Raw genomic sequence first — 230,686 nt, 5'->3', positions numbered from 1 at the left:
GATGAAACATCACCAGCATCGCCGAATTTGCAAGCAGCTCCGGTTCCAGATATGGCAGCAAATGGGTCGTCCGTTGCGCGCTGCCTGCCGCGGCCGCATCGCCCAGCGTCAAATATTGCCCCTGCTCGTCGCCGATCACATATGTGCCTTCCGCCGTTTGGGCGGCAGAGGCAACATGCAGCAGCAGCACCGGACGTTTGTCTGCGAGCGGGTTTTTCAGCTGGTTTTTGACCAGCTTCACTACATCGGCATAGGAGCGGCGTGCTGCACTGGCAATTGCAGCATAATCCGCGTCCTGCAGCGGACGGCTGCTCAGCGACTCCCAGCGCACCCGGCGATTCAGATCACCGGGATAGCGGTACAGTTCCTTCACCGCGGCAACTTCAAAAAAGCTGTCCTCCTCGCGGATATGCTTGGCCGCCTTGTATGGACGGTAATGCAATGTTTTATGAATATCTCCAGCAGCAAGGTCCAGCCAAAAGCCCAAATCGACGAACTCCTGACGCCCGGCATCGTTATAGGATTGGAAGGAAAGCTGCACCAACTCGACATTTTCGCTCGTCAGCCCGCACTCCTTCAAATCGCTCAATTGCCATGCATGGCCCAGCCATTCCTCAATCGTCGTTTCGTGATCGGGCTTCATATCCGGTGTCTCCAGGCGGGCGGACAAGGTCGCTCTCCCTTTTTTGATCAATGCGTGCATGACAGTCAGCTGCTCCATCGCCTCTGTATAGACCGCCTCGCGGTCATCACCGGCTTCAGCCAGCATTAGCACCAAGCGTCGCAGCGCTGTCTGCGCTCCCGGCAAATAATAATTGCCCAGCTGCTTGACGTGGCCGTCGATTACTTTGACCGTCTTCTTATCAATTGTGCCGAGACCGCCGCGAACGAGTGAATCAACAACCTTTTCCAATAAATCAAGCCCTTCCAGTTGGGCGGTAATTTTCTTCTTCAGTGCAGACTTATTGACCTTCTTCGGTTTGGCCTCTGCGCCTTCAGCAGCTTTCTGCGCCTTTTGCTCCTCCCGTTTTTCCACCTTTTCACGCTTGGATAAAATATCTTCGGGTATTGGGGCAATCTCGAACGTCTCATTGCCCGCATAGGCGTACAAAAGTCCCAATCCGTGCTTGCACGGAAACTGCCGGCTCGGACATGAGCAACGAAATACCGGTTTATCCGGATCTATAAAATCTGCAGAGCATTGATAATTGGAGCTGCCGCTGCCTTTGCACTCGGCAAACAGAAGCGTCCCGTCCTCCGACTTGTTCAATTGGACAAAGCTGCGCTTTTTCACAAGCCCGCGCCCGTTTTTCACCGCTGAATCATTCGGAGCCAATGCATCTATGTATGACTCTGTCAGTGTAATCATTTGTCTCCCTCCTGGCTTCTCCTTGTTTTCCTCTCCTTACCATCATAACACGTCATATTCTGTCAGCTCCCCCGGCCAAAAGTCCTGTTTTGCGAACAAAAAGCGAACAAATTTTGAACAAATTATTCAAATGGGGGGACTTTTTGAGTTATGCCAACTTGCTGTATAGTCACAAAGTATGAAGGGGAGCTGCTGCAAAACCCTCCGGAAGGAGAACTTGCCTGGGTCAGCATGAATGAAGCGCTGGAGCTGCCGATGCAGCCCTGGTTCAAACGCCGCTTCCCGCTATTTTTCGAGCCGGGAACGTTTGAAATTTCAATCGTCTGGGATGAGGACTGCGGATGTGCAGTTGAGGAAGTTGAGGAGAAGATTACCCGCCTCGGATAGTGAAAAAGAAGGGGCTGAGGTACGATTGTTGCACAGAATATACGTCAGTAGAGTACATAGAGCTCAACCTTATAAGCTGATCTCGACTTCCTTTACCCCAATACTAACTGGATTTTATGTAGGTATATACGCCAGAACAGACGATTTGGCCGAACTAACTGGAAATCATCCAGCTAGTTCGGGCCAAATCGAGTCTATCCATCGCTAACTCCCATTCTAACTGTAGGTTTTCCATCTAGTCCGGCTATCTAACGAACAAAACAAAAAACGAACTGTAGGAAATCCATTTAGTCGGTACTCACCGGCCGCTCGCGCTGCCGCCATAACTGTACCATAACACTAAGATGATCGCGATGTGAGCCAGCAGCATAACCGGTATACCTACGGCAAACCGCGGGTGCTTCGTTTTATGATGGTAAATTCGCATCGCCAAATAAGCGCCTAAGGAGCCGCCGGCAAATGCCAGCAGCAGCAGCCTGCGTTCCGGTATTCTGCGATGCCGCTTGCGCTGGGCAAACGTTTTATCTTTGTGCATCATGGCAAAAGCCGCAATGTTCATCAAGAACAGGTAGACTGCCAGTACAATGGCCGTCATCTCCGTGCTCCATTCCATATTCGCATTCACTTGCCTTCCTCCTAATCCAATACCCAAGCCGCAGGCGGGTTATTGCCGCGGCTTGGCCCGCCTCGTAGCTACAGCTTCCAGCGGATTGTCCGGCCAGTAATGCTTCGGATAACGGCCTTTTAAATCTTTTTTCACTTCAAAATACGCATTTGCCCAGAAGCTTGCCAAATCGCTCGTCACCTGGACCGGACGCTGCGCCGGAGATAACAGGTGAAGTGTAATCGGCAGCTTGCCTCCGGCAATGCGCGGCGTTTCGCTCCAGCCAAACACTTCCTGCAGTCGTACAGCCAGCACCGGCAGTTCAGGATTGCTGTAGTCTACTGCAATCTTCGAGCCGCTTGGCACAACGATATGAGTCGGCACCTCCCGCTCTAACTGCTCCCGCTCCTGCCAAGAGAGCCTGTTTTCCAGTATCATGACAAGATTCAGCCTGTCAAGATCGGCCTGCGTGCGCATGCCGCCAATATATGGAGCGAGCCACTCCTCGGCCGCAGCCGCCAATGTAACGTCAGACACATCCGGCCATTCCGGATTGTAATGGTGCATGAGCATCATCCTTGCCTGCAGCTGCCGCGACGACTTCGTCCAAGGGAGCATACCTGCGCCGCGCGCCGAAATTGCCGCCAGCAGCGCCTGCGCAATCGCGTCCGGATCGGCATTGTGCAGCGGCCCTTCCTGCAGGACGATCGCCCCGATCCTTATCCGCTGACGCGCGCGCACAGCGCAGGCGCTATCATCCCATACGATCTCCGCCTCTTCGACGCATTGATCAGCACAATACTGCTTCAGCTCAGCCAGCGCAAGCGGCGCTGCCAGACGAATCCGGCTATCCGTGCCGGCATCCTCCAGCTCGGCTGCGACGATATAGGATACGGCTGACAATGGCTGCAGCTCGGCAATATGCGCTCCCCGGCCATTGCGCAGCAGGAACCGCCCATCGCTGCGCCGCTGAGCGATTCGGTCGGGATATGCAAGTGCCAGCAGCAGGCCGCAGCATTCGGCAGCTGCCTGTTTATCGCGCGCCCTCTTAACCCCGGCCGCACGCATCCATTCCTGCGCTTCCGCAGCTACCCGCCTCCATCCCGCGTCCTCCGCATCGGCTGCCCTGCTGCCGGATAGCTGCTGCAGCCGCTCCAGCCGCAGCCGCATATCGACATTGCGGGCTTCACTGCCGCGGAACAGATCGCGGTCACTAAGCAGAGCCGCCAGCTCGCAAGCTTCCGTACCATAGCCGAGCGGGATCGCCCGCAGCACCATATGAGCGAGGCGCGGGTGCATGCCGAGCGCAGCCATCGCTTTGCCATGCTCAGTCAGTTGTGCGGCCGGCCCCTTAATCGCCCCCAATTGCCGCAGTAGCTCCAACGCTTGTCCATAAGCGGCTTGCGGCGGCTGGTCGAGCCACTGCAGCTCGCCCGGATCTTGGACTCCCCATGCTGCTAACTCCAGCGCCAGCGGCGCAAGATCGGCTCCGGCAATTTCCGGCTCGCTATGCGCCTTCAGCCTGCGATGCTCCTGCTCGCTCCACAGCCGGTAGCAGACGCCGGGGGCTTCCCGGCCTGCGCGTCCGCGCCGCTGGTCGGCCGAAGCGAGCGATACCGGCTCCGTCTCCAGACGCGACATCCCTGTACGCGGCGAAAAACGCGACACCCGGCTTAGCCCGCAATCGATGACAATCCTTACTCCTTTAACCGTCACACTCGATTCAGCGATTGAGGTAGCCAGCACAACCTTGCGCGCTTCCCGCTCGCAGCCGGAGATCGCTTGGTCTTGCGCAGCCGGAGATAATTGCCCGTAGAGAGGCGCAATGCGAACGGCGGAAGGTAAATTTTTCGCAGCCAACAGCCTTTCCAGACGGCGGATCTCGCCGGCTCCCGGCAAAAACACCAGAATATCCCCTTCATGCTCCTTTAGCGCCGCTTCAATTGTCCGCGCCGCCAGTTCCTCAATCTCAGCATTGGCTGACTGTGCCGCATAATGCGTCACGACTGGAAATTGCCTCCCTTCGCTGACAACGACAGACGCCCCGCCGAGCAACTCAGCTACCGGGGCAGCATCCAGCGTCGCCGACATGACCAGCAGCCGCAAATCCTCCCGCAGCAGCAATTGCGACTGCAAAGCAAGGGCCAATCCGAGATCGGAATGCAAATGCCGCTCATGAAACTCGTCAAAGATGAGCAGTCCTACGCCTTCAAGCGCCGGATCGGCTTGCAGCAGGCGCGTCAGCACCCCCTCTGTTATCACTTCGATGCGTGTAGACGGGCCTACCTTCGTATCCATCCGTACACGGTAGCCGACCGTCTCGCCAGGCTGCTCCCCCAAAGAAGCAGCCATAAAACGGGCAGCCGACCGGGCAGCGATGCGCCGCGGCTCCAGCATCAAAATGCGCTGCCCCGCAAGCCAAGGCGCATCAAGCAAAGCCAGCGGCACTTTAGTCGTCTTGCCCGCTCCCGGCGCGGCTACCAGTACAATATTGTTATGTTCCGTCAGCCGCTCCTGCAGCTCCGGCAGCACGGATTCAATTGGCAATCGTTCCATCGTCTTCCCCTATCTGACTTACAATAAATTGATTAATTCGGGCGCGTGCTCCCGCAATACTTCCCGCTTAAAAGCGCGGCCGCTGCTTTTTTCCAGCTGCTGCATCGCCCCGATTACAGCCTGCCCGTCGCCATTAACCCTCCACATCGAGGATAAATATTTCGCTCCGCAATAATCATTCAAAATTGCTCCCCGCCCGAGCGACCGCTGAAAAAGCTTGGCACTGGCCCGGTAGCGGCCGACCTTGTTCAACGAGCAGCCCAAATTGTTGAGCGAGATGAGAAACGACTGCGAGGTCGCCCGCGATTGCTCGAAGTGCTTCAGGCTGCCGAGCAAATCTTCAGCCGGTTCACACTTCCCGGCAAAGGCTTGATATGTAGCCGGATCTTCCAGCAGCAGCTCTATTTTTTGAGTCATTGCATCGATAGCCGTCTCGTCATTGTGCAGACGGTGCCGCTCAAGCATCAAAGAATAAAACTCCATTTCGGCAAATTTGGCATTGCCCCATGACGGGTCCTCAGCGAGTAGCTGACGTATATTATTCAAAGCAATATCAAGCAGCGGCAAACGCTGGAGCATCAGACTGGATGCTGCCGCGGCGCGATGGCTTTCAAACCGCAGCCCCCGATTTTCGGCTTCAGCCGAGCTATGCTCACATGCATACAAATACCAGTCCGACCACGTATCAAAATGATTGCCGAGCGATAAAGTCAAGGCTTGCGTAGCATCCGACGCGAACCAGTGAAGATGCTGCGGATCAAGCGCCGCTTTTCCCCAAATTACAAACTCTTCATGATTGCTCCATAATGCCTCAACCTCCCGCATCATAGCATAGCTGTCCGACAAGTTCCAATACACCCAGCCTGTTTCGGCGGCAGTTAACGGATGACTACTTCTATAGTCGTGCAATAGATCAATAATTCCTTCATTGTTATCCTGCTGCAACAGCTCATGAAAACGTTGCTTGAACATCGTTCCACCTCTTTCACTGTAGCATTTTCATCACCTGGAGCCTATTATATCATTCCGGCTCGAATCCGGATCAAAATTATATTATGATGGAGAAATAGTTCTCATAGCTATCAGGTTGTATTTTGGAGGCGCATGAACATGAAAGAATTGCCGGTCAGAGGCCGTTTTGCCCCGACGCCCTCGGGACTTATGCATATTGGCAATGCCAGAACAGCACTGCTGTCTTGGCTGCAAATCCGCAGTCAGAACGGACAATTTGTGCTGCGGATGGAGGACATCGATAAGCCGCGCTCGCGTCCCGAGCTGGGTGCTCAGGCGCTTGCCGATCTCCGCTGGCTTGGTCTCGATTGGGATGAGGGGCCGGATACGGGCGGACCGTACTCTCCCTACGTACAGAGTGAGCGGCAGCGCCTTTATGATGAAGCACTGTGCAAGCTTGAACAAGCGGGCAAGCTTTACCCCTGCTATTGCAGCCGCGCGGAGTTGGCCGCGATCGCCAGCGCGCCTCACGGACTGCAAAGCGAAGGGCCAAGCTACCCAGGGACATGCCGCGCATTGTCTCGCGCCGAGCAGCAGGAGCGGCGCCGCCATAAAACGCCATCGCTTCGTTTTGCCGCCGCAGATGAACCGATCGCCTACTATGATCTTGCTGCCGGAGCGCAAACCTTCCCCGCCGGGGCTGGCGGCGACTTTATAGTAAAACGCGCAGATGGCATCATCAGTTATCAATTGGCCGTCGTGGTAGACGATGCTGCAATGGGCATTACGGATGTGTTGCGTGGCTATGATCTGCTTGATTCTACGCCAAGGCAATTAATGCTGTATGAAGCGCTTGGACTGCAGGCTCCCCGCTTCGCCCATATTCCGCTGCTCGTCGGCGAGGACGGACGAAGGCTTGCCAAGCGGCACGGCAGCATTGCCCTCTCCGCCTTGCGCGATCATGGAATCCCGCCCGAGAAAATCGTCGGCTTCCTCGCCGCCATTAGCGGGCTGCTTGAACGGCCAGAGCCTGTGCGTCCGTCAGAGCTGCTGTCCAACTTCGCGCTCAGCCGCATTCCGCGCCAACCAGTTGTCGTGACGGATGAGCTGATGCGCTCGCTTGTCGAGTAAACTTGTGTTTGGCCTCGTTGACGTCTGTTGCGATTCCTTACGGATCGAGGGTCACTAGCTTTGCATTAACATAATCGTAACGAATTTAACATCTGAAAACGACAAAACGAGAATCCTAACTGACAACACACATCTTCCCAGTCTTGGATACGTCAGTTTACCGGATTTCAACGCATTCGCCTTTGCCCAAACCATTGTTGGAGCTGCTCTTTGATTAACTTTGCGATTTTGCTGCCCGTTTGCTTGGCAATCTCTTTGGGCGAGGTCTAAGCTGCCGCTAACGAACCTGATAACTAAGCTTGACCCACATCGGTTCCATGAAATTCCAGCAGACTATTTGTGGAGTAGAACCTGCTATTTAGGCGCTTTTAGGCAAACCATATTCATTGAGTATTTCCAACGAAAAACTTAATGTGGAATAAAAATCCTTAAAAACTCCTTTTAAGGAACGTGTAGAAGAACCCTCTTCACTATAGAAATCAGCTTTTTCGAAACAAAACACCTGATGGTAATCGTTTTCATCACCTTATTGTTCCATTATTGGATCAATTATTTTATTTCCATTTAATTGGAAGCGTTGTGGGGCAAGCTTAGACCTGATAACCCTTATTCGGCTTAAAATGAGGACTTCTCAGAACTTAACCAGAGAATTGCTTCAGCAACCTCTTGTGGCGTACCAATCCTCCCAATTGGATGGGCATAATAACTCAAATCATTCCCACGTATATTTTCTCTTGCTTCTTCACCATATAGAAGAGCAGCGCCGCGGCGGCCATTTGTTTATGATGCCCGGCGCGGCGCCAACCTCTTCAATCCTTAGCTATCATGGGCAATAATACACATACCTCGGTTCCTTTGCCTTTCTCGCTGCTATATTTGATTGTCCCGCCAAATACTTTGATAATTTTAAAAGCGACCATCAGCCCCAAGCCCGTTCCATTGTTTTGAGTGGAATAAAATGGAGTGCCTAACTTGTTTAATTCGTCATCCGTCATGCCGCATCCACGATCGCAAATTTTTATGCAGACATCGGATGGGTCCGCTCGATATGCGTGGATTGAAACGACCCCTTGCTGAGACTTTGACGCTTCAAAAGAATTTTTAACAATGTTCGTCAGTGCCTGAATTAATTTCAACTTGTCCACCCGAACCCAAAGATGATCTTCCGAACTTATTTCTAACTGCACATTGTGGATTTGGGATAACGGATCGATCATGTCCATCATTTGACTGAATACATCCGCTACAGAGACAATTTCAATTTTTTCAAGCTGCGGTTTCGCATAGTTTAAAAAATCGTTAATAATATACTCGGCACGATTCATTTCAGCAATGGTCGCTTCCAAATAATCTTTAGTTCTCCCTTCGGCATTTTTCAGTGACAATTGAATGAAACCTTTAATAACGGTTAAGGGGGAACGAAGCTCATGCGCGACGGAAGACGCCAGGTGACCGGCTATGCTTAGTTTTTCCGAATGCAAAATTTGTTCCTGCATCGTATTCGTTTTAATCGTTACTTCCATTAAAAAAGAAGACATGCACATGGTAACCAATTGCAGCAGGGCTATTTGCAAAATTACAGACATTTCGACGATGTCATAGGTTTGATTTTGCAGGAAGGAAGAACAGATGGAAACCGCAAAACCAAACAATAATAAGCAGTTTACGACGAAAAAGCGATTGCGAGGCGTTCTTTTCATAAAACGGGGGACAAAAAAAGACGTAAGCGACATTACGATCCATGCAGAAATAAAAGCAACCACAAAACCGTCAACATGGATGAATAAACGGCACAGAGAAAAACAAGCCAATGAAATGGCTCCTCCCATAAATCCCCCGTATAACAACGAAATGATGAATGGAATATTTCTTAAATCGCCGTTAAAGTCATTCGTAATCGTACTAGGCAGTAGCATCGATAATATGATTGCAACGCCGCATAACAGACCGAGAACTACTTGATGTGTAGGTGACCGTCTTTTCAATATAGGTTTTGTCAGTACAATGTATTGGTACAGCAATATCGGGAATAAAATATCAAGAATATCAAGCAGCAGATCCTTTATCATTTTCCCTCCGCGACTTCACCTTGATCAATACAATATCACTCCTATTATATCATTTTTTTCCAAGATGTCTGTCAGGAATTTATGAAATCACTCCCCTAAGTTTTAAAAAAAGAAACGCCAGCACCTGTTAATCGATGCTGACGTTACTAAATATCTAAAGCCTACTTCATGCGGAACTAAAAGGACAATGGTTTGTTTAAACTGTTGCTGTTGTTCTTTGGTTAATCGAGTAGGCGCTCCGGACTTTCAATGAAATAAAGTAAACCAAATCTTTTATCCTTCAGTCAATAAATTTGCTAATTCGTTATATTCGGGAAACTCTCTAAAGCGATCGCTTGTCTTTTCTAACTTTTCCAAAATTGTCTTCTTTTCTAGTTCAGAGAGTGCAATCGATGTACTTCCGGTTTCTTCCCATTCTTCAGTCAATGTCTGATGTAAAGAAAGAAGACCTTGTTCGTAAACGCTGGATGCTTCATCATTTATGGCTTTCATCAAAATCTCTTTATTGACTGGCAATCTGCGAAAGCCTGCAAAATATGTAACAGCACTTTTCCAAGAAATCGAACGATCGTTCCACTCGCCCATAAGAATTTTCCATTCTTCCGGATCTAACATAAAAATATAATCAATACCCTCATCAGGATCTTCTGTTTCGTTGCAGACTTGCTCTTCATTTAGAAAGTAATTAAGCGCTTCTTTCATTTGTGTAACTCCTTTACTCGTCTATATACATATGTCTGTAAGACGATCACAGGTCGAATCGCTTTGGCCATTTTTTCGGTTTCTTCAATCGAAGATGCCTTTCCCAATATTCAATAGGCTTTAGGCTTAGAAAACTATTTTTTTACAGCATGAATATAATGTACTGTCTCGAATGCAGACAAATAATCCGTCCTATTCTTAAATAGGAGTTCGTTCATCATTTCAGGTGATAGATGCTCTTTAATTTGTAATCCTGACTTTTCCAAAATGCTTGTAAGTTCATTATATGTAAATCCTGATTTCATCGGTTCCCCGCTTGCTTCAGCAAATTTCACCAGGTTTTCCACCCGATTAGACATTCCTTTTTCTTCAAAAAGTTTTTCAGTTGCATAATCAAACACAATAGAACTACCTGATGGGACATTTGCAAAAAAATGTTGCATCAAGGAAGCGTTTTCTTCTTTTGATAAATAATATGTGACACCTAACAGACTAAAGAACGTTTTCTCGTTTTCAAATCCTTCCTTTACTAGGTTCTGATGAGAAAACTCAGTAGTGAAGTCCATTGGTACAAAATAAAGATTATCAGGGATGCAGAATTTAGCAGCCGCAAGCTTTTTTTTCTTTAACACTTGTGTATCCGGATGATCAATTTCAAAGATCTTTAAACTGCTTTGTAATTCCGGAAACCGGAATGCGAAAGTATCCAGGCCAGCGCCTAATATGACATACTGCTTTAGGCCAGACTTCACTTCATTAAGTAATACTTTTTCACAATAGGCAGAACGTGCTAGAGGTATTGAAGATACCTGAACCTGTGTAAGCCATTTTAAAATTTTATCTGGCTCATCTTTAAACCTTTCTCCAATATCTTTATTAAAAAATTGTATACCGTCAATCAAATTTTTACTGATAGCTGAAAATTCCTCTTTGGAAATCAACTTATTTACAATAAAATCATCTACCACTTTCGGTGAATCATACCTACTATGATACGCCCTACCAAAAGCTGATACTAAGGAAGTTAAACTAGACCCATTTTGTTCTGAATCTGTTTCCACAGAAGCGTCTAATTCTTCTGATACGCCGCTTTTACTATTGTATGTTCGGTCAAATGCTGAACCTAAAGCTGTTACGTTCGACTCAGTTGGTTTCAATACGTTTTCCTCCCCAAATAACGACAAAATTCTCCATGACTAAGAGTCAATCCTATTCTACCCAAAATAATTGAATTGTCAATAATAGCTGCTCCACACCCAGGGCAATCGCCGGCGACAGCCAGGGTACTCATGCCCTTCATCACCAGTATCGGCTTAGCTAGCGGAATGGCCAGTGCAGCGGCCACTTCATCCTCGATTACCTGCAACTGCTCCATAGCCAGATCATATTCAGCCAGTAGCTGTTGCAGATGAAGCTTGTACGCTTTCCAGACATGCTTGCGAATGGGTGAACGAAGTATTTTTAAGCGAGAAAGTGGAGACCACTCAAACGATTGTTGTGCGAGAACGATGAAAGCCTATTTATTCTATTGAGGTTGTCCGCTTCATTGCATATAATGAAGGTACCGCCCTTCGGGGAGATCGTTAAGGGAGGCCATGATGAACGAGACCGCATTTGACGAATCATTATTTGCAAGCTTGAAGCCGGGCTTAACCTCGTTCTGTTACCGAATGCTAGGCTCCATGGACGATGCGGATGATGCCGTTCAGGAGACGAGTATTCGGGTCTGGCAGAGCTGGAGCACGTTCAGACAGGATTCCTCGTTCAAAACTTGGGTCTATCGGATTGCCTCCAACCTGTGCTTGGACAAGCTGAGACAATCCAAACGCCGCGCGCTTCCCGTTGACCTGTTCGATCCGGCCGTCGCCATCGTCGAGCCGCGCGACACGCTGCCGGACTCTGCCTGGATCTGGCCGTCTCCCGACTTTGGGGGCAATCCGGAGGATCGGCTCGTCCGCAGAGATACCCTTCAACTGTGCTTCATCGCTCTCCTGCAGACCTTGCCTCCGCGGCAGCGCGCGGTACTCATTTTGAAGGATGTATTTGAATGGTCCTCCAAGCAGATCGCGGAAACGTTGGCGATGTCGCCGGCAGCGGTGAACAGCGCCTTGCAAAGAGCCCGAGAGACGATGGACCGGGCGCAGCTTCGCTCGGATGAGCTCAGCAGCATGGACGTTCAACCGGAGCAGCAGCTGCTGTCCCGGTATGTGGAGGCCTTCGAGCAATTCGATATTGCTGCGCTCGTCGCGTTGTTCCACGAGGAAGGCTGCATGTCGATGCCGCCCTTCGAGATGTGGATCCGCGGCAAGGAAGATTTGTCCGCCTTCTATTCGCTTACTCGCTGGCATTGCGAAGGTTCGCGATTTGTGCCCATTACGGTGAATGGCGGTTATCCGGCGTTGGCCCAGTATATGCCGGGCAAAGAGGGCTCTGGCCTGGTACCCTGGGGCATCCACGTCATCGAAACCAAAGAAAATCAAATCCTGCACGTTCAAAACTTCATTCATAAGCCATTATTTTCGCGATTTGGGCTGCCTGAGCGAATTGACCAATGAATTTCGTCATTGGCTTACGTCTATATCATTGAGAATAACCAAACGACGAATATCATGAGAGAGGTGTGTATTTAAATTGGAAACGAATCAACCGACGAAAGTAACCGTGCAAGCCGTCATTCAAGCCCCTGTCGAGAAGGTATGGCGCTATTGGACCGAGCCGGATCACATCACGAAGTGGAATCAAGCGTCCGAGGACTGGCATGCGCCGAGAGCCGAAAACGATCTGCGGGTCGGCGGCAAGTTTCTGACACGGATGGAAGCGAAGGATGGCAGCATGGGCTTTGATTTTGGCGGCGTCTACGATGTCGTGAATCGGCATGAGGCGATCGGCTACACCATGGAAGACGGAAGAAGAGTGGATATTGCTTTCGTCGATCAAGGGAATGAGACGAAGGTCATCGAAACGTTCGACGCGGAAAGCTCCAATCCCGTCGAGTTCCAGCAAGCAGGCTGGCAAGCGATCATGGACAATTTCAAAGCCTATACCGAACAAAACTAATCATCGCGAAGAAGACGCCGGGGAAGATGCCCGGCGTCTTTCTTTTTGAACCCTAGTACGAGCGTGCTCTCCGTTAGCCTTAACCTTGTGCCGCATCCATGTTCATGTAGTTAATGGCCCACAGATGGCCGTCCAAGTCCACGAAGCCCCAATGATACATGAACCCATGATCTTCAGGTTCAGCGTGCAATTTCCCGCCCAAGGAGACCGCGGTATTCACGATTTCATCGACCTTTTCCCGGCTCTCGAAGGCCAATGCGATCGTCATCTGCGCATACTTGCTCGTATCGACGGATTCCTTCTCCGTGAGCGTATTAAAAAATGCTTGATTGATCAGCATGACCTGCAGGTTGTCGCCGATCACGATGGCTACCGAATTCTCGTTCTCGGGGCATTGCGGGTTGAGCTCGAATCCGAGTCCGGTGAAGAACGCTTTCGATTGTTCTACGTTTTTTACAGGCAGGTTGAAGCTCGTGAATGCGGACGTTAATGCCATTTTCAAAACACCTCTTCGTCAAATTAGTTTGTGTTCATTTATGCCTTCGTTTATATAGACGACAGCCGATCCGGGAATTCATCGGTCTCATGGATTCGGAAGCGTAAATTTTGAAAAATAACTTGGTATTGAGTTCGGATACCCGCCATTCCCGTAAGGTTGCTTACAAACAAGGAGATTGTTTCGTTTACTGATAGGCTAATTGATTTGAAATGTTCTGGAACGTCTCAGAACTATAGAAACATTTCTATACATTATTTTTCCAATTCTGAAGCTGCAAAAAAATACAGCAGAAATCTAGATGAGGATGGATGGAAAGTTATCAACTCCACCCCTTCCCGATTTTCATCGTTGCCCGCTAAGAAATATTATAATCACTACTCTCCTTATAATCATCATTGTACGGCAGATTAAACACGTGGCTATAGATTTAATTAATCGACGTAAAATGGATTGCTGATAGCACAATTACGGCAGGCAAGAACCATAGGCACGCCTTTTTGACCATAATTTACCTCCCTTTTGTATGCCAGACCTCACTGGGATTGTTGTTCAAATTGCAATGACTCCGAACTCTTTCCACACACCAGGTGTTCCTTGTTCCACACAAACCGCACCAACATACCCTCCCGCCGCCGGTATATCATAATATACGATCTGTCCCACATCCCACTTGCCCAATGCAGGAATACCGGACGGATAACTCTTGCCACTTGATAAGTAATTTCCCTCCAATCGTACGGAAGACTTCTGTGTACTCCCTTCACTTCGTACAAATTTGCCGCTCCCCAGACAATTGTCTTTAACCTTGACATCCTCCCCCGCCTACGCTTTGCTTAGAGGCGGGGGATTCCCCTTATTCGCCTCATTAGCGAGAAGCAGGTTCAGTTACCGTTACCTTAGGAATTTGTTTCATGATCACAGAATAGGCTCGTACGCTCGCTTCTGTACCCGAACAAACTCCGGGTTCAGTTCCGTCCATGTTGAACGTCTTTGGTGTGACGGATAGAACTTCTCGGTTAGGTATCCAGCACAGTCAGGTGCCTTATGCAAGGTATCTAGCCCTGCACAACGGCTTTTTACGCCGTCGTTTTGTCTTATATGACAAGAGATGGTCTGCGGGATATGACGTAGGCGGCATTGACGTCCGCGTTATCGTGATAGCCGCAAGAGCATTGGAATTGATCTTTCCTGCGATGGTTCTTCCGAATGATTCCACATTGACTGCATTCCTGAGAGGTTTTATAGGGATTCACCTTTTCCACGTTTAGCTCGGCTAATGCGGCTTTATAGGTGATCTTTCGTTCCAAATCATAGAACGCCCAAGCATGAATATTGCGATCCGCACGCTTCCAATATTTCTTCATCGAACGAATGTGACTCAGGTCTTCCAGCTTGATGATGGACGCCCCGCTCGCACGCGCAAATTGCACGATACTTTTGGCCATGACATGGTTCCAATATTGCATCATGCGCCGTTCTTTATGTTCGAGTCGTTTGAGCGCTTTCATATTTTTCGCTTGCTGGATTTCCCTTCGCAAACGGGCATACCGCCTGCGGATATGGCCGATACGTTTGCCGTTAAAGGTCAGGTATCTCCCCGTATCGGCATCGGCAGCAACCGCAATGAGGCGTAATCCGCGATCTACGCCAATCGCTTTGTTCGTTTTCGGCGATTCCTGAAGTTGAAAAGAAAGGGTGAAAGCAAAATACCACTTTCCCTTACGCTCAAAAAGCTGCGCATTCCCTTTTTTCGGTTTCGAGATTCCTTTGTAAGAAGGTTTATAGTGTTTGCTGTTTGGATCCATTTCCCCAGTCAGAAGATAGTTCACCCAAAACAAAGCATAATCGTTTACGCTGGCAGGCACATATTTATCGATGGTTAAATGCCCTTCGATGGTGGGGATGCCAATTTTCAGGTGTCCTTGATCGAAACGGAGCCGCCAGTTCTGATTGTCAAACAGGATCGAGATATTCGCTCGAAAGGAAGGAAAACCCTTGGTGTTGGCATGCTTCCGCCAATCTTGATATCGGCTTACAGCCAGTTTTCTTGCTTCTTGAAGAAGCGTTGATGGTAGTGGTATGGAACGAAGTAGGCGATCCAGCTCTGTTGCCTTACGTACTGGGACTTCCTGTAGGTATAGAAGGGCTTGATTGCTAGCTTGTGAAAAGTGGGATCTCATGGTTTTATACATGTCTTGTTTTACCATTGTGGGCCGATACAAAGGAAGTTTGATCGTAATCGTATTCTGACTCATTTCCAATCCCCCCATATCTAACATTATACCAGAACACCAGTTCGATTTCAAATCGGGAAGGGACGGCTTGAAAATCATGTCGGACAATTGAGATAGCAAAGTTGCCACCCTTGTCCGAAGACGATTCATCTCCTACCTAAGCTTGCGCTTTGAGGAAGGAGTCTTCTCGTCTGTATCGATAAATAAATCAAAAAGCCCGCCTTACTGGCGAGTCTCTTAAACGATATGGGTCAGCGGACTAATTAGGTCTAGCTTAGATAAGCTGAAGGGCTTCAGAATGTGAAGTTCGGAGGGCGTTTTCTTTTGGCGGGCCTGATATTGGCAATCATGCCTCAACCTTTTCAGGTGCAATCGAATTTGCAAGCATTCTCGACTCTTCCGTCTTGGTACGTCCCTAGAACGAAGAGGTCCACCCCCATTTTTCCGTTCAATTCTCCAATGACAATATCGGATTTGTCGCTCAGGGATCTTGTAAAGACGACGTTCGTCAACCGCAGCTTTGTGCCTCACCCGATGCACTTGCATGGCCACAAAATGCTTGTGCTCAGTAGAAACGGCAAACCTGCCCTTGAAAAAAAGATATCATCGATTACGTAAGAACAAGGGGATCCTCTCCCCTTGTTCTTGTCTTGTTTGGATTTTACGGGCTATCGGTGTTCCCAGCCACCGGATCGCCGGTTGTATTGCCGTCATCCCCGGCTCCGCCATCTGCGCCGCTGTCTGGCGTCGTGCCCGGATCGCCGGTTGTACTGCCGTCGTCCCCGGCTCCGCCATCTGGGCCGCTATCCGGCGTCGCGCCGGAATCGGTCGAACCGTCCGTACCCTCGGGCGTATCCCCTTGCTGTATGTTATCCGTGCCCATATCGACATCTGAGGGCGTATCCCCGTTATTACATCCGGCAGCCACCAGCAGTACAACACCAAGCGCGAGCGCAAGCAAAATAGTACTAATTCGTTTCATTTGATTCAACCTCCATCTAAATGATTTGAAAAATGTTGATTGCGGACCATTCCCTCCTTTCTTAGGTCCCTAATTTACGCATCAACTCTGAATGTTCCCTTAAAACTACATTAAAGAACCCTTAAATGAGAGAATATTCATCATTAGGCCAAAACGCCTTCCGCATGCGATGTCTCTGACCGCCGCCGTGCGGATCAGTTGTCACCGCTCACTTTCTCTGTCGGGAAACGAGCGGCTTTTTTTTGCCAAGGTTGACGGTAATAGAAACGACTAGGGGTTAACAAACATCAGGTATCCCTCATTCGGCTAGTACGTTTCCTTAATTATGTACCATTGTCTTGCAAAGGTATCTCCGAATATAATGGTGGATTTGTGTCAATCTCCTAATCCGTGGGCAATATTGTGTCATAACTCGTTGACACAATATCCCCTCAATCGTTCATGTGGCCTTGTACTCCAAACAAATTATTTGAGGTGTTTTTGTGTCGTTGGACATTTCGAGATGTGTCACATTTCGTATCCTCTGTGTTTCTTAGTAAAAATTAAATTGATCGATTTACGAGATGTGTCACATTTCGCAAATCGTGATAATTACAAACAAAAGGAGCCTCACTGGCTCCTTTTGTTCTACGAACATTAAAAAATCCCCGTTTGGGGATTATAATAATTTTTTGCGGTCTTCAATACCTTGGTTATAAATGTTCAATATTGTAGCAAGATTACGGATTAACGTTCTCCAGCGTAAAGGAACGACAGTGGGGATCCGTATCCCCGCGACGAACGAAGGAGCAGCCCCGGACGAGTAGAGGCTGCTCCTTCATCGCTTAATACGCGAGCGCCCACATCACCGCGCGCTCGAATTCGCGGGAGGCTTCGGAATCGGAGCCTCCCGCGTTCGCGAGATTCACCATCAACACGGCGAAGAGGTCCTTGCGCGGATCGATCCAGAAGTGGGTGCCCCACGCCCCGCTCCACCCGTAGCTGCCCGTCGTCAGACATGACCCCGCCGATTCGCCATCCGTGACGACGCGCATGCCGAGTCCCCACGTCTGCCACTCGGGGAAACCCTTTATCGAGTCCGGAAGCTGCGGCGACGCCATCTGCCGCACCGTCTCCGCGCGTAATATCCGCGTCCCCCCGCACTCCCCTTCGCCGGCCAACATCCGGGCGAAACGGCAGTAATCTTCCATCGTTCCGAACAAGCCGGCTGCCCCGGAATAATAGGTCGGATGGAAGAACGGGTTTTGCTCCTCCGTTCTTCTTAATCCCCCGTCGACGCTTTCATACAGCGCGACGAGCCGGGTCCGCTGCTCGGCCGACGGGCCGAACGTCGTATCCCGCATGCCGAGAGGCTCGAACAACGCCCGCCCCAAATAAACATCCAACGGCAGCCCCGAGGCGGCCTCGACGATTCTTCCCAAAATATCGAACGCCGCGATCGGGCTGTACCCCGTCTGCGCACCCGGCTGAAAATCGAGCGGCACTCTCGCCCACGCCGGGATATGGCTGGCCAACGTCACGTCCTCGCCGGGCATCCGCATCTCGCGGAAGCCGACCGGACCTTGCCCCAAGCCGCAGCTATGCGTGAGCAAGTCCCGCACTGTCATCGGACGGATCGCGGGCTCCAGCGTATATGCGGGAACGGCTTCCGGAATCGAGCCGGCCGGAGCCTCCGGGTCCGGTTCATAAGAGGCAACGGACGCTTGAACGTCCGGAACCGCGACGTAGGAATCCCCGCCGAATTCCGGCACGTATTTTCCGATCGGATCCGTCAACCTGATTTTCCCCTGCTCGACCAATGTCATGACGGCGACCGCCGTGATAGGTTTCGTCATCGAAGCGAGCCGAAAAACCGCTTCCTGCCCGAGCGGCCGCCCGTTCTCCCTATCGGCGAAGCCCTGAACCGAGCAGTGCGCGATCCGGCCGCCCCGCGATACAAAGGAAGCGGCTCCCGCCAGCTTCCCCTCGCGGATGCGCCGTTCGATTTGTTCCGCGGCAATGCTTAACTTGCCACCGTCAAAGCCGCCTTCTTCCGGCGTTCTCCAAGTCTCCCATGTCTCGAATGCCATACCCATCATCTGCTCCTTAGCCATGTCAGGGCCAATTCGAACCACTTTTGGCAACCTGCGTGAATATGCGTATCGTCCGCCGCCGACGTTTCGTCGGCCAGCGACAGCCCATGAACGCCGCTCTCGAACACGTGAAGCTCGTACGGAATGCCCCGATCCCCGAGCGCCATCGCCCACAGTAACGAATTGCGGGCGTTGACGAGCTCGTCGTCGGCCGTATGCCACAGAAACGTCGGCGGCGTGCCGGCGTTCACGTATCGCAGCGGACTGTTGGCCTCCCTTTCTTCGGAGGAAGGATCCGGGCGTCCGAAGTGCGCCCGATAGACGAGCTTCTTGTAAGCCTCCTGCTCCTCCCGCTCGAGCGCGAACGCGTGGTCGACGAGAGGATAACCTAGAACGAGCGCGTCCGGACGCACGAGGTTCACCTCCACTCCGAACCTCTCCCGCAGCAGATCGCCTGACCAATGCGCACCCAGACTCGCGGCGAGATGCCCTCCCGCGGAGAAGCCGACGACGGCGATCCGGCCCCGATCCACGCGCCATTCCGCGGCGCTCCTTCGCACCGTCGCCAACGCTTCGGCCAATTCTAGCATCGGCAGCGGGAAAGCGGAGTTTGCGTTGCCCGGCGGACTTTCGTTCAAGTCGGGTACGTGTTCTCCGAACCACGTCGTGTATCGCAATACGAAGGCATGATACCCGTGCGCCGCGAACCGCAGCGCGACCGGCTCCGCTTCCCGGTCCGAGGTGCTCAGGTATCCCCCGCCGGGACAGACGACGACGGCCGGCCTAAGCCGCCCCGTCCGAAACTCCCGGGAATCGTGCAACAAGTATTTCTGCAGTAGGGCATTCCCTCCGCCGATCTGCAACGGAATCGTCTCCGCGATCATCCGTCCGCCCCCTCTCTTCCTTATATCGTCATCCTTTGACCGCTCCGGAAGTCAAACCTTGCACGAAATATTTTTGCAGGAAGACGAAGAGCAGGAACAGCGGAACGAGAATCATGCAGATAGCCGCCGTCATCAAGCCCCAGTCCGTCGCGTATTGGCCTTGGAAATTGATCAATCCGACGGTAAGGGGAAGTCCCTTCTCCGTCGTCAATGTCGAGATCTGCGCCCACAGCAGCTCCCCCCAGACGAAGCAAAAGTTCAGCACGGTGCAAGTCGCGATCGCGCCTCCCGTCAGCGGGAAGACGATCCGGAACATCGTGCTCATCTCCCCGCTCCCGTCCATTCTCGCGGACTCCAGCAGCTCCGAAGGAATCGAGAGGAAAAAGTTGCGCAGAATGACGATCGTGCCGGGAAGCAGCCACCCCACATAGGCGGAGGTGATGGGAACGTATGTGACGCCGAGCAGTTTAAGCTTCGACATCATCATATAGAGCGGGAGCACCATCGATTCCGTCGGCAAAATCTGAATGACCAAGAGCAAGCCGACGATCGCTCCGGCGAACGGAACATGAAGCCGGGCGAGCGCGTAGGCCGCGAAAGCGGCTACGACCGTTACCATCGCTAGCGTGACCAGGGCGATAACGACGCTATTGTAAAAATATTCGCCCATCCGGCCAATCTCGAAAGCTTGCTCGTAATTGTCGAGCATGAATGAGCGGGGAAACGCCCAGATGTTGGAGAAAAATTCATCCGACGTCTTGAGCGACGTCAGGAACGTGAACAGCAGCGGATACAGATTGACGGCCGTCAGGCAGACGAGAACCGTCCTCATCGCATACCCGCCCAGCGGTCTTCTAGTATTCATATACATTCCCTTTCGTCAGCTTCCTGGACAAAGCGATGATCAGCGACACGACGATCGTCAGCATGACGGAGATGGTGGCGGCATAGCCGAATTCGTTGTACCGGAAGGCGACGTCGAGCATTCTGACGGGCACCGTCCGCGAGAAATCGCCCGGCCCGCCCTTGGTCATCGCCCAGACGATATCGTACGTCTTGAACGAAAGAATCAGCATAAGCATCGTGACCAATCGGATCGTCGGCATGATCAGGGGCAGAATGACGACGCGGGCTTGCCGGACGTACCCGAGCCCCTCCAGCTTCGCGGCCTCGAACAGCGAACCGGGCAAAGAGACGATCGCGGTATACGCGAGCATCATGACGAACCCCGAGAACCGCCAGCCGCCGATGACGGCGATCGTCCATAGGACGACTCCCGGTTCCGCCAGCCACGCATGCTCCAGGCTTTGCAATCCGATCGCCCGCAGCGCGTGATTAAGCAGTCCCGTATCTGGACTGAGGATAAACGTGAATAGCAATCCGATGACGACCAGCGGCATCATGGCCGGAGCGAAAAACACGAACCGGTAGAAGGCCCCCTCCTTGCGTCCGGCCCGATGGATCGCCAAAGCGAGCAGCAGCCCGGACAGCACCGCGATCACGGAGGAAGCGACGGCGATGAAGATCGAATAGCCGAACCCTTTTAACGTCACCGAATCTTGGAAAAAAGCCGCGTAATTGCTCCATCCGGCCGCTTTCATCGCTCCCATGCCGTTCCAGGAGGCGAAGGACATCGCCGCGTTCCACCCGATAGGGACGATCATCGTCGCCCCGATGAACAGCAGGGCCGGAAGAAGGAACGCCGTGCCGAGCAATCTCGTTCTGAGCGTTAAAGACGAGTAACCGTTGATTGATTTCATTGGCCTAACCTCCCGTCGGGCGAAGCGGACGGACCAGGACGAACCGCTCCCAATTGCCCGCTTCGCCGCTTCTCGTTGCTTATTGGACTGCTTCCAGCCTCAGCTTCTCCAGTTCCTCCAGCGAGGCTTTGCCGTTAAAGATATAGTTCGCCGGCATCTTCGCGTTGAGAATATCGGTGATCTTCGTCGACAGGTGCATGACTTCCTCGGTTTGAATGTTAGCGATATCCTTCGCGTACAGCGCGAAGTTGGGATCGTCGGACCGCACTCCGCTTACGGTGACCGGAGCGCCCGTATCGACGCGTTTCTGCAGCACCTCCGCGCTGGTCAAGTACTTCACGATCTCCACGGAAGCTTCCGGATGGGGCACGTTGGCCGGGATCATGTACCCGTTCGAGCCGCCGAGAACATGATTCAGTCCCATGTTCGGCCAACTGACGATCTGAACGTTGGGCAGCCCCGATTCCTTGACCGACTGAGCGGCGAGAATGTTGACGTTCGCCTTGACCGCGATCTTGCCCGCCTTAAAGGCGACGTTCACTTGTTCCAGCGTCGTGGAAAGCGCGCCCTTGCCCGGGTACGCGTACTTGTCGTACAGCTCCTTGGAAGCTTCGAAAGCTTTGACCGCAAGCGGATCGGTGAACGGGATTTTGCCGGCGGCGAAGTCGCTCCGCGTCTGCTCGTCGGGCCATACGGTAATCAGGTTGTTGCGCGGCACCCAAGGCCCCCAGTCCTTGTACAGCCCGAATGGAACGATCCCCGTCTTCTCCTTGATCGTTCCCAGCGCCGCCATGAAATCGTCCCAGCTCAGGGGCCCGTCGTCGGGAAACGTAACCCCGGCTCGGTCGGCGATGTCCTTGTTCACTTCAAGCAGCGGATACACGGCCGCGTAAGGAACCGCGTACACCTTACCGCCGTACGTTCCCGCCGCGAGCGCGTTGCCGACGAACGCGTTCTTCCACGCCCCGTCGTCCGCCTCCAGATAGGGGGTCAGGTCCAGTGCCATATCGGAATCGACGAACGTCTCCATCGCTCCCGGCCAGTACATCGCGACGTCGATCGGCTCGCTGGCCGCGATCGTCGTTTTTAACGTTTTCTCGACGTTCGAATCCCACGGCTTAAACGTGATGTCGTATTTGTCCTTGAAATGCTCGGCGACCATTTCCTCTTCGATCTTGCTGCTCGGATCGTCCACGGGAGCGATCATCAGCGTCAGCTTGAGCTTCTCCCCGGGTTTGCCGCCGGACTCCGATGCCGTCGCCGAAGCGCCGGCGGATTCCGAAGCGGGAGGGGTTCCCCCCTCCTCGGACTTTCCGCAAGCCGCGATCGCAAGCGTCATGCCGAGCAATACCGATAGAAGCTTTGCCGCCTTTCTTCTGTTCCACATACCAAGACCTCCTCTATTTTTCGGAACGGGAAAAAGAAAAACCGTATCCCGGGTCATCCAACGAGCGCGCGTCGTTAGATCCCATTATACGGTTTGCCTGAGGCAGCCACTATTTCAAAAATCTACGAAAATGTTTGCTAATCTTCGATTTTTCGTTCGGCGGCCGTTAGGGCCGGTTTTTCCTGAACGCCGTCGGGGGGCGGCCTTCCAGCTTGCGGAAGACTTGCGTGAAATAGGCGTAATCCGAAAATCCGACCCGTTCGCCGATCTCGTAGATGCGGTCCGTCGTCCTTTCGATCAATTCCTTCGCCTTGGCGATTCTCAGCCGGTTGACGTATTCCCGGAACGGAACGCCCATTTCTTTCTTGAACAGGTGGCTAAAGTAGTTGGGCGTCTTTCCCACATGTTCAGCGACACGCTCGACCGTCAGCTCCCGCGCGTAGTTGCTCCGGATGAACGCATCGGCCAGTTGCATCAGCGCGCTTAAGCGGGAGGCGCCGACGCGGCCGTAGTAAGTCCCGATCGCTTCTTCGTAGGCGTTCCGGACGAACTCCGCGTATTCGCGGAGTTCGAAGAAGGATCCGCCGTCCAATTCCTCGCAACGCACCCGCGCGAATTCGGCGAGCTCGGCCGACGGCTCCCTCGCGTGGACCGCAAGCAGCCGAATCAAGGCCTGGCAATACGCCGTGAGACTTTTCCCGCCGTAGGCTCTTTCCTCGCGCAGCCTGGCGAACTCGGCATTGATTCGCCCGGTCAAGCGCTCGCTATTCGCTTCGCGGATAAGGGCTATGAAATCCTCTTCGTCGGCAAGCCCCTTGATCGTCCTCTCCCGGAGACTTTCCGCTTCGCCGAAATAATGAACCGAGCTTGGGCCAGCGTACAGTCTGAACGCGAGCGCATCCTTCGCCTGCAAGAGCAGGCCGTCGAGCTCAGAGATGTTGCCCGGGCCGCCGATTCCCGCCGACCACGTGCTTTCGCCCTCCGCCCGCGGCGCGCGCAGAATCTCCGTTAACCGGTTCTTCAGCGAGGCCGCGGCGTGGCGGGCGTACAAATACGAGGCCGTCTCCAACTTAAGCAACCCGATCAAAACCCCGTCCTTCGTCTCTAACCACAATTCGCCGGACTCCGAGTCCCGCCCCTCCCTCGCGCGTCGCCGCATCGCGTCGGCCGCGGGACGGGCTTCGTCCGGCCCCGCTCCGCTTCGGTCCGGCTCAAGGCGAACGCAGAGCAGCGTCCCGGTCGCGTCGAACTGGAAATACTGCGCTAATCCGTCCAACAGAATGAGCCGGTCGCGGATTCTCCCGCCCACGAGATCCTCGGCGAAGAGTTCTTTATGGGAGGCCAGGTACGTACGGAACGTCTCTTCCGATACCCGTTCCCGGACGATCTCCTCGCTGACCTTCTTGATGAGCCGGATCAAGCTTCGGGCGCGAACCGGCTTCATCTCATAATCGGCCGCGTCCCATTGGATCGCCTTCTTGAGATATTTGAAATCGTTGTAGCCGCTCAGGATGATGACCTTCGTCGCGGGCCGGACTTCCTTGATCCGCCTGAGCAGCTCCAATCCGTCCATTCCCGGCATCCGGACGTCCGTCAGAACCAGCTCAGGCAGCTCCGCGGAGAACGTCTCGAACGCTTCGGTGCCGCTCGACGCCGTTAGCACCTCTCCGATTCCCAGGGAAGCCCAATCGATCCCGTCCTTGATACCCTCCCGGATCTGCCTGTCGTCGTCCGCGATCAACAGCTTCATCACTCCAGCTCCTCGTTCTTGGTAACGGGGACGCGCAATTCGACGATCGTCCCCTCGTTTTTTTTGCTGCTGAACGTCAAGCCGAACTCCCGCCCGTACTGCAGCTTAATCCGCTCGTCGATGTTCCGCAGCGCGAAGCCGCCCTCCCGGTCGCCCTCGACGCCCAGCAGGCGGTTCATGCGCTCTTGGTCCGCCCCGAGTCCGTCGTCCGATACGACCATCCGGATGCGCTCGCCTTCCCGTTCGATGCGAACCTCGATCGTTCCGCCTTCCAGCTTTTCTTCCAAACCGTGCAGGATCGCGTTCTCGACGAGCGGTTGCAGGATAAGCTTCGGCACCGGGAGCGCGAGCAGATCGGGATCGGCCTCTACCCGCAGTTTGATCCTTTGACCGTATTTCGCCTGCTGGATGAACATGTAGTTCTCCAGAAATTCCAGCTCGCTGCCGATCGTCACGATTGGCCGGCCCTTGCTCAGCACGTGCTTGAAGATTTCCGACAGGGCTTCGATCTGCTCGCTGACGTCGTAATTTCTATGCTTCATGGCCAGCCAACGAATCGAATCGAGCGTATTGTACAAAAAATGAGGATTGATCTGCGCCTGCAGGGCGGTAAGCTCCGCTTCCCTGCGCCGGATGCGGCTGACGTAGACGTCGTCGATCGTCTGCTTGAGCTGTCCGGCCATGCGGATGAAGCCTTGATGAATTTCCCCGATCTCGTCCTTGGACGCTCCGGCCAGGGCGATATTGAAATTGCCCGTGCGCAGCTTGGCCATCTCGGCGCGCAGCCGGCCTAACGGCTTGATCCAATAACGGTGCTGCACGAGCGAGAACAGGAACCCGAACAGAACGCATAACCCGATCGCGACCAGAAGCATGATGTTCAGCGTCGTTTTCAACAACGTGAACGAGCTTTCCGGAATCGTCTGGACGAGCGTCCACTCCGGTCCGGCGACGCGATAGAACAGGACGACGTTATTCCCGCCGGTTAGCCGCTTCCCGAAGAATCCTTCGTCCCGTCCGGAAATCCCCGGTTTGATATCCTCGTAATAGGCGTAAGCGCGCCCGATCGCGCCTCTCTCCGTTGAGGACATCACCTTGCCGGAGGCGTCGATTAAGTCGATGCGGGAGCCGTCGTACGAATTGATATCTTCGTAGAAACGGCGCACCGCTTCCTCGGAGACGTTCACCTTTATGACGCCCAGCTCCCGGCCGAATTTGTTGAAATCCATAATCCTTCGATAGGCGTACAGGCGGTTATCGTCGGAGGCCCAATACAGCCGCCCCTTCAATTCCGAGGCTGCCCGCGTCCGCTCGGCGTCGACGGAAACGTCCAGCGTTCCCGTCTGGAACGCCAACCGGCCGCCGTCGATCAAACTGATCGTCTCGTAGTAGGCCTTAGAGCCTTTCAAGTCGTCGAGCCAGTCGTATATCTCCCGATAATATTGGTCGAAGTCAAGCTCTTTGTTGTAATCTTCCTTCAGGAATTTCTGAATTCGCGCGTTCGCCATCATCCGCAAAGTCAGATCGTTCGTATCCGCGATCAGGGAGTCGAAGTTCTGTCTCGTCTGCTTAAGCGTCTGAAGCGCGATGTCGCTCGATTTGCTAAGCGTTAGTCTCGCGAACTGATGGTTCAAGTAAAACCCGGCGAGCAGCAACGGCACGACGATCAGCAAGGCGATGCACAGAAACAGCTTTTGCTTGAGGGGCATATCCCCGAAACTAAACCGGATAAGCCATCCCTCCCTTCGGACATCCCACTTACCCATTTACTTTACACTATGAAACAGAGCTCCGACAATACCGGATCGTAGAAGCGGGCGAATCCATGGCGCGTAAAAAGGAAGGTAGCCGCCAGTGCCGCGGCCGTAAGGAGGAAGGGCAATTACTAAGATTGAACAGGACTTAATTACCAAACTACAAACAACGGAAAAAGCCTTGTACATCAGGCTTTTTGTGTTCTATGGGTTGAATCTATTAATTGCAAATTCTTTACATTCATATTACCACAGATTAGATTTCCATGATATACAAAATTCTTACAACAACCTCCAGGGTTCGTTTAAAGACGACCTCTTTTGGTTAATTTTTCTCTCAACCATCAACACAGAACTTGCTATATAAGTTCAACTAAAGAAACTCCGGGAGATGGTCATCATCCAGACTGAGGCAAAGGCGTCAGCCGCCGCGACGCACCGGGAGAATGATTCATTTGAAGTCCGTCGACACCACCGTCTTGAAACGCTCGAATGTACTTCGAAACCGTTTTTTCATTGCGACCAATGATCGCTACAATCTCTTTCCGTGTCTTGCCTTGCGTATAAAGATACACGGCCTGATAGCGCTCGAACATTCGGCGATCTTTTTCTTTCTTCATTCGGCGTTCTAATTCATTGATGTCTCGTTGGTGATCCATCCCCTTTCTCTCCCGTCGACTTTGGCTATCTAATATATATATGTATCAACAGCCGTGGGAGGTAATTCCTTCCTTTATTAATGCAGGGGATGTTCTTTTCTTGAACTTATATATTGCTTATGATTAAATGACCACAGCACAGACAGTACGTTTCGCAACCTTGGCATCTGCTTTAGACTGCGTAATAACGCGTCGTTTTTAAAACGCTGCAAGAAACGCATATTTCGAATCCGTGCCGAATACTATATTTTTGTGTACCGAGAAGAAACGGCTGACGCCGTACTTGGCGCGAGGCAAGTTTCTTCCCCAAAATTTTATAGAATTTATCAAGTGATACATATAAATTCTATAAAATAAAAAAAGGAGCCGGTGGCATCCGACTCCCGGTACAACAGCCTACTTTAAAGGGTATTGTCCGAATGGTAAGAAGTAGACCTTTTCTTTCACCGGAGGGTCTATTTCTTATGATGGAAACCAAGCATAGCAACGACCAAGGTGGCGAACGATATCATTAGGAACAACGCTTCATTCACGCTCATGCTCTCACCTCCCGTCCCGCCACCCCTATAAAGCAGGTCAGTTGTAATATATAATATGCTAAGTTCATACAATAAAAGAACTTTCTTTTGAAAACGATTACAAATAAAGTCAGCGAAGCATCATTTAAGATCTTTGTTACGTATGAGTTTTGCCTTCCCATCCTCCGCATGTATCCTTATGGACTACGCACTATGCGTCAGCTATATACTTCCGCCACTCGCGAAATAATGGAGATTTACACTCCTAAGTCGGTTGCGTTGCCAAGCGCACAAGAAGACTGTGACAGCTGCCTAACGACAACCTGTCACAGTCCCTAACCCGCGTCTCGCGAGCTTCAATCGCTCTACTTGCCGGGAAACCGGACAACTTCGGAAAGTTGCTTGGTGCCGTTCACGCCATTGCTGACGTAAAGCTCGACATACAGCTTTTTCACATTGGCCGGAAGCTGAAAGCCGCCGCCGATTTGTTGGCCGGAATTTGCTGCTAGCTTCTGATCGAAGAACATCAACTGGAGTACGCGATGGTTCTCGTCTTTCAAAGCCAGAACGACGGTTCCCGTACGGTCGATCGGAGAAATGTTGGTCAGCCTGGCGCTCGCCTGGACAAATCCTTTCTTCGGCAATTCAGCAAGCTCATGACCGTCCGAGTCGGTAAAATGAAGCTGTTCGAATCGGAATACCGGTTTTTCTTTCGCGGCCGTTACCGCAACCGACGGGCCGTTCGCGGTCCATGCGCCGGCCGCGTCCCCGGCTTCCACTTTGAAGATGTATCGAGCCTCCGGCGTCAGGCCCGTCACCTGAAAGCTGGTGGACGATCGGTTTATCGCAGCCAGTTCGACGCCGTCGCGATAAATCTTGTAGTACGAAGCGTTCGGTGTGGCGGTCCAGTTCAACGTTGCGCTGGATTCCGTAATATCCGCCGCTGTCAGCTCGCTGGACGCAGGCCAGGCCGCCTCTTGCATCAGCGCATCGAACAATGTATTAAAATTCGCTGTCGGGTAACCCCGATTCACCCATTCCGGCGAGGTTGTGTAATCATAAGATCCGAATGAACCCTTAGGGAGTTGAAAGAAATACCAACTCGGTTCGAATTGAACGAAAGACGCTCCCTGATTTAATCCGCTCAATGCCCAATCGAGGATATACGAAACAGGGCAAGTAACTTCGCTGGAGCCGCATTCCCACGACTGGTCGGATAAGCCATACCCCGCTGCCCCCTTATCGACAAACCCTTGGACTGCACTCGCCCAATTGTCGATTCTGTTCGCTGGCCTGCCCCCTTCGTTGTTGGCGTAGGAGACAATCACCCGACCCGGATATTTGCTGAGCAACTCCGACAGCTGCTGCTCGTTCTCCACTTGCGGAGCATCCCATGTCCTAAGCGTATACCAGTGCGAGTCGGACCATTGGACGAACATGTTGTGCTGATCGGCGAACGCCAAATACGGTTCGGCCAAATCCGGCTGGAAGAAATCGTCTTCCGGTATTTTCCAGCATGGTAAAGCCCAATCCGGATCCGTCGTTTTTACCGCCCGAATCGTCCAATCGAGGCCAAACAGCTCGAAGATGCGCAGCCCGGCAAAATGATCTCCGTAGCGACTTTTGTATCCGGCCAATTCGTCTACCGAAGCGGTAACCCCGTGATAAGGATCCGCAGGATTGTTGAAGGTATCCATTGTACAGCTCCCTAACGTTTCGGCGTCGGAAGACACCGCTTCCAAGATGAACGACATGTCATTGGCCGCCAACGTGTCCAATACAGCCCGGAGATTTTCCTTGTTTTTGACCATCGGGTTCAATAATAAATACACATTATAGCGGGCTTTCAACGGCCTCACAGCGTCAATCATGCGCTGCAACGCCACCTGGTCGTTATGAACGACAATGCCGTTGCCGAAGCTTTGATCGATGTTGAACACCAACGTTCGTTTAGACGAATCGGGCAGCCCGGCACCGACGGTTTCGCCGTAAGCCGTCGGACCGCTGTAGAAAATCAATGCGAGCAATAAGAACAGTGCGACGGGTACATGAACGAATCTGTATTTTCTCATTTCCACCATCCTCCTCAAATAAACGTTATCACTGCATTAAAGGCAGCCGTATATGATATTTTTCATACGCGGATGCACACGGTTTGAAGTCCATGATTCATCCTCCCTCCCCTCGCTATTCTTTCACCGACCCGAGAACGATCCCGTGCACGAAATATTTTTGGAGAAACGGGTAAATGAGCAAAATGGGAACCATCGCGACGACCAATTTGGCGGCGTTTAACGTCTTGTTCGACACCTTCATCAGCTGGATCAATTCATCTGTCGACAAGCCTTGCAAACGCTCCGGATCGACGACCACGATCAATTGCTGAATGTACGTCTGCAGCGGATAATACTCGGGTTTGCTCATATAGATCAAACCGTCGAAGAACGAATTCCAGTGGCCGACGATACTGAACAACGTCACCGTCGCAAGCACCGGCAGCGATAACGGAATATTGATCCGAAGCAGCGTGTACCAGGGGCCCGCACCATCGACAACAGCGGCCTCATGCAATTCTTTTGGCAGATTACGAAAAAAATTCATCACCAAAATCACATTAAAGATCGGTACCGCACCCGGAACGATCAACGCCCAAATGCTGTTTTGCAATCCAAGCGAAGTAACGACGATGTAAGCAGGGATAAGACCGCCGGAAAATAGCATGCAGAACACCATATACCACATATACGCGTTTCTGCCGGGAAACACTTTGGATAAAGGAAAAGCCATCAACACTGTAAGCATCATATTAATGGCCCCGCCGAGCAGCACTCTTTGCACCGAAACGCCGAATGCCCGGAAAAATTGAGCGTCTTCCAAAATGATGCGATATGACGACCAGTTAAAACCAACAGGCCAAAAACGAACCAAGCCGGCATTAGCGGCCGCTTTGTCACTAAGGGAAAGCATGATCGTGTACCATAGCGGATACAAGCATATCAGGACAATAACGGTCAAGGACACCACGATGATGGTATCTGCTATTCGGGTGCCAAGACTATGCGACCTTACCACAATGGATCCCCCTTCCAACCTAAAAGATTCGATAATTCGCAAATTTGTATGCCAACCTGTAGGAGATCACGATCAAAATAATAGCGATAACGGATTTGAGCAGTCCGATCGCTGTTGCTAATCCGTATTGCATCTGGATCAAGCCGAGGCGGTACACATAGGTGTCGATGATATCGCCCGTAGAGTAAACTAACGGATTATACATCGTAAAGATTTGGTCAAACCCTGCATTTAAAATATTGCCAAGGCTTAAGGTCGACAGCAGAACGATCGTCGTTGTAATGCCGGGCAAAGTAATGTAACGCAGCTTTTGCAAGCGGCTTGCGCCGTCGATTTCGGCCGCTTCGTAGAGCGCCGGATTAATCCCCGTCAATGCGGCCAAATAAATGATCGTGCCGAAGCCAAACTCTTTCCATATATCGCTCGCAACGATAATGGGTCTGAACCATGTATTGCTGGCCATAAACATGATCGGTTCCGCACCGAATAAAGCAACGATTTGATTGATGATCCCGTCCAGCGAAAAAAGCGTTAGGATAATGCCTGACAAAATAACCCAGGACATGAAATGGGGCAAATAGACGATCGTCTGCACCCAGCGTTTGAACCAGCGCGAACGCACCTCATGAAGCAACAAGGCGAAAGCGACTGGGACCGCAATGCCAAGGACAATCTTCATTGAAGCAATGATCACGGTGTTTAAAAAAACTTGCCGGCTGTCCGGAATTTGCAGCATAAACAGAAAGTTGTCCAAACCTGTCCAATTCTGCTTCCAGATCAGCTTTCCCGGGATAAAGTTCTGGAAAGCGATGACGATGCCGAACATCGGAATGATGTTGAATATAAATAACAGTATCGTCCCCGGCAGCAGCATGAGATGATAGTTCATCCACACACCCTTGTTTTTCATGAACGCTCACCTTCAATCTTAATAAAATAGACAAGGCGCCGGTACTCTCACCGAGCGCCCGTCTTATAGGAAGCGGCTATTTCTGGATAGCATCTGCCACTTCTTGCGTAATTTGATCACCGCCGAGGCGCTTCCAATCTTTCACGAAGTCATCGAACTTATCGGCCGGCTCCTCGCCGAGAATGATTTTCAGGAACGTCTCGCTTTCCAGCTTCTGCAAAGTCGCCCATTTCAACTCCATCGATTTTGTTTGGCCGAAAAACACGTTGCGAACGATATCGATTTTGTCCGATTTGGTTTCCGGGGCGGCGAATGTTCTTGCGGTCGCTTCGGCCCAGGCAGCTACGTCCTTTTTCGGATTTTGATTGTTTTTCATCACCGCTTCGTACCATGGTTTGTACTGTTCGTTTAGCGAGGAAGGATCCTTGGCGTCCAACGCCTTCTTCAGCTCCAGGTAGGAATCGTAAACGATGTTTTCAAAATCGAGCTGTAGGTTAAACGGCCAATTCGTCCAACTGACGTTCATGCCTTTATAAATATCTCTGGACTCCGGATCCCGCCCGCGCATTCCCTCATACTCCACGTTCAATACTTTGGCGATCGCTTCCGGGTGGGCGTATCCTTTTTTTACAACCAAGAACTTGGCGGTCGGATTTTGATCGTAAATGTTAAACTTCCCATCAGCGTCGAGAGGAGCGGAGTGCGGTATCCATTCCGCTTTCGGATCGTTCTTGATCGTATCCGCAAACGCGGCATAAGGAATCCACCAAGGCGCGAATACAATGCCTACTTTGCCGCTGGCGACCAATTCATTCTGATCGCCGCGAATCGCAAACTCCTTGTCCAATATGCCGTCGCGATAGAATTCATGAAGCTTGGCCAATGCTATCTTCATTTCCGGAAGAATCGAGCTGTAGGAGACATTCCCCGATGCATCGCGCAGCCATTGGCCTCTATAAGCGTGCATCGCCCCAAAAATCGGATCGAACCCGAAGAACGTACCCCATCCCGATAGCGCGGAGGAACCTACAAAACCATACGTATCCTTGCGATTATTCCCATCCGGATCGTTTTCGACGAACGCCTTGGCGACTGCCGCCAGTTCATCGAGTGTTTCGGGCGTCTTTAGTTTCAAGTTATCGAGCCAGTCCTGCCTGATCCATGTTAGAATATGTTGGCCCGCGATTTGTGTATCCGGAAAAGCCATCAGCTTTCCGTCGAATGTAGCCCTGCTTAATACCCGATCTCCGTACGATTCGTAGTAACTCTTGACCAAGGGGCTGGCCGTAGTTGCGTACACTTGGGTAAGATCCTCGATCAAATCGGCTTCAACCAATTGATGAAGCTGTTTCTCGTCCACAATGAAAGCGTCCGGGAGCTGCCTGCTGGCAATCGAAACCGAAAGCTTTTGCGCGTACGCATCCGGCGTTTCCACCTGCCAATCGTGCGTGACTTTGACATTAAGCTTCTTCTCGATATAGCGGTAATATTCGTTTTTATCGACCGTATCTCCGCTTGGCAAGTTCGTATTTTGCGTGCTTACCATCTTTCCTAAAGTCAGAGTTACCGGCTGATCATACCGGTCGAACGGTCCAGATTGCACGGCGTCGCTCGCACCGCTTACGGATGGACCGGTTTTCGATGCCGTATCTGTCGTCCCTTCATTGCTGCTGCATGCCGTAACAAACGCCATGACTGCCGCGAGAGTAAACGCCAACCTTTTTGCCTTCATTTGCTCTCCCCCATTTTAGTTTTGGTTACACTAACATCATACTTTTGAGACCGCTTGAAACGAGAGGGAAAAGCGTCGATGGTGGTAGGAAAAAGATACTGAACTTGTCATTCCAACGGCATTGGGAGGAATTGTGACCGTATTCATACCTCGAATGACGGTTTTCCGCCGCCATTCGCGTGCTGCAGAGGAATACGCAACGTAATGACGGTTCCTTGTCCAATTCGGGTGTCGATATGAAATTGGCTCTCCTCCCCGTAATGAGCCTTGATCATGCGATACACATAATTCAACCCGATACCGATACCGGTTTTTCTATGTTCGTTTCGCTCATCGGAAAACAATCGGACAACTTCCGCTTCCGACATGCCGGCGCCATTATCCTTGACCTGAATAATCAGATAGCCCTCTTGCTCGTCAATGCTCAAGTCGATGGAACCGTCTTGATCGCCCAAACCGTGATATAGGGCGTTCTCGATCAGCGGCTGCAGAATAAATCTCGGAATGCAGACGTTCATCAGCCGGTCTTCGACGTGGAAACGAACTTCGAATAGATGGTCATACCGAATTTGCTGTAAAGTCACATAGTCCTCCAAGGCCTGAATTTCTTCCCGCAGCGGCACGATTCCCCCTTCTTTGGCGAGATTGTAATGAATAATCCGGGTAAAGATAGAAACCAGGCGATCGATTTCACGCTGTCCGTTCATCCGCGCGATCCATTGGATCGTATTCAACGTATTGTGAATGAAATGGGGATTGATTTGATGCATGAGCTTCTCCAGTTGCAGCTGCGCCTTCTCCCGTTCTTTCTGCTGGATTTCCCCAAACAGCCTGTAAATTCTTTTTCTCGTTTGATCGAACTCGTTAAGTACATGGTCAAATTCCTTGATATGGGTCCACTTTAACGTTCTGCTGAATTCGCTGGTCGCCATAAAATGAATTTCCTTTCGGATTTGTTTTAATGGCCAGTATACAGAGCGCCAAACCAACAAGGCCAGCAGGATGCTGATGAATAAGCAAAGGAAGCTTACCCCTCCGAAGGTGAGCAACCATTTGTAGAACCCGCTATAGAAATCCCGTTTGACGATCGCCACGGCTATGCTCCATCCTTGCTCGCTTCGATCCTTAAATAAGTAATAATCGTCCAGATTCATCTTGCCGCTTGTTTCGAGAGAAAGTGCTTTTCCGCTGCCGGGAGGAAATTGCCGCTGGTCGTCGCTGTAATAAACTTCGCCTTGCTCATTTAACAACAGGTGCGTCGCTTTCATCCCGTATACGTTCGGATTGAGCAGATCTTCGAACAACTTAAAATTCGTTTCAATATACACGTAAACGGCATCTTGATCGTAACCTTTTATTTTGATAGGTCTCGCTAATGAAAACACCATATTGTTGCCGTATCTGTACGTCGTCCGGTGCGGTCCATAAAAAAATTCGCCCTTAACGCTCGACAATAAGGGCAGTTTTTGCAGATTGAAATGGGGATCAACCATCATGCTTTGAAACTTTACCTCTTCGTCCCGGGAGAAGTAATACAGGAGGATTCCAAGATTGGGATTGGAAAAATTGACGACATTGATATATTTCATGATCTCTTCCGTAATTTGCATTTGCTCGAAGGCGCTCGTCGATGTCAACAGTCTCTCCAGCCTTTCGCCGACGCTGCCTTCGCTCGAAAGCTGAAGGGAGGCGTACTCCATATTGTTGAACGCATTCTCGAGCCCAATCTTGGTTTGCCTTAACATATCGCGTATCCCGCCTTCGATTTTTTTCTCGAAGATCGATTGAATGAACGAATAGGAGACTGTCCCGAGGAGAATAAGCGGAATAAGCGTATTCAACAGCAGAACGACGATCAATCTCGTTTTGAGTGAAGAAAAGAGGGATTTGAAGACTGCCTCCTTCACGGTTCGCTTCCCCTCCCGTCCATTGTTTTCCGATATTCCATGGGATTAAAACCAATAAAGGCCCGGAACATTTTGCTGAAATATTTCTCGTCTTTAAAGCCTGTTAGCTCGGCGATCGCATAAATGGGAAGATTTGTGCGGACAAGCAATTCCTTTGCTTTGTCCATTTTTCTTTCCCGTAAATATTCTCCGAACGATTTGCCGACAATTTCCTTGAAGCATTGACTGAAATAACCTTGGCTCAAGTTGAATTTCGCTGCCGCATCGTCGCGGCTTAGATCGAAATTTTCCGTCTGGTTTATATAGTGGAGCGCGTTGATCATAACGACAATAATATCAGGCAGGTACGGCACTTTCTGCATTTTTTGTTGAATGAACTTGCGAATATCTTTTAACCCGTTCACATAGCTGAACCAATCCGGCAGAGAAGGGAGTGGAAATATTAGGCAATTCATTTCCTCTTCGCTGGCCAAAATGCTGCACTTGCGTATAGCGAGGAGGATTTCCCGCCTGAGTTGATCCGCTTCCGGCTTCAAGCGGGCCGTGGAGCTGCAGAGTGTCGCGAACAAGGCATCGTCATACAACCATTTCAAGGACTGCCATTCTTCAAAGAGAGCCATCTGTTCTTGTTCTATTTTTCCTATATCGAGCCTTGCAATAGAGGATAAGGAAAGAGTGTAATTTTTCCCGCCAGGTTCATATTCGAAAAAAAGATAAGCAGGGATTTGCTTTTGCAAGGTGCGAACAATTATCGCAGCCGGAAATCCTTTTGTTTCGTGGACCTTGATCAGGATCCACCCATTTTCGAACGATGCAAACGGGAGAAGCTGCTCTTGCCCCCCGTTGACAACGCTCCACGGCATGAACCAGGCCCCTTGACCGGCTTCAATCCATGCGCTGCCATACAAGCTTTGCAACATGGCGAACGACTCCGCGTCCGGTTTTCCCGATCTATGTACGAACAACCATCCGCCTTCAATGGTGTATTCCTGTTTTGCGGGAACGGTTGCGGGTTTGGTCTTTAATTCGTAGTTAATTCTCCCGACAATTCGCGACAGCACCTCTTCCATGCTATCCACTTCCAGTTGTGTTTTGACAATATAGTCGATCGCGCCAATACGCAGCGCTTCCTGGACATAGCCAAAATCTTGATGGCAGGTCAGCACGACGATCCAAGTATCGGGAAAAAGCGTTCGCACCCGGTTCATTAATTCGAACCCGCTCATGACAGGCATCGTGAGGTCAGCGAACAGCAGGTCGACTTGCTGCCGCTGCATAAAGTCCAGTGCCGCCTTCCCATTGTTGGCTTCGCCAACAACGCGAATATCGAATTTCTCCCAAGGCATCATGGAAATGAAACCCATCCTCACCAACTTCTCATCATCCGCAATAAGCGCTTTTATCATAGTAACCACCTCCGTCTTCTTTCAACTCGTGTTATCAATCATCGTTCGTGCACATGAGCCGCGGAATGCGCTTTCATGCCATTCCGGACACAAACGAAAAATAGGGCCCGCACCATTATAATAAAAAAAACTATACAGTTCGTAAATAAGCATAAAAAAGAGCCGCTGCAGCATCAACTGCAGCAAGCCCCTCCTTTTACAACTCGTCCCGCGTTATCACTGCCCCGTACACCGTATCGTACACAAGCCGGCCGATCGCATTGCCGATCGTCGTCGCCGTGCCGGCATAGTCATGCCTGACGCCATAGCGGCCGGACTGGCTTACAGCCACTGTTACCGCATCGGTCGTCGTGCCCGTGGCAGGCAAGCCGTTCAGCGTATCCGTAACGTCCAAGTCCTGCAGCGCGGCGCTTTTCGCTTCCGTCGCGGTAATAACGGCGTTCACCATCGCAGATGGCGTCATGTCGCCGTCAATCAGGACAAAAGTGTTGATCGTGCCCGGCTTGTACGCGGCGAAGGACGGACGCGCCACTCCTGAACGGGCCGCATTGCCGATGCCCGCTGTCGACATGCATACGATCGCAAACCGGTCTCCACTCTCCTCGCGGAAAGCAGCGTGAGTCAGCTTCGCCGCCGTAAGAAAGCCGACGGCCGAATCGGGTTCATATCCGCAATCTGCCAGCATAGCGCGAAAATCGCCGATCGGATCGCTGCAGTCATAATGCAGCGGCACCTTCCAATTAATAATGCGCTTTACCGATTGAAAACCGCCGCCATAGACCGCGCTGCTTAACGAATGCAGCGGCTTCCCCCCGCATTCCGCCACAATCCGTTCCTCATCATAGACGATCGACAGCTCCGGCCATACATTGGACTCGTAGTGCGACTGCCGCCGAAACGGCTGGCTAAATTGACGCATCGCCATTACATTCTGCCTCCAATCCGATCATTCGCTTGATGCGGGCAATATCGGCATGCTGCCGGACATGCTCCGCGAGCCGGACGAATGCCAGCTCCCGCCGTTCGTGCACCCGGACCTCACCTGCCGCCGGCTGCCAGCCTTTCGCTTGACGCAGCGCATTTATCCAGGCGCGGCGAAAATGATCGTTGTCCATAATGCCGTGCACAAACGTTCCCCATACTTTGCCATCCGCTGCCGCGCAGCCTTCAGGCACTCCTTCTGCTGCTTGCCCGGAGAAAAGCGTAATCGGCTGCACAATGCCATCGCTGCTGCCGGCAAGCCAGTGCACCGTCCCCGTATGAATCTCATAACCTTCGATCGCATAATGCCCTGCGATTTGCGGCAGCGCAACCGTTCCGGCAACACGCACTGTTCGCTTCTCCGCAGCGAACGCCACATCAAACGGAAACCACCCGAGCGCCTCGGCCTCATCGCGATCGGATTCCGAATGCTGCGGGTCAAGCAGCCTGCGCCCCATCATTTCATAACCGCCGCACAAGCCGACGATTCGTCCGCCGCGCTTCCTGTACTGCTGCAGCCGTTCGGCCAGCCCGCTCCGGCGCAAGAAGAGCAGGTCGTCAACTGTATTTTTGCTGCCAGGCAGGATGACAGCATCCGGCTCGCCCCACTCTTCCGCACTTGTTATAAAACGCACATGCACATCGGCTTCATGCGCGAACGGATCAATATCAGTAAAATTGGAAATATGCGGCAGGCGGATTATGGCGAGATCGACCTGCTCCCGGCCGGTAAGAATGGAGCCTCGGTCCCCGCGCATGCGGAGCTTCGTATCGAGCGAGAGCGAATCTTCATCCTCCAGGCCCAGATCGGGCAAAAAGGGAATGACGCCGAGAACAGGCTTGCCCGTCTTTTGCTCCAGCCAATTGAGGCCCGGCTGCAGCAAGGAAACGTCGCCGCGGAATTTGTTTACGATAAAGCCGCATACCCGCTCGCGCTCCTCCGGCTCCAGCAATTCCAGCGTGCCGACAATCGAAGCAAACATCCCGCCGCGATCGATATCGGCGACCAATATGACCGGCGCGTCCGCCCAGGCAGCTGCCCGCATATTGACAATATCGCGATCCTTCAAGTTTATTTCCGCTGGACTTCCCGCCCCTTCGAGCACGACCACATCATGCCCGGCGCGCAGCCTGCCAAGCGCTTCCTTGACGATCGGGCCCGCCTCGGCCAAAATCTGCTCGCGGTATACTTTGGCTGCAAAGTCGCCCAGCGGCTTGCCATGCACAATAACTTGCGAGACCATATCCTGCTTAGGCTTAAGCAGGATCGGATTCATGTCGGTCGTCGCCAGTATGCGGCAGGCGTCGGCCTGCATGCCCTGCGCGCGCCCGATTTCCTTCCCGTCCCAGGTGACATAAGAATTCAGCGACATATTTTGCGATTTGAACGGGGCGACCCGATAGCCATCGTCAGTCAGTATTTTGCAGAGCGCGGCTGTCAGCACACTTTTGCCCACGTCGGATGCCGTACCCTGCAGCATGATCGTTTTTGCCTGCTTCATCGCCGCTCCTCCAGCACATCCGCCAGCGCGGTGATCAAAAGCGCATTCTCCGCCTCGCTGCGTACCGCAACCCGGCAATACGTTTGATCCAGCCCGTCGAACAAGGAAGCGTCGCGGATCAGAATTCCGCGTCTGCCAAGCGCCTGCTGCAGCTGTGTGGCTGTCAGATTCATTTCCAGTGGAATCGACAATAAAATATAGTTGGCTTTTCCTTGGTATACCTGCAAGCCAAGCGCCTGAAGTTGGCCCGCCAGCTGCGGGCGCTTCTGCGCCAACCACGCGATTGTCCGCGCTTCATAGTCGCGCTCGTTCAGTACAGCAGCGCCGATCTGCTGGGCGAGTGAATTGACGCTCCACGGTATTTGCAAATCCCAGAGCTCCTTGATCAAGTCAGGGTGAGCGGCCATATAGCCCAAGCGAATACCGGGAATCGCATAAAACTTCGTCAGCGAGCGAATGACGATCAATTGCCTGCTTCCGGCAGCCTCTGCCAGCAAGCTGCAGCTTGCGGCCTCCGGAATAAATTCCATAAACGCCTCATCCAGCACAACCCGTTCGCCCGCTTGCAGCAAATCACGGATCAGCTCAGGAGCGACAAGCTGCCCGGTCGGATTGTTCGGCGATCCGAAAAACCAGAGCGCATCGCCAGCGGCAAAGCCGTCCTCTTTAAGCGCCGCCAGCATTTGTTTGAGCTGCTCCGGCCGCAGCTGAAAGTGATTGTCCGGCGTCAGCGCGATCGTGCGCAGCTGACTGCCGCTTTTCAGCGCCGCATCGGCATATTCATTAAAGCAAGGTACAGCAAGCACAGTTACGCTCGGTCTTAACACCCGAAAAGTAAGGTCAATCAGCTCCGCCGCGCCATTGCCGACCAGCAGCGCATCCGGATCAACCCGATGCATGCGTCCGAGCTCAGCCCGCAATTGGCGGACAGCCGGATCCGGGTAACGCTGAATATGTTCCGCATATTGCCGCAGCACAGCCGCTATAGATGGCGGCGGGCCGAAGGGATTCATATTGGCGCTAAAGTCAAGAAATTGTCCTGCATCTCTTCCATATACTTCTGAAGCAGTCGTCAAATCTCCGCCATGACCGTACCGTTCCAGCAGTTGTTGTTGTCCTTTCGTCACTTAAGCCACTCCTTTACCAAACGATATAATCACAGTGAAGCCAGCCTAGGGCCGCAGCCAGCAGCACACATTCGACCATTTCATTCATCGCTCCATATGTATCGCCAGTCAAGCCCCCAAGCTTGCGGTTTAGCTGCCAGGCAATGCCGCCTCCTGCGATCCCCGCCGCGCACATACTGCAGAACAAAAAGAGCAGTGAACTTCCAGGCGGAAAATCGGACAAGTACAGCAGAGCGAAGGTCAGCAAGGCCGCAATGCATACGGCGGCCGACAGATGCTTTTTCCCCGTACCGGCCAGCAGCGCACCCATGCCTTCATTGCCGCGGGCGGAAGGCCAGATGGCAATTGCCGCAACCATCCAGGTGCGGCTCCAAATACAAGCGGCCACCAGCCAAATATAAACCGTGCCCCGGGCATACTCGCCCAGCAGCTCATACAAAAGCACAAACTTAAGCAAAAGCAGCAAAACAGCCGCGATTACGCCCATTGCGCCTACACGGCTGTCCTTCATAATTTCCAGCATCCGCTCGCGCGAACGGTGGCTAAGCACACCATCCGCCGTGTCCATCAAGCCGTCGAGATGCAGCGCTCCGCTTAGCGCCACCCAGATGATTAAGGCGAAAACGGCGGCAACAAGCGGCGGGAACAGATGCATAAGCAGCATCCCGGCAGCAGCGGAGATGAGGCCGATCATGAGGCCCACTACAGGATAATAGACTGTGCTGCGAGCAAGCACCTGCGATGTAAACGGAATCGCCGCCGGTATCGGAATACGTGTAAGCAGCTGCAGAGCTGCGCCAAACGCTTGCAATTCTCTCACCAGTATACGAGCAGCCATCCGGCCGTCACCCCCATGAAAAATAGCGCACTAACCGTATACAGCATCATTACGGCTGATATAATATCCCGGACTGCGAGCGGCCGCAAAGGCCAGCCAAGCCGCGCGCGTTCGCTTACCCTGCCAAAATAAACATTTCGTCCGCCCAGCTCGATGCCAAGCGCCCCGGCTACAGCCGATTCGGGTATCCCGCTGTTCGGGCTCGGATGCAGGCGGGCAAATTTGAGTATGGAGAGCAGCGAACGTTTGGCGGACAGCGCCGGGTACAGCAGCCCGGTCACTACAAGTAGAAGGCCGCTTAAGCGTGCCGGAATATAGTTCAGCAGATCGTCAAAGCGTGCCGATGCCCAGCCGAAATGAAGATAGCGGTCATTTTTATAGCCGACCATCGAATCGAGCGTATTTGCCGAACGATAAAGCATCGCAAGCGGCGCCCCGCCAAGCAGGGCGTACAGAATCGGCGATACAAAAGCATCGACGATATTTTCGGCAACGGTTTCCACCGTGGCGCGCGTGACGTCGCGTTCGTCCATTGCGGCTGTATCTCTACCGACGATATAGCCGACATATTTGCGTGCTTCCAGCAAATCGCCGGCGACAAGCGGCTGATAGACCAGCAGCGCGGCGTCCTTGAGCCCTTTGACCGCAATGGTCGTCGATATAAACCAGGCCGAAAGCCCGTAGCCGAGCCAAGGATGAATCCACTGCGCGGCAGCGACAATCGCCCACATGAGGGTGCCGCTGCACACCGTTACAGCAGCAGTCAGCAGCACGCCGCGGCTGCGCAGCGCTTTGCCGGTCATAGCCGGCGATCCGCCTTCCGCCGCCGGGAAGAGCAGCCCTTCAACAAAGCGGATCAGCCGGCCGATATAAATGACCGGATGCGTCGGCCATTTCGGATCGCCGACCAGCCAATCGATAACGATGGCCGCGGCTGTAAGCAGCAAAATTTCTTGCAAGGAATAAAAAATCATCGTTCCTCCAATTGAAACGCCAGCTTTTTCAAATCAAGCGGTATGCCGGCCACGACAAGATAAGCTTCTGTGCATACGGCCGCCAGCCGGCGATTCAGTCTGCCTGCCGCGTCGCGAAACTTTCGGCCGAGCGGATAGGCCGGGACAATCCCGCTGCCAACTTCATTGGTCACGAGCAGCAGCGGCCCTTCGTAAGCGGCGACTGCGGCGACAAGCTCATCCGTCACGCCAGCCAGCTGATTAGCGCCATCAGCCTCCTGCTCGAGACGCAGCAGCCAATTGCTCAGCCATAAAGTGAGGCAATCCACAAGCACAGACGGATAATTGCCCTCCTGCCTGCCCCGCTCCTGCAAACTGCGCAGCGCAGCCGCCAGCTCGTAAGGCTCCTCGAGCGTTTCCCATGCATAACCGGAAGCGGCACGCGCCTTGCGGTGCAGCGCAACACGATCCTTCATTTCTTCATCCCAAATTTGCGAAGTTGCAATATAGATGCCCTTGCCAGTCAACTGCATCGCATACTGTTCGGCAAAATCGCTCTTGCCGCTGCGTGCGCCGCCAGTAATCAAAATCGCCATGTCGCCGTCCCCCGCTCGCCTTATTGATTAGATACGCCGGCACTTTCAAAGGTTGCCATCTCGCGCATAATAAGCAGCGCCGCATCGATAAAATGAAAGCACAGCACTGCCCCCGTTCCCTCTCCGAGCCGCATGTCCAAATGGATCATCGGCGACAGGCCGATCGCCGCCAGCAGCTTGCGGTGACCCTGCTCATGCGACAAATGCGAGGCTAGCATATAAGGGATCGCGGCAGGCGCCAGTTTGCCGGCAACGAGCGCTGCGGCGCTCGCTATGAAGCCGTCGATGACAACGGGACAGCCGCGCGAAGCAGCACCGATGATGACGCCGGCAAGACCGGCAATTTCCAGCCCGCCCAGCTTGGCCAGCGTTCCGAGCACGTCCGCGACATCCGGCTCATTGACGGCAATGGCTCGCTGCACCACTTCGATCTTATGTTTTCTGGCCGCCTCCGAAATGCCTGTCCCCAGCCCGACTGCATCTTCAGCCGTGATATTCGCCAGTACGGTGCATAAAGCCGCGCTCGCCGTCGTATTGCCGATGCCCATCTCTCCTGTCGCGAACAGCCGGTAGCCTTTGTCAGCCAGTTCGTCCACGATCGCAATGCCGGCGGCAATCGCCTGCAGCGCTTCCGTCCGCTCCATCGCCGCGCCGCGCGCCATATTGGCCGTTCCCGGCCGCACCTTGCAGCGGCGCAAGGAAGGATGATCAGCCAGCTCCGCGTTGACGCCGACGTCGACGCAATAGACGTCTGCTCCTGCTTGGCGAGCCAGCACATTGACTGCCGCGCCGCCGGCCAAAAAATTAGCTACCATCTGCGGCGTTACTTCAGCGGGAAAGGCGCTGACGCCTTCCTCGCATACGCCGTGATCACCCGCCATTACAATAACGGCGCGCCGCGACCAGTCCGGCGCCAATTCGCCGGTTATTCCAGCGGCCTGCCGGGCAATCGCCTCCAGCTTGCCAAGGCTCCCGGGCGGCTTTGTCAGCGTATTCGAATATTGTTCCGAAGCTTCCATCGCCATGACATTCATTGGGGCGATGCGCGCAATGATTTCATACAATTGTTGTTCCTTCATCTAAGCCCTTCCCTTCCAGCATGACGCTTCTTAACCCGGACCGGACGGCTGCAGCAGCAATTGCGGTACGCCGGTCACCGGATGCCGCACGACAACACCTTTGGCGCCATACACTTGCGCGATCAGCTCCGGCTCAATAATTTGCTCCGGCCTGCCAAACGCTTCGATCCGGCCCTGGTTCAGCACCAGCAAAAAATCGCAGTAATGCGCGGCCAAATTGAGGTCATGCAGGACAGCCACTACTGTAAGCTTCTTTTCTTGCTGCCACTGCTTTACCGTATCAAGCAAAGAGACCTGATAACCAATGTCCAAAAAAGTCGTCGGCTCATCAAGCAGCAGCAATTGCGGCTCCTGCACCATCACTTTGGCCAGCGCAACCCGCTGCCTTTCCCCGCCGCTCAGCTGGTCGAGCTTGCGCTCTGCAAGCGCGGTCAGGCCCATCAGCCGCAGCGCGTCCGCTATAATCGGCTCCGCATCCTTTTTCTCCTCGCCGAGCCAATTTTGGAACGGATAGCGGCCCATAGCCAGCACTTCCTTCACCGTGAAGCCCGCCGGATCGAGCCCGCCCTGCTGCAGCACGGCCAGCCATCTTGCCAGCTCCTTGCGCCCGTATGACGAAGCAGCCTTCCCATGCAAAGTCAGCGAGCCCTCAGTCGGAGCGTCCACGCCCGACATTAGCCGCAGCAGCGTTGACTTGCCCGCGCCGTTAGGCCCGATGATGCCGTACATCGCGCCCTCCGGCATTTGAAAGCTGATGCCGGACAACACCGGTCTGCCGTCGATAAGCTTTGTCACTGCCTTCGCTTCGATCATGCCGCTCCTCCTTGCTTCATTTTACGCCGATACAGCAAATAAGCAAAAAACGGCGCGCCAATCAATGCCGTTACGACGCCAAGTGGAATTTCCTTCGGGCTCAGCGCCGTCCGCGCCAGCGTATCGGCCCACAATAAATAAATACTGCCGCCAATTGCCGACAGCGGGATAATCAGCCGATAATCCGGCCCGACCAGCAAGCGGATCAGATGCGGCACGACCAGTCCGACAAAGCCGACAACGCCGGTGACGGAAACGGCGACAGCCGTCAGTAAGGTCGAGGTGAGCAGCACGATCAGCTTCGTCCGTTCGACGTGAATGCCCATATGCGCGGCATGGCGCTCGCCGAAAATAAATAAGTTAAGCGGCTGCGCATAACGGATAAGGATCGGCAGGCCCACGATTAAAAACGGCAGCACAATTTGCACATGCTCCCAGCCGCGGCTGCTCAGGCTGCCCATCAGCCAAAACATAATCTCATTGACGACGCCGGCCGAGAGCGATACCATGAACGAGACGAATGCGCCGAGAAAAGCTTGCACGATGACGCCGGACAGAATAAGCGTCTCTACATTCATCGCGCCTCTGGCCCTCGCGAGCGTAAACACGATAACCAAAGTAACCATTCCCGTGACAAAGGCAACGATCGGAATCGTCCAGATGCCGACAACGCTCTGGTAGCCAAACAAAATTAAAAATGCGGCGCCGACCGAACAACCCGAGGCGACGCCAAGCGTAAACGGATCGGCAAGCGGGTTGCGAAGCACGCCCTGAAAGCCCGCTCCGGCAAGCGACAAACAAGCGCCGACAAGCACAGCCAGCAATACACGCGACAGCCGGACCTGCGTGACGATTGCGACCGAGCTGGCGTCCCATTCGCCGGCAGCCGCGTCCCGCCAAGGCAGCATGCCCAGCAGGATGCCCCATACTTCGCCCAGCGGCAAAGACGCCGAGCCGATCGACAGGCTGATGACGACAGAAGCGCCAAGGAGGAGCATCGCTGCTCCTCCAAAAAAGTACAATTTGAACCGCATCTACTTCACAAGTTCCGGGTGCAGCTTTTTAGCCACTTCAAGCAAGCCTTCTGCAAGACGCGGGCCTACACGCACCAACGGATCCTGATCCACTTCAAACAGCTTTTTATCCTTCATCGCCTGAATTGTATCCCAGCCCGGTCGCTTTTGAATGGCATCCAGAATCGGATTTGTTTCCCCTTCGGCTACTGTCATTGACGCATAAATAATAACATCCGGGTTTTGCTTGATCACTTGCTCCGGATCGATCTCATACCAGCTTGTTTCTTCGGCAATGTTTGTGCCGCCGGCGATTGTAATCAGCTCGTCAAGAAATTCGCCCTTGCCGACAGTCCAGCCCGGAGAAAATTCTAGATATACCTTTGGTCTCGCTGCATCCTTTACCGCATCCTCAACCTGCTTTTTGGCATCCTTCATATGCTCCTGCACTTCAGCGGCTTTGGCCGCTTTGTCCATAATTTGGCCGATTGTGCCGATTTTCTCGACTACGGCGTCATAGGTTTTCGGATCGCTGGCATAGACCTTGACATTCAGCTCGCGCAGCTTGTCAATGACCGGCTTGTTCATCGAAGAGCTGGCAAGCACGAGATCGGGCTTCATCCCGACTATCGCTTCAATATTCGCTTCCATGCCGCCAACTTTCGTTTTTGTTGCCGTATCCTCCGGATAGTTGGAAAAATCATCTACGCCAACCAGCTCGGCGCCGGCATCGATGGCATACATAATTTCCGTCTCACTCGGCAGCAGCGTCACGACTTTTTGCGGAGCAGCCTCAAAGACCAGCTCTGTATCCGTCGCGTCCTTGATCGATAGCGGGTATGCCGTCGACGCAGCAGCAGGTTCCCCGGACGGCTCATCGGCTTTTTCTGCGTTGTCAGTCTCTTTGTTGCCGGAAGCGCCCGCTTGTGTCTGCTGGTTACCAGCGTTCCCGCTGTTATTGGCCGGCTGCTCCAATTTCGCGCCGCAAGCTGCCAGCACCAAAATCATCGCCGTCAGCATAACAACGAGGCCCGTTTTTACCCAGGAAAAAGTATAATTCCGTTTCATTTCTTTCATCGACTCCCTTAATTTGTGTAAACGTGAGGCAAAGCGGCCCTTAGAAGACCATGAGCGGACCGCGGCTTCTGTTTCTGGCCAATAACTGCAGCAATTATCCCCGTTTAAGTCAAATTCATAATTGAGCAGGGGAAGTGGCTGACCGTGACTTGTACGTGGCACAATTGTTGCACAAAATGCATTCGGGCGCTTCTTTTCCGCCCTTAGATCAAGCAGCGGCTCCACACTCCAGATGCTTCAAAGCAGTTTCATCTAATGGAAGCTGCAGACGTTATTTCGTCAATAACACTCTTTTTTAAAATCTAACGGAAGCGAGCGCTCTTAATGGGACGTTTTCTTACGAAATCGTGCTCCTAATCATCAAATAGCGGCGCACAGTTCCGTTACAATTTCAAATCGGTCGAATTTTCGAAAATAGCGTCCGTGACATCCGTTAGAGTAGTGTTCCGTTCAGAAATGTGAGAAAAACTTCTATCGAAGTCCTTCGAGGGTGAGCGACCTAAAGGTTTCCCTAACAAACCCGCTTCGTAAATTCTTATTTAGTGAGAAAAAACGGCTGACGTCGTCTTTGGCGCGAAGCAAGTTTCTTTCCCTAAAAATTTTATAGAACTTATCGAGCGAAGCTTACCAATTCTATAAAATCAAAAAAGGCACCCTTCGGGTGCCGGAAATGCAATATGTTCCGCAGAACATCGGCCGCTCGCCAAAAAGCCCGCCCGCGCCCATGCGAGTCAGCTCAGGCCAAATGACAGCCAGTCTCCAACACCTCCTAAATCCGCGTAGGTAGCGTTTTATGAGTACAGGCAGGTCTCCTGACTTGGAGCAATTGCGGGCAACATCTTCCCAAAGCCGGTCACAAGCTTCAGTGATTTGGCGTTGCCGCTTTCGTCCGCCGCAAGCTCAAGCTGCATCAGCTGCGCCTCGCGTCAGACACTCCTTACAGTGGCGGGTCCGTGCCGGCTTTGCACCGGTCTTCCCTATTAAGCTGAACGGTTGCTCCGATCCCGGATGACAACCTTGCAGCACCTGTAATCGTATGAAATTAGAGCCATAAACATAGGCAAAACAAATCATTTTGACCTATATACTATGAAATTGATTCATATGCATCTGTTACTATATCATTCCCGAGTCGGGTTGTCTAGATTATCCTTGCGAACCGGCCTATCTCAACTTAATTGCCTAAAAACATCCGCTTTGCTTCTTCTGTCAAACGTTGCTTATCTCCGCCAGTTATGAAGTAAACTTCATCGCAATGCGCAGGCCAATTAAGCCTCGGAATCGATTGAACAGGTAAAATCAAGAAAGCACTCCGTTCGCTATTGCGATCCGGAGTGCCTGGTGCGGCTCACCTCGAGCGAGGCTTGCCCTCGACTTCCGATGTCGTGTCTGACGATGGAGAAAGAAGCTCAAGTAATTGCTGCTGGTCTTGCGGCGAATCATCGCGTTCATGCTCGACATCATGGTCCACTACTTCCGCCGTATATTCGTCATGCTCGTGAACCGAACGGCAGATTTTAAACAGTAATCCCATCGGTACTAGCCCTCCATTTACGTTGATCCGTAAATTCCAAGCCGATCAGAAAGATCTGAGAACTGGCGAATCACTTCGAGCAGCATACCATATTCTTCCTTGTCCTGGAAATAGGTTAGTGTTCTGTGGCATGTATTTCAATGCGCCCGTTATTTCCACGTGCAAACTCGCATTCCAAGCTGAGAGGCGATTACATTTTTATATTAATTGATAGCCGCGGCCAGCTTCCTTATAAACTGCTCTTGCAAGCTGTTACCAGCCGGACAAAGGAATCTTTCCGATCAGGATGACAGGCGATCAAATAAGGTTCATTACTGGTACCGGTGAAATCCACGCCTTGAAAATCGACAATACATGCGCCTGCTTCTCTCGCCAGAAGCAGGCCTGCGTACAAATCCTCGCCTTCTGAGTTGTAGAGTACAATGCCCTGAATATCGCCTCTTGCCAGCATGCACCATAATAGAGACGGCGCCCAGAGGCTGATGACTCTCTTCACCTCAGCTTCCAGCCGATGCTTGATTGCCGCGGCTTCAGCATTTTTCTGCACCACATGGCCCTGTATCCAGCCCACAGTCAGTTTATGAAACAGCGGTGGAGATTTAATCGTAAGCAGCTTCCCGTTTTGCAGGGCTCCCCGCCCTTCCTCTGCCACGTACAACTGATCCAGATGCGAATCATAGATTACGCCAAGGACCGTATTCTGCTTATGCATCAATGTGATCGATACCCCGTACATCGGGATGCCTAGTGCATAGTTGTTCGTACCGTCGAGCGGGTCAACCAGCCACAGCCAATCGCTCACGCCGTCTGCTCCCGACAAGCCAAATTCTTCACCCCTGATTGAATGATCGGGAAAATCCGCTCTTATTAGCTCAATAATACGCTTCTCCGCGAGTTGATCGATTACCGTGACAAGATCTCCAGTATCCCCTTTTTCAGTAATGCTCATTTCCTGTAAAAAACGATCCTTGGCGAGTTTGCCCGCATCCCTTGCCGCCATAATGGCTACTTTTCTCGCTTTTTCCATTTAATCTCCTTTGCAGATCAAGAGTAATGAAGCTAACAGACAGAAAATTGCTAATACTATATAGAAAAAGAATACAAGTTTGGACGTCCCCTATCAAGCACAAAAAAGCGTCCGTACAGATTTGAATGTGTACGAACGCTTTCCACTGAGTATAGAGCTAAAATTATTTCATCGGCAGCAATGCCGGACGTGCGCAGCTGCTTTGCACTTCGTAATGCTTGCCTTGTTCAGAGGCGATATGGAAGCCGTGCATAAGCTCCAGCACATGGTACGCCATCTCACCGCTCGCCCGGTGCTGTCCGCCGCAAGCGATCGCCTCCGCCATATCGGCGGCGCCGAGTCCGCGGCTATTGCCCGCAAAACCGTGCGAAAGCGGCATTTCCGTCCATTCCTCCGCTCCGAGCCGGCGCAGCAGCACCGGACCGCCGAATGTGTTCGGATCAGGCACTTTCAGCGTTCCTTCGGAGCCGTAAATCTCAATATACGGCAAGCTTGTAGCCCCGACATCGAAGCTGGTGATCATCGTGCCGATCGCCCCGTTATCGAAATCCAGCACGCCGGCGATATGGGTCGGCGTATTCACCTTGATGCGCTGGCCGGCCCGCGGCTCGCTTGTAATGATCCGTTCCGGAAAGGTGATCCGGGCGGAGCCGGTTACCCGGCGGACCGGACCGATCAGATTCACGAGCGCGGTCAAATAATACGGCCCCATGTCAAACATTGGCCCGGCGCCCGGCTGATAGAGGAAATCGGGATCGGGATGAAAGCTTTCCGGACCGCGGGAAGCCATAAATGCCGTCGCGGCCACCGGCGTTCCGATCCAGCCGTCGTCGATCAGCTTGCGGCACGTCTGAATTCCGCCTCCAAGGAAGGTGTCCGGAGCCGCGCCGACCAGCAATCCTTTCGCCTTCGCCAGCTCAAGTATGCTCCTGCCGTCCTCCATACTGACAGCCAGAGGCTTCTCCACATACACATGCTTGCCTGCCTCAAGCGCGCTTAAACAAACTTTTGCATGGACTTGCGGCACCGTCAAATTAATGACAAGCTCGATGTCCGGATCGGCCAGCAGCTCCTCGGCTGTACAAGCCCGGGGAACGCCGTATTCTGCCGCCTTTGCCCGCGCACGCTCCATGTCGAGGTCGGCTACGGCGCAAACCTCTAGCGAATCGAACATCCGGGTCGTATTTTCCAAGTAGATGCTGCTTATATTTCCGCAGCCAATGATGCCCGTTTTTACTTTTCTCATTCGTCCTCTCTCCTTTCCGACCTCTATTATAATCGGGCCCTGTCAAGCATTCAACAGCCGGGTTATATTGTTGAAGCTGATTTCGACGGATTCCAGCTGGTTGCGGCTCGTTAAATCCTGCTCGACGAATATATATTTTGCCGCGCCAATTTCTCTCACCGTGCGAATGATCGCCGGGATGTCCAGCACGCCTTCGCCGACTTCGGCGAAATGCTCTGGCACCGGCAAAGTAACAAACCGTTCGAACGTAATTTCTTCTTCGCCCACGACTTCGAACAAGTTGACGGGTTGCGCGCTGGCCGGCAAATCTTTTTGATGGACGAGATCGCACCGGTCGCCAAGCTGCTGCAAATAAGCGATCGGGTCTACGCCGCCGCGTACGGCCCAATACGTGTCAAACTCGATTTTCACGAGATCCTTATCCGTATTTTCGAGGATGATATCCAAAATGTACTGCCCGTCGAATTTTTGAAACTCTTGAAAATGATTATGGAAATAAAAGTTCAGGCCGCCTTTTTTATACACTTCGCCATAACGGTTCAACTGCTGGCAAAAATCGAGCACATCCCGCTTGTTTTTAAAAAAGGCGATCGAGCAGGCGACAGCCGTGCTTCCAAGCTCCCGGTTGTAGGCGATAATTTCTTCATGCCGGTCGAGCGGGGATATATGGCTGGAGACGACCCGCATGCCTAGCTTGTCCAGACGTTTGCGCAGCTCGGAGGCGTCGGGTTCAAGCCCCGCGTCGGCATTATGGTTGGCAATTTCCAAATTTTTATAGCCGATCGCAGCCAATTTTTCTAAAGTTCCCCAGTAATCCTTTTGCAATTCGTCTCTTACGGAATACAGCTGCAAACCTAACGATAATGTAGTCATCCGATAAAACCTCCTATAATTAATATGAGCCTTACTTCGCTTTCATCTTGTCCCAGGCAGCCTGGAATTCGCCTAATAGCTGATCGCGATTGATTTTTCCGGCGACATACTTCTGCATCGAAGCGCCGCTTTCTTGAGCAAAGCCGTCCGGGTATTTCGCCCAGTGCCAGCCCAGCACTTTGCCCTGCTCGATATACTTCGTAATCTCTGCGCCGATACTGCCGACTCCCGTCGGATCCGCTTTAATCGATTTGAAGGCCGGGATAAACTTGAATTCTTTCGTTAAATACGTTTTTCCGGTATCGGACGTCGCCAGCCAATTCAAAAACTCTTTCGCTTCTTTTTTGACCGGAGAGTCTTTATAGATCACCCAGTTGTTCGCCACACCGACAAACACGTTATCGTTCAATGCCGCATCATCGTTAATCGGCATCGAGAATACGCCGACATTCAAATTGGGATTTATTTTGTCGAAGACCGGCTGAATCCAGTTTCCGCTCTGGGTGATGGCCGCCTGACCGGTGGCAAATTGCGTCGACGCGTTGTTGTAATCGGTCGTAAGCGCATTTTTATTGCCGTATTTGATCATCAGATCGAACAGCTTCGTCCAATCCTCATAAATGGCGTTGCCCGTAAATGTCGCCGTTCCGTCATTTAAGCCCTTAATAAATGCGTTCGGATCGGGCTGTTTGGCCATCGGATTGTTGAGCGCGTGGAACCCGAGCCCGAACCAGTTGTCAAAGGTGTTGATAAAAGGTGTGATTCCTGCCGCCTCCAGCTTTTTGGCCGCCTCTTCCAGCTCGCTCAATGTGGTTGGCAGCTTGGCGATGCCGGCTTTTGCAAACAAATCCTTGTTATACAGAAAAGCCAATCCTTCCAGATTCATCGGCATGCCGTACACTTTGCCGTCCCGGGCCGTCGGTTCTTTGGCAATATCGATGACATCGCTTACCCAAGGCTGATCGGACAAGTCCTCCAAATGCTCCACCCACGGATCCATTTGCGAATAGCCTTCGTTATTGAAAATGTCCGGCATTTCGTCCGAAGCGAATCTCGCCTTTAACTGGGTATTGTAGTCGTCTCCTCCCAGCATCGTATCGACCTGCAGTTTGATGCCAGGATGGCTTTTTTCATATTCTTCTTTTAATTTAGTAAACTCCTGGGCAATTTCCACTTTGAAATTCATAATTTTTATGGTGACTTCTTTGCCGGCTGCCGCTTCTCCGTTTTCTTTCGGCTCCGTTCCTGCATTCCCCCCGCCACCACCGCAGCCTGCCAGCATCGCGCTGGTCAGCAGTAACATCCCTGTAATTTTACTAATCCGTTTCATGTTGCCAACCTCCCGTCAGTATTGTAGAAACGTTTACACGATGATTATAGAATAATCGTTTTTACGCGAACACTCATGGCATTGACCGTTTAGGTGGACAAATTTGTGCTTGGGCACATCCCTGCCTCCCTCTGCCCCCCTACCCTTTTACCGCTCCCGCCGTAATCCCTTGAATGATGTGGCGCTGCAGAGACAGGAAAAACGCGAGAATCGGGACAATCCCCATGACCAGCGCCGCAAGCGCAAGATCCCACTGTTTTGTATATTGCCCGAATAATGCGTTGATAGACAGTTGAATCGTCCGCAGATCGGGTTTTTGCAAAACAAGCAGCGGGAGTAGGAAGTCGTTCCAGATCCATAAGCTTTGCAGCACGATGACCGTGACCGTCATCGGCTTCAGCAGCGGAAATACGATCCGCCAAAATACGCCGTAAGGGGAGCAGCCGTCCACCACCGCCGATTCCTCAACCTCAAGCGGTATCGATTTGATAAAACCGTGGTACAGAAACATCGAGAAAGAGACGCCCAGCCCTGTATAACAAAATACAATGCCGTAAATGCTATTCAAAAATCCGAACCAAGTGCCTACCTTCACTAGCGGAATCATTACCGCCTGAAACGGGATGACCATGGCAGCGACGAAAAAAGAAAACAACAGCCGGTTTCCTCTGCTCGGACGGCGCACCAGGCGGTAAGCGGCCATGGACGAGAACGCTACAATGCAAATATCGCTGAGCGCTGTAATGAGCAGCGAGTTGGTGAAGACCCGCGGAAATTTCAATGCCTCCCAGGCGCGGGCGTAATTGTCCCAGTTCCAGTGCTGCGGCAGGCTGGCCGTATCGATCAGCAGCTCGGCGAAGCTTTTGAACGAATTGGCAAAAACGAAATAGAACGGTACCAGGAATAGTAGAGCCAGCAGCAGACTGACGAATTCCATCATAAACAGCTTGGGCGAATAGATTTTGCCTTGCATTACATTTCCACCTCCCGCTTTTTCGTAACGGAAACTTGAATCATCGTAATGACCGTAACGGCGACGAAGAAAATAATGGCTTTTGCCGTGCCAAGTCCGTACCGGTTGTTTTTAAACGCTTCATAATAAATGTTCATGGCCACCGATTCGGTCGATTTGTATGGCCCTCCTTGGGTTAGCGAGAAATTGAGATCGAAAGATTTGAAGGCCCAGGATATGCTCAAAAAGAGGCAAATCGTCACGGCAGGCATGATGAGCGGAAGAACGATGTGACGCAAAATTTGCCAGCCCTTGGCGCCGTCAATCGCCGCTGCCTCCAAAAGATCGCCAGGCACATTTGTTAATCCGGCTATATAAATGACCATCAAATAACCGGCTCCCTGCCATACACTCACAATGACAAGCCCCCAAAATGCAGTTGACTCCGTTCCCAGCCACGGCAAATTAAACAGGCCAATATTCGTCGCTTCGCCAATTTTCGGAAAGCTCTGGACAAAAATAAACTGCCAAATGAACCCGAGCAGCAAACCGCCAAGCACGTTGGGCATAAAAAAGATCGTGCGGAGCCAGTTGCGCGTCTTGAGCGGCTTGGACAAAATGAAGGCGAGCGCGAAGCCGAGCAAATTGCTGAGCAGTACGACCGCTGCGGTGAAACGGGCGGTAAACCAGAATGAGCTGCCGAAATCCGGATCGGCGGTTAAAATCGATTTGAAATTTTGCCAACCGACCCACTGGACGCTGCTTGAAATGCCGTTCCAGCTTGTAAAGGAATAATACAGGCCCAGCATAATAGGCAGCGCCATAACAATTGTGTAGGCCAGCACGGCGGGACCGACAAATACCGTTTGCTGCATCCATTGCGCCGTCAACCATTTTTTCATGAAGGGTTCCTCCCTCGGTCTAGGATGTAAAGTGTAGCTTTATTGTAATCGCTTGCTTCTCGCTTTCCCACTGAGGAAATTGCGTACATAGGTGGACGATTTTGACCTCCCGTGATAAAATGAGAGCGCTATCACAATTCGACAAAATCCGAGGGTGAGGACTGTGCGCTTCTTAAAAACAAGCATCAGGAACAAATTGATCGCGTTGCTGCTCATTTCAACTGTCGTTCCGGTCGTCACCTCTACAGTCATCACTTATGTGTACACAAAAAATTCGTTCAAACAGCTGACCATCGAGGAAAATACAAGGCTGATGGCGGAAGGAAAAACGAATATCGTCAATTATTTGGATAGCATCAACAGCGCTTCGCTGGCCATCTACTCCACCCCTTTGCTCAACAGCATCCTGTGGAAAGGGTTGGACGATTACTTGACGGAGCCGTATATTTTCACTACCATGCAAGCTCTCTCACGGGCAGCGAAGGAAATCTACCAAATCAATCTGTCGATCGATCAGTTTAACCGGTCGTTCCTGCTTTACCGGGACGCGTTAACCCGCGGGCCGCTCTATCCTGCTGACAAGGCCGACACGTTGAAGCCGTATTCCGTATTTATGGAGGCGACGCACGCAAGCCACAGCTACGGCGCGCAGCCCATTTCACCGCAAAAGCCCGATCTTGTCTTTACCATTCATCGCCCGTTATACCGGGTGCCCACAACGGAGCGGATCGGCATGCTGTCCATCGACGTTAAGGTCGAGGCGCTGCGTAAATTAAGCGCACAATTGTACGAGCAGGGCAAGGAGCAATTTTACATCGCCGACAAAAACGGCACGATCGTCTACGCTTCCGACGAGGCGCAGATCGGTGAGCCGCTAAACGAGCCGTGGTTCAGCAAAATTTCCGCGCTGGCGAATCCGTCCGGCAGTATGGAATGGAACAAGCCCGATTTTTCCGGCATCATCATCTACTCGAAAATGAGTTCGTCCTTGACGGACTGGATCGTGGTAAAGCGCATTCCTTACAAGCTGCTGCTAACCCATACGCACCGGCTTACGCTAATCAATTCGGCTGTGGCCGGCATTTTCCTGATCGTGGCGATTACAGGCGTCCTTGTCATTTCCGTCCGGTTCACCAAACCGATCAAGGAGCTAATCCGGCGGATGAATAAAATTCAGACAGGGAAGCTGGACGAACCAATCGTGATTGACCGCGAGGATGAAATCGGCATTTTGGCCGGCCGCTTCCGCACGATGATGCATACGATCAACAATTTGATTTTACGGGAATACAAGCTTGATTTAGCCAATAAAACGAATCAATTGAAAATGCTGCAGGCGCAAATTAACCCGCATTTTATCAATAATGCCCTGCAGTCGATCGGCAGCGCAGCGCTGGAAAGCAATGCCCCGGAGGTCTATTCGCTCGTCTCTTCCCTCGGCCAGATGATGCATTACAGCATGAATACAAAAGAAACGATCGTGCCGCTCGCCAAGGAGATCGAATACGTTAATTTTTATTTGGTGCTGCAGCAGCAGCGGTTCGGCAATAAACTTGTAGTAGAATACGACATTGACGAACAAACGGGCTCGTTCCCGATTCCGAAAATGATCGTGCAGCCTATCGTCGAAAACTTTTTCAAACACGGCTTCAGCTCTTCCAGAAAAGATTTTATACTGCGCATCCGGACATGCTCGCAAAACAATATGCTATGTATTGTCGTGGAAGATAACGGCTCAGGCATTGCCGAGGAACGGCTGCGGGTGCTCCAGTCGGACTTGTCCGGGACCGGCCATCACTTGCGCGAAGTCGGCGAGCGGATCGGTCTCCTGAATGTACTATTCCGGCTGCGGCTGTACTTCGGCGAGCAGGCTGATCTGGGGCTGTCCAACTGCCAGCCGCACGGCCTGCAGGTAAAGCTGACGATTCCACAAACGATAATCGGGGAGGAATTCGCATGAAAGCGCTCATTGTCGATGATGAAAAGCATGTCCGCAACGCCATTCGCCTGCTCGTCGATTGGGATGGGCTTGGCATCGAAGCGGTGCTGGAAGCCGAAGACGGCGCAGCAGCGATCTTGTTGATCGAATCCGAACAGCCGCAGCTTGTCATTACGGATATTATGATGCCCGAGAAGAGCGGAATTGAATTGATGGACTGGATGGAAACGCATGCTCCCGGCTGCAAAAAAATCGTGATAAGCGGGCATAACGATTTTGAATATGTTCGTCATACGATGAAGCATGGGGGCACCGATTACTTGCTCAAGCCGGTAGACAGAAACCAGCTGCAGGATGCGGTTCGCAAAGCGGTAAACGATTGGCGCGAAACGAAGCGAGAGCGGCTTGAATATACGCTGCGCAATATGGAAGTGAACGAGCTGAAGCCCGTCTACCGGGACAAGCTGCTGTCGGGGCTGCTGGCGGAGCCGGGCGGATTTTCGAGCCTGCGCGAGCCGATTTACCGGCATTTTCCCGAGCTGCAGACGGTAAACGGCATGCGCGCCGCTGTGCTTTGCTTCGATCCGCACAGGAGCGGCATGCGCGATAAGCCGGCGTTGGAAATGGACCTGCTGGCGTTCTCGATCATCAACATCTGTCGCGACTTTCTGGAAAATGGCAGCAAAGGCGTCGCCTTCCGCAACTGGAACCGTCATGCGGAAATTGTCGTGCTGCTTCGGGACGATGTCCCCGCCGCAGAGCTGCTGGAGAAAATCAATGAGGGCTTTAGCCGGACGCTCCGGCTTCGTTTCGATATCGGCGTCAGCTCCGGACACTTCCCTTTCCCGGGCGGGCTGCCGACAGCTTACAAGCAAGCGCTAAAAGCATTATGCCAGCGCAATCTGCTCGATCGTTCCCTGCGAATTCACGCCTACCAGGGCGACGGGCCGCTGCGGACGGGCAGCTTGCGGTTCGCCGAATTCGAGGAGCAGATCCGGCTGGCGGTCAAAAGCGGAAGACCGGAGCAAATCCAGGCCGCAATCGGGCGCTGGTGCGATACGGTGACGAACATGGCCTATATTTCACTCGACCAGCTTGAAATGTGGTGGCAGGAATACCAGATCATGCAGGCTCGCTGGCATGAAGATTTGTTCCGGGAAGCGGATGACCATAAGGCCTCGCCCGAGACCGCCCCGTTCATCATCCCGCTGGATCAGGATGGGAAGTTTTCCTTATCCGTCCTGCAGCAAGAACTGACCGGAAGCCTGATCGAATTATCGCGGGCAGTATCGCTGCACAAGCAGCAGAGCGGGAGCATCATGCATGAGATTGCCCGCTTCATCGAAGCTAATTATGCCCGTGATATTACGCTCAAGGAAATATCCGAACGGTTTCATTTGAACCGGGAGTACATCTCGCGCAAGTTCAGCCAGGAGTTTCGCGAGACGATCATCGACTTTTTAAGCCGAATCCGGATTGAAAAAGCGAAGCTGCTGCTCATGAATCCGCATTTCAAAAATGCCGAAGTCGCCCAGATGATCGGCTACAAGGACGAGAAATATTTTAGCCGCGTCTTCAAAAAACTGGAAGGAAAGTCGCCGAAAGATTTCCGCAAACAGTTGGACAGGGCGGCAGCCGAATGAGTCCAGTTGGCGGAAATGGCTGCGGCTGAGGCGAGCTGTTGAGTGATCCGCTCGTGTTTGAACCGCTGGTTGACACACAACGCGAACACACATCCTGTCCGCTTGCATAAGTTGGCGGCGACGGTTAATCATCGTCGCCTCCAACTATCTGATTTCTCCTCAAGATCATTTCCAAATTATTCCACACCATCCCTTGACTTGAGGTATATACATCGCAAGTTATTTTTCCTTTAGAAAAACCAACTTTCTCATAACAACGAATCGCGGCTCTATTAAAGTCGAATACGTTTAGTCTTATCTTTCTAAGCTTGAACTGCCCGAATCCGGTTTCGACAGCTTGCTTCAAAGCGATTGATCCTATACCAGCCCCTCTATACTTGGGATCGCCGATTAAAAATCGGCCAATCACCGCTTCTTTCTTGGTCGAATCGAAACGGCACAATTGCAATGAACCGATCATTTCATCACTAGCTGTTTCAACAATTTTATAAATAAACACATCCGATTCAATAGAGTTAATTCCTCTATGATAATGGCTAAGCATCTGTTCAATGGAGAGAGGAAATGTATAGGTTAATCCAGCCCATTGAACCATAAAATCTTCATCGTGATTATTGATCCAACTTACAATTGTTTCAAAGTCCGACTCGTTTAACAACTCCAATTTAATATTCATGGTTCCCCTCCTTCGGCAAACATTCAACTCTAGTATCAAACCGAATTTCCACTAAATCTCCCCATATTTATGGTACATATCCCCAAAATTGTTTCAAAACGCATACTCCGAATTCCGTTTTATGCGAGAATCTTTGCAAATCAGTCCCTTCACATCTTGAAAACCCGACTAACCGCTCTTGAACAACCGCAACCAAAAACAAATTCCTTGAGCGCTCTGTATCTGTTATGATCATTCGTTCAAACCCCGGCACGTCGATGAACGCTTCCCCTTGTCCCCGGTCCAGATTTTCGGTCTCGCCATCAATACGCAATCTTAATTCGGACAACTCTTTGGCATCTGCTTCGGTTGCAGACCTGATCGTATAGTTCAGCCCGTTGACATTAAATTGTTGGTTATTAATGATCATAATATCCTCCATCCGTTAAAAAGTTGAAAATGCCGCTCACCATCGATCTTTTCTATTATTATAGAATCTTTCGCTTCATGCAATGATCAAAACAGCAGCCCCGGAGAACCTCCCCGGGGCTGCTTTGCTTTTACCTGTCGTCCATATGTTTTTAAAACTTGATCCGCGGAACGGACTTCTCCGCTTCGTCGATATGAAAGAACGGTTCCTCGCGGAAGCCGAACATGCCGGCTACGAGATTGTTCGGAAAGCTCATGATCGCCGTATTCAGCGCTTCTACGGTGTCGTTATAGAACTGTCTCGCGAAGCGGATTTTATCCTCGATCGCCGTCAATTGCTGCTTGAGATAAAGAAAGTTCTCGTTCGCTTTCAAATCGGGGTAGCTCTCCGCCACCACCATCAGTCTGCCCAGCAACCCGGCAATTTCGCCGTTTGCCTCCGCTTTTTCTTGTATCGACCCGGCGGATGCGTATTTCGTTCTCATCTCGGTGACGCGGCTGAGCGTTTCTTTCTCATGCGCCGCATATCCCGCAACGGTTTCCACCAAATTGGGAATCAGATCAAACCGATTTTTCAACACTACATCCACCTGCGACCAATTGTTGCGAACCCGGTTTTTTAGCATGACCAATCGGTTGTAAATGATAATGAGCCACAATACCAGCAAAACAATAATCGCAATTCCAATATAAACGCCCATCATAGACACCTCCCTTAGAATGCCCCGCGGCCACCTCCGCCACCTCCGCCTCCGCCTCCGGAAGAGAACCCGCCTCCGGAACCTCTTGAAGACGGCGCATGGCTCCTTGCGGTCGATATCGTCTTGTCGAACGAATCGGCCAAATGGTCGTAATGCTGTTGGAATCCGCCGCTCGTAACGGCCGAATGCACCGGATAATGCTCGTGATCCGACTGCGGAAGATTCATGCGGGAAATGGCGATCATCTTCTTCGCCTCGCCGAGCGATATTGCGTAGACGAAATAGTGCTCCCACAGATGAACGGCCATCGGTTCCCTCGACGCGATCTGGCTGTAATCATGTAAGAAACGTTTGAACGCCTTCCATTTGGAGCGCTCGGTCGCCCCGAATTTCGTTCGTCTTTTTAATTTCATTCCGATGAAAAAGAGCGGGACCGCAAAAATAAACAGCCACTTAAAAGCATCAGGCACGAGGAACAATATAGCAGCGATTTGTGCGACGGCGGCGATCAAGGCGATATGTTTACCGGTTTTGGACGCATCGAAGTATCCCAATTGTTGCGCTTCTTGAACGACCAGAGCTTTCCATTCGGCCCACCGTGCAAGAAAGGCTCTGGCATTAGCTTTATGGGCGGCGAACTGGCGGATTTCGGACAGATGCACTTCGTCGTTATGACCCAACTGCCTGAAAAACCAGTTGATCGCCATGACCTCATGAGGTTTCAACCCGTCTGTCCGATCGTCGATCAACCTAAACCAGTAATCGGTTATATCTCTATGGAACAAACCACCGTCCTTCTTGATCACTTGCATGTCGACTCTTTTTTTGCGAACCAGATCAATCAACGTTGCCATCAGATCCCTGGGCTGCAGGTCGTAATCGACCAGATAGCTAGCTACGGCAGGCGTCACGTCGCCGGGAAGTTCGCGATAATATTTTCCTCTCCAGTCCGGTTTGAATTCCATACCGAATTTGATATAAAGAATGACCGCGGCGGCCATATTGGTGATGAATAGGGCAATAGAATAATAAAGACTGCTTCCCCACGGACTCGGTTCGGTATTCCGCGATTTATCCGCTTCATCCGCCCACTTGAGCTCCTCTTGCTTGATTTTGTCCAGCATCGGAGAAGGATCGATTTTCGAACTGTTCGGGACGTAGGAAGCGGGAAACAACACTCTGACTTCCAGATTGTGTTCGGGCGGCAGCGGGTTAACGTTGTACCGAACGATGCCGTCGCCGACATCCACCGTTCCCGACAACGGTCCGTGTCCGAACGCCAGAATGTCCTCCTTCTTTACCCCACCTGGCAGTTCGACGTCGATTTGCACCACGCCAAGCCTGCTTGGGTTCGTTTGATCGAAAAACTTCCAGTATAACTCGGCGGTATCGGCGTATACTTGCACAACATTTCTGAATTCGTAAGTGAATTTAAACTTTTTTGTCTCATTGTTGGCTTGATCGTAAACTTTGTACTGGATTTGCTTGCCATGGCCGGACTCTTCTATTTTAAGCGGAATTTCCTCCTGTGGGGTTACTTCGAAGGCTTGAAAATGATCGATCCCGTCCGATCCGGAAGTATTCAGTTGTACAACAATGCCGTTATAAGCCCCGTCGAAACGATACGCATCCTGCTCGGTCACCTTCATGCTGCCGTCCGCATCGATACGGGCATGAATCTCCACTTCATCGATTTCAAACGAACGATCCTTCGCAAGAACGGGATGGGCGTACAAGAGCAGACATAACAAGCAAGCGAGCCCCGCGGCAAGTTTGGAGAAAAGGACCAAAGCTTTTTTATTCGGATTGACACTGCTCGCCTCATCTTTCACGAATGGCTCCTCCCTGCTTAGCTTAACTTTTTCTTATCCGATCGGTCGTCAGCGATGAATCCAGCAAATTTGCCATAAATATTATAGTAGCCTCATCCATTGTAAAGGATGAGGCGCTTCAAAAACGCTTCGATGCAGAAAAACCTCCGAAAAAGCTCACAGACCCCGGAGAATCTCCCCCGGGGCTGTGAGCTTTACCTGTCGTCCATAGTTTTAAGCATCCGCAGCAAGAACACTGCCGCCTCCGCCCGAGTTGCCGTCTCATTCGGAGCAAAGCGGTTGCCGCTCCTTCCGCTTGTGATCCCCAGTTTGCCGAGCGCCGCCGCCGAGCCTTTAGCCCACTGCGGAATAGCGGCATCGTCGGCAAAGCCGGTGCCGGCTTTTGGATCTGCAGGCAGATGGAGTGCCCGGGCAACAATAGCCGCCATTTCCGCGCGGGTTACGGCAGCCTCCGGCCGGAAACTGCCATCTGCATAGCCGCGGATCAGTCCCGCCTGCGCCGCTTGGGCAACCGCCCGGGATGCCCAGGCTCCTATCTTCTCCCGATCCGTGAATGCATCCGGCTTCCCCTCGCCTTCCAGCTGCAAGGCGCCTGCCAGCATGACGGTGAACTCGGCCCGCGTAATATTCCGGTTCGGCTTAAAGGTGCCATCCGGATAGCCGCGGACAACACCGATCGCTACGGCCTGCTTGATGGCAGCTTCCGCCCAATGCCCGGCGATATCGCTCAGCGTCACTGCCGGCTTGACCGGCCCGGCCGGCTCCCTGGACTGACCCGATCCCGGTTCCGGCTGCGGAGTTTCCGGTTTCTCCGGCTTTCCTTCCGGCTCCTGCTTCTCAGGCAGCGTCGGCATGTATGGGTAACCTCCTCCGCCTCCGGATACCTCTGCCAGGGTTGATGCGTTCTGACTCAAGCTCTCGCTTTCATTCCCTGCCGCATCATAAGCCTTCACAGCGAATGTATAGCTCGTATCCGGCTGCAGGCCTGTGACTGATAGTGCAATATCCTTCGGTTACATTCGCGTACTCCTTGCCGTCAACGTAAACCCGGTAGCCTGCTACAAGTTCTTGCGGACCGTCATTCCGCTAATTGCCTCCAATCACTCCGAAAATCAGGTAAAAACCGCAAATAACGGATCCTCTGTTGTTACAATGTCCACGAAATCTCCACTTTTCCTGTGTTTGAGCCAAATAAGGGATCCGCTTATACATTCTTAGATGATCTCGACGGTAAGTTGCGTTTTGTTCGTATCCCTTAGCCGCGGAACATATCCCATTAGTTATTGATGGGTTGGAACGTACCCGACCACAACGAGAATAAGGAGCACCACCACCATATCGTATGCCCGGCAAAATTACATCGCTTTGTGGTCAATTTATTTATTTGTTATAATTTCATAAATGAAATATCCCGTGAGGAAGCACCTCTGAAAATTGTGTATTGGGAGAGTTAGTTCATGCGAATCAGAGAGATAGAAGAAAAAGATAATAAGCAAGTAGAGAATCTTATTAGAACTTGTTTAGTAGAATTTGGGGCGAATAAGCCAGGAACTGCATGGACTGATCCGAATTTAGGAGATTTCTATCATCTGTACAGATCCGAGGGCTCTAAATATTGGGTTGTTGAGGAAAATACAAAAATAGTAGCTGGTTGTGGTATCGGACCGATTAAAGGCGTTCCGGATATTTGTGAATTGCAAAAGATGTACGCATTAAAAGAAACGCGTGGCACAGGAATTGCAAATGATTTACTCGGGATAGCCCTAGATTTTGCAAAAGAACATTATAAAAAATGTTATCTTGAAACGTTTAACAATATGGTAGCAGCCAACAAGTTCTATAAAAAGAACGGATTCATACCATTGGCAAAGCCTTTAATTGAAACGGAACATTTTGCATGCGATGCATGGTATATTAAAACACTGGTCTAGCACTTTATTTTTTCAGTTATTACCCGCCAATCAAGAGAACAACAAGAGGAGCAGTTGCCGCGGCTTGCTGCTCCTCTCCTTCTCCGTAAAAGTTTAACGATGAACTTTTTTCTCTTACTCTAATCCCATACCTTCGTCAAATCCAAGCATAATGTTCATATTTTGAATGGCTGCCCCCGAGGCGCCTTTTCCCAAATTATCAAATCTAGCAACAAGTAATATTTGATCTGTATGACCAAAAACAAATAGATCCAAATAATTTGTATTATTGCATTGCATGAGATTAAAGAAACCGTCTTCAAGATATGCCTCAGAGTCGTATGGGATAACTCGAATAAAACGTTCCTCTTTATAATATGAGGCAAGAAGTTCTTGAATATCTCTTGCCGTTACATTTTTTATAAACATTTTAGGAAAGAGAGGAATAGTAACTGCATCACCCTGATAATAGTTTCCGACTATTGGAGTGAAAAGCGGCGCTGAGTTTAACCCGGAATATAGTTGCATTTCCGGAAGATGCTTGTGTTTAAGGTTGAGTGCATATTGTCTTGGCGCAAAAAGCTGTTCTTTGTTTGTGTTCTGATATTCAGCTATTAGTCTCTTACCTCCACCACTATATCCTGTAACCGAATAACAAGACGCAGGGTAATCCCTCGGTATAATTCCTTCAGCTATCAAGGGGTGCATAGCTAAAATAAAACCTGTCGCGTGACATCCTGGGACAGATACCCTAGATGAATTTTGGATTTTACTTCTTTGATTTTTATGTAGTTCCGGTAATCCGTAGGTCCACTCCGGGTTCGTTCTAAACGCTGTACTAGCGTCAATGATTTTGGTCTTATGATTACTGATCATAGATACGGAATCCCTCGAAGCGGAATCCGGAAGACAAAGGAACACGATATCGGCTTCATTTAATAACGCCCTACGGGCTTCATCATCTTTTCGCTTTTCCGACTCAATCTTGATGATTTCTATGTTAGAAATCTTAGATAAGTAATCGTGTATTTTTAAACCTGTTGTACCTTCTTGACCATCTACAAATATTTTATATTTCACCTTTCCACCCCTTACCATTTATAACGTATGTATAATTATATATTGAAACGAATATTTATTCAATTGTGAAAGCAAATAATACAGCCAAGTTCTTTCCCTAGCCTCTTAGCTTCTGTCAACATGATTTTTCCATACCCTTTGTTTATGTATTCATCAGCTACTCCAGCGATGTATTGGCTTAAATGTGGTTCTGCGGACTGCAGACCTTACTGTACGAACCAGTGAGAGAAGCTCCCTGCATGGAGTAATACAAAAGAGAAACTTAGCATAAAAAAGACGCTTCCGACAGAAGCGTCTTTATCACCCAAGAACAAATGTTCGTTTTTTGAAGCGATTAAATTAAATCAGGACATATTTGACTTTCATATTATTAGTATAAATCATCCGTAATTATAAGTCTATATTTTTTCAGGATAATGTTCTATAGTTTGTATACCCGGCCGGGAAGCGATGTTGTGGGAAGAGGAAGGTATTATGCAAATAAGTTTATGGAATATCAATTTGAAAGTCCGGTTAATCGGAGAAGCACTGTTTAACATGCTATTTTGGATGTACTTTCCGTTTATAACCGTATATTTCGGTGCGGCATTAGGCAATCATATTGCAGGCATTTTGATGACACTTCCTCCGATATTCAGCATAATAGGAGGTCTGCTTGGAGGAGCTTTAGCAGACCGGTTAGGGCGTCGTCCCGTGATGCTACTGGGTGCTTCAATTCAGACGGTGATGTTTGCATTGTTTGCGGTATCACCATCCCATTGGATTGATTATATCGCATTTATCGGCATAGGACTTGGGGGAGCTCTATACAGTCCTGCAAGCTCCGCAATGGTTGCCGACCTGGTTCCCGCTTGTAATCGTCGCCAGATCTTCGCAACGTTTACAACGGCCAATAATATTGGCGCCGTAATTGGGCCTGCACTTGGAGCCATCTTCTTTTTCCATTACCGACAAGTGCTGTTGTGGACTTGCGCATTGGTCATGCTCACGTATGTTATAGCTATCTATTTCATTGTTCATGAAACACGGCCACAAATGGCGAAACAACCTGAAGCTTCAACGTCTATTACCCAAGTATTCATGGAACAGTGGAAGGGATACGGCATTATTTTTCGCGATAAAGTGTTCCTCATTTATATTTTGGCAGGCATCTTTGCCCTAATGGCCATTATGCAATTGGATCTTTATTGGGCTGTTTACGTGATCAACGAGGTACCTGCCCAAGCTCTATTCACATGGATACGAGATTCCCTTATTCTGTCCAGTACGGAGATCTTCGGATGGTTACTGGGATTGAACGGTTTATTGTTTGTTCTGCTTATCCTTCCTGTTACGAAATGGTTCTTACATTGGAAAGATCGCAATGTATTCATTCTATCATCGCTCCTTTCAGGAGTAGGTACATTCTCTCTTGGACTGGGCACCAATATATGGTATTTGTTTTTCGTCACAGTAAGCTTCACATTCGGTGAGATTGTACGCTCTCCAGTGACACAGAGCTTTATTAGCCGTTATGCTCCGGATCATGCAAGAGGACAGTACATGGGAGCCAACAGCCTGCAGAATGCCATCGCGAGATTTTTTGCCCCGGTGACGGTTTTCCTATCCAACTGGGTAGCGCCTGTGGGAATATTCAGCATCATTTTGGTGTTTGCTTTCATCAGTATAGTGTTATACAATCAGTTATTTAAAATCTATGTGGAGAAGCCGGAGGCAGCGAATTGATGGAATCGTAAATACTGTCTGATTTCTGCTTCCGATTTAAATAACCGCTACCACTCCCGGTACGCCAAAAGTGCTACAAAAAACACGCTCCCTAGTGCGACATTGAGCCATCCAAGAAAACGGGCTACACTTTTTTCCTTGCCCATCTTTGCCAACTCATACCTCCTTACATCCAACCGTAACATCAACAACCCGGTCATCAAAAATAAGGATATAATGTAACCTAAGTGCCCCGCGAACTGAGCGTAAGTCATGATTGTAACCTCCTCAAGTTTTCCAAATCGTCCTGTATGTTATTTTGCTTTCATACCAACCCGGCGAATACGTGAATCTACTTTAATATCGAATGAAATGTCTTTGTACATTTCCTGCCATCGCTTTTTTGTTTTGATATACCGGTTCCAATATTGCGGTTGTTTCGCTCGTACATACTCGCCGAAACCGAAAATATCGGATTGTTTCCTCTGTGTTTGTTTAATTAAATCTTCGTATACTTTCATAATCGATTTCTCATCTTCCTTTTCGATTTTTTTAAGGATGTTGGAATTATCTACTAGAAATTTCTCGTTTATTTTTTCTTCCACGTTGATATCCATCCGGACGAAAACAGTAATATGTGGAATCCCATTTTTGATCCGAGCCTCAATTTTTGATTTGCGATGGGTTGCATACACAGTAACCGTTCTCTCGCCGCCCACATTGACCATCCCCCGGTACCCTGCAGGATTGATCCCTTTAATCCCCATGTACCCTGCGATTTCAAACGGTTTCGTTACGCCGACCAATTTGTCGCCTTTAAAATAAGCTAACCCTTTGATCTCCATATTTTTTTCTTTTATCAATTGCACATAAGGAAGAAATCCTTCCTGCCCTTTCTTTGAAGAATTGCTCCAGAACATCCCTACATAATCGGTTGGAAGTTTGCCTATCTTGATGGCGTCATCCAACGTCGACATTAGATACAGTGTCGGCACACGTTCCAATTTCGGCGAAGCCTTCATTAATTCTATAGCAGGTCCTTTCGAAATCATCATCCAAGCCATTCTGCGTACTTCCGGATTGCGGCGAAGGTAATCGTTCAAATTTTGCAATCCTTTCTTAGCCACCGCTTCGGATACAACGATGACGCGCAAATGCCCGAAGAAGAGTCTGCCTGAGATCTGCTGATCCAAATTCATAAGCGCATCATCGATCGTGTGACCAAATACCTCGATAACCCAAACGGTTTGTTGCGCCCCCTTATCCCCTCCTCCTCCGCTTTCACCGGGTCCGAGCGGAATTCTCCCAGGAAGGGCGATCTGCACGGCGATGCGAATCATGTCTTTCTGCGGTATAGGGAATTTCCCGCGAAGGTAAGTAATTTCGTCCTCTTGTTTTTTAGCTCCCGGGCCCGCCTCGTCTATCGAAACCCCCAAAACGACAGCGCGATCTTCAATTTCGAGACGATCCCAGCATCCTGTCAGCAGTGGAAAAGCGAGGAGAATAACGCTTAGAAGCTTCAACTGTTTAGTCCATCTGTTTACGCCCAACACGATCCCCTCTTTTCCTGCGAAGAATAGCTATCAATAACAGCATGCCCGGATAAGCAATCGTAATAACGAGCCCGATGCGGCCCACATTTTGAATGATTTCGTACATATGTATGATGTTTTGAGGGAACATGGCGACTATAAAAACAACCGGCAGGATGAAAAAAGAAAATATCCTATGGTCGCGTAAGCGAAACAATCTGCTCGCTAAGTGAATCGTAAGAAAATAACTGGAGAGGAGAGTGGTAAACACGGCCGTCACCCATACCGCAAGAAAGGCTGCATCAAGACGTTCCAGAACATTCGCAGGCAAGGAGGTCGCTTTCGCTAACTCCAATGTCGGCCAGAGCAAGAACTTGATCTCTTCAGCCCCGAACACGCTGACAGTCGCCGCGACAATCGTAACATACAGCCCTCCTGCGATCACCATTCCCCAAACACTAGCCTTCATCGCCTTCTCGGGTCGACGCATGGCCGGAATTACTGCAGTCACAATGAAGGACCCTTGAAACAAGGCGGTTATAGTAATGGCCCCCATCAAAATACCCCCAGTCTCGTTTCCCCAAATCGGCTGTAGATTTATCACCTCGGCATTTTTCAATGAAAGCGCGACGATCAACAAGCCGGGCACCAGGAGTAAGGGAGTATAGAAATAATGAATGTAAGCGAATGTCGTGATGTCATTCCGCGTCGAGATGGCTGCCAAAAGCAGCATGACAATAACGGTGACTTCCACAGGGGTTCTTGTCAGAACCGATGTAACGACCACTTCGCCAAACTCACGTGCGGCAAGAGCTGTCAACAAGGCAAAGAAGGCAACGATGAACGCACTGCCGATCCAGGCAAACCATTTTCCTATAATCTCCTCGCTGTATTGGATGATTGATTGATTCGGAAAACGCATGCCGAGCATCGTAATCAACGCTAGTCCTATAAAGGCAATCAGGACACCAATCAGCGTAACGAGAGGAGCACCCGAATCGGCTGCTCGAACAGCAAATAAAGGGAGAGGAAGTACGCCGACCCCTATAATCGTACTGACAAGAATGGCAATCGCTTGAAACACGGTTATCTGGCGTTGATGCTCCATTGGTTAACACTACTCCTTCCGCTCATTGAATTTTAACGGATCCAGCACATTACCCGGCGGTTCCTTAAGTTGTTCCACCATGCTGTCGTCTAATCTGGTCTTATCGAGAATATTTAGGAACATAGGCCGCTTTTTCATCCACCAAAAAGGGCTGCGTATGATCAAATCTTTCATTCCTTCGTAATTTCCAGGAACAAGGGGGCTTAAGTAGGGGACTCCAAACGATTTTAACGAGAGAAGATGATTCACGATGAGGATCAATCCGATCATTATACCGTAAAGGCCAAAAATTCCAGCCAAAATAATGAGCGGAAATCGCAATAGCCGCAGTGCCAAGGCTGCATTGTAGGCCGGAGTAGCGAATGACCCGATCGTTGTCAAGGCGATAATGACAATGGTGATAGGGCTTGCGAATCCCGCAGCCACCGCGGCCTGTCCGATAACGAGCACGCCGACGATGGAAAGAGCGCCGCCAACTTGTTGGGGTAATCGGATCGTCGCTTCCCGCAATACTTCCATGGATATTTCAATCAGTAGCACTTCGATGATCGCTGGGAAAGGGACGCCAGCCCGCCCGCCGGCTACAGCTACGGCAAATTCGGTCGGAATCAACTCCGGGTTGAAGGAAATAATTGCAACGTAAAGGGCCGGAAAGATTAGCGAGAAGATTAAGGCTACCAACCTTGCCAGGCGAATTGCGCTCATCAGTAGAAATCTTTCCGTATAGTCCTCAACCGTTTGATAAAACTGGTTAAAAATCGTCGGTACGACCAAGGCTAACGGCGAACCGTCGACTAATATAGCGACCCTTCCTTCCAACAAGTTGGCGACGACTTTATCCGGCCGCTCCGTATACTGAACTTGCGGAAATGGGGATAGATGGTTATCCTCGATAAATTGTTCCAAATAACCCGAATCAAGCACCGCTTCGATATCGATATTGCTAAGACGTTTATTTACTTCCTCTACAAGATCAGGGCTTGTAATGTCTTCCATATAACATATCGCGACTTTGGATTTGGTTCTGCGGCCGAGTTGCATCGTCTGGACACGAAATTCCGTCGCCTGTAATCGATAACGGAGCAGGGCGATATTCGTCCCCAACAGTTCGATGAAACCATCACGCGGCCCCCGAATCAACTGTTCGGTTGCCGGCTGGTCAATCGCCCTCTTCTCTATATTGCGCGTACCGATCAGGAAAGCTTCCTCTAACCCTTCGACCGCTACGACAGTCTCCCCGCGCAGCAATCCCTCGATGAGTTTCGTAAACTGGCTTTCCAATTTTCCTTCACTGTGATACAGCGAATCGTAGAGAAGGACATCCTTTAATTGACTGTATTCAATGGTCTTCCCTTCTAAATGGTGGGGCAAATACATGAACGGTTTTAATATATCGAGGTTAATTAAAGCTTGGTCGATCATATTGGAATAGTAAAACATGACTGCCGGGAACTTTCCGAAAACGTTGAAGCGGCGCATCACAAAGTCGTCATTCATGCCTAATAAGCTCTTGATCAAATCGATCGTACGTTCCAAATTCCCATCTATTCTCGCGCTCTGGTGTTGATCCAATACTTGATCCGACACATGGATAGACATCTGTTTCTTTGATTTTTTGAACCTCTTTAAAAAAAACATTTAGCACCTTCCAATCCCAATTTCTACCATTTATCAGTTGAAATATTGGTTTGTTAGTTGTTTATTCTATACTTTTCACATGCTCGTTATACAAAATTAGCAAACTTATAATGGGATTACGTATCATATGAGGCTGAGTCATGGTCAGAAAAGTAGCATTTTTTATCGTTTCAGAAAAAAACAAGCGGCTAACTTGAGCCGCTTGTTTTTCAAGGGGATCTCCGTACTTCGGGTCATCCCATGTCTTGTTCAAGTCATCGATTTGCTTATTTTTTGAATGAACCATCTGCTTATTTCCGCCCAAAGCCAGCTATACAATAGCGAGAAAACATAAACGATTACGATCGCACTCAGGTTAAATGTAGAAGAAACTGCAGGTCCCATCACAGGAAAACGAAAGACGTAAAGCAATAACATGATGCCCGCCCATAAAAAAATAGATCCAATCATAACAACCGCTAGACGTGACTTCGAATATAAAAGTGAACCGCCAACCCCGAGCGCCAAGAGACCTGTCGTGAAAGGGAAAACGATCAGTTCGCTTGGTTGAATAAAGAAGAGCAGCAACATTGTAAGAAGGTAAGCGGTTAGTCCCGAACCAAGAGAGAGGACGGTGCTTAACATAATGGGGGCTGTAGCGAGAGGACTCATTAAGAAGCCTATCCCCGGCAGCAATCCTCCCATAGATTGGAAAATAGCAGATACAGCGGCAAGAAAAGCGACGAAAATGATTTTTCTTGTGGCGGAATCGGTTGTAGAAAAGCGTTTGTGAATCACGGAGATTTCTGTGCAGACAGGTTTTAACCAGTAATTTTTCATAGCACTCACCATTCAACAGCAGTATCATTCAACCAGAAACAGAGAAGGAGAAGAACCAACGTGAAGCTGACAATAACCCAATCGCGCCAGCCAAAGCGTAAACGGCTTGCTCGGATTCCATTGTCCGGTAAGTAACATCGGGCATCCATAGCAAGCGCCAATTGGTCCGCACGGCGAAAAGCTGATACGATCAAAGCAAACAGAAGCTGGGGCAATGATCGGATTTTTATCCAATAGCCGCCTTTAAAATGTGCGTTTCTCACTTTTTGCGATTTCAAGATCGATTCCGTTTCGTCGATAAAGAGCGGAATAAATCGGATAGCTACCGTGAACATAAACACAAAATGCTGGACAGGAAACCGAACAAAACGAAGAGGGCTCAAAATGGCCTCCAAACCGGCTGCGAGCTCTACTGGAGTCGTTGTTATACTGAGCGATGAAGCCGTTAAAATAAATAACATCAGCTTGCAAGGGACGAGTGTGGCATTTTTAAAATCATTCAACATCAGGTGATAAAGAGCCAGCGCGAGGAGAAGAGGAATCACCCCTTTTAGGCCATTCCACAAATAATTAAACGGCCAACGGGAGACAAAGATCAAAAGGAATGCAGCGATCCCATAACAAAACATGCTTAATAAATCGTTTGAGCTGGTCACCAAGGATAAATAAGTAGCTGCAAAAATAAGTTTTGATCGAGGATCAGCGTCATGCAAAAAAGAGCGTTTATTCAAATACAGTCCGAAAGGTAGAAGTCTAAACCATTGCATGCCATCAGTCCCCCCAATTGAGACTGGCGAGGAAAGAGACCAAGTCCGCTTCTTTATAAATGTTGTCTGGAACGTTTAGGGCGAAACGTCTTTCGAGCATATCAATATAACGAAGCAGCGGTGTTTTCGCAAAACCGATTTGTTCCAGCTGTTGCCAGCGGGTCCGAATTTCGCAAGGAAGGAAATCCGCGAACAATTCGCCATGAGCTAAGACAAGAATCCGATCTGAATATTCAAGCGCCTCTTCAAGCCGGTGCGTGATATAGAGAACGGTCATTTTTTTCTTTTCATGAGTCCGCTTTAAGAGCGATAAGATTCTATTACGTTCACAGCCGTCAAGGCCGGAAGTCGGTTCGTCCAGTATGAGAATTTCCGGTTCCGCAACCAATACTCCTGCCAGTGCAATTCGCCGCAATTCCCCCCAACTGACTTGAATTGGCGATAATTCTTTGAATTTGGCATCATCTAGCCCTACGGCTTCCATGCTTTGTTTGACACGCTCCGCAATCCATTCGGGCTTCATGTCCAACCGGTTCAATCCTGCACTTATGTGCTGGAAAACCGTATCTTCGAGCACCTGGTGCTCTGGGAACTGAAACAAACAGCCCAGGCCTTTCCAAAGACGACGGCGGTCAGCCTTTTTCGTCAATTGGTAAGGTCCGACCCTCAATTCACCTGAGTGAGGAGGGATCAGGCCGCCGATCATTTGCACGAATGTGGTTTTCCCGCTCCCCGATGGTCCCATAATCGCCACGAACTGACCGGCTGGAATATGCGCTGTAAGCCCCTCAATTGCCTTTATTTCATAAGGGGCTCCGGCTGCAAGCAAACAGCTTGCATTCTCTAAATAGATATCCATCATCAATCGGCCCATTCCATTTCACTAGCATTAAGCCAATGCAGCCCACGTTGCGCGGCGATGTCATGCATTCGTACCGAAAAAGGAGGAAGAAGCCCGGAATCTGTAAAAACAGCCAAACGGCCTGCCGCTTCCAAGGGCGTTCCATCAAACCGGATCATCCCTTCCCGCATAACCACAAGACGATCGGCCGTAACAATCTCCTCCACCTCATGGGTGATCTGGATAATCGTGCATCCCTTGTGATGCAGTTCGGACATGATCTCATAAATCTGTTTGGCACTTTGGGGATCGAGCATCGAAGCAGACTCGTCAAAAATGATGATTTTGGGCTCCATGACGAGAATACCGGCAATCGCCAACTTCTGCTTCTCCCCGCCGGAAAGTAAATGGGGAGGGTGGTCTTTCTTTTCAGACAGCCCCAGCAACTGCAAAACAGCGCGGCACCGGCATTCTGCTTGTTCCAGGGCCACGCCGATATTATGCAAGCCGAACGCTGTGTCTTCCTGAACAGTCACCCCGACAATTTGATTATCCGCATTTTGGAAAACCATCCCAACTGCTTGTCGGATGTCCAGTAGGTTCCGAGAGTCACATAACGTCTTTCCGCAAACGGCGACTTCACCCGACGTAGGACGGACAAGGCCATTCATCAACCGAACCAACGTTGATTTGCCGGATCCATTTGTGCCTAAAAACGTAACCCACTCGCCTCTACGAACGGTTAAATCGATTTCCCGAAGTGCCCAATCCTGCCGCGAATCGTAGCGAAGCCAAACATCCTTCATCGATATAACGATTTCCATGCTACCTCCCAATTACCTTACAATAACCGTAAATTATATTCAAATAGAGGGATCATTAGAACAAATCGAAATGTAGCTGGTCCGCAGCATCCGGCTTGTTGAATAACACGTAAATAGTCACCCTGATTGCTGGTCAATGCTTCTTTTATCACTACTTTTGCTTGATCCGTAATGTTAATCGTGGATTCCTCCTGTTAAGTATTTAAAATGAGTTGTTTGAGCTGCGTATAACCCGTAATTTCGTTCGCGTGCCAAGGAATGACCGCGAAGTGATGATCAGAAATCTCACGCACACGTTCAATCCAGGGCAACTCACCAGCAGTGCGAACTTGTAATATCGGGTCTTTTGTAGCCGTCATTGCCATGCTTTGGTTAATCACCCACCATTTCGGCATAATACCGGCTCGCCTTAAATCCTGCATCAGCCGTTCGGCTTCATAGACTGGCGTTGTTTCCGCCAGAGTGACCATAATTATGGCGGTCTCTGCCGGATTCCGCAAGCGCGGCAGCAGGTTTTTTACCGATAATGGAATTTCTCCGGATGAATGGGCAATCTCCTTGTGGTACGCTTCGGTCGCATCCAGCAAAAGCAGCGTATGCCCCGAAGGTGCTGTATCAATAACAACGATCTCTTCGTTGGCCCGTTCCACAAGATCAGCGAATGCGCGAAAGACGGCGATTTCTTCGGTACATGGGGAATTTAGCTCTTCCTCGGCATACGCAACGCCTTGTTCATCCATCGTTTCTCGCGCTTTGGCCAGCACTTCATCCCGATATTTTTTCACTTCCACTTTTGGATCAATCTTGCTCATAGAAATGCGTGCTTTAATGGTCTCGCCTATGACATGATCGACGTGCGCGGCCGGATCGGTGGTCGTCAGATGCACCTGGTGCCCCCGTTCCGCCAGACCAACCGCAATCGCGCTGGCGATCGTTGTCTTACCGACGCCGCCTTTGCCCATTGTAAAAATGACACGCTGCCCGTTTCTTTCAATATCATCGAGCAGGGTCCCAAGCTGCGGGTAGCTCTTGCTTGTCGTTTCGCCTGCGGCTTGAGGCACAACTTTATCGCGGACAAATAACTGGCGAACGTTCTCTGCCCCAGTCACATTAAAGGCAGCCAGCGCAACGGCATAAGTGGGAAGCTTCTGCAGGGCGGTCGGTTTTTTCGCAAGTGCGGACTTCTGTCGCCCAGCGAAGGCTTGCGCCGTCGGATCGCCGGCAAGGGGGCTGTGCAAATATCCATTTACAATCAGGAGTTGATTGTGAATGCCGATATCGGCCAGTTCTTGAGATGCGCGGGCCGCTTCTTTCAATGGCGCGTCATCCGGCCGTGTCACCAGTACCAGCGACGTGAACGCTGGATTGCCCAATACCTCGACCGTGTGCTTGTATATCTCTTTTCGCTGGTCCAATCCGGCCAATAAACCGCCGCTTGTTGTTCCCTCTTTGGTGTTATGCAAAAATTCATTCCAGGCACTCGGCAATTGTAACAAACGCAGCGTGTGGCCGGTCGGTGCGGTATCAAAAATAATGTGATCGAATGAACGGATTAGTTGTTCGTCCGTCAGCAGATGAGAAAATTCATTGAAAGACGCAATTTCAACAGTGCAGGAACCGGAAAGCTGCTCTTCCATTTGAGTCACCACCACGTCTGGCAGCTTTCCCCGATACGGCCCCACTACATCCTCCCGATAGCGAGCTGCCGCCTCTTCCGGATCCAGATTGGTCACAAAGAGCCGCGGCACTTCGGGAATCGGCTTATGATTCATATCCAATTCGGTTTGGAACACGTCCTGCAAGTTAGAAGCCGGGTCTGTACTGACGAGCAACACCTTCTTGCCCTGATCGGCCAGCACAATGGCTGTTGCACAAGCAGTGGAGGTTTTCCCAACGCCCCCTTTGCCCGTGAAAAAAAGGTACGGGGTTTTCGGGATGTGATTGACATCAAAGAGTGGCAAATTCAACATGTTCATCCCTCCTGTTTCTTGATTTCCAATTGAATCCGTTGTTTTCCTTCAAGCTCCCCTGGGTCTACCTCGGTCCATGCTGCCAATTCTTCATTGAAGGGCAATCGGTGTGTTTGGACGACCTCTCCATTGATCAAGGTAATCGGCAAACAGTTGGGATCATGGGACAGCCTTTCATTTACGGCCGAGTTTTCCTCGAATTTGGCGGTATCGCTTAAAATGTTGTATCGATACACGTCAAACCCTTGTGCGGCCAATTGGGTGATCGCGACCGCAAACCGAATCGAATTACGCTTTTCTTCCGGATTCGTTACGCCGGTTGAGCAACAAGCGCCTGCCTCAAAGATTTCAATTTTTTTCATCGCTGTATCTTCCTCGATTCATAGATATTTGCAATTTGCAAGTATATGCGAAAAGAAATTACCCCAAAGGGGTCGTACAACATTGGCTGGATTTCGCCATGGCATCATTTAAAAGCTTAATGGAGCGAATGACCGTTTCTTTTTCAAACTCATTCATGTGAGAGAAGACTTCACCTAAATAAGCGTTTATTTGCTGATCAATCGTCGTCGCCACATATTTACCTTCTGTCGTCAATGAAAGAATATACACTCTGCGGTCGTCCGGATCGGGTGCTTTTTTCACTAGATTCATTTTGATTAACGATTGAACTTGGCGGCTAAAAGTCGTGATATCGGTACCTAATGCCTCGGCTACCTGTTGAATGGAAGGTTTATGCTGATGGTCAATCTCATAAAGAATGTGACTTTGGACTAAGGAAATATCGCAGCCACCGGCCGAACAGCAATTTTTATTAAGAAACCCGAAACGACGTGTCATGATTTGAAATAGTTCGCGAATGTTTTCCACTGTGTTTCACCTCATTGTCTTAGTTATACACGATATATTTGTAATTTGCAAATATTTTTTCGTTTATCCCATTATACGATAATCCACCACCAATAAAGCCAGCTACCATTTAACAAGACATTCATCTCTGGTAGTACAAGAAAACCACTCTAAACAGTGGTTTCCTGCGTGCTTAGATAGTTTTTTTCAGACGACATAGACTAAACCCCTTTTTTAAATGAGCCAAATTCAATCGGAACCGGGGCCGTTGGCGGCGCGCAGCACAAAGACAAATCCCTGGCTTCTCCGGCTGATTCGAATTCGGAATCTTCTTTTGTATAGAAAATCTCCCAAGCGTTTCCGTCTGGATCGTACACCCAAACTTTATCTTGAACCGCATAGCAGCAGGTCGTATTCATCTCATCTATCAGCAGCAGACCGCTTTGACGGAGCCTTTCCCCCATAGCTAACACTTCTTCCGTATTATTCACTTGGAATCCTAAGTGATTCAGCACACCCTTTTGTTCAAAGGGGCGGACATTGAGCGAAAAATGAAGCGCCGGTGCTTCTAACTCAAATTTGGCGTAATTCTCTTTGATTTTACTTGGTTCTGCCCCGAAAAAAGCGCGATAAAAGTCAAGAGCCTTGTTCAGATCGGTACAATTTAAAGCGACATGCATTCGTTTGATCATAGCAACCACCTCATTTCCCTTCTTTGACGAACTGTTCAATGCGGCTCTTAATCGAGTCGCGAACGCTGCGGAACTGGCTCATGATTTCTTCTTCCGTTCCGGTCGCTTTGGCCGGATCATCAAAACCCCAATGCCATTTGGTGACGTTCTTGTTAGAAATCACAGGACAATGCTCGTCGGCATGGCCGCACAGGGTAATCACATAATCAACCCGGTTCAGCAGCTCTGGATCAATCACATCCGACGAATGACCGCTAATATCCACGCCTGCTTCCTTCATCACTTGAACCGCACGCGAGTTGAGCCCGTGCGCTTCAAGCCCGGCACTTTTCACCTCATATTTGTCGCCGCCTAACGATTTGAGGAAACCGTCCGCAATCTGGCTTCTGCAGGAATTCCCCGTGCATAAAAAGTAGACTACAGGCTTCTTTTCCATGGTCATGTCTCTCCTTTTATAAAATCAAAATGGGTCAAGCGCCTTGTTGCCCTTTTTTGGTTTGTTTGCTTTTGAGTAAGCTAACCGCAATCACTCCAAGTATCAGTGCGATAATCGCAATACTGAGCCATACGTTCACGTTCCAGGATTGAATAAAGAAGAGCCATGCATACAGACCTGTCAGAGTGATAAACAAGGTCGGAATCGTTAATAAAATCCCAATTTTAAAATAGTACCCCCAGCCGATTTTTACGTTTTTCGTGGACAGTACATGCAGCCAAAGCAATGTAGCCAGCGAGCCGATCGGCGTAATTTTCGGCCCTAAGTCGGAACCGATCACGTTGGCATAGACTAATGCTTCGCGTATGAATCCTTCGGTTTCTGTCCCTTGGATAGCCAATGCATCAATCATGACCGTCGGCATGTTATTCATAATCGACGAAAGGATTGCCGCAATAAAGCCCATACCTACGGTAGCTACATAAAGTCCTTGATCGGCAACAACTTGAATGACATTGCCCAGCGCATCGGTAAGCCCTGCATTACGCAACCCGTACACGACTACATACATACCGATAGAGAAAATAACGACTGCCCACGGTGCTCCTTTGACGAGCTTCCATGTATGAATGGCCGGGCTTTTTCTCGCCGCGAAAAGAAATGCGATGGCAGCAATTCCCGCAACAATGGAAACCGGGATCGAAAAAAATTCACTTGCAAAATACGCGATAAGCAAAGCAGCCAGAATGACCCAAGATAGCATAAAGAGTCTCTTATCCTTAATGGCCTCATTTGGTTGTTTTAATTGGGTAAGATTGTAGCTTTTCGGAATGCGCTTACGGAAAAACAAGAACAATACAAGAAGACTCGCGATAATGGAAAAGAAATTAGGCACGATCATACGGCTTGCATATTCCGCAAAACCGATGTCAAAATAATCGGCTGAGACAATGTTCACCAGGTTACTGACGATAAGGGGCAGTGATGCCGTATCGGCAATAAACCCACTGGCCATAATAAACGGCAGCACCATTTTTTCATCAAACTTGAGTGCCCGAACCATCGCGAGCACAATCGGCGTGATGATCAAAGCGGCGCCATCATTGGCAAACAGGGCTGCGACCGCAGAACCGAGCAGAATAATAAAGACGAACATGAGCACTCCACTTCCCCTTGCGAGACGTGCCATGTGCAGTGCCGCCCATTCAAAAAATCCAATCTCATCTAGCACCAAAGAGATTAAAATGATAGCGACAAACGCAAGAGTAGCATTCCATACGATACCAGTTACCGTCCCGACATCCGCGAAACTGACGACACCGAACAATAATGCAACTATGGCTCCAGCGCTTGCCGACCAGCCTATGTTCAACCCTTTCGGCTGCCAAATGACAAACGTGAGTGTCACTAAAAAAATTAGAAAAGCAACGTAACCCATGGCCCCCTCCTAACTCGATCAATTACAACACTCGTTCTCTTCACAAACGGAGGAATGAATCCTATCCTTTTGCGAAGGGATCTGTTGCAATATTTCAGTGATATAGGGTTTGTCTTGGATATGTAAGGAATAATAGACCCATTGCCCCTTTTTCGTTTCTTTGACAAGACCTCCGTCTTTCAATTTGCGCATATGCTGACTAATGTTGGGCTGACTCGTTTGTAAGATGTCCACGATTTCGCATACGCATAATTCCTTTTCATTGAGCAAGGCAACAATCGTAAGCCTATTTTTGTCGCCGAGCAGCTTCAAAACATCGGCTACCTGTTCAATTTCATTCATGCAGCAACACTCCTTTAATCAACTTCTGATATCCATGCTCATTTTCTCACACTCCATTATATTTGTAAATGGTTATATAATTACTTGATTATTAATAAAAATTGAGAATGATCGCTCCGAACAAAAAACCAGTCAAAACACGAAAATAAAGTGTTAGACTGGCTTTGTATTTCGAACTATCGTATCCGATATTTCAATCCACTATTGGTATTAACACTTCAGCTTCGTCAGGCCATGCAGGATTTTCAAAATGGTAGATCTCTAATGCGAGGGCTCTTTTATTGCTTTGTTTGTTATTAACCTCCAAATAGTCATGGATGTCTTGATAAGGGTCACCTTTTGATTTTACTTTCGCATAACGATGCGGAGGTAGCGTAAACCCTATCATTCCTTCTGGTACGTCTGAGAGGTTAGCTACTTCCATACAAATTAAGTAAGTAAACAGAACCTCCGAAGAAAAGCTTGGACTCACGTACCTCACAGGATGGATAACATTTCGTATTTCATCTTTGCGTAGATAAAATTCTTGTTTCATATTTTCCACTCTTTCAGGAAGATGACCCTTGAAAGGTGACGTAATATACAAACCAACAAGATTAATTTCAGGTAAATCAAGCACCAGCACCTGGTTATTTGAGGACATTTAACGATCTCTCCTTATAGATTAAATACTTTCTAAATTATTCTAGGAAAATTTTCATCATCCTGCCCATTAGCTTGATTTAGAGGTAGTTTTTATCACCAAAAATAATTTGTTTTCCGCACAGTCTAATAACTTATCACTCAATTTTCGCAGCACGAAAAAGACAGGTATTCCCTGATGAAGCTAGGTAAACCCGAGAACCATTGTTGGAGTTGCTACTTTATAAAGCTTGGCAGCATCATCAATCTGATAAGATGTGAAAGGCCGCTAACGAACCTGACAATCCTTATTCAGCTTAAAATGGGGCCTTGTGAGCTGTAACGAATCTACCGATCGTTATTTACCGAAAATCGGCCGCTTCCCCGTCTTTTTTCCACCAATAGCGTGTCTCAGGTTCGTTACACTCAGGGCAAGCCGATTTTTCGGCCAATAGCGTGTATGAAGTTCGTTAGCTCTAATCGTCAGCATAGAGAGGATGAAATGGAAGGCATCCAGACCACTATCCCCCCTTGTGATGATGCCAGGCAGTGAATGGGCTAGCAGCTAACTGCGTTTTATGTAGTTAGTTGCTACCGGGTAGCCGATTTCAGCTGCATTTCACGATTTTGCCGCAAACTAAAGGGAGAAAATGCATATTTTTTGAACATGCGGAGGTCTTTCTTTGTTGTCCAGCGGTCTAAAAGCAACGCGCAAAACATACGAGTGATAAAAAGCCGTGTATGAAGGAGCGTGGGCAGATCGTGAAAAAGCGTAAACGACTGAGTATGGCAATCTGGAGCCTGCTAATTGTTTGCACGGCCACCTTTATATCTATACAGCTCAGCCGCCCATCTATGCAGACGCCGCCTACAGTGAACCAAACTGTAGACGGTATAACAGCTAAAATGACCTTCCCTGCGTATCCGGCCAAACGGCTGCAGCCGAACGTGCTGACAATCGAGTTAGTCGATGAGGCAGGATCCCCGGCAAGCGGTTATACACTTTCCGGCTCCTTATCGATGCCCGACATGGCTTGCGGCACTGTTCCATTCACTTTGCAGGAAGTTTCGCCAGGGCACTATGAAGGCAGCGCCATGCCGCTCATGCTTGGCGTCTGGGAAGCCTCGATAAGCGCAAAAGGAAGTGCAGCAGCCACTGCCCCGCCGCTCTCCTTCAGCCGCAGGCTCGATGTTGACAGTTAAGCCGAACTAGGCCATAAGTCTCTTCCCCATAATCATGGCCGCTGGGAAGCCTTTTTGCAATGTTCAATGGAGCTGCATGGCTTTGACAATCAATAGAAAATCTGCCCGGCTGATCTCAAAATGTCCATAGCGGAATGTATATCCCCAATTGCGGTTCCCTTTCGTAAAGCTAAGCTTGTGCAGCAGATCGGCTATTTTCGCCTCCCGGCACGGGAAATACCGGATATTCCGGCGGTAGGGCACAAAAGAATCGGACATTCGGTATTCATAAACCCGCTCGTCCACTACCTGACCGATTGCGGTGAATGCCTGAAGAACCTGTCCTTGTTTTATTTCCGTTCGAGGAGAGTAATAGATCAGCCAGTCTCCTTGGCGCATCCGCTGTAAAGGCGCTGATTTTCCGTGACAAAGCTGGGCGAATCCCCCTTCCACTCCCCGCATCACATGAGATTTGGATACGACGCCAATCCAATAACAAGCCTGTTCATCCTTGATTTCCATTTCTGCATTGGCCTTGATCATCCAAGCTCCACTCCGATAAACTGTTTCAAACGCTGCAACTGCCTCAGATGATGACGGTAATGCATTTCAATAAGCAAGAACCATTCTGTTGCATTAAGCATCCCGAATCTCGGGTGGGGAGCTGCACTTTCAGCAGAAGCTTTTTCTAGTGTCGGTTCGATTTCTTTCATTCTGCGGATCACAAAGGCTAATCCTTGGAATAATTGCTCTTTGGTTTCCGGCTGCTCTGGTGTATATTGAGGGGATGGCGGAACATGAATGCGTATAGGCGGAAAACTCCCTTGTTCAAATATGGCTGCACCCGCGTCAGTTTTGCCCGTCATGACTGCCGTAGAATCGCTGCTTTGCGCCAGGCACTGCTCAATATTCCGTAAATGCATAAACAGCGCCGATTGAATCAAATGCTGGTACATCTGCCCGATTGACCACTCGCCCTCTGCCGGCTGTCGTCTCAACTGTTCCATACTAAAACCATCCAATTCATGAAGATAATAAGCCGCCGTTTCCTGAAATTGCTGCAAAGCTTCCGTTGTATTCATATCGTCGTAACAACTCCTTAACTATCATTTAAAACTATCATACAAAAACGCTACTGACAGCGTCATGTCAGTAGCGTTTTAACATTTTTTCCGCTTCGTTTCGGATCTGTTCCCGGAAGGATTCAGGCTCCAGCACAACGACACCTGCTCCCCAACTGAGTACCCAATGCAGCACTTCCTCAGTACGGCGTACGCGCAGAATCACATGCAGGCCATCATCCTGTTTCTCTACAGCCTCCATATAATAGTTATTCGATTCCAATACCTTATCTGCAATGTCAGGAGGAACAACAATCCGAACGGTCAGATGACGGTCATCTGCAGGCTTGTAATCTGCCAGGTTAAACTCCGCAGGTGCTTCGAAGCTTTCTTCAAGCACCGTAAGCTCCGTCATGCGCGATAAGCGGAAATGGCGAATTTCCTTCCGCAGTTCACACCATGCAAGTAATGTCCATGCGCTTTTAACAAACACTAGGCCGTATGGCGCGGCGGTTCTTATGCTTTGCCTGCTGCCGCTGTCAGCAATGCTTTTCAAATAATGAAATTTCAGCTTTTGCCTTTGAAGGATAGCGCGGCGGATCGCCTCCAAATATTCTTTCTCTTTTCCTGACACGCTTCCTTTACCGGGAATCAGCCGCATTGTGTGTCGTATTCTCGTTGCTTCCTGCAGAATATTTTCCGGCAAAATGGCCTCAATTTTTTTGCGGGAGGACAATGCTTTAACGCCATAAACCGCATCAAATCTTTGTTCAATAAAATCCGTTCCGATAAGCAGTGCCACTGCCTCTTCCGCCGTAAAACAGACTGGGGGCAGAAAATATCCCTCCATTAGCGAATATCCTTGCCCCGGGGCACCGACTACAGGAACACCCGTCTCGCTGATCGCCTGAATATCCCGGTAAATGGTCCTGATACTTGTCTCGAATGCGGCGGCCAAATCTTCAGCCCGCACAAGCTTTTTTCGCTGGAGCTCAAGAACGATTGCCAGCATACGCTCCGTTTTATTCAATGATGTACCTCCCCAGTGAATCCTATTTCAGATAGATCCTGCGGGCCTCCTCGTCAAAGAATTCGATTACATGCTTATATTCAGCAATATCGATCTGGTTTTGCTTCATAATCTTCTGAATAAAGATGGCATCCGTAAAGATTTTATTAATGATCATTTTGCACCATAACGGAGTGCTTTTAAAGTAATCCACCAGATCATAAATTTCATCAAACTTAAAATAAAGGATATAAGAGACATAATTCTGAAGCAGAGTACTGAAACAATGATCACGATAAGAGTTAGAGCGATTGTCAGAAAGAAAGTCTCTTATGATACCAAATAACGTTGTTTTATTTTCGGAGTAAATATGCAGCAAATAATCAACGTCATTGATCAGCTGTAATACAACCTCTAACCCTTCTTCCGGAGGCATTGACAGCTTGGGCGCTTTACCTTCTATTGACCTTAACAGCTCCATGGTGAGATTTCTGCAGGCATCTATTTCATGTGGAGCTATAAATAATTTATCTCTATATTTGTCAAGATTCTCACTGTAGTAGTCGTGGTATATAGAAAAATAATGCTCCATATTGATATTGGTTTTCGTATGAACCAAATCTTGTCCGCTGAATGAAAAGGAGTAAAGGGTCTCCTCATTAACCGGGTGAGTATAAAGGTAGAAAAAGAAGAAAAAGTCTCTTAATTGATGTCTCTGTTCATCGGTCAATCTGGCGGCATCGGTCAATTGAGCTAACTGAAAAAAACAATAGTTCTTCATAAAATCGTTCATTGCATTAAATGGATTGATCTTGACAATGGACATCGTTTTGTTGATGGTAAATAACAAATAATACAATATCAGTTCATCATAGACATCTAGATGTTCAAAAAAAGCCAAGAGCTCCGGCTCCCAGTCCGGATTCATGGTGTAATTAGCATCTCTCGGTTGTAATTCATACATCCACTCAATAAACGACTCATTGTTACGATTGACAAAGAATAATTCTGCACTATCGTCTTCAAGGAGGCTGTATTCAAAGCAGTCCGTTTGAACGGACTGTAATCCTCTCTTGAATTTTATATTTATATATTCGTTGTATAGTAATTGAAGTTTCATCAGTCATATCCTCAGTTCATATATGATTGAGCTCGTCAATAACAGATTGGCCGGAAGAACTCTTTATTCCTTCCTAAGAGATATTCGAGATTTAGCTGGGCATTGATCGACGAGCACGCCAGGCGAAATCGGAATTTTCGCCGATAGCTCCGTTAAGCTGAGCCTTACCACAACCATGGCGAAATAGACACTACAGCACCCGCGGCTACAAGGCCGCGCATGATCGCTAACACGCCTACAAGCGCAGCGGTAATGGCACCAGCCTGGCGCAGCCCCTTTCTCCACTTTTTCCCAATCTTTCCTGCCAGAAGCCCGACAATGGCCAACGCCGGAAAAGTAGATAAACCGAACAAGGCCATCACGATCGCCCCTGCCGCCAAGCTTCCCGACGACGCCGCCTTCATTTGCATCGCGTAGGTAAGTCCGCAGGGCAAAAAACCGAAAGCAAAGCCTGTAGCGATAATATGGAGCGCCTCGCCGCCAGCCCGCTGTTCCTGCTTTTCTTTCAATATACGATTATGGAGGAAGGATGTCCACTTCCGCATAAACGGCAATTGAAATTTGCGCCATAGCCACAGCAGAATAAATAGCCCGCCTATAATCGAGGCTATCCCTTGCACGCCGGCCAGCCGCCCCGCCAAATCGACAAAAGAGCCTACGGCCCCCATTGCCGCCCCAAGCGCTGTATAAGAAACAATTCTGCCTGCATTATAGAGCAGCACTGCCTTGAGTGGCGTCGCCTGCGTCTGCAGCGATACAGCCGACACAATTCCCCCGCACATCCCCATGCAATGCGGCGCGCTCAGCAGGCCTGTCAGTACAATTAAGCTCACTTCCGGCCATATAGCTGTCATGGTCCCGTCACTCCATACGTTCCAGCGCGCGCCGCATCTGGCCGTTCAGCCGCAGCGCATTGCCGACGACCGATACCGAGCTGAAGGCCATTGCCGTACCGGCCATCCATGGTTCGAGCCAGCCAAGAGCTGCGAACGGGATGACAATTGCATTGTATAAAAAGGCAAAGGTCAAGTTCTGGCGAATATTGCGCACGGTCAGCTTGCTAATGGCCAGCGCATCCGTAATTGCCGTCAGCCGCGGACGCATTAGCGCCAGATGCCCGGCCGCCAGAGCCGCATCCGTGCCGCTCCCCATGGCAATGCCGACATCTGCTGCCGCCAGCGCAGGCGCATCATTCCAGCCGTCGCCAACCATCCCGACGCGATACCCTTTACCCTGCAGCCGGCGCACCAGCTCCGCTTTCTCCTCCGGCATCATCTCAGCTTCTACATGAGCAATTCCCGCGACTCGCGCCGCTCCGGCCGCAGTCTGTGCATGATCGCCTGTCGCCAGAAGTAGACGCAGACCGGCCGCCTGCAATTGCTTGACAGCTTCGCCGGACGTCCGCTTCACCGGATCAATCAGCGCAAGCGCGCCGCGGCAATCGCCCTCCACAAACAAATACAATACCGTGGCGCCTGCCTGCTCCTGCCGCAAGGCGAAATCGGCCGCCACCCGGTCGATAATCCAGCTGTGATCGGCGGCATGCCTCGCGTTGCCGACAGCAATTCGTTTCCCTTCTACGATCGCCTCGATTCCTTTGCCGGGCAAAGTACGGCTTTGCTGCGCCGGCGGAATGACAAGCCCCCTGCTTCTTGCCTGCGCAATAATCGCCATACCGTACGGATGGGCTGTGCCCGCTTCGGCAGCGGCCGCCCACCGCAAAATCGTATTCGCCATCGTAGTGCCGGCCGCATAAATATCGGCGACAACCGGCTTGCCTTCCGTCAATGTCCCCGTCTTATCCAGTACGATATAGTTCAGCTCGGCCAGCCGTTCGAGCGTGCCCGCCTCCTTCATGACAATTCCGCGTCTTGCCAGTCTGGCGGAAGCCAGAACAATCGAGATCGGCGCAGCAAGTCCAAGCGCGCAAGGGCATGCCGCCAGCAGCACGGCAAGTGCGCGCACCGCCGCTTTGCCGGCATTGCCGGGCTCAAGTACGAACAGCCAGACGATGAAGGTGAGGAGCGACATGGCAATCATTAAGGGCACAAACACTGCAGCCAGCCGGTCTACTTTGCGGCCGATCGACGATTTGGCCGATTGTGCCTGTCTCGTCACTAAAGCGATTTTATAGAGCATTGTCTCATTCGCTAATGCTTGGGTTCTTATGGCCAATGTCCCGTCGGCCGGCATGGTGCCGGCATATACCTTGTCTCCAGGACCCTTGGAGACCGGCATACTCTCGCCGGTGAGCAAAGATTCATCCACCGCGGCGTAGCCTTGCGCAATAATGCCGTCAACCGCAATTGGCTCTCCCGCCTCGGCGATAACCGTATCTCCGAGTCTTATTTGTTGAACGGGTACCGTCTCCCTTAATCCGGCCCGCTCCACGACAGCTTCATTCGCCACTAAAGAGGCAAAGCCGTCGCTGGCCCGCTTAATGCGGTCCGAGGCGGCCGATTCCATCCATTTTCCGAGAAGAACAGCCGTGATGACAACAGCTGAGGTTTCAAAATATAGCGCCTGCGATGTCAGCATCGCCACATAGCTATAGCCAAAGGCAGCCGTCGTGCCAATGACAATCAGCACATCCATATTGGCCGTCCGCTCCCGCAAAGCGTAATAAGCGTTAAAATAAAAAGGCATGCCCAACCCAAACTGTACGACGGCAGCCAGTACAAATTGCAGCAGCGGATCACGCAGCAGCAGCGGCACAGGGACATCGCGCAGCCAATCATAATGATGGAGCATCGACCAGAGCAGCGGCACCGTCAGGATAAATGCGAGAATGAAGCGGATGCGCAATGCGCCGCTCTCACTGCGCAGATCGTCCGCACTCTCTTGGGGCACGGCCCGAAATCCCAAGCCCGCAATGCGCTCGATAATATGATTAGGGGTAATCGCATCTGCCATATACTCGACGCTTCCCGCCTTTCCGGCGTAATGAACCGAAATGCCGCGTACCCCTTCCATTCGCCCGATTACCTTTTCGATCCGGGACGCGCATGCCGTACAGCTCATGCCCTGGATCGATAAATCAAGAATGACACTGCCGTTGTGATTGCTCACGACCGTCCCTCCCTTTTGCTCATAGATCATGTTAGTTCACTATATGAGCTCTGGTAGCAAGACATGTCTATCCCTTTGCAGGTCACTTCCTTTAAATTGGCCGATATCGGTGCAATTTTCATCCTTATGATAGTTCTATGAGAGCGGGATGGTCATCTAAGTGGATTTTAGGCATGTAAAAAAACATAATAGTCTCATTCTAATGTGTTAGAGTTCTTGTCGAAGGAAACACTTACTGCTGTACCGGTAACGTTGCATATTAGCAAGTTATGCATTGTATCAATATCAAATCGAATCCCGACGATTCCATTTGCTCCCTTTCTATAAGCCATTACTTGCATCTCTCTTAATGCAACTCCTCTCGCTTTCGCCAAAAGGTTTTGATACGACTCACTTCTCCCACCAACAAGATCTCTAACTGAAGCAATAACATCTCTAACAATATTGGCCCCCATGACGGCATCACCATAAACGATACCATAGTACTTGCTGATTTCTGCCCCTATAAATTCATCAGTTGAGGTTACAACAATAGTAGATGCTAAACCTTCTTCATTATAATCATCGTCTTCGACAAAATCTCCCATGATTTCTTCAGAATCATCCTCTTCAAAATCCTGATACCCTTCCAAGAATAAAACCTCATTGCCACAATACTTACAGTTTGAACTACTCTCTTCAATTTGTTTATGACACCAAGGACAATCTACCATATATATCCCCCCTAAATTTGATCTACTAAAAAAAGCCGCGCAAGCCCCTCCGGCTCACACCGGCAGCTTTCGCGGCAAAATACAACAATAGCTTCAGCTCACGCTCAAGCTCTAATCACCTGTGACAACATCGCCTGTCCAGCTCATCATGCCGCCAAGCACATTTATGACGTCATAGCCTTGAGCCGTCAAATAGCCGCAAGCTTTGCTGCTGCGGTTACCGCTGCGGCAAATGATATAAATCGGGGAATGGCTTTCATCCAGTTCGGATACCCGCTCTGTGAGCTCGGACAAAGCAATATGCTTCGCTTCAGCGATATGTCCGTCCTCCCATTCATCCAGCTCCCGGACATCAATCAGCTGCAAGCCGTCGCCGGCATTCAGTTTAGCGGCCAGCTGGTCTGTTGTAATTTCTTTATTCATCGTCTACTCGTCCCCTTCCAGTTTATTGCGGATCTGCTGCTCATACTGCGCAAATGCTGCCGTCCCGCTGATGCCCTGCGATTCCAGCAGCAAGCGGTAGCGAAGCTGCTTTTCATTCAACTGCTGGCGCAGAGGCAGCTGCTCCTCTTCACTTGCGCACAGCGAGATCAATTCCTGCAAAGAAACGATTTCCTTGGTCAATTGCAGCTCAGGCGGAATATATCCCGCATTTTTCAGCAGTTTGTACCCGGCGCGCAGCACCTCAGGAATATGCGATAAATCCTCAAGCTCGAGCGGCTTGCCTTTTCCCGGAAAATGATCAAACGTGCCATCTGCAATCGCTTCGCGAATCCGCTCTTCAGCAATTAAGGCGAATATATCCACAGACATGCCGCCTCCTTCCGGTTTCCTATCGTCATTTTACCTGTGACAGCATCTCATTGGCAAGCTGCAGCTATTTGCCTGTCCGCTTTTTCGCCGCCAGCAGCCTGTTGATGCGATCCTCCGCCTCATGCCGCATCTGCTTCTGCGTTTGCGGCGGCGCTTGCTGCTCTGCCGGCTTGGGGGAACCGCCAGACGGCGGACGGACACCGGGCTTTGCCCGCTCCCGTTCCCGCTCCTGCTCCCGCTCCGTCACCGCCGGCGATTTCCGCGGCTCTGCTTCCTTGCTGTAAAAGGCCCTCGTCTGCTCCTTTCGCTGCCGCAAGCGGGACATTTGCCCATGCCCGGCTGCCGCCGGACTAGCAGCAGACGGCGTCTGCGATTGCTTGCTGCGCCTTCCGCCCGCCAGCTGCGCCAGCCTCGCCCAAGGAATGGAAATACGGCGGACGGCAATATCGACGAGCCAGACCAATAGCGCCGCGATAAGCAATTCTCTCGTCCAATCCGCATAGCGGCGGCTGTCCGTTTTGGCAAATTGATAGACGTCACCGGGATTTTCCAACGACAGCACCCGCCCTCCGGTCAATTCCGCCAATTTGCGCAGCTTCTCGCCGCCCTCGCCGGCGCTAATCCGGTATTCAGGCGCATACGGGATGACAAAGCCTGCCGTAACGCCATCCTTTTCCCCCGCTTTCCCGGCTGAGATCTTCGCCATATAAACGCCCGGCTGTGCCGCCGGCATTGTCAACTCATATTCTCCCGGACGCACAGGCAGCGCCGGCAGCTCCAACCGCTCTCCGTTGTCGTCGGTAATAGCGACATTGATCCCTGTAGATCCGCCATCGGTCGCTGTAATGCCCAGCTTCGTTTCCCCGCCTTCCAGCGAAGCGGCAATCTCGTACGGGGCGGCATTGAATTGCGGGAAAGTCCATTTCACCCATGCAGAAAATAAGGACGGGAATTTCCCCCATAACGTCCAATCCGCCGACCAGTTACCCGTCAAATCGCTCGTCCACGCTACCGTTCTTCCCGAACCATACTGCCAGCGGGCAAGCAGCGGATCGCCGTCAGGGGTCAAAAGTACAGCATCTGCCGTTTCCTTGGCTGTTGTCGCGATATAAGCATCGATCGCCGGCATGCCTTCGCCAAAAAGCGTGGACCAGTTGCCAGCTTGCCCAATGAGCGGCACAAAACGTTTATTCACAATATACGTGCGCGACATCATAACAGCTTCCCGGCTGAAAATGGCTGGCAGCGTACTTTGATCATTCGTGAAATAATACCGGCCTTTGGCGGCATCCGCCAACTGCTTAAGCAGCCCGGTATCTGCTCCGTCGCCGACAGCTACAGTCGACAGTGTCATCTTGTCTTCCACGATCGAAGCCGTCAGCTTGCCGTATCCGGCATTCGGATCAGCCTGGCCGTCGGTCAATAAAATAATATGCTTCCGCTCCGCTTTCACATCGCGCAATGCTTGATAGGCCGTCGCCAGCGAGGAATAGATTTCCGTTCCGCCATCGGCCTGAATGCCTTGAATGCTGCTTATGACATCATCGCGCTCTGTCAGCTTGGTCGGCTTGATGACCCACCACGGCTCGGAATCGAAGGCGACGACGCCGACGGTATCTTCATCGCGCATCAGCTCTACTGTCCGGATTGCCGCTTCCTTGGCCAGCTCTATTTTCCCGTCCGCCATGCTGCCTGATTTATCAATGACCAGCACGAGACCAAGCGACGGTATTTTCCGCTTTCCCTTCAAATCCATATAAACCGGAAGCGCCCGTTCAACCGGCGTTTTGAAATATCCGCCGAGACCGTAGCTTTCCTCGCCGCCAGCCATGACAAGCCCGACGCCAAAGTCGGAAACGGCCTTGCCCAGCCACTCCATCGGTCCGGCAGCAATCCGGGTAGCCGGCACATTGTTCAAAATGATGCTATCATATTGGGCATAGCTTGCCAATTGCTGCGGAAGCTGCTCCGGCTGTATCGTCGCCGTGCGTATTAGCGATGCGGCAAGCGCTTTTTCGATATTGGCCGAGCTGCCCGACTTTCCTTCAACAATAAGCACAGATGGAGGTCCCTCCACCCGGCTGAAGGCATAGGCCGCATTATTTTCTGCCCGCTCGTCGCCGGCGGCGTACAGCTCGGCGCGATAGCGGTGAAAGCCGGGTGACGTCGCGACGCTTTGCAGGGCAAAACGGTTTTCTCCCCGCTCCAGCTGTACGCTCTGCTTGGCAATTTCCCGATTATCCTCGTACAGCCGCAGCTCGCCATCGCCGGCATAGGTACTTTTAATCGTCACCTGAAAGACAAACTTCTCTGCCTGCCGCAAGCTTTTCGGCAGCTCAAGACGTTCGACGGCCGCATCGCGCCGTTCCCGGGGGGCAATCGGCAGCACATCGACGGCTATGCCCAGATCGCGCAGCAGCCGGCCTTGGCGCAGCAAGTCGCCCATATTTTCTTCGCCGTCAGAGAGCAGCACGACTCTGCCGCCCTCAGCCGGCAGCAAGCTGGAGCCCAGCTGCAGCCCTTGCGCCAAATGGCTGAAGGACGGCTCCGTCTGCGCACGGAAGGAGAATTGCTCCTTATTCTCCTCCGGAATGGCAGCGGTAAGCGGCAGCTCCACCACCGCATTCCGCCCCACGGCGACAACAGCTGCGCGATCCCCTTGCTCCTTGCTCATAGCGGCGCTCGCAATCCACTGTCCCAGCAAGCCGTCTGCGTCCAGACTTGCCGAGCGGTCGGCAACAAATATGACGTCCCGCTGGGAAACGGTAACAAAGGGCTGGAAGCCTGCAATCACAGCAATAATCAGCAGCATCGCTAGCGCCCGCAGGCTGATGGCCGCGTATTTGCGCCCGCCGGACAGCCGTATCGTGGAGCGGAGCATCCACCATAACAAGGCTGCCCAAGGAAGCAGCAGAAGCAGCATCCAGGGATGGTCAAACTGCACGCCCACGCCGATACACCCCCCATTCCAATACGATCACCAGCAGTGCAAGCAATGCCAGCCAGCGTATGAATTCATCGGACAGCTGCAGCTCGAGGCTGCTGTCAGCTTCAGCGGCACCGCCAGTCTCCGCCGGTTTTTGCTGCAGCTGCAGCTCCCGGCTTATGCCTTGCTCGCGCGGATCGGCCGTTACCGCCAGCAGCCGCTCGGCAATTACTTCACCCTGCTGCCCCTTCTCTACCAATTGATAAAGTCCGGGGATTTCCGGCGCTGTCTGTTCCGCATTCAGCAGCCCGTCCTTAGCCTCGAGCGCAATTTCCGTTCTGTTTTGTGCATATGCTTCAAGGCCAGGAAGCGGCTCAAGCAATTTCCATTCCGCCGCTGCCGTTTGTGAAGCAAAATCAAGCTCCACTGCGGCACCGGCCACCGCCTCACCCAATTGCCCGCCGGCGCCCCCGCTCATCCAATCTGCCGCTTGCGCCATCAAAACCGGAAACTCCGGGCGCAGCGGCAAATCGGATTGATGCAGGTCGAATGTGAAGAGCAGTCTTGGCCGCCCATTTACTGTACCGGCATATAAAGCCGGAATGCCGCGATATTCAATGATCGGCTCTCCCCAGGACACGGCGGGATCGGCCAATTGCGCAATATGAACATCCTCAAAGGATAAAAACCGGGTGACTGGATGGTCACGCACGACAATACCGGCATCGTTGCCTCCAGCTGCAGCCGTTCCCCCCGTTCCCCCCGTTCCCCCCGCCTTGCCGGCAGCTGCAAACTGCAGAACCGGCTTTTCTGCCAGCAGCCTTTGCCAGGCTTTGGACTGCAACTGCTCATCCGCTGCGCCGTCGATGACGATCCAGTCTGTCGCCGCTATCGTTTTCTCATCCGGCTCGAACGAAGACGGGTCAGCCTTCACGATGGCCGCGCCTGCCAGCTGCAGCGCTTTTTCGAGGAACAGGTTTCCGGCGGTTACAAGCAGCACCTGCTGCCTGCCGGCAGGCGCAGCAAATTGATAGCGGACATCATCCGCCATGTAGCCGTCGCCGCCGCCGAGCAATTGCGCTTTATACAACTTCGCAGCTGGAAGGTCGTGCACAGCAACGCTCTCCCATTCGCCAGCCGCCACGATCGCCTTGATTTCGGCGATGGCCGTCTTGCTGCCGTCGGCATAAATCCCTGCCCGCAGCTCGGCTTTCGCGCTGCTGTCATTGCGGATCGTCACCACTCCAGCATATCGTCCCGGCGTGGCGGCCTCCGCCTTCACGCCAAAGGCGGCAATCGCCCCGCTGGCAGCTCCCTTCCCTCCATCGATGTTCACGATCGTGACAGGGGCTTGCAAGCTAAGCTGCTCCGCCGCGGCGGCATCCGGCCATTGTCCGTCCGTTACAACGACAATCTCCCGTTCCCGCTCCTCCCGCAGCAGGGCATCTGCAAGCGATAAGGCCGCCGTATTATCATTTGTCCCAAAGAAGGGCTCGATAGCCGACAGAGCGGCCGCCGCCTTCTTTTTATCCCGTTCATGCAGCAGCTCAATTGCCGGTTCCTTGCCCGTAGCAATAATGGAAATTTCCGTGGAAGCCGATGTATGTTCATCGATCCACTGCCGTATGGCAGCCTTCGCCGCTTCCAGCCGGTTTATTCGTTCTGACATGCCTTCGCTCCCAGCCGCCAAAGCCGTCATGCTTGCAGAGCGGTCCACCACAATAACGACATGGCCAGCAGCAGTTGCGCTGCGCCATAAGCCCGGCTCCATCAGAGCTAGCACCAGCAGCGAAGCAACGATTAGCTGCAGCAGGAGCAGCAGCGACCGCCGCAGCCTTTGCCAGGGGCGGTTTGCCTCCTGCACCTGCAATGCGCGGTTCCACAGAAGATGGCTCGCTACCGGAGTATCGATGTAGGTTCTTTTTAATAAATACATGAGAGCGATAGCCGGAAGCGACAACGCGAACCAAATTGACGCTATAGATTGAAAGGACATGCCGCCGCCTCCTTGCCTGGATTCTGTTACAGATGATGCTGTAGTTAAAAAGCTGCTTAACCGCGCAGCAGCCCGGTCGCCAAAAACAGCCGGTGGATCGTCTGCTCAAGCGGCACTCCTGTATCTACCGGCACATAGCCGATCTCGCGGCGGCCGCATAGAACAGAGAGATATTCACAGTGTTCATGCAGCGCCTGCCGGTAAGCGTTCATGACGCCTGAGCCGAAAGCGACATCCTTTCCTGTACCCAGCTCGCTGTCAATCAAGCGCAGTTCGCCTTGCAGTTCCGGCCGCAGTTCATCCGGCGACAACGTATGAACAAAAACCACTTGCTGCCCCGAGCCGATCAGCCTGTCCAGCGTCTCTTCCATTCCCTGCTCATACAGACCGTCCGAGAACAGCCAGGTCTGCCCGGTATGCCGCGGCAGCAAAGGAGACGCTGCCATAAAGGCGTGCGCCATATTGCCGCTTCCGCCTCCATTGCCTGCCCCGCCTGACAAGGTGCGCCATTGCTCATCCAAAAAACGAATGAGGCGAAACACGCTGCTTCTTCCCCGCATAAACGGAAGCTCTTCCGACATCTGTTCGGCAAATAATTTAACAGCTACCCGATCCTCTCCCGCAAGCGCCGCATAGCCGATACACGCCGCCAGCTGCAGGGCATAATAAAATTTATTGCCGTCCTTACGCGGATAACCAAAGGTCATCGATCGCGAGGCATCAACAAGCAGATGAACGCAGATTTGCTGCTCATCCCAATACTGGCGAATAAAAGCCCGGCCTGTTCGTCCGTATACATTCCAATCGATCCGCCGAATATCGTCTCCGGGGACATAAGGACGAAAATCGGCAAATTCCAGCGAGCTGCCCACATTTCGCGAACGCCGTTTCCCTTGCAGCCCGCCGCGCCCGCCGCCTTTCGCGGCAACCGCCAAACGCTCCATCAGATGCAGCACTGCAGGCGGAAGCAGCTGCTCTCCATCTTGTTCCACCGCATTAATGCCAAAGCCGCCCGGCCGCTTGCTCATCACTCATTCTCCAGGCGGTCAATTATCGCTTGAATGATATCGTCCGCACGAATCCCCATCGCCTGGCCCTCATAGCCCAGCACAATTCTGTGCCGCAATGCCGGGATTGCCGTCAACCGCACATCCTGCCGGGAGATGTTAAGCCGGCCCTGCAGCAGCGCCCTCGCTTTGCTGACCGCAATGATAGACTGAATACCGCGCGGACCGGAGCCAAAACGAACATATTGCTTCACGATATCCGGCGCATCGCTTTCCTCCGGATGGGTCATCATCAGCATCCGTACAGTCCAATCCAGCAAATCCTCGGATACAAGCACTTCTTTCGCCATTGCCTGCAGCTCGCTCAGTCTGGCGGATGTCAGCATTTTCTCCGCTGCCGCCTGTGCGGGAGCAGTCGTGCGCACCACAATTTCCTTCAGTTCCTCGCGCGTCGGATAATCTACATTTATTTTCAATAGGAAACGGTCAAGCTGCGCTTCAGGCAAAGGATAAGTCCCTTCCTGCTCCAACGGATTTTGTGTAGCCAGTACAAAAAAAGGTGAAGGCAGCCTGTAGGTCTCCCCTCCGGCCGTCACTGTCTTTTCCTGCATCGCCTCCAGCAAGGCGCTTTGTGTTTTTGGCGTTGCCCGGTTAATTTCATCGGCAAGCACAATATTGCCAAAAATCGGCCCTTTCTGAAAGCGGTAAGAGGTTTGGCCCTGCTGGCCGAATTCAACCAGATTCGTGCCTGTAATATCTGCAGGCATCAAATCCGGCGTGAACTGGATCCTCGTAAAATGCAAATCCAACGTATCGGCAATGGTGCGTACCAGCATCGTCTTGCCTAACCCGGGAATCCCTTCAAGCAATGCATGTCCGCCGGCCAGTATCGCCCATAGCAGCTGATCGACGATAGACGATTGCCCGACGATTACGCGGCCGATTTCCGCCTTGACGGATGCGATCGTCTCCGCCGCTTCACTTAATTGCGCTTTTGATTCCAGCATGCTGCTGCACCCCTCTATAACATCATTTAACGATTAGGCTGAATTTGTTCAAAATAGTCTCTGACCTTCTGCTGCATCCGCTGCGGCAATTGACTGCGGGTCAGCGCCTCCTTGGCCTCCGTAGCATACTGTCCGTACACTTCCGTGTATGGCCGCGTTCCGCCGTCAACCATCGCCGACTTGCCGCCGGTTTCCAGCTTTCCCCCGGTTGCCGCTCCACCGTCCTGCTCGATATTGCCTTCTCCCGCCAGCGAACGCGGAGTGGCAATCAATTCGCGATTGCCACTGCCGTTTCCGTAGCCTTGATCGCCGGCACCGCTGCCGCCGCCATTTCCACTACCTGCTCCGGCTCCGGAACCACCTCCGCTTCCGGCGCCAGCGCCAGCCCCAGTGCCGCTGCCAGCGCCCGAAGCTCCTTGGCCGCTTTCGCCGCCATTCTGCGGTTCTTCGCCATTGCCGGAGCTGCCAGAGCTGCCGGATGACGGGCTTTCGCCTGATTGGCCGCCTGTGCCGCCTTCCCCGTTCCCTTTCGACTCTGAGCCGGCTTCTGCAGTTCCCGCGCTGCCATTCATTCCGGCAGCTTGCGCCAATCCTTCCGCGAGCTGTCCGGAAAGCGATGCAGCCAGCGCCGACAGCTGCTCCTCCGATAAAGCATCCGCCAGCATCTGCTCCAGGCCGGCAAGCGCATCGCCGCCTTGTCCCGCCTCCGCATTTTGCAGCAGCTGCCGGGCAGCGTCCTGCAGCGTATCATTCAGCTCGGGAAGCTCGCCGCCGGCCCGCTCCAGCGCTTTGGCCAGTGCTTCGCGCTCCTCTTGCGTCAAACGCTTCAGCGATTCGCGCATATCGTCGATCGCCGCCTTCATTTCGGCTTGATCCCGCTTTTCCAGTGCCTCGCCCAGCTTGCGCAGCTCCGGCTCCTTTTGCATCGCCGACGCAGCCTTTTGCATTTTTTCGGCCGCCAGGCCCGACTTGGAAGACAGCTTTTCCAGTTCTCTCCGCGCTTCCTCCAGTATGCGTTCGGCCTCCTGAGGCTCTTGCAGCTTGGTCAGCTTTTCCTTCATTTCGATAAGCGGCTGCTGCAGTTCCTGCTTCATTGCCTCCGGGAGCTGCGAAGTCGCCAGCTTCTCTGCGATCTCCTCAATCGCCGCAGCGGCCTCGCCATAGTTTTTTTTCACTTCTGCCGCCACTTGCGCTTTACGGTCCATCTCTCCAGGCACAACCGCCCAATAGACAGACGCCGCAAGCAGCAATGCTCCGCTGTACATCAAAAACCGGTAGCGTGCAGGAACACTCCAAGCAAGCGGCATATGCTGCTTTAGCGCTGCGACATAACGCTCCGCCGCGTTAACGGCATCCTCCCGCTGGATAGCGGCGATCGGCGACGTACTGTCCAGAAGCCCGAAAGCAGTGCCTACCGCATCTTCTGTCGCTCCATCCATCCTGCGGGCAACTTCATGCCGCGGCACACCGCGCACAACTGCAAACAGTACACCGAGAACAGGAGCGGCAAGCAAAAGCGAGAAGGCAATGCCCCGGACATGAAGGAGTGGAACGAACCGGCTTGCGAGCAGTAAGATAAAAGAACTGCCGATTCCGCACAACAGTCCCGCCAATCCAAAATGCAGACTATGCAGCAGCAGCATCCGCCGCTGAACGCGTCTAATTGCCTGCAGCAGCCGTTGTGTCGCTTGCATGAAAATTCCTCCCTTCTCCTTCTCCTTGGTTTATTGCCGGCTTAATCCGCTTTGCGCCGGTAATTGGGGCGGATATAGCGGATCGCGGTCATAATCGCCCCCAGCGACAGCACCAAATAAATGATCACAAACTCTGTCCAGAGCGGCCAGTGATACTGCCCGCCGCTGACATGAAACACCCGCGAAGTAACGTCCGGTTCAAAAATGCTGACTAACGCCGCAACCGGATTGAAGGCGGCAAAATGGCCAACCCAGCCGTAATCAAGCGCGCCGCTGGCACTGTTGCGGGAAATCCCCGCCATAATTTGCTCCATAATCAAGTAAAGAAACCCAGTGCCGGCAAATATAAACAGCGTAACGCCATATGTGACGATGACCGAAACCATCGTACGCTTGAATAAGGTTGAGAACATGATGCCGAGCGAGCCCAGCACAATCATCAAAAAGATAAAAAACAAAAATACAAGCAGCATCTCTCGTGGCGAAATTCCTCCGTACAAAAACACAACGCTATAGACCGGCAGCGTAGCTGCAACGAGCAGCAGCATGAAGCTGAGTGAAGCAACAAGCTTGCTTACAATGATCGTCGTAGAGCTCTGCTGCGTAGTGAGCAGCAAATTCAAGGTTTGCTTCTCCCGCTCGCCGCTAATGACGCCAGCAGTCAGCCCCGGAGCCATAAAGGCAACCAGCCCTAATTGAACAGCTGTAATAAAGTAGAACATAATCTGACTCCGGTTCGGGTCAAAGACGGCACTGTTTTGCGAGGATAGCACTGTCGTCACATAAATAAAACCGAACGCAAAGACGCCGATGGCCAGCAAGTAAAAGAAAAGCGACCACATCGAGCGCGGCGTACGCATGCGCAGGCGAAACTCCTTGCCGATAACCGGATTAATCAGCTTGCTGCGCCATGAGCGGACGGAATGGTTCATTGAAGCACGGCTCATTGCGATCCGTCGCCTCCTTTCGTAATTTCCAGAAACACATCTTCAAGGTTGGTCTGCGCTTCACTGAACGACACAATGCGATAGCCGGCAGCAACCATCCTGCCGATCAATGCCGCCTGGTCCTCGTCCTGGCCTTCATAATGAACATGAATTCCCTGTTCATCGCGCATCAGACGGCCGATAAAGGGCTGCTCGCGCAAATAGCCCTCCGCCTCCTCAATCCGGTCCAGCAAACGGATATAGAGTACCCGCTTTACTCGCAAACGGCTTTGGATTTCGGCAATATTTCCTTTGGCCACCAGCTGTCCATGCTCAATAACCCCGATCTCATCGACCATTTCCGCTAGCTCGGGCAAAATGTGCGAGGAAATAATGATCGTCTTACCCATCGATTTCAATTCCTTCAATATTTCACGCATCTCAATGCGCGCCCGGGGATCAAGTCCTGAAGCCGGCTCATCCAAAATGAGCAGATCGGGATCATGCACCAAACAGCGCGCCAGACAAAGCCGCTGCTTCATTCCCCGCGACAACGTATCCACGTAAGCGTCCTGTTTATCGGTCAAATTGACGAGCTCCAGCAGCTGCGGAATCAGCTGTTCCCGCTCCGTTTTGGAAAGCCCGTAGCTTGCGCCATAAAAATGTAAATACTCCGTCGTCTTGAACTGATCGTATACGCCAAAAAAGTCCGGCATATAGCCGATCCTTTTCCGCACTTCCTTCGGATGCTTCGTAACATCATAGCCGTCAACCTTTGCGATGCCGGAGGTCGGCAGAGCGAGCGTAGCCAATATGGACATCGTCGTTGATTTGCCTGCGCCGTTCGGCCCGACAAAGCCGAATACACAGCCGCGGTCAATGGTCAAATCAATCCCTTTTAAAGCCTGGAAGGCGCCAAATGATTTCGTCAGCCCTTTAATCTCGATCATCGGCGGCGACTCGCTGCCGGCAGCGACTGAGCCGGCTTTTACTTCAGTCTCCATTAATGACGCACCTTCCCTTCAAGCGCAATTTGCGGCATAGTCGTTTCGATTCTTGTATCTGCCGTTACTGCATACTTCATTCTTAGCGTATCCTCTCCGGATACATACGGAGCCGCCTTCAGCCGCCATTCTGGCCCATTGCCCGAAAGCCAATCCCATTTGCTCGTCTGTTCGTTCCATATAAAGAGACGAAGCTCCTGCCCGCCCGGGAAATTTTGCGCACGGATCGTCAGCTTGTCATATTTGGCCCCCGGCACGTCCGGCAATGTATATTCAAACTCCAGTTCCCCTAACGACAGCATCAGCCAGCCGTCCGGACGGCTTTCATTCTCTTTCATCGTCGTCGTTTGCAGGACGGGAACAGCCATCCCTTCCGGGATCGAAATTTGGTCGCCTTTGACTAGTCCGACGGCAATTTGCTGTACCCACATTGTGAGCCGGTCGCTTTTGACCTTTTTGCCGTTTACATGAAACCATGGCTCATTATCCGCCGAATAGCCGATTACAAACGGCGTGTTCATATTCGCCGGCATGCTGCTGCTCAATTTATCGTTGAAATAGGCATTTAACAGCCGGCGTTCGCGTTCATGCTCATCCCGCTGGCCGCCGCTAGCATAAGGGAAAACCTGAGAGGCGTAGTCATAATAGCTATTGCCCGGTACCGGTTTTCCCGCAGCAAGTGCAAGTTTGGCATGCCCGCCCTTCGCCAGGTCTCCCACCCGATGGGCCGTTCCTTCCCATAAAACATAAACCTCCGTCAAGTCAGCCGCTGTGTTGTTCGTCAGCTCGATCTCCATATTCGCTCCGGCGCCTTGCATCGTCGTAACGATCGCGCCGGCTTCCGGCACGACCGTTCGGTCCAGATAGGTTTTGCGCGAGGACCAGAAGGAGACATCCCGCCATTCCAGCTTGCTGCCGCGCTCGCCGCGGTAGACCGTGCTCGCCGCCTGTTCGCTCACGCCGCGGGAGCCGAGCAAGCCATTCTCTCCCCGGTATGACATTAAGGCATACGGCTGATCAAATTCCATCGTTACCGAGCCGCCTGTCGGCACGAATACAGCTGCGGCCCCCGTCTCTATTCCCGTACCGTCGCCGGTTAATTCAACGGTACGGATCGAATGGGCCATCGTATCGCTTTTATCCGACGCCCCGATAAAAAAGATGGCAATCGAGCTGACTACGGCAACCGACGGAATAATCCACCATGCCCACTCTCTGCGGTCCAGACGTTTCAGCAAGAAAAAAAGCAGCGGCGCAACAAGCAGCAAATAAGCGGCAAAAGCAAACATCAAGACGGAAAACTTCGGTGTCGTAATGCCGGGAAACATATCCGCAATATATTGGAGCTCCCAGAAGGAGTTGCCCCCCATTCTGCCCGACCCGAAGCCGGGCTGTAAAATTTGCAGCTTCTGCTGCAGCAGCTTCACCCAAAGATTCGGGCTCCCGTTCCAGCTGGCCAGCGGCTCAAGCGATGGATCGAAGGCCGCAAAGATGACCGTGCCTTTGCCGAGCTGCCGTTTGGCAGCGAGAGGAACATCCCCCTCCTGCATAATAATTTGGCTGCCTTCCTTTACTTTTGTCTCTGCCACTGTGAGCGGCTGCTCCAGCTTGAGCGGCTTGTCCTTGCCTCCTGCCTTTTGCAGCGCAGTTGCAGTGGCGATTGTGCGGGTTCCGGCAGCTTCTACAGGGGCAATCTCTGAAAAGGCAGATGCGGTTTTTTCATAGCCTGCTCCCCCTGACAGGATGAGCAAGCCTCCTTTTTTCACCCATTCGGTAATAGCGGCGACCTTCTCCGCTTCCCAGCTATCCGTCGCTACGTCATTAAGCACTAAAATGTCCAGCGTATCCAGCATAAGAGCATCCTTCGGCAGATCGTCAGCCGTCATCGGGATCGTATTGATATTGTATCCCCGCTGATTCAAGGTCGGCATAAAGTTCAACGTGTCGGCGTCCCGGGCAATCACCCCGATCATATTGCCTGTGATCAGTTGACTGGCGAGTCCGGAGCCTCCTAATAGCGGCACTTCCTTGCCTTCGCCATTCTCTCCAGTATAGAAATGAACGGTATAATTATTTTTGTTCAGCACGATGCCGGGCAAGCCTATCTCTGTTTGAATCGGCGTCCCCTTTGGGAGCTGCACTTTGGCTCCATAATTGACCGTGCCGCCTCCCCATGACGTATCAACAGTAACTACTAATTGACCCTGCAGATCGGCATCCGTTTGATTCGTTAACGTATAGCGGAGCGGATACCACCGCCCCTCCTTGATCCAGCCCTGATGCCCCATCGAACTTTGTACTGCGATCCCCTGTTCGCGTTCGGCAGCCTTCGCCCAGTTGCCATGCCAAAGCAATGGCAATAAGAGTACAACAGACAATAAGCCGAGCAATCCGCGTCGTCTCAAATGCATCCCTTTATCTCCTCTTTCTTATTCTACAGTTCAGCGCTTCCAAGCAATCAGTTACTAAACGAACTGTGCATCGAAAAAGTTTGCGCAGGTGAGAAGAAACGGCTGAGACCGTCCTTGTTCGAAGCAGTTTCTTCCCCTTGAAATTTTATAGAATTTATCAGGTAAAAACTTATAAATTCTATAAAATCGAAAAAATAAGCAGCATTCGCCCTCGGCAAGTGCTGCTCTCTACCTGTGAAAATTATATTCGGACAGCTGTACCGCTTACTGCTACCATAAGCATGCCGTCGCGTACAACCTCATAATCGATATCGATGCCGACAATTGCATTCGCGCCCAGACGCGATGCCTGCACGCCCATTTCGTGAAACGCTACGTCTCTCGCCTCTTTAAGCTTTGTCTCATAGGCTCCCGATCGGCCGCCGACAATATCCGTAATCGAGGCAAACAGATCGCGGACAACGTTTGCCCCCATAATCGCTTCCCCCGTAACGACGCCATAATACTCTTGTACAGGTCTGCCTTCTACGGTCGGAGTTGTAGTAAAAATCATAAGCATTCTCCTTTATTTACTATATTCTGTAGATATCGGAACTGTGGGTTCATCCCCGTAATGGAATGGTGATCCTCAATAAATTGAATTTGCAAAATCTGTTCGGTTTGCAATTCAAAGCGAATATTCACGGTTACACCGAAACTTCGCTGTCCGTTTTTTAAAATCAGCTTGAAAGATTCGACCGCATGGCCGGAATTATCGGCCTGACGGCCAAGATGTTTATAATCGACAATGTCCATACGATAGCGCTTTGCCGTTTCCTGCATCGCTACCCTGCCCCATTTGGCGTAATCCGGCTCTGCCGCGCCGGCCGGGCCGGACATCACGCCAAAGGCAAAACACCACACAGCTAACAACAGCATCCATTTTACTGCCTTCATCGTATACAACCTCCGTAATCTTCCAAATTACCGGTAGTATACCACTTGGCAAAATACGCTATTCGGCCTGCTAGTTCAATGAGCCGAACTTGTTTAACGGCCACAAGCGGAATATAGCCCGGCCTTCAACACTCGACAATGCAATTGGTCCCAGGTCTCTGCTGTCCTGACTATTTTCACGGTTATCGCCCATCACAAACACAGTTCCCTCCGGAACAGTATATGGCAGCTCAAGTCCTCGCGGAAAGGTTTGGCCTTTGGCATAAGGCTCGTCAATGAATTGACCGTTTACTTTGACACGGCCGTCTGCCATATCAATCTCGTCGCCGGCGACACCAATGATGCGTTTGATCAATCTAAGCTCGCTCTCCGGCCCGTTGATGATCACAATATCGCCACGGCTAGGCGCTCCAAACCGGTAAGACAGCTTATCTTCGATTAAGCGGTTTCCTTCAAACAATGTCGACTGCATCGACACATTGTGAACCTCTGTCTGCGCAAATGCGTAATTTTGCACCAGCAGCGCAACAACTATAGCAATTGCAAACGATACCGTCCACTCGCGGAGCTCGCGAACCCAGTTCTTTTTCTTCTTCTGGACTGGTGATAAAGAGGTTTCTTCTTCCTTTTGATTGTTGTTATTATGTAACATTTGCAGCGATATCTCCTCTCCATGGGCTTTTTAATCTATTTCTTATGTTTAATACGAATATGCGCAGCAGAAAGTTTCTCCAAATCGCCTTGATCATGCAAAAAAATGATTGCCTGCTGCCAATGATTGCGCTAAAGTTAGTAGCTGACAACGGTGAAATTAAGAATGTAAAGGAGCGATTTCTGCTGCAAGAACAACCTTCTAGCGTGCCAGAGCAGCCGTTGATTGCAACAGGGCGTCTGGATCATTTACTTTTTATTACTGTTACTATTTTATATTGGTCCACCTTATATGTCTACGTGCCGATTTTGCCTCCATTTATGAGTGAAAGCGGCCACTCAGAGATGGTGATCGGCATCGTCCTTGGCAGCTATGGCTTGACACAATTAATTATCCGGTTTCCGCTCGGTCTGCTGTCCGATACTTTGCAACGCCGCAAGCCATTTCTAATACTAGGCATGCTGAGCGGAGCAATCAGCTGTCTGCTGTTCACCATCCCCGGATCGTGGATGTGGCCGCTGGCCGGACGAATTATATCCGGCATTAGCGCTTCCACCTGGGTAGCCTTCACTGTGCTGTATGCAGCCTATTTCACCTCCGCCCAGACAGCGCGAGCAATGAGCAATATCAGCTTTATGACCGTTGCCGGACAATTGATCGGCATGACTTTGAGCGGCTGGCTGGCAGGCGCGCGCGGCTGGAATGCCGCCTTTATAACCGGCATCGCCATTGGAGTGCTCGGCCTAATTCTCGCCTTTGCGGTCAAGGAACCAAAGGGAGGCGTAGCGCGCGAGCCCATCTCGCTCAAATTGCTTGGAGAAGTCATGCGCAAGCGAACGCTGCTGCAGGTCTCCACTTTGTCGATTCTGGCCCACAGCGTCCTATTCATTACGATGTTCGGCTTTACCCCGCTCCAAGCGACCACGCTTGGCGCCAGCAAAGAGGAGCTTACACTAATCGTCATTGCCTTTATGGTGCCGCACGCCTTCGTCGCCTTATGGAGCGGCCGCTATCTTGCGCCGCGCTTCGGAATTTGGAATGTCATTACGGTCGGCTTTGCCTTTAGCGCATTATTTACTGTGGCGATACCTTTCTCCGATTCGCTCGGCATGCTCGCTCTGACCCAAGCGCTCAACGGGCTGGCACAGGGTCTGCATTTTCCGCTGCTGCTGGGACTGGCCATTCAGCCCTTTGAACCGGCAAAACGGGCTACAGCGATGGGATTTTACCAGGCCGTCTATTCAGCCGGCATGTTCGCCGGGCCGTTTCTAGCCGGCTTTATCAATGAACAATTTGGCCTAAAGGGCGGCTTCTGGCTCGGCGGTTGCTTTGCTGTAATAGCCTTGGTGCTCACGCTTTGGTGGAGACGATCTGGCGAACCATCGCTTTAGCGCTCGGCCGCTTAGGCCCGGCTCGAGCCGATGCGGATGAACTCAAAAAGGATGAATCAGAACCTAAGTTCCACTTCATCCTTTTTTTGAGCCGCTCCACTGCGCTCATCCCGCCCTATCGCACCAACGAAAATTGCTTCCCGACCTTTTCGAGCGCTTGCAGCGCGAAGTCTAGATCCTGTTCGGTGTGGCAGGCCGTCACGATCAATCTTACCCTTCCCTTATCCATCGCGACTGTCGGATAAACGATTCCTTGCGCATAGATGCCTTCCTCCAGCAAACGGTCGGAAAATGCCATCGTACGCGCCGGATCTCCCGTAATGATCGGAATAATCGGCGTCTCGCTCGCTCCTGTATCAAAGCCAAGCCGCTGCAGCGCTGCACGGAAACGGTCGGCATTTGCTCTTACCTGCTCAGGCAGTTGCGGATTTTCCCGCAGCAGCCTTACCGCGGCGAGACAAGTAGCTGCAACAGACGGCGCATGCGAGGTGCTGAACAAAAACGGGCGCGCCTTGTGAATCATGAGCTTTTTTAACACTTCGGCTCCTGCCACATAACCGCCAACCGCTCCGATTGCTTTTGACAGCGTGCCGATTTGGACATGAACGCGGCCATGAAGGCCGAAGTGATCTGTCGAGCCTTTGCCGCAATAACCGAGTACACCGCTTGCATGCGCATCGTCGACATAGACGATGGCGTCATACTTTTCGGCGAGCTCGACGATTTCCGGCAGTTTGGCAATATCGCCGTCCATACTGAATACGCCGTCCGTCACAATAACCCGCTGCTTGAACGTGCCTGCCGCCTTCAGCACCTCCTCCAGCTCATTCATATCACTATGGCCATAAATACGGCGCGTCGCTTTAGTCAAACGAATACCGTCGATGATGCTGGCGTGATTGAGCTCATCGCTAATGACCACATCGTCCGGGCCAAGTAAAGCTGCAAGCGCTCCTTGATTAGCGGTAAAGCCGGATTGAAAGACGAGCGCTGCTTCCGTTCCTTTAAAATGGGCCAATTCCCGCTCCAGCTGATCATGGATGTCGAGCGTGCCCGTTATCGTGCGCACGGAACCGCTGCCTACTCCGTACTTTTCAATTGCCTCAATCGCTGCATTCTTCAATGCGGGATGATTCGTAAATCCTAAATAATTGTTGGAGGACATCTGCAAAATTTTGCGTTCGCCCAAATCCATCCATGTGTCAGAGCCGCTGCTCCATACGGCCAGCTCCCGGTATCTGCCTTCTGTTCTCAGCTGCTCAAGCTCTGTCTGGATCGTCTCCCATGTTTGAATCCCCACTGCTCAGCACCCTTTCCGTATAAATGTTTAATGAATAAATACGATCTTGCCGCATTGCCCTGCACGCATTAATGCAAAGGCTTCTTCATAGCGATCAAGTGTAAAGGTATGTGTGACAAGCGGCGTCAAATCGATACGGCGCTGCTCCAGCAGGCCTTTCATCTGGTACCAGGTTTCATACATTCTTCTGCCAGTAACTCCTTCCACACGCAGGCCTTTGAAAATGATTTGGCGCGATAAATCAAGTGAGACTTCCGAGGCCGGAATGCCGAGCAGCGATACACGCCCGCCGCTGGCCGCGGCATCAAAGCCGTCGACAATCGCCTTCGCATTGCCGGACATTTCGAGTACAACATCTACCCCATCCCCGCCCGTGCATTCGCGCAGCCGCTGCGATGCCGAGCATTGTCCGGCATCAATGACCTCATCGGCCCCCATTCGCTCTGCCAGCTGCAGCCGCAGCGGGTTCACATCCACTGCAAAGATCGTCCCTGCTCCGCATGCCTTGGCCACTTGAACAGCCATAAGCCCAATCGGGCCGGCGCCAATGACAGCAACTGATTTGCCAACTATATCTCCTGCCAAGACGGACTGCACAGCATTGCCTAACGGGTCTTGCAGGCAGGCCAGCTCAAAAGGCAAATCCTGCCGGTTAGCGATTACATTAACCGCTTTCGTCACCGCATATTCCGCAAAGCAGCCTGGAGCATTAATGCCAAAGCTGCGTGTATGCGGGCACACATGAGCCTTGCCTGTGCGGCAGGCTTTACATACTCCGCAAGCAATGTGACCTTCAGCCGAGACGTGATCGCCAGGCGCAATTCCTCTCACTTCACTGCCTACAGCTTCTACGATGCCGGCAAATTCGTGACCGAACACATTTGGCGTCAGCACGGTTCGCTCCGCCCATTCATCCCACTGATAAATATGAATATCCGTCCCGCAAATCGATGTCGCCTTTACACGAATCAATACTTCATCCGCAGCGCATTCCGGAATTGGCACGCGCTTCAAAACAGCTCCCGGGCCCGGCTTCTCCTTGACAAGCCCCATCATCGTGTCCCCCATTGCGTTCTCCCCCTCACCACTGTTGTACACTATATTACACCCACGTGCGTTATATTGTCTATATCAGATGTTAAATTTTTTTCGTTTGCAGCACAAATAGCCCGCAATATGGAGTTACCTATCCATATGCGGGCATTCCTTCGTTTTTTACTTGTTCATCTTTTAAAAAGGGTACAAAATAATGACTTGGAGACGAGCGATACAATCATCGTCATTATAATAAGTATGGCCTTGATCAGCCGGAAAACGGATCGCGTCCCTCGTACCCGCTCTATATGTTTCATCGCCGATTTGCAGCCTGATGCTGCCTTCCGTTACGATCACATATTCTTCAACCCCATCGTGATGCGGATCAGAAGTGTGCTGACAGCCCGGCTTCATCTCGACTGTATACACTTCGAAATGCGTTTTCGCATCAAAAGGAAATAGCGGATAAGATTTGTACAGGCCTTCCTCCGAATCAATCGGTTCAATATCAGCTGCGCGCACAACGGTAACCTCTGCCGTTTCCTCGGCAATCAGCTCCGTGACGGAAATTCGCAGGCCGTTGGCAATTTTCCACAGCAGTGTAATTGTCGGATTGGAATCGCCCCGTTCCACCTGCGCAAGCATCGCTTTGCTGACGCCCGTCAGCTCTGCGAGCCGATCGAGGCTCAAATCGCGCGATTTACGCAGCATCTTCAAGTTTTTCCCGACTTTAATCGGAATTTTGTCCATCAGGATTGTCCCCCTTATTGCGGCACAAGTTTCTACTATATTTTGAAAAAAAATGATCACAGCTCTACGGCGAGCGTAGTGACTGCGATCATTCTTTTTCGCTTAACCGGACTATTCGCTGCAGTTCTCCGGCTCTTCGATTTCCACATCTTCCATCGTAATCTTGTCTGCGACAGTATCGCGAATGATCGCGACCACGGTCTGCAGCAAGTAATTAACGTCTACCTGGCTTTGCTGGAATTGCCCAATGATTGGAATCTCATCCAGCTCATCCTGCAGTGCATCGATTTCCTTTTCAATTTTCGCCACCATTTCGGGGTTTTTGAAGGTAGTTTCGAAAGCAACGATTTCTTTTTGCTTCTTCTTGATCCGGGCAATCAGATCTTGAACGCGCTCATTGTCTTGAATTTGCTGCTCTGAGCGGCGAAACATTTGAACCTCTTCAGAAGTAAAAAGCATTTCGGCCAGTTCTTTCGTCTTCGCCATTATATCCTTGCGCACAATGAAATCTTCATTACGGAAGGAAGGTACCGAGCAGCCTCCTTCATGGTCGTGGCTATGTGCTGCTGTTTGTTCATTTGCCATCTCTATTCCCTCTCCTTGCTTTCTAGGAAACCGCTTCGCGCTTCGTAGGCCCGCTTACCGGTTCTGCTTTAATGTACCAAGTTTGAGGTTCAGTCACTTTGACGTGAACAAATTCGCCGATCCATTCCTTCGGCCCCTCAAAATGAACAAGCTTGTTCGTCCGCGTCCGGCCCGACAATACATTGGCATTGTTTTTGCTCTCGCCTTCAACCAGCACCTCAACGGTCTGTCCCAGCAATTGCTCATTACTGCTGCGTGCGAGCTCCGACATAAGCTCGTTCAGGCGCTGCAGCCGCTCCTTCTTCACCTCAGCTGGAATATTGTCTTCCATTACAGCGGCAGGAGTGCCTTCGCGCGGCGAATAGATGAACGTATACGCGGAGTCAAAGCCGACTTCCTTCACAAGCGACATCGTCTCCTCGAATTGCTCGTCCGTCTCGCCCGGGAAGCCTACGATAATATCGGTCGTCAGGATGACATCAGGAATTGCCGCTTTAATTTTGCCTACAAGTTCCAAAAATTTCTCGCGCGTATATTTGCGGCTCATCCGCTTCAATACTTCCGTACTGCCGGATTGAACGGGCAGATGAATATGCTCGACGAGGTTGCCGTGCTTAGCCAGCACTTCGATCAAGTGATCGTCGAAATCGCGGGGATGGCTGGTTGTAAAACGGATGCGCGGAATATCGATTTTGCGGATATCCTCCATCAAATCGCCAAAGCGGTACTCGCGATCCTCGAAGTCCTTGCCATACGCATTGACATTCTGTCCCAGCAGCGTAATTTCTTTAAACCCTTGGCGGGCCAATTCGCGCACTTCGGCAATGACATCCTCTGGACGGCGGCTCCGTTCCTTGCCCCGGGTGTAAGGCACGATACAGTACGTACAGAACTTGTCACAGCCATACATAATGTTGACCCATGCCCGCATGCCTTCCCGCTTTTTCGGCAGATTCTCAATGATGTCGCCTTCCTTGGACCAAACCTCAACGACCATTTCCTTGCTGAACATGGCGTTTTGCAGCAATTGCGGCAACCGATGGATATTGTGCGTGCCGAAAATAATGTCCACGAAAGCATGCTTTTGCAAAATTCGTCCGACGACGGATTCCTCCTGCGACATGCAGCCGCATACACCGAGAATAAGATCCGGCTTTTCCGTTTTCAGCGCTTTGAGATGCCCCAGCTCGCCGAAAACTTTATCTTCCGCATTTTCCCGAATCGCGCATGTGTTCAGTAAAATAAGGTCTGCCTGCTTGCGGTCCTCGGTAGCTTGATAGCCCATTTGCTCAAGCAATCCTTTGATAACTTCAGTATCATGCTCATTCATCTGACAGCCAAATGTATAAATCAAATAATATTTGCCTGCGCCAAATGTCTTCATTTCATCTGGTATGGCAGACTCATAGTGTACTTGCACATCTTCCTTGCCCCGGCGTTTCTCTGCTTTGTAGCTCGGAGCCGAATTGACGGTAATGTCTCGGCCCTTGATCCGATAAGTAATCGAGCCATCCGCTTCCTTCAGCACCTTTGCGCCGGAGAAATCAAAATATTTGGAATAGTCTTTGCCGCTCTTGTCGGATTTTAAGTCCGGTGAGCTGTTGTTCCCCTTTTCCATGACTTAAGTTTCACTTCCTTCTGGCATAGCATTCAATTTCACATTATATCATTTTATGAAACGGTTATCCACGATTCGCTAGTCGATAATTTCTGCATGATCGCCTGTCTTGGCCCCTGCCGCATTGGCCTCGTCGGTATCGATATGCATATCCATGGCAAATTCCGGCGATACGCGCGCTATCACATTGTCCAAAATAAGGCCGCGCTCGCCTGACAGCCGCACCTTCAGCTTTTGCTTATCGGCAATGCCCCATTTATTCGCATCATCTGTATGAAAATGAATATGGCGCGCTGCGACGATAACCCCTTCGTCCAAAGTGACTTCCCCAGCAGGCCCTTTGATCGTAATGCCCGGCGTTCCGGCGATATCTCCCGATTCCCGAACCGGCGGGTTGACGCCAATGGCAAACGCATCTGTTCTGGAGATTTCAAGCTGAGTCCGCTTGCGGGCAGGACCAAGTATGCGAACCTTGGGAAAGCTGCCTTTGGGCCCGATCACTTCAACCGTTTCGTTCGCTGCGAACTGTCCCGGCTGGCTAAGCGGCTTCATCTCCGTCAAAGCGGCTCCCGCTCCAAACAATTGCTCCACATGCTGCTGCGACAAATGAATATGTCTTGCCGATACGCCTACTGGTACGATTTTACTCATAACTCCCATCCTCTCATTCTCTCATGCCTCTATCTTACTCCAGATCAGGCCCGCATTGCCAGCGACACCTTTTTGACGAATTTTCTTTTCCGGATGTACCAAAAGGGCATACGGCGCTTTGGCACCGTATGCCCTTCTGCAAGGTTCAGTTATTATTTGAATTCAGCCATCAGCTTGTCGAATTGCTCTGCCGACAATGAGATATCTTGATTTGCCAGGCCTTGTTCCTGGAAGCCCTTGATCATATCCTCATAACATTTGCGTTCGCTGTTTTGATAGATAAGACCTGTAAGAAGACCGTTCGTCTCCATAATTTTATTCATGGCCGCCATTCGATTCGCCGGATCGTAATCCGGGAATTGATCCAGATTGACGATGTTTTCTTTAAACCAGTCATACGTATTGACCTTGTTGAAGGTAACGCATGGGCTGAACACATTAATGAGCGAGAAACCTTTATGTTTCAGTCCCGCTTCAATCAGCGCAGTCAGCTGCTTCAGATCGCTGGAGAACGACTGCGCCACAAAGGTAGCGCCTGCCGACATTGCAATTTCGAGCGGCGACAGCGTCGACTCGATCGAGCCCTCCGGCGTCGATTTCGTCTTGAAGCCTTCAGCGCTGCGCGGCGAGGTTTGCCCTTTAGTCAAACCGTAGATTTGATTGTCCATTACAATGTACGTAATGTCCAGATTGCGGCGAATGGCATGCACCGTATGTCCCATCCCGATCGCAAAGCCGTCGCCGTCGCCGCCTGAGGCGATCACCGTCAGCTCGCGGTTGGCCAGCTTGACGCCTTGAGCAATCGGCAGCGCGCGGCCATGTATGCCGTGCAGACCGTAAGCATTAATATAACCGGAAATACGTCCCGAACAGCCGATTCCGGAAATAACCGCCAACCCTTCCGGCTCCAGGCCGCTGTTCGCTGCTGCCCGCTGAATGGCCGCCTGGATCGAAAAATCTCCGCATCCCGGACACCAGTTAGGCTTTACATTGTTGCGAAATTCTTTAAATGTTGCCATGTTAGATCAGCTCCTTGCAAGCATTGTACACTTCCGAAGGAAGGAACGGATTACCGTCGTATTTAAGCACGCTCTCAATTTTTTCCGCGCTGCCCGCATACAGTTTCACTTGCGCAGCAAGCTGACCTGTTGCATTATTTTCCAGTACAATCACTTTGTTAGCCTTCGCCAACTCGGCCTTCACAATTTCTGCCGGGAACGGATGAATCTGACGGATCGTAATATGATTCGCCTTCAGACCGTCCGCCGCAAGACGCCCGCGCGCTTCATCAATCGTACCGCCAGTCGAGCCCATGCCGATAATAAGCGCATCCGCCGCTTCATACGGCGCATCGATTCGCACCGCATCGCGAATCGTCAGGCCTTTCAGCTTGGACAGACGCTTATCCATCATTCGCTTGCGGTTAAGCGCATTTTCCGAAGGACGGCCAGTCTCATCGTGCTCAACGCCGGTAACATGATGCAGACCGTACTTGTCGCCCGGCAGCACGCGAGGCGAAATATGATCCTCGGTCAGCTCATAACGCTTGAACAGCTCATTTTGCGGCAGTTCAGGCAATTCGCGCACCAGCTTGCCGCGATTGATTGGCACTGCATTCAAATCAAGCGGCTCGCAGGATTGCTTGCCTAGCGACAGCTGCAAATCAGTCATCAAAATGACCGGCACCTGATACTGCTCAGCCAGATTGAACGCCTCAATCGTATCGTAGAAGCAATCTTCAATAGAGGCCGGAGCGATGACGATCTTCGGAATTTCGCCATGTGTGCCATAGACCATTGCATTCAAGTCCGATTGCTCCTGCTTGGTCGGCAGGCCGGTCGACGGGCCGCCGCGCTGCGTGTCAATGATAACGAGCGGCGTCTCTGTCATACCTGCAAGTCCAATTGCCTCCATCATCAATGAAAGGCCAGGTCCGGCCGAAGCAGTCATCGTGCGAACGCCGGCATAGTTGGCGCCAATTGCCATCGTTACCGCGGCAATTTCATCCTCGGTCTGAACAACAGTACCGCCGAATTGCGGAAGCTTCTTAATCAAATATTCCATAATTTCCGAGGCTGGCGTAATCGGATATGCGGACATTAGACGGCATCCTGCCGCGATCGATCCCAGTCCGATCGCCTCATTGCCGATCATGAACAGCTTCTGCTTGCCGTCCGCTTCACCCAGTTTAAACTCATCGATTGGCCCGCCTGCCAAATCAAGCACATACTGCGCGCCGCGTTTGACCGCTTCAATGTTTTTTTCAACAATAGCAGGCCCCTTCCGGCCAAACTCTTCTTCAACCGCTTTATTAAATACTTCCAGAGGCAGTCCTAAGAGCGCCCAGGAAGCACCGGACGCCACCATATTTTTCATCAGCGATGTACCGAGCTCTTCAGCAATCGCCGTAATCGGCACAGCAAACAGTCTGCCATCTACGCCATCGGGCAATACGGGGTTGAATTTCGCGTCGGCAACGACAACGCCACCTGCACGAAGCTCATGTGTATTCACATCTATACTTTCCTGATCAAAAGCCACCAAAATATCCAAATCATCCGACACAGCGCGAATCGGCTCTGTGCTTATACGAATTTTGTTATTCGTATGACCACCCTTAATACGAGAAGAGAAGTGGCGATATCCGTACAAATAATAGCCCAGCCGGTTCAGTGCGGTTGAAAAAATACGATCTGTACTTTCAACCCCTTCCCCTTGTTGTCCCCCAATCTTCCAAGACAATTGACTGATCAAAATCAACATCTCCTCTTTTGATGAACATGCCATCACATTCAATAGTCAGCGAAAATTAAATGAAAATAATTTTCAACAATCAAGTAAAGTGTAAGATATGCACTTCTTAAAAAGCAAGAAATAAACCTCAAATATAAGCATAGCCGTTTTAGATCGAATTCATATCAGAAAGAGATCGAATTTATCGCATAATTTAGTGCGGCAAATTCGTTTCCAAAAATCGCATTGCATTTCCGGAAAAGAAGCTTTCCAACTGCTCGGAGCTGTATTTTTTATGCAGCGCTTCCATCAGATTAGCTACTTCCCCAGGATGACACAACTTATTCACATATTGGTCTATTCCATCAAAATCCGAGCCGAACATCAAGTTCTTTTCCCCGCCCAGCTCACATATATACTCTACATGTCTTACCACATCATCGACAGTTACCGTTTCTTGGTCAGCCACAAAGTATGGCACAAAAGTTACTCCAATTAACCCATCCATTGCGATTAGCTCCCGCAGCTGCTCGTCAGTCAAATTCCGCGGATGATTGCAAAGCGCTTGCGCATTGGAATGAGAAGCGATCAGCGGTTTGGTCGTCTTATCCACCATATCCCAAAACGACCGTTCACTCAAATGGGACACATCTAAAATAATGCCTAAACGGTTGCATTCCTTAACGAGTTCAACCCCTTTGCCTGTCAGACCGCCTTTACGCGGCTCCATCGCCCCGTCTGCCCCCCAATTGGCATTATTCCATGTAAGACCAAGCGCCCTTACACCTAAAGCAAATAGAATGCGCAGCATCGCCATATTGCCCTGCAGCCCGTCCGCTCCTTCTAGTGAAAGCAGAGCGCCGATTTTCCCGTTTTGCTGCAGTTCTTTTAAATCTGCCGCCGTGCGGATAAACATCATTTCATCACTGGCAAGCACCTTCCGTTGAAACAGATCGATGCTTTCCAAAATCGGCTCCATCGTCTTGCCAAGCTTGTCAGGAATAAAGATCGCAAAGGTCTGCAGCAATGCACGGGCCTCTTTTAATCTGGGCAGCGTAACATCGAGACGATTGCTATTGTCCCCGGTAAACTCCAGATCACTGTAAGTAAGCAGCTTGTATAAAGCGTCGCAATGAAAATCGACTGTTCTTATCATCGGTACATCAGCCTCCATATCATTCTGACAGCAACTGACATATAAAAAAACCTGCCTACAGTGTAAACAGGTTTAATATTCACAATGTCATCTGTCGCTTCTTATCGCGGCTCAACAATCAGCTTGATTGCCGTCCGGTCTTCTCCATCAATAACGATATCCGTAAAAGCAGGGATGCAAATCAAATCCACCCCGCTTGGCGCTACGAATCCACGAGCAATTGCCACTGCTTTAATCGCTTGGTTCAACGCACCAGCCCCGATCGCCTGCAATTCTGCTGCACCACGTTCACGAAGAACGCCAGCAAGCGCCCCTGCAACGGAATTTGGATTGGATTTTGCTGAAACTTTTAAAACTTCCATGGAAAGTACCTCCTCGGGAATGATGGATGGTTACCACTATACTAGATAGTATTCGAGAGGGCTCATAAAATTCCTTCTTTTTTACAAGCAGTTTTAAGATCTTTCCGAATTGTGTGAATTTTTTAATAGTTCAGCGCTACATCATAAGCAGATCTGTTTCCGTCATTCTAATTTTGGTCGTTTGCTTCGCTTTGCCGGTCGACTCATCGATATCGACAAGTAAAGCATGAAAATGCCAGGCGCCTTCATCGACGACGAATCTTGCCGGCAGCTGGGTTTTGAATTTGTAGAGCACAGCCGTCCGCTCCATGCCGAGCACGCCTTCTTTGGACCCGCACATTCCCACATCTGTTAAATACGCAGTGCCATGAGGCAAAATCGTATCATCGTTGGTCTGTACATGTGTATGCGTCCCGACGACAATTGATGCCTTGCCATCCAAATGCCAGCCCATGGCGATTTTTTCGGACGTGGCTTCCGCGTGGAAATCGACCAGTATGCACTTGGTTTTGCCCCGCAGCTTCTCGATCCATTCATCCGCAATGCGGAACGGGCAATCAATCGGCGGCAAAAAGGTTCTTCCTTGCACACTAATAATCCCCAGCTCTTTTCCGTTCGCTTTAATGACAGTGCCGCCCTGCCCCGGCGCCTCCGCAGAAAAATTTGCCGGTCTGACAATACGCGGTTCATCATCGATCCACTCGAAAATATCTTTGTTGTCCCACGTATGATTTCCCATCGTAATGCCATGTACGCCCAACTCCAAAAGCTCTTTTACAATATTGGCTGTAATGCCTCTCCCTGCCGCGGCATTTTCACCATTCGCAATGACAATATGCGGATTAAACTTGCTTTGCAGCGCCGGCAGCACCTTCTTGACCGCCGCCCGGCCTACGCTGCCGACAATGTCTCCAATAAATAATACCTTCATGCTCTATCCTCTCTAACGATCAGAAAAGTGGCTGCAAGCTGCAGCCACTTCTCGAGTTCGTACTGATTCATTATTTAGCGTACTCTACTGCACGGGTTTCCCGTATGACGGTAATCTTAATATGTCCCGGGTAATCGAGTTCATTCTCGATTTTTTTCGTAATATCCCTTGCGAGACGGAACGCTTCCGTATCATCGATTTTTTCCGGCTGTACCATGACACGCACTTCTCGTCCGGCTTGTATAGCATAGGATTTTTCTACACCTTCGAATGACTCGGTTATACTCTCCAGCTTTTCCAGACGTTTAATATAGGTCTCGAGCGTCTCTCTTCTCGCTCCCGGGCGTGCGGCAGACAATGCATCAGCAGCGCCAACCAGCATCGCAATAACAGATGTCGCTTCACAATCGCCATGATGGGATGCAATACTGTTAATAACAACTGGATGCTCTTTATACTTCTTGGCTAATTCTACGCCGATCTCGACATGGGAACCTTCCACCTCGTGATCAAGCGCTTTACCGATATCATGGAGCAATCCGGAGCGTTTGGCAAGCGTTATATCCTCACCCAGCTCGGCAGCCATTAAACCGGTTAAATATGCCACTTCCATCGAATGCTTCAGTACGTTCTGACCGTAGCTCGTCCGATATTTCAAACGGCCTAAAATCTTGATTAAATCTGGATGAAGTCCGTGTACCCCGACTTCGAAAGTCGCTTGCTCACCATATTCACGAATACGTTCATCCACTTCTCTACGTGATTTCTCGACCATTTCTTCGATTCGCGCCGGATGAATCCGCCCATCTGCTACTAATTTCTCCAATGATGTACGGGCAATTTCACGCCGAATTGGATCGAATCCAGACAAGATGACCGCTTCCGGTGTATCGTCGATAATAAGATCGATACCAGTCAACGTTTCTAATGCGCGTATATTACGACCTTCACGGCCGATAATACGGCCTTTCATTTCCTCGTTAGGCAACGAAACTACAGACACGGTCGTTTCCGCCACATGGTCCGCTGCACACCGCTGAATGGCCAGCGAGATGATGTCTCTAGCCTTTTTATCTGCTTCTTCTTTTGCCTGCTGTTCGATCTCTTTGATCATTTGGGCCGTTTCATGTCTAACTTCCTGCTCCACACTTTGCAGTATGACTTGCTTCGCTTCCTCCATCGTTAAGTTGGAGATGCGCTCAAGCTCGCTCAGTTGCTGCTTGTACAGGGAGTCGATCTGGTCTTGTGTTTCTTCGATCCGTTTCTCTTTGTTGGCCACTTGTTCTTCTTTGCGTTCCAGCAGTTCTATCTTCTTATCCAACGACTCTTCTTTCTGAACCAGTCGTCTCTCAAGACGCTGTACCTCATTACGACGTTCACGAATGTCTCTCTCGGCCTCGGTACGGAGCTTGTGGACTTCGTCTTTCGCTTCGAGAACCGTTTCTTTCTTCAGCGCGTCTGCTTCTTTCTTCGCGTTGTCAACAATTTGACTCGCGGCTTGCTCAGCGCTTGAAATCTTGGCCTCGGCGATCGACTTTCGAATAAAATAGCCTAGCCCAAAGAAAATCAAGCCAACAAGGAGAGTGATCGGGAGCCAGATGTACCAATCCATCATCTTTCTCACCTCCTCGTTGCACTCACCAAGGCAAACGCTTGGGATATTATTTGGTTTTCAGCCGGTAATTAACCCGATTTCCATAACTCACAAGTTTTGACGAAAATAATCGGCTCGAATCAATTTTTGGAAGGAAAATCGATTCTAAAAATAGATGAACATAGAATCATTTTAGCTTTTGTGAAATTCAATTGTCAAGCATATGACGTTCTTCATCATTTACCTCGTTTTCGATTGCCGCCTGAATCGCCCTTTTCACTACATTTCCCGGAAAGCCTCTGCGCATTAAAAAGGCCGCCAGCTTGCGTTTGCGTTCAAGTTGCTCCCCTTTTACTTTAGGCCATTTTTTACATGCAGTCTGAACGGCAATTTCCAATTCCTCTTCTTCATCCAGCTGAGCGGTCGCCTCTCTCGCTGTTTCTTTTGCTATACCGCGCATTGTAAGCTCCTGCTCCAGCAGCCTGCGCCCTTTTTTCTGATTGCGCAGCCGCTCCGCTGCAAATCGGCTCGCGTACGAAGTGTCATCAAGCAGCCGTTCCTGCTCCAGCCGGCGGATCGCCAGCTTGATTGCTTGTTCCTCTATTCCTTTACGGGCCAAATAACGGGCAATCTCCTGATTCGTACGCGGCCGCGCGCCCAAGTAAGCCAGGGACAGCGCATAGGCCCGATGCACTGTATCTTCCTCAGCGATTTGCCGCAGCTCCTCCCGCTGAATTTCCCGCCCCTTTAACAGTCTGAACTTAATCATCACATCTTCATGAACCGAAAGTAATGGCTCTATATGTTCATTATTGACATAAATCCGGTAACGATGCTTTTCCTTGCGGTCATACTCAACTTTCGTAATCTGCACGATCGCTTCCGCGCTTGAAGCTTTGCCTTCCGTCACCAACACGCCTCCCCGATTTTCACCACAAACAGATAGAAGCACCTGAATAGGTGCTTCTATAGTAATGATTGATATTATTTATTCATTCGTACCCAGCTCTAATTCAAATTCATCATCATCATCGTCGCCGCTCACTTGGGCGCCGTTCTTAATAGCTGCCGAGACAGCCAGGTTGCTGGCTTCGCGGATCCGATTCTCGATTGTTGCGCTAATCTCCACATGATCCTTCAAAAATTGCTTGGCATTCTCACGGCCCTGACCAAGCCGCTCTCCATCATAAGAGAACCAGGCGCCGCTCTTCTGTACAATATCCATCTCAACGCCGATATCGACAATGCTGCCTTCCTTCGAAATGCCTTCACCGTACATAATATCTACCTCTGCCTGCTTGAACGGAGGCGCCATCTTGTTCTTGACAACCTTGATCCGGGTACGATTACCGACCATATCGTTGCCTTGCTTGATCGTCTCGACACGGCGCACATCAAGTCTTACGCTGGAGTAGAATTTCAAGGCGCGTCCGCCAGGCGTCGTCTCCGGGTTGCCGAACATTACGCCCACCTTCTCGCGAAGCTGGTTAATAAAGATAGCGATCGTCTTCGATTTGCTGATCGCACCGGACAGCTTGCGCAATGCCTGTGACATCAGGCGCGCCTGCAAACCAACATGAGAGTCGCCCATCTCGCCTTCGATCTCTGCTTTCGGCACAAGCGCTGCGACGGAGTCAATGACGATAACATCAACTGCACCGCTGCGTACAAGCGCCTCGGCAATTTCCAGAGCTTGCTCACCGGTATCCGGCTGGGACAGCAGCAATTCATCAATGTTGACGCCCAGCTTGCTGGCATAGCTCGGATCAAGCGCGTGCTCTGCATCGATAAAGGCAGCTTGTCCGCCCACACGCTGAACCTCAGAGATCGCGTGCAGCGCCACTGTAGTTTTACCTGAGGACTCCGGCCCGTAAATCTCGATAATTCTTCCTCTTGGAAAACCGCCGATTCCAAGCGCGATATCTAAAGCGAGCGCGCCGCTGGATACCGTTTCCACCTGCATGTTTGCGGACTCGCCTAATTTCATAATAGAACCTTTACCAAATTGTTTCTCGATTTGGCGTAGCGCCATCTCGAGAGCTGCGCGACGATCTGACAACGCACTCACATCCTTCATCATTTATAGTTTTATGATACATCCTTTTCCTCATGTTGACAAGAGTTTTTGCGAACATATATTCTTGTTTTTTTCTGAAGCTCTAGTTGACGCCATCTTTGGCGCGGCCGACGGGGAAGAGCGGGTCGGTTCTGCGAAGGCACTGGCCGCGTCCACACCAGAGCAGAGCCAGGGCCCGTCCGGGCGGCGGCAGAAGGCGAACCCGGCAGCAAAAGCACTTCAGCGGCATGGCTGGATGTGCAGTCATCCTGCCAACCAACAAGCCAAGCGCCATCGCCCTTTCAGTCCGCGGCACTAGAAGAAGAATGTTGCAGCGTATACAACAAATCCCCGCTCAAAAGCGAGTATTCTCCCGAATTATTGCACGAAATGCAACAATCTGCTCCACCAGCCAGGCGAAAGGGTGACGTTTGTTGCAGAACGTACAACATTTATGGTGTTTCGGCAGAATCCCAGCGCGAATGTTGCATTTTGTGCAGCATTTTGCCTCTCGCCGACTCCCATCGCCCAATATCGCCAGGCCATCCAGCCAGCCAATAAGCAGCCAAGTACCCTCGCCCAGCCAGCGTCACGTCAAAAATCCGGGCGACCTCATGCTAACAATCTATCCCGAAAATGGAACTATCCTCATTCCTCTGATTGCGCCGCGAGAGCAGTATGAACGTCTAACTGGGTTTTGTGCAGTTAAATGCAAGCAAAATGCTGACAGGGATTAAACTAACCGGAAAAACTGCATTTACAATGGATGATTTCTACCCGATACCGCCTTTTCACCCAAAATAGATGGATGTTTTCCCTTTAGTTTTCTTTTTTTCGGGTAAAAAAAAGCAAACTAGCTGCATGAAATCCCTTTAGTCATCTTTGTCCCAAAAATCGGGACACCGCCAGGTTGGAGTTGCCTTTTTTCGCTGTGGTGTGCAGCAGCTGCTCGTTTGATTCCGCGTCAACGCAAGCAATGAATAGCAAAATGCCTATTTACATCCTTCAGGGGCACTGCACTTGTGTTTTTAAGTATCGATTGGATAAGAAGAAACGGCTGACGCCGTCCTTGGCGCGAGGCAAGTTTCTTCCCCTGAAATTTTATAGAATTTACCGAGTGAAAAACTTATAAATTCTATAAAATCAAAAAAAACCGCAGCAAAGTACTCTTCGCCACGGTTCTTCCGTCAACTAGCTACAATTATAGTTGATAATAACGGACAAGACAAGCTTTTTTTGCATTTAAAGCCGTCCAGCAGCCCAGCAGGGAGGCTCTGCCTCTTCCAGAACAGTGTTATCCCTTCAAACCGTTCAATTCCTGCCACAGCCTATACAGCGCCGCTTTGGCTGCACGCTGACGAATGATGCTGCGGCTGCCGCTCAACTGCATCGTATACACTGCAGTTGGCCTGCCATTGCGCGCAATTCCGCAATAAACCAGGCCTACAGGCTTACCTTCCGACTCCGCCGGCCCGGCTACTCCCGTCAGCGAAATGCCGTAGTCGCTCTTCGCCCGCTCACGCACACGTTCTGCCATCAGCGCCGCTGTCGATTCACTGATCGCGCCGGGAGCGTCCGCCCCCTCCAGCTGCGAAAGCGGAATGCCGAGCAGCTCGTGCTTCATTTCATTCGTATATGTCACGACAGCGCCCTTAAATTCCCCGCTGCTGCCGGGAACAGTCGTAATCAGCTCCGCCAGCAGTCCTCCGGTGCAGCTTTCGGCTGTCGACATCTTTAGCCCCTTTGCCCGCAGCAGACGAACAACCGCTTCCTCGAGCGGTATATCCTCAGCCGCATACATATATTGACCCGTTCTTGCCCTGATTTGCTCCTCAGTCAGGTCGAGACGCAAAGCAGCCTCCTTTTCGTCCGCTGCCTTGGTGGATAGGCGTATAGCTACCTCCCCTTCCTTGGCATATGGAGCAATCGTCGGATCGGACTGCGCCTCAATCAAATCAAGCAGCTCCTGTTCCAGATTCGATTCGCCGATTCCGGCAAACTTCAAGGTGCGGGAGTAAAGCTTCTTCTGTTCACCGGATAGCTTCCTGAGCCAAGCGGCCGCGGGGCCGTCAAACATTGTGCGCATTTCGCGGGGCGGTCCCGGCAGCAGCAAGTAATGCGTTCCGTCTACCGTTAGTGCATTGCCGACCGCAAGGCCCGCCTCGTTAAATAACGGCTCGCTGCCTTGAAGCATGAGCGCCTGCCGGCGATTGCTTTCAACCATATGTACGCCTCTGGCCGCAAACATCGCTTCAATCTTGTCCATCGACGGCTGATGAATAAGCAAGTCCCGCCCCAGGTATTCCGCCAGTGCATCCTTAGTCAAATCATCCTGCGTCGGCCCAAGTCCGCCAGTAAACAGCAGCAGGTCGGCTCGCGTGCGCGCCGTCTCGATCGCGAGCCGGATACGTGCAGCATTGTCGCCGACTACGGTCTGAAAGTACACATCAATCCCTAAATCGGCTAATTTTTGCGATAAATAGATTGCATTGGTGTTGACGATTTGTCCCAACAATAGCTCCGTTCCGACCGCAATAATTTCAGCACGCATAATACAACCACTCCCATACCAAATTTAGTCCCCGCCCCATTCAAGCAATAAGCTGAGCGCAGCCCTCTTCGCTTTTTTACTCATAGCAGAAACTTGGCGATAGCGCCAAGGACGGCGTCAGCCGTTTTACCACATAAGAATTTTATAAGTTTCCAGGCTGTGCGGAAAAACAAATTCTTATTGGCGATAAAAACTACCTTTAAACGCGGTCGCTCATCCTCGAATGACTTCGATAGAAGTTTTTCTCATATTTCGAAAAAACCTCAGCCTCCATTACAAGCAATGGATTCAGAGGTTTTCCCGTCAAATGCTTCTCAGCTATCGCTTTATTCCGTTAAAGGAATAAGGTCTTTATTTTTGATAAAGTAATCGACACCCGAATATAATGTTATAATCGCAGCCAGCCAGCTGACGATCACATCAAAACTAATGTCGAAAAATGCAAACGGAAAATTGTTCAGCAGCAATGCGATAATCATCGTAATTTGCACAGCTGTTTTCCATTTCCCCCATGCTGACGCTGCCACCACTTTGCCTTCAAGCAGAGCGATTTGGCGCAGGCCGGTTACTGCAAATTCCCGGCTGATTATAATAATAACGATCAAGGCATCGACCTTGTTCATTTCCACCAATGAGATGAGCACGGCAGCGACCAGCAGCTTGTCTGCCAGCGGGTCAAGCAACTTGCCGAGATTTGTGACAATTTTGTTCTTACGGGCAATATAGCCATCCAGCCCGTCCGTACTAGCTGCGATAATAAAAATGAGCGCCGCCAAAATCTGATTCCAAGTAATTGAAAAATCAGCAAATGTCAAAGGCTGGATCTCAACATTAATCAGTAACAAGAAAACAATGATTGGAACCAAAAAAATACGGGCAAGCGTAATTCGGTTGGCTAGATTCACAATAGCCCCTCCCCGGACATATCGAACTCATAGGCGTGCGTAATACGCACCTTCTGAATTTCACCGATGGACGCCTTACAATTGGAAATATATACTTCTCCGTCGATTTCGGGCGCGTCATACTCGGAGCGGCCGATGTACACATCGCTGCGGCCATCGTAACGCTCTACCAAAACATCGATTTCGCGGCCGATATATTTGCCGCTGTTATGCTTCGAAACTTCACGCTGAATCTCCATCAATGTGTTGGAGCGCCATTCCTTGACCTCATCGGAAATATGGTTCGGCAAGCGTACGGCCGGCGTATCCTCCTCGCTGGAGTAAGTAAATACGCCCAGACGATCGAATTTCATTTCACGCACAAACTCGCACAGCCGCTCGAAATCCTCCTCGGTCTCTCCCGGAAAACCGACAATAATCGATGTGCGCAGGGCAACATCGGGAATACGCGCGCGAATTTTCGCGATCAGCTCGCGTGCATCGCGCTGGCGGCCAGGGCGCCGCATCCGCTTCAGGATTGAATCCTCGCTATGCTGCAGCGGCATGTCGACATATTTGCATACTTTAGGATTCGTGGCTATGGTCTCAATCAGTTCATCGGTGAAGAAGCCCGGGTAAGCATAATGAAGCCGCACCCATACGATTCCTTCAACCTCGCTGACGCGGTTCAATAACTCGGGCAGCATAAATTTGTCATACAGATCTGTCCCATAGTTCGTGGAATCCTGTGCAATAAGGCTGATCTCGCGCACCCCTTGTGCTGACAATGTCCGCACCTCATCTACGATCGATTCAATCGAGCGGCTGCGGAACTTGCCGCGCATAATCGGAATCGAACAGAAAGTGCAGGCGTTATCACAGCCTTCAGCAATTTTCACATGCGCCGTATATCGCGGTGTAGTCACCAGCCGAGGCAGCTTTTGCTCATAGTCAAATACAGGGTTGCCTACCTTGATTGGCTTCTTGCCATGGAGCGCTTCCTCAACAATATCTACAATATGATGAAAATCGCCAGTGCCTACGATCCCGTCGATCTCCGGCATCTCTTCCATTAGCTGTTGCTTGTAGCGTTGGGTCAGGCAGCCGGATACGATTAACGCTTTCAAGCGTCCGGTTTGCTTAAATTCAGCCATGTCCAATATCGTATTAACCGACTCTTCCTTGGCAGCGTCAATAAAACCGCACGTATTGACGATGATGACTGTCGCATCGTCAGCTTGGTCAACAAGCCGGTAACCGCGCTCATCGATCAATCCGGACATGATTTCCGAATCGACCAAATTTTTCTCGCAACCTAGCGTTAAAACTTTAACTCGTTCTGTCATGGTCCCCTTGATCTCCTCCGTAAAGCTATCTTACCAAGTATAATACATGCCGGATTGCGGTGTCAAAATATGAAGAGCCTGCTTTAGCCTTGCTTATTGTGAACATTTGCCTTCTTCCTGCAAAAAATAGCCTAGGTGAGGACCACAAACAAAATGTCCCTGCCTTCCGGGCAAAGCCGGAAAGAGGGACCTTAGCTGTACGTTTCATAATCCAAGCAGTTAGCGATAATTTGAAAATTGCAAATCGATTTGCAGATCTGCGCCGCGCAGCATCGTCATTACCGCTTGCAAATCGTCTTTGCTTTTCCCTGAAACGCGAATTGAATCGCCTTGAATCTGACTTTTTACTTTCAGCTTCGAGTCGCGAATCAGGATGTTGATTTTTTTGGCTATATCCTGCTCGATCCCTTGCTTTAAGCGAATGCGCTGTCTGACGGTCTTCGAGGAGGCAGGATCAATTTTGCCATATTCCAAGTTTTTGATCGGCACACCGCGTTTGATCATCTTCGATTGCAGCACATCGATGACCGCTTTCAGCTTATATTCATCATCGGAGACAACGACGAGCTCATCTTTCTCCAAATCAATGCTGCTCTTGCTGCCCTTAAAATCAAAGCGGTTCTCAATCTCGCGTTCCGCCTGCGTGATTGCATTGGACAATTCCTGCATATCTACTTTGGATACAATATCAAATGAATTTTCAGAACTCATGTTTATTTCTCCTCCCTCTCCCTACTGCGCCAGGCACTAATTCGTTGCTTGCTGCTGGCCGCTCGGAGTCTCAGGCTCCGGGTCAACCTGGAATTTTTTTGTACTTTCTTTATCGCCATCTTCAAGCACAATGCCATCAATCGTCACTGTCACGATGTTCGCACGCGCGATGTTAATATAGAATGGCGCTTCAGTCTCTACCGTTGCAGTGGCACCGTCCTTCATCGTATCGGTCAGCAAATAGGCTCCGTTCTTATCTTTCTCGCTTATGCCAACCCAGCTTCCGCCCCCGGATGTTTTGAGTTCAATTTTATGCTTCCCGGGAGAAAGCACATAATAATCGGTCTTCCCTGTCGATTTGACAAAGGTCAGCCTTGTTTGCGGCGTTTCGGGCGTAGGATCGGGATCAGGCTTTTGGACCGGCGGTTTCGCCCCCTGCTCTCCGCCCTTTTGCGTATTGTTTTTATCTTTGTCCTTGACGGCCGGCTCTTTCTCATTAATAATCGGTTCGCCGTCCAATGTTTCCGCCCCGTCGCCCGTCGGACGATTAATCGCAAATATGTAGACGATGACGACAATTAAAATGAGGAAGGACCACATCAATGCCCTAAAGCCCCATTTGCTCCATCGGTCGGAATGTTGGTTTTGCGACCGGCGCGGACGCTGGACAGTCTCAACTACCGGGTCAGGAGCAGAGGTCGGTATTTCTTTCTGATACAGCCTCAATACTTCATCTGCATCAAGCCCGACGTTCTCCGCATAGTTTTTAACAAAGGCGCGCACGTAGAAGCTGCCTGGGAGCACAGCGTAGTTCCCTTCCTCAATCGCTTCCAGATAACGCTTGCGAATTTTCGTTAAATCCTGAATATCCTCAAGAGAGTATCCGTACTCCTCTCTTGCTTTACGCAGCAAATCGCCCAAATCCGACATGTCTATCCCTCCTTTTGCTAAAATTCGTTGTAGTCGGTTGTGAAGGAATCATAATTAATTTCCTCTTCAGGGGTATTGCGCAGCTCAATAATATAATCAAAAGTGCCGTAATCAAATGCAGACTCCTTCACAAAAATATCGGGATGTTCAATGACCTTGGTCGATGGCAGAGCCATAATTTCCTGCAATAAAGAATGGTGCTTGTCATTGGAGCGGATCGTGCTAACGATGCCATCGATAATGAAAATATTGTTGGGATTCATCTCCTCCTGCGACAATTGACTGCGGACTGTCTGTCTCAGCAATGTAGAGGAAACAAAAGTCCAGCGCTTATTGGAGCAGACGCTGCCAGCAATGATCGATTCCGTCTTTCCTACACGGGGCATGCCGCGCAGACCGATAACCTGATTGCCCTCCCGTTTGAAAACTTCCCCCAGAAAGTCAACCAGCAACCCGAGCTCATCGCGTGTGAAACGGAAGGTTTTGCGGTCGTCCGAATCACGTTCGATATAGCGCCCGTGACGCACGGCAAGCACATCCACCAATTTGGGAGGACGCAGCTTGGTAACGGTAATATTATCAACCTTTTGCAGCATTCTGCCTAAAATTTCAATCTTTTCTTCATCGTTCGTCTGGAGCAGCATGCCGCGCGTGCGATTTTCAACACCGTTGATCGTCACAATATTGACTTCCAGCATACCGAGCAAAGAGGCGACATCCCCAAGCAAACCGGGACGATTTTTATGTATACGGTACTCCATGTACCATTGTTTCACTTCCATTGCCTACACCACCCTAATAAACGCATCAGAAAAGAATATTCTACAGCATTCGCCATTATCCTGCAACATTCATGCAGAAAGATTGTATAAAAAGCCTCCGAACGGAGGCTTTTTTGTGAGTATGCAAATTAATCAACTAATTTGATCATCAGCTTGGCAATTGTCTTCCGTTCTTCGTTATCGCCAACATCCCACAAATCTTTGAGCAGTCGCTCTTGTTCATTTTTTGGATCTACTTTTTCTTCCAAAAATGAGCCTATTTCATAAGCCATATTGGAAATTGTCTCTTCGCTCAAACCAAGATTCTTTCCTTTCTCGACGCGTTCAGCCAAAAACTTTTTCCAATCCTCAAAATTTGTTAGCACAGATGCCATGAGTGCACCTCCTTCGTATTTTCGCCAGCGTAACAGGCGACAAACGTATTATTCGCTTAGGAGGGTACAGTTATTCGACGACATCCGCTTTGAAAAAGTTTCAACCCCGCAGGCAAATTCCAGGTATCATAAAAGTTAATTTTATGTATGCCAGCCGCCGTTCGGGCTAATAATTTGTCCAGTAATGTAAGCTGACTCCGGTAAAGACAAAAAATAGACCAATGAGGCGATTTCATCCGGCTGCGCCAGGCGGCCGGCGGGAATTTCCATTTCCAGCGCCTGCTTTTCGTCTTCGTTCAAGTTGTCCAGCATAACAGTGTTGACAGCGCCTGGCGCTACAGCATTCACAGTAACTCCCGATGGCGCAAGCTCTTTAGCCAGTGCTTTCGTAAAAGCATTCATTCCGCCTTTAGTCGTGGAATAGATGACTTCACATGAAGCCCCTGACAGCCCCCATACGGAAGACACATTAATGATGCGGCCGAAGCGCTGGGCAACCATATGCGGCATAAATAATTGCGTGCACAAAAACATCCCCTTCAAATTGACCGCCATAATGTCGTCCCATTGTTCCTCGGTTACATCGGCAAGCATGCCGTAATGGGCAATTCCCGCATTGTTGACGACAATATCCGGCATCATGCCGCTTGTCTGCAGCTTCTCGCACATCCGCTGCAATTGCTCTCTTGAGCGCAAATCTGCAGCAACTGTCATCACATTGGCCCCCTGCCGCATGCAATAGCGGGCTGTTTCATTAGCGGCTTCATGGGATTGCATATAATGAATGACGACATTCATACTCTCCACGGCGAAGCGGCGAGCGATCGCCGCTCCAATACCGCGGCTTCCCCCAGTAATGAGCACCGTCATATCCTTGAGCGATTTCAATGCGCTTCCTTGGCCACGATCGAGACAGCCATTGTCTCCCAATCGAAATGAGAACGCAAACGCTCGTTTACTTCATCCAGTGTGATCGATTCATACACAGGTACAAGCTGAAACAAATCTGCGCCGCGGAACCGGTAACGGGTATATTCGCCGGCAATTGCCTCCGGGGAGTTAAGCAATCGCAAATAAGCTCCAATTTTTTTGCGTCTCGTTCGTTCAAAAGCTTGTTCGTCAATGCCATCGGCCTTTGCCTTTTCAATCGCTTCGCGCAGCCGGCGCATCATTTCCTCCGGATCCTTGGTTTCTCCGCCAATGACTGAAAAAGCATAATCCGGACTGCTATTATACTCAAAGCCGAACGAATCAGAAATCAAATCATCGTCGTACAGCTGATTATAAATCGGCGTACTTGAACCAAGCAATGTATCCAGCATCAATTTCGTGCCAATTTCAGCCCTCAGCAAAGCGTCTCCTTCCATTGCCGGCCTCGTCTCCTTAAAGCCAAACAGGCATTTCGGCATGGAAACAGGAAGAACGGTTGACAGCTTGCGCTGCTTCACCGCAGCCGGCTCTTCGTCAAAGAACCGCCTAATCTCGCCCTGTGGCTTGAATGTTTTGCCCGCCTGATTGCTGCGAATAAGCTCCATGATCCGTTCCGGTTCAATGCCGCCGACGACGAACAAAATCATATTCGAAGGGTGATAAAAGGTTTCGTAGCAGCGATAAAGCGTTTCTTTGTCAATTTTACTGATCGACTCGGCTGTTCCGGCAATATCGATATGAACAGGATGATTATGGTACATCGCCGCAATCAGCCCAAAATAGACCCGCCAGTCGGCATTGTCGCGGTACATATTAATCTCCTGCTCGATAATTCCTTTTTCCTTTTCCACATTTTCATCCGTAAAGTACGGATGCTGCACAAAATCAAGCAATGTCGATAAATTCGCTTCAATTTGCCCGGTTGCCGAGAACAGATATACCGTACGGTCAAAGCTTGTAAAGGCATTAGCGGAAGCGCCCTGCGAAGCAAAGGTGGCAAAAATGTCGCCGGTCGGCTCTTCAAACATTTTATGCTCCAAAAAATGAGCAATTCCATCCGGCACCGATACAGGCGGCTCGCTTTCGACTGCAAACCGGTTGTCGATGGAGCCATAGCGCGTTGAAAATGTAGCGTAGGTCTTGCTGAAGCCTTCTTTGGGCAGCAGGATCACTTCGAGCCCATTATCCAAAACTTCCCGATACAGTGTTTCTTCTACGCCAGGATAGGACAATTTTTCCATAGGTTGCTATTCCCCTTTCCCGTCACGCAAGAAATAAATCGTGTCTAATTCTGTTTTTTGAGCAATAGCTGCAATTTGCCCCGCATCCACCTGCTGCACCTGCTCCAGCAGTTCTTCTGCCGTTCGTTCTTTGCCAGAAAGCACGGCATTAAAATCAAAGGCAATCATTTCCCCCGCAGAATCCTGCAGCTCGCGCAAATGATTGGCAATCATCGCCTTCGTCTGGTTCAATTCCAGCTCGCTGTACTGTCCGGCGCGCATACTTTCCAGCTGTTCCTGAATAATAGCCGTTGCCCGCTCAAAATTGGCGATTTCAATGCCGGATTGAATCGTGCAAATCCCTTTATGGCCGTCAAGCCGCGAAGCAGCGTAGTAAGCCAGGCTCGCTTTTTCCCGGACATTCAAAAACAGCTTGGAATGCGGATATCCGCCCAGTATTCCGTTATACATCAATGCGGCCGGATAATCATCGTCTGCATACAAAGTGTTGATCCGCAGCCCCATATTCAGCTTACCCTGACTAACATCCATGCTCTCTACAATGGTCCGGACTTCCTTCACCGGCGCTGCATCGGCAGGCGCCTTATAGGAAGCGGCTTTTCCCTCTCCGACAGCAAACGCTTCAGCAACAAGCCTCTCTACCTCATCCAAGGTTGTGTCCCCGACGACATAAAGATCGAAAGCCGCTTCCGCTAGCCAGTCTCGGTATACTGCTGTGAGCGATTCGGGCGTAATCGCGGGAATATCTGCCCGCTGGCCAAGCGCATGCAGCCGATACGGCTCATCATGGCACATTTCCTCCAGGCAACGCTCGGCCGCATAACGTATTTTATCATTAATGATCGCTTCCAGCCGTTTTTGCAAGGTAACTTTCTCGGCTTCTACATATTTGGGACGGAAATGACCACCTTCCGTCATAGCGGGCTTCGTAACGACCTCCCCTAGCAATTGCAAGGATTCCGCAAGCAGCGGCTTGTCAGAGCTAACAAACCGGTCATTAATGACATCCATTCGGAATTGGACGATTTGCGAATCACCGCGCTTATACACATCAAAGCCGAAGCCTGCGCCGTAGAGTTCATCCAAACGTTCGCGAAAGGCAATCGTCTCTGGCGTTGCAGCCGTACCGCGGCGCAGTACAAAAGGAATCAGGGCAACAGAAGTTACCGTGCTTTCGGATAGCGGCAAGCCGGCATACAGAGAAATCGAAAATGTTTTAAAGCGTTTTGTCGGCATGACATGGAGCCGAATGCGCCCGAATTGCCCTCTTTCAAAGCGGGATTTGTTCATGTTCTGGCTTTCCCCTTCCGCTCATATTTATAAAGTCAATCTATTCCAATCCATTTGAATCTATACCATTCTACCTGATTAGAAATGGAAGAAACAACCCGCTTTACGGGCGGGCTGCTTCTCTTTTTTTGCTTGAAATTGATTAGCCTGAAACCGGCCCTTACATACAAAAAATATGTTTGCCAATCGTTTTTACTTGCGGCCTTGTCCAGATCCATTTGGATGTAGCTGTCTCCGGATTAAAATAATACTCGCAACCGCCGCTCGGATCCCAGCCGTTGATCGCATCTCTTACCGCCCGGCTGGCCGTCTCGTTTGGCGTCAGCCAGATCTGGCCATCGGCCACTGCCGTAAATGCCCCTGGCTGAAAAATAACGCCCGAAATCGAGTTGGGGAAGTTTTTTGATTTGAGCCGGTTGAGTATAACTGCCGCTACCGCCACCTGTCCCTCGTATGGTTCGCCGCGGGATTCGCCGAAGACAGCGTTGGCCATCAGCTTCAAATCATTATCAGACAGCCCCATCTGGTTGGATTTAGGCACGGATGGGCTGCCTCCGCCGCCCCCGGCAGTGGTGCCGCCGCTTGGCTGAGGGCTTTCCTCGGCTGTCGGCCTCCATTGCTTTGTAGCCTCCCACAGCTTCAGCTTCGTCTTCGGACCGACAACCCCATCAGCCTTCATCCCGAATTGCCATTGAAACCATTTGACAGCTTCAAGCGTTGCCGAACCAAAGTCACCGTCGACTTTTCCGCTAAAATAACCAAGGAACTTCAATCGGCCTTGTAATTCATAGATGTCGCTGCCGGACGACCCCACTGTCAAGGTCGCATTGCTGAACGTTTCGGTCGATTTTCTATTGCCGGAATGCATCATAGTAAACGAACCGAACAACAAAAAGACAATCACAGCAGTTAACGTAACTAATCGTATTCTCATTCTAAGGATCTGCCTTTCTCTTGCAAGTGGATTATTAAGCAAGTAGCGAGCTTACCCCTAGTATGAGAAACCGGTCTGCCTTCTATGCACGATTACAGTGTATTTTTGGCGATTGCTGCGGAATCATCCTGCTCAGGAACTTATTTTATCCGAATCATACTGATCGAGCGTCATCAACACTTCGCGCGGCTTGCTGCCTTCGTAAGGGCCGATGACCCCTTTCGCCTCCATCTGGTCGATAAGGCGCGCAGCCCGATTATAGCCGACGCGCATTCGTCTTTGCAGCAGCGATACCGACGCCTGCTTGGCTTCTAAAACAACACGCACCGCCTGATCGAACAGTTCGTCCAGCGTTTGATCTTCTGTACTGTTGTCATCCACCTCCGGCACCAGATCTTCCTTATACTCCGCTTCTCCCTGCCCGCGGACAAAATGAACGACCGCCTCGACCTCCTGATCCGACAAAAAGGCACCTTGCACACGAATCGGCTTGGACATGCCGACAGGCAAAAATAACATATCCCCCCGTCCAAGCAGCTTCTCAGCGCCTACTGAGTCGAGGATCGTCCGCGAATCGACCTGCGAAGAAACGCCGAAGGCGATCCGGGAAGGGATGTTCGCCTTAATTACGCCTGTAATGACATCGACAGACGGGCGCTGTGTGGCGATAATCAAATGGATGCCTGCCGCGCGCGCCATTTGTGCCAGCCGGCAAATCGCATCCTCGACATCACCGGCCGCAACCATCATCAAATCAGCCAACTCATCGACGATGACGACGATAAACGGCAAAATGGCAGCGGGATTGTCAGCCATTAAAGAGTTATAGCCTTCGATATTGCGCGTGCCCGATTTCGAGAACAGCTCGTAGCGCTTCTCCATCTCGACAACAATCTTTTTCAAAGCGAGTGAAGCGCGGCGGGGATCAGTAACAACCGGCGCCAGCAAATGCGGAATTCCATTATACACATTCAATTCGACCATTTTGGGGTCGATCATTAGAAATTTCACTTCGTCCGGCCGGGCTTTGTACAAAATGCTCGTAATTATCCCGTTGATACAGACCGATTTACCTGATCCGGTGGCGCCGGCAACTAATAAATGGGGCATTCGCGCCAAATTGCCGACGATTGTCTGTCCGGATATATCTCTTCCGAAAGCGATCGACATCTTGGACGGCGCATTCAGAAACGATGTCGTTTCCATAACCTCCCGCATGGTGACCATTGAGACTTCCGTATTTGGCACTTCGATCCCGATGGCCGACTTTCCTGGAATCGGCGCTTCCATCCGGATATCTTTCGCTGCCAAGGCAAGCGCGATATCGTCTGTCAAACTAACAATTCTGCTTACTTTAACACCGCTTGCCGGCTGCACCTCATAACGCGTAACAGCAGGACCGCGTACAACGTCGAGCACCTGTGCCCGCACTCCAAAGCTTTCGAGTGTAGCTTCTAGCTTGCGCCGCGAATCGTTCGCGTCCGCGCTGTCCCCGCTTCTGCCGCCATTTGGCTTCGCAAGCAGCGACATAGGCGGAAACTGATAAGGTTTTACGAGCTCTGCTGGCGGCAAAGCCGCTTCGCCGGTCTCCTCTCCCTCCTGTTCAAGCGCCGGGCTTGAAATAAGCGGCGAGGAGTTTTCGGTTTCCGGTAAGGAAGGCGTCGTGTGCTCAGCCGAATCGGCATCCGTCTGAGACATGTCAGGCTCGTCCTCCCATGGGGCGCGGTCAGCTGCTGCAATCGTCTCCTTCTCCGCATAGCCGTCCCATACCAGGGTTTCTTCTTCCGGCTCCTCTTCCCATATCTTTTTCTTGCGGCGCGCTTTTTTGCCGGCAGTCGAGCCATATTCATCGTCTTCTGCTTCCGGCTCAGGTGCCGCTTCCGGCTCATCCTTGAATCCCAGCCAGGACAATAGGGAAAACTTTTGGTCACCTTTAACCGGCTCCATTTTGACTTCCTCGTATAACGCTTCCTCATCTTCGTCTACATCATCATCCGCAGATGCCCGCTTGCTTCGCTTCGTCTTTCCTTTGCCGCCAGCCGATGCTAATGCCAGTCCAGATCCTTTACCGGATGAAACTTTCATCCGCAGAAGCGACAGCAGACGCCCCCCGCGCGTACGAATGGTCCGCGCTAATTCAACATAGGACATTCCCGTCATCAGCATGAAAGATATGGCAAACATCACGATCATGACAAATTTGGAACCGCTGTAGCCGAAAAGCAAAAATAAAATCCAATATTGGAATGCGCCTGCATAACCTCCGCTGATCGATTTGGTTGCCATGTCGATCTCGCTTCCTGTTGAGGCAGGCGCAGAGTCCAACAATGCGCCGCGCACATCGGAGCCCAGCTGCTCCAGTATGTAACCGGCGGTTAATCCGCCCACCGGCTCTGTCTTTTTGTCCATCACGATGATGGAGCTGTACAGGGTTAAAGCCAGCACAAGCAACAGAAAACCGCTTTTCCGTGTAGACCATCCGGACGGCCATGTCCGCTTGATCATTACCATCAATCCGACATATATACCGACCAGGGCGATTACAAAATAAAATTTCCCCAATAAAAGTCCAAACAATTTGGACAGCGAGCGGCCGACTGTCGCCTCGCCTGATAGGGCGATAACAGACAGTGTAATGAGCAAAATGCCGTAAACTTCGTACTTCAAATTCGCTCCGAGCGTGCTCTTTTTCTTCCGTCTTCGTTTCGCCAAGATCAGTCACCTCTGGTGAACATTATACCATAGGTTAGCAGGAAACGGCTCACACCTTCCTGATTTTCACTCCCCTTTATTCCCATAAGCAATTAGTGTTCCTGGCGTATACTCGGGCTTTAAATAAGTGTCCAGCGGGCATTCCAACAGTCGCACAATACGGCCAATCCCCGGAGAGACCGGGACGATCTGCATGCGGATTCCTGCTATGTCGATATCGACAAAGGGGCCAGGCTGCTCATTCATCCCGTTTAAGACAACCTCGAGCGGCACATTCGTATAGATCGTCATTGCGGCAGCCCCTTACTTTGTTTTCTTTCATTGATAAAACGGTTTAGCTCCTGCAGCGCCGTGCCAATGCCGCCCACTGCATCGATCAGCCCGTCCTTGACTGCGTCCGGTCCAATGACGGTCGTTCCGATGTCCCGGGTCAGCTCTCCCGTCTTAAACATCAGCTCTTTGAACCGTTCTTCCGATATGTTGGAATGGGAGGTAACAAATCTAACAACCCGCTCCTGCATTTTTTCCAAATATTCAAACGTTTGCGGCACACCAATGACTAAACCGTTCAAGCGAATCGGATGGATCGTCATCGTCGCTGTAGCTGCAATGAACGATTTAACGCCCGCAACAGCGATCGGTACGCCGATTGAATGTCCTCCCCCCAGGACAAGCGTGACGGTCGGCTTTGTTAATGATGAAATCATTTCTGCAATCGCCAGCCCTGCTTCCACATCGCCCCCAACAGTATTTAGAACGATAATAATACCTTCAATTTTCGGATTTTGTTCTGCTGCAACCAGCTGGGGAATAATATGCTCGTATTTCGTTGTTTTGTTTTGCGGCGGAAGCACGAGATGCCCTTCTACCTGTCCGATGATTGTCATACAAAAAATGTTAGAATCCGTCGCCGGCGCAGCGGTCTGACCTAATTGCTGAATCGTCTCAACTACAGCCGGCTTGCCCTCTGCAGGCTCAGGCTGCTCACTGTTTTCATTGTTGTCTTGGAAAAACTCTTCCATCGCTTATATCCTCCCTTAAATCGAACATTGCGCTCGAAACACGCCTTGCCCTAGAATGCCCTAGAACGACCCGGCAAATACAAAAAAGGCGATCGCCCCCTCTTCATGCGAAGAAGGTGACGACCACCCTTTCTATACTTCCATAATGATTGGCAAAATCATCGGCCGGCGACGGGTTTGCTCATACAAGAAGCGGCCCAGCGCATCCTTAACGTTCGTCTTCAGCGATGCCCATTCATTCACTTTATCACTCATCAGTTTGTGAAGCGTCGAGGTGACAATACGGTTCGCCTCTTCAAGCAGTCCTTCTGACTCGCGCACATAGACAAATCCGCGGGAGATGATGTCCGGCCCGGACAATATGGTGCCGTCCTGCTTGCTCAGCGTGACGACTACGACCAATATGCCATCCTGCGACAGCAGCTTGCGGTCGCGCAAGACGATATTGCCTACATCGCCCACTCCCAGTCCATCGATAAGCACATTTCCAGCCGGCACTTTGTTGCCTTTGCGCGCCGTCCCCCCTTGGAATTCAACCGTGTCACCGTTCTCAATGATGAAAATATTTTCTTTCTCGATGCCGACGGATTCGCCAAGCAGGCCATGCTGACGAAGCATGCGGTATTCACCGTGAATCGGGATGAAAAATTTAGGTCGAATCAGGTTGAGCATCAATTTCAGTTCTTCCTGGCTGCCGTGACCTGATACGTGTACGCCGGATACAGAGCCCGGCCCGTATATGACATTAGCGCCAAGGCGGAACAATTCATCGACTGTACGCCCGACATAACGCTCATTGCCAGGGATTGGCGTCGCCGCGATAATAACGGTATCACCAGGCAAAATATCGACCTTGCGATGTGTATTTCTGGCCATTCTGGTCAGCGCTGACATCGGCTCGCCCTGACTGCCTGTAGACAGCACCACAACCCGGTCAGCCGCCATCTTGTTCACTTCTTCCGGCTCGATCAGCATACCTTCGGGAATGTTTAAATAACCTAACTCGGAAGCGATCGTGACAACGTTGACCATACTGCGTCCCACGACCGCAATCTTTCTGCGCGTCGTCATTGCCGCATTAATGACCTGCTGAATGCGGTGTACATTGGAAGCAAAAGTAGCAACGACTACCCGCTGAGTAGCCTTGCGGAAAATATCCTCCAGCTCCGTTCCAATCATGCTCTCTGACGGTGTGAAGCCTGCGCGCTCCGCATTCGTGCTGTCCGACAGCAGCGCAAGCACGCCGCGGCTTCCAATCCCAGCCATACGCTGCAAATCGGCATATTGATCGTTGACTGGCGTATGATCAAATTTAAAGTCGCCTGTATGGACAACAATACCTTCCGGTGTGTCGAGACAAACGCCGACAGAGTCCGGAATACTATGATTAGTGCGGAAAAATGACGCATGAATCGATCCGAGCTGCACTTCGGAATCAGCATGAATCAATATGCGCTTTGTTTCGCCGAGCAAGCCGGCTTCCTTCAGCTTGCCTTCGATCAAGCCAAGCGTAAGCTTTGTTCCGTAAACGGGAACATTCAGATGCTTCAAAACGTATGGCAGACCGCCAATATGGTCCTCATGTCCATGCGTAATAAGAATACCGCGAACTTTTTCACGATTTTCCGTCAAATATGTAATATCTGGAATTACAATATCAATACCGAGCATGTCCTCTTCTGGGAACTTCAGTCCTGCGTCGACGACTACAATATCATTGCCATACTGAATGACGTACATGTTCTTTCCAATTTCGCCGACGCCACCCAGCGCAAAAATAAGCAACTTATCCTGGTTGTTTTTTTTTGACAAGTGAATCTAAACCTCCTGTAATTGAACAATTATTGACGAACCTCATTTGTCAACGAGCAATGAAATTCGCTCTAAATATATTTTCTTAGAATGAGCTTCAACACGATGCTCCTTCTTCGATTTCCCCAATTTCTAATATTTGCCGCCCATCGTCACTTGAGATCATTATACATGATTGAAATTAAGAAACACAAGTAACCGTTTAAAACCGTCTCTTTCAAAGCGAAAAACCGATGCAGACGCACCGGTTTTCCAGCGAGCGAGATGTTATAATTGCGGACGATCAGCTATTGCCCAGCAGACTGCGCAGTGCCGCCAGCTCCTGTTCGGTTGCGTTTACGAGCGGCAGGCGAACGCCGCCAACGGCTAAGCCGCGAAGCTGCAAAGCAGCCTTAACAAGCACCGGATTAGGTACCGGATGCGGCAATTCGAACAGGCCTTTGAAAACCGGGAAGCATTGCTGATGCAGTGCTGCCGCCTCTTTTACGTTGCCATTCAGATAGGCTTCGATCATTTGCTTCATTTGCGCGCCAATGACATGGCTGGCTACGCTCACGATGCCATACCCGCCTACTGCAAGTACAGGCAATGCAGCGCTGTCATCACCGCTATATACGTAAAAGCCTTCCGGCGCTCCTGCTACCAGCTGCGTTACTTGATCTGTAGAAGCACACTCCTTAGTAGCGACAATATTGTCGATCTGGGCAAGACGAAGCGTCGTCTCCGTTGACATACTTGCAACCGTGCGTGAAGGGACATTGTACAGCATGACAGGCAGCGTAGTTGCATTAGCAATTGCCTTGAAATGCTGGTACATGCCTTCCTGACTCGGCTTGTTGTAATAAGGTACAACAAGAAGTATGCCGTCTACACCGCAGCTTTCGGCAATCTTCGTCAAGTGGATGGAGTGAGCAGTGTCGTTGCTGCCCGTTCCTGCAATTATTTTGCTGCGACCATTAGCGCGCTTGACGGCGTACCGGAACAGCTCTTCCTTTTCTCCATCGGTCAATGTAGGCGATTCGCCTGTAGTCCCGGATACAACGATACTGTCGGTTTTTTGCTCATCGATCAAATAATCGATAAGCTGCCCTGTTTCATCCCAATCAATAGCGCCTTCTTCGTTGAAGGGAGTGACCATTGCGGTAATTAATCTGCCGAATTCCATCTTGACTGCCTCCTGAACTATTATACATATCTATCCATTATTCATGCAGGTTGAACTGGGCATGCAGCGAACGCTGTGCCTCCACCATATTCTCCTCACGAACGAGCACCCATATCGTGGTGTTGGAGTCGGCCGATTGGAGGATCGGAATCCCCCTCTTCGTCAACGCTTCCACGATACTCGCCATAATGCCGGGCACGCCATTCATTCCGCCGCCGATAATCGATACTTTGGCGCAGCCCTTCACAACAAAAGGCTCGTAGCCAATCGATTGCAATACCTCGACTGCGGCGTCAGCATCCTCATCGAATACGGTATAGGTGGCCCCTCCAGGCGTGACATTAATGAAATCAACACTAATCTGATGCTTCGCCATAGCATGAAAAACATTCAATTGCACATCGTTATCGCCTTTATGTGCAGTTACAGTAATTTGGGTCACGCCGCTCACATGGGTTACACCGGTCACTTGCCGGTCTTTCACACTTGAGCCGGACGCCGCTGCCAGCACATCCGCCTGATCGGTGACAAGCGTCCCTTCCTCCTCGGAAAAGGTCGAACGAACGCGAATCGGTATGTGCGACTGCTGGGCAATTTCAACTGCCCGCGGATGAATAACTTTCGCTCCTTGACGGGCCATATTGCATATTTCTGCGTAGCCAACGACAGGGATTGGACGGGCATCCTCGACGATTCTCGGATCCGCGGTCAGTATCCCGTTCACGTCTGTATATATGTCGACACGTTCCGCGCGCAATGCCGCAGCAAGAGCAGTAGCAGAGGTGTCGCTTCCTCCTCTGCCAAGGGTCGTCAAGTCACCCTTCTCATCGATTCCTTGGAAGCCGGTGACGATAACGACTTGATTTTGCTGCAATAACTGCAGCACTTTGTCCGTTTTCACGGTCAAAATCCGCGCTCTCCCAAACTGGCTGTCTGTCAAAATTCCCGCGCCGCCGCCTGTCAGCACGACTGAAGGGATGCCTTCGGCACGCAGCAGACTGCACAAAGTGACTGCGGAAATAATCTCCCCGCAGCCAAGAAGCAGATCCCGCTCCCGCTGCGGTATTGTACCGCCTTTGTTGTGCACAAGGGCAAGCAACGTATCTGTCGCATAAGGGTCGCCTCTTCTGCCCATCGCAGAGACGACAACGACCAGTTGATAGGATCGTTGCCGTTCTCTTGCAATATGTCGCAGTACAAAACCGCGTGTTTGTTCCGAAGAGAGCGATGTTCCGCCATACTTTTGCACAAGAATTGGCATGAACTAACCTCCGTATTCGACCGTCAACACTGCCGAATCGCCGACCATCCCAAATCTTGCCATCTGTTAGAAGCCGGTTTGCAGTTTGCATTGCAAGGTTTACACTGTGATCAATACGGAGTCTCTTACACTTAGCAAGCATTTTTGGAGACAATCCACATATTCAAGCTGCGCTCCGATCCAAAATCGTGCCGCAGCCGCTGGCTGCCTTGATTGCTGACCGAAAATAACTTATCAATAGCCGCTTAATAATTAAAACGCTCAATGAGGAGCGGTTGTAGCTGTTTACCTTGCAGAGCAGCCTCGCAAGCTTCGGGAACAAGATCCATCCTTGCCACCAAAGAATTCGGCTTCTGCGCCGGATTATCCTGTCCGAACGGTACAAAATAAATATTTTTACATACAAGCAGCTTAGCAATGTTCGCCGCATTCAAACCTAGCCCGTCATTCGTCGATATAGCGAGCACGAGCGGACGCTCATTGCGCATCTGCGCTTTCGCAGCCATAAGTACCGCACTGTCGGTCATCGCGTTGGCCAGCTTGCTTGTCGTATTGCCCGTACAAGGGGCAATAACGAGTACATCCAGCTTCTTCGACGGCCCGAGCGGCTCTGCCTCCACTATTGTAGAAATCAAGGAATTACCTGTTATCGTCCTCAGCTGGCGCTGCCATTCTTCCGATGTTCCGAATCGCGTATCCGTCGTCATCAGCGTCTGCGAGACGATCGGAATGACATTCGCTCCTTCGTCAACAAAGCGCTGAATAACCGGCATCACTTCTGCAAACGTGCAATGTGATCCGGACAGTGCATACCCGACCGTTTTGCCTTGCCATTTCATTGCGCATTCCCCCGCTTACTGGTCTCTTCCATAATCAATCGACTAAGACATTCCGCAATGATGCGTCCAGCGGTTCTAGGAGCGACGATTCCTGGGAGACCCGGGGCGAGCAACGCTTTAATACCCCGCTTCTCAGCAAAGCGAAAATCCGTTCCGCCAGGCTTCGAGGCAAGGTCGATAATGACTGCTCGCGAAGGCAAATTTGCAATAATTTGCGCTGTGACTATCATAGTCGGAATTGTGTTAAAAAGCAAGTCAATATTCCCCACATAGCTCAACAAATCGCGCACATGGAACGGTTTAAACCCCATTTCGTACGCCCTGGCCAAGTGTTCCTCGCGCCGCACGCCAACTTGAACATGCGCCCCCAAGCCTTGCAATGTCCGTGCCATCGTAAAGCCGGTGCGTCCAAAACCGAGAACCATACATGAGGAGCCGTGCAAAGTAATATCTGTATTTTGTATTGCCATCATAAGTGCACCTTCAGCAGTTGGGATGGAATTATAGATCGCAACGTCGTCCCGATCAAACAATTCCACCAGGCGAATGCCGTATTTCTCGCATAATAGCCGCAAATATGGCTTCGCCATTCCGGCATAGATCGTGCAATGCTTTGGCAGCAGCGCAACATGCTCATCTTTTAGCACGAGCTCCCGGTCGCTAAAGACAGCCAAAATCTGTCCGTCGTCCTCTGTGCCGACTGCCGGCAAAACAAGCGCATCTGCATGACGAAAAAGTTCTTCATTCATCTCTGAGCGGACAGCACCATCCAGCGGCGTATGCAATTGATCGAAGCCAGCTACCGTTACAACAGCGTCCATCTCGCTTAACCTGCGAATGACTTCCAGTTGGCGCGCGTCGCCGCCGATCAGGACAATCTGTACGCCTGTCAGCATGTATAAATCACTCCTCTCACCGTTCTTTATACGTTCTCCGCACTCTACCCTAGCGCTCACGGCTGGGTATAAATCATTGTATGCCGGCACAGGCAATGGGTGCTTTGCATCCTTATAGATAGGCGCCCGCTTCAGCCAACAAAAAATAAGCCTTCATTGTTCCGTTTACTCCGCCGCGCGAAGTCAAACGAAAAATGAAGGCTCGTTGATTGCTGCTATATGCATTTACTAAAGCTATACGCCAGTATGCCCGAAGCCGCCAGCTCCGCGAACGGTTTCGGACAATTCATCCACTTCTTGAATCGCAATGTCGGGAACGAGTTGGAACAGCATTTGCGCAATGCGCTCGCCACGCTCGATCACAAATGGCTCTTGGCCTAAGTTGATCAACAATACTTTAACCTCTCCACGGTAATCAGCATCGATTGTACCAGGTGAATTCAGGCATGTAATGCCATGCTTGTAGGCAAGCCCGCTGCGCGGGCGAACCTGCGCTTCAAGATTAGCCGGCATTGCCATGGCAAAGCCCGTCGGAATAAGCTTGCGTTCTCCCGGCAATAGCATGACAGGCTCCGCTACAGCTGCATGCAGATCAAACCCCGCAGCGAGCTCAGACATTTTGCACGGCAATGGCAGATCTTCATTTCCCGGCTGCCGTTTAAATTGTACTTGTAACAAGACTATTCCTCCCCAGAGATGCTGCTGCTTTATCGTTGCTTCCTACCATTGCGACAGCAAATGGGACGGACAGCATACGTTTGGTCACTTCTTTGATATCGTCCATCGTCACCGAATCGATACGCTGCAACAGCTGGTCCAGCGTATAATGTCTGCCGAGCATCAGCTCGTTTTTGCCGAGCCGGTTCATACGGCTGCTGGTACTTTCCAAGCTTAAGATTAAGCTGCCCTTCAGCTGCTCCTTGCCGCGATGGAGCTCAGCGTCCGACAGGCCTCCTGCACCAAGCTCACTCATCATTTCCACCGTTAAATCAAGCACTTCCTTCGTCTGCTTGGGCGCTGTACCTGCATATACCGTAAATAAGCCGCTATCCGCATACGAAGTATGATAGGAATATACCGAATAGGCCAGGCCCCGCTTCTCGCGAATTTCCTGGAACAGACGCGAGCTCATGCCCCCGCCGATTGCATTATTGAGCAATATCATCGCATACAGCTGCGGGTCGGCGATCGAGCAGCCGGGGAAGGTCAGACAAATATGATTTTGCTCCGTTTTCTTTTTATGAAACAAATAAGTGCCGTCAAAAACAGGAGCTGTCACTGCCTCAGCGGCGCCCTTGTTGGCAAACTTGCCAAAATGCTGCTCAAGCAGCGTCAATAACGCTTTTTCTTCCACGTTGCCCGCGACGCTGATAACCGTATTATCCAGGCGATAATGGTTTTTCATATACGCTCGCAGAGAATCGGCATTCATTTCCATCAGCCGCTCCTCGATTCCAAGAATCGAATAGGCCAGCGGATGGCTGCCGTATGATGCCCGCGATGCTTCGTCATGCACCTTATCATCGGGCGTATCGTCATACATCGCAATCTCTTCCAAAATGACGTTTTTCTCTTTTGCCAGCTCAGTCTCGTCGAACGCCGACTCAAAAAACATATCAGCCAGCGCATCGACAGCAAGCGGCAGATGCTGATCGAGCACCTTGGCAAAGTAACAGGTATATTCCTTGGCCGTAAACGCATTGACATTGCCGCCGATGCCATCGAATAAATCGGCAATATCTTTCGCCGAACGGCGAGCTGTACCTTTAAACAGCATGTGCTCGATAAAATGGGAAATCCCGTTATTGTCGGTCGTTTCATTGCGCGAGCCCGTCTTGACCCAGATTCCGAATGAAACTGAGCGGCATGTTGGGATATACTCAACAACAACGCGCAGACCATTGCTTAGGGTGTAAGTATTCACCGCAGTTCCTCCTGACGTTTTGTACAGCAGTTTCTTCGCTGCAAGCAATTACTTCACTATAACAAAATTAATGTCCAGTCTCAACTGCCTCCACGCGATTTGGTGAAAGCAGCTCGCTCACAGTTCCCAGCGCCAGCCCTTTATTTTTGATGGCCTGGATCATCCCTTTAAGCGCTTCGCTGGAAGAATCGGTTGGATGCATTAGGATCAGCGACCCAGGCTCAACCCGTGTTTTTATTTTTTGTACGAGAGACGAAGCCGGCGGATGCTTCCAATCAACCGTATCGAGCGTCCATAAAACTGTTTTCAAACCTTGCTCGGCAGCAACGTCGACTGTCATTTTATTGAAGGATCCCGAAGGCGGGGCAAATAAACGGTTGGAGACGCTGAGTGTCGATTTAAGCAGCGCTTCTGTCTTGGCGATCTGCTCATAAGCTGCGCTGCGGGACAAATTCTTCATATCCGGGTGAGAGTAGGCATGATTCGATATTTCATGCCCGTCGGCTTGAATCAGCCGCGCCAGATCCGCATTTTTCTTCAACCACGAGCCGTCCAGAAAAAAAGTGGCCTTGACCTTCTCCTCCTGCAGCGTCTGTAGCATCGGCGGCAAAAATTCATTGCCCCATGCTACATTGATCATAAGAGCTGCCATCTTTTTTTGCGGATTTCCTCGATAAATCGGCTCCCTGCCGAGATCATCAAGGCTCACTTTCGGCGTTACCTCGCGGTAAACCCAAGGAATCGGCGCTTCTGCCGGGAGGTTGCGCGCCGCTATATATGTTTTTTCCACATCTGCTTCCAAGCCATTATAACCCGGAATCGCCCGCCAAATCCGGTCGACTCTGGCATCAATCGGCGCAATGCGCAGCTTGATCGCCTCCCGCCTAATGCGCTGCAGCAGCTCGCTGTCGCTATCGGTATCATATGACAAAAAACTGCTGCTCGTAAGTGACACCCGACCTGACTTCACTTCATTCCGAAAAGCGGCCATATGCTCATTATAAATAATGAAAGATACTAACAGCACAGCTACAACTGCCATTGCCAGCAGCTTTTTATAATCCATCGTCCGCCCCACCTTTCCTCCTTTCCATCATATTAGAGCTTGGCTACCTTTATGTATGAGAAAACAAAAAGAGACAGATATAATCTGGCTCTTTCTTATCCTGTATTAGGATGGAAGAGATTAAGCTTCCTATGATTGTGCTGGTGATTGTGCCGGCTCCTGAACGGCAAGCACCGCTTTACGCGACAAATTGATCCGTCCCTGATTATCGATTTCGGTTACTTTAACCGTAATTTGATCGCCGATTTGCAGCACATCCTCAACCTTCGCTACACGCTCGGTTGAAATTTGGGAAATATGAACAAGCCCGTCCTTATTCGGCAAAATTTCCACAAAGGCACCGAACTTTTCAATCCGCTTCACTGTACCTAAATAGATTTCACCGACAACAACTTCGCGTACGATCCCTTCAATAATTTCCTTAGCACGCTCGTTTGCTTTTTGATCCGAGGAAGCGATAAATACTTTACCATCCTGCTCGATATCAATTTTCACGCCGGTTTCATCAATGATTTTGTTGATGATTTTGCCGCCTGCTCCAATTACATCGCGGATCTTGTCCGGATTGATTTGCATAATAACGATCTTAGGCGCATATGGCGACAATTCAGTGCGCGGCTGCTGCATGATTTCCAGCATTTTGCCAAGAATATGCATCCGGCCTTCACGTGCCTGATCAAGCGCCTGTGCCAAAATCGCACGATCGATGCCATCAATCTTAATATCCATCTGAATAGCAGTTACGCCTTTAGCTGTACCCGCCACCTTAAAGTCCATATCACCCAGATGATCTTCCATACCTTGAATGTCGGACAGAATTGAGAAATGATCTCCGTCTTTAATCAAGCCCATTGCAATACCGGCTACCGGCGCTTTAATCGGAACCCCGGCATCCATCATTGCCAGTGTGCTTGCACAAATACTCGCCTGGCTTGTCGAACCGTTCGATTCCAGCACTTCCGACACGAGGCGGATCGTATAAGGGAACTCTGATTCCGACGGAATCACTTTGGACAAGGCGCGCTCGCCCAATGCGCCATGGCCGATCTCGCGGCGTCCCGGCGGACGGAGCGGTCTTGCCTCGCCTACACTAAATGGCGGGAAATTGTAATGGTGCATGAACCGTTTTGTTTCTTCCAGATCAATACCATCCAAAATTTGTACATCACCCAGAGCCCCAAGCGTACAAATACTTAACGCTTGCGTTTGACCGCGCGTAAACAGACCCGAACCGTGCGTACGCGGCAGCAAGGCTACATCGCATTCAATTGGCCGAATTTCATTCAAGGCCCGTCCATCTGGCCGAACTTTGTCATGCGTAATCAGACGGCGCACTTCTTCTTTGACGATATCGTAGAGTACTTCCTTCACATCGCCCAGAAGCTCCGGCGTTTCTGCGTATTCAACTTCAAAATGCGCTACCGTCTCTGCATTGATTGCATCAATTGCATCCTGACGGGCATGCTTTTCATGGATACGGACCGCTTCAACTAAACGCGCTGCTGCAAATGCGCGAACCTGCTCATTTACTTGCTCATCCACTGCATGCAACTGCACTTCCATCTTTTCCTTGCCGGCAATGGCCTGCAATTCTTCAATCGCAGCTACAATCTTTCTAATTTCTTCATGTCCAAACATGATCGCTTCCAGCATGACTTCCTCGGAAACCTCACTCGCTTCCGCTTCCACCATCATGATGGCATCCTTCGTGCCGGCGATTGTCACAAAAATATCTGTTTTAGCTTCCTGCTCAATGGTCGGGTTAATAATAAACTGGTCGTCGATCCGTCCGACAATTACGCCGCCGATCGGACCGTTGAATGGGACATCAGAGATGGCCAGCGCTGCGGAAGTGCCGATCATAGCTGCAATTTCCGGCGGGCAATCCTGGTCTACACTCATGACGATGTCGGCAATTTGCACCTCATTGCGGAATCCTTCAGGAAACAAAGGTCTGATCGGCCTATCCGTCAGACGGCTTGCCAAAATCGCTTTTTCGCTTGGACGTCCTTCGCGTTTAATAAAACCGCCTGGAATTTTGCCCACTGCGTATAACCGTTCTTCATAATTTACAGTCAGCGGGAAAAAGTCCAAATTTTTCGGCTCATTGGAGGCAACTACTGTACACAGTATTACCGTCTCGCCATAACGTACTGTTACTGCTGCATTGGCTTGCTTCGCCAGTCGCCCGGTTTCCAAAACTAATGGCCGTCCGCCAAGCATCATCTCTACACGATGCAAATAAAACCCTCCTCGCTGCCGCCGTTATTGTGATCCCTCCGGACCCGGACAGCATGTTTCTTGACAATCTTCACATTCGACAGATACCCTGCAATATCCTGCCATCAAGAAAGATCATTCCAATACTGCTTATCTTACAGCTTCTCATATTTCTGATGAAGACATACATCATCTTCGAAAATTAACCCCAATCGTTACAAAAGCAACCTAGCTCTGCCAAATTCCGGTATCCCCGGACAGGCACAACCAGGTTGCTTTGTGTCCTCGCATCTTATCGGCGAAGGCCGAGCTTTTCGATCAATGCGCTATAACGTTTGACGTCTTTATTTTTCAAGTATGCCAACAGCTTACGGCGTTGACCTACCATTTTGAGCAGACCGCGGCGGGAATGATGATCTTTCTTATGTTCCCGAAGATGCTCTGTCAAATTCAAAATATTTTGCGTCAGGATAGCGATTTGAACTTCTGGAGAACCAGTATCGTTCGCATGGGTTTTGTGCTCTTCGATCAAGCTTTGTTTACGCTCTTGTGTAAGTGCCATCCTCGTTCACCTCCTTCTATCTTAATCGCCATTTGCCTCGCAAGCCGTCGGTGAGAACGGGCGCGCCAAGCAAAGGTTCTCGCTGCGCGGGAATATGGTTAGTATGCCCAAGCACGCAACGAATAGTAGTATAGCATATCGCATAACCAAAAGTAAACTTCTAGTTGCTGAGTCAGCAACATTAATTCGTTACTTCATCGCTGCCAGCGCATTTTTCGCCTCGGCAATATCCTTCCCGATTTGCTGGATAAGCTCCTGGACAGAACCGAATCTCCGTTCTGCGCGTATATAGGTCAATAAACGAACTTTTAATATTTGCCCATATATATCGCGATCAAAATCAAACAGATGCGCTTCCATCACCGGCTCCGGCAGATGATCATGAAAGGTCGGCTTGACGCCTACATTCAAAATGCCAGGTATGCATTCTCCAGACGCCAGCTCTGTCTCAATGGCATAAACGCCTAGTTTAGGTATGACATAAGCTTCGCTTAAGCCGAGATTGGCTGTAGGAACGCCGATAGAACGCCCTCTGCCATCCCCGCGCACTACTGTGCCCGCAATTGTATACGGCGCGCCCAGCAGCTCTCTGGCAACTTCAGGCTGACCTTCTGACAACGCTGCGCGGATGTGCGTGCTGCTTACTTTATCACCGTTTTTCATCACAAGCGCCTCGACGATATCAACTTCCATATCGGGCTTGGCCAGCTCCACCAGCGTCTCTGCTGTGCCCGCCCCCCGGGCGCCGAATGTAAAGTCAAAGCCGACAACGATCCGCTTGACATGCAGCGGCCGCAGAAACTCCGCTACGAATGACTCCGGATTTACAGCAGCGAAGCTCTTATCGAACCGGACAAGGTAAACAATATCGACGCCTAATGCGCGAAATCGTTCCATCTTCTCCTCTAACGGGGAAAGACAAGTTATATATTGATCGCCCTTGCCTAATACTTCCTTTGGGTGCGGGTGGAAGGTCATGGCAGCCGCTTCCATCCCGTTCTCATGTGCTGCTTTTACCGCTTGCTTGATCACGTTTTGATGCCCGCGATGAACACCGTCAAAATAACCAATTGCGACCGATTTCGGACGCTGCGTTTCCGCATCAAGCCCTTGCAGCGGATAATGCAATCGTATGATTTCCACAGTTCGCACCTGCTTTATGGTCTTCACTATTATTCAATAGGTGTAAAAACTTTGATCGGTTTAAGTAGGCTGGATTCCGTCCCGGACTGAAAAAGGCCGACAAACAGGCCGCTGTGCCCGTATAAGCGAACGATCTCACCGGGTTCGGCCTTTCCAGCCCACTCCACTTGCCCTTGATCGACCGGTTTCCCCTGAAATGCTTGTGTTGCCGCCAAATCGCTAACGATGCCTTTCGGCATATGCGACAGCGCTGCATCTGCAGGAATGAGTTTATCGGCAAGACTATTGTTTGCCTGCAATTGTTCAATCTGCTCTAATGTCAGGCATTGCTCCCGCACAAAGCCTCCGGACTGCGTTCGGACAAGCTCAGCCATCGCCGCCGGCAAACCGAGCCGCTTGCCGATATCTACGCAAAGTGTGCGGATATATGTGCCTTTGGAGCATTCGACGGAGAAACGGATTCGCGGATGCGGCCCCTTGTCCTCAAACGAAAGCAAATTCAGGCTATAAATCTTCACTTTGCGGGCAGCGCGCTCTACGACTTGCCCTTCGCGCGCCAGCTCATACAATCGTTTGCCGTCGACCCGCACAGCGGAATACATCGGCGGCACCTGCTCGATCTCACCGACAAAAGAAGCCAGCGCCTGGCGGACCTCATCCTCCGTGATGCGAACCTCCGGTACCGAATCGATGATCGTGCCCGTCAAATCCTCTGTATCCGTCGCTACACCCAGACATAGCGTTGCCTCATAAGTTTTCGGCCGTTCCTGCACATATTCTACGACTCTCGTCGCTCTGCCGATACATAATGGCAGGACGCCTGTTACTTGCGGATCAAGCGTTCCTGTATGACCGATCCTTTTGACGCGAAGCAGCCGCCTCGCCTTGGCCACCACATCGTGAGACGTCCAACCGGCCGGCTTCCATACAACCAAGATGCCATCCATCATTTCAGCGCCTCTTTCACAGCCTGTACAACCTGCTGCACCGCATGATCGATCGAAGTCTCAAGCTTGCAGCCGGCTGCGCGAACATGACCGCCGCCGCCAAAGGACTGCGCAATTGCCGCAACATCCGCCTGAGCGGCCGAGCGCAAGCTCACTTTCACTTGATTTTCGCCCGCTTCCTTGAACAGCAGCCCTACCTCGACTCCTTCAACATTGCGCGCATAATTGACCAAGCCTTCGAGATCCTCGCCAGAGGCGCCGGTATCCGCCATATCAGCTGCGGTAACGGTAAGCCATGCGATGCGGTTATCTTCAGAGAAGGTCAGTTGATTCAATCCGCGCTGCAAAATAAGCAGCTGCGCTTTTGTCATTCGTTCCAGCAAATAATCCGCCAATTGATGCCCCGGCACGCCAAGGCTGAGCATCGCTGCCGCAATGTGCATCACGCGCGGCGTCGTATTGGAATACCGGAAACCGCCTGTATCGGTCAATAGCCCCGTATAGATCGCAGTGGCGACAGATTGATCGAGCGCGAGTCCGGCGCGTTCAATCAAGTCGTACAATATTTCGACCGTTGCCGCGGCATCCGCCCGAAGCAAATTGACCGCGCCAAACGCGTCATTGGTAGGATGATGATCAATATTGAGCAGCCGCGCAGCTGCGCCGAAGCTTTCGGCGACGCGCCCGATTCTTCTGGCGTCAGCGCAATCTACTGAAATAATACGATCAAATTTCTCCTCCGGCGCCTGCTCGGAATAGTTAACAATCGTGTCAGCGCCATCCAAATAATGAAGGCGCGCAGGAACCGCCCCTTCATTCATCAATACAGCTTGTTTGCCCAGCTGCTGGAGCAGCCAGGCAATCACAAGAGTAGAACTGATGGCATCGCCATCGGGCTGAACATGCGAGACGACCAGAAATCGTTCGCCGCTCTTAATAAACGACAGCGCATCATCCAGACTGCCCGCATAAGCAGCCGCGGCTTGCTCCGCCGTCATTGCCCCCGTTCTCCTTCATTAATCTCGCCAAGCAAGGATTCGATTCGGCTTCCGTATTCAATACTGCTGTCGAACTTGAATTGAAGCTCGGGGGTATGGCGCAAACGGATCCGCTTGCCCAGCTCGGAGCGGATAAAACCGCTCCCGCTTGCCAGCGCCTTCAGGGTAGCTTCCTTCTGCTCATCATTGCCAAGCACGCTCAAAAAGACACGCGCCTGGGACAAATCGCTCGTAACCTCCACACCGGTTACCGTTATGAAACCGATACGCGGATCTTTCAATTCTGTTTGAATAATTTGGCTCAGTTCTTTTTTCAACTGCTCGCCGACACGTCCAACGCGAATTTTTGCCACGCGTTCATCACCTCTCTACTTTTTCCATGACGTAGGCTTCGATCGTGTCTCCTTCTTTCAAATCATTGTAACGCTCAAGCGTAATGCCGCATTCGTAGCCTTGAGCAACCTCTTTGGCATCATCCTTGAAACGCTTCAGCGACTCGATTTCACCTTCAAACACGACGACCCCTTCGCGGATCAGCCGCGCTTTTGCCGATCTTAAAATTTTGCCGCTTGTTACCATACAGCCGGCAATTGTACCGACCTTGCTCACTTTGAACAGATTGCGAATTTCCGCTTGACCGGTTACAACCTCTTTATACACCGGCTCCAGCATTCCTTTCATCGCATGTTCGATTTCATCGATAACTTTGTAAATAATGTTGTGTAGTCGAATATCGACCTGTTCCTGCTCTGCAGCAGCTTGCGCCTGTGATTCAGGTCGAACGTTAAATCCGATTACGATGGCATTGGATGCCGAAGCGAGGTTAATATCCGATTCCGTAATCGCGCCTACGCCACTGTGAATGATTTTAACCCGCACGCCTTCGATATCGATTTTCGCCAGTGATCCTTTAAGCGCTTCGGAAGTACCTTGAACGTCCGCCTTAATGATGACGTTCAATTCTTTAATCTCGCCATCTTTAATATGTTTATACAAATCGTCCAGCGTAACTCTCGTCTGCGCACCCAGTTCGCTTTGACGCTGTTTGATTGCACGGCGCTCGGCAATGGCTCGCGCTTTACGCTCATCTTCAAAGGCGAGGAACGGATCGCCTGCTTGCGGCACCTCTGTCAAGCCCGTAATTTCGACCGGCGTACTCGGTCCCGCTTCTTTCAAGCGGCGGCCTTTATCGTTGACCATTGCCCGGACGCGCCCGAAGCAATTGCCGGCAATAAATGCGTCCCCGACTTTAAGCGTACCGTGCTGCACAAGAATCCGCGCAACCGGGCCTTTCCCTTTGTCCAGCTCGGCTTCGATAACCGTACCGCGCGCGCGCTTGTTAGGATTCGCTTTGTAGTCATTTACTTCCGCTACGAGCAAAATCATTTCCAGCAAGTCCTCAAGACCCATCCGCTTCTTAGCCGACACATTGACAAAGATCGTATCGCCGCCCCACTCCTCCGGAACGAGCTCATACTCAGTCAGCTCTTGCTTGATTTTATCCGGATTAGCTTCCGGCTTATCCACTTTGTTAACCGCGACGATAATCGGAACGTTCGCTGCTTTCGCATGGTTGATCGCCTCGACCGTCTGCGGCATAACGCCGTCATCCGCTGCTACGACGATAATGGTAATGTCCGTAACTTGAGCACCGCGGGCACGCATCAGCGTGAACGCCTCGTGACCCGGTGTATCGAGGAACGTAATTTTCTTTTGATTGATTTCGACCTGGTAAGCGCCGATATGCTGCGTAATGCCGCCTGCTTCATCATTGGTTACACTGGTATGGCGAATAGCATCAAGCAATGTCGTTTTACCGTGGTCAACGTGGCCCATAATCGTTACAACCGCCGGACGGACGACCAGATCGGCCTCATCGTCAACTTCCTCGATCGTTTCGAATTGATCCTCTTCAACCGGTATCTTCACTTCAACCTCGACGCCGTACTCTCCGGCAATAAGCTGAACAGTATCCAAATCAATCTCCTGATTGATTGTAGCCATAACGCCAAGGAAGATGAGCTTTTTAATGACTTCCGAAGCATCCTTGTGGAGCAGCTTCGCTAAATCGCCTACTGTCATATCCCCGCGCACAATAATTTTCTTCGGTGTATTGTCGATTTTTTCACGGCGCTCCGACTGTGCCTGATTGCCTCTGCGGCCATTCTTACCTCCGCGGTTGTTGCCTCTGAAATTGCCTTGCTTGTTATCATCAAAGCGCTTGCCGCCTTGCTTCCCTTTTCTCTTGTCCTGATCTTGATTAGCGCCTCGCTGATCAAAGCTGCGACCGCCTGTCGCTGCTCCACGGCCTGTTTCATTCGCTCGGGCTGCGCCGCCTTGGCGGCTTTGTCCAAATCCCTGTCCGCCTCCTTGACCGGCTTGATTCGGACGATTGCCTTGCTGGCCTTGCGGACGCTGTCCGCCTCCTTGCTGGCCTTGCGGACGCTGCCCGCTTCCTTGCTGGCCTTGTGGACGCTGTCCGCCTCCTTGCTGGCCTTGCGGGCGTTGTCCGCCTCCTTGCTGGCCTTGCGCACCGCGGCCCGCGCCTTGCTGCTGGTTCCGTCCTCCGCCTTGATTGTTATTGTGACCTTGACCTTGACGACTAGTTCCGCCTTGCCCGTTGCGAGGACCTTGCGATTGTCCCTGACGGCCTCCGCCTTGTCCTTGACGACCGCTGCCCGCTTGCGCGGAACGCTGCTGATTCGAATTTTGATTCGAATTTGATGTTGGATTAGTTGTAGTTGAGTTCATATTCCCCTGTCGTTCCTGGTTTGAATTTTTGTTGCCTTGCATCTGGCCGGACTTGCCCGGCTCGCTTTGCGGTTGCTGCGTTGCCGCCGCACCGGATATTGCGACATGATCCTGAGCCCGCTTCGCCGCGGCATTTGATTTGATGTCGCGGAAAAAGCCCTCCACCTTGCTTACCATTTCATTTTCCATGACACTCATATGGTTGTTGACTGGCAAGTCAAGCCGTTTCAAGATCGTAATAATTTCCTTACTGCTCATATTAAGCGACTTCGCATATTCATACACGCGCAATTTATCTTTATTGTCCTTGCTATTATCCTGTTGTTTAGTCAATATACTCCACCTCCGAAGATTGGCTTAAACTTCGTTGTATACTTGACGAAAACCCAGCGTCCATCACAGCAATAATTACTCGTGCCTCTTTGCCGATCGCCTGTCCTAGCGTCACGCGATCATACAATTCCTTGACCGCAACGCCGTAAGTACTGCATTTGTCCCGATACTTTTTCTTCGTATTATCGGACGCATCGCCAGCTACAATGACCAGTTTTGCCTTGCCTTGCCGAACTGCCTTCAGTACTGTCTCATCACCAGTGACCAGCTTGCCCGCCCGCATCGCCATTCCAAGCAATGACAATGTTTTATTCATCATCATTCGCCTGCTTTTTGTTAGCGAGAAACGTCTCTTCAACTTTGATAAAATCCTGCTCCAGCTGATCGTATATCTCTACCCCGACCGGCTGCTTCAATGCGCGGTCCAGTGCTTTTGTTTTTTTGGCCAGCTTGAAACATTCTACTTTGCCGCATAAATAAGCGCCGCGCCCGGCTTTTTTGCCGGTCAAGTCAATGAGAATCTGGTCGTCAGGTGTTTTCACGACGCGAATCAGCTCTTTTTTTGGCATCATTTGCTGGCATGCGACACATTTGCGCAATGGTATTTTCCGCTGTCTCACCCGTTCATCCCCTCCTTATCGCTTAAAGCTCTGTTAGTCGATAGAGACGGAATCCTGATGCATCGTGCTCATTGGCGATTTAGGTCGGCCAAACTCCTGCTCAGCCTGCGTCTCGCTCTTAATATCGATTTTCCAGCCGGTTAGCTTGGCAGCCAAACGCGCATTTTGCCCTTTAATGCCAATCGCCAGCGACAGCTGATAGTCGGGAACAATTACGCGCGCCATCTTCTCCTGCTCGTAAACGATTACTTCGAGCACCTTAGACGGGCTTAATGCGTTCGCCACATATTCATCCACATTTTCGGACCAGCGCACGATATCGATTTTTTCGCCTTTCAGCTCTGTCACGATCGTCTGCACCCGCAGCCCCTTTTGTCCTACGCAGGATCCTACAGGATCGACCTCCGGATTGCGTGAATGTACAGCAATCTTCGAACGGAAGCCAGCCTCGCGCGCTACAGAGCGAATTTCAACAACGCCATCGTATATTTCCGGCACTTCCAGCTCAAAAAGACGCTTAAGCAAGCCGGGATGTGTCCGGGACAGAAAAATTTGTGGTCCCTTGGTTGTATTTTCCACTTTTGTAATGAACGATTTCACGCGATCAAGATGCTTGAACTTATCAGTCGGCATCAGCTCAGTCAGCGGCATTACCGCCTCCACCTTGCCCAAATCGATAAATAAATTCCGCGCATCCTGCCGCTGTACGATACCGGTAACGATATCCTCTTCTTTATCGATGAATGCATTGTATATCAGGCCGCGCTCTGCCTCGCGAATCCGTTGTGTAACGACCTGCTTCGCCGTTTGGGCTGCAATCCGTCCGAAATCGCGAGGCGTAACTTCAATCTCGGCCACATCATCCAGCTGATAATGCGGATTAATTTCGCGAGATGCTTCTATCGATATTTCCAGTCTTGGATCGAGCACTTCTTCCACAACTGTCTTGCGCGCATAAACTTTGATCAAGCCTGTATGGCGGTTAATATCGACGCGGACATTTTGCGCCGTGTTGAAATTCCGCTTATAGCTGGAAATTAGCGCTGCTTCAATAGCTTCTAGCAATACATCTTTTGCAATGCCCTTCTCCCTTTCGATTTCCGACAATGCATCAATAAAATCCGTGCTCATTGGAAACGAGTTCCCCCTTTCAATTAGTTCCCGTATTTTTGAGGGCCGGCACGGACCGGCAATCGCTAAAATACGATTGCCAGTCGTGCGCTTGCCACTTTCGCATATGGAATTGCAACCTGCTTCTTGCCAATCTCGATAACGAGCTGCTCGCCGTCAAACGATGCCAGCTTGCCTTCGAACTCCTTCCCTCCGTCAACAGGCTCATATGTAGTGACATACACATGTTTGCCTACCGCCTGCTCGACATCGTGCGCCTTCTTGAGCGGCCGCTCCGCTCCCGGCGAGGACACTTCCAAAAAGTAAGCATCCGGAATCGGGTCGTTCTCATCCAGCTTTTCGCTCAAATATTCGCTGATCCGGGCGCATTCGTCAATATCAATACCGCCTTCTTTGTCTACAAAGACACGGAGAAAGAAGTTGTTCCCTTCCTTCACATACTCTACATCAACCAGTTCAAATCCATTGCTATCGAGAAATGGGCGAACCATTTCTTCAACGATGGTCTTGATTCTCGGTGTGCTCAAACAGACGTTCCTCCCTGTTGCGATTCTCTAAATTGCAGGCGAGCTGGCTCCTGCCCTATTTACTATCATTAGTCATACTTTGACCGCAGCTTTGCGGGTGCCCCTCGCAAACCGGAAGCGGAACCCTTCAAACGGGCATTCACGCGCCAACTGGCGAACCGCAAAAATTGTCCCGCACAACAAGAAGAAACGGCTGACGCCGTCCTTGGCGCATCGCCAAGTTTCTTCCCTTAGAAATATAAGCCGTGTATAAGGTGAAACCTATACTTTCTTATATAACAAAAAAGGTGCGGACAAAACGTAAAGAGTGGGTTTCCCCACTCTTCTGCGAAAAGTTTACTATCATCATCATTGCCAGAAAGAGTATACCATAACCCTGCCAATGTGACAACCGCCAGTTTGTCTGAAACCTGGCGGTTGAACTGAACCGGCAACGCTTAAAACAACGAAAGCTGATTCGATTCCGGCAGTCCGCGGAAACAGCCCATTCCGCTCAAAACTTCAATGATCGTCTTCGTCGCCTTCGACTTCTGCTGGAAGTCTTCAATGGACAAAAACTCGCCGTGCTCGCGGGAAGCGGCAATATTGCGCGCCGCATTGTCGCCGATACCGGCAATGGCCGAAAATGGAGGAATGAGCGACGTCCCATCAACGATAAACTTCGTCGCTTCCGACCGATACAAATCGATCGGTTTGAATGTGAAGCCGCGCGCCGTCATCTCCAGCGACATTTCCAGCTGCGAGATCGAGCTCTTCTCCTTCGGCGTTGCGTTGAAGCCTTTGGCTTCAATTTCTTGCAGTTTACGCAAAATAGCATCATAGCCCTGACAAAGCACATCCAAGTCAAAATCCTCTGCGCGGACAGAGAAATACGTCGCGTAGAATTCAATCGGGTAATAAAGCTTAAAGAACGCGGTGCGCACCGCAGAAATTACATATGCGGCAGCATGCGCCTTCGGAAACATGTACTCGATCTTCAGACAGGAATCGATATACCACTGCGGAACCTTGCAATTCTTCATCTCTTCGATCCATTCCGGCGTCAGTCCGCGCCCTTTACGCACGCTTTCCGTAATTTTAAAGGCCAATCCGGCATCCATTCCCGCCTTATAAATGAGATAAAGCATAATATCGTCCCGGCAGCCGATAACCGTTTTGATCGAACAGGTCCCGTTTTTAATCAGTTCCTGCGCATTGCCCAGCCAGACGCCCGTTCCGTGGGACAAGCCGGAAATTTGCAGCAAATCCGCAAAGGTAGACGGCTTCGTCTCCTCAAGCATTTGCCGCACAAACTTTGTTCCCATCTCCGGCACACCATATGTAGCGACAGGCGATCGGATTTGATCAGGCCTAACGCCGAGCGCATCCGTCGAATTAAACAAGCTCATTACTTTCGGGTCATTCATCGGGATCGTCGTCGGATCAATGCCCGTCAGATCCTGCAGCATCCGCATCATCGTCGGATCATCGTGACCGAGAATATCAAGCTTGAGCAAATTTTCCTCAAAGGCGTGATAATCAAAATGCGTCGTCTTCCATTCCGCATTGACGTCATCGGCCGGGTATTGCACCGGCGTTACATCCTCGACCTCAATGTAGTCGGGCACGACGACAATCCCGCCGGGATGCTGCCCTGTACTGCGCTTCACGCCCGTACAGCCGCTGGCCAGCCTGGACAGCTCGGCGCCGCGCCATTTTTTGTCGTTGTCTTCCTGGTACTTTTTCGCATAGCCATAGCCCGTTTTTTCGGCGACTGTGCCGATCGTCCCGGCCCGGAACACACATTTGTCTGTAAACAGCACCTTGGTGTAGTTATGCGCAATCGGCTGATACTCTCCCGAAAAGTTCAAGTCGATATCGGGCACTTTATCGCCTTTAAAGCCAAGGAAAGTTTCGAACGGAATGTCCTGCCCCTCGCCCTTGAGCGGCTTGCCGCATTGCGGACAGAGCTTGTCCGGCAAGTCAAAACCTGATGGATAGCTGCCGTCCAAAAACCACTCGCTGTACTTGCATTCCTCATTGGTGCACATATAATGCGCCGGCAGAGGATTTACTTCCGATATGCCGAGGAAGGTGGCTACGACCGAAGAGCCTACCGACCCCCGCGAACCGACAAGATAACCGTCGGCATTCGATTTTTTCACAAGTCGTTCGGAAATCAGATAGTTGGCGGAGAAGCCGTATTTTATAATCGGCACCAGCTCTTTCTCCAGCCGCTGTACAACGACCTCCGGCGGATTTTCCCCATACAGCCTTTTTGCTGTGCCGTAGCAGGTCGAACGGATCTCTTCCTCCGCCCCTTCGAGAATCGGTGTAAACAGCTCCTTCGGGAACATATCGAACGGTTCAAAGCGCTCGGATAGCTCGCGCGTATTTTTCACGACGACCTCATAGGCACGATCCTCGCCGAGAAAAGCGAATTCTCCCAGCATTTCCTTCGTTGTGCGGAAGTGGGCGTCGGGCTTGCGGATATCTTTAAGCGGACTAAAGCCCGTAATTCCATGAATCGTAATATCGCGGAAAATTTTGTCCCGCGGCTTCAAATAATGCACGTTGCCAGTAGCAATAACCGGCTTGTTCAGTTTGTCGCCAATCTCGCAAACCCGGCGCAGCGCCTGCTCGATTTCGGCGCGGCTGCCGACCAGCCCTTTATCGACCAAATGCATATAAAAGCCTACCGGCTGAATTTCCAGCACATCATAATATTGCGCGATGTCTTCGGCTTCTTCTACCGTTTTATTGAGCACAGCTTCAAAAAATTCGCCCTTCTCGCAGCCGGATACGACCAGCAGCCCTTCTCTTAGCTCTGTCAGCTTGCTTTTTGGAATGCAGGCAACGCGTTTGAAATATTCGGTATGAGATAATGAGATCAGCTTGAACAGATTTTTTTTGCCGACAGCATTGAGCGCATAAATACAACAATGGAAAGGGCGCGAGTTCGATAAATCAAGCCCGACATAATCATTCAGCATATGAAGGCCGACAATGTTGCGGCTCGCCGCATCGCCAATGAGACCGAATAATACGCCGCCAAGCGCCACCGAGTCATCAACCGCCCGGTGGTGGCTTTCCAGACTCACCTTATATTTTGCCGACAATGTATTCAGCCGGTGGTTTTTCAAGGTCGGATGCAGAAAACGGGCAAGCTCAAGCGTATCCAGCACCGGATTCGTCAGCTCCGGCATGCCGAACGCTTTGCAGGAGGCCTGTATAAAGCCCATATCGAAGCGGGCGTTATGCGCGACCAGTACCGCATCGCCGACAAAATCAATGAATTCGCGCAGCTTGGGCTCCAGCTCCGGAGCGCCGCGGACCATTTCGTTCGTAATATTGGTCAGCTGCTGAATATGGTATGGTATGTCCTCGTGCGGATCGATAAAGGTTGAAAAACGGTCGATTTCCTTGCCTTCCTTCATTTTGACGCCGGCGAGCTCAATAATTTTGTTATTGATGATCGACAGGCCGGTCGTCTCGATGTCGAATACGACGTACTCCGCCGTCTGCAGCGGCTCCTCCCGCGGATTCATCACCATCGGCACCGCGTCGTTCACAACATTGGCTTCTAACCCGTAAAGCACTTTAATCCCATGCTTTTTGGCCGATTTGGCCGCCTCCGGAAAGCACTGCACATTGCTGTGATCGGTAATGGCAATTGCGCTATGCCCCCATTTAACCGCATTTTTAATATAAGTATCGATCGAAGTCACGGCATCCATCGTACTCATCGTCGTATGCAGATGGAACTCGACCCGTTTTTCCTCCGCATCGTCGACCGGTTCGGATGGCGCTACGATTTCATGCAGGTCGGATGGCATCATGACCAGCTCCGGCTCCATCATAAAGCGGTCGTATTCGACACGCCCCCGCGCCTTGATCCATTTGCCGTTTGCCAGCTGGCTGAGCACCTTGACATCCTCTTTTGTTTTGGCAAACATCTTCATTGCGATCGAGTCAGTGAAGTCTGTTACATTGAACATGAACAGCGTACTGCCGTTGCGCAGCTCCTTTGAGTCAAGACCGAACACAGTGCCCTGCACCGTAATCTTCTTTTCCTCCTCCAATATATTCATAATTGGAGTCGGAACCTCCCGAATATCATAGCCGACAATGAGCGGAACTTCGCCTTCTTCGACGGCCGGCGCTTCCGCCGCGGCGGCGACGCTCGACATCATTTGTTCAATAACCTCTCGCTCTGCCTCATCGCGTTTTTGATTAAAGGCTTCGAAAATCTCCTGATTGGATGCCATGACGGCCAGCTTAATGCGGCATTCTCTGGAAAAGCGCTCCTTGTAATACGATACGGCCAGCTCGTCAATCCGTTTTTTCCGCGCCATCTCCATACTGATTTCGTCAAGCATCGATAAGGTGATACATCCATCCGCCGCTTCCATTTTCGCTTTGCTCAGCCAGCCGTTGACCGACGGATTTTGCTGCTGTACCCAAGATACAAAAAGCGGCCAGTAAGCAAGCAAAATTTGATCGGTTGAAACTTGACTGTCAAATTGGAACGTGACGGCAACAGAAGCGATGTGGGCAAACTTTGTACGCACCGATTCGCAGAAAGCTTCTATTGCCGCTAATGGAATTAATGACGATTTGCCAATGCAAAACGTCCATTCCCGGTTGTTCCGGCTTACGATCACTTTATCAATAAAACCGTCTGCAAAATGCTCATTCGTGAGCTGCTCCGGCAGCCCGGCTTGCTTCAGGAGCAGCTCGAACCGCTCCCGTTTATCCCCGGTGTGGCCCATCTTTTCCTCCCCCGATGAAAAATTTCCTACGCTGAAGATGTTCAAAAAAGCAGCCGGCTGCACTTCATCCTTCGGCAGCTTTTTGAACCGAAAAGGTCTAAAAACAGCACGACCGCGATTTTCATCGCGGCATACTGTCTCTTCACGTATTCGCTGTCCTGCTGCGGTTTAGTAGGCGCGAGCAAAAACAACCGTATGCTTGGCTTCGTCACCGCATACCAGGCATTTTCTTTTATCTTCTGAAGGCTCAAACGGAATGTTGCGGCTTGTCGCGCCGGTTTCTTCCTTCACCTGCTGCTCGCAAGCGGCAGAACCGCACCAGCCGGCTGTCGTAAAGCCGCGCCCGCCTTCCAGCAGCTTCTTCATCTCGTCCAAAGTTTCCACAGAGTAGGAATGCTCCTCACGGAACTGTTTGGCGCGGTTAAACATCTCCTGATGAATGTCTGCCAGCATACGCTCGACTTCAGCAACAAGATCCTGCTGGGCAACAACCCGTTTCTCCCCTGAGATCCGCGAGACAAGCACGACTTGTCCGTTTTCCATATCGCGCGGCCCAAGCTCCAGCCGCACCGGAACGCCGCGCATTTCGTACTCATTGAACTTCCATCCCGGGCTCACGTCGCTGCGGTCGTCTACCTTGGCGCGAATGCCCGCTTTTTTCAGCTGTGTATATAGCTCGTCTACGCGGCCGACAACCTGTTCGCGCGTTTTGGCCGGTCCGATTGGAATCATAACGACCTGTGTCGGCGAAATTTTTGGCGGAAGCGCAAGGCCGCGATCATCGCCATGCACCATAATTAAGGCGCCGATCAAACGCGTGGATACGCCCCACGAGGTCGTATGTGCAAATTGCAGCGTATTGCTGCGATCCAAATATTTAATATCGAAAGCAACGGAGAAGTTCGTACCCATGAAGTGCGAGGTACCTGCTTGAACAGCCCGGCCGTCCTTCATCATCGCTTCAATCGAGAACGTATCGACCGCACCGGCGAATTTCTCCGACGGCGTCTTTTGGCCGGCAATAACCGGAATCGCCAGAAAATCCTCTACAAACTCCCGATAAATCGTTAGCATTTGCATCGTTTCCTGACGGGCTTCCTCTTCCGTCTCGTGAGCGGTGTGGCCTTCCTGCCACAAAAATTCGCTCGTCCGCAAAAATGGGAGCGTCCGCTTCTCCCAGCGCACTACGTTCGCCCATTGGTTAATAAGCACAGGCAAATCCCGATAGGATTGAATCCATTTGGCATACATATGGCCGATAATCGTCTCCGATGTCGGGCGAATGGCCAGCCGCTCCTCCAGCTTTTCTCCCCCTGCCTCGGTTACCCAAGGCAGCTCAGGGTTGAAGCCTTCCACATGCTCCTTTTCTTTTTGAAAAAAGCTCTCTGGTATAAACAATGGAAAATACGCGTTGCGGTGGCCCGTCTCTTTGAAGCGGCGATCCAGCTCACGCTGGATATTTTCCCACAGCTCAAATCCTTCCGGCCTAAACACGATACAGCCGCGCACCGGCGAGTAGTCCATCAGATCAGCTTTTTTTATGACATCGATATACCATCTGGAAAAATCTTCGCCCTGCGGCGTAATTTCCGTAACAAATTGCTTATCCTTCGCCATGAACGACAACTACTCCCCTCTAACCAATCGCAAAATATCATTATATGTGACCGCCAGCATCAGCAGCATCAGCATTGCAAAGCCGATAAAATGGACCATGCTCTCGCGGTTCGGATCAACCGGCCTTCCCCGCAGCGCCTCGACGCCGAGGAAAATCAAGCGGCTGCCGTCCAGCGCCGGTATCGGCAGCAGATTGAATATGCCGAGGTACAGGCTGAGCAGCGCTGCCCATGAGGTCAGCTGCACAATACCTTGCTTGGCAATTTCACTCGTCACCTGCGCGGTACGCACCGGACCGCCCAAATCATCCAGCTTGAAATCGCCGATTACCAGCTTCTTCAAGCCCTCAAATATGCTGATCGACATATTTTTCATCGCTTTGCCGGCAAGCCCGAACGTCTCGCCGAAACCTACCGCTCTTGTCGGAGCAGCCGGATAAATCCCGACCTTGCCGTCTCCTGTCTCCGCTTCCGGCTGCGGCGTTATTTTCAGCTTGATGGGCTGACCGTCTCGTATAAAGACGAACTCCACCGGCTTGCCGGGCGACTTGCTGACGATTTCGATCATTTTATCGAAATCGCTGCCGATTTTAACCCCATTGACGGATTCAATCACATCGCCGACCTTGACATCGGTCTGTGCCGCCGGCATCCCTTCCGACAGCTTGCCTACCAGAATGCGATCGGGATTTTCCATCGCGACGCCAGCCATTTGAAAGTAGACGAAGAACAGCACATAAGCAAGCACGAAATTCATGATTGGACCGGCGGCAATCGCCAGCGCCCTTTGAGCAACCGTCTTGCTGCCGAATTGCCGGTCTTTCGGCGCAATTTGCGTTTCTCTCCCTTTGGCGATCATTAGCGCCTGTGGGTGAACCTGAAAAGTTTCGCTTACACCATCTACTGACAAGGTTACGGTAAGGCGTTCTTCAATATCAATCTGCTCCACTTCACCGCGGATGACATTGGATCGCTCATCCAGCCGGTCCAAGTAAAAGCGGGTCACAAGACCGTCCTTAACTCTGACGGCGATCGTCTGGCCGGTTTGAATCTCGACGAGCTCCGGGTCCTCGCCCGCCATACGGACAAATCCGCCGGCCGGTACAAGACGCAAAGTATAGCGTGTTTCTCCGCGCTTGATAGAAAGCAGCTTCGGACCGAATCCGATCGCAAACTCCCTTACCAATATTCCTGCGCGCTTCGCAAAAAAGTAGTGTCCCCATTCGTGGATCGTTACGATCACGAAGAAAACAAGTACTGTCATAAAGACGACTTGTATAATATGCATCGATTCAGCGCCTCCTGTTCGTAACGGCCTGTACATAGATTATCATTATTCTTACGTCCGTTACAAGAGAACCCCGTTCAGCAGACTGCTGCAGCCTCTTTTCGCGCCCAGCCGTCCATCTCGGCAATGGCAGCCAAATCTGGAACATCCGTCACGTCATGCCGCTCCAGTACAGTCCCGATAATGCGTTCAATGTCAAGGAAGGACACCTCTCCCGCCAAAAAGCGCGCAACCGCCACTTCATTGGCCGCATTGAACACCGTCGTCGCCGAGCGCCCCGCCTTGCCGCTTTCATAAGCCATTCGCAGACAAGGGAATCGGTTCAGATCCATTTCGCGGAAGTGCAATTGTCCGATTTTCGCCAGATCAAGCGATTCGGTCGGAGTAGGGCGCCTGTTCGGATAAGTAAGCGCATATTGGATCGGCACCCGCATATCCGGCAAGCCCAGCTGGGCAATATTGCTATTGTCTACAAATTCGATGAATGAGTGAATGATGCTCTCTGGATGCATCAGAACACCAATCTGCTCATACTCAATGCCGAACAGCCAATGCGCTTCAATCACTTCCAGCCCTTTATTCACCATTGTCGCGGTATCGATTGTTATTTTGGCGCCCATTGACCAATTCGGATGGGCCAGCGCTTGCTCTACCGTTACCCCTTCCAGTTCAGCTCTTGTTTTATCCCGGAACGAGCCGCCCGAGGCTGTCAGTATGATCCGCTTGATCTCTCCGCGGCGCTCGCCATTCAAGCATTGAAAAATCGCCGAATGCTCGCTGTCCACCGGCAAAATTGCAACTCCGCGCTCCGCGGCCAGCTTCATGACCAGATGGCCGGCTGTAATCAACGTTTCCTTATTGGCCAGGGCAATTTGCTTGCCGGCATCGATTGCCGCCATCGTCGCATGCAGTCCGCGGCTGCCGATAATCGCAGTAACGACTGTATCAGAATCGTTGTCTGCAGCAATTTCCACGAGCCCTTCGGGGCCATGCAGCACTTCGATTCCGTCCGGCAGATGCAGAGCGGCTTCCGCAGCCAGCTCCTTCGTAGACAAGCAAACTTTTTTAGGCTTGAATTGCTTGGCCTGCTTGATCAGCAGCTCCACATTGCTGCCGGCTGCCAGCCCGTCTACCTCATACGATTCCGGGTCGTGCGCAATGACATCCAGCGTCTGCGTGCCGATCGAGCCCGTTGAACCGAGCAATGTCACTTTTTTCATCTTACCCATCCCTCTCTATCCGTTCAGCGGCAAAAGCCCTGTCATAAGCAGAAGCGGGAATACAATGAGCCAGCTGTCACACCGGTCCAATACACCACCGTGTCCCGGCAAAAGTGTACCCGTATCTTTTATGCCTCTTACACGCTTATAGGCCGATTGAATCAAGTCGCCGAATTGTCCGGCTACGGCAGCTATCACGCCGATGAGCAGCGCGCGCCACACACTGATAACATCAGGCGCGAAGAGCGCGAACAGAAGCGCGACGATAACTGCAAGAACCGCCCCGCCGAGCGATCCTTCAACCGTTTTATTGGGACTGATTGACGGCCACAGCTTATGTTTGCCGATTGCTTTCCCAGTAAAATAAGCGCCAATATCCGAAGACCAGATGGCAGCGAATGCCATTAACGTTGTCAGCAGTCCGTGCACTTCGCCATTGCGTACGGCAAACATCGCATAAAAGCCATAGCCGATATACAAGGAGCCGAGCAGCATTAAGGCCGCGCCATCGATCGTCATTGCATTTTTAGTAACAACCGTAACTGCCAGCAGCAAAAACATTAGCAGCCACAGCATATGTACGGCAGACGGCTCGCCAATGCCAAGCTCACGCCACGGCACAAGCATAACCAGCATTCCGGCAAAACCGAGCAATGAAGCCGGATGCGTCCATTTCAATCCATTCATTCTGACGTATTCCGCATAGCCGATCAGTGCCAGTAACAAAATCAAGCCATAATAATACCACTGTCCAACAATTGTTAAGCCAATAAAAATTACGCCGCCGATCGCTCCCGTTACGATTCGCTGTTTCACTTTTGTCCGACACACTCCAAATCAATCTGTGGCTGCGCTACAGACCGCCATAGCGGCGCGCTCTGCGCTGGTATTCCCGCACAGCTTCATGAAAATGATCTTCCGTAAACTCAGGCCAATAGACGTCCGTAAACCATAGCTCGCTGTATGCGCACTGCCACAGCATAAAATTGCTCAGCCTCAGCTCGCCGCTCGTTCTGATAAGCAAATCCGGGTCGGGAATCTCTGCACTGAGCAATTTCGCAGACAAATCTTTTTCTTCGATATCTTGTGGATTCAGACTGCCCTCGCGCGCCGATTCGGCAAGCTGCCTGACAGCTTCTATCATTTCTTTACGGCTGCCGTAATTCAACGCAAAATTAAGCACCAGCCCTGTATTATGCGCTGTTTTTTCAACGGCCTCTTCGACAGCCGACAACGTATGACCAGGCAGTTCGCTTTTATATCCCATCATGCGCACCTGCACGTTTTTCTCGATCAGCTCATCCAATTCAATGGACAAAAACTCTTGCGGCAGTTTCATCAAAAATTCCACTTCCGCCTTCGGTCTCTTCCAATTTTCCGTGGAAAAGGCGTAGAGCGTTAAATATTTGACGCCCAGTCGGTCAGCGGCGACCGTGATGCGCTTGACCGCCTTCATTCCCGCATGATGCCCTGCAACACGGGGCAACCCCCGGCTCTGCGCCCATCGTCCGTTGCCGTCCATGATGATCGCGATATGCTGCGGTACATTGTCGGTCTCTAGAAGCGTCCTGGACTCTTTTGGCCTGCTGCCAAACAATGCCTTCAACCGCTGTAACATGCGCCTACCTCCCACCGCTCGCTAGCGTCAATTTATGCAACAAACCCCACCTGTCGGAGGGGCCGGTGAGCGTGCATTATACTTCCATAATCTCTTTTTCTTTAGCTGCCAATACTTTGTCTACTTCAGCAGTGAACTTGTCTGTCGACTTCTGAATATCATCCTGGTGACGGCGAGATTCATCTTCTGAAATGTCCGTTTTTTCCAGTTTTTTAATATCATCATTCGCATCGCGCCGAATGTTGCGGATGGCTACCTTTGCTTCTTCGCCAAATTTACGCGTCAATTTGACCAATTCAGCGCGGCGCTCTTCCGTAAGTGCAGGAATCGACAGCCGGATGATCGTGCCATCGTTGGATGGTGTCAGGCCGAGATCCGATTTGAGAATTGCTTTCTCGATCGCAGCCAGCGAGGACTTGTCCCAAGGCTGAATAATAAGCGTACGCGGATCGGGCGTATTGATATTAGCCAGCTGATTGACAGGAGTCATCGCACCATAATACTCTACCTCTACGCGATCAAGCAGCGCTGGTGTTGCCCGTCCAGCACGTAAAGTAACCAAATCGCGCTTCAAAGCGCCAATCGCTTTTTCCATGCGTTCTTCTGCATTTTTTTTAATCGATTGCGGCATTATTCTGCACTTCCTTTCACAATTGTTCCGATTTTTTCGCCCAGCACAACGCGCTTGATGTTGCCTTTCTCCGTAATCGAGAAGACGACAAGCGGTATATCGTTATCCATACATAATGATGAAGCCGTCGAATCCATGACACCCAGATTCCGGTTTAATACTTCAAGATAAGTGAGCATTTCGAACTTTTCTGCTGTAGCATCCTTGAATGGGTCGGCGGAGTATACGCCATCCACTTTGTTTTTCGCCATCAGAATGACTTCAGCTTCTATCTCGGCCGCGCGCAGCGCTGCCGTTGTATCCGTCGAGAAATACGGATTGCCTGTACCCGCTGCAAAAATGACTACGCGCCCTTTTTCCAAATGGCGAATGGCCCGGCGGCGAATATAAGGCTCAGCTATTTGCTGCATCGCAATCGACGATTGCACACGTGTCGGCACATCGATTTGCTCCAGCGCGTCCTGCAGCGCGAGCGAGTTCATAACAGTAGCCAACATGCCCATATAGTCAGCCGTTGCCCGGTCGATGCCTTTTGCCGTCCCAGCAATACCACGCCAGATATTGCCCCCGCCAACGACGATCGCCACTTCGACGTTTAACTCGACTACTTCTTTAACCTGCTCTGCAATCGAAGAAATAACGGCCGCATCAATACCATAACCATTATTACCGGATAACGATTCGCCGCTTACTTTTAACACGATGCGCTTGAATACGGGAGTTTGCAACGTGGTTTCCCTCCATCTCAGCCCTCTGAACGGGCGCTTCTATATTGTGTATGCTCAATGATGAAAAATTCGACTTTATTTGAACGCGTACTTTATGGTCCTGTTAGAACAAAAGGCGGGGCGGACGCCCCGCCCCGCCTAGCGCGTCGGATTAAAGCTTAGCTTGGGACATAACTTCTTCAACGAAGTTGTCCACTTTTTTCTCCAAGCCTTCGCCCAGTTCGTAACGAACAAAGCGACGGATCGAGATGTTTTCGCCGATTGTGCTGATTTTTTCGTTAACCAGCATCTGGACGGTTTTGTCCGGATCTTTAATGAAAGGCTGCTCCAGCAAGCAGAACTCTTCATAGTATTTGCCCAGGCGGCCTTCAACCATTTTTTCAACGATTTTTTCAGGCTTGCCTTCATTCAGCGCTTGAGCTCGCAAAATTTCGCGTTCTTTTTCCAGCTCTTCCTGGGAAACCTCTTCGCGGCTAACGAATTTAGGGCTTGCTGCAGCGATTTGCATCGCGACGTCACGAGCAAAGTCTTTGAATTGATCCGTTTTTGCTACAAAGTCTGTTTCGCAGTTGATTTCAACAAGCACGCCAATGCGGCCGCCTGCATGAATGTAGGATTCTACAACGCCTTCCGTTGCGACACGGCCAGCTTTGTTGGCCGCTGCAGCCAGGCCTTTCTCGCGCAACAGCTCAGCAGCTTTAGTCAGATCTCCGTTCGCTTCTTCCAGCGCTTTTTTGCAATCCAGCATACCTGCGCCTGTTTTTTCACGCAATTCTTTTACTGCACTCGCATTAACTGCCATAATAAAGAAACCTCCCGATTGAATTCGTATGTGTACATTCGAAAAAAGGGCGGTGAGAGGTTAATAAACCTTCTGACCACCCTTTGAAAAGCTTATAAGCTGTGTATAAGGTAAAACTTATACTTCCTTATATTTTTAACGACTTAGGCTGTCGTTTGCTCTCCTTGGTTCGCCTCGACAATTGCGTCAGCCATTTTCGACGTAAGCAATTTAACTGCACGAATTGCATCGTCGTTACCTGGGATAACGTAGTCGATTTCGTCCGGATCGCAGTTCGTATCTACGATACCTACGATTGGGATGCCCAATTTGCGAGCTTCTGCAACAGCGATACGCTCTTTGCGAGGATCGATGATGAACAGTGCGCTTGGCAGTTGTTTCATGCCTTTGATGCCGCCAAGGAATTTCTCCAGGCGGTCTTTCTCCTTGCGGAGAATAATAACTTCCTTCTTAGGCAGCACGTTGAAAGTGCCGTCTTCTTCCCATTGCTCCAGCGTACGCAGACGCTCGATACGCTTTTGGATTGTTTGGAAGTTAGTCAGAGTGCCGCCCAGCCAGCGTTGGTTGATATAGAAATTGCCGCAGCGCTCAGCTTCTTCTTTAACTGAGTCTTGAGCTTGTTTCTTAGTACCAACAAACAGTACTGTGCCGCCTTCTTCAGCCAAAGAGCGTACAAAGTTGTAAGCTTCTTCAACTTTCTTGACCGTTTTTTGCAGGTCGATAATGTAAATGCCGTTCCGTTCAGTGAAGATATAACGATCCATCTTAGGGTTCCAACGACGAGTCTGGTGACCGAAGTGTACCCCAGCTTCAAGCAGCTGCTTCATGGAAATAACCGCCATCTCCACAACACCTCCCAAATGGTTTTTTGTGTTATCCTCCGCTGACGTCATTTTCCGCCAAAACTCCAGCCTGGCTGAAGCACCCTTGACGAAATTAATCAGCGTGTGTTTTTAACACCGTCAATTACTATACCATATCTGCCATCCTGGCGCAACAAACAGCCTGCTAAATAATGTGATATTTCTGCGCATTTCTTAAGGTTTGTCCTTTATGGCGCTATCTTGGCTTTTTTCCGCCGCAGAAGGCGGGCCGGCGGGCTGCTTCCCTTTCTGCTCGCGCTCAGCTTTCGCGCCTTCCAATGCCAAATAGCCCGTGCGGGCATTGGTGCTCCGCATCAGGTTTTTAAGTGACTGCAGATCTTCAAGCTTCTTTCGCTCCTCTTCCGGATCGGCTGCCGGCTCCTGGCTCCGGGGAGCAGCATCGGCCTCCTCCTTCGTATTAGGAGGCGGGGAGGCGGGACTTTCCGCAGCAGGTTCGGCCGTTTTTTTCGGCTTAACGGCAGACGCCGGCTCGGCAGCGGTTTCCTTCTCCGGCTTCACCGACGCTTCAGGCGTTTGCGGTGCTGCCGGCGGCTTGCTTCCCGCCTCCTCTTCCGTTTCCGTTTGCTGCCGCGGAGGCTGCACGGCTTCAGGCTTACTCGGCGTATTCGGCGCTTTGGGAGAGACAGGCTTTCTGGCTTGCTCCTCCTCCAGCTTCTTGCGCTCCTCCGCCACCCGCTGATCCAGCTCCTCCTGCGAGTAGATTTTATCCGCAGATTGTTCTGCTCCCGGCCGCTCAGGCTGTTCCATCTGCTCATGTCCAATATTCATCAGCTGCAGCAGCAGGGCTCCTATAATGACACCAATGCCCAGCCCCGTCAAAAATGGCTTTCTATTCATCGTACCTCCATTTCCTCCTGCCTGGACAGCTGCAAAATAAGCTGAACCTCGCCTTTGTTCATCGCCAGCTTTTTGGCAATGGCCTCCACCGATTTCCCACTGTCATGGAGCACGAATAATTGCTCATAACGCGTCCTAATCGACTGCTTCGGCTTTACCGGCTCCATTCCGGCTTCAGCGGCATGAATCGCTTCAGCATTTGCATTCGCATGTGCAGCGGACACAGCAAGGCTGCTCCCTTCCTGTTCCTTCTGCTCCAGCCTCCGCAGCAATTCAGCTGATATTTGCTCCAGCTCGGCGCAGCGGCGCTCCAGCTCGGCAATCCGCTTCTCCTTCGCTGCAGCTTGCTCCTGCTCCTTTTGCTGCGCTTTCTGTACCAGCTCAACCAAGTCGCGATTGTCAGACTCCATATTTTCCATAAATTGCTCCAGTGCAATCTCCATATTTCGCATCGACTGCTTCGGCGGCTCATTTTCGGCCGCAGACTTCCGTCTTGGCATAATCAAGGCAAATACGAGAATAACCGCTCCGAGCAACGCAACCATAACGACTGGTTGTTCCATGTAGCTCCCCCGCTTTTATAACGAAATATCAATATGCTTTCCTTTATAAGGATGCGTACAATTATGCTGCTCCGGCGTGCTGCCGTCCGCATTGTCCCGGGAAGCCCGCTTTCTCTCCTGATTGCGCGAGCGGCCTTCCTGATGCGGCCGCTCCCGAATGTTCAGCTCGCTGCTCTTTTCTACCGCCTCATTTTGAGAGCGCTTCAACTCCGTCTCTTTTGCAGCATCAGCCGCCATTTTCGTTTGATCCGCTACCGGCTTCTGCAATGCCTGGTTGTGCAGCGCGCCCGCTTCAGGCGTTCGCGGAATTGACGCTTGCAAATCAATCGAGTGATAGGGCATCTCAATCCCTCCTGCATGAAACCTCGTGTCACTACAAGGTTATTAGTAATAAGCAGACATCGCAATATCGCCTTCCGCAAAGTGGAAAACAACGCGCTGTGTCGGATCTTTTACGAAACGGGTATTCCGCCCGATCATAATTTTTGTACCGCCATATACGGTATTGATTACCACTACCTTGGCTGCATCAATCCGATCGAGCGATTTTTCGATCTCAAGCATCCGCTCACGGGCGACAGCCAGTTCCTCGGCGGATTGCCGTTTGGTCGCTGTCAGCTTGACCCGAAGCGCCAGCCGATCAGGCGTCAATTGTCCTGCGGCGGCGAGCTGATCAAGAAGAACGAGCGCCTTTTCGGTTTTCTCCAGATTGTCGCTTACCGTTCGTATTTCCTGACGAAGCTCAAGCAGCTCCTGACGAAGCTCCGGCTTTACTCCCACCTCGATTGTCGTCGTTGTCGACATCGTATTGCCGACCGTGCGTGCAGACACACTTTCGCCCGCCTGCACTGTACCGCCGACAATCAAGCCCTTGGCTCCATTGCATATGACATGTCTGCCGGCCCGTACTTGTGAATGCATAATGCTTTGCGTTACGATTATATCTTCGCTTGCCGTCACATTGCCGTCCTGAATAAAAGAGCTTTTGACATTTTTTCCGGCCCGTACAACACCTTTATTGGCAGCCAAAATTCCGCCTGTCACTTCTACGGATCCGTCTGCCGTCAATTCGGCTCCTTCCACTCCGCCAATAACGCGAATGTCTCCTGATGCGCGAATCCGGAATCCGTTCAACACATTGCCGCGGACAACGACAGTACCGACAAAATCGATATTCCCTACTTTGTAATCCACATCGCCGTTCACTTCGTAAATTGGAAAAACATTAATCTTGCTTTTGTCAGTCAATGTAATCATGCCGTCAATCGCCGCATAAAGAGCTGTCTTCTCCGGATTAAGCACAACATTTTTTCCAAGCTTAAAGTAAGCTTCCTTCCCTCTTTTGGCGGGCAATTCTTCGCCTGTAACCAGCCTCCCGGGCTGGCCTTCGGCTGCAGCGACTTTTTCTGCAATCAGCTGTCCGCGCATCACATTTTTCAATTGGGAAATTTCCTTGAAATCGACCTTTCCGTCTTCCGTCTCCTGTGGGCGTAAAGCTTTATCGTGCAGATTATAGACATATTTAATGCTGCCATCCTCGCCTGTCCGGGGGAGCATTCCTTGCGCTATCTTAGTCTGGCTTTGAAAATACGCTTTTGGATTTTCGGCGATTTTTTGCAATAACTCCTGATCGATCCCGAATAGGACCCCTCGCAGCTTAATCAATGCCTCCAATTGCTCAAGTGTACACGAAAACTCATCGTCCCGGGTGTGAAACTGCAAATACGCCGCCATTTTATCTTGAGACAAGCCAATTGTAATACTATTTTCTAATGAGCCGGAAGTCGTCACTTTATTCCCTCCTTTCTATTTTATTAATGCTGCATCAGCTGATCTTTTTGTTTGTCCAGCGCCCCTCGCAATCTTGATATCGCTTTGGAATGAAGCTGGGAGATGCGCGAAGGCGATAACGACATCACTTCGGCAATTTCACTTAGCGATAATTCCTCATAATAAAATAATGAAATAACAGTGCGTTCTTTAGCTGTCAGCCGTTCAATCCCGCGTACAAGCGATTCCTTTAAAAAGAACTCATGCACCTTATAATCCGGGTTTTTCGCTTTTTCATCAATTAACAGCGATAACCGCGTCTCCGACTCTTCTTCGCGAATCGGGTCCTCGAGCGAGCATACTGTTGTAACGGCAATCTCCTGCAGCATGTTGCGAAAATCTTTTTCTGTTACATCCAAATAGGCACTCATCTCCGCATCCGTGACTGTACGCAAATATTGCTGCTCTAGATGCTGATAAGCCTCTTCGATTTTTTTTGTTTTTTCACGTACAGATCGTGGAACCCAGTCCCCTTGACGGAGCCCATCGATAATCGCGCCGCGGATACGCCACGAGGCGTAAGTTTCAAATTGAAGGCCGCGCTGATAATCAAACTTTTCAATCGCGTCGATCAGTCCCATCACGCCATTGCTTGCCAAGTCGTCCCGGGAGACGTTTTTTGGCAGGCCGCTCGCCATCCGGTTGCTTACATAATCGACCAATGTCAAGTAATTTTCAATCAGACGTTTTTTGGCCTCAATATCCCCTTCTTCTTTCCACTTCTGCCAAACTTCCAAATTAGACAGATGAGGCGTCTTCGGCTCGATCATCATCTATTCACCCTCCTGTCAGGTGACGCACGGCTTTAGCCATTTCTTCCGGTTCCCGTTTTGCTTTTGAAAAAAGCTGTTCCGGCTGCAATGGCTTAAATTCAACTGCTTTGCCCGGCACCTGTGAAAGTTCTTCTTCCATACGCGGTTTCAGCAATGCTCCCAGATCCTCTTCTTCCTCCGGAGTCGTCAGGTCGACTACGCTGCCTTTTGTCCCAAGCTCGGGCTCGTCCTCCTGCCGTTCTTCTTCAAATGCCTGCTGCGGATTGACAATTGCCGCCAAAATGATACGAAAGATGTAGGCGATAGCAAAAAATGCAATAAATGCGTAGACGCTTCGCAGCATCGCCAGAGCAAACCCGTTACTATTCCAAGCAAATATCGCCGTCAATATTGCTCCACATAGTCCGAATGCTATATTCAGACGCCACGATCCGATCATCCTTTAAATCTCCTTTACTCCAAACTGAACGCTGCGAATGACAAGCACGCCGCTTAAGCTGTCAAACTCAACTGTTCGTCCATAGCTGCCCCCAGTGTCTTCACCGAATACAGGAATCTCATACAGCGATAATATCTGTTTGCAGGACTCGACATTGCGCGGGCCGATCCGCATGGCGTCGCTTTGCGCCGAAAAAGCAAACATTTGCGCGCCGCCGGCCATTTTTGCGATCATTTTTTTCTGGTTGGCACCGGCTTCGACCATTTTGCCAATCAGATCCGGAATCGCCGTATCCGCATACTTCGCAATATTAAACGTACTGTCCCGGGCAATGCCCGAAGTAGGCAGCATCACATGTGCCAGGCCAGCAATATGATTCTGCTCATCGAACAGCGCAAGTCCTACACAGGAGCCTAGTCCTGTCGTTTTCAGCACAGCTCCGCCGCTTGCGATATTCAAATCTGCCATCCCTACTTTTACCAGTTGCTGCTGCATCATTCGGATGCCACTCCCAAAGCATTAAAGATTGTATCGAACGACTCCGGATCAGGAATGAAGAAAAAGTGGCCCGCAAACGATTCTCTGCCTTCCAGAAACGTGGTGTCTATCAATAATGCCGAATCTCCCATCTCACCGGATTGCACCAGTCCATAGCTCAATATGGCGCCGGCCATATCAACTGCCGTAGCCGGTACTGTAGGCAGCATCGCTAGTCTGGTGAAATCGGCAAGCGAGGATAAGTACGAGCCTCCCAAAATGTTCCCGATTTCAGCAAGGGCGGAGTTTTCCATCTCCGTGTACGGGATGCGCTCACCGGCATCCGCCGCGAGCAGGCTGCCCAACAGCTTTTTTACCGCCTCCTGCTGAATGAGGAAAAACATATTGCCTGGCGCTTCGCCTTCTACCCGCATATAGATTGCAGCGACGACCTGCTCAAAGCCGCCGACCTTGTCGGCAATCTGTTCGAACGGCATAATATTGACGCTCGGCACCTTCATATCTACCGGTTTGTCCAATAACCGCGATAATGCCGTAGCGGCATTGCCGGCCCCAATATTGCCTACTTCCTTCAGCACATCAAGCTTGAAGCCTTCCAGACGATTTAGTGGGTTGCTCACGATTTTAATCCTCGATCTGCTCAAGCTGAATAATTTCGTTTTTGTTCAATACTTCGGACAAATTAAGCATGATGAGCAGTCGGTTTTCGCCAATCCTAGCAACGCCGTGTAAATATTTAGCCCTTATGCCGCCGACAACCTCCGGCGGGGAGTCGATGCTGTCGCGGTCAAGATCGATGACATCATTAGCTGCATCGACGATGAAGCCGACCTCCAAATCGCCAACAGCAACAATAATGATGCGCGTGTTCTCTGTTGGCTCCGTTTCTTCAAGGCCAAAGCGGCCGCGCAAATCGATAATAGGCAGAACGACGCCGCGCAAATTAATGACGCCTTTCACAAATGCAGGTGTTTTCGGAACGCGCGTTATCGGGCTCATGCGTTCGATCGTGCGAACTTTGTCAACCTCGATTCCATACTCCTCTTGCCCCAGGCCGAAGACGATCACTTTCATTTCTTCTCCCACAACTGATCCCTCCTTATTTAATCAAAGCATTCGGATCAATAATTAACGCTACCTGTCCGTCGCCCAGAATAGTCGCCCCCGAAACGGCTTCGATATTAGTCAAATATTTGCCCAATGATTTTAATACGATATCGCTCTGTCCGATAAATTCATCGACCGTCACTGCAGCTAGCTTATCGCCTTTACGGATGACAAGAATTTCTGTCTCCGGCTCGCCGCTCTCATCGAAGGAAGTCGAGTCCAGCACCTGGCTCAGCGATACTACCGGGATAACCGAGCCCCGGAAATCCATCATCCTTGCTCCATGCACAGTGCGGATTTGCTCTTGGCGCATGATGCCCGTTTCTACGATAGAAGAGAGCGGAATCGCATACTTCTCATCGCCCAGCTTAATCAGCATCGCCGAAATGATCGATAATGTGAGCGGCAGCTGAATGGAGAAGCATGAGCCTTTTCCTTCAGCCGAATGTACGGTTACGTGACCGCCGAGGGAAGCTATTTTTGTCTTCACGACATCGAGCCCGACCCCCCTGCCGGATATGTCTGAAACTTTATCGGCTGTACTGAATCCAGGCGCGAAGATCAGCATATTAATTTCCTGCTCGGTCAGCCGCTTCGCTTCGTCTGCTGTTACAACGCCATTTTTAATCGCAATTTGCTTCACTTTCTCCTTGTTAATGCCGCGGCCGTCATCTTCAATTTCAATAAAGACATGGTTGCCGCTGTGAAAAGCGCGCAAATGTACGGTCCCTGTCTCACTCTTGCCTGCAGCGATCCGGTCTGCAACCGGCTCTACGCCATGATCCAGCGAGTTGCGCAGCAAGTGGACAAGCGGATCTCCAATCTCGTCAATAACCGTCCGGTCAAGCTCAGTCTCGGCGCCGGTAATGACCAAGTCTATTTTTTTGTCCAATGACTTTGCAATGTCCCGAACCATGCGGGGGAAACGATTGAAAACCGACTCCACCGGCACCATTCGCAATTTCAGTACAAGGTTTTGCAAATCGCTGCTCACGCGCGACATATGCTCGACCGTTTCGATCAGGTCGTTATTTTTAAGCTCTGATGCCAGTTGTTCCAAGCGTACGCGGTCAATCAACAGCTCGCTGAACAAATTCATTAATCCGTCAAGCCGCTCAATATCAACCCGAATCGTCCGCGATACCGGAGCAGCTTGCCCGCCCGCGGCAGGCTTTTGCGCCCTGGCCGCAGCCTTCTCCTCCTTCGCTGCTTCGCCGCCCGCTGGAGCCGCAGCAGGTGCCGAAGCGCTGGCCGCAGCCGTCTGCTCGCCAGCCTGCTGCCCCGCCATAATGCCGAGTTGTCCCAGCGTTTCGCGATCCAGCGGTGTGACGACAACGGATTCAACTTCCGACACGGCAGCGATTCCTTGCTCCAACTGCTCCTGGCTTACAGAAGAAATCGTAAAGACAACGAAGCTGCGGTCAAATTTTTCCTGTTCGATTTCTTGAACGCTAGGCTGCGATTTCACAACCTCGCCGCTGCGCTCCAAAAAATCGAAAACCATGTAAGCGCGGGCCGCTTTCAAAATACAATCCTCGCGCAGCGCAACCTGGGTGTAAAAGACGGAGTGCCCCGCTTCAATAGATTGCAGCAGTACAGAGGTTTGAAACTCATCCAGCAAGGCGGTTTCCGCCTGCCCGCCTGCAGCCGCACTAGCGCCCGCTGCGGCAGGAGCCGGCGATGCCTGCTCATTTTTCAGATGCTCTCCTTTGAATATGGACTGCAGCGAGGCAATAATTGCAGAAACATCAGCCTGGCCGGTGCCGCCGCCGATAATATCCTGCACCATTCCTTCGAGTGCATCCAGCCCTTTAAACAGCGTATCAAAAATAAAGCTGTCCATCTTTAATTTGCTATTGCGCACAAGGTCGAGTACATTTTCCATCTCATGCGTCAATGAGGCCAAATCTTCAAAGCCCATCGTCGCCGACATGCCCTTCAATGTATGAGCCGAACGGAAAATGTTTTGTACAATCGTTAAGTCTTCCGGATTACCCTCAAGCTGCAGCAAATTTTCGTTCAAGGACTGCAAATGATCGTTAGACTCGTCAATAAACATTGACAGATAATCGCTCATATCCACGTCCATACACCCCCTATAGAAATGACTCCTTTTACTTTCGTACAGCGGCGGCTAGTGCTCCGGCAATCTGCTTTAATGGGATCGCTACATCAGCCGCTCCCGTTTCAAGCGCAGAGCGCGGCATTCCGTAAACGATGCAGGATTGCTCCGCCTCAGCTATGGCGCTTCTTGCACCGCTTTCTTTCAATGCCTTCATCCCCTTGGCGCCATCGCTCCCCATGCCGGTCATAATGACAGCATGGCGTTCCAGCTCGGCATACGGGATGCAAGACTCAAAAAGTACATCGACCGATGGCCGGTGACCGCCTCGCGGGGCATCTTGCGTCAGCTTGATATAGTAGGCCGCCCCTTCCTTTTTCAGCGTCATATGCCAGCCTCCAGGGGCAACATAAACTTTGCCGGCCAGCACCTGCTCCCCCTGCACCGCTTCTGCCACATGCAGCTTGCTGAACGAGTTCAGCCTGACCGCAAGTGAGTGTGTAAATTTGGGCGGCATATGCTGCACAACAAGTACAGGAGCGGAAAAATCGCCCGGCAGCGAGGAAATGACCTCATGCAAAGCACGGGGCCCGCCCGTAGAGGTTCCAATCACGACGATATGCCGGAAATGACTGCTTAACTCTGGCTTGCTCTCGCTGGCAGCAATCTGCTCTTGTTCATTAAAGGCTGTCTGCGGCTCGGATTCAGCAGATACAGCGGGAACAGAACGAAACGCCCTGAATTGCTTCGGCTTCTCCTGCTTTGCAAGCCCTGTTTGCGGCGTTTCTTTTTTGGGAATCGCTTGCGCCTTGCTTATTTTTGAAGGGAGCTGCGCTGCCGTCTTGCTGCGCAGCTCAGCAGCAGCCGCTCTGCTTTTGCGGGCGGCGACCGCAGCCCGCATTTTCTCCAGCAGCAGCTCGCCAACTTTATAAATATCGGGTGAATTGACTCCAGACGGTTTGCGGATAAAGTCAAACGCGCCATACTGCAGCGCCTTGATCGTCTCCCGCGTCCCGTCATCGGTTGTGCTCGACATCATGATGATCGGCGTCGGCCGCTTTTTCATGATGTGTCCGAGCGCTTCCAGCCCATTCATCTCCGGCATTTCCAAATCTAATGTAATAATATCAGGACGCCATTGCTCGGCTGCTTCGATTGCTTCATGTCCGTTTGTAGCCGTAGCTACGATTTCAAACTGCGAATCCGCAGCAATAAGATCGCTAAAAATTTTGCGCATAAAAGCGGAATCATCGACGATAAGCACACGATAAGAAGCCATTCGCAACCCTCCTACTCCACAAAGGACTATTTCATCCGTCTGAACATTTTGTGTAAAAATCCTTTGACGCCATTAGCTTCATTCCTTGCTAAGGGCATAGCGCAAAATTGTCTGGCAATTGCCCGGATGTCACATGACGCAATCGAGCCCGGGTAAACTTGCGAGAACGGCATTTGCCGTTTGACCGCCTTGGTCACTAGCGGGTCGTCGCGTATAATGCCGAGCGTCGGCAATGAAATGCCAAGAAAACGTTCGGCAACGAGTGCGATTTTATCAGCCGTCGCTTTGCCTTCCTTCCAGTCAACGGCACGGTTGACGACGAGTTGAAAGCTAATATCATGATCCATTGCCCTTACCATCTTCACGAGTGCATAAGCATCGGTTATCGATGTCGGTTCAGGCGTTGTAATAACCAATGTTTCCTCTGCTGCTGTAATAAACCGTACAGTTTCTTTCGTCAAGCCTGCCCCGGTATCAAATAAGATGACATCATACACATTCTGGAGCAGGCCAATCTGTCTTTCTATCTCTTCCAATTCTTCCAGCTTTAACTCCAGCAGGTCCTTAAATCCCGAGCCTCCAGCAATAAAGTGCACGCCAGCCGTTCCTTCATGCACAATATCCCAAATGGATTGCTGGCCTTTTATTAAATGGTACAGGTTGTATGGGGCAGCCGCTCCCATCAGTACGTCGATGTTCGCCATACTGATATCGGCATCGAACAGAAGCACTTTTTTTCCAAGCTCCTGTAGGGAAAGGGCAAAATTCAAGCTGAAATTCGATTTGCCGACCCCGCCCTTGCCGCTCGTTACTGTAATGATGCGAGTTCCACCGGATCGTTGATCGCGGCTCCGCACAAGATGCCGGAGTGCCTCCGCTTGGTCACTCATTGATCAATTGCCCCCAATAACAGTTCGACATAGTTGTCCGGGCTGAATGTTCCGATATCGTCGGGAACTGTCTGTCCATGAGCGATATAGGCCGGCTTAATTCCTTGCTGCAGCGCCAGATTCATAATGGCTCCATAAGCGCTTGTCTCATCCTGCTTCGTATAAAGCGCCTTGTTCACCCCATATTTGGCAAAATGCTCTGCAACAACCGCCATATCTTTAAATTTTCCAGTCAGGCTGAGCACAAGGAAAGTCTCTGCCTGCTCGTTTGTCTGCATCAGGCTGTTCACTTCCGAGACGTATAATTCATTGCGGAAATTGCGTCCCGCAGTGTCCATGAAGATCAAGTCCCGATCCGCGAGCTGCGTAAAGGCTCTGGCAACCTCAGCCGGCGAAAACACGACTTCGAGCGGCAAATTCAGGATCGTCGCATAGGTTCGGAGCTGATCAACCGCGGCGATCCGGTAAGTATCGGCTGTAATAAATCCAACACTTCTACCTTCCTGAAGCGACTGGCCTGCCGCCAGCTTGGCGATCGAGGTCGTTTTCCCTACCCCCGTCGGACCGACGAAGTAAACGACACGTGTTGTCCGGTCGATTCCGCCGCAGCGTACCTCCTCCAGCCATTGCTTGATGAATTGCCCTGCAAGCCGCCACACGGCGTTACGGTCGACCGCCTCCGGAGCGAGCTCGGCCAACTGCTCCTCGACCGCAGCAATTAAACGCTCACTGATTTCATCCGCCACCTCCTGCTCCGCCAGCCTGGCCTGCAGAGCTCGAACAGCCGGAGCTCTTCGCTCCTCCTGCCGTTCCTTAGAAATCCGCTCCATCCATTTCTTCATATCCTTCAATTCGGCCAGGACAGCATCGCTCTCACTTGGTTTCTGCTGAAGCGTTTCGTGGAGATGGGAGCGGCTAATGGCCGGTGACGGTGACGCAGACGCAGGCGTAGGTTCCTCCGCCAGCGCTTGGCTAAGCGTGGCGGCAAAGGCAGCTGCAGCTGCCGCCTGAGGGACAGCGGGCACAAGCTGCGGCGCAGCTGGCAGCATCGGCACAGCTGACGGCGCTGCAGCAGGCTTCACGGCAGACGCTTGAGCCGCCGCCGGTTTTGCCGCCGGCCGGGCCGGCCTCATTTTTACAGCGGCAGCCGAAGAGGTAGAGCCGGAGCCCACTCCTGCCTCCACAGCTGCAATTACCTCCATCCGTTTTTTGCCAAAAAAACCCAGAAAACCGCCCACCTTAATTTCTTTTGTATTCAATATGATGGCATCCCCGCCCAGCTCGCTGCGGATCATTGTCATTGCTTCCGGAAGCGCGCTGACTACATAACGTTTTACCTTCATAGGTTCACCACTCCGATGCTTTGCACTTCTACACTAGGTTCTAGTTCACTATAGGAGAGTACCGGAACATCCTGCATCGTACGCTCCACAATTTGCCGCAAATACATGCGAATCGTTGGCGATGCCAGTACAATCGGCTGATAGCCGGATTGTACGAGCCGGCTAACCTGCTCATTTAATTTCTGATAGATCGTTTGTGTCGCAATGGGATCGAGCGCCAAATAGCTCCCTTGGTCAGATTGCTGTACAGATTCTGCAATTTTTTTCTCCAGGGTCGGCCCAACTGTAATGACACGCAATGTATCATCGTTGTTCGTATATTGCTGTGTAATTTGGCGGGACAGCGACTGGCGCACATACTCGGTCAAAATATCTGGATCCTTCGTGTAGGCTCCATGGTCCGCCAATGTTTCGAAGATCGTCACCATGTCGCGAATCGAAATTTTTTCGCGCAGCAGCTTCGCCAGCACCTTCTGCACGTCGCCAATCGTAAGTATGGACGGAATAAGCTCGTCGACAAGCGCCGGGTAAGCTTCCTTCAAATTTTCCACTAATGTTTTCGTTTCTTGACGGCCGATTAGCTCATGAGCATGACGTTTAATGACTTCAGTCAAATGAGTTGCGACTACGGAAGGCGGATCAACGACAGTGTAGCCGGAAAATTCCGCCCGCTCCTTCATTGCCTCATCGATCCAGATCGCCGGAAGACCGAAGGCCGGCTCGGTCGTCTCGATACCGACGACCGCTTCATCGTCAAGCCCCGGGCTCATCGCCAAGTAATGATTGAGCAGCAGCTCACCCCGGGCTAATGTGTTGCCCTTCATTTTGATCACATATTCATTCGGTTTCAATTGGATATTGTCGCGTATGCGGATAACAGGCACCACAAGTCCAAGCTCAAGTGCGCACTGTCTGCGGATCATAATAATCCGGTCCAGCAAATCTCCGCCTTGCTGGGTGTCTGCGAGCGGAATTAAGCCATAGCCGAATTCAAACTCGATCGGATCGACCTGCAGCAGGCTAATGACACTTTCCGGACTGCGCACCTCTTCAATCTGCTGTTCTTCTTCCATCTGCTCCTCTTCCTGCTGCCGCTTCACTAACGAATTTTGCATTCGATAGCCGGCGAAGAGAAGAATGGCGGCTAACGGAAGCGTAGGTACGATGCCGATCGGCGTACCGACACCCAGCAAAACGATCGTTCCTGCCACAATATACAGCAGCTTCGGATAGCGGAACATTTGGGAGGTCATATCATGCGCGAGATTGCCGTCTGATGCGGCGCGCGTTACGATTAGACCGGCAGCCGTAGAAATCAACAGCGCCGGGATTTGGCTGACCAGACCGTCACCAATCGTCAAAATCGAGAAGGTTTTCATCGATTCATCGAATGGCATCCCGTGAATCGCCATCCCGATAATAAAACCGCCGATCAGATTGATCAGCAAAATAATAATCGAAGCGATCGCATCGCCTTTGACAAATTTACTCGCACCGTCCATTGAACCGTAAAAATCGGCTTCTCGTTCAATTTTTTGCCGACGTTCGCGCGCTTGCTGTTCATTAATAAGCCCTGCATTCAAATCTGCGTCAATACTCATTTGCTTGCCCGGCATAGCATCCAGCGTAAAACGCGCAGCCACCTCTGCAACCCGCTCCGAGCCTTTCGTAATGACAATGAATTGAACGACGACCAAAATTAAGAACACGACAAACCCGATCGCCACTTCTCCGCCGGCAACCCAATTGCCGAATGTTGCTACGACTTCCCCGGCTTTTCCATGCTGCAAAATATTGCGCGTTGTCGACACGTTGAGCGCCAAACGAAATAACGTCGTTATGAGGAGCATCGCCGGAAAGATGGAAAAGTCTAGCGCATCTTTCGTATTCATCGCAATCAGCAATATCATGAGCGCCGCGGAAATGTTAATAATAAGCAACACATCGAGCAACCCGGTGGGAATCGGAATGACCATCATTAGTACGATACCAATAATGGCAATCAATATGGTCAAATCCTTTGCCTTCATACAATTCCCTCCTTCGTCGCCTGCGGCAAACGATTCATTCTACATGATTTTTCAACTTGTAAACGTAGGCAAGCACTTCCGCCACAGCCTGGAACAGATCGGCCGGAATGGTATCCCCAAGCTCGGCCCGGTCATAAAGCGCTCGTGCGAGCGGCTTATTCTCCATTGTCATGACGCCATGCTCCTTGGCCACCTCGCGAATGCGCAAGGCAACATGATCCATTCCTTTCGCTATGACAGTCGGCGCTTCCATCTTTGCGCTGTCATATTGCAGTGCTACAGCAAAGTGCGTCGGGTTCGTAATGACGACATCCGCCTTCGGTACCTCCTGCATCATGCGCTGCAGCGCCATTCTCCGCTGACGCTCGCGGATCTTGCCTTTTATTAGCGGATCCCCTTCCGATTTCTTATATTCGTCTTTAATGTCCTGTTTGGACATTTTCAAGCTTTTTTCATGCTCATACCGCTGATAGATATAATCGAGCACCGCTAGAACGACGAGTACAGCGCCGATCTGCAGCCCCAGCTTTACTGTAACTCCCGAGGTGTATGTAAATATGGCGGAAACAGGCAGTGAAGACAACTGCATAATATAATCCCGTTCATTCATCAGCGTGGAGTAAACGAGCACCCCAATCAATGCAAGCTTCAAAATATTTTTTACGAACTGCACCAAGGAGCGCATAGAAAAAATTTGCTTAAAGCCATTGATCGGATTCAATTTGCTTAATTTGATTTTTAGCGGATCGCCTGTCAGCAAAAAGCCAAACTGCACGTAGTTGCCGAGAATCGCGACAATAAGGGCAATGGCAAAAACCGGAAGCAATACGATTAACCCCTGTACTAATAAATCCGAAAACAAAGCGATCACATTTTCACCGGTAATCTGCTGATCCAACTTATTCTCATAGATAAAGCTGAACAGTCCTAACAAACGCTCTTTGTAGAAGCCGCCTAGCATCAGAAAGCTTAAAAAAGCAAAGAGCATGATGAACGCGCCGGGCAATTCCTGACTTTTGGCAACCTGGCCTTTTTTCCTCGCATCACTCCGCTTTTTAGGTGTTGCGCGCTCAGTCTTTTCTTGAGAGAACAGTTGCAAATCGAGCGACCATCGATATGTTCGCATTGATGCTGCTCCCCCTTTACGGCATATTGGAATTTTGCAAAATTCCGAACAGCTTTTCCAAAGCGGCAAACATTTCCGTAAACAGATGCTCAAAAATGGCCAATAATCCTGGCATCAACATGCCTAACAGCAAGAAGCCGACTAAAATTTTGAGCGGAATGCCGATCACAAAAACGTTAAATTGCGGAGCGGTTCGCGCCAGAAAGCCAAGCCCTACGTCCGTCAAAAACATCGCAACTACTAAAGGCGCCGCCAGCTGCAAAGACAGCATAAAAGTGTAGGTAAAGGTTTGCACCAAGAAATGGGCAATATTCCCATCATAAATTCGCGCAAACAGTTCATTCGAAAGCGGAATCCACTCATAGCTCCGCATCAATGCTTGCAGCATAAAGTGATGGCCGTTGATCGAAAGAAAAATTAATATCGATATCGCATATTTGAAATTGCCAAGCAGCGGAGCCGATGTGCCGGACATCGGATCAATGACATTCGCCATGCCGAATCCCATCTGCATATCGACAAAAGCGCCTGCCGTCTGAACGATGGTAAAAAAAAGATAGACGACAAAACCCAGCAGTACGCCGGCCGCAATTTCCCGAATAATCGTTACAATATATTCGGCATCAGGTACAATCGTCTGCTTCACGCCATAGGCGAAAAATATGAGCAGAGAAATAATAAAGCCGAACCCGATTTTAAAGCTTGTAGGTACATTCCGGGTTGAAAACAATGGCGCTACGACAAAAAACGAAGTTATTCGACAAAAAATAAGCAGAAAGATAGCAAATCCATTCAAAAAAAGCTCCATCGATCGTGACCCTCAGCTTATCCGATAAATTTATGCAGATTGTTGAGCAGATTGTACGTAAAATCGACGAGCGTATTCAAAATCCAAGGCCCAAACAGTAGAAGCGATAATAAAACGGCAATAATTTTGGGAATAAAAGCCAGTGTCTGCTCCTGAATTTGAGTTGTCGCTTGAATAATGCTTACGAACAAACCGACGATCAATCCGAGTACAAGCATCGGCGCAGAGGCTTTCAGCACAGTGTACACAGCTTGACCAGCCAGCCCGATAATAAAATCCGAACTCATACCTGCACCCCTTCCATCCGGTCTATCATGTGTTGAAGCTTACGAGCAGCGACTTGACAATTAAATACCAGCCGTCGACTAAAACAAACAGCAGGATTTTAAAAGGCAGCGAGATCATTACCGGTGGAAGCATCATCATCCCCATTGCCATCAGTGTACTGGCGACGATCATATCAATGACGAGAAACGGGATGAAGATCATAAACCCCATCTGAAATGCAGTGGTTAGCTCACTGAGCGCGTAAGCCGGTACAAGTACAGTGATCGGCACGTCTTCATAGGAGGCCGGCTTCTCTGTTTTCGTATAATTTAAAAACAGCTTCAAATCTTTTTCCCGCGTCTGATTGATCATAAATTTCTTCATTGGCTCTGCGGCTTTATTAAGTGCCTCTGTCTGCGTAAGCTCGCCTTTTAAGTAAGGCTGAAGCGCCACTTCATTGACTTGCCCTAATGTTGGAGCCATGATGAAGAAGGTCAGAAACATCGCAAGTCCAATGAGCACCTGATTGGGCGGCATCTGGTTCGTGCCCAGCGATGTGCGGACGAAGCCCAAGACGATGACGATTCGTGTAAAGCTGGTCATCAGCACCAATATTGCCGGCGCAACGCTGAGTACAGTAATAATAAGCAGCAGCGACAAAGCGCTTGTGCCCGGCTGTTCGCTTTCCCCGCCTATATTGATGCTGACATTAGGCAGCGGTTCAGCGAAGGAGTGAGCGTGAAACAGCAGCGCAACCATCTGAAGTATTGCAAGTGACACGATAATTTTTTTGTTCATTCATCCATCAACCGATCATCTTGTTTTTGTTCCTTGAGCAGTTGTTCGACTTTCTTCTTACGGTCCGATTGCTGACCCAATCGCTGCTCCAGCATCGATTGGAATGACGCAGATTGCTGCCATTGCCCGGCATCAGGCTGATCATCCTGGCCGCTCTGATTCCGCCAGCGCGAAAACGCATCTTTCCAGGCTCCGCCCTTCCATGCTCCGCCACTTTGCTGTTCCAATTGAGCAAGCATTCGCTCCACTTCATCCGCGTCGTCGATCTTATCCAGCAAGGCGACATTATCGCCTACCCCTACCACGTAAATCCGGCCAGCCACTTCAACCACCTGCAGCGATTTATTTTGCCCGAGCGGAATGCCGCCCATCGACCGCAGCGACCGGTTGGCCCCCCACGAGCGATTGCGCTGAGCCAGCCATCTGATGACGACTACGATCAGAACGATTACGAGCAGTAAAGCAAACACAACCCATATGAGGGAGCCGGCTATGTTCGTATCGGCACGGGGGATTTCGGGCGGAGAATCGTCTAACACCGGATTCGCCGCCGCCACTGCACCCGCCATAAGCCAAAAGAAGGAGCCTAGCCCTGCAAGCTTTAGAATTAGGCGCTGTTTCATTTGTTTAACCGAGCGTTTTTTTGATCGCTTCAATTACACGGTCGGCCTGAAACGGTTTTACGATAAAATCTTTTGCGCCGGCTTGAATCGCATCGATAACCATAGCTTGCTGTCCCATAGCCGAACACATAATCACCTTGGCGTTGCTGTCGATTTTCTTGATTTCCTTTAGCGCAACGATACCGTCCATCTCCGGCATCGTAATATCCATCGTAATCAAATCCGGCTTCAGCTCTTTGTACTTTTCGATCGCTTGCGCGCCGTCCTGCGCTTCACCGACAACCTCATATCCGTTTTTCGTTAAAATATCCCGAATCATCATCCTCATAAATGCTGCGTCGTCTACGATCAAAATCCGGTTTGCCATCTTTTCCTTGCCTCCTAAATGTGTTTAACTTTCGGGTCAACAGGATGAGTTGACTCCTACTGCAATTTCTGAATTCGATCCCACTGGCTTACAATATCCGTCACACGCACACCGAAGTTTTCATCAATGACGACAACCTCGCCCTTCGCAATGAGCTTGTTGTTCACCAGAATGTCAACTGGTTCGCCTGCCAGCTTGTCCAGTTCGATGATCGAACCTTGCGAGAGCTCAAGAATGTCCTTAATTTGCTTCTGAGTTCTTCCTAATTCTACCGTGACTTTGAGCGGTATGTCGAGCAATAAATTAAGGTTTGACTCATCGGGCTGCACATACGGCGAGCCTTGGAAATTAGCGAACTGTACGGGCTGGATGTTCACTCCCCGCGTAGGCAATTCACCATAGGTTTGCGGCCCTGCCGGCGGTGGCGTTACCGGTGCCTGCGGCTGCAGCGGAGGGGCATAAGCCGCTGCGCTTTCGGCTGCCGCGGTAGCGTATAGGGGCTGCTCCATCCCAGCCTGCCCTGCCGGAGAAGCATAAGCCGGCTGTTCGTGCACGGCGGCAATCGGCTCCGGCGCAGGCGCCGCGGGTTCGGCTGGCGCTTCGTTGGCCGGCTCGCTGGTGGCAAAGCCCATTAATGTTTCTACCATCTCTTTGGCAAATTCGATTGGCAGCAGCTGCATAATGGTCGAATCGATCAAGTCTCCAATTGTCAGCCTGAAGGCGACTTTAATGAACATATCGTCCGGAGGCAGAGAATCTACCCCTTCGCCGTTTGCCACATTCAAAATATTAATGCCCGGCGGAGAAATGTTAACAAACCGGTTAAAGATGGTAGACATCGAAGTAGCCGACGATCCCATCATTTGGTTCATCGCCTCTTGAACAGCGCTAATATGGATATCGTTCAATTCATCGCCCAGCACTTTGCCTTCGCCGCCCAGCATCAGATCTGCAATTGTCTGCGCGTCGGCTGTTTTTATAACAAGCGAATTAATGCCTTGAAATCCATCTACATAATGAACCGAAACAGCTACATGCGGTTTAGGAAACTCGTCGTCGAGCTGACTCCGCTTAATTAACGAAACTTGCGGGGTCGTAATATCAACCTTTTTGCCTAAAAGTGTAGATAATGCCGTCGCAGCGCTGCCGAATGTAATGTTGCCAATTTCGCCTAACGCATCCTGCTCAATTACATTCAAATACGTATTCAGATCATCCGACTTATTTGCAGTCGGCGCATCTGGCGCATCGGAGGATTGACGCAGCAAGGCGTCGATTTCTTCTTGCGACAAGTAGTCTTTACTCGTCATAGTCTTCCTCAACTCCTTCGCTGATTACCTCATCGATTTGTATCGCTAATCGTTCCTTAACCGATCCCGGACTTCCAAGGTACTTCAGTTTTTCTCCCACTCGGATATGAAGGCCTTCTGCGATTGGTTTATTCAGTGCGATGACATCCCCAGCCGTCAGGCCCAAAAATTCGCGAATTGTAATGCTGGACTGGCCAAGCTCCGCAACAATCGGCAATTTTGCCCTGCTCACCCGCTGCTTCAATACTTCCATCTCTTCCGGAGCACGCGTTTTCTTCTGCGATACAAACCAGTGATGTACGGAAAGCCGAGGCATAATCGGCTCGATAACGACATGAGGAATACATAGATTGATCATCCCGGTCGTATCCCCGATTTTGGTGCTTAGCGATATTAAGGCGATCGTTTCGTTCGGAGAAACAATTTGCATGAATTGCGGATTCGTCTCCAGCGCCTCAAGTCGCGGTGAGATATCAATCACGGTTTTCCAGGCCTCTTGCAGGCTTTCAAATGTGCGGCTGAAAATTCGCTCCATAATGTTCGTTTCAATTTCGGTGAGCGCATTGATCTTTGTCGGAGCAACCCCTTGACCGCCAAGCATCCGGTCGAGCATAGCATAAGCGACGTTAGGGTGAACCTCAAGCACCATCCGCCCCTCCAACGGCTCTGCTTCAAAAATGTTAAGGATCGTCATTTTCGGTATTGAACGAATAAACTCGTCATACGGCAGCTGTTCCACCTGAACGACATTAATTTGCACAAACGTGCGGAGCTGCGCAGAGAAATAGGTTGTCAAATATCGGGCAAAATTTTCATGAATCCGGGTTAAGCTGCGAATATGATCCTTTGAAAACCGGACTGCACGTTTAAATTCATAAGAACGTATTTTACGCTGTGTTTCTTCCTTTTTCAGTTCCTCGGCATCCATTTCACCGGAGGACAAAGCCGCAAGCAAGGCGTCGATTTCATTTTGCGATAGTACATCAACCAATTGTCTCACCCCCTCTGACGGAATGCGGCATCATACTTACATCTGCGTTACGATAAAATTCGTAATATCTATACTAACTAATTTTCCATCGGTCGTCTCCTGCAACTTCCGATTGATTAAATTCAAAAGCTTCGATTTCAACGCGTCTTTCCCTTTGGAGCCGTTGATGGAGTCGGGCTCCACATCGCTTAAAGTGCTGATAATAATCGGCTTAATGGCTATATCTTTAATTTTTTCAAAATCTTCTTTTGTCTTTTTCTTATCTAATTGAAAGGCAAAGTCAATCTTTACAATGTGTTCCGGATCGATCAAGTTGGTCGTTATGTCTTTAATTTCACTCGTTACTTCGACGCGTTTGTCGGCGCTGATCCGTTCAACCTTCACGTCATCCTTTGACGAATCGCCGAGAATATTGTTCAGCAGCATAAAAGCGACTACGGCGATCAAAGTGATTGAAAGCAAGATCGTAATTAGCCATGGCAACATCTTTTTCATCTTGAGGACCCCTCCATATTGTCGCCCGTTACAGTCGCCGCTACGACACCGATAGAGCGAATGTATTGCTGGATGGAGGAAGTAACTTCCGCCGCCTTTTCCAACACGATGATCTTCTTGCCTGTCGTAAGCGTAATTAACGTATCGGGCGTTTCTTCGATCGTTTCGATGAGCAGTGCATTGATATACAGGGCGCTGCCATTCAAACGCGTTACAGCAATCATAAGTTACCTCCTTACTTAAGCCGGGAGGATGGTTGTCGCCACCCTCCGGCGTTATTAGCTTATCGTTTCAAATTGACGACTTCCTGCAAAACCTCGTCTGATGTCGTAATAATACGGGAGTTCGCTTGGAACCCGCGCTGCGAGACGATCATTTCGGTAAATTCGCTCGTCAGATCGACATTGGACATTTCCAGCTGTCCGGCAATAATTTCTCCGGTGCCGGCCTCAACGTTGCCTGCGGTTGAAAAAGCAACTTCCCCTTCCGGATTCGCGTTTGGCGTAATCCGGTACAGGTTTCCGCCAATCTTTTCAAGGCCCGCCGGATTGACTACCTTCACAATTCCGATTTGGAAATCGGTCGCCGTGCTCGTACCGTCAGCACCTATCGAAATAATTCTGCCGTCTTTGGCGATCGAGAACGATTTAACCTCTTCCGGATCAAGCACAATCGGCGCGCCGTTGGAATCAAGCACGAACATGCCGTCGCCATTGACCAATTGGCCCAGCGCATCAAGGGTAAAATTGCCGGCGCGTGTCAAAAATGGTGTTTCTCCGCCATCTTGACTGGGCGATATGGCAAAGAAGCCGTCGCCGTCAATCCGGACATCTGTCTGATCATTCGTCATCATAGCGCTGCCTGGCGTATGAACGGTGTCGATCGTAGCCAATGCAACACCCAGGCCAATTTGCTTCGCATTGCCGCCGCCGGTCGCTCCTTCCTCAGGCCGGGTAACACCGGCAACCGTCTGGCTCAAAATATCCTTGAACATGACACGGCCCGCTTTAAAGCCGACTGTATTGACATTGGCAATGTTGTTGCCGATAACGTCAAGCTTGGTCTGGAATCCGCGCATCCCCGATACGCCGGAATACATCGATCTTAACATTTGTTCTGACCTCCTGAAGTTGCTCATCAAATTCAATTCATCAAGCAGACAGCGAGCAATCTATGTTAGAGCTGCTTCTATCGATCCGCAGCCCAACGGCTCCCTCCCTAAGAGGTCCAGCCGTTACGGTACAATGACCGCACTATCAATTTGTGTAAAAATGTTGCCTTGCATCGCATTCCCGTCCATCGCTGTAATTACAGTGCGGCTCGGCACATTAACGATCATCGCCACATTCCGATGGACAACCAATGAATCCTTGGCTCCCTTGGCCGCCGCTTGATCAATTGCCTTACCGATCGCTAGCAGCGATTCCGGCCGGAACTGGATTCCCCGCTCCTTCATTCGCACTTCAGCGTGATGGCTGAACTTGATAATATTACGATTTAGTACTTCTTTAAAGGAAGGACCGTTATAAGCCGATGGAGCTGTTCCCGAAGCTTTCGGCGCTTTAGCTGCATGAGCGCTCGCCCCGGATAAATGCAGCTGGCCGATATGAATTCGCTCATTCATTGCCTTGGTCGCCTACCGGCTCCTCTGACGGATCGCCGTTTTGCCCGCCCGGAGTGCCCGAAGGGTCAGTTGCAGGATCTTCAGGCTTCTCGGCCGGCGGATCGGCCGGCTCATGCGGTATTCCGCCTTTTTCCGCTACAGCAACGATGTTGTCAAAAGGAATATCATATTGTCCGACCCGCGCATATTGCATGCCATCCTTAATAAGGATCGAATCGACGATGCCCGATACCCCTACAAGCTCTCCGGTTTCAGAGTGGTCATACCAGGCTATTTCCTTGCCTATCATCGTGGAGGCCATCCCCAGGTTTTGACGCAGCTTGGTCATTTCGCCCGACATATTCATCAATTGCTCAACCGAGCTGAATTGCGCCATTTGCGCGATAAAATCGCGATCCTGCATGGGCTGCATCGGATCCTGATTTCTGAGCTGGGCAACTAGAATTTTCAAAAATTCATCCTTGCCCAAAGTATCTCCCTTGGTCTTCGATGTCAGCTGCACATTATTTTTGCTGTAATTGGGCCATACATTTTTGGTTGATATGCTGTCTGAAGCCATAACAAGCTTCACCCCCGTTCATCCGCAAGGTTTGCCCCCGCAAGCCGGGCTAAACCTTAGTGCTGATACCTCTGCCAAAGCCTAATGTCTGGTTTACCGCCTGCTCCAAGTCGCTTTGCGTCAGCTCGGCGTCAAAAACAATCGCCTCGCCGTCAGCAGCGTCATGCGGTCTCGATCGTCTAGCCCCCTGCTGATCACGCCCTTGCTGCCCGCCACGCTCCTGAAAAAGGCTCGACTGGAATGTGTTTTGCGTTACCTCCAGTTTTTCAACCTGCAAGCCTTGTGATTGCAATGCCGCACGGAGCTGGGCAAACTGATTTTCCAGCATTTCCTTTGCTGCTGCAGTGTCCGCAACAAACATCGCCGTCAGCTGGCCGTTATGCATCGCAATCCGTACCTGCACGTGGCCAAGATGAGCCGGACTGAGCGACAAGCGCGCTTCCGACCGCCCATTCAACTGCGTCACTTGAAACTGCTTGACGATCAGCTTTTCCGCTGTTTTGGCAAATTGCTCAACCGGCACTGTCGGCACGGGCGCTGCAGCAGGCTTTGCCGTCTCCGCCGCCCCTGCCGGGACTGTTGCCGGCATTCCTGCAACAGAAAGCTTATCCTCCGGCGTTAGAAGCGCATCATCCAGCTGTCCTGGCGGCGCCGACGCAGCCGTCTTCATCTCGCGCGAAGGCACAAGCGCCAGCATCTTGGCAGAAAGCAGTTGATGGCCAAACCGCTCCAGATGAACAGAAGCCGTCTGCTGCGCTGGCACAGAGTGCGTTACAAGCGTCTCTGCCGCTACCGGCAGCTTCACCGCATCGCGCGCGCTTGCCGGCTGACCTTCCGCCAACTGTTTAACAGCTTGCAATTGTTTGGCGATAAGCGTTGTTTGCTCCAGCGAAGGCGCATCGCCTTTTAGCTGCAAGTAGGAACGCAGATCCGATAATGCGCCTTCGACAGCCGATTTAAGCATCGGCAGCCTGCCCGCATACTCCAGCTCCGCCTGGGCGGCGTCCGGCTCTTGCTCTAAAGGCACTACAGGCGTTACCTGAGGATGAGCGCCAAGCCAGACCAGCAGCTGATCTAACTGCGCAATCGCCTCTTCAAGCGAATGCTGATTGCCGGCATCGTCTGTCTCCGTCATGCTGCCGATGTGCTCCAATAAAGCATCGATCGCAGCGATCAACCCAGTTGAAGTTGCTCCTTCGCCAGACCAATCGACCAGCAGCTGGGAAGGTGTACTTTCCAGGAGCAGCTTGCCGTCCGCAGCTGCAGCTGTTCCATCAGCGGAAACGCCCGTCCCGCCCATCGTTTGACCTAACAGCGCCAAGGCAAATGCCGCATTTTCCGAACCGCCTGCCGCTTTTCCGCTGTTTGGCAATGAGGAAGCGGGCACCTGCGCTTGCAATATCATCATTTGCATACATTTCACCTCCTTTCCTGCACGGGTCAGGCCAGAATATAGTCGGTGAATGCCACTTCCATCCCTATTTGCCTGTCATTAATTTTGATACCAGCTGCGCCGTAACTCCTTTGTTCTGATCGGACATCTCTGCCAAAATCGCGGAGCGCGCCGTGCTGTCCACTGCGTTCAATATTCTGAGCGCCTTGCTTGGACTTACCTCCGACATTTTAAGCAGCAGCTCGCCTGCATTCTTGGCATTCATTTTAGAGAACGTCTCCTTCAACTGTGTCGCATCAAGCGTAGACGTCGGCTCTGTCGAAGGCTTATTCTGCTTTTTCAATTGCGCCTGTAAAGCTGCAATTTGCCGATCCTTGGCCGTTACATTGTCCTTAAGCATAATGGTGGCATCCGCCGCCTTCTTCGGGCTCATCTTTTCCATAATCCGCACCCGATCGTCAGGACGCATAGCGCTTAGCACAAGCACCGCCTCTTCGAGCTCCATACTTTGCAAAATCGGCGCCGCCTTGCTCGGAGTAATTTTGGCGTACATATTTGCGAGCTCGTTAATATTTGCTTGATACTGCTCGTCATCCATCTGTTTTTCGGTTTGAATCCGCTGCAATTGATCAATTTGCCCCTGCAGATCTTTTACCTGCTCCGTTTGCTTCTTTTGCTCGGCAACTGCCTGCTTCAGCTCTGCTTCTTTCTCTGAAAGCTGAGTTGTCAGCTGTTCAATCTTCGTTGCTTGATGCTTATTTGTCAGTTCCGTATCGCTTAAATCCGAGTCCTTGACTACTGGATCAGGCAATACCTGCTCTAAAAAGGGGATCGAATGACCGATCGTTAACAATTTATTCCGCAGGTCAAAATTGAATATCGTCAGCAGCACACCAAGCAACACTAAAGTAAACAATACTGGGGTCACAAAAAACATAAAACGTTCAAAGCCGCTGTAGCCTTGCTTTTCCATATCCAAGTCCGCCATAGCTATCCCTTCCTCGGACATACTGCCCGATACGTCAAAGCTATATTTCGTTAAGAAGTCGGTGCAACGAAGCGCACTGTCGCCATCTCATCCAACTCGTTTTGCTCTTTGATCAGCATCACTGATCGATAACGCTCCAATGCCCGATCCTTAGATTTTTGCCACACCTTTTCATCCTTCATTTTGAGTGTCAGATGCGTTCGGCTGTTTTCCACTTCATACTGCGCTCTCCTGACATCCGCCAGCTTGCTGGCGATCGTATGCTCCAAGTATTCAAGATACAGCTGCAGGACACGTATTTCAGACAAAGAAACGACTTTTGCCGAGGATTCATGCAATTTTTCCATCCATTGCCGCTGCTCTTGTCTAAGCTGCTCCAGCGATAATTCCTCTGCCTGCAGTTTGCCGATCGCCGAGGAGAGCAGCCATTCCGCCTGTGTCTTTTCGCTAGACTTCAAATCTACTATTTTTTGATAGGTATATTGGAACTTGGCCATGAATGCATTCAACTCCTGTAAAAATCGTTAACAAGCCTTTCATACGCCTCTTGATAGTCAACCTTCTCAGACGTTTTCTGCCGCGTGAACGCTTGAATGATCTCCATTTGTTCAATAGCACGATCTATTTGGGCATTTGTTCCGTGCTGGTACGCCCCAATATTGATCAAGTCTTCCGAATCTTTATAAATAGCTAACAGACGTTTCATTTCATTGGCCGCATCCTGCTGCTCTTCCGGGGTAATTTCTTTCATCACCCGGCTGACCGAGGCCAAAATATCGATCGCAGGAAAGTGGCCCTTGTTCGCCAAATGCCGGCTGAGGACGATGTGACCGTCCAAAATGCCGCGCACCGCATCGGCAATCGGCTCATTCATATCGTCGCCGTCTACCAGCACGGTATAAAAAGCCGTTATAGAGCCGCGGGGCCCTGTCCCTGCCCGTTCCAGCAGTTTGGGTAAATTCGCAAATACAGAAGGGGTATATCCCCTCGTAGCAGGCGGCTCCCCGATTGCCAGTCCAACTTCACGCAGCGCCATAGCGTAACGGGTGACCGAATCCATCATCAGCATAACATTCAGTCCGCGATCACGAAAATATTCGGCGATCGTCGTCGCAATAAGCGCTCCTTTCATCCGAACGAGCGCCGGCTGATCCGAGGTGGCGACGATGACTACAGAGCGCGCCAAGCCTTCAGGCCCGAGATCCTTCTCGATAAATTCGAGCACCTCGCGGCCGCGCTCGCCAATAAGGGCGATCACATTGACATCCGCCGAGGTATTGCGGGCCACCATGCCCAACAAAGTGCTCTTTCCGACGCCGGAGCCTGCAAAAATGCCGACCCGCTGGCCTTGTCCTACAGTGAGCAGACCATCGATTGCTCTTACACCGATGCTTAACGGTTTGGTGACTCTTGGACGCATAAGCGGGTTGCTCGGTGCGTTCAAGGTGGAGCAATGCGGCATTCTGCGCGGAATAAAGGAGCCGTCAAGCGGCTGGCCCAGTCCGTCCAACACTTTGCCGAGCAACTCCGAACCAACCTGCACGGTGAGCGGCTTGCCGGTGCCTACGACATCGCAGCCCGGACCGATTGATGTCAATTCTCCAAGCGGCATCAGAATAACTTTATTGTCGCGAAAGCCAACCACTTCCGCCTGCAGCGGCTTGGATGATTTGACAGGATAGATATAACAGAGATCGCCGATGCTTGCATCAGGCCCTTCGGATTCTACCGTAAGCCCTATAACCTGGGTCACCTTGCCGTTAACCCGAACGGGATCCACCGATCGCATATGCTCGATATACTTACCGGCATCAAGCTTATTCACCGCCATTAGAATCGCCTCGTTCTTCGGCTTGCAGCGCAAGCTGGATTAGTTCGCGTTTGATTTCTGAAAGCTGCGTGTCAATTCGCGCATCAATGCTGCCGAATGCAGAGCGGATGACACAGCCGTGGTCCTTAACGCTGACGTCCGGAACAATTTGCAGTTCGGCCTGCGAATCAATCGCCATCGTCAGCTCTTCACGCGCCGCTTGCACGAACGTCAAGTGCTGCGGGGCAATACACAGCGTGATTACACCTTGCTCTCTCCTGCGTTCAAGCGATTTGCGGATTAAATCGATTGACCATTCCGGGCTTAAGATCAGCTGCTTGCCGATAATTTTTTCGGCGATTGCCGCACTGAGATCCACTAGGAAAGGTTCAGCCTCTTGAATGATTTGCTCCTTCATGCTGTAGGCGGCATCCAGTATCGCACGCGCTTCGGTAAGCGCCAGTGTCCACTGCTCCGTTACCTCCTGCAACGATTCCGCCTTTCCTTCATCGTAGCCAACTTGATAGCCTTCTTGTCTTACCTGCTCATAGTGCTGCAAATCTGCGTCGCGCCGTTCCTGCCACCAGCGTTCAATTTGCTCCTGCGCCTCGGCATACATGGCCTCAATTTGCTCGGCAGTCTCGGCAAGCCGCTGCTTGGCAAACAGCTCCGCGTCGTTCAATATTTGATCGCGCAAAGACACGGTTTCCTCATCAGGCCCGATAACGACCGTTTCCGGCGCTTTTCTCTCATAGCGGTTGAACCACTCGAGCTGCCTCATATCCCGGGCCGACACAACATCGGCGGACTTGTACAATCTAGACAATGATGTCGTCACCTCCGCCGCGAGCAATAATGACTTCACCAGACTCCTCTAGCCGGCGAATCGTTGCTACGATGCGGGTCTGTGCCTCTTCGACGTCACGCAGCCGTACAGGCCCCATATACTCCATTTCTTCCTTGAAGGTTTCCGCCATACGCTTGGACATATTGCGGAAAATTGCCTCGCGCACTTCTTCGCTGGCCACTTTAAGCGCCAACTGCAGATCGGCATTCTCAATGTCGCGGATAATACGCTGAATCGAACGGTTGTCGATATTGACAATGTCCTCGAATACAAACATCCGCTTTTTAATTTCTTCAGCCAATTCCGGATCCTGAATCTCCAAAGCATCCAAAATGGTGCGTTCTGTGCCGCGGTCTACGCCATTCAAAATATGTACGATCGACTCTATGCCGCCCGCACTTGTATAATCCTGCGTAACGGTCGCCGAGAGCTTCTGTTCCAAGATGCGCTCCACCTGTGAAATAACTTCCGGCGAAGTGCTGTCCATAAGCGCTATACGGCGGGCAACCTCAGCTTGCTTCTCTTGCGACAAGGACGACAAGATTTGTGCCGACTGCTCGGCTTGCAAATAAGAGAGAACCAATGCAATGGTCTGTGTGTTCTCGTTTTGGATGAAGTTCAAAATTTGACTTGCATCTGCTTTGCGCGCAAAATCGAACGGACGCACTTGCAAAGTGGCTGTCAAACGATTGATGACTTCCTGTGCTTTCTGCTCGCCAAGCGCCTTTTCCAATATTTCCCTTGCATACATAATACCGCCCTGAGAAATATACTCCTGCGCCAGGCAAATTTGATGAAACTCGCTTAAGATCGTCTCTTTGTCCGCGCCGTCAACCTTCCGGACATTGGCTATTTCAAGCGTTAACTGTTCGATTTCGTCTTCTCTCAAATGTTTGAAGATTTGAGCAGACACTTCAGGACCAAGCGAAATTAACAGAATAGCCGCTTTCTGACGACCGCTGAAACCTTGTGCTAATCTAGCCATCCGCTTCTCCTCTATTCATCGACTAGCCAGGTGCGCAGAAGATTTACGAACTCTTCCGGCTTGCGTTTCGCTAATGTTTCAAGCTGTTTCCGCACTTGACTTTCGTTATTTACATTTTCAAGATCAATTGTCGGATATTCCACATTATCCGGCATGCTGAGCTCATCTTCCTCGCCCGCTTGTCTGCGCTTGCGCACTACTGCGTAGCCGATGCCGCCAATCAGCGCCAAAGCAGCCACCCCAAGGCCGATGATCCACGGCGTAGAAAGTCCTGAAGATGCCGCTACACTGCCGCCTTCCGAAAAAGTTTGGGCAATAAGTGAAACTTTTTGGGCCATTAGTGCGTTATCATTAACATCTTGTCCGGATTCGACCAATTGCGAGCGCACCAATTTGGTCAAGTAGGCGCTAATGTCAGCCGTCGACTCTTCATTCAGCCTGGACTTCTCCACAGCCACGCTGATTGACAGATCTTTGATCACATAAGGGCCTGACTGGATCTGATTATTAATGCGATTGACATCATAGTTCGTAATTCTGCTATTTTGCTCAGAGCTGGCACTGCCGTTGTTGTCATCAGCCTGATAGCCGGGAATATCGGTGGAGCCGGTTCCCGCAATGCCGCCGGCGCCGTCGGACCCCGTCGCCGATCTGGAATCAACCTGCTCGCTAATGATAATCCCGTTGTTATTGTTGTTGTCGAGCGGTTTGACCAGCTGCTCATCCGTTACCTTTTTGTCAAAGTTGATCGCGCTTGAAACGCTGACAACCAAATTGTCGGCGCCAACGATTCGGCTCAGAAACTGCTGCACTTCACGCTTTAAATCATTTTCATATTGTCGCTGAATTTGAAAATGTGTTTCCAGCGCAAGCGCGCCGTTGATGCCGTCAACATTGTTAGAGGCCATCAATTCGCCCTCATTGCTTGAAACGACGATCTCGGATGCAGTAAGGCCAGGCACAGATGCTTTGACAAGATTGTAGTAGCCGTCGATTTCTTTCTGCGTTGGCCGGTAGCCCGGCTTAAATGTAATCATGACCGAGGCAGAGGCCGCCTCGCGGTCTTCCGTTGACAGAAAGACGCCTTCTTGCGGCAGCGTAACAAGCACATGCGATTTTTGGACGCCCTTCATCCCATTAAGCAATTGTTGAATTTCGCCATTAAGCGCATTGCGGAACTTCACATCAAATTCGCGGTCTGTGGCGCCGAACATGGAGGAATTGCTGCTGAAGGCCTCGAATCCGAGCGAACCGTTCTGAATCAATCCTTGTGCGCCGGCCTCGACTTTAACCTTGGCTGTCGACGCTGCCGGAACAGAAATGCTTGTTCCGCCATCCGATAGTTTATAAGGGATGCCATTCGAATCCAAATAACTCATCACTGCAGCCGCGTCCGTATTGTCCAAATCGCGAAACGCCAGCTCATACTCTGTTCTGGAGAACAGCGCAGTCAGCAGCACAACAGTCAGTAACAGAGCTGCAGCCGTAGCGCCCAGCCAGATTTTTTGTTTTTTTCCAATCCCATTCCAATATTGAGTTATTCGACCTCGATACTGGGCAAATTTCTCGTTCACGATTTCACCTCACTCCATAGCTTGCTAGATCGAAGAGTGCAACTACAATTGGGTCCGCATTATTTCCTGGTAGGCTTCAATTACTTTATTGCGGATCTGTGAGGTAAGCTGCAAACTGAGCTCCGCTTGCTGCGAAGCGATCATCAATTGCGACGCATCAACTTGGCCAAGCAGGTACTTATCCATTGTGACATTTGCGTCTTTTTCTAACGATGCCACACCATTTAGCGCCTCGTCCAAATAGGCGCCAAAACTTTTCGTCATTTCGGCCGGCGTTTTACTAGCCCTCTCTGCCGGCGCCGCACCGGTTGAAATCGGTGCAATAGTCTGCGTTGCAACAGGCTGAATCAATTAAATCCCCCGCTCCCTATAAACTATTTCCCTATTTCCAAGGCTTTCATAAACATGGCTTTAGTCGCATTAAGAGCTGTTACATTCGCCTCATACGAACGCGATGCGGAAATCATGTCCACCATCTCCTTCATCACATCGACATTAGGCATTTTGACATATCCTAGCGCATCTGCATCCGGATGGCTCGGATTATACATCAGACGGGGTGCCGCTTGGTCCTCTACGATCCGCGCAGCCTTTACGCCGGCCGTAACACCCGAACCGTTCATCTGTGCATTTAACATTTGGGAGAAAGACGGTTTCATCGGCTCCAGTACAACCATTTTCCGCTTATAAGGCTCATAGCTCCCATTCACATAACTACCCCGGGTCGTCTCGGCGTTGGCAATGTTGGACGATATTACGTCCATGCGAAGCCGTTGCGCAGTCAGAGCCGATGCAGTGACATCGAACCCGCTAGTCAATTTCATTATTAAACCCTCCCGTCAATAGCGGTGCGCACCATTCGCACATCATGATTAAGCTGCTGAACATACAAGTTGTAATTCAACTGATTTCTCGCCAGCAGTGCCATCTCGCGATCGATATCGACATTGCCGCCATCATTGTTCATAATCGTATGCTTGTCCGTCGTCACTTGCGCACTCGGCACCGATAACGGGCGACCGATGCTCATATGTCTCACATCCGTCTTTCGACCAGTCAGCATGGGTGTCCCAGTACCTAATTGTCCTTCCAACAATGATTCAAAGAGGACTTCCGACCGTCTAAAATTAGGCGTATCGTCATTGGCTACATTGTTCGACAATACTCGATGACGCATTTCCGAAGCACTAATCGCTCCTTCAAGCCGGTTAAACGCCGGGCTATTCAGCAGTTTCATCGTCTCCCCCCTTCGTTTTTTATTGGATAATTTTAATAATTCAACAGAATCTCTCTCATTCCTTCTTTCTTCGACAAAACTAAATTAAAAAAATGAGAGAACCTTGTCGATAAAAATGCTGACATCATAATATTCCTCAACTTCCTAAATTATTACAATAAGAAAAAAGCCCTATCTTTTGTGAAGATAGGACTAGTAAAGGGGTAGATGGACCTGTTTTTGTTAAAAAATTTAACTTTTTTTCTTGTTTAACTCCGTGATCAATTGGTCGTTCAAAATTTTAATATAGGTTCCTTTCATCCCTAAAGAACGAGTTTCGATTACACCCGCGCTTTCTAATTTTCGCAGCGCGTTCACAATTACTGAACGCGTGATGCCTACACGGTCCGCGATTTTTGAAGCGACGAGCAGCCCTTCCTTGCCGTCCAGTTCTTCAAAAATATGTTCAACGGCCTCCTGCTCGCTAAAGGAAAGCGAGCCGACCGCCACAGCAACAACCGCTCTGCTTCTGGCCTCCAGCTCAATTTCTTCGGTTCGCTCGCGCAATATTTCCATGCCGACAATCGTCGATCCATATTCCGCCAAAATCAAATCATCATCGCCAAAAGGCTCCGTACTGCGCAGCAAAACAAGCGTGCCAAGACGATCCCGGCCGCCTATGATTGGGACTACAGTCATCATTTGCTGTCCGGCAATTGTCGAAAACGCTTCGCTGACGATCTTTTCAGGGGTTACATTGGTCACGGTCTCCCCAATATTCATAAAATACTCATTGCCTTCCGCCGGGAAGCGCAGCTGCTCCGCAGACATGGCACGAAGCTCCTCATGCTGAAAAGGGCCGACTGCCGCGCAGCCAAGCACCTTTCCTCTACGGCTTACAACGAACACATCTGCCTGTATGGTTGTACACAGCACCTCCGCCATCTCACGAAAATTGAGCGCTCCCCCGGCTGCCCGCTGCAGCAGCCGATTGAGCGTTCTTGTTTTTGCTAGTAAAATCATGATAGAGCCTCCTACTTTCCTCACCGTTCCGCTATAAAATATATTGACTTAAATCGCGATTTTTCGCAATAGTGCCTAACTTCTCGCGCACATACTCAGGCGTGATGACCATTTTTTCCAGGGAAAGCTCCGGCGCTTCGAACGAAAGATCCTCAAGCAGCTTTTCCAGAATGGTATGCAGCCTGCGAGCCCCGATATTTTCTGTGTTTTTATTTACATCAGCTGCAATCTCCGCCAGTTCGTGAATCGCTTCGTCAGAAAACTCCACCTCAATGCCCTCTGTCTCCAACAATGCGGTATACTGCTTGGTCAGCGCATTTTTTGGTTCTGTCAAAATTTGCACAAATTCGTGAACATCCAGATTCGCCAGCTCCACCCGGATCGGAAAACGGCCTTGCAGCTCCGGAATCAGATCAGACGGCTTCGCAACGTGGAAGGCGCCCGCGGCGATAAACAATGTATAGTCCGTCTTGACCGGCCCATACTTCGTCATGACAGTCGAGCCCTCTACAATCGGCAATATGTCGCGCTGTACGCCCTCTCGCGATACATCTGGACCCGAGCCGCGCGAAGGACTGGCAATTTTATCGATCTCATCGATGAAAATTATGCCAGACTGCTCCGCCCGACTAATCGATTCAGCAATGACATCATCCATATTGATCAGCTTATTCGCTTCTTCTTGCGTCAGCACTTTACGCGCTTCTTTAACAGGCAATTTCCGCTTCTTGGCCCGTTTAGGCATTAATTGACCGAACATTTCCTGCATATTCATGCCCATACCCATGCCTTCGCCCATTTGCCCGGAGAGCATATCCAGCATATTCGGCGTATTATCCTCAACTTCGATTTCGATAAGCTCGTTTTCCAGATTTCCGGCTGCCAATTGCTCACGGAGCTGCCTGCGGCGCTCCATTACAGAGCTGTCCTTCTCTGGATCTTCCTCGGATTCCTGCGTATTTTGACCGCCGAACAGCATTTCAAGCGGGTTTTTTCCCGATTTTTGCTTTGCTGCCGACGGCGCTAAAATGGAGATTATCCGTTCATTCGCCTGCTTTTCAGCTTTGTCGCGCACTTTTTCCGTTTTTTCCGCCTTGACCATGCGAATTGCAGTTTCGACAAGATCGCGCACCATCGCTTCAACATCGCGGCCGACATAACCGACCTCTGTAAATTTGGTCGCTTCCACTTTTACGAAAGGAGCATTCACTAATTTAGCCAATCTTCTGGCAATTTCCGTTTTGCCGACCCCTGTCGGCCCAATCATCAAAATATTTTTAGGTACAATTTCATCGCGCAAGCTTTCGTCCAGCTTGCTGCGCCGATAGCGATTGCGCAGTGCAACGGCAACAGAACGCTTTGCCTGCTTTTGTCCGATAATATATTTATCCAGCTCGGCAACAATTTGCCGCGGTGTCAATGCTTCGTTGGCCATCGTAAATCCCTCCACCCCGTCTAGAGACTTTTACCGCTTTATTCAATTTCTTCAACAACAATGTTGCGGTTCGTAAACACACAAATGTCTGCAGCAATTTCAAGCGAGGCTTGCGCCATCGCTTTCGCATCCAGATGAGTCCCGTGCTGCTTCAAAGCCCGCGCTGCCGCCAGCGCAAAGCTGCCGCCAGAACCGATTGCCAAAATGCCGTCATCCGGCTCAATGATTTCGCCGCCGCCTGAAATAAGCAGCATGCCGCTTGCATCCATGACAATCATCATCGCTTCCAGTTTACGCAGAATGCGATCAGAGCGCCAATCCTTGGCCAGCTCAACAGCGGCCCGCTGCAGATTGCCGTGATGCTCCTCCAGCTTGCCTTCGAATTTTTCGAACAACGCAATCGCATCGGCAACAGAGCCGGCAAACCCGGCTACAACCTTGCCGCGGTACAGCCGCCGGACCTTTTTGGCCTGATGCTTCATGACCATACTATTGCCGAACGTCACTTGCCCGTCGCCGGCAATCGCCCCTTTGCCGTTGTGGCGAACGGCACAAATTGTAGTTGCATGAAATTGCATTTCCATAATGGCCTACCTCCCGCATCACTATTTAAAAAAATGAAACAGCGGCCGCATATGCCGCCGCGGTGCTGCAGACGCCTAGTGCCGTCCAGCCTGTTCCGGCTCCGGCCGGGCCTCAGATTGGGCGGTTGCTTGCGAAATTCCGACCTCTCTTGTATAGCTTGCAAGCTGTTCAAGCGCCCGAATGGCGATGGCGTCATTTTTGTCCTTCTTGCTGCGCATGCGCTGGGCAAGCGGCGGAAATAAGCCGAAATTCGCATTCATCGGTTGAAAATGCTTGAAGTCTGCGGTCGTAATATAGTGGGCCATACTGCCCAAAGCCGTATCCGCTGGAAATACAAGCGGATCAAGGCCGGCTGCCAAGCGGCCTGCGTTGAGGCCCGCAAGCAATCCGGAAGCGGCGGATTCCACATACCCTTCAACGCCTGTCATTTGTCCAGCAAAGAACAGCGTGTCGCGTTGAACGGTTTGATATGTCGCCCGGAGCAGCTTGGGAGAATTAATAAAGGTATTGCGATGCATCACGCCATATCGTACAAACTCCGCCTGCTCCAAGCCCGGAATCATTGAAAATACCCGTTTTTGTTCGCCCCACTTCAGATGGGTCTGAAAGCCTACCAGATTATACAATGTTCCGGCCGCATTATCCTGGCGCAGCTGAACAACGGCGTACGGCAGCTTGCCTGTATGCGGGTTCACCAGCCCTACCGGCTTCATCGGCCCGAAAAGCACAGTCTGCCTACCGCGACTCATCATCGCTTCAATCGGCATGCAGCCTTCAAAATATTGCTCTTTCTCGAAATCCTTCAGCGCCGCCGTTTCCGCAGTCGTTACCGCCTCATAAAAAGCGTTGAATTCCTCTTCTGTCATCGGGCAATTCAAATATGCAGCCTCACCCTTGTCATAACGCGAAGCCAAGTACACCTTGGACATATCGATTGAATCCTTCTCGACAATTGGAGCTGCGGCATCATAAAAGTAAAAATACTCCTGCCCCAGCAATTCCTTTATCTGCTCGGAAAGCTGCGGAGCAGTTAACGGCCCGGTAGCGACAACGACCAGGCCGTCCTCAGGAATAGCTGCCACCTCTTCACAGCGCACTTCAACAAGCGGATGCTCACTAAGCTTCCGCGTAACATCTGCCGAGAAGCCTTCGCGGTCGACAGCAAGCGCTCCCCCAGCTGGCACTGCATTGCGGTCTGCGCAATCGAGAATAAGCGAATTCATACGCCGCATTTCTTCTTTCAGCACGCCGACGGCATTGGTGAGGCCATTGGCACGCAAGCTGTTGCTGCATACGAGCTCGGCAAAATAACGGGTATGATGGGCCGGTGTCTGCTTCTGCGGACGCATTTCGTATAAGGTAACCGGCACGCCTTGCGAGGCAATTTGCCAAGCCGCCTCGCTCCCTGCCAGCCCTGCTCCAATTACGGTTACTCGTTGTGGCTCTGTCAATTGGCTTACCTTCCTTTCCTGCTTGAAACAACTTGCAGCATTTACCATGCGAAAACCTTAAACTTCCAGCGGTTCCTGATCATCCGCCAGTTCTTCACTGAAATCGCATTGTGTGCACTGGTGTCTTGTGCCGTTCCGGTTGCGCTTTTCAACCATCATGCTTCCGCACTTCGGGCATGGCTTGCCCGTCGGTTTATCCCATGAAACGAAGTCGCAGCCCGGATACTGGTCGCAGCCATAAAAGACGCGGCCTTTTTTACTGCGGCGCTCAATAATTTTGCCTTCGCCGCATTTCGGGCAAGCAACGCCGATGTCTTTGACAATCGGCTTCGTATTGCGGCAATCCGGGAAGCCCGAGCAGGCGAGAAACTTGCCAAAGCGCCCCATCTTATAAACCATATGCTTTCCGCATTTCTCACATGTCTCATCGGAGATTTCGTCCTGGAGCTCAACTTCCTTCATCTCGTCTTCCGCAACTTCCAGCCGCTTCTCGAAAGACTCGTAGAACATGCCTAATACGCGCACCCAATCTTCCTTGCCATCCTCGACATGGTCGAGATCGTCTTCCATATGCGCTGTAAATTCCGCATCCAAAATTTCCGGAAAAAACTCCTCCATCAACTGGATTACAAGCTCGCCGAGCTCGGTAGGCACAAATTTCTTCTCTTCAATCGCAACATAGCCGCGCTTTTGGATCGTCTCCAGCGTCGGGGCGTATGTACTTGGCCGCCCGATGCCGATTTCCTCCATAGTGCGAACGAGACGCGCTTCTGTGTAGCGAGGAGGCGGCTGAGTGAAGTGCTGCTTCGGTTCGACCGTTTCCGATTTCAGCGTATCGCCGACTGTAAGCGGCGGCAAAAACTTTTCTTCCTCCGTGGCGCCGTCATCATTGCCCTCCACATATATTTTCATAAAACCATGAAATTTGACCTTGGAGCCGACTGCCCGGAAGGTAGCTGAGCCCGCATTCATATCTACAGTCATCGTGTCAAGAACTGCCGAGGACATCTGGCTGGCAATAAATCTTTCCCAGACCAGCTTATAGAGGCGGAACTGGTCCCGGCTGAGGAACGGCTTCACCGACTCCGGATCCCGCAATACCGATGTTGGGCGAATTGCTTCATGCGCGTCCTGGGCGTTGCTGTTCTTTTTTGTGTAGACGCGCGGCTGTTCAGGCACGAACGCGGCTCCATACTTTTCCTCGATATAGCCTTTAGCCTCTTCCTGCGCTACAGGGGAGATCCGCGTGGAATCGGTCCTCATATAAGTGATCAGACCGACGGTTCCTTCTTTGCCGATGTCTACCCCTTCATACAACTGTTGAGCGACCGACATCGTCTTCGAAGCGCGGTAGCCTAACTTGCGCGCAGCCTCCTGCTGCAGAGAGCTTGTTATAAATGGCGCAGCAGGGTTGCGCAGCCGTTCCTTTTCTTTTACTTCGGATATCGTAAACGGAGCATCGCCCATGGCGGCGAGCACCTCTTTGACTTCCTGCTCATTGCCAAGCTCCCGCTTCTCGCCATTCATCCCGTAAAACTTCGCTTCAAACGCGGCTCCTTTATGGACGAGCTGCGCGGATATCGTCCAGTATTCTTCCGGAATAAAAGCATCGATCTCATTCTCGCGATCGATAATGAGCTTGACCGCTACAGATTGCACACGTCCTGCAGACAGCCCTTTTTTAACTTTTTTCCAAAGCAGCGGGCTGATTTTGTAGCCGACAAGCCGGTCCAATATCCGCCGTGCCTGCTGTGCATTGACCAAATCAGTATTGATCGGCCTGGGTGTCTTGAAGGCGTCTTTTACAGCTTGCTTCGTGATCTCATTGAAAACGACACGGCACGGCTCGCTTTCGTCCAGCTCCAAGTAATGAGCAAGATGCCAGGCGATCGCTTCGCCCTCGCGATCAGGGTCAGCCGCGAGATAAACTTTTTTTACTTTTTTGCGCGCATCCTTCAATTCCTTGAGGACGCTGCCTTTTCCGCGAATCGTAATATATTTTGGTTGAAAATCGTTTTCAATTTCAACGCCCATTTGACTTTTCGGCAAATCCCGAATATGGCCCATCGATGCTTTTACAATATATTTGCTGCCGAGATATTTCCCGATCGTCTTAGCTTTTGCTGGTGATTCAACAATAACTAATGAATCTGCCGCCATGTGCGTCCCCCTCTCTTCCGTCTTTAAATTACACTGTATAGTGAACCCGGGTGCTGAGTAATCATCCGTTTTATAGTTAAATTTATCAGAACTGAATGCAAAAGTCCAAACGGAAGCTCCGATAACTCCACAAGTTCATCAATTGTACGTGCTTGCTCTGCAAGCAAATGGTAAATCACGGCCTCCTCTGCGGTCAATGGCGCCGGCGTTTTTTTACCGTTGTCCCCCGGTTGCCTAACCTGCTTCTGCCCAAAATCTTTCAATAACGCAGACAGCCAGTGAAACTCCTCAATAATATGTTCAGGCCCGGACACCAATTTGGCACCATGCCCCCGAATTAGCGCGTTCGTGCCATCGCTCTTCGGCGAGTAGACAGGCCCCGGTACAGCGAATACTTCCCTGTTCATATCTTGCGCTTGTTCTGCTGTTATTAACGATCCGCTTCGCGCCTGCGCCTCCACAACCACGGTGCCGATGGAGAGGCCGGCTATAATCCGGTTCCTTAAAGGAAACAGGCCCGGGTGCAGCTTTGTGCCGGGAGCCGTCTCCGATAAAAGCAGCCCTTGATCGCGTATCGAATGGTAGAGGCTGCGGTTCTCGGGAGGATAAATATGTTCCACTGGGGTGCCAAGCACTGCTATCGTGCTGCCAGAACCGCGCAATGCCCCCTCATGGGCGACGCTGTCGATCCCCCTCGCCATCCCACTAACAACGGTCAGCAGACGGTTAGAGAGGCCCTCAGCAAGCTCTAAAGCGATTCTGCGCCCATAGCTTGTTGGACCGCGGGTGCCAACAATCGAAATCGCGATGCCGGACAGCAGCTCGCGCCTGCCGATTGCATACAATACCCATGGCGGCTGCGGAATATGTTTTAGCAATTCCGGATAGCTGTCGTCATATCTAGTTACAATATGGACTTCGCCAGCCAGCTGCCGTCTTTGAATCCGTTCCGCGCATACATCCAGCTCTTTTACCGCCAGCGCTGCAGCCTTGGCCTGTTCAGCCGACAGCCCCAGCTGGCGCCACGCTTCAATTCCAAAGTCCGGGAGCAGCGACCACTTGCCGCTAACCGCAATTTTGCGAATGGTATGCCAGCCGATGCCCGGGGTCTCGTGCAAAGCAATCATCATCAGACGCTGGCGATCATTTTGTTTCTTCATTAATAATAACACACCCTCTCGGGCGGTCCGGCAATCCTCATCCTATTTTGCTTGAGAGAACTCCAGATTGCAAGCCGCCAATTATAAGTTGCGCAAAAAAAAAGCAACCTTCCGCGCCCAAAAAGGGAAAACGAAAGGTTGCTTACCTTATAAAAACGATCTATTTAACTGTCGCTTCATGCGTTTTGCATTTTTCCAGCAGGCCTTGCTCTTCCAACACGCTGACAAGCGTGGAGCCCATTTCTGAAGGAGTGGGCGCCACTTTAATGCCGCATGCCTCCAGAGTGGCAATTTTTTCAGCCGCAGTGCCTTTGCCGCCGGAAATAATTGCGCCGGCATGTCCCATCCGTTTGCCTGGAGGAGCCGTCGCGCCGCCGATAAAGCCTACAACCGGCTTTTTCATGTTTGCCTTGATCCATTCAGCAGCTTCTTCCTCGGCAGAGCCGCCGATCTCGCCGATCATAATAACGGCATAGGTGTCCGGATCTTCATTGAACATATTCAAAATGTCAATAAACTCCGAGCCTTTAACCGGGTCGCCGCCGATGCCGACCGCAGAAGATTGGCCAATGCCGCGCGTCGTAAGCTGATGAACTGCTTCATACGTCAGCGTACCGCTGCGGGACACAACGCCTACATGGCCTTTTGTATGGATGTAGCCTGGCATAATGCCAATTTTGCACTCGCCCGGCGTAATAACGCCCGGACAGTTAGGACCGATCAGACGCGTTTTTCGCCCTTCCATGTAACGACTAACTTTAACCATGTCCAACACCGGAATGCCTTCTGTAATGCAGATAACAAGATCCAGCTCTGCATCGACCGCTTCCATAATCGCATCGGCCGCGAACGCCGGCGGTACATAAATAACGGATGCCGTTGCACCAGTTTCTTTTACTGCTTCAGCTACTGTATTAAATACAGGCAACGATACAGTTGTGCCATTTTCCAGCGTAATATCGACTGTCGATCCGCCTTTGCCTGGCGATGTTCCGCCAACCATCTGCGTGCCGTAATCCAGCGCGCCTTTAGCGTGGAACAGAGCTGTTTTACCTGTAATGCCTTGCGTGATGACTTTTGTATCTTTTCCTACCAAAATACTCATCTCGAAGCTCACATCCCCTATATGAATTCGATTGCGAAATTACTTCACAAGCGCAACAATTTTTTGCGCGCCATCGGCCATGGAGTCTGCGGCCACGATATTCAACCCGGATTCATTCAGCATTTTCTTGCCGATTTCGACATTCGTGCCTTCCAGACGCACGACAAGCGGACGGCTGAGGCCAAGCTCTTTAGCAGCTGCAATAACGCCTTCCGCGATAATGTCGCAGCGCATAATGCCGCCGAAGATGTTGACGAAAATGCCTTTTACTTTCTCGTCGGACAAAATGATTTTGAATGCTTCGGTTACTTTTTCTTTCGTAGCGCCGCCCCCTACGTCCAGGAAGTTCGCCGGGTCGCCGCCATAATATTTAATAATATCCATCGTCGCCATCGCCAGACCGGCGCCGTTGACCATACAGCCGATATTGCCGTCAAGCGCAATATAGCTAAGGTCAAACTTGGACGCTTGGATTTCCTTTTCATCCTCTTCATCCAGATCGCGCAGATCCAAAATATCTTTATGGCGGTACAGCGCATTGGAATCGAAGTTCAGCTTGGCGTCAAGCGCCATGACGTTGCCGTCCCCTGTTACAACGAGAGGGTTGATTTCCGCGATTGAACAATCTTTGTCAACGAAAGCATTGTACAGCGCCATCATAAAGTTGGCAGCCTTGTTCACCAGCTCAGTTGGAATGTTGATTGCAAATGCCAGCTTCTTCGCTTGGAAAGGCAGCAATCCGACAGCCGGATCGACTACTTCTTTGAAGATTTTTTCAGGCGTGCTCGCCGCCACTTCTTCAATTTCAGTACCGCCTTCTTCGGAAGCCATCATAACTACGCGGCCTGTACCGCGGTCAACAACGACGCCGACATAGTATTCTTTTTTAATATCGCAGCCTTGCTCGATGAGCAGCCGCTTCACTTCCTTGCCTTCAGGCCCAGTTTGGTGTGTTACCAAAGTTTTGCCGAGAATTTCGCTCGCATACTGGCGAACCTCGTCCAAATTTTTGGCAACTTTTACACCGCCAGCCTTGCCGCGTCCGCCCGCATGAATTTGCGCCTTCACGACGACAACTTGCGTGCCGAGCGATTTGGCAGCTTCCACCGCTTCATCGACTGTAAACGCGACTTTGCCTTCGGGAACAGACACCCCGTACTGCTTTAGCACTTCTTTGCCTTGATACTCATGGATATTCATTGACGAAAATCCTCCTATCCGCAGTTCAAATCCTACGTATGTGAACACAAACCGATATTATTGTATCACATATCTGCGCGTTGTGGGCTTACTTTCACCCCGTCTTTTTTGATATGGATTTGATCTCATTTTGAGAACGAAACCACAAAATCGATCGCAAATTCATACCGCTCGCTGTGTGACTCAGCTTCATTATTATTTCCATACGCTAGTAAAATATTGCTCTATCGCCAAGGTCATGGTAAAGTTCTTGTAAGAGAAGTTTGAAGGGGAGGAGATGTGTAATGGAGAGGGAAAAATCAGAAAATTTGCTCAAGTCGTTTCGCAGCTACATACCATTCTTGGAAACATTAAGAGCGGTGCCTGCCATCCATTGGGTTAGGCCCATGGAGCAGGACAAATGGTCGCCCGGCGAAGTGATTGCCCATATTTTGCTGTGGGACCGCTATTTTTTGGAGAGTGCAATTCAGAACATTGCGACAAATGAGCCCGTTACGGCAAAGCATCTTGATTTTGACGCCTTTAATGCTCAGGCCGCTCCTTATGCCGCTTCCGTCTCTCAGCAAGCGCTAATTGATGAAGCGATCAGCTGCCGCGAAGAGATCATCCGCCTCATTAGCCGCGTTCCAACTGGTGAATTTGAGCTCGCGCATACGGATGGCGACGGCAATCCATTCACGATAATCGGCTACTTGGAAGGATTCGTTCCGCACGACTTGCACCACCGGCGCCAAATCGAAACCTATCTGGACAAGCTGTAAGCAAATTGACAACATGCCCCGCTTTCCTTATGATGGGAACAGAGCTTTATTTAGATCTATAATATAGAGGCTGTCTATGCATTGTGAACATCTGTAAGTGCGGTCGAAGTGGGACGCACGCGGACCGCGGTTCCGTTATCTGTGAACAAAATACGGCTGGCTCGCAGATCGTAGATCCGGTATTGGCCTCAAAACGCTGGCAAAACCAGGCGGAATCCATAAATAACGGATCGTGTGTCCGTGAAACCTCCGCATGAGCCGGTTTTCGACCAAATAACGGATCATCTGTCCGCATGACTCACAGTTGCCCGCTTCTGCGACAAATAGTCCACAGAAAATCGACAGCCTCTTTATAAAATGCAAACGGATTTGTGAGGAAGCACCTTCATCCGCTATTGATGGAGGTGTTTTTTGTGTATTCACAAATATGCAGCGCAAGTGTATACGGCGTTGACGGCCGTCTGATCTATGTTGAAACAGATATAGCAAACGGCTTGCCGCAGGTCAATATCGTCGGTCTGCCCGACTCGGCTGTGCGGGAATCGATCGAGCGCGTACGGGCAGCGATAAAAAACAGCGGCTTCAAGTTCCCCATGCAGCGCATAACGGTCAATCTCGCACCTGCCGATTTGCGAAAAGCGGGAGCGGCCTTCGATCTCGCGATCGCCCTTGGCATTTTGCAGGCCAGCGGACAAATAACAGCAAGCCGGTTCGCTGCAACGCTCGTAATCGGCGAACTTGCTTTGAACGGTGAGGTGCGTCCGGTTCCAGGCGTGCTGGCTATGGTTGAGCAAGCTATGCTTAGCGGCAGGACCAAAGCGCTCCTGCCTTATGACAATGCCGAGGAAGCCGCGCTTTTGCAAGCAATGGATGTGCTCGCCATCTCGCATTTAAAGCAGCTGGCCGCTCCCGAGAACGAATGGGAGCAGCTCAGATTCACCGGACGGAAGCGGGATAGCGCCGGCGGGGATGAGCATGACTACGGTGACTTTGCCGACGTAACCGGTCAGCACCATGTCAAACGCGCGCTGCTCATTGCCGCAGCAGGACAGCATCCTGTACTGCTTTCGGGTCCTCCCGGCACTGGAAAAACGATGCTCGCCCGCCGTTTACCGGGCATTATGCCGCGATTGACTGAGCAAGAGGCGCTGCAGGTTACGAAGGTGTACAGCTCATCCGGCCAATTGCTGGACAAGCCTGCCTCGCTTATGCAAGCGCGCCCCTTTCGCGCGCCTCATCATTCGATTACGACCGCCGCCCTAATCGGCGGAGGAAGAGTCCCCCGGGCCGGAGAAGCCACACTGGCCCATCGAGGCGTGCTGTTTTTAGATGAGCTTCCTGAATTTTCTGCCAGGACGCTCGAATCGCTCCGGCAGCCACTTGAAGAAAAATCGGTCACCATTGCCCGAGCGAACGCTGTTTTTCATTTCCCGGCTAATTTTCTGCTGCTCGCTGCCATGAATCCGTGCCCTTGCGGCTTTTTGCATCATGAGACGCCCGCCCGCCGCTGTACTTGCAGCGATTCGCAAATCGCCAAATACCGTTCCAAGCTTTCGGGACCGTTAATCGATCGATTCGATATGACACTCGATGTTCCCAGACCGGACTTATCCGCTCAATCATCATCCAGCCTTTGTACAGCAGAAATGCGTCAAATCGTCCAGAAAGCGCGGCAAAGCATGCCCGTCTATTCACCATTATTGAGCGGCTCGGCCCTTGACCAGGCAGTGAAACTGTCCAAAGAGGGGGCGACAATGCTCCTTGCTGCTATCGATGCGCTGGGCATCAGCATGCGAGCCCGGGACCGCATCGTAAAGCTCGCCCGCACAATAGCGACGATCGAACAATCTTCAGCTGTCGAGCCGTCCCATATTGCCGAGGCCATCAGCTACCGCAGCTTTGACCGCAGCTAAGAAGCTGACGCCGTCCTTGGCGCGAAACAAGTATCGCCCCCTAATTACAGGCCTTGCATCTCCGGTGGGGTCAGGGGGCTGTAACCCTGAAAGAGGGGAAGCTGCCATGCAGTTTCATCTAAGACGGAAGCCACAGACCTTATTTCGCTAATCGTTTTTGAAATCTAACGGATCTGAGCGATCTTAAGTAGACGTTTTCTTGCGAAATCGGGCTCATCATCACCAAATAGCGGCGCACAGTTCCGTTAAAATTTCAATTCAGCCGAATTTTCGAAAATAGCGGCCGTGACATCCATTAGCGTTCGTTCATCCTAAACGAAACAGACCATAGGAGGCCGCGCTTCCCCCGCCGCTGTCCCACAAAGCGAAAAAGGCTGCCATTTTTCATCCTTCATTTAATTGGCCAAGCATCAGAGCAGGCCACTGTTAAAATGCGCCGCAAAGGTGACTGTACTGATCAACTTCCCCTGTCGCTCTCGCAATTGTGATCGCAATAACATCAAATCTCACCGGTTGGTCGAGCCACTGCTCGCGCTGGCAGTAGACTGCAGCCACCGCGCGAACCTGCCGCTGCTTGCGCCAATCGACCGACTCTTCCGCCGTACCATATTTGCCCCCGGTTGTCCTCGTCCTCACTTCCACAAACACCAGCGTCTCGTCCTGTAGTGCAACAATGTCCAGCTCACCTGAACGGCAGCGCCAGCCCCGGTGCAAAATCGTATAGCCGGCTTCGATCAGCCGCTGCTCCGCTATACTTTCGCCGCGCTGCCCCAACACGCTGCGTTCAGCGCTGCGGCCGCCGTTATCGTTTCCGCCATTTGTCACGGCAATTCCCCCGCTCTCCGGTCCGCCTGATAAACAAAGCTCAGCACTTCAGCTACCAGCGTATACAGCTCCAGCGGTATTTCCTGATCGACATCCAGCTTCGAAAGCACCTCTACTAGCGAGCTGTCCTGCTGAATCGGCACTCCGCTTTCTGCCGCTTTCTCCAAAATAGCTTCCGCCAGCTTCCCTTTCCCTTTGGCAGTGACGACAGGCACTCCCTGTTCGGCGGCATCATATTTGAGCGCGACCGCTTTTTTCGACGGCTGCAGCGGATCGGCCTTCTTCTCCTTGTTGCTCATACGCGATAATCGACTCCTTTGTACGGCCGCGATGACCATTCCGCCGCGGCTGCCGAGACGGCTCCTTTATCGCCCGGCTCCGCTGGCCGTTCTGAGAGCGGAAGCGCCCGCAGCGTCAGCAGCTGGTATCCTGCCTGCTGCAGCGAGCCGGCAATCTCAGACTTCGAAGACTGCAGCAAATCGTCAATTGTCGTGAAATTATTCCAGATCGTCAGGCTGACAATTTTGTCGACAACCTGTACATCGGCCACTGTGTCGCCGATCGTTTGCATCCGCAAATCGAATAAGAGACGGCAATTGCCGCTGTCCAGTTCTCCTTTACGCCCTTTGCGGGTTTGAATATGGACGGATGCTGTCTGCATTCCTTCCTGACCCGGCTGCTGCAAGGGGATAAACATCGTCACATGCGTGAAGGGCGCGCTGTTGCGCTCCGGCACGAGCAGCAGCTGCTGACCGGTAATCTGCTGCACCAGCTGCTGCGCAGTCTCTCGCAGCGCAACAGGCGCCTCATGACTGGATATTAGCGTCATCAGTGCGCTTTTGAGCGAATCTGCTCCAGATCCGGCTGTCGGCGCTCCGCCGGCGCTGCTTGCAGACTGGACTATGTGAGCAAGCTGGATATTGGTTTGGACAGAAGGAGTAGCAGCATGTATGACCGGCGCTGAAGAACCGGCCTCGCTCCGGGACTGCATAGCGGCAGAGGCCATCGTCCCCGGTGCCGTTCGGGCTGCTGGCTGCGCTTGTTCCTGCCGCTGCTGCGTTCCCTCCAGCGGCCCTTTCTCGCCGCCTAACGACTGCGCCAGCAAACGCTCATGATCGACTCCCAGCCATTTTAAAACTCCCTTCAACCATGAGCCGGAAGGACCGGCTGCAGCCTCCGTACTGAGTGGCTGCTGCTGCGGGGAAGCTTTCATCGCCTCTGCTGGCTCAGCAGAGGAAAACGGGGATGCCGAGGCTGAAGACGGTGCCGGGACTGTCGCCGCAACAGCTCCAGACGGCAACCCAGCAGCCTGCTGGCTGCCCGGAATAGCAGCACTAGCTCCCCCTCGCGTCATTGCACCCTCACCCTCCATCGTCACCTTAGTCTGGGCAGCCTGTGACTGCTGTTGAGCCCCTTCACTGTGACGGGCAACTGGAACGGCAGCATCGCCGGACGGTGCCAGCCGGCTATTTACTGCTATCGAGGGCTGTGTTCTCCTGTCCTCAACCGCTTGCATGAGGGCGGTGCCTTCAGCCAAAAGGGCCGTTAACCGCGCAGCAGCCGCTTGTACATCGCCCCGTTGAGCCGATGCAGGCAATGCGCCAGCTTCTGCCGCCCCATTCGCCTGCCAGGCGGCTAGCTCCCGGGTTAGTTGAGCCACCAGCTGATGCAGCGGCGGACCGCTCAGCACCTGCTGCAGTGCGGTTACAGTAGCGCCGGACAAGGGCAGCCCTCTCTTCGCAGCAATGACGGCCGCTTGCACAAATGTATCCTTCCCGAGCTGATCCGGCAGCTCGCCAATCGTTTGTTGCAGCTGCTGCGCCAAAGCCCGCGTCATGACAATTCCTTCTCGCTGCAACGCCCGGACAAGATCGTGCACTGCGCGTTGATCCGGAAGGCCGAATGATTTAAGCAGCAGCCTTATATCCTCATCAGCCATCGGCGCTGCTTGCGGATCTGCGATTTTCAGCACCAGTTGTCCCCCTGCAGACTGAGGCTGAACTTGCAATATGGCAGATTGTCCCGGCTGGAGGGGCGTCTCCAGCTTCGCGCGAACCTGCACACCATTTATTTGCATGATGGCCTCATCTTCATCTGCCATCTGTACTAATACTCCCCGTACCACTTGTCCCGGCCTCAGCTCCAAAATTTTACTATCCGCCGGCTGCTTGTCGCCAAGCAGCCCTCTCATTAACTGTCCTATATTCATAGCTCGCCCCACCTTCTATATTTGCCGCACATCGCAACAAAGTTATCCTTTGTATAAATATCGGCAAGCATATTCGATTCCGTTAATGAAGGTATATAAAAAAGACATTCCCAGCTGCCATTATTCCGGCAGAAGGAATGTCCTTATGAATTCTTATGTGGTCAAAAAAGCACCTGCTGCTCCGCCAGCAATTTATGCAAAAACGAACGCCGGTGCAGCGGACTCGGTCCGTACTCAACAATTTTCTCACGATGAAGCTTGGTAGCATAGCCTTTATGTATTGCGATTCCATAGGCCGGGTAGAGCGCTTCCCATTCATTCATGCATAAACGATCACGCGTTACTTTTGCCACGATCGACGCCGCAGCGATCGACTGGCTTAGTGCATCCCCTTTAATGACAGATAATTGCGCAATCGGGCTGTCCACTTTCTCGGCATCGATAAGCAAGTAATCCGGCTGCACATTCAGCCCTTCTACCGCTCGCTTCATCGCCAGACGGGCAGCCTGTTTAATATTAATCTCGTCGATTGTTGCCGCATCGATCCGGGCGACCGACCACGCTACAGCTTCCTTCACAATAATTTCATACAGCATTTCACGCTTTTTTTCCGAAAGCTTCTTGGAATCATCGATTTCATCGATCACAAGCCCGGCAGGCAAAATGACGGCAGCGGCCACGACATCGCCGAACAGGCAGCCGCGGCCAACCTCGTCAATTCCCGCTATCAGCTCATGCCCTTGCTCCCACAGCGATTGTTCGTAAGCAAGCATTGATGCCTCCCCCATTTTAAGCAGCCTTCATAATAAGCCCAAATTCATCCCAAACAAGAGAATCGTTACATTATGCAAATTCCGGCGCTTCGAGCGTGATCCGCCCTAGTTTTCCTGATCGCAAATCGCGCAATATGACGCCTGAAGCCTTCTCCAGATCGACTCGGCCGCCGCTGATGAGGCAGCCCCGTTTGCGCCCGATCGCTTCCATAATGCGGACAATTTCATCCGGATCGTCCATATCGGAAGGCGGCGGCACTTCCAGCTCATAACGCCCGGCAATTGTATCCCAATACCTTTGCGACAGCTCCTTCATCGCAAAAAAAGCAATATCTTCAACATTCAGTATTTGCTCTTTAATGGCACCGGTCATTGCCAGGCGGTAGCCCACCAGCTGATCTTCGAACTTTGGCCATAAAATACCCGGCGTATCGAGCAATTCCATCTCGGTCCCGACTTTAATCCATTGCTGCCCTTTGGTAACGCCCGGCCGGTCCCCGGTGGCCGCAATGCTCCGTCCCGCCAGACGATTGATGAGCGTGGATTTGCCGACATTCGGGATGCCGACGATAAGCCCTCTGACAGCGCGCGGCTTAATGCCTTTGGCGATTTGACGGGCGATCTTGTCATGCAGCACTTCCTTTGCCAGCACCGGAATTTGATTAACCTTCGTGCCTGTCGAGGAATCGACCGCTATACTGACATGGCCTTCCCGCTTGAATTGATCCATCCATTGTTCAGTCGTGCGGGGATCCGCCAGGTCGGACTTGTTCAAAATGATGAGCCGCGGCTTGCCGAGCAAAATCTCGTCTATCATCGGATTCCGGCTCGAAAAGGGAATGCGCGCATCCAGCAATTCAATTGCCAGGTCGATCAATTTTAATTTTTCTTGAATTTGCCGCCGTGCTTTGGTCATATGACCAGGAAACCACTGTATACTGCTCATGCTGTCACTGCCACCTCGTCTCTATCCGTGCTTGATCAGCTTCACCTGATTTAATGGCCAGAAAATAACGTCCGCTCTTCCAATAATATGGCTGAAAGGAACGAATCCTATATCCCGGCCGTCACGGCTGTTTTGCCGATTATCGCCAAATGCCAATATCATCCCTTCAGGCACGGTATCGCTCGTCACTTGCTCATTCGGGAAGTTTCGCGCATTGTTGAAAATCTCCCCTTTGGCCTTTGCCGCTTCAATCGATTCACGCAAATACGGCTCTTCTACCAGCTCGCCGTTAATGTAGAGGTTGTCCCCTTCCAGCTTAACGGTGTCACCCGGTACGCCGATCACCCGCTTAATAAAATCCCGGCCTTCTTCCGGTACTTCGAATACAACCACTTCGCCTCGTTTAGGAGCCCTCAAGTCGTAGATCAACTTGTTGACAATCAAACGTTCGCCTGTATAGAAGTTAGGCTGCATGGAAGGTCCGTCTACGATAAACGGCGCAAACAATAACCAGCGGATTACGATGACAAGCAGCGCGGCAATAGCGAGCGCCTTGACCCATTCCACGATTTCCTTTCGCGCCTTGTTGCCTTTGTCTGGCACTTGCTGTACAGCTTCGCCATCCGAAAGCTGTGCCATGTCGGGCTGCAAGCCTTTATGCTGCCCTGTTGTTTCATCGGTACGTTGTTGATCCAATTGATCCACCCTCTTCGCGCCAAATCTGAGCATTGTATAAATAAGAAAAGGGACTTGTTTGCGCAAGCCCCCTCTTGTCGTTCATTAGCGAATCTCTTTAATTCTTGCTGCTTTACCGCGCAGGCTGCGAAGATAGTACAGTTTCGCACGGCGGACTTTACCGCGGCGAGCCACTTCAATCTTCTCAAGCTTTGGCGAATGCAGCGGGAATGTTCTTTCAACACCTACGCCGTACGAAATTTTACGTACTGTAAAAGTTTCGCTGATTCCGCCGCCGCGACGTTTAATTACAACGCCTTCGAACAACTGAATACGCTCACGAGAACCCTCGATAACTTTAACGTGTACTTTAAGCGTATCCCCAGGACGGAAATTCGGACGATCAGTGCGCAATTGTTCTTGCGTAATCGCTTGTACAATATTCATCTTTGACTCACTCCTTCCACACAGGCGTTCATAACGACTTCCCGCTTCCCTATGAAGCGGATCTTTGCCCATTAGCGGACCGCCCGACTATACAAAAGCAACATCAGCTATATTACCATATATTTAAATAAAATACAACGATAATTATGCGGCGGTTATTGTTCCGGCTGCCCGGCTTGCATTTTGGCTAACCATGCTTTCTCCTTGTCCGTAAGCCCGGCCTCCTCCAGCAACTCGGGGCGGCGTTTCAGCGTACGCAGTAAAGACTGCTCGCGTCTCCAGGCTTCGACCTTTGCATGGTGACCGGACATCAGCACATCAGGCACCTCCCAGCCTCTAAAAGAAGCCGGGCGCGTATAGTGAGGATGCTCGAGCAGACCTGTGCTGAAGGAATCGGTCACGGCCGATGTCGCATTGCCGAGCGTCCCCGGCAGCAATCTTACCACACTATCGATCATAACCATCGCTGGAAGCTCGCCGCCGGTAAGCACATAATCGCCGATCGATAGCTCGTCCGTAACAAGATGCTCCCTGATTCGCTCATCATAGCCCTCATAATGCCCGCAAATAAAGATCAGATGCTCTTCCTTGGCGAGCTCTTCCGCCTTTTGCTGGCTGTAGGGCTCTCCTTGCGGACAGAGCAGTATGACCCGCGGCTTCCGTTGTCCGTGAGCTTGGACGAGTTCCTCGACAGCGGCAAAAATCGGCTCCGGCTTGAGCACCATGCCTCCTCCGCCGCCATAAGGATAGTCGTCTACCGTATTATGTTTGTTGTTCGCATAGTCGCGAAAATTGACCGCATGCAGCCGGGCAATGCCTTTTTCACGCGCTTTGCCTAGTATGCTCGCATTGAACACACCTTCAAACATCTCCGGAAATAATGTCAGCACATCGATGCGCATGCGCTAGATCAGCCCTTCCATAAGGCGGACAGTAATCAGCTTGTCGGCTACATTGACGTTCAGCACGACCTCGTCGATAACAGGCAGCAGCAGCTGCTTGCCCCCCGGTTGCTTAACCACCCACACATCATTTGCGCCCGGGCTTAATATTTCCGTTATGACGCCAAGCTCCTCGCCGTCCTCCGTCACAACCTTGCAATCGATGATCTCATAGTAGTAATATTCGCCTTCGTCCAGCTCGCCAAGCTCATCCTTGGCGATTTGCATCGTCCAGCCCTTATACTTTTCGACATCGTTAATATTATCGTACCCTTTTAGCTTTACAATAAACATATTTTTGTGCATACGCGCAGATTGCACTTCCACCTCAAGCGACTGCCTGGATTCCGGATCAGTCAAAATCAACACGCTGCCGGCAGCAAACCGCTCCTCGGGAAAATCCGTACTCGAAACGACTTTAACTTCGCCCCGAATGCCGTGTGTATTGACAAGCTTGCCAACATTTAGCCTTTCCTGCTGTGCCACAAAATTGCCCCCTCTCAAACAATGCCTTTCTTCCATCGAAAAAGGGTTAGGATGCGAATACGCATATCCTAACCCTGCTTCGATGTACGATCGCTACGAAATAATGTCGACCATGACGCGTTTATCCGATTTAACAGCCGCCGATGAGACGACCGTCCGGAGCGCTTTCGCAATCCGGCCCTGCTTGCCGATCACCTTTCCGATATCGGATTGATGAACCGAAAGCTGGTAAACGGTCCCGCGATCGTCTTCTTTCACGTCGACGCGCACGTCTTCGGGGTGGTCCACTAAAGCCTTCGCTATGACAAGAATCAAATCTTTCATCTCAAGGCTCCTCTGCTAAAGAAAAATTATTTCTGAAGCTTCGACTCATGGAACTTTTGCATAACGCCTGCTTTGGAAAGCAAGTTACGCACTGTATCGGAAGCTTGAGCTCCGTTTTGCAACCAGCTCAGCGCTTTCTCTTCATTGATGTTCACTTGTGCCGGTTGTGCAACCGGGTTATAAGTGCCGATTTCCTCAATGAATCGACCGTCGCGCGGGGAGCGGGAGTCAGATACAACTACGCGATAGAAAGGCGCTTTGTGCGCACCTACACGTTTCAAACGAATACGTACTGCCATCGTATATTCACCTCCTTGAAAAGATTCCGCAAAAACTTGGATACTCACTTTATGCTAGAACGGAAACTTCATTCCTTTGCCCAGCATTCCTTTTAAGCCCTTCATTCCGCCCTTCGGGCCTTTCGGCCCCATCATGGACGAGAATTGCTTCATCATTTTGCGCATATCGTCAAATTGCTTGATCAAGCGGTTGACCTCAGCGATCGACGTGCCGCTGCCGGCAGCAATCCGCTTACGTCTGCTAAAGTTAAGCAGCTCCGGCTTGCGCTTCTCTTCTTTCGTCATCGACTTGACAATCGCCTCAACGCGCGTAATTTGCTTTTCGTCGACCTTCATGTTTTTCATGTCCTTCATCTTGCCCATGCCTGGCAGCATATCCATCAATTGATCCAGCGGCCCAAGCTTGCGCACCTGCTCCATCTGCTCGAGGAAATCCTCGAAGGTGAACTCCGCGGAGCGCATTTTCCGTTCCATCTCGGCTGCCTTATCCGCATCGATGCCCGCCTGCGCCTTCTCAATGAGCGATAGCATGTCGCCCATACCGAGAATACGGGAGGCCATCCGGTTGGGATGGAATGGCTCCAGAGGCTCGATCTTCTCGCCAGTAGCCGCAAATTTGATCGGACAGCCGGTGACGGCCTTAACCGATAGCGCCGCGCCGCCGCGCGTGTCGCCGTCCAGCTTCGTCAGCACAACCCCGGTAAGCGCCAATTGGCTGTGGAAGCTCTCGGCTACATTGACCGCTTCCTGGCCGGTCATCGCATCGATCACGAGCAGCACTTCGTCCGGCTTCGCCACCTCATGAATATTTTTAATTTCTTCCATGAGCGCTTCATCGATATGCAGGCGGCCTGCCGTATCGATGATGACGTAGTCATTGCCGTTTTCCTTTGCATGCGCAATGCCCGCCTGTGCAATCTCGACCGGGGAGGTCTGGTCGCCCATCGTAAAGACCGGCGCCTTAATTTGTTCTCCCAGCACTTGAAGCTGCTTGATCGCAGCCGGGCGATAAATATCGCAAGCTACCAGCAGCGGACGATGATTTTCTTTTTGCAGCATTTTGGCCAGCTTGCCTGAGGATGTCGTCTTGCCCGCACCTTGCAGACCAGCCATTAAAATGACTGTTGGCGGCTTATTCGCCTTCGCCAGCTTGCTTTGCGTGCCGCCCATCAGCTCCGTTAACTCCTTGTTAACGATATCGATGATGACCATTCCGGGTGTAAAGCTCTTCATCACCTCTTGCCCTACTGCACGTTCTTTGACTTTGGCGATGAAATCTTTCACAACTTTAAAGTTGACGTCAGCCTCCAGCAGCGCAAGGCGAACTTCACGCATCGCTTCGTTCACATCGTCTTCCGACACTTTGCCTTTGCCGCGCAGCTTACCGAATACATTCTGCAGCCGATTTGTCAAACCTTCGAATGCCATGACCGTCACCTCCTTGTAAAACTTCACTTTCCTGTCTATATGCCTTGGTCAAACCTGTCCGCGCAGCGCCTGCGCTATTGAAAACAGCTGGCTGCGAAGCGGCTCCTCCCGCACGCTCTCCACGCACTGTTCCAGCTGGGCCAGCCAGCCGGCCGCGCGCTGATGCTTGTGAAGCAGTCCAAGCTTGTCCTCATAGCCTTCAAGCACCGCTTCCGCCCGCTTTATGTGCTCATAAACCGCCTGGCGGCTAACACCGGACTCTGCAGCAATTTCCCCAAGTGAATAATCGTCGTGAAAATAATATTTAAGAAACATTCGCTGCTTGTCTGTCAGCAGCGGCTCATAAAAATCAAACAGCAAATTGATTCGAGTCGTCTTTGCCAGCGCATCGGCTTCTTGTGTCACCGTGCCACCCCCTATGTCAAGGGTATCACCTTTACACCTTGTTGACGTGCTCTATTGTAGCCCAGCAGCAACATCACTGTCAAGTATTTTCACTTGTCACCTTCAAATGCTACGCTTCCGCCTTTTCCTCTTCATCAGCAGACTGAATCAAACCGGCAAACAGCGCATGAACAAACTGCTCGGAATCGAATTCCTGCAAATCATCCATTTTTTCGCCCAGCCCGACCAGCTTAACCGGCAAATTGAGCTCATTGCGAATCGCGATGACGATCCCGCCTTTGGCAGTCCCGTCAAGCTTGGTCAGCACAAGCCCTGTAACGCCGCTTTTTTCGCCGAACAGCTTGGCTTGGCTTAAAGCGTTCTGGCCTGTCGCCGCATCCAGAACAAGCAGCACCTCATGCGGCGCCGACGGCACTTCCCGCTGGATAACGCGGAAAATTTTGTTCAGCTCCTCCATCAGGTTCGTTTTATTTTGCAGCCTTCCAGCAGTATCGCAAAGCAGTACGTCCACATTGCGCTGCTTGGCCGCTTGAACGGCATCAAACATAACTGCTGCCGGATCGGCCCCCGCTTCTTGCTTAATCACGTCTACACCGACCCGCTGGCCCCATATTTCCAACTGCTCGATCGCTCCTGCCCTGAACGTGTCGCCTGCAGCAAGAAGCACACTTTTTCCTTCACTTTTAAATTTATGCGCCAGCTTGCCAATCGTAGTCGTTTTCCCTACGCCATTGACGCCGACAAATAAAATAACGGTCATCCCGCTGTCTGCCATTTGCAGCTTCCGGTCGCCTTCGCCTTTCAGCAGACCTACTAATTTCTCCGACAATACAGGCTGCAGCTCGGCGGCATTTTCAATTTTGCGTTTTTTCACTTCAGCGCGCAGCTCGTCGATCAGCTGCATTACGGTATTGACGCCGACATCCGCGCCGATTAAAATTTCCTCCAGCTCCTCGTAGAACGCCTCGTCGATTTTTTTGCGGCGCGTGATCAGCTCTTCCACCCGCTCCACAAATGCAGTTCTCGTTTTCGCCAGCCCTTCTTTAAATTTATTTGTGACTGCCTCGGTCTTTTGTGAAATGCTTTCTTTCAGCCGTTTAAAAAAACTCACCTGCAACCCCTCCATCAATTTATCTCACTGCAAAAGCCGGAGGCGTCGTGAGAAGAAACGGCTGATGCCGTCCTTGGCGCGAGGCAAGTTTCTTCCCCTGAAATTTTATAGCATTTATCGCGTGACACTTATAAATGCTATAAACTCAAAAATGCATCCGGCACCGGCTTTTCACATCATCAAGCGGAGACGAAGGATTCCTCTTCCTCCAATCTGACAGACACCAGCTTGGATACGCCGCCTTCTTCCATCGTAACACCGTACAGCACATCAGCCTCTTCCATCGTACCTTTGCGATGCGTAACGACGATAAACTGCGTCAGTCCGGAAAACTCGCGCAAATATTGAGCAAACCGGGCTACATTCGCCTCGTCGAGCGCAGCCTCAACCTCGTCGAGCACGCAGAACGGCACAGGCTTCACCTGCAATATTGCAAACAACAGCGCTATCGCGGTTAAAGCGCGCTCGCCCCCGGAGAGCAGCTGCAAATTTTGCAGCTTCTTGCCAGGAGGCTGCGCCACAATATCAATCCCGCTCTCCAGCACGTTGTCCGGATCGACCATGACGAGATCAGCGCGTCCGCCGCCGAACAGCTTGGCAAAAACGACGACAAAATGTCCGCGAATCGCTTCAAAGGTCGAGCGGAAGCGCCGGGACATCTCCTCGTCCATCTCCCGGATGACCTGGTAAAGCGTCGTCTTCGCCTCGATCAGGTCCTCCTTTTGCTCGCTCAAGAAGTTGAAGCGCTCCTTTACGCGCTCATATTCATCGATGGCTCCCAGGTTGACCTCACCCAAAGCGTTAATTTTCCGCTTCAGATCCTTCACTTCATTTTGGGTGGCGGCCACGTCCTCCGGCAGCGGATAGCGCTCCTTCGCCAGTTCGAAGCTCAGCTCGTATTCTTCGCTAAGCTTGCGCAGCAAATTGTCCAGTTCGACATCAAGCCGGTTAACTGCAATTTCTGTTTGGCGCATTTGGTCTTCCACTTGGCGCATTTGGATGCGCTGTTCTTTCGTTTCGCTCTCGCCATTCTCCAGCTCGCGCAGCATTTCCGCCCGCTCTGCTCGCAGCAGCCCGGTTTGCTCCGAGCAATTTTGCTTTTTCAGGCGCAATTCATTTAATTGCTCAATTTGCCCCACCGTCTCTTCTGTATGACGAGCCATATCGTCATCCAGTCTTGCAGACATCTCTCTTAGCCCAGCAAGCTCCTGTTTGGCCCGGCCAATATCGGCGCGGATACGTGCAGCCTGATCTTCGAATGACTGCTTCTCCTGATCGGTCTTGGCAACGACAATCTTCAAATCGGTCAGCTGCCCTTGCAGCTGCTCCCTGGCTGTCTCATGTTCCTTGCGCCGCAATTCAGCAGCACGGATCGCTTCCTGCAGCCTCGCTTCCTCCTCTGTCAGCTTGGCCAGCTTCTCCTCCGCTGCCGCTGCCGCCGCACGCACCTGCTCCTGCTCGGCCTGCTGCCCGTGACGGTCCGTCTCGAACAATTGCCGCTGCTCCTCCAAATGCTTGCTTTCATGCTCAACGGATTGCAGCTCTGCCCTAATATGCTGCTCCTCGATCCGCAGCTGCTCGCCGCGGCTGCGCAAATCGTCCAGATTTTGCGTGCCGATCGACTGCTCCTTGCGCAGATCAGACATTTTATCCTTCAATTGGTCCAGTTGCCGGTTCGTAGTCACAATTTCAGCATCAAGCTGCTCAATTTGCCGCTGGCGGCCAAGCAGACTGGCGCCCTTCTTTTGAATGGAGCCGCCTGTCATCGAGCCGCCTGCATTGACGACGTCGCCTTCCAGAGTAACAACACGGAAGCGGTACTGACATTTCGCCGCAATACGGTTCGCATGCTCCAGCGTTTCGGCGATCAGCACATTGCCAAGCAGATTGTGGACAATAGCCGAATATTGCGGCTCGCTCGTAACTAGCTCAGCAGCTACGCCAACATAGCCCTCCACTCCGGCGATCATCCGTTTTTCTTGTTCCGGAATGCTGCGGCCGCGAATAACATCGAGCGGGAGAAAGGTTGCCCGCCCCAGCTGGCGCTGCTTCAAAAAAGCAATCGCCGCGCGCGCGCTGCGTTCATCGCTCATGACGATATGCTGCAGCGCGCCGCCGAGCGCCGTCTCAATCGCTAGCTCCAGCTTCTCAGGCACCCGCACCAGCTCGGCTACCGCCCCGTGTACACCCGACAAGCCGCTGCCCGCTGATCTGCGGGACGCTTTCAGCACTTCGCGCACCCCTTGCATGAAACCGTCCAGCGCATCCTGCATTTCTTTCATCGTATCGCGGCGGGAACGAAGCGCTTCGAGCTTCTGCTCCCATTTGCGGGCCGCAGCCTGCACTTCATCGAGCAAGCGCTGGCCTTCAAGCTGCTTTTCCGTAGCGCTTGCATACTTTTCCCGCGCTGCGGTAATTGCCGTGAGTGTTTCTTCAAGACGCTCCCGCAGCTGCTCCTGGCGCGCAGTCAGCTTGCTATGCTGTTCCTTCCACTTCGTTTCCTCATCGCCAAGCCGCTCGCCGCGGCGCTGCAGCGTTTCCTCCTGCTGCATGGCGTAGCGGATTTCGTTGCGCAGCTGAGCCATTCCGCTCAGTACATCCAGCAATTCGCTCTTTAGCTGCTCTTCGGCGTCAGCGGACAGCGATGCTGCGGCCCCAAGCAGCTGCGCTTCCTCCTGCTGCAGCCGTTCGCGCAGCGCTGCTAGCTCGCCTTCGAGCGCAGCAGCCTTGCTTCGGAACTCAGCTTCTTCCTGCGTTAACGCGGAAACCCGCTCAGTCTGCGCTTCGATCGAGGCGGCAAGCTGCTCCCGGTTTTGCTCCAGATTGCGCTTGCGTTCCTTCAGCACCTCGCCATAGCCTTCACACTTCTCATATTCCTCGCTGTACTGCAGCATCTCTCCATGAAGCCTGTCCAGCGTCTCTTCCAGCTCGCGCAGCTTTAGCCGGTCCTTCTCCAGCAGCGCATCGTGCTTGCTGACAATTGCCGCAAGCGACAGATGCTCGGACTCCAGTTGCTTTAGCTTATTGGTTGATTGCGACCAATTGCTGTGCACATTCTCGATATTATGTACATACATCGAGATTTCTGAAGTTTTGAGCTGCTCGCGCAGCTCTTTGAAATAGATCGCTTTTTCCGACTGAACGCGCAGCGGCTCAAGCTGATCCTCGACCTCTGATACGAGGTCATGTATACGCAGCAAATTTTGCTCTGTTTCATCCAGCTTCTTTTGCGCTTCCCGCCTCCGGGATTTATATTTCACGATGCCCGACGCTTCTTCAAAAATACCTCTGCGGTCTTCGGAACGCGTACTCAGTATTTCCTCGATGCGGCCTTGTCCGATAATCGAATAGGCTTCCTTGCCGATGCCGGTATCCATAAACAGCTCAGTTATATCCTTCAGCCTGCAAGGCTGCTTGTTGATCATATATTCACTATCGCCGCTCCGGTGTACCCGCCGGGTGACTGTCACTTCGTTATACTCAAGGGGCAGCGCCTGATCGCTATTGTCCAGCGTCAGCGAGACTTCCCCGATATTAACCGCTTTGCGCGCATCGCTTCCGGCAAAAATAATATCCTCCATCTTGCCGCCGCGCAAGCTCTTTGCGCTTTGTTCGCCAAGCACCCAGCGAATGCTATCGCTAATATTGCTCTTACCGCTGCCGTTAGGTCCGACAACGGCTGTAATACCTTGGACAAATTCAAGCTCTGTCTTGTCGGCAAACGATTTAAACCCTGCAAGTTCTATCCTTTTCAAGAACATAGCTTAGCCTTCACCTCAACGCTTATTGTACCATAATTGTTCGAAAAGGACATTTCCCAACAACAAAAAATCCCGGTCTGCCTTCACCGCATACCAGGATTAACGCTATTGCTTGCTGCGCTCGCCGGCCAGCTTGCGCCAAGCTTGAGCCGCCGCCCGCTGCTCTGCCTCTTTCTTCGTCCGCCCGACTCCCGTACCCAGTTTCTCTTCGCCGATCAGCACCTCCGCTACAAACTCGCGGTCATGCGCCGGGCCGCGTTCTTCAGCGATACGGTATTCGATCGCCCCCAAATTGCTATGCTGCGCCCGTTCCTGCAGGGCCGATTTGAAATCCTTGACCAGCAAATCGCCGTCTGTATCGATATGGGGGAATAAATGCTCGGATAAGAAGGCGCGGACTTCTTCCAGCCCATGATCCAAATAGATTGCGCCAATAAACGATTCAAACAAATCAGCCAGCAGCGCAGGCCGATGGCGTCCGCCAAGCTGCTCCTCGCCCCGCCCCAGAAGGACGTGCGCTCCAAGATCGAGCATTTCGGCAAACCGGGCCAGCGAAGGCTCGCAGACGATCGACGCTCTCATTCGCGTCAATTGCCCCTCCGGTCGCTCCGGAAAGTTTTGATACAAATATTCCGACACCGTTAACTGCAAAACGGCATCGCCCAGAAACTCCAAACGTTCGTTATGCTCTACATTTGCTTGACGATGTTCGTTCACATAGGACGTATGCGTAAAAGCTTGCTGGAGCAATAATGGCTGTTGAAAACGAAGCTGCAGACGCTGCTGCAGCTCCTCGAACGGATTATGCTTCATATTTCTTCATTATGATCGTTGCATTATGACCGCCAAATCCAAAGGAGTTGGACAACGCAACCCGTACATCGGACGGACGCGCTTTATTCGGTACATAATCCAGATCACACTCCGGATCTTGGTTGTCCAAATTAATCGTTGGCGCAATGATGCCGTCGCGCAGCGTCAGACCGACAATGACGGCTTCAACACCGCCTGCGGCGCCCAGCAAATGCCCTGTCATTGATTTGGTAGAGCTGACCGCGAGCTTGTAAGCATGGTCGCCGAACGCTTTTTTAATCGCTTCGGTTTCCGATTTGTCGCCAACCGGCGTTGAAGTGCCGTGAGCGTTAATATAGTCAATTGCAGCAGGCTCCAGCCCGGCATCCTTAAGCGCCCGGGTCATACAGCGAGCCGCGCCTTCCGGATCGGGCTCTGTCATATGATGGGCGTCGCCGCTCATACCATAGCCGATGATTTCGGCATAAATCTTCGCTCCGCGCTTTTGCGCGTGTTCAAGCGATTCCAAAATTAGAACGCCCGATCCCTCGCCCATGACGAAGCCATCGCGTCCGGTATCGAACGGGCGGCTCGCTTTAGCAGGCTCATCATTGCGCGTCGACATCGCCCGCATCGAGCAGAAGCCGGCAAGACCTGTTGGCCTAATCGTCGCTTCGGCGCCGCCGCAAATCATGACATCCGCGTCGCCGCGCTGAATCATCTTGTACGAATCGCCAATGGAATGGGTTCCCGTCGCACAGGCTGTAACAGCTGTGCTATTGGGGCCTTTTGCTCCCGTTAACATCGACACTTGCCCTGAAGCCATATTGGCAATCATCATCGGGATAAAGAATGGGCTGACACGCTTAGGCCCCTTCTCGAGCAGCACATTGTGCTGATCCTCCCACGTACCTAGGCCGCCGATCCCGGAGCCAACCATGACGCCGACGCGTTCGGCGTCGACATTGCCCCCGATGTCGAGGCCGGCATCCTTAACGGCAGCCACGCCGGCAACTGCGGCAAATTGTACGAAGCGGTCCATGCGGCGCGCTTCTTTTTTATCAACATGGTATTGTTCAGGGTCGAAGTTTTTAATTTCTGCAGCAATTTGTGTCGGGTATTCCGAAACATCGAATGCTTCAATATGCGACACACCGGATTTGCCGTCCAGCAAATTCTGCCAAAATTGTTCCAACTCGGACCCGAGTGCTGTCATGACACCCATGCCTGTTACAACAACTCTTTGCTTCATCATCTTCACCTCTATTGGACAGCGATATGGTTTTGCATCAATAAATCTATCTAAAGCGCCATTAAGCGCTTGCTTCATTCATCATATCATGTTATCGGGAACGCAGCTAAGATGGAGAGAAGTCCCGTCGATGAACGGGACTTACTTTGTCAGCTTAGGTATGAGATTGTATGTAGTTAACAACTTCTCCTACGCTGGTAATTTTCTCTGCATCTTCATCAGAGATCTCCATATCAAATTCGTCTTCGAGCTCCATGACGAGTTCTACGACATCAAGAGAGTCAGCGCCCAGGTCGTCTTTAAACGACGCTTCAAGCGTAACTTCCGATTCGTCAACGCCAAGGCGGTCGACTACGATGCGCTTCACACGATCCAATACATCGGACATCCGGTTCACCTCCTCCATGGTATTATACGAAAATAACAGGCAAATTACCATATATTCATCCAGCAGCGTTATCCGCTTCGCGCCGCGTTACATATACATTCCGCCATCGACGTGAACAGTCTGGCCTGTCATGTATGCGGCAGCGTCGGAAGCCAGGAAACGGACGGCATGCGCAATGTCCTCGGGAGAGCCGAGACGGACAAGCGGTATGCCTTCAAGCAGCTTGGCGCGGGTTTCCTCCGACAGCTTGTCCGTCATATCCGTTTCGATAAAGCCTGGAGCTACACAGTTAACCGTAATGCCTCG

215 protein-coding genes, 3 pseudogenes and 1 riboswitch (2 of these 219 only partly in view) are annotated in these 230,686 nt (G+C 51.1%); of the genes and pseudogenes, 13 read left to right on the top strand and 205 right to left on the bottom strand.

All coding sequences use genetic code 11. The features are described from left to right. A protein-coding gene (locus ACFQ0N_RS05930) for an SWIM zinc finger family protein (RefSeq protein WP_379323797.1) crosses the window boundary here: on the bottom strand, positions 1–1,369 show its 5' portion. Its footprint begins 80 nt before the window's first position; the window shows 1,369 of its 1,449 coding nt (coding positions 1–1,369); it begins with the start codon at positions 1,367–1,369; its stop codon lies beyond the left edge, outside the window. Between the two features lie 165 nt (positions 1,370–1,534). Here ACFQ0N_RS05930 and ACFQ0N_RS05925 point away from each other — a divergent pair. Beyond that, a pseudogene (locus ACFQ0N_RS05925) lies at positions 1,535–1,756 on the top strand (NUDIX hydrolase); the annotation flags it as partial. 298 nt (positions 1,757–2,054) lie between these two features. Here ACFQ0N_RS05925 and ACFQ0N_RS05920 read toward each other — a convergent pair. Genes ACFQ0N_RS05920 through ACFQ0N_RS05910 form a run of 3 tightly spaced genes read right to left on the bottom strand, consistent with a single transcriptional unit; the run spans position 2,055 to position 5,888 of the window. Beyond that, complete coding sequence (locus ACFQ0N_RS05920; protein WP_379323795.1) at positions 2,055–2,381, bottom strand: DUF1294 domain-containing protein; 327 nt, start codon at positions 2,379–2,381, stop codon at positions 2,055–2,057. A gap of 39 nt (positions 2,382–2,420) precedes the next feature. Continuing rightward, a complete protein-coding gene (gene hrpB / locus ACFQ0N_RS05915; RefSeq protein ID WP_379323793.1) occupies positions 2,421–4,916 on the bottom strand; it encodes an ATP-dependent helicase HrpB in 2,496 nt (831 codons plus the stop codon). Positions 4,917–4,934: 18 nt separating this feature from the next. Further along, positions 4,935–5,888, bottom strand: a complete 954-nt coding sequence (locus ACFQ0N_RS05910; RefSeq protein WP_379323791.1) for a tetratricopeptide repeat protein — start codon at positions 5,886–5,888, stop codon at positions 4,935–4,937. Positions 5,889–6,020: 132 nt separating this feature from the next. Here ACFQ0N_RS05910 and gluQRS point away from each other — a divergent pair, with 132 nt between their 5' ends. Next, positions 6,021–6,998, top strand: coding sequence for a tRNA glutamyl-Q(34) synthetase GluQRS (gene gluQRS, locus ACFQ0N_RS05905; RefSeq protein ID WP_379323789.1), 978 nt, complete (start codon positions 6,021–6,023; stop codon positions 6,996–6,998). 809 nt (positions 6,999–7,807) lie between these two features. Here gluQRS and ACFQ0N_RS05900 read toward each other — a convergent pair. The 3 genes from ACFQ0N_RS05900 to ACFQ0N_RS05890 form a co-directional block, all read right to left on the bottom strand. Further along, complete coding sequence (locus ACFQ0N_RS05900) at positions 7,808–9,067, bottom strand: ATP-binding protein (RefSeq protein ID WP_379323787.1); 1,260 nt, start codon at positions 9,065–9,067, stop codon at positions 7,808–7,810. A gap of 273 nt (positions 9,068–9,340) precedes the next feature. Next, a complete protein-coding gene (locus ACFQ0N_RS05895; RefSeq protein WP_379323785.1) occupies positions 9,341–9,769 on the bottom strand; it encodes a hypothetical protein in 429 nt (142 codons plus the stop codon). A 134-nt stretch (positions 9,770–9,903) separates the two neighbouring features. After that, entirely contained in the window at positions 9,904–10,830 is a 927-nt protein-coding gene (locus ACFQ0N_RS05890) for a class I SAM-dependent methyltransferase (RefSeq protein WP_379324287.1), read from the bottom strand. A gap of 537 nt (positions 10,831–11,367) precedes the next feature. Here ACFQ0N_RS05890 and ACFQ0N_RS05885 point away from each other — a divergent pair. Beyond that, complete coding sequence (locus ACFQ0N_RS05885) at positions 11,368–12,324, top strand: sigma-70 family RNA polymerase sigma factor (RefSeq protein WP_379323783.1); 957 nt, start codon at positions 11,368–11,370, stop codon at positions 12,322–12,324. 76 nt (positions 12,325–12,400) lie between these two features. Continuing rightward, on the top strand, positions 12,401–12,826 hold the full coding sequence (locus tag ACFQ0N_RS05880; RefSeq protein WP_379323781.1) for an SRPBCC family protein: 426 nt from the start codon (positions 12,401–12,403) through the stop codon (positions 12,824–12,826). Positions 12,827–12,905: 79 nt separating this feature from the next. Here ACFQ0N_RS05880 and ACFQ0N_RS05875 read toward each other — a convergent pair whose 3' ends face one another. Both ACFQ0N_RS05875 and ACFQ0N_RS05870 read right to left on the bottom strand, forming a co-directional pair. After that, the gene (locus tag ACFQ0N_RS05875; protein WP_379323779.1) at positions 12,906–13,322 is read right to left on the bottom strand and encodes a VOC family protein; all 417 of its coding nucleotides are present in this window, start codon (positions 13,320–13,322) and stop codon (positions 12,906–12,908) included. Positions 13,323–14,419: 1,097 nt separating this feature from the next. Further along, complete coding sequence (locus ACFQ0N_RS05870; protein ID WP_379323777.1) at positions 14,420–15,580, bottom strand: RNA-guided endonuclease InsQ/TnpB family protein; 1,161 nt, start codon at positions 15,578–15,580, stop codon at positions 14,420–14,422. 327 nt (positions 15,581–15,907) lie between these two features. On the opposite strand from ACFQ0N_RS05870, the pseudogene ACFQ0N_RS05865 reads away from it, so the two are divergent. Next, positions 15,908–16,141: pseudogene (locus ACFQ0N_RS05865) on the top strand (multicopper oxidase domain-containing protein); the annotation flags it as partial. 79 nt (positions 16,142–16,220) lie between these two features. Here the strand turns inward: ACFQ0N_RS05865 and ACFQ0N_RS05860 are convergent. The 33 genes from ACFQ0N_RS05860 to ACFQ0N_RS05700 form a co-directional block, all read right to left on the bottom strand. Beyond that, positions 16,221–16,541, bottom strand: a complete 321-nt coding sequence (locus tag ACFQ0N_RS05860) for a hypothetical protein (RefSeq protein ID WP_379323775.1) — start codon at positions 16,539–16,541, stop codon at positions 16,221–16,223. An 824-nt stretch (positions 16,542–17,365) separates the two neighbouring features. Continuing rightward, the gene (locus ACFQ0N_RS05855) at positions 17,366–18,610 is read right to left on the bottom strand and encodes a serine hydrolase domain-containing protein (RefSeq protein ID WP_379323773.1); all 1,245 of its coding nucleotides are present in this window, start codon (positions 18,608–18,610) and stop codon (positions 17,366–17,368) included. Positions 18,611–18,615: 5 nt separating this feature from the next. After that, a complete protein-coding gene (locus ACFQ0N_RS05850) occupies positions 18,616–19,497 on the bottom strand; it encodes an alpha/beta hydrolase (protein WP_379323771.1) in 882 nt (293 codons plus the stop codon). Positions 19,498–19,525: 28 nt separating this feature from the next. After that, positions 19,526–20,362 (bottom strand): carbohydrate ABC transporter permease, encoded by an 837-nt coding sequence (locus ACFQ0N_RS05845; RefSeq protein ID WP_379323769.1) that lies wholly within the window; start codon positions 20,360–20,362, stop codon positions 19,526–19,528. Continuing rightward, complete coding sequence (locus ACFQ0N_RS05840; protein ID WP_379323767.1) at positions 20,352–21,257, bottom strand: carbohydrate ABC transporter permease; 906 nt, start codon at positions 21,255–21,257, stop codon at positions 20,352–20,354. The genes ACFQ0N_RS05845 and ACFQ0N_RS05840 overlap by 11 nt, the downstream gene beginning before the upstream one ends. 79 nt (positions 21,258–21,336) lie before the next feature. Further along, positions 21,337–22,644 (bottom strand): ABC transporter substrate-binding protein, encoded by a 1,308-nt coding sequence (locus tag ACFQ0N_RS05835; RefSeq protein ID WP_379323765.1) that lies wholly within the window; start codon positions 22,642–22,644, stop codon positions 21,337–21,339. A gap of 166 nt (positions 22,645–22,810) precedes the next feature. Continuing rightward, a complete protein-coding gene (locus ACFQ0N_RS05830; protein WP_379323763.1) occupies positions 22,811–24,394 on the bottom strand; it encodes a response regulator in 1,584 nt (527 codons plus the stop codon). Then, positions 24,394–26,160, bottom strand: a complete 1,767-nt coding sequence (locus ACFQ0N_RS05825) for a sensor histidine kinase (protein ID WP_379323761.1) — start codon at positions 26,158–26,160, stop codon at positions 24,394–24,396. Before ACFQ0N_RS05825 ends, ACFQ0N_RS05830 begins: the two co-directional genes overlap by 1 nt. Before the next feature lie 386 nt (positions 26,161–26,546). Then, entirely contained in the window at positions 26,547–26,807 is a 261-nt protein-coding gene (locus ACFQ0N_RS05820; RefSeq protein WP_379323759.1) for a helix-turn-helix domain-containing protein, read from the bottom strand. 455 nt (positions 26,808–27,262) lie between these two features. Continuing rightward, positions 27,263–27,346 carry a putative holin-like toxin gene (locus tag ACFQ0N_RS05815; protein ID WP_379324285.1) on the bottom strand — a complete coding sequence of 28 codons (84 nt, stop codon included), beginning with the start codon at positions 27,344–27,346 and terminating at the stop codon, positions 27,263–27,265. 344 nt (positions 27,347–27,690) lie between these two features. Next, positions 27,691–29,397 carry a fibronectin type III domain-containing protein gene (locus ACFQ0N_RS05810; RefSeq protein ID WP_379323757.1) on the bottom strand — a complete coding sequence of 569 codons (1,707 nt, stop codon included), beginning with the start codon at positions 29,395–29,397 and terminating at the stop codon, positions 27,691–27,693. A gap of 115 nt (positions 29,398–29,512) precedes the next feature. Beyond that, the gene (locus ACFQ0N_RS05805) at positions 29,513–30,397 is read right to left on the bottom strand and encodes a carbohydrate ABC transporter permease (RefSeq protein WP_379323755.1); all 885 of its coding nucleotides are present in this window, start codon (positions 30,395–30,397) and stop codon (positions 29,513–29,515) included. A gap of 19 nt (positions 30,398–30,416) precedes the next feature. After that, complete coding sequence (locus ACFQ0N_RS05800; protein ID WP_379323753.1) at positions 30,417–31,307, bottom strand: ABC transporter permease; 891 nt, start codon at positions 31,305–31,307, stop codon at positions 30,417–30,419. 76 nt (positions 31,308–31,383) lie between these two features. Then, on the bottom strand, positions 31,384–33,039 hold the full coding sequence (locus ACFQ0N_RS05795; protein WP_379323751.1) for an extracellular solute-binding protein: 1,656 nt from the start codon (positions 33,037–33,039) through the stop codon (positions 31,384–31,386). A 143-nt stretch (positions 33,040–33,182) separates the two neighbouring features. Then, a complete protein-coding gene (locus ACFQ0N_RS05790) occupies positions 33,183–34,946 on the bottom strand; it encodes a sensor histidine kinase (protein ID WP_379323749.1) in 1,764 nt (587 codons plus the stop codon). Beyond that, positions 34,943–36,352, bottom strand: coding sequence for a response regulator transcription factor (locus ACFQ0N_RS05785; RefSeq protein WP_379323747.1), 1,410 nt, complete (start codon positions 36,350–36,352; stop codon positions 34,943–34,945). Before ACFQ0N_RS05785 ends, ACFQ0N_RS05790 begins: the two co-directional genes overlap by 4 nt. A 196-nt stretch (positions 36,353–36,548) precedes the next feature. After that, positions 36,549–37,277: an adenosylcobinamide amidohydrolase gene (locus ACFQ0N_RS05780; RefSeq protein ID WP_379323745.1), complete on the bottom strand. Its 729-nt coding sequence runs from the start codon at positions 37,275–37,277 to the stop codon at positions 36,549–36,551. Beyond that, positions 37,258–38,835, bottom strand: a complete 1,578-nt coding sequence (locus tag ACFQ0N_RS05775) for a cobyric acid synthase (protein WP_379323743.1) — start codon at positions 38,833–38,835, stop codon at positions 37,258–37,260. Before ACFQ0N_RS05775 ends, ACFQ0N_RS05780 begins: the two co-directional genes overlap by 20 nt. Then, on the bottom strand, positions 38,832–39,962 hold the full coding sequence (gene cobD, locus ACFQ0N_RS05770) for a threonine-phosphate decarboxylase CobD (RefSeq protein ID WP_379323741.1): 1,131 nt from the start codon (positions 39,960–39,962) through the stop codon (positions 38,832–38,834). The genes ACFQ0N_RS05775 and cobD overlap by 4 nt, the downstream gene beginning before the upstream one ends. 13 nt (positions 39,963–39,975) lie before the next feature. Continuing rightward, the gene (cobS, locus tag ACFQ0N_RS05765) at positions 39,976–40,800 is read right to left on the bottom strand and encodes an adenosylcobinamide-GDP ribazoletransferase (protein WP_379323739.1); all 825 of its coding nucleotides are present in this window, start codon (positions 40,798–40,800) and stop codon (positions 39,976–39,978) included. Beyond that, entirely contained in the window at positions 40,779–41,774 is a 996-nt protein-coding gene (cbiB, locus tag ACFQ0N_RS05760; protein ID WP_379323737.1) for an adenosylcobinamide-phosphate synthase CbiB, read from the bottom strand. Before cbiB ends, cobS begins: the two co-directional genes overlap by 22 nt. Further along, positions 41,771–42,349, bottom strand: a complete 579-nt coding sequence (cobU, locus tag ACFQ0N_RS05755; protein ID WP_379323735.1) for a bifunctional adenosylcobinamide kinase/adenosylcobinamide-phosphate guanylyltransferase — start codon at positions 42,347–42,349, stop codon at positions 41,771–41,773. The genes cbiB and cobU overlap by 4 nt, the downstream gene beginning before the upstream one ends. 20 nt (positions 42,350–42,369) lie before the next feature. Continuing rightward, positions 42,370–43,428, bottom strand: a complete 1,059-nt coding sequence (cobT, locus tag ACFQ0N_RS05750) for a nicotinate-nucleotide--dimethylbenzimidazole phosphoribosyltransferase (protein WP_379323733.1) — start codon at positions 43,426–43,428, stop codon at positions 42,370–42,372. A 30-nt stretch (positions 43,429–43,458) separates the two neighbouring features. Further along, on the bottom strand, positions 43,459–44,241 hold the full coding sequence (locus ACFQ0N_RS05745) for an ABC transporter ATP-binding protein (protein WP_379323731.1): 783 nt from the start codon (positions 44,239–44,241) through the stop codon (positions 43,459–43,461). Continuing rightward, positions 44,238–45,275, bottom strand: a complete 1,038-nt coding sequence (locus ACFQ0N_RS05740; RefSeq protein ID WP_379323729.1) for a FecCD family ABC transporter permease — start codon at positions 45,273–45,275, stop codon at positions 44,238–44,240. The genes ACFQ0N_RS05745 and ACFQ0N_RS05740 overlap by 4 nt, the downstream gene beginning before the upstream one ends. After that, a complete protein-coding gene (locus ACFQ0N_RS05735; protein WP_379323727.1) occupies positions 45,276–46,322 on the bottom strand; it encodes an ABC transporter substrate-binding protein in 1,047 nt (348 codons plus the stop codon). A gap of 794 nt (positions 46,323–47,116) precedes the next feature. Continuing rightward, positions 47,117–47,376: riboswitch (cobalamin riboswitch) on the bottom strand. A gap of 303 nt (positions 47,377–47,679) precedes the next feature. Further along, on the bottom strand, positions 47,680–47,865 hold the full coding sequence (locus ACFQ0N_RS05730) for a hypothetical protein (protein ID WP_379323725.1): 186 nt from the start codon (positions 47,863–47,865) through the stop codon (positions 47,680–47,682). A 229-nt stretch (positions 47,866–48,094) separates the two neighbouring features. Then, the gene (locus tag ACFQ0N_RS05725; protein WP_379323723.1) at positions 48,095–48,892 is read right to left on the bottom strand and encodes an inositol monophosphatase family protein; all 798 of its coding nucleotides are present in this window, start codon (positions 48,890–48,892) and stop codon (positions 48,095–48,097) included. Positions 48,893–49,055: 163 nt separating this feature from the next. After that, positions 49,056–50,138 (bottom strand): Gfo/Idh/MocA family protein, encoded by a 1,083-nt coding sequence (locus tag ACFQ0N_RS05720; RefSeq protein ID WP_379323721.1) that lies wholly within the window; start codon positions 50,136–50,138, stop codon positions 49,056–49,058. A gap of 42 nt (positions 50,139–50,180) precedes the next feature. Beyond that, positions 50,181–51,011, bottom strand: a complete 831-nt coding sequence (locus ACFQ0N_RS05715; protein ID WP_379323719.1) for a sugar phosphate isomerase/epimerase family protein — start codon at positions 51,009–51,011, stop codon at positions 50,181–50,183. Between the two features lie 31 nt (positions 51,012–51,042). Beyond that, positions 51,043–52,341 carry an ABC transporter substrate-binding protein gene (locus ACFQ0N_RS05710; RefSeq protein ID WP_379323717.1) on the bottom strand — a complete coding sequence of 433 codons (1,299 nt, stop codon included), beginning with the start codon at positions 52,339–52,341 and terminating at the stop codon, positions 51,043–51,045. Positions 52,342–52,480: 139 nt separating this feature from the next. Continuing rightward, positions 52,481–53,314, bottom strand: coding sequence for a carbohydrate ABC transporter permease (locus ACFQ0N_RS05705; protein WP_379323715.1), 834 nt, complete (start codon positions 53,312–53,314; stop codon positions 52,481–52,483). Then, on the bottom strand, positions 53,314–54,195 hold the full coding sequence (locus tag ACFQ0N_RS05700) for a carbohydrate ABC transporter permease (protein WP_379323713.1): 882 nt from the start codon (positions 54,193–54,195) through the stop codon (positions 53,314–53,316). The genes ACFQ0N_RS05705 and ACFQ0N_RS05700 overlap by 1 nt, the downstream gene beginning before the upstream one ends. A 163-nt stretch (positions 54,196–54,358) precedes the next feature. Here ACFQ0N_RS05700 and ACFQ0N_RS05695 point away from each other — a divergent pair, with 163 nt between their 5' ends. Together ACFQ0N_RS05695 and ACFQ0N_RS05690 are read left to right on the top strand one after the other, a co-directional pair. After that, positions 54,359–56,155 (top strand): cache domain-containing sensor histidine kinase, encoded by a 1,797-nt coding sequence (locus tag ACFQ0N_RS05695; RefSeq protein ID WP_379323711.1) that lies wholly within the window; start codon positions 54,359–54,361, stop codon positions 56,153–56,155. Continuing rightward, entirely contained in the window at positions 56,152–57,777 is a 1,626-nt protein-coding gene (locus ACFQ0N_RS05690) for a response regulator (RefSeq protein WP_379323709.1), read from the top strand. The genes ACFQ0N_RS05695 and ACFQ0N_RS05690 overlap by 4 nt, the downstream gene beginning before the upstream one ends. Before the next feature lie 124 nt (positions 57,778–57,901). Here ACFQ0N_RS05690 and ACFQ0N_RS05685 read toward each other — a convergent pair whose 3' ends face one another. The 5 genes and pseudogenes from ACFQ0N_RS05685 to ACFQ0N_RS05665 form a co-directional block, all read right to left on the bottom strand. Next, a complete protein-coding gene (locus ACFQ0N_RS05685) occupies positions 57,902–58,453 on the bottom strand; it encodes a GNAT family N-acetyltransferase (protein ID WP_379323707.1) in 552 nt (183 codons plus the stop codon). A 76-nt stretch (positions 58,454–58,529) separates the two neighbouring features. Further along, positions 58,530–58,862 (bottom strand): annotated as a pseudogene (locus ACFQ0N_RS05680) (GNAT family N-acetyltransferase); the annotation flags it as partial. A gap of 151 nt (positions 58,863–59,013) precedes the next feature. After that, positions 59,014–59,562: a LemA family protein gene (locus ACFQ0N_RS05675; RefSeq protein ID WP_379323705.1), complete on the bottom strand. Its 549-nt coding sequence runs from the start codon at positions 59,560–59,562 to the stop codon at positions 59,014–59,016. A 14-nt stretch (positions 59,563–59,576) separates the two neighbouring features. Continuing rightward, on the bottom strand, positions 59,577–61,394 hold the full coding sequence (locus tag ACFQ0N_RS05670) for a DUF2207 family protein (RefSeq protein WP_379323703.1): 1,818 nt from the start codon (positions 61,392–61,394) through the stop codon (positions 59,577–59,579). 194 nt (positions 61,395–61,588) lie between these two features. Beyond that, positions 61,589–62,248, bottom strand: coding sequence for an S-layer homology domain-containing protein (locus ACFQ0N_RS05665; RefSeq protein WP_379323701.1), 660 nt, complete (start codon positions 62,246–62,248; stop codon positions 61,589–61,591). A gap of 603 nt (positions 62,249–62,851) precedes the next feature. On the opposite strand from ACFQ0N_RS05665, the gene ACFQ0N_RS05660 reads away from it, so the two are divergent. After that, positions 62,852–63,325 carry a GNAT family N-acetyltransferase gene (locus ACFQ0N_RS05660; protein ID WP_379323698.1) on the top strand — a complete coding sequence of 158 codons (474 nt, stop codon included), beginning with the start codon at positions 62,852–62,854 and terminating at the stop codon, positions 63,323–63,325. Between the two features lie 114 nt (positions 63,326–63,439). Here ACFQ0N_RS05660 and argC read toward each other — a convergent pair whose 3' ends face one another. Continuing rightward, the gene (gene argC / locus ACFQ0N_RS05655; protein WP_379323696.1) at positions 63,440–64,384 is read right to left on the bottom strand and encodes an N-acetyl-gamma-glutamyl-phosphate reductase; all 945 of its coding nucleotides are present in this window, start codon (positions 64,382–64,384) and stop codon (positions 63,440–63,442) included. A gap of 474 nt (positions 64,385–64,858) precedes the next feature. Here argC and ACFQ0N_RS05650 point away from each other — a divergent pair, with 474 nt between their 5' ends. After that, positions 64,859–66,109, top strand: a complete 1,251-nt coding sequence (locus ACFQ0N_RS05650) for an MFS transporter (RefSeq protein ID WP_379324283.1) — start codon at positions 64,859–64,861, stop codon at positions 66,107–66,109. A gap of 47 nt (positions 66,110–66,156) precedes the next feature. Here ACFQ0N_RS05650 and ACFQ0N_RS05645 read toward each other — a convergent pair whose 3' ends face one another. The 16 genes from ACFQ0N_RS05645 to ACFQ0N_RS05570 form a co-directional block, all read right to left on the bottom strand. Further along, entirely contained in the window at positions 66,157–66,363 is a 207-nt protein-coding gene (locus ACFQ0N_RS05645) for a CLC_0170 family protein (RefSeq protein ID WP_379323694.1), read from the bottom strand. Positions 66,364–66,402: 39 nt separating this feature from the next. Then, positions 66,403–67,641, bottom strand: a complete 1,239-nt coding sequence (locus tag ACFQ0N_RS05640; protein ID WP_379323692.1) for a Ger(x)C family spore germination protein — start codon at positions 67,639–67,641, stop codon at positions 66,403–66,405. Beyond that, entirely contained in the window at positions 67,616–68,728 is a 1,113-nt protein-coding gene (locus tag ACFQ0N_RS05635) for a GerAB/ArcD/ProY family transporter (RefSeq protein ID WP_379323690.1), read from the bottom strand. The genes ACFQ0N_RS05640 and ACFQ0N_RS05635 overlap by 26 nt, the downstream gene beginning before the upstream one ends. A gap of 9 nt (positions 68,729–68,737) precedes the next feature. Next, complete coding sequence (locus tag ACFQ0N_RS05630) at positions 68,738–70,366, bottom strand: spore germination protein (RefSeq protein WP_379323688.1); 1,629 nt, start codon at positions 70,364–70,366, stop codon at positions 68,738–68,740. A 249-nt stretch (positions 70,367–70,615) separates the two neighbouring features. Continuing rightward, entirely contained in the window at positions 70,616–71,185 is a 570-nt protein-coding gene (locus tag ACFQ0N_RS05625) for a hypothetical protein (RefSeq protein WP_379323685.1), read from the bottom strand. 5 nt (positions 71,186–71,190) lie between these two features. Continuing rightward, complete coding sequence (locus ACFQ0N_RS05620; RefSeq protein ID WP_379323683.1) at positions 71,191–71,952, bottom strand: energy-coupling factor transporter transmembrane component T family protein; 762 nt, start codon at positions 71,950–71,952, stop codon at positions 71,191–71,193. Between the two features lie 4 nt (positions 71,953–71,956). Continuing rightward, positions 71,957–72,814 carry an ATP-binding cassette domain-containing protein gene (locus ACFQ0N_RS05615; RefSeq protein WP_379323681.1) on the bottom strand — a complete coding sequence of 286 codons (858 nt, stop codon included), beginning with the start codon at positions 72,812–72,814 and terminating at the stop codon, positions 71,957–71,959. Then, on the bottom strand, positions 72,814–73,617 hold the full coding sequence (locus tag ACFQ0N_RS05610; protein ID WP_379323679.1) for an ATP-binding cassette domain-containing protein: 804 nt from the start codon (positions 73,615–73,617) through the stop codon (positions 72,814–72,816). The genes ACFQ0N_RS05615 and ACFQ0N_RS05610 overlap by 1 nt, the downstream gene beginning before the upstream one ends. A gap of 194 nt (positions 73,618–73,811) precedes the next feature. Then, a complete protein-coding gene (arsA, locus tag ACFQ0N_RS05605) occupies positions 73,812–75,587 on the bottom strand; it encodes an arsenical pump-driving ATPase (protein ID WP_379323677.1) in 1,776 nt (591 codons plus the stop codon). Positions 75,588–75,589: 2 nt separating this feature from the next. Further along, positions 75,590–75,949 (bottom strand): arsenic metallochaperone ArsD family protein, encoded by a 360-nt coding sequence (locus ACFQ0N_RS05600; protein ID WP_379323675.1) that lies wholly within the window; start codon positions 75,947–75,949, stop codon positions 75,590–75,592. 58 nt (positions 75,950–76,007) lie between these two features. Continuing rightward, positions 76,008–76,457 carry a MarR family winged helix-turn-helix transcriptional regulator gene (locus ACFQ0N_RS05595; RefSeq protein WP_379323672.1) on the bottom strand — a complete coding sequence of 150 codons (450 nt, stop codon included), beginning with the start codon at positions 76,455–76,457 and terminating at the stop codon, positions 76,008–76,010. 200 nt (positions 76,458–76,657) lie between these two features. Continuing rightward, entirely contained in the window at positions 76,658–77,128 is a 471-nt protein-coding gene (locus tag ACFQ0N_RS05590) for an ArsI/CadI family heavy metal resistance metalloenzyme (protein ID WP_379323670.1), read from the bottom strand. 10 nt (positions 77,129–77,138) lie between these two features. After that, complete coding sequence (gene arsC, locus ACFQ0N_RS05585) at positions 77,139–77,564, bottom strand: arsenate reductase (thioredoxin) (protein WP_379323667.1); 426 nt, start codon at positions 77,562–77,564, stop codon at positions 77,139–77,141. Positions 77,565–77,598: 34 nt separating this feature from the next. Then, entirely contained in the window at positions 77,599–79,002 is a 1,404-nt protein-coding gene (locus ACFQ0N_RS05580) for an arsenic transporter (protein WP_379323665.1), read from the bottom strand. 18 nt (positions 79,003–79,020) lie between these two features. Further along, entirely contained in the window at positions 79,021–79,344 is a 324-nt protein-coding gene (locus ACFQ0N_RS05575; RefSeq protein WP_379323663.1) for an ArsR/SmtB family transcription factor, read from the bottom strand. A 193-nt stretch (positions 79,345–79,537) separates the two neighbouring features. After that, positions 79,538–79,987, bottom strand: a complete 450-nt coding sequence (locus tag ACFQ0N_RS05570) for a GyrI-like domain-containing protein (protein ID WP_379323661.1) — start codon at positions 79,985–79,987, stop codon at positions 79,538–79,540. Between the two features lie 740 nt (positions 79,988–80,727). Here ACFQ0N_RS05570 and ACFQ0N_RS05565 point away from each other — a divergent pair. Then, the gene (locus ACFQ0N_RS05565) at positions 80,728–81,168 is read left to right on the top strand and encodes a FixH family protein (RefSeq protein ID WP_379323659.1); all 441 of its coding nucleotides are present in this window, start codon (positions 80,728–80,730) and stop codon (positions 81,166–81,168) included. A gap of 63 nt (positions 81,169–81,231) precedes the next feature. On the opposite strand, the gene ACFQ0N_RS05560 is transcribed toward ACFQ0N_RS05565, so the two are convergent. From ACFQ0N_RS05560 to lepB (ACFQ0N_RS05465), 20 genes are all read right to left on the bottom strand, one after another. Beyond that, a complete protein-coding gene (locus ACFQ0N_RS05560) occupies positions 81,232–81,690 on the bottom strand; it encodes an EVE domain-containing protein (protein WP_379323657.1) in 459 nt (152 codons plus the stop codon). Beyond that, entirely contained in the window at positions 81,687–82,229 is a 543-nt protein-coding gene (locus ACFQ0N_RS05555; RefSeq protein ID WP_379323655.1) for a DinB family protein, read from the bottom strand. Before ACFQ0N_RS05555 ends, ACFQ0N_RS05560 begins: the two co-directional genes overlap by 4 nt. A 67-nt stretch (positions 82,230–82,296) precedes the next feature. Beyond that, positions 82,297–83,238 carry a helix-turn-helix transcriptional regulator gene (locus tag ACFQ0N_RS05550; protein WP_379323653.1) on the bottom strand — a complete coding sequence of 314 codons (942 nt, stop codon included), beginning with the start codon at positions 83,236–83,238 and terminating at the stop codon, positions 82,297–82,299. A 22-nt stretch (positions 83,239–83,260) separates the two neighbouring features. Further along, the gene (locus tag ACFQ0N_RS05545) at positions 83,261–84,337 is read right to left on the bottom strand and encodes a hypothetical protein (protein WP_379323651.1); all 1,077 of its coding nucleotides are present in this window, start codon (positions 84,335–84,337) and stop codon (positions 83,261–83,263) included. Between the two features lie 164 nt (positions 84,338–84,501). Continuing rightward, positions 84,502–85,191 carry a sulfite exporter TauE/SafE family protein gene (locus tag ACFQ0N_RS05540; RefSeq protein ID WP_379323649.1) on the bottom strand — a complete coding sequence of 230 codons (690 nt, stop codon included), beginning with the start codon at positions 85,189–85,191 and terminating at the stop codon, positions 84,502–84,504. A gap of 7 nt (positions 85,192–85,198) precedes the next feature. Continuing rightward, on the bottom strand, positions 85,199–87,406 hold the full coding sequence (locus ACFQ0N_RS05535; RefSeq protein ID WP_379323647.1) for a heavy metal translocating P-type ATPase: 2,208 nt from the start codon (positions 87,404–87,406) through the stop codon (positions 85,199–85,201). 194 nt (positions 87,407–87,600) lie between these two features. Continuing rightward, on the bottom strand, positions 87,601–87,939 hold the full coding sequence (locus ACFQ0N_RS05530) for a YbjQ family protein (protein WP_379324281.1): 339 nt from the start codon (positions 87,937–87,939) through the stop codon (positions 87,601–87,603). Between the two features lie 291 nt (positions 87,940–88,230). Beyond that, positions 88,231–88,542 (bottom strand): rhodanese-like domain-containing protein, encoded by a 312-nt coding sequence (locus ACFQ0N_RS05525; protein ID WP_379323645.1) that lies wholly within the window; start codon positions 88,540–88,542, stop codon positions 88,231–88,233. A gap of 3 nt (positions 88,543–88,545) precedes the next feature. Next, positions 88,546–88,932, bottom strand: a complete 387-nt coding sequence (locus ACFQ0N_RS05520; protein WP_379323643.1) for a DnaJ family domain-containing protein — start codon at positions 88,930–88,932, stop codon at positions 88,546–88,548. Between the two features lie 64 nt (positions 88,933–88,996). After that, entirely contained in the window at positions 88,997–91,882 is a 2,886-nt protein-coding gene (locus ACFQ0N_RS05515; protein WP_379323641.1) for a VWA domain-containing protein, read from the bottom strand. Then, the gene (locus ACFQ0N_RS05510; RefSeq protein WP_379323639.1) at positions 91,866–93,854 is read right to left on the bottom strand and encodes a VWA domain-containing protein; all 1,989 of its coding nucleotides are present in this window, start codon (positions 93,852–93,854) and stop codon (positions 91,866–91,868) included. The genes ACFQ0N_RS05515 and ACFQ0N_RS05510 overlap by 17 nt, the downstream gene beginning before the upstream one ends. A gap of 56 nt (positions 93,855–93,910) precedes the next feature. Then, a complete protein-coding gene (locus tag ACFQ0N_RS05505) occupies positions 93,911–94,882 on the bottom strand; it encodes a DUF58 domain-containing protein (protein ID WP_379323637.1) in 972 nt (323 codons plus the stop codon). Then, positions 94,882–95,868, bottom strand: coding sequence for an AAA family ATPase (locus ACFQ0N_RS05500; protein WP_379323635.1), 987 nt, complete (start codon positions 95,866–95,868; stop codon positions 94,882–94,884). The genes ACFQ0N_RS05505 and ACFQ0N_RS05500 overlap by 1 nt, the downstream gene beginning before the upstream one ends. 26 nt (positions 95,869–95,894) lie before the next feature. Next, positions 95,895–97,562: a hypothetical protein gene (locus ACFQ0N_RS05495; protein WP_379323633.1), complete on the bottom strand. Its 1,668-nt coding sequence runs from the start codon at positions 97,560–97,562 to the stop codon at positions 95,895–95,897. Positions 97,563–97,603: 41 nt separating this feature from the next. Then, positions 97,604–98,509 carry an ABC transporter permease gene (locus ACFQ0N_RS05490; RefSeq protein ID WP_379323631.1) on the bottom strand — a complete coding sequence of 302 codons (906 nt, stop codon included), beginning with the start codon at positions 98,507–98,509 and terminating at the stop codon, positions 97,604–97,606. Then, positions 98,506–99,438 (bottom strand): ABC transporter ATP-binding protein, encoded by a 933-nt coding sequence (locus ACFQ0N_RS05485; protein ID WP_379324279.1) that lies wholly within the window; start codon positions 99,436–99,438, stop codon positions 98,506–98,508. Before ACFQ0N_RS05485 ends, ACFQ0N_RS05490 begins: the two co-directional genes overlap by 4 nt. A gap of 53 nt (positions 99,439–99,491) precedes the next feature. Further along, on the bottom strand, positions 99,492–101,903 hold the full coding sequence (locus ACFQ0N_RS05480; RefSeq protein ID WP_379323629.1) for a DUF7408 domain-containing protein: 2,412 nt from the start codon (positions 101,901–101,903) through the stop codon (positions 99,492–99,494). Positions 101,904–102,144: 241 nt separating this feature from the next. Then, positions 102,145–102,456 (bottom strand): heavy metal-binding domain-containing protein, encoded by a 312-nt coding sequence (locus ACFQ0N_RS05475; RefSeq protein WP_379323627.1) that lies wholly within the window; start codon positions 102,454–102,456, stop codon positions 102,145–102,147. After that, entirely contained in the window at positions 102,453–102,839 is a 387-nt protein-coding gene (locus ACFQ0N_RS05470) for a DUF3889 domain-containing protein (RefSeq protein WP_379323625.1), read from the bottom strand. The genes ACFQ0N_RS05475 and ACFQ0N_RS05470 overlap by 4 nt, the downstream gene beginning before the upstream one ends. A gap of 70 nt (positions 102,840–102,909) precedes the next feature. Beyond that, positions 102,910–103,491, bottom strand: a complete 582-nt coding sequence (lepB, locus tag ACFQ0N_RS05465) for a signal peptidase I (protein WP_379323623.1) — start codon at positions 103,489–103,491, stop codon at positions 102,910–102,912. A gap of 59 nt (positions 103,492–103,550) precedes the next feature. Between lepB (ACFQ0N_RS05465) and ACFQ0N_RS05460 the strand changes: the two genes are divergently transcribed. After that, positions 103,551–104,882 (top strand): MFS transporter, encoded by a 1,332-nt coding sequence (locus ACFQ0N_RS05460; protein WP_379323621.1) that lies wholly within the window; start codon positions 103,551–103,553, stop codon positions 104,880–104,882. 115 nt (positions 104,883–104,997) lie between these two features. On the opposite strand, the gene ACFQ0N_RS05455 is transcribed toward ACFQ0N_RS05460, so the two are convergent. The 102 genes from ACFQ0N_RS05455 to sucC form a co-directional block, all read right to left on the bottom strand. Then, entirely contained in the window at positions 104,998–106,176 is a 1,179-nt protein-coding gene (locus tag ACFQ0N_RS05455; RefSeq protein ID WP_379324277.1) for a glycine C-acetyltransferase, read from the bottom strand. A 33-nt stretch (positions 106,177–106,209) separates the two neighbouring features. Continuing rightward, a complete protein-coding gene (tdh, locus tag ACFQ0N_RS05450) occupies positions 106,210–107,250 on the bottom strand; it encodes an L-threonine 3-dehydrogenase (RefSeq protein ID WP_379323619.1) in 1,041 nt (346 codons plus the stop codon). A gap of 162 nt (positions 107,251–107,412) precedes the next feature. Then, positions 107,413–107,967, bottom strand: a complete 555-nt coding sequence (locus tag ACFQ0N_RS05445; RefSeq protein ID WP_379323617.1) for a helix-turn-helix domain-containing protein — start codon at positions 107,965–107,967, stop codon at positions 107,413–107,415. A 111-nt stretch (positions 107,968–108,078) separates the two neighbouring features. Next, entirely contained in the window at positions 108,079–108,552 is a 474-nt protein-coding gene (locus tag ACFQ0N_RS05440; RefSeq protein WP_379323615.1) for a YlbF/YmcA family competence regulator, read from the bottom strand. 22 nt (positions 108,553–108,574) lie between these two features. Further along, positions 108,575–110,170, bottom strand: coding sequence for a tRNA (N6-isopentenyl adenosine(37)-C2)-methylthiotransferase MiaB (miaB, locus tag ACFQ0N_RS05435; RefSeq protein WP_379323613.1), 1,596 nt, complete (start codon positions 110,168–110,170; stop codon positions 108,575–108,577). 78 nt (positions 110,171–110,248) lie between these two features. Continuing rightward, a complete protein-coding gene (pduL, locus tag ACFQ0N_RS05430) occupies positions 110,249–110,821 on the bottom strand; it encodes a phosphate propanoyltransferase (RefSeq protein WP_379323611.1) in 573 nt (190 codons plus the stop codon). Between the two features lie 152 nt (positions 110,822–110,973). Further along, entirely contained in the window at positions 110,974–111,840 is an 867-nt protein-coding gene (locus tag ACFQ0N_RS05425) for a 2-oxoacid:ferredoxin oxidoreductase subunit beta (protein ID WP_379323609.1), read from the bottom strand. A 1-nt stretch (position 111,841) separates the two neighbouring features. Then, positions 111,842–113,575: a 2-oxoacid:acceptor oxidoreductase subunit alpha gene (locus tag ACFQ0N_RS05420; protein WP_379323607.1), complete on the bottom strand. Its 1,734-nt coding sequence runs from the start codon at positions 113,573–113,575 to the stop codon at positions 111,842–111,844. Between the two features lie 193 nt (positions 113,576–113,768). Further along, positions 113,769–114,710: a dipeptidase gene (locus tag ACFQ0N_RS05415; RefSeq protein WP_379323605.1), complete on the bottom strand. Its 942-nt coding sequence runs from the start codon at positions 114,708–114,710 to the stop codon at positions 113,769–113,771. Between the two features lie 101 nt (positions 114,711–114,811). Next, entirely contained in the window at positions 114,812–115,072 is a 261-nt protein-coding gene (locus ACFQ0N_RS05410) for a stage V sporulation protein S (protein WP_006286829.1), read from the bottom strand. A 136-nt stretch (positions 115,073–115,208) separates the two neighbouring features. Continuing rightward, positions 115,209–116,003: a TIGR00282 family metallophosphoesterase gene (locus ACFQ0N_RS05405; RefSeq protein WP_379323603.1), complete on the bottom strand. Its 795-nt coding sequence runs from the start codon at positions 116,001–116,003 to the stop codon at positions 115,209–115,211. A gap of 70 nt (positions 116,004–116,073) precedes the next feature. Continuing rightward, positions 116,074–117,618, bottom strand: coding sequence for a ribonuclease Y (rny, locus tag ACFQ0N_RS05400; RefSeq protein ID WP_379323601.1), 1,545 nt, complete (start codon positions 117,616–117,618; stop codon positions 116,074–116,076). 187 nt (positions 117,619–117,805) lie between these two features. Beyond that, a complete protein-coding gene (locus tag ACFQ0N_RS05395) occupies positions 117,806–118,507 on the bottom strand; it encodes a RecX family transcriptional regulator (RefSeq protein WP_379323599.1) in 702 nt (233 codons plus the stop codon). Between the two features lie 78 nt (positions 118,508–118,585). Then, entirely contained in the window at positions 118,586–119,656 is a 1,071-nt protein-coding gene (recA, locus tag ACFQ0N_RS05390) for a recombinase RecA (RefSeq protein ID WP_379323597.1), read from the bottom strand. A 1,291-nt stretch (positions 119,657–120,947) separates the two neighbouring features. Further along, positions 120,948–122,204 (bottom strand): competence/damage-inducible protein A, encoded by a 1,257-nt coding sequence (locus ACFQ0N_RS05385; protein ID WP_379323595.1) that lies wholly within the window; start codon positions 122,202–122,204, stop codon positions 120,948–120,950. 326 nt (positions 122,205–122,530) lie between these two features. Further along, positions 122,531–123,109: a CDP-diacylglycerol--glycerol-3-phosphate 3-phosphatidyltransferase gene (pgsA, locus tag ACFQ0N_RS05380; protein WP_379323593.1), complete on the bottom strand. Its 579-nt coding sequence runs from the start codon at positions 123,107–123,109 to the stop codon at positions 122,531–122,533. After that, positions 123,106–124,434, bottom strand: a complete 1,329-nt coding sequence (gene rimO / locus ACFQ0N_RS05375; RefSeq protein ID WP_379323590.1) for a 30S ribosomal protein S12 methylthiotransferase RimO — start codon at positions 124,432–124,434, stop codon at positions 123,106–123,108. The genes pgsA and rimO overlap by 4 nt, the downstream gene beginning before the upstream one ends. A 219-nt stretch (positions 124,435–124,653) precedes the next feature. Further along, the gene (locus tag ACFQ0N_RS05370; RefSeq protein WP_379323588.1) at positions 124,654–125,145 is read right to left on the bottom strand and encodes a YajQ family cyclic di-GMP-binding protein; all 492 of its coding nucleotides are present in this window, start codon (positions 125,143–125,145) and stop codon (positions 124,654–124,656) included. 36 nt (positions 125,146–125,181) lie between these two features. Further along, complete coding sequence (locus ACFQ0N_RS05365) at positions 125,182–126,075, bottom strand: helix-turn-helix domain-containing protein (protein WP_379323586.1); 894 nt, start codon at positions 126,073–126,075, stop codon at positions 125,182–125,184. Between the two features lie 17 nt (positions 126,076–126,092). Further along, positions 126,093–126,857 carry a DUF3388 domain-containing protein gene (locus ACFQ0N_RS05360; protein WP_379323584.1) on the bottom strand — a complete coding sequence of 255 codons (765 nt, stop codon included), beginning with the start codon at positions 126,855–126,857 and terminating at the stop codon, positions 126,093–126,095. A 128-nt stretch (positions 126,858–126,985) separates the two neighbouring features. Beyond that, positions 126,986–127,231: a DUF3243 domain-containing protein gene (locus ACFQ0N_RS05355; protein ID WP_379323582.1), complete on the bottom strand. Its 246-nt coding sequence runs from the start codon at positions 127,229–127,231 to the stop codon at positions 126,986–126,988. A 141-nt stretch (positions 127,232–127,372) separates the two neighbouring features. Continuing rightward, on the bottom strand, positions 127,373–128,101 hold the full coding sequence (gene ymfI / locus ACFQ0N_RS05350) for an elongation factor P 5-aminopentanone reductase (RefSeq protein WP_379324275.1): 729 nt from the start codon (positions 128,099–128,101) through the stop codon (positions 127,373–127,375). 14 nt (positions 128,102–128,115) lie between these two features. Next, positions 128,116–129,402 (bottom strand): EF-P 5-aminopentanol modification-associated protein YfmH, encoded by a 1,287-nt coding sequence (gene yfmH, locus ACFQ0N_RS05345; RefSeq protein WP_379323580.1) that lies wholly within the window; start codon positions 129,400–129,402, stop codon positions 128,116–128,118. Positions 129,403–129,408: 6 nt separating this feature from the next. Then, positions 129,409–130,692: an EF-P 5-aminopentanol modification-associated protein YfmF gene (gene yfmF, locus ACFQ0N_RS05340; RefSeq protein WP_379323578.1), complete on the bottom strand. Its 1,284-nt coding sequence runs from the start codon at positions 130,690–130,692 to the stop codon at positions 129,409–129,411. A 160-nt stretch (positions 130,693–130,852) separates the two neighbouring features. Then, positions 130,853–131,626 (bottom strand): spore cortex-lytic enzyme, encoded by a 774-nt coding sequence (gene sleB / locus ACFQ0N_RS05335; RefSeq protein ID WP_379323576.1) that lies wholly within the window; start codon positions 131,624–131,626, stop codon positions 130,853–130,855. A 132-nt stretch (positions 131,627–131,758) separates the two neighbouring features. After that, positions 131,759–134,338 (bottom strand): FtsK/SpoIIIE family DNA translocase, encoded by a 2,580-nt coding sequence (locus ACFQ0N_RS05330; protein WP_379323574.1) that lies wholly within the window; start codon positions 134,336–134,338, stop codon positions 131,759–131,761. Positions 134,339–134,404: 66 nt separating this feature from the next. Continuing rightward, positions 134,405–134,629, bottom strand: coding sequence for a YlzJ-like family protein (locus ACFQ0N_RS05325; RefSeq protein ID WP_379323572.1), 225 nt, complete (start codon positions 134,627–134,629; stop codon positions 134,405–134,407). Then, entirely contained in the window at positions 134,626–135,360 is a 735-nt protein-coding gene (locus tag ACFQ0N_RS05320; protein ID WP_379323570.1) for a ClpP family protease, read from the bottom strand. Before ACFQ0N_RS05320 ends, ACFQ0N_RS05325 begins: the two co-directional genes overlap by 4 nt. Before the next feature lie 132 nt (positions 135,361–135,492). Further along, positions 135,493–137,172, bottom strand: a complete 1,680-nt coding sequence (locus ACFQ0N_RS05315; RefSeq protein ID WP_379323567.1) for a ribonuclease J — start codon at positions 137,170–137,172, stop codon at positions 135,493–135,495. Positions 137,173–137,455: 283 nt separating this feature from the next. Further along, a complete protein-coding gene (gene dapA / locus ACFQ0N_RS05310; protein ID WP_379323565.1) occupies positions 137,456–138,337 on the bottom strand; it encodes a 4-hydroxy-tetrahydrodipicolinate synthase in 882 nt (293 codons plus the stop codon). A gap of 37 nt (positions 138,338–138,374) precedes the next feature. Then, complete coding sequence (dapG, locus tag ACFQ0N_RS05305) at positions 138,375–139,598, bottom strand: aspartate kinase (RefSeq protein ID WP_379323563.1); 1,224 nt, start codon at positions 139,596–139,598, stop codon at positions 138,375–138,377. Positions 139,599–139,843: 245 nt separating this feature from the next. After that, complete coding sequence (locus ACFQ0N_RS05300; protein ID WP_379323561.1) at positions 139,844–140,437, bottom strand: dipicolinate synthase subunit B; 594 nt, start codon at positions 140,435–140,437, stop codon at positions 139,844–139,846. Then, positions 140,434–141,333 carry a dipicolinate synthase subunit DpsA gene (gene dpsA, locus ACFQ0N_RS05295; RefSeq protein WP_379323559.1) on the bottom strand — a complete coding sequence of 300 codons (900 nt, stop codon included), beginning with the start codon at positions 141,331–141,333 and terminating at the stop codon, positions 140,434–140,436. The genes ACFQ0N_RS05300 and dpsA overlap by 4 nt, the downstream gene beginning before the upstream one ends. A 234-nt stretch (positions 141,334–141,567) precedes the next feature. Continuing rightward, the gene (gene dut, locus ACFQ0N_RS05290; protein WP_379323557.1) at positions 141,568–142,011 is read right to left on the bottom strand and encodes a dUTP diphosphatase; all 444 of its coding nucleotides are present in this window, start codon (positions 142,009–142,011) and stop codon (positions 141,568–141,570) included. Beyond that, positions 141,992–143,257, bottom strand: a complete 1,266-nt coding sequence (locus ACFQ0N_RS05285) for a M16 family metallopeptidase (protein WP_379323555.1) — start codon at positions 143,255–143,257, stop codon at positions 141,992–141,994. Before ACFQ0N_RS05285 ends, dut begins: the two co-directional genes overlap by 20 nt. Before the next feature lie 67 nt (positions 143,258–143,324). Next, positions 143,325–144,323, bottom strand: coding sequence for a polysaccharide deacetylase family protein (locus tag ACFQ0N_RS05280; RefSeq protein ID WP_379323553.1), 999 nt, complete (start codon positions 144,321–144,323; stop codon positions 143,325–143,327). A gap of 129 nt (positions 144,324–144,452) precedes the next feature. After that, the gene (gene pnp, locus ACFQ0N_RS05275; protein ID WP_379324273.1) at positions 144,453–146,549 is read right to left on the bottom strand and encodes a polyribonucleotide nucleotidyltransferase; all 2,097 of its coding nucleotides are present in this window, start codon (positions 146,547–146,549) and stop codon (positions 144,453–144,455) included. Positions 146,550–146,835: 286 nt separating this feature from the next. Further along, positions 146,836–147,105 carry a 30S ribosomal protein S15 gene (gene rpsO, locus ACFQ0N_RS05270; RefSeq protein ID WP_379323551.1) on the bottom strand — a complete coding sequence of 90 codons (270 nt, stop codon included), beginning with the start codon at positions 147,103–147,105 and terminating at the stop codon, positions 146,836–146,838. A gap of 189 nt (positions 147,106–147,294) precedes the next feature. After that, positions 147,295–148,248, bottom strand: a complete 954-nt coding sequence (locus ACFQ0N_RS05265) for a bifunctional riboflavin kinase/FAD synthetase (RefSeq protein WP_379323549.1) — start codon at positions 148,246–148,248, stop codon at positions 147,295–147,297. A 29-nt stretch (positions 148,249–148,277) separates the two neighbouring features. Next, a complete protein-coding gene (gene truB, locus ACFQ0N_RS05260; protein WP_379323547.1) occupies positions 148,278–149,198 on the bottom strand; it encodes a tRNA pseudouridine(55) synthase TruB in 921 nt (306 codons plus the stop codon). Beyond that, positions 149,195–150,193 (bottom strand): DHH family phosphoesterase, encoded by a 999-nt coding sequence (locus ACFQ0N_RS05255; RefSeq protein WP_379323545.1) that lies wholly within the window; start codon positions 150,191–150,193, stop codon positions 149,195–149,197. Before ACFQ0N_RS05255 ends, truB begins: the two co-directional genes overlap by 4 nt. Then, positions 150,190–150,546 carry a 30S ribosome-binding factor RbfA gene (gene rbfA, locus ACFQ0N_RS05250; protein WP_379323543.1) on the bottom strand — a complete coding sequence of 119 codons (357 nt, stop codon included), beginning with the start codon at positions 150,544–150,546 and terminating at the stop codon, positions 150,190–150,192. Before rbfA ends, ACFQ0N_RS05255 begins: the two co-directional genes overlap by 4 nt. Positions 150,547–150,553: 7 nt before the next feature. Further along, positions 150,554–153,277 (bottom strand): translation initiation factor IF-2, encoded by a 2,724-nt coding sequence (gene infB, locus ACFQ0N_RS05245; protein ID WP_379323541.1) that lies wholly within the window; start codon positions 153,275–153,277, stop codon positions 150,554–150,556. After that, on the bottom strand, positions 153,270–153,593 hold the full coding sequence (locus ACFQ0N_RS05240; RefSeq protein WP_379323539.1) for a YlxQ family RNA-binding protein: 324 nt from the start codon (positions 153,591–153,593) through the stop codon (positions 153,270–153,272). The genes infB and ACFQ0N_RS05240 overlap by 8 nt, the downstream gene beginning before the upstream one ends. After that, positions 153,586–153,897 carry an RNase P modulator RnpM gene (gene rnpM, locus ACFQ0N_RS05235; protein ID WP_379323537.1) on the bottom strand — a complete coding sequence of 104 codons (312 nt, stop codon included), beginning with the start codon at positions 153,895–153,897 and terminating at the stop codon, positions 153,586–153,588. Before rnpM ends, ACFQ0N_RS05240 begins: the two co-directional genes overlap by 8 nt. Positions 153,898–153,930: 33 nt before the next feature. Further along, entirely contained in the window at positions 153,931–155,028 is a 1,098-nt protein-coding gene (gene nusA, locus ACFQ0N_RS05230) for a transcription termination factor NusA (RefSeq protein WP_379323535.1), read from the bottom strand. 65 nt (positions 155,029–155,093) lie between these two features. After that, on the bottom strand, positions 155,094–155,555 hold the full coding sequence (gene rimP / locus ACFQ0N_RS05225) for a ribosome maturation factor RimP (RefSeq protein ID WP_379323533.1): 462 nt from the start codon (positions 155,553–155,555) through the stop codon (positions 155,094–155,096). A gap of 437 nt (positions 155,556–155,992) precedes the next feature. Beyond that, a complete protein-coding gene (locus tag ACFQ0N_RS05220) occupies positions 155,993–160,306 on the bottom strand; it encodes a PolC-type DNA polymerase III (protein WP_379323531.1) in 4,314 nt (1,437 codons plus the stop codon). A gap of 168 nt (positions 160,307–160,474) precedes the next feature. Continuing rightward, positions 160,475–161,923, bottom strand: a complete 1,449-nt coding sequence (gene proS, locus ACFQ0N_RS05215) for a proline--tRNA ligase (RefSeq protein ID WP_379323529.1) — start codon at positions 161,921–161,923, stop codon at positions 160,475–160,477. A 9-nt stretch (positions 161,924–161,932) separates the two neighbouring features. After that, positions 161,933–163,210 carry an RIP metalloprotease RseP gene (rseP, locus tag ACFQ0N_RS05210; protein ID WP_379323527.1) on the bottom strand — a complete coding sequence of 426 codons (1,278 nt, stop codon included), beginning with the start codon at positions 163,208–163,210 and terminating at the stop codon, positions 161,933–161,935. Between the two features lie 77 nt (positions 163,211–163,287). Beyond that, a complete protein-coding gene (locus ACFQ0N_RS05205) occupies positions 163,288–164,430 on the bottom strand; it encodes a 1-deoxy-D-xylulose-5-phosphate reductoisomerase (protein ID WP_379323525.1) in 1,143 nt (380 codons plus the stop codon). 15 nt (positions 164,431–164,445) lie between these two features. Continuing rightward, complete coding sequence (locus ACFQ0N_RS05200; protein ID WP_379323523.1) at positions 164,446–165,246, bottom strand: phosphatidate cytidylyltransferase; 801 nt, start codon at positions 165,244–165,246, stop codon at positions 164,446–164,448. A 37-nt stretch (positions 165,247–165,283) separates the two neighbouring features. Then, positions 165,284–166,048: an undecaprenyl pyrophosphate synthase gene (locus ACFQ0N_RS05195; RefSeq protein WP_379323521.1), complete on the bottom strand. Its 765-nt coding sequence runs from the start codon at positions 166,046–166,048 to the stop codon at positions 165,284–165,286. A gap of 76 nt (positions 166,049–166,124) precedes the next feature. Continuing rightward, complete coding sequence (gene frr / locus ACFQ0N_RS05190) at positions 166,125–166,679, bottom strand: ribosome recycling factor (RefSeq protein WP_379323519.1); 555 nt, start codon at positions 166,677–166,679, stop codon at positions 166,125–166,127. Further along, the gene (pyrH, locus tag ACFQ0N_RS05185) at positions 166,679–167,407 is read right to left on the bottom strand and encodes a UMP kinase (RefSeq protein WP_379323517.1); all 729 of its coding nucleotides are present in this window, start codon (positions 167,405–167,407) and stop codon (positions 166,679–166,681) included. Before pyrH ends, frr begins: the two co-directional genes overlap by 1 nt. Before the next feature lie 151 nt (positions 167,408–167,558). Then, positions 167,559–168,209: a translation elongation factor Ts gene (gene tsf, locus ACFQ0N_RS05180; RefSeq protein ID WP_379323515.1), complete on the bottom strand. Its 651-nt coding sequence runs from the start codon at positions 168,207–168,209 to the stop codon at positions 167,559–167,561. A gap of 143 nt (positions 168,210–168,352) precedes the next feature. Beyond that, a complete protein-coding gene (gene rpsB, locus ACFQ0N_RS05175) occupies positions 168,353–169,051 on the bottom strand; it encodes a 30S ribosomal protein S2 (protein WP_379323513.1) in 699 nt (232 codons plus the stop codon). Between the two features lie 195 nt (positions 169,052–169,246). Beyond that, positions 169,247–169,930 carry a hypothetical protein gene (locus tag ACFQ0N_RS05170; RefSeq protein ID WP_379323511.1) on the bottom strand — a complete coding sequence of 228 codons (684 nt, stop codon included), beginning with the start codon at positions 169,928–169,930 and terminating at the stop codon, positions 169,247–169,249. Then, positions 169,927–170,493: a hypothetical protein gene (locus ACFQ0N_RS05165; RefSeq protein WP_379323509.1), complete on the bottom strand. Its 567-nt coding sequence runs from the start codon at positions 170,491–170,493 to the stop codon at positions 169,927–169,929. Before ACFQ0N_RS05165 ends, ACFQ0N_RS05170 begins: the two co-directional genes overlap by 4 nt. Before the next feature lie 15 nt (positions 170,494–170,508). Next, positions 170,509–170,835, bottom strand: a complete 327-nt coding sequence (locus ACFQ0N_RS05160; RefSeq protein WP_379323507.1) for a hypothetical protein — start codon at positions 170,833–170,835, stop codon at positions 170,509–170,511. Between the two features lie 42 nt (positions 170,836–170,877). After that, positions 170,878–172,284 carry a flagellar assembly protein A gene (locus ACFQ0N_RS05155; protein ID WP_379323505.1) on the bottom strand — a complete coding sequence of 469 codons (1,407 nt, stop codon included), beginning with the start codon at positions 172,282–172,284 and terminating at the stop codon, positions 170,878–170,880. A gap of 23 nt (positions 172,285–172,307) precedes the next feature. Then, the gene (locus tag ACFQ0N_RS05150; RefSeq protein WP_379324271.1) at positions 172,308–173,093 is read right to left on the bottom strand and encodes a FliA/WhiG family RNA polymerase sigma factor; all 786 of its coding nucleotides are present in this window, start codon (positions 173,091–173,093) and stop codon (positions 172,308–172,310) included. 7 nt (positions 173,094–173,100) lie between these two features. After that, a complete protein-coding gene (locus ACFQ0N_RS05145) occupies positions 173,101–173,535 on the bottom strand; it encodes a hypothetical protein (RefSeq protein WP_379323503.1) in 435 nt (144 codons plus the stop codon). A gap of 3 nt (positions 173,536–173,538) precedes the next feature. Then, positions 173,539–174,033 (bottom strand): chemotaxis protein CheD, encoded by a 495-nt coding sequence (locus ACFQ0N_RS05140; protein WP_379323501.1) that lies wholly within the window; start codon positions 174,031–174,033, stop codon positions 173,539–173,541. Then, positions 174,030–174,653: a chemotaxis protein CheC gene (locus ACFQ0N_RS05135; protein WP_379323499.1), complete on the bottom strand. Its 624-nt coding sequence runs from the start codon at positions 174,651–174,653 to the stop codon at positions 174,030–174,032. Before ACFQ0N_RS05135 ends, ACFQ0N_RS05140 begins: the two co-directional genes overlap by 4 nt. 4 nt (positions 174,654–174,657) lie before the next feature. Then, positions 174,658–175,119, bottom strand: coding sequence for a chemotaxis protein CheW (locus tag ACFQ0N_RS05130; RefSeq protein WP_379323497.1), 462 nt, complete (start codon positions 175,117–175,119; stop codon positions 174,658–174,660). A 13-nt stretch (positions 175,120–175,132) separates the two neighbouring features. Further along, on the bottom strand, positions 175,133–177,223 hold the full coding sequence (locus ACFQ0N_RS05125) for a chemotaxis protein CheW (RefSeq protein ID WP_379323495.1): 2,091 nt from the start codon (positions 177,221–177,223) through the stop codon (positions 175,133–175,135). 31 nt (positions 177,224–177,254) lie between these two features. Then, a complete protein-coding gene (locus ACFQ0N_RS05120; RefSeq protein ID WP_379323493.1) occupies positions 177,255–178,481 on the bottom strand; it encodes a protein-glutamate methylesterase/protein-glutamine glutaminase in 1,227 nt (408 codons plus the stop codon). A 26-nt stretch (positions 178,482–178,507) separates the two neighbouring features. After that, positions 178,508–179,371, bottom strand: a complete 864-nt coding sequence (locus ACFQ0N_RS05115; protein ID WP_379323491.1) for a MinD/ParA family protein — start codon at positions 179,369–179,371, stop codon at positions 178,508–178,510. Then, a complete protein-coding gene (gene flhF / locus ACFQ0N_RS05110; protein ID WP_379323489.1) occupies positions 179,368–180,714 on the bottom strand; it encodes a flagellar biosynthesis GTPase FlhF in 1,347 nt (448 codons plus the stop codon). The genes ACFQ0N_RS05115 and flhF overlap by 4 nt, the downstream gene beginning before the upstream one ends. Then, complete coding sequence (flhA, locus tag ACFQ0N_RS05105) at positions 180,711–182,744, bottom strand: flagellar biosynthesis protein FlhA (protein ID WP_379323487.1); 2,034 nt, start codon at positions 182,742–182,744, stop codon at positions 180,711–180,713. The genes flhF and flhA overlap by 4 nt, the downstream gene beginning before the upstream one ends. 34 nt (positions 182,745–182,778) lie before the next feature. Beyond that, positions 182,779–183,870: a flagellar biosynthesis protein FlhB gene (gene flhB, locus ACFQ0N_RS05100; protein ID WP_379323485.1), complete on the bottom strand. Its 1,092-nt coding sequence runs from the start codon at positions 183,868–183,870 to the stop codon at positions 182,779–182,781. Positions 183,871–183,886: 16 nt separating this feature from the next. Continuing rightward, positions 183,887–184,678, bottom strand: coding sequence for a flagellar biosynthetic protein FliR (gene fliR, locus ACFQ0N_RS05095; protein ID WP_379323483.1), 792 nt, complete (start codon positions 184,676–184,678; stop codon positions 183,887–183,889). 17 nt (positions 184,679–184,695) lie between these two features. Continuing rightward, the gene (gene fliQ / locus ACFQ0N_RS05090) at positions 184,696–184,965 is read right to left on the bottom strand and encodes a flagellar biosynthesis protein FliQ (protein WP_379323481.1); all 270 of its coding nucleotides are present in this window, start codon (positions 184,963–184,965) and stop codon (positions 184,696–184,698) included. A gap of 25 nt (positions 184,966–184,990) precedes the next feature. Next, a complete protein-coding gene (gene fliP / locus ACFQ0N_RS05085) occupies positions 184,991–185,743 on the bottom strand; it encodes a flagellar type III secretion system pore protein FliP (RefSeq protein ID WP_379323479.1) in 753 nt (250 codons plus the stop codon). Beyond that, positions 185,740–186,366 carry a flagellar biosynthetic protein FliO gene (locus ACFQ0N_RS05080; protein ID WP_379323477.1) on the bottom strand — a complete coding sequence of 209 codons (627 nt, stop codon included), beginning with the start codon at positions 186,364–186,366 and terminating at the stop codon, positions 185,740–185,742. Before ACFQ0N_RS05080 ends, fliP begins: the two co-directional genes overlap by 4 nt. 4 nt (positions 186,367–186,370) lie before the next feature. Beyond that, entirely contained in the window at positions 186,371–186,733 is a 363-nt protein-coding gene (locus ACFQ0N_RS05075) for a response regulator (RefSeq protein WP_379323475.1), read from the bottom strand. Between the two features lie 56 nt (positions 186,734–186,789). Then, entirely contained in the window at positions 186,790–188,043 is a 1,254-nt protein-coding gene (fliY, locus tag ACFQ0N_RS05070; RefSeq protein WP_379323473.1) for a flagellar motor switch phosphatase FliY, read from the bottom strand. Continuing rightward, entirely contained in the window at positions 188,033–189,034 is a 1,002-nt protein-coding gene (fliM, locus tag ACFQ0N_RS05065) for a flagellar motor switch protein FliM (RefSeq protein WP_379323471.1), read from the bottom strand. Before fliM ends, fliY begins: the two co-directional genes overlap by 11 nt. Positions 189,035–189,070: 36 nt before the next feature. Continuing rightward, entirely contained in the window at positions 189,071–189,529 is a 459-nt protein-coding gene (locus tag ACFQ0N_RS05060; protein WP_379323469.1) for a flagellar basal body-associated FliL family protein, read from the bottom strand. Then, complete coding sequence (locus tag ACFQ0N_RS05055) at positions 189,526–189,753, bottom strand: flagellar FlbD family protein (protein ID WP_379323467.1); 228 nt, start codon at positions 189,751–189,753, stop codon at positions 189,526–189,528. The genes ACFQ0N_RS05060 and ACFQ0N_RS05055 overlap by 4 nt, the downstream gene beginning before the upstream one ends. A gap of 59 nt (positions 189,754–189,812) precedes the next feature. Next, positions 189,813–190,640 (bottom strand): flagellar basal body rod protein FlgG, encoded by an 828-nt coding sequence (gene flgG, locus ACFQ0N_RS05050; RefSeq protein ID WP_379323465.1) that lies wholly within the window; start codon positions 190,638–190,640, stop codon positions 189,813–189,815. Positions 190,641–190,763: 123 nt separating this feature from the next. After that, entirely contained in the window at positions 190,764–191,153 is a 390-nt protein-coding gene (locus ACFQ0N_RS05045; RefSeq protein ID WP_379323463.1) for a TIGR02530 family flagellar biosynthesis protein, read from the bottom strand. Then, positions 191,146–191,724: a flagellar hook capping FlgD N-terminal domain-containing protein gene (locus ACFQ0N_RS05040; protein ID WP_379323461.1), complete on the bottom strand. Its 579-nt coding sequence runs from the start codon at positions 191,722–191,724 to the stop codon at positions 191,146–191,148. The genes ACFQ0N_RS05045 and ACFQ0N_RS05040 overlap by 8 nt, the downstream gene beginning before the upstream one ends. Positions 191,725–191,761: 37 nt before the next feature. Continuing rightward, the gene (locus ACFQ0N_RS05035) at positions 191,762–193,126 is read right to left on the bottom strand and encodes a flagellar hook-length control protein FliK (protein WP_379323459.1); all 1,365 of its coding nucleotides are present in this window, start codon (positions 193,124–193,126) and stop codon (positions 191,762–191,764) included. Positions 193,127–193,190: 64 nt separating this feature from the next. Further along, entirely contained in the window at positions 193,191–194,093 is a 903-nt protein-coding gene (locus tag ACFQ0N_RS05030) for a magnesium transporter MgtE N-terminal domain-containing protein (RefSeq protein ID WP_379323457.1), read from the bottom strand. Between the two features lie 50 nt (positions 194,094–194,143). Continuing rightward, positions 194,144–194,590, bottom strand: coding sequence for a flagellar export protein FliJ (gene fliJ, locus ACFQ0N_RS05025; protein WP_379323455.1), 447 nt, complete (start codon positions 194,588–194,590; stop codon positions 194,144–194,146). A gap of 8 nt (positions 194,591–194,598) precedes the next feature. After that, positions 194,599–195,924, bottom strand: coding sequence for a flagellar protein export ATPase FliI (gene fliI / locus ACFQ0N_RS05020; protein ID WP_379323453.1), 1,326 nt, complete (start codon positions 195,922–195,924; stop codon positions 194,599–194,601). Then, complete coding sequence (locus ACFQ0N_RS05015; protein ID WP_379323451.1) at positions 195,911–196,729, bottom strand: FliH/SctL family protein; 819 nt, start codon at positions 196,727–196,729, stop codon at positions 195,911–195,913. Before ACFQ0N_RS05015 ends, fliI begins: the two co-directional genes overlap by 14 nt. Next, the gene (gene fliG / locus ACFQ0N_RS05010; protein ID WP_379323449.1) at positions 196,722–197,735 is read right to left on the bottom strand and encodes a flagellar motor switch protein FliG; all 1,014 of its coding nucleotides are present in this window, start codon (positions 197,733–197,735) and stop codon (positions 196,722–196,724) included. Before fliG ends, ACFQ0N_RS05015 begins: the two co-directional genes overlap by 8 nt. A gap of 11 nt (positions 197,736–197,746) precedes the next feature. Further along, positions 197,747–199,309, bottom strand: a complete 1,563-nt coding sequence (gene fliF / locus ACFQ0N_RS05005) for a flagellar basal-body MS-ring/collar protein FliF (RefSeq protein WP_379323447.1) — start codon at positions 199,307–199,309, stop codon at positions 197,747–197,749. A gap of 42 nt (positions 199,310–199,351) precedes the next feature. Further along, the gene (gene fliE, locus ACFQ0N_RS05000) at positions 199,352–199,660 is read right to left on the bottom strand and encodes a flagellar hook-basal body complex protein FliE (protein ID WP_379323445.1); all 309 of its coding nucleotides are present in this window, start codon (positions 199,658–199,660) and stop codon (positions 199,352–199,354) included. A gap of 23 nt (positions 199,661–199,683) precedes the next feature. Next, positions 199,684–200,133 (bottom strand): flagellar basal body rod protein FlgC, encoded by a 450-nt coding sequence (gene flgC / locus ACFQ0N_RS04995; protein ID WP_379323443.1) that lies wholly within the window; start codon positions 200,131–200,133, stop codon positions 199,684–199,686. 2 nt (positions 200,134–200,135) lie between these two features. Beyond that, on the bottom strand, positions 200,136–200,546 hold the full coding sequence (gene flgB / locus ACFQ0N_RS04990; RefSeq protein WP_379323441.1) for a flagellar basal body rod protein FlgB: 411 nt from the start codon (positions 200,544–200,546) through the stop codon (positions 200,136–200,138). Between the two features lie 231 nt (positions 200,547–200,777). Beyond that, a complete protein-coding gene (codY, locus tag ACFQ0N_RS04985; RefSeq protein ID WP_379323439.1) occupies positions 200,778–201,548 on the bottom strand; it encodes a GTP-sensing pleiotropic transcriptional regulator CodY in 771 nt (256 codons plus the stop codon). Positions 201,549–201,579: 31 nt separating this feature from the next. Then, positions 201,580–202,983 carry an ATP-dependent protease ATPase subunit HslU gene (hslU, locus tag ACFQ0N_RS04980; protein WP_379323437.1) on the bottom strand — a complete coding sequence of 468 codons (1,404 nt, stop codon included), beginning with the start codon at positions 202,981–202,983 and terminating at the stop codon, positions 201,580–201,582. Positions 202,984–203,021: 38 nt separating this feature from the next. Continuing rightward, a complete protein-coding gene (gene hslV, locus ACFQ0N_RS04975; protein ID WP_379323435.1) occupies positions 203,022–203,567 on the bottom strand; it encodes an ATP-dependent protease subunit HslV in 546 nt (181 codons plus the stop codon). A 75-nt stretch (positions 203,568–203,642) separates the two neighbouring features. After that, positions 203,643–205,019, bottom strand: a complete 1,377-nt coding sequence (gene trmFO, locus ACFQ0N_RS04970; RefSeq protein ID WP_379323433.1) for an FADH(2)-oxidizing methylenetetrahydrofolate--tRNA-(uracil(54)-C(5))-methyltransferase TrmFO — start codon at positions 205,017–205,019, stop codon at positions 203,643–203,645. Positions 205,020–205,076: 57 nt separating this feature from the next. After that, positions 205,077–207,179: a type I DNA topoisomerase gene (gene topA / locus ACFQ0N_RS04965; RefSeq protein WP_379323431.1), complete on the bottom strand. Its 2,103-nt coding sequence runs from the start codon at positions 207,177–207,179 to the stop codon at positions 205,077–205,079. A 23-nt stretch (positions 207,180–207,202) separates the two neighbouring features. Beyond that, the gene (gene dprA, locus ACFQ0N_RS04960; protein ID WP_379323429.1) at positions 207,203–208,339 is read right to left on the bottom strand and encodes a DNA-processing protein DprA; all 1,137 of its coding nucleotides are present in this window, start codon (positions 208,337–208,339) and stop codon (positions 207,203–207,205) included. 160 nt (positions 208,340–208,499) lie between these two features. Beyond that, positions 208,500–209,444, bottom strand: coding sequence for a succinate--CoA ligase subunit alpha (gene sucD / locus ACFQ0N_RS04955; RefSeq protein ID WP_379323427.1), 945 nt, complete (start codon positions 209,442–209,444; stop codon positions 208,500–208,502). Positions 209,445–209,483: 39 nt separating this feature from the next. Further along, positions 209,484–210,644, bottom strand: coding sequence for an ADP-forming succinate--CoA ligase subunit beta (gene sucC, locus ACFQ0N_RS04950; protein WP_379323425.1), 1,161 nt, complete (start codon positions 210,642–210,644; stop codon positions 209,484–209,486). A 284-nt stretch (positions 210,645–210,928) separates the two neighbouring features. On the opposite strand from sucC, the gene ACFQ0N_RS04945 reads away from it, so the two are divergent. Next, positions 210,929–211,405, top strand: a complete 477-nt coding sequence (locus ACFQ0N_RS04945) for a DinB family protein (protein WP_379323423.1) — start codon at positions 210,929–210,931, stop codon at positions 211,403–211,405. Between the two features lie 413 nt (positions 211,406–211,818). Further along, positions 211,819–213,318 carry a YifB family Mg chelatase-like AAA ATPase gene (locus ACFQ0N_RS04940; RefSeq protein WP_379323421.1) on the top strand — a complete coding sequence of 500 codons (1,500 nt, stop codon included), beginning with the start codon at positions 211,819–211,821 and terminating at the stop codon, positions 213,316–213,318. 426 nt (positions 213,319–213,744) lie between these two features. On the opposite strand, the gene ACFQ0N_RS04935 is transcribed toward ACFQ0N_RS04940, so the two are convergent. The 19 genes from ACFQ0N_RS04935 to fabG all read right to left on the bottom strand — a co-directional run. Next, positions 213,745–214,143: a YraN family protein gene (locus tag ACFQ0N_RS04935; protein WP_379323419.1), complete on the bottom strand. Its 399-nt coding sequence runs from the start codon at positions 214,141–214,143 to the stop codon at positions 213,745–213,747. After that, positions 214,140–214,442, bottom strand: coding sequence for an EscU/YscU/HrcU family type III secretion system export apparatus switch protein (locus tag ACFQ0N_RS04930; RefSeq protein ID WP_379323417.1), 303 nt, complete (start codon positions 214,440–214,442; stop codon positions 214,140–214,142). Before ACFQ0N_RS04930 ends, ACFQ0N_RS04935 begins: the two co-directional genes overlap by 4 nt. Next, positions 214,439–216,352 carry a hypothetical protein gene (locus ACFQ0N_RS04925; RefSeq protein WP_379323415.1) on the bottom strand — a complete coding sequence of 638 codons (1,914 nt, stop codon included), beginning with the start codon at positions 216,350–216,352 and terminating at the stop codon, positions 214,439–214,441. The genes ACFQ0N_RS04930 and ACFQ0N_RS04925 overlap by 4 nt, the downstream gene beginning before the upstream one ends. Positions 216,353–216,513: 161 nt before the next feature. Then, positions 216,514–217,125: a ribonuclease HII gene (locus ACFQ0N_RS04920; protein WP_379323413.1), complete on the bottom strand. Its 612-nt coding sequence runs from the start codon at positions 217,123–217,125 to the stop codon at positions 216,514–216,516. A 70-nt stretch (positions 217,126–217,195) separates the two neighbouring features. Further along, positions 217,196–218,071, bottom strand: a complete 876-nt coding sequence (ylqF, locus tag ACFQ0N_RS04915) for a ribosome biogenesis GTPase YlqF (RefSeq protein WP_379323411.1) — start codon at positions 218,069–218,071, stop codon at positions 217,196–217,198. Between the two features lie 21 nt (positions 218,072–218,092). Further along, positions 218,093–218,710, bottom strand: a complete 618-nt coding sequence (lepB, locus tag ACFQ0N_RS04910; RefSeq protein WP_379324269.1) for a signal peptidase I — start codon at positions 218,708–218,710, stop codon at positions 218,093–218,095. 141 nt (positions 218,711–218,851) lie between these two features. Further along, positions 218,852–219,193: a 50S ribosomal protein L19 gene (rplS, locus tag ACFQ0N_RS04905; RefSeq protein ID WP_379323409.1), complete on the bottom strand. Its 342-nt coding sequence runs from the start codon at positions 219,191–219,193 to the stop codon at positions 218,852–218,854. 155 nt (positions 219,194–219,348) lie between these two features. Further along, on the bottom strand, positions 219,349–220,095 hold the full coding sequence (gene trmD / locus ACFQ0N_RS04900; protein ID WP_379323407.1) for a tRNA (guanosine(37)-N1)-methyltransferase TrmD: 747 nt from the start codon (positions 220,093–220,095) through the stop codon (positions 219,349–219,351). Between the two features lie 3 nt (positions 220,096–220,098). Next, positions 220,099–220,620: a ribosome maturation factor RimM gene (rimM, locus tag ACFQ0N_RS04895; RefSeq protein ID WP_379323405.1), complete on the bottom strand. Its 522-nt coding sequence runs from the start codon at positions 220,618–220,620 to the stop codon at positions 220,099–220,101. A 93-nt stretch (positions 220,621–220,713) separates the two neighbouring features. Continuing rightward, positions 220,714–220,944 carry a KH domain-containing protein gene (locus ACFQ0N_RS04890; protein WP_379323403.1) on the bottom strand — a complete coding sequence of 77 codons (231 nt, stop codon included), beginning with the start codon at positions 220,942–220,944 and terminating at the stop codon, positions 220,714–220,716. A gap of 26 nt (positions 220,945–220,970) precedes the next feature. Further along, positions 220,971–221,243: a 30S ribosomal protein S16 gene (gene rpsP, locus ACFQ0N_RS04885; RefSeq protein WP_379323401.1), complete on the bottom strand. Its 273-nt coding sequence runs from the start codon at positions 221,241–221,243 to the stop codon at positions 220,971–220,973. 54 nt (positions 221,244–221,297) lie between these two features. After that, positions 221,298–222,671 (bottom strand): signal recognition particle protein, encoded by a 1,374-nt coding sequence (gene ffh / locus ACFQ0N_RS04880; protein ID WP_379323399.1) that lies wholly within the window; start codon positions 222,669–222,671, stop codon positions 221,298–221,300. Positions 222,672–222,719: 48 nt separating this feature from the next. Continuing rightward, on the bottom strand, positions 222,720–223,076 hold the full coding sequence (locus ACFQ0N_RS04875) for a putative DNA-binding protein (protein WP_379323397.1): 357 nt from the start codon (positions 223,074–223,076) through the stop codon (positions 222,720–222,722). Between the two features lie 109 nt (positions 223,077–223,185). Continuing rightward, entirely contained in the window at positions 223,186–224,187 is a 1,002-nt protein-coding gene (gene ftsY, locus ACFQ0N_RS04870; RefSeq protein WP_379323395.1) for a signal recognition particle-docking protein FtsY, read from the bottom strand. Positions 224,188–224,366: 179 nt separating this feature from the next. Then, positions 224,367–227,948 carry a chromosome segregation protein SMC gene (gene smc / locus ACFQ0N_RS04865; RefSeq protein WP_379323393.1) on the bottom strand — a complete coding sequence of 1,194 codons (3,582 nt, stop codon included), beginning with the start codon at positions 227,946–227,948 and terminating at the stop codon, positions 224,367–224,369. A 105-nt stretch (positions 227,949–228,053) separates the two neighbouring features. Then, positions 228,054–228,761 carry a ribonuclease III gene (gene rnc, locus ACFQ0N_RS04860; protein WP_379323391.1) on the bottom strand — a complete coding sequence of 236 codons (708 nt, stop codon included), beginning with the start codon at positions 228,759–228,761 and terminating at the stop codon, positions 228,054–228,056. After that, on the bottom strand, positions 228,751–229,992 hold the full coding sequence (gene fabF / locus ACFQ0N_RS04855) for a beta-ketoacyl-ACP synthase II (RefSeq protein WP_379324267.1): 1,242 nt from the start codon (positions 229,990–229,992) through the stop codon (positions 228,751–228,753). The genes rnc and fabF overlap by 11 nt, the downstream gene beginning before the upstream one ends. Before the next feature lie 154 nt (positions 229,993–230,146). Next, positions 230,147–230,380 (bottom strand): acyl carrier protein, encoded by a 234-nt coding sequence (gene acpP, locus ACFQ0N_RS04850; protein ID WP_379323389.1) that lies wholly within the window; start codon positions 230,378–230,380, stop codon positions 230,147–230,149. An 87-nt stretch (positions 230,381–230,467) separates the two neighbouring features. Beyond that, positions 230,468–230,686 carry the end of a 3-oxoacyl-[acyl-carrier-protein] reductase gene (fabG, locus tag ACFQ0N_RS04845; RefSeq protein ID WP_379324265.1) on the bottom strand. It continues 531 nt past the right edge of the window, so 219 of the gene's 750 nt are visible here — the last part of the coding sequence; the start codon falls outside the window, past its right edge — the gene reads right to left on this strand; the stop codon is at positions 230,468–230,470.

This window comes from Paenibacillus sp. GCM10027626, assembly GCF_042676285.1.
Taxonomy (GTDB): Bacteria; Bacillota; Bacilli; order Paenibacillales; family Paenibacillaceae; genus Paenibacillus_Z.
This window is presented reverse-complemented; position numbering and strand designations above follow the sequence as displayed.

What these genes read in the sequence shown, in the direction of transcription:
- hrpB (WP_379323793.1), bottom strand. Translation starts at nt 4,916, where the DNA reads ATGGAACGATTGCCAATTGAATCCGTGCTGCCGGAGCTGCAGGAGCGG.
- ACFQ0N_RS05910 (WP_379323791.1), bottom strand. Translation starts at nt 5,888, where the DNA reads ATGTTCAAGCAACGTTTTCATGAGCTGTTGCAGCAGGATAACAATGAA.
- gluQRS (WP_379323789.1), top strand. Translation starts at nt 6,021, where the DNA reads ATGAACATGAAAGAATTGCCGGTCAGAGGCCGTTTTGCCCCGACGCCC.
- ACFQ0N_RS05900 (WP_379323787.1), bottom strand. Translation starts at nt 9,067, where the DNA reads ATGATAAAGGATCTGCTGCTTGATATTCTTGATATTTTATTCCCGATA.
- ACFQ0N_RS05895 (WP_379323785.1), bottom strand. Translation starts at nt 9,769, where the DNA reads ATGAAAGAAGCGCTTAATTACTTTCTAAATGAAGAGCAAGTCTGCAAC.
- ACFQ0N_RS05885 (WP_379323783.1), top strand. Translation starts at nt 11,368, where the DNA reads ATGAACGAGACCGCATTTGACGAATCATTATTTGCAAGCTTGAAGCCG.
- ACFQ0N_RS05875 (WP_379323779.1), bottom strand. Translation starts at nt 13,322, where the DNA reads ATGGCATTAACGTCCGCATTCACGAGCTTCAACCTGCCTGTAAAAAAC.
- ACFQ0N_RS05870 (WP_379323777.1), bottom strand. Translation starts at nt 15,580, where the DNA reads ATGAGTCAGAATACGATTACGATCAAACTTCCTTTGTATCGGCCCACA.
- ACFQ0N_RS05860 (WP_379323775.1), bottom strand. Translation starts at nt 16,541, where the DNA reads ATGAAACGAATTAGTACTATTTTGCTTGCGCTCGCGCTTGGTGTTGTA.
- ACFQ0N_RS05855 (WP_379323773.1), bottom strand. Translation starts at nt 18,610, where the DNA reads ATGGCATTCGAGACATGGGAGACTTGGAGAACGCCGGAAGAAGGCGGC.
- ACFQ0N_RS05850 (WP_379323771.1), bottom strand. Translation starts at nt 19,497, where the DNA reads ATGATCGCGGAGACGATTCCGTTGCAGATCGGCGGAGGGAATGCCCTA.
- ACFQ0N_RS05845 (WP_379323769.1), bottom strand. Translation starts at nt 20,362, where the DNA reads ATGAATACTAGAAGACCGCTGGGCGGGTATGCGATGAGGACGGTTCTC.
- ACFQ0N_RS05840 (WP_379323767.1), bottom strand. Translation starts at nt 21,257, where the DNA reads ATGAAATCAATCAACGGTTACTCGTCTTTAACGCTCAGAACGAGATTG.
- ACFQ0N_RS05835 (WP_379323765.1), bottom strand. Translation starts at nt 22,644, where the DNA reads ATGTGGAACAGAAGAAAGGCGGCAAAGCTTCTATCGGTATTGCTCGGC.
- ACFQ0N_RS05830 (WP_379323763.1), bottom strand. Translation starts at nt 24,394, where the DNA reads ATGAAGCTGTTGATCGCGGACGACGACAGGCAGATCCGGGAGGGTATC.
- ACFQ0N_RS05825 (WP_379323761.1), bottom strand. Translation starts at nt 26,160, where the DNA reads ATGGGTAAGTGGGATGTCCGAAGGGAGGGATGGCTTATCCGGTTTAGT.
- ACFQ0N_RS05820 (WP_379323759.1), bottom strand. Translation starts at nt 26,807, where the DNA reads ATGGATCACCAACGAGACATCAATGAATTAGAACGCCGAATGAAGAAA.
- ACFQ0N_RS05815 (WP_379324285.1), bottom strand. Translation starts at nt 27,346, where the DNA reads ATGAGCGTGAATGAAGCGTTGTTCCTAATGATATCGTTCGCCACCTTG.
- ACFQ0N_RS05810 (WP_379323757.1), bottom strand. Translation starts at nt 29,397, where the DNA reads ATGAGAAAATACAGATTCGTTCATGTACCCGTCGCACTGTTCTTATTG.
- ACFQ0N_RS05800 (WP_379323753.1), bottom strand. Translation starts at nt 31,307, where the DNA reads ATGAAAAACAAGGGTGTGTGGATGAACTATCATCTCATGCTGCTGCCG.
- ACFQ0N_RS05795 (WP_379323751.1), bottom strand. Translation starts at nt 33,039, where the DNA reads ATGAAGGCAAAAAGGTTGGCGTTTACTCTCGCGGCAGTCATGGCGTTT.
- ACFQ0N_RS05785 (WP_379323747.1), bottom strand. Translation starts at nt 36,352, where the DNA reads ATGATAAAAGCGCTTATTGCGGATGATGAGAAGTTGGTGAGGATGGGT.
- ACFQ0N_RS05780 (WP_379323745.1), bottom strand. Translation starts at nt 37,277, where the DNA reads ATGGCGATGCGTCAATTTAGCCAGCCGTTTCGGCGGCAGTCGCACTAC.
- ACFQ0N_RS05775 (WP_379323743.1), bottom strand. Translation starts at nt 38,835, where the DNA reads ATGAAGCAGGCAAAAACGATCATGCTGCAGGGTACGGCATCCGACGTG.
- cobS (WP_379323739.1), bottom strand. Translation starts at nt 40,800, where the DNA reads ATGGCTGCTCGTATACTGGTGAGAGAATTGCAAGCGTTTGGCGCAGCT.
- cbiB (WP_379323737.1), bottom strand. Translation starts at nt 41,774, where the DNA reads ATGATTTTTTATTCCTTGCAAGAAATTTTGCTGCTTACAGCCGCGGCC.
- cobU (WP_379323735.1), bottom strand. Translation starts at nt 42,349, where the DNA reads ATGGCGATTTTGATTACTGGCGGCGCACGCAGCGGCAAGAGCGATTTT.
- cobT (WP_379323733.1), bottom strand. Translation starts at nt 43,428, where the DNA reads ATGAAGGAACAACAATTGTATGAAATCATTGCGCGCATCGCCCCAATG.
- ACFQ0N_RS05745 (WP_379323731.1), bottom strand. Translation starts at nt 44,241, where the DNA reads ATGATCGAAGCGAAGGCAGTGACAAAGCTTATCGACGGCAGACCGGTG.
- ACFQ0N_RS05740 (WP_379323729.1), bottom strand. Translation starts at nt 45,275, where the DNA reads ATGCGGTTCAAATTGTACTTTTTTGGAGGAGCAGCGATGCTCCTCCTT.
- ACFQ0N_RS05735 (WP_379323727.1), bottom strand. Translation starts at nt 46,322, where the DNA reads ATGAAACGGAATTATACTTTTTCCTGGGTAAAAACGGGCCTCGTTGTT.
- ACFQ0N_RS05730 (WP_379323725.1), bottom strand. Translation starts at nt 47,865, where the DNA reads ATGGGATTACTGTTTAAAATCTGCCGTTCGGTTCACGAGCATGACGAA.
- ACFQ0N_RS05725 (WP_379323723.1), bottom strand. Translation starts at nt 48,892, where the DNA reads ATGGAAAAAGCGAGAAAAGTAGCCATTATGGCGGCAAGGGATGCGGGC.
- ACFQ0N_RS05720 (WP_379323721.1), bottom strand. Translation starts at nt 50,138, where the DNA reads ATGAGAAAAGTAAAAACGGGCATCATTGGCTGCGGAAATATAAGCAGC.
- ACFQ0N_RS05715 (WP_379323719.1), bottom strand. Translation starts at nt 51,011, where the DNA reads ATGACTACATTATCGTTAGGTTTGCAGCTGTATTCCGTAAGAGACGAA.
- ACFQ0N_RS05710 (WP_379323717.1), bottom strand. Translation starts at nt 52,341, where the DNA reads ATGAAACGGATTAGTAAAATTACAGGGATGTTACTGCTGACCAGCGCG.
- ACFQ0N_RS05705 (WP_379323715.1), bottom strand. Translation starts at nt 53,314, where the DNA reads ATGCAAGGCAAAATCTATTCGCCCAAGCTGTTTATGATGGAATTCGTC.
- ACFQ0N_RS05700 (WP_379323713.1), bottom strand. Translation starts at nt 54,195, where the DNA reads ATGAAAAAATGGTTGACGGCGCAATGGATGCAGCAAACGGTATTTGTC.
- ACFQ0N_RS05690 (WP_379323709.1), top strand. Translation starts at nt 56,152, where the DNA reads ATGAAAGCGCTCATTGTCGATGATGAAAAGCATGTCCGCAACGCCATT.
- ACFQ0N_RS05685 (WP_379323707.1), bottom strand. Translation starts at nt 58,453, where the DNA reads ATGAATATTAAATTGGAGTTGTTAAACGAGTCGGACTTTGAAACAATT.
- ACFQ0N_RS05675 (WP_379323705.1), bottom strand. Translation starts at nt 59,562, where the DNA reads ATGGGCGTTTATATTGGAATTGCGATTATTGTTTTGCTGGTATTGTGG.
- ACFQ0N_RS05665 (WP_379323701.1), bottom strand. Translation starts at nt 62,248, where the DNA reads ATGCCGACGCTGCCTGAGAAGCAGGAGCCGGAAGGAAAGCCGGAGAAA.
- ACFQ0N_RS05660 (WP_379323698.1), top strand. Translation starts at nt 62,852, where the DNA reads ATGCGAATCAGAGAGATAGAAGAAAAAGATAATAAGCAAGTAGAGAAT.
- ACFQ0N_RS05650 (WP_379324283.1), top strand. Translation starts at nt 64,859, where the DNA reads ATGCAAATAAGTTTATGGAATATCAATTTGAAAGTCCGGTTAATCGGA.
- ACFQ0N_RS05645 (WP_379323694.1), bottom strand. Translation starts at nt 66,363, where the DNA reads ATGACTTACGCTCAGTTCGCGGGGCACTTAGGTTACATTATATCCTTA.
- ACFQ0N_RS05635 (WP_379323690.1), bottom strand. Translation starts at nt 68,728, where the DNA reads ATGGAGCATCAACGCCAGATAACCGTGTTTCAAGCGATTGCCATTCTT.
- ACFQ0N_RS05630 (WP_379323688.1), bottom strand. Translation starts at nt 70,366, where the DNA reads ATGTTTTTTTTAAAGAGGTTCAAAAAATCAAAGAAACAGATGTCTATC.
- ACFQ0N_RS05625 (WP_379323685.1), bottom strand. Translation starts at nt 71,185, where the DNA reads ATGAAAAATTACTGGTTAAAACCTGTCTGCACAGAAATCTCCGTGATT.
- ACFQ0N_RS05620 (WP_379323683.1), bottom strand. Translation starts at nt 71,952, where the DNA reads ATGCAATGGTTTAGACTTCTACCTTTCGGACTGTATTTGAATAAACGC.
- ACFQ0N_RS05615 (WP_379323681.1), bottom strand. Translation starts at nt 72,814, where the DNA reads ATGATGGATATCTATTTAGAGAATGCAAGCTGTTTGCTTGCAGCCGGA.
- ACFQ0N_RS05610 (WP_379323679.1), bottom strand. Translation starts at nt 73,617, where the DNA reads ATGGAAATCGTTATATCGATGAAGGATGTTTGGCTTCGCTACGATTCG.
- arsA (WP_379323677.1), bottom strand. Translation starts at nt 75,587, where the DNA reads ATGTTGAATTTGCCACTCTTTGATGTCAATCACATCCCGAAAACCCCG.
- ACFQ0N_RS05600 (WP_379323675.1), bottom strand. Translation starts at nt 75,949, where the DNA reads ATGAAAAAAATTGAAATCTTTGAGGCAGGCGCTTGTTGCTCAACCGGC.
- ACFQ0N_RS05590 (WP_379323670.1), bottom strand. Translation starts at nt 77,128, where the DNA reads ATGATCAAACGAATGCATGTCGCTTTAAATTGTACCGATCTGAACAAG.
- arsC (WP_379323667.1), bottom strand. Translation starts at nt 77,564, where the DNA reads ATGGAAAAGAAGCCTGTAGTCTACTTTTTATGCACGGGGAATTCCTGC.
- ACFQ0N_RS05580 (WP_379323665.1), bottom strand. Translation starts at nt 79,002, where the DNA reads ATGGGTTACGTTGCTTTTCTAATTTTTTTAGTGACACTCACGTTTGTC.
- ACFQ0N_RS05575 (WP_379323663.1), bottom strand. Translation starts at nt 79,344, where the DNA reads ATGAATGAAATTGAACAGGTAGCCGATGTTTTGAAGCTGCTCGGCGAC.
- ACFQ0N_RS05570 (WP_379323661.1), bottom strand. Translation starts at nt 79,987, where the DNA reads ATGTCCTCAAATAACCAGGTGCTGGTGCTTGATTTACCTGAAATTAAT.
- ACFQ0N_RS05560 (WP_379323657.1), bottom strand. Translation starts at nt 81,690, where the DNA reads ATGATCAAGGCCAATGCAGAAATGGAAATCAAGGATGAACAGGCTTGT.
- ACFQ0N_RS05555 (WP_379323655.1), bottom strand. Translation starts at nt 82,229, where the DNA reads ATGAATACAACGGAAGCTTTGCAGCAATTTCAGGAAACGGCGGCTTAT.
- ACFQ0N_RS05545 (WP_379323651.1), bottom strand. Translation starts at nt 84,337, where the DNA reads ATGAAACTTCAATTACTATACAACGAATATATAAATATAAAATTCAAG.
- ACFQ0N_RS05540 (WP_379323649.1), bottom strand. Translation starts at nt 85,191, where the DNA reads ATGACAGCTATATGGCCGGAAGTGAGCTTAATTGTACTGACAGGCCTG.
- ACFQ0N_RS05525 (WP_379323645.1), bottom strand. Translation starts at nt 88,542, where the DNA reads ATGAATAAAGAAATTACAACAGACCAGCTGGCCGCTAAACTGAATGCC.
- ACFQ0N_RS05520 (WP_379323643.1), bottom strand. Translation starts at nt 88,932, where the DNA reads ATGTCTGTGGATATATTCGCCTTAATTGCTGAAGAGCGGATTCGCGAA.
- ACFQ0N_RS05510 (WP_379323639.1), bottom strand. Translation starts at nt 93,854, where the DNA reads ATGTCCTTTCAATCTATAGCGTCAATTTGGTTCGCGTTGTCGCTTCCG.
- ACFQ0N_RS05505 (WP_379323637.1), bottom strand. Translation starts at nt 94,882, where the DNA reads ATGAGCAAGCGGCCGGGCGGCTTTGGCATTAATGCGGTGGAACAAGAT.
- ACFQ0N_RS05500 (WP_379323635.1), bottom strand. Translation starts at nt 95,868, where the DNA reads ATGCTGGAATCAAAAGCGCAATTAAGTGAAGCGGCGGAGACGATCGCA.
- ACFQ0N_RS05495 (WP_379323633.1), bottom strand. Translation starts at nt 97,562, where the DNA reads ATGCAAGCGACACAACGGCTGCTGCAGGCAATTAGACGCGTTCAGCGG.
- ACFQ0N_RS05490 (WP_379323631.1), bottom strand. Translation starts at nt 98,509, where the DNA reads ATGAGCCGTGCTTCAATGAACCATTCCGTCCGCTCATGGCGCAGCAAG.
- ACFQ0N_RS05485 (WP_379324279.1), bottom strand. Translation starts at nt 99,438, where the DNA reads ATGATCGAGATTAAAGGGCTGACGAAATCATTTGGCGCCTTCCAGGCT.
- ACFQ0N_RS05480 (WP_379323629.1), bottom strand. Translation starts at nt 101,903, where the DNA reads ATGCATTTGAGACGACGCGGATTGCTCGGCTTATTGTCTGTTGTACTC.
- ACFQ0N_RS05475 (WP_379323627.1), bottom strand. Translation starts at nt 102,456, where the DNA reads ATGATTTTTACTACAACTCCGACCGTAGAAGGCAGACCTGTACAAGAG.
- ACFQ0N_RS05470 (WP_379323625.1), bottom strand. Translation starts at nt 102,839, where the DNA reads ATGAAGGCAGTAAAATGGATGCTGTTGTTAGCTGTGTGGTGTTTTGCC.
- lepB (WP_379323623.1), bottom strand. Translation starts at nt 103,491, where the DNA reads ATGTTACATAATAACAACAATCAAAAGGAAGAAGAAACCTCTTTATCA.
- ACFQ0N_RS05460 (WP_379323621.1), top strand. Translation starts at nt 103,551, where the DNA reads ATGCGCAGCAGAAAGTTTCTCCAAATCGCCTTGATCATGCAAAAAAAT.
- tdh (WP_379323619.1), bottom strand. Translation starts at nt 107,250, where the DNA reads ATGGGGGACACGATGATGGGGCTTGTCAAGGAGAAGCCGGGCCCGGGA.
- ACFQ0N_RS05445 (WP_379323617.1), bottom strand. Translation starts at nt 107,967, where the DNA reads ATGGACAAAATTCCGATTAAAGTCGGGAAAAACTTGAAGATGCTGCGT.
- ACFQ0N_RS05440 (WP_379323615.1), bottom strand. Translation starts at nt 108,552, where the DNA reads ATGGCAAATGAACAAACAGCAGCACATAGCCACGACCATGAAGGAGGC.
- miaB (WP_379323613.1), bottom strand. Translation starts at nt 110,170, where the DNA reads ATGGAAAAGGGGAACAACAGCTCACCGGACTTAAAATCCGACAAGAGC.
- pduL (WP_379323611.1), bottom strand. Translation starts at nt 110,821, where the DNA reads ATGAGTAAAATCGTACCAGTAGGCGTATCGGCAAGACATATTCATTTG.
- ACFQ0N_RS05425 (WP_379323609.1), bottom strand. Translation starts at nt 111,840, where the DNA reads ATGGCAACATTTAAAGAATTTCGCAACAATGTAAAGCCTAACTGGTGT.
- ACFQ0N_RS05415 (WP_379323605.1), bottom strand. Translation starts at nt 114,710, where the DNA reads ATGATAAGAACAGTCGATTTTCATTGCGACGCTTTATACAAGCTGCTT.
- ACFQ0N_RS05410 (WP_006286829.1), bottom strand. Translation starts at nt 115,072, where the DNA reads ATGGAAGTTTTAAAAGTTTCAGCAAAATCCAATCCAAATTCCGTTGCA.
- ACFQ0N_RS05405 (WP_379323603.1), bottom strand. Translation starts at nt 116,003, where the DNA reads ATGAAGGTATTATTTATTGGAGACATTGTCGGCAGCGTAGGCCGGGCG.
- rny (WP_379323601.1), bottom strand. Translation starts at nt 117,618, where the DNA reads ATGATGGATTGGTACATCTGGCTCCCGATCACTCTCCTTGTTGGCTTG.
- ACFQ0N_RS05385 (WP_379323595.1), bottom strand. Translation starts at nt 122,204, where the DNA reads ATGCGTGCTGAAATTATTGCGGTCGGAACGGAGCTATTGTTGGGACAA.
- rimO (WP_379323590.1), bottom strand. Translation starts at nt 124,434, where the DNA reads ATGACAGAACGAGTTAAAGTTTTAACGCTAGGTTGCGAGAAAAATTTG.
- ACFQ0N_RS05370 (WP_379323588.1), bottom strand. Translation starts at nt 125,145, where the DNA reads ATGAGTTCTGAAAATTCATTTGATATTGTATCCAAAGTAGATATGCAG.
- ACFQ0N_RS05365 (WP_379323586.1), bottom strand. Translation starts at nt 126,075, where the DNA reads ATGTCGGATTTGGGCGATTTGCTGCGTAAAGCAAGAGAGGAGTACGGA.
- ACFQ0N_RS05360 (WP_379323584.1), bottom strand. Translation starts at nt 126,857, where the DNA reads ATGGAAGTGAAACAATGGTACATGGAGTACCGTATACATAAAAATCGT.
- ACFQ0N_RS05355 (WP_379323582.1), bottom strand. Translation starts at nt 127,231, where the DNA reads ATGGCATCTGTGCTAACAAATTTTGAGGATTGGAAAAAGTTTTTGGCT.
- ymfI (WP_379324275.1), bottom strand. Translation starts at nt 128,101, where the DNA reads ATGACGGTGCTCATTACTGGGGGAAGCCGCGGTATTGGAGCGGCGATC.
- yfmH (WP_379323580.1), bottom strand. Translation starts at nt 129,402, where the DNA reads ATGGAAAAATTGTCCTATCCTGGCGTAGAAGAAACACTGTATCGGGAA.
- yfmF (WP_379323578.1), bottom strand. Translation starts at nt 130,692, where the DNA reads ATGAACAAATCCCGCTTTGAAAGAGGGCAATTCGGGCGCATTCGGCTC.
- sleB (WP_379323576.1), bottom strand. Translation starts at nt 131,626, where the DNA reads ATGAGAATACGATTAGTTACGTTAACTGCTGTGATTGTCTTTTTGTTG.
- ACFQ0N_RS05325 (WP_379323572.1), bottom strand. Translation starts at nt 134,629, where the DNA reads ATGACGATCTATACGAATGTGCCGCTCGAGGTTGTCTTAAACGGGATG.
- ACFQ0N_RS05320 (WP_379323570.1), bottom strand. Translation starts at nt 135,360, where the DNA reads ATGGAAGAGTTTTTCCAAGACAACAATGAAAACAGTGAGCAGCCTGAG.
- dapA (WP_379323565.1), bottom strand. Translation starts at nt 138,337, where the DNA reads ATGGAATTCGGCAGATTAATTACCGCAATGGTCACTCCCTTCAACGAA.
- dapG (WP_379323563.1), bottom strand. Translation starts at nt 139,598, where the DNA reads ATGCCAATTCTTGTGCAAAAGTATGGCGGAACATCGCTCTCTTCGGAA.
- ACFQ0N_RS05300 (WP_379323561.1), bottom strand. Translation starts at nt 140,437, where the DNA reads ATGAAATGGCAAGGCAAAACGGTCGGGTATGCACTGTCCGGATCACAT.
- dpsA (WP_379323559.1), bottom strand. Translation starts at nt 141,333, where the DNA reads ATGCTGACAGGCGTACAGATTGTCCTGATCGGCGGCGACGCGCGCCAA.
- ACFQ0N_RS05280 (WP_379323553.1), bottom strand. Translation starts at nt 144,323, where the DNA reads ATGGATTATAAAAAGCTGCTGGCAATGGCAGTTGTAGCTGTGCTGTTA.
- pnp (WP_379324273.1), bottom strand. Translation starts at nt 146,549, where the DNA reads ATGATGCTTGGCGGACGGCCATTAGTTTTGGAAACCGGGCGACTGGCG.
- rpsO (WP_379323551.1), bottom strand. Translation starts at nt 147,105, where the DNA reads ATGGCACTTACACAAGAGCGTAAACAAAGCTTGATCGAAGAGCACAAA.
- truB (WP_379323547.1), bottom strand. Translation starts at nt 149,198, where the DNA reads ATGATGGATGGCATCTTGGTTGTATGGAAGCCGGCCGGTTGGACGTCT.
- ACFQ0N_RS05255 (WP_379323545.1), bottom strand. Translation starts at nt 150,193, where the DNA reads ATGACGGCGGAGCAAGCCGCGGCTGCTTATGCGGGCAGTCTGGATGAT.
- ACFQ0N_RS05240 (WP_379323539.1), bottom strand. Translation starts at nt 153,593, where the DNA reads ATGAATAAAACATTGTCATTGCTTGGAATGGCGATGCGGGCGGGCAAG.
- nusA (WP_379323535.1), bottom strand. Translation starts at nt 155,028, where the DNA reads ATGAGCACGGATTTTATTGATGCATTGTCGGAAATCGAAAGGGAGAAG.
- ACFQ0N_RS05220 (WP_379323531.1), bottom strand. Translation starts at nt 160,306, where the DNA reads ATGGGCCACACCGGGGATAAACGGGAGCGGTTCGAGCTGCTCCTGAAG.
- proS (WP_379323529.1), bottom strand. Translation starts at nt 161,923, where the DNA reads ATGGCGAAGGATAAGCAATTTGTTACGGAAATTACGCCGCAGGGCGAA.
- rseP (WP_379323527.1), bottom strand. Translation starts at nt 163,210, where the DNA reads ATGCATATTATACAAGTCGTCTTTATGACAGTACTTGTTTTCTTCGTG.
- ACFQ0N_RS05205 (WP_379323525.1), bottom strand. Translation starts at nt 164,430, where the DNA reads ATGAAAAAAGTGACATTGCTCGGTTCAACGGGCTCGATCGGCACGCAG.
- ACFQ0N_RS05195 (WP_379323521.1), bottom strand. Translation starts at nt 166,048, where the DNA reads ATGTTACAGCGGTTGAAGGCATTGTTTGGCAGCAGGCCAAAAGAGTCC.
- frr (WP_379323519.1), bottom strand. Translation starts at nt 166,679, where the DNA reads ATGCCGCAATCGATTAAAAAAAATGCAGAAGAACGCATGGAAAAAGCG.
- tsf (WP_379323515.1), bottom strand. Translation starts at nt 168,209, where the DNA reads ATGGCAGTTAATGCGAGTGCAGTAAAAGAATTGCGTGAAAAAACAGGC.
- rpsB (WP_379323513.1), bottom strand. Translation starts at nt 169,051, where the DNA reads ATGGCGGTTATTTCCATGAAGCAGCTGCTTGAAGCTGGGGTACACTTC.
- ACFQ0N_RS05170 (WP_379323511.1), bottom strand. Translation starts at nt 169,930, where the DNA reads ATGAATAGAAAGCCATTTTTGACGGGGCTGGGCATTGGTGTCATTATA.
- ACFQ0N_RS05165 (WP_379323509.1), bottom strand. Translation starts at nt 170,493, where the DNA reads ATGGAACAACCAGTCGTTATGGTTGCGTTGCTCGGAGCGGTTATTCTC.
- ACFQ0N_RS05160 (WP_379323507.1), bottom strand. Translation starts at nt 170,835, where the DNA reads ATGCCCTATCACTCGATTGATTTGCAAGCGTCAATTCCGCGAACGCCT.
- ACFQ0N_RS05150 (WP_379324271.1), bottom strand. Translation starts at nt 173,093, where the DNA reads ATGATCGAGCCGAAGACGCCTCATCTGTCTAATTTGGAAGTTTGGCAG.
- ACFQ0N_RS05145 (WP_379323503.1), bottom strand. Translation starts at nt 173,535, where the DNA reads ATGATCGGATCGTGGCGTCTGAATATAGCATTCGGACTATGTGGAGCA.
- ACFQ0N_RS05140 (WP_379323501.1), bottom strand. Translation starts at nt 174,033, where the DNA reads ATGATGCAGCAGCAACTGGTAAAAGTAGGGATGGCAGATTTGAATATC.
- ACFQ0N_RS05120 (WP_379323493.1), bottom strand. Translation starts at nt 178,481, where the DNA reads ATGGCTTCTTATCGTGTGCTTATCGTCGATGATTCCGCTTTTATGCGC.
- ACFQ0N_RS05115 (WP_379323491.1), bottom strand. Translation starts at nt 179,371, where the DNA reads ATGAGTGACCAAGCGGAGGCACTCCGGCATCTTGTGCGGAGCCGCGAT.
- flhF (WP_379323489.1), bottom strand. Translation starts at nt 180,714, where the DNA reads ATGAAGGTAAAACGTTATGTAGTCAGCGCGCTTCCGGAAGCAATGACA.
- flhA (WP_379323487.1), bottom strand. Translation starts at nt 182,744, where the DNA reads ATGAAGGCAAAGGATTTGACCATATTGATTGCCATTATTGGTATCGTA.
- flhB (WP_379323485.1), bottom strand. Translation starts at nt 183,870, where the DNA reads ATGCGAACATATCGATGGTCGCTCGATTTGCAACTGTTCTCTCAAGAA.
- fliR (WP_379323483.1), bottom strand. Translation starts at nt 184,678, where the DNA reads ATGGAGCTTTTTTTGAATGGATTTGCTATCTTTCTGCTTATTTTTTGT.
- fliQ (WP_379323481.1), bottom strand. Translation starts at nt 184,965, where the DNA reads ATGAGTTCGGATTTTATTATCGGGCTGGCTGGTCAAGCTGTGTACACT.
- fliP (WP_379323479.1), bottom strand. Translation starts at nt 185,743, where the DNA reads ATGAACAAAAAAATTATCGTGTCACTTGCAATACTTCAGATGGTTGCG.
- ACFQ0N_RS05080 (WP_379323477.1), bottom strand. Translation starts at nt 186,366, where the DNA reads ATGAAACAGCGCCTAATTCTAAAGCTTGCAGGGCTAGGCTCCTTCTTT.
- ACFQ0N_RS05075 (WP_379323475.1), bottom strand. Translation starts at nt 186,733, where the DNA reads ATGGCAAACCGGATTTTGATCGTAGACGACGCAGCATTTATGAGGATG.
- fliY (WP_379323473.1), bottom strand. Translation starts at nt 188,043, where the DNA reads ATGACGAGTAAAGACTACTTGTCGCAAGAAGAAATCGACGCCTTGCTG.
- ACFQ0N_RS05060 (WP_379323469.1), bottom strand. Translation starts at nt 189,529, where the DNA reads ATGAAAAAGATGTTGCCATGGCTAATTACGATCTTGCTTTCAATCACT.
- ACFQ0N_RS05055 (WP_379323467.1), bottom strand. Translation starts at nt 189,753, where the DNA reads ATGATTGCTGTAACGCGTTTGAATGGCAGCGCCCTGTATATCAATGCA.
- flgG (WP_379323465.1), bottom strand. Translation starts at nt 190,640, where the DNA reads ATGTTAAGATCGATGTATTCCGGCGTATCGGGGATGCGCGGATTCCAG.
- ACFQ0N_RS05045 (WP_379323463.1), bottom strand. Translation starts at nt 191,153, where the DNA reads ATGAATGAGCGAATTCATATCGGCCAGCTGCATTTATCCGGGGCGAGC.
- ACFQ0N_RS05035 (WP_379323459.1), bottom strand. Translation starts at nt 193,126, where the DNA reads ATGCAAATGATGATATTGCAAGCGCAGGTGCCCGCTTCCTCATTGCCA.
- ACFQ0N_RS05030 (WP_379323457.1), bottom strand. Translation starts at nt 194,093, where the DNA reads ATGGCGGACTTGGATATGGAAAAGCAAGGCTACAGCGGCTTTGAACGT.
- fliJ (WP_379323455.1), bottom strand. Translation starts at nt 194,590, where the DNA reads ATGGCCAAGTTCCAATATACCTATCAAAAAATAGTAGATTTGAAGTCT.
- fliI (WP_379323453.1), bottom strand. Translation starts at nt 195,924, where the DNA reads ATGGCGGTGAATAAGCTTGATGCCGGTAAGTATATCGAGCATATGCGA.
- fliG (WP_379323449.1), bottom strand. Translation starts at nt 197,735, where the DNA reads ATGGCTAGATTAGCACAAGGTTTCAGCGGTCGTCAGAAAGCGGCTATT.
- flgC (WP_379323443.1), bottom strand. Translation starts at nt 200,133, where the DNA reads ATGAAATTGACTAGCGGGTTCGATGTCACTGCATCGGCTCTGACTGCG.
- flgB (WP_379323441.1), bottom strand. Translation starts at nt 200,546, where the DNA reads ATGAAACTGCTGAATAGCCCGGCGTTTAACCGGCTTGAAGGAGCGATT.
- codY (WP_379323439.1), bottom strand. Translation starts at nt 201,548, where the DNA reads ATGATTTTACTAGCAAAAACAAGAACGCTCAATCGGCTGCTGCAGCGG.
- hslU (WP_379323437.1), bottom strand. Translation starts at nt 202,983, where the DNA reads ATGGCCAACGAAGCATTGACACCGCGGCAAATTGTTGCCGAGCTGGAT.
- hslV (WP_379323435.1), bottom strand. Translation starts at nt 203,567, where the DNA reads ATGGAAATGCAATTTCATGCAACTACAATTTGTGCCGTTCGCCACAAC.
- topA (WP_379323431.1), bottom strand. Translation starts at nt 207,179, where the DNA reads ATGGCGGCAGATTCATTAGTTATTGTTGAATCACCAGCAAAAGCTAAG.
- dprA (WP_379323429.1), bottom strand. Translation starts at nt 208,339, where the DNA reads ATGAAGAAACAAAATGATCGCCAGCGTCTGATGATGATTGCTTTGCAC.
- sucD (WP_379323427.1), bottom strand. Translation starts at nt 209,444, where the DNA reads ATGAGTATTTTGGTAGGAAAAGATACAAAAGTCATCACGCAAGGCATT.
- sucC (WP_379323425.1), bottom strand. Translation starts at nt 210,644, where the DNA reads ATGAATATCCATGAGTATCAAGGCAAAGAAGTGCTAAAGCAGTACGGG.
- ACFQ0N_RS04945 (WP_379323423.1), top strand. Translation starts at nt 210,929, where the DNA reads ATGGAGAGGGAAAAATCAGAAAATTTGCTCAAGTCGTTTCGCAGCTAC.
- ACFQ0N_RS04930 (WP_379323417.1), bottom strand. Translation starts at nt 214,442, where the DNA reads ATGAGCAACAAGGAGAAGAAGGCCGATCCGCTGCAGCCGTCGAAAAAA.
- ACFQ0N_RS04925 (WP_379323415.1), bottom strand. Translation starts at nt 216,352, where the DNA reads ATGAATATAGGACAGTTAATGAGAGGGCTGCTTGGCGACAAGCAGCCG.
- ACFQ0N_RS04920 (WP_379323413.1), bottom strand. Translation starts at nt 217,125, where the DNA reads ATGCTTGCTTACGAACAATCGCTGTGGGAGCAAGGGCATGAGCTGATA.
- ylqF (WP_379323411.1), bottom strand. Translation starts at nt 218,071, where the DNA reads ATGAGCAGTATACAGTGGTTTCCTGGTCATATGACCAAAGCACGGCGG.
- lepB (WP_379324269.1), bottom strand. Translation starts at nt 218,710, where the DNA reads ATGGCACAGCTTTCGGATGGCGAAGCTGTACAGCAAGTGCCAGACAAA.
- rplS (WP_379323409.1), bottom strand. Translation starts at nt 219,193, where the DNA reads ATGAATATTGTACAAGCGATTACGCAAGAACAATTGCGCACTGATCGT.
- trmD (WP_379323407.1), bottom strand. Translation starts at nt 220,095, where the DNA reads ATGCGCATCGATGTGCTGACATTATTTCCGGAGATGTTTGAAGGTGTG.
- ACFQ0N_RS04890 (WP_379323403.1), bottom strand. Translation starts at nt 220,944, where the DNA reads ATGAAAGATTTGATTCTTGTCATAGCGAAGGCTTTAGTGGACCACCCC.
- rpsP (WP_379323401.1), bottom strand. Translation starts at nt 221,243, where the DNA reads ATGGCAGTACGTATTCGTTTGAAACGTGTAGGTGCGCACAAAGCGCCT.
- ffh (WP_379323399.1), bottom strand. Translation starts at nt 222,671, where the DNA reads ATGGCATTCGAAGGTTTGACAAATCGGCTGCAGAATGTATTCGGTAAG.
- smc (WP_379323393.1), bottom strand. Translation starts at nt 227,948, where the DNA reads ATGTTCTTGAAAAGGATAGAACTTGCAGGGTTTAAATCGTTTGCCGAC.
- rnc (WP_379323391.1), bottom strand. Translation starts at nt 228,761, where the DNA reads ATGAAGCATAATCCGTTCGAGGAGCTGCAGCAGCGTCTGCAGCTTCGT.
- fabF (WP_379324267.1), bottom strand. Translation starts at nt 229,992, where the DNA reads ATGAAGCAAAGAGTTGTTGTAACAGGCATGGGTGTCATGACAGCACTC.
- acpP (WP_379323389.1), bottom strand. Translation starts at nt 230,380, where the DNA reads ATGTCCGATGTATTGGATCGTGTGAAGCGCATCGTAGTCGACCGCCTT.